This window comes from Cupriavidus sp. YR651 (genome assembly GCF_900101625.1).
GTDB lineage: Bacteria > Pseudomonadota > Gammaproteobacteria > Burkholderiales > Burkholderiaceae > Cupriavidus.
Genome location: NZ_FMYZ01000002.1, coordinates 394,763 through 619,161 on the forward strand (window position 1 = coordinate 394,763; position 224,399 = coordinate 619,161).

The 224,399-nt window shown below is 66.4% G+C and carries 211 protein-coding genes and 1 tRNA gene (1 of these 212 cut by a window edge); 98 read left to right on the forward strand and 114 right to left on the reverse strand.

Annotation, left to right across the window (positions count from 1 at the left end; all coding sequences use genetic code 11):
* Positions 1-13: 13 nt before the first annotated feature.
* The 5 genes from ybeY to BLR29_RS07980 all read right to left on the reverse strand — a co-directional run bounded on the left by ybeY (position 14) and on the right by BLR29_RS07980 (position 5,436).
* Positions 14-754, reverse strand: coding sequence for an rRNA maturation RNase YbeY (gene ybeY, locus BLR29_RS07960; protein WP_092136002.1), 741 nt, complete (start codon positions 752-754; stop codon positions 14-16).
* 2 nt (positions 755-756) lie between these two features.
* Entirely contained in the window at positions 757-1,758 is a 1,002-nt protein-coding gene (locus BLR29_RS07965) for a PhoH family protein (protein WP_092136004.1), read from the reverse strand.
* Positions 1,759-1,765: 7 nt separating this feature from the next.
* Positions 1,766-3,118: a tRNA (N6-isopentenyl adenosine(37)-C2)-methylthiotransferase MiaB gene (gene miaB / locus BLR29_RS07970; protein WP_092136005.1), complete on the reverse strand. Its 1,353-nt coding sequence runs from the start codon at positions 3,116-3,118 to the stop codon at positions 1,766-1,768.
* 106 nt (positions 3,119-3,224) lie between these two features.
* Positions 3,225-3,611 carry a hypothetical protein gene (locus tag BLR29_RS07975; protein ID WP_092136007.1) on the reverse strand — a complete coding sequence of 129 codons (387 nt, stop codon included), beginning with the start codon at positions 3,609-3,611 and terminating at the stop codon, positions 3,225-3,227.
* A gap of 142 nt (positions 3,612-3,753) precedes the next feature.
* Positions 3,754-5,436 (reverse strand): ClcB-like voltage-gated chloride channel protein, encoded by a 1,683-nt coding sequence (locus BLR29_RS07980; RefSeq protein WP_092136008.1) that lies wholly within the window; start codon positions 5,434-5,436, stop codon positions 3,754-3,756.
* 237 nt (positions 5,437-5,673) lie between these two features.
* Between BLR29_RS07980 and BLR29_RS07985 the strand changes: the two genes are divergently transcribed.
* The gene (locus BLR29_RS07985; protein WP_092136677.1) at positions 5,674-7,311 is read left to right on the forward strand and encodes a DEAD/DEAH box helicase; all 1,638 of its coding nucleotides are present in this window, start codon (positions 5,674-5,676) and stop codon (positions 7,309-7,311) included.
* A gap of 21 nt (positions 7,312-7,332) precedes the next feature.
* Entirely contained in the window at positions 7,333-8,388 is a 1,056-nt protein-coding gene (locus tag BLR29_RS07990; RefSeq protein ID WP_092136010.1) for a serine/threonine protein kinase, read from the forward strand.
* 63 nt (positions 8,389-8,451) lie between these two features.
* Here BLR29_RS07990 and BLR29_RS07995 read toward each other — a convergent pair whose 3' ends face one another.
* Positions 8,452-8,889: a universal stress protein gene (locus BLR29_RS07995; RefSeq protein ID WP_092136012.1), complete on the reverse strand. Its 438-nt coding sequence runs from the start codon at positions 8,887-8,889 to the stop codon at positions 8,452-8,454.
* Between the two features lie 314 nt (positions 8,890-9,203).
* Here BLR29_RS07995 and BLR29_RS08000 point away from each other — a divergent pair, with 314 nt between their 5' ends.
* The gene (locus tag BLR29_RS08000) at positions 9,204-9,821 is read left to right on the forward strand and encodes a response regulator transcription factor (RefSeq protein WP_092136014.1); all 618 of its coding nucleotides are present in this window, start codon (positions 9,204-9,206) and stop codon (positions 9,819-9,821) included.
* Between the two features lie 27 nt (positions 9,822-9,848).
* Here BLR29_RS08000 and BLR29_RS08005 read toward each other — a convergent pair whose 3' ends face one another.
* A complete protein-coding gene (locus BLR29_RS08005; protein WP_092136016.1) occupies positions 9,849-10,652 on the reverse strand; it encodes an SDR family NAD(P)-dependent oxidoreductase in 804 nt (267 codons plus the stop codon).
* 177 nt (positions 10,653-10,829) lie between these two features.
* Between BLR29_RS08005 and BLR29_RS08010 the strand changes: the two genes are divergently transcribed.
* A complete protein-coding gene (locus tag BLR29_RS08010; protein ID WP_092136018.1) occupies positions 10,830-11,792 on the forward strand; it encodes a GlxA family transcriptional regulator in 963 nt (320 codons plus the stop codon).
* A gap of 100 nt (positions 11,793-11,892) precedes the next feature.
* Here BLR29_RS08010 and BLR29_RS08015 read toward each other — a convergent pair whose 3' ends face one another.
* From BLR29_RS08015 to BLR29_RS08025, 3 genes are all read right to left on the reverse strand, one after another.
* On the reverse strand, positions 11,893-12,669 hold the full coding sequence (locus tag BLR29_RS08015) for a molybdopterin-dependent oxidoreductase (RefSeq protein ID WP_255371133.1): 777 nt from the start codon (positions 12,667-12,669) through the stop codon (positions 11,893-11,895).
* A gap of 29 nt (positions 12,670-12,698) precedes the next feature.
* A complete protein-coding gene (locus BLR29_RS08020) occupies positions 12,699-13,325 on the reverse strand; it encodes a cytochrome b/b6 domain-containing protein (protein WP_092136022.1) in 627 nt (208 codons plus the stop codon).
* Positions 13,326-13,491: 166 nt separating this feature from the next.
* The gene (locus BLR29_RS08025) at positions 13,492-13,761 is read right to left on the reverse strand and encodes a pentapeptide MXKDX repeat protein (RefSeq protein ID WP_092136024.1); all 270 of its coding nucleotides are present in this window, start codon (positions 13,759-13,761) and stop codon (positions 13,492-13,494) included.
* Positions 13,762-14,059: 298 nt separating this feature from the next.
* Between BLR29_RS08025 and BLR29_RS08030 the strand changes: the two genes are divergently transcribed.
* From BLR29_RS08030 to BLR29_RS08065, 8 genes are all read left to right on the forward strand, one after another.
* Positions 14,060-14,632, forward strand: coding sequence for a sigma-70 family RNA polymerase sigma factor (locus BLR29_RS08030; RefSeq protein WP_092136026.1), 573 nt, complete (start codon positions 14,060-14,062; stop codon positions 14,630-14,632).
* Complete coding sequence (locus BLR29_RS08035) at positions 14,629-15,270, forward strand: DUF1109 domain-containing protein (protein WP_092136028.1); 642 nt, start codon at positions 14,629-14,631, stop codon at positions 15,268-15,270. The genes BLR29_RS08030 and BLR29_RS08035 overlap by 4 nt, the downstream gene beginning before the upstream one ends.
* A 181-nt stretch (positions 15,271-15,451) precedes the next feature.
* Positions 15,452-15,838, forward strand: coding sequence for a thioredoxin family protein (locus BLR29_RS08040; protein ID WP_092136030.1), 387 nt, complete (start codon positions 15,452-15,454; stop codon positions 15,836-15,838).
* A gap of 3 nt (positions 15,839-15,841) precedes the next feature.
* Positions 15,842-16,570 (forward strand): cytochrome c biogenesis CcdA family protein, encoded by a 729-nt coding sequence (locus tag BLR29_RS08045; protein ID WP_092136032.1) that lies wholly within the window; start codon positions 15,842-15,844, stop codon positions 16,568-16,570.
* A 518-nt stretch (positions 16,571-17,088) separates the two neighbouring features.
* The gene (locus tag BLR29_RS08050; RefSeq protein WP_304441182.1) at positions 17,089-17,769 is read left to right on the forward strand and encodes a radical SAM protein; all 681 of its coding nucleotides are present in this window, start codon (positions 17,089-17,091) and stop codon (positions 17,767-17,769) included.
* Between the two features lie 25 nt (positions 17,770-17,794).
* Positions 17,795-19,000, forward strand: a complete 1,206-nt coding sequence (locus BLR29_RS08055; protein WP_092136035.1) for an acetate/propionate family kinase — start codon at positions 17,795-17,797, stop codon at positions 18,998-19,000.
* Positions 19,001-19,021: 21 nt separating this feature from the next.
* Positions 19,022-21,148, forward strand: coding sequence for a phosphate acetyltransferase (pta, locus tag BLR29_RS08060; RefSeq protein WP_092136036.1), 2,127 nt, complete (start codon positions 19,022-19,024; stop codon positions 21,146-21,148).
* Positions 21,138-21,455, forward strand: coding sequence for a formate/nitrite transporter family protein (locus BLR29_RS08065; RefSeq protein WP_255371134.1), 318 nt, complete (start codon positions 21,138-21,140; stop codon positions 21,453-21,455). Before pta ends, BLR29_RS08065 begins: the two co-directional genes overlap by 11 nt.
* A 17-nt stretch (positions 21,456-21,472) precedes the next feature.
* On the opposite strand, the gene BLR29_RS08070 is transcribed toward BLR29_RS08065, so the two are convergent.
* From BLR29_RS08070 to BLR29_RS08095, 6 genes are all read right to left on the reverse strand, one after another.
* Positions 21,473-22,357 (reverse strand): LytTR family transcriptional regulator DNA-binding domain-containing protein, encoded by an 885-nt coding sequence (locus BLR29_RS08070; RefSeq protein WP_092136040.1) that lies wholly within the window; start codon positions 22,355-22,357, stop codon positions 21,473-21,475.
* A 138-nt stretch (positions 22,358-22,495) separates the two neighbouring features.
* Positions 22,496-22,572 (reverse strand) — tRNA-Met (locus tag BLR29_RS08075).
* A gap of 161 nt (positions 22,573-22,733) precedes the next feature.
* Positions 22,734-24,431 carry an MFS transporter gene (locus tag BLR29_RS08080; protein ID WP_092136042.1) on the reverse strand — a complete coding sequence of 566 codons (1,698 nt, stop codon included), beginning with the start codon at positions 24,429-24,431 and terminating at the stop codon, positions 22,734-22,736.
* 269 nt (positions 24,432-24,700) lie between these two features.
* The gene (locus BLR29_RS08085) at positions 24,701-25,042 is read right to left on the reverse strand and encodes a DUF4212 domain-containing protein (RefSeq protein WP_255371135.1); all 342 of its coding nucleotides are present in this window, start codon (positions 25,040-25,042) and stop codon (positions 24,701-24,703) included.
* Positions 25,039-26,607 carry a sensor histidine kinase gene (locus tag BLR29_RS08090; protein ID WP_092136044.1) on the reverse strand — a complete coding sequence of 523 codons (1,569 nt, stop codon included), beginning with the start codon at positions 26,605-26,607 and terminating at the stop codon, positions 25,039-25,041. The genes BLR29_RS08085 and BLR29_RS08090 overlap by 4 nt, the downstream gene beginning before the upstream one ends.
* A 12-nt stretch (positions 26,608-26,619) precedes the next feature.
* The gene (locus BLR29_RS08095) at positions 26,620-27,309 is read right to left on the reverse strand and encodes a response regulator (protein WP_092136046.1); all 690 of its coding nucleotides are present in this window, start codon (positions 27,307-27,309) and stop codon (positions 26,620-26,622) included.
* Positions 27,310-27,587: 278 nt separating this feature from the next.
* Here BLR29_RS08095 and recA point away from each other — a divergent pair, with 278 nt between their 5' ends.
* From recA to BLR29_RS08125, 6 genes are all read left to right on the forward strand, one after another.
* The gene (recA, locus tag BLR29_RS08100; protein ID WP_092136048.1) at positions 27,588-28,652 is read left to right on the forward strand and encodes a recombinase RecA; all 1,065 of its coding nucleotides are present in this window, start codon (positions 27,588-27,590) and stop codon (positions 28,650-28,652) included.
* 82 nt (positions 28,653-28,734) lie between these two features.
* Positions 28,735-29,220, forward strand: a complete 486-nt coding sequence (recX, locus tag BLR29_RS08105; RefSeq protein ID WP_092136050.1) for a recombination regulator RecX — start codon at positions 28,735-28,737, stop codon at positions 29,218-29,220.
* Between the two features lie 361 nt (positions 29,221-29,581).
* Positions 29,582-30,256, forward strand: a complete 675-nt coding sequence (locus tag BLR29_RS08110; RefSeq protein WP_092136052.1) for a DUF2889 domain-containing protein — start codon at positions 29,582-29,584, stop codon at positions 30,254-30,256.
* An 89-nt stretch (positions 30,257-30,345) separates the two neighbouring features.
* Positions 30,346-31,512: an ADP-forming succinate--CoA ligase subunit beta gene (sucC, locus tag BLR29_RS08115; RefSeq protein WP_092136054.1), complete on the forward strand. Its 1,167-nt coding sequence runs from the start codon at positions 30,346-30,348 to the stop codon at positions 31,510-31,512.
* A gap of 78 nt (positions 31,513-31,590) precedes the next feature.
* The gene (gene sucD, locus BLR29_RS08120; protein ID WP_092136056.1) at positions 31,591-32,472 is read left to right on the forward strand and encodes a succinate--CoA ligase subunit alpha; all 882 of its coding nucleotides are present in this window, start codon (positions 31,591-31,593) and stop codon (positions 32,470-32,472) included.
* Between the two features lie 314 nt (positions 32,473-32,786).
* Entirely contained in the window at positions 32,787-33,482 is a 696-nt protein-coding gene (locus tag BLR29_RS08125) for a TerC family protein (protein ID WP_092136058.1), read from the forward strand.
* A 345-nt stretch (positions 33,483-33,827) separates the two neighbouring features.
* On the opposite strand, the gene BLR29_RS32775 is transcribed toward BLR29_RS08125, so the two are convergent.
* Positions 33,828-34,055 carry a hypothetical protein gene (locus BLR29_RS32775; RefSeq protein WP_255371136.1) on the reverse strand — a complete coding sequence of 76 codons (228 nt, stop codon included), beginning with the start codon at positions 34,053-34,055 and terminating at the stop codon, positions 33,828-33,830.
* Between BLR29_RS32775 and BLR29_RS08130 the strand changes: the two genes are divergently transcribed.
* The 4 genes from BLR29_RS08130 (at position 34,036) to BLR29_RS08145 (ending at position 37,936) form a co-directional block, all read left to right on the forward strand.
* Positions 34,036-34,470, forward strand: a complete 435-nt coding sequence (locus BLR29_RS08130) for a pilin (protein WP_255371137.1) — start codon at positions 34,036-34,038, stop codon at positions 34,468-34,470. The genes BLR29_RS32775 and BLR29_RS08130 overlap by 20 nt on opposite strands.
* Before the next feature lie 340 nt (positions 34,471-34,810).
* A complete protein-coding gene (locus tag BLR29_RS08135) occupies positions 34,811-35,242 on the forward strand; it encodes a pilin (RefSeq protein ID WP_369804568.1) in 432 nt (143 codons plus the stop codon).
* A 292-nt stretch (positions 35,243-35,534) separates the two neighbouring features.
* Complete coding sequence (locus BLR29_RS08140) at positions 35,535-36,023, forward strand: pilin (RefSeq protein WP_218132681.1); 489 nt, start codon at positions 35,535-35,537, stop codon at positions 36,021-36,023.
* Between the two features lie 104 nt (positions 36,024-36,127).
* Positions 36,128-37,936: a PglL family O-oligosaccharyltransferase gene (locus BLR29_RS08145; protein WP_092136066.1), complete on the forward strand. Its 1,809-nt coding sequence runs from the start codon at positions 36,128-36,130 to the stop codon at positions 37,934-37,936.
* A 33-nt stretch (positions 37,937-37,969) separates the two neighbouring features.
* Here BLR29_RS08145 and BLR29_RS08150 read toward each other — a convergent pair whose 3' ends face one another.
* The 3 genes from BLR29_RS08150 to moaC all read right to left on the reverse strand — a co-directional run bounded on the left by BLR29_RS08150 (position 37,970) and on the right by moaC (position 39,686).
* On the reverse strand, positions 37,970-38,491 hold the full coding sequence (locus BLR29_RS08150) for a hypothetical protein (protein ID WP_092136068.1): 522 nt from the start codon (positions 38,489-38,491) through the stop codon (positions 37,970-37,972).
* A 16-nt stretch (positions 38,492-38,507) separates the two neighbouring features.
* Positions 38,508-38,936, reverse strand: coding sequence for a hypothetical protein (locus tag BLR29_RS08155; protein WP_092136070.1), 429 nt, complete (start codon positions 38,934-38,936; stop codon positions 38,508-38,510).
* Between the two features lie 273 nt (positions 38,937-39,209).
* On the reverse strand, positions 39,210-39,686 hold the full coding sequence (gene moaC, locus BLR29_RS08160) for a cyclic pyranopterin monophosphate synthase MoaC (protein ID WP_092136072.1): 477 nt from the start codon (positions 39,684-39,686) through the stop codon (positions 39,210-39,212).
* A 106-nt stretch (positions 39,687-39,792) separates the two neighbouring features.
* Here moaC and BLR29_RS08165 point away from each other — a divergent pair, with 106 nt between their 5' ends.
* The gene (locus tag BLR29_RS08165) at positions 39,793-41,631 is read left to right on the forward strand and encodes a beta-barrel assembly-enhancing protease (protein WP_369804569.1); all 1,839 of its coding nucleotides are present in this window, start codon (positions 39,793-39,795) and stop codon (positions 41,629-41,631) included.
* Positions 41,632-41,665: 34 nt separating this feature from the next.
* Here BLR29_RS08165 and BLR29_RS08170 read toward each other — a convergent pair whose 3' ends face one another.
* The 6 genes from BLR29_RS08170 to BLR29_RS08195 form a co-directional block, all read right to left on the reverse strand.
* Positions 41,666-42,259, reverse strand: coding sequence for a DUF2946 family protein (locus BLR29_RS08170; RefSeq protein WP_092136076.1), 594 nt, complete (start codon positions 42,257-42,259; stop codon positions 41,666-41,668).
* A gap of 54 nt (positions 42,260-42,313) precedes the next feature.
* Positions 42,314-43,327: a YheT family hydrolase gene (locus BLR29_RS08175; protein WP_092136078.1), complete on the reverse strand. Its 1,014-nt coding sequence runs from the start codon at positions 43,325-43,327 to the stop codon at positions 42,314-42,316.
* Between the two features lie 14 nt (positions 43,328-43,341).
* Positions 43,342-43,791 (reverse strand): YybH family protein, encoded by a 450-nt coding sequence (locus BLR29_RS08180; protein ID WP_092136079.1) that lies wholly within the window; start codon positions 43,789-43,791, stop codon positions 43,342-43,344.
* A gap of 10 nt (positions 43,792-43,801) precedes the next feature.
* Positions 43,802-44,824: a lipopolysaccharide heptosyltransferase II gene (gene waaF, locus BLR29_RS08185; RefSeq protein ID WP_092136081.1), complete on the reverse strand. Its 1,023-nt coding sequence runs from the start codon at positions 44,822-44,824 to the stop codon at positions 43,802-43,804.
* A gap of 145 nt (positions 44,825-44,969) precedes the next feature.
* Positions 44,970-45,164: a zinc-finger domain-containing protein gene (locus tag BLR29_RS08190; RefSeq protein WP_092136082.1), complete on the reverse strand. Its 195-nt coding sequence runs from the start codon at positions 45,162-45,164 to the stop codon at positions 44,970-44,972.
* A 55-nt stretch (positions 45,165-45,219) separates the two neighbouring features.
* Positions 45,220-46,140 (reverse strand): branched-chain amino acid transaminase, encoded by a 921-nt coding sequence (locus BLR29_RS08195; protein ID WP_092136084.1) that lies wholly within the window; start codon positions 46,138-46,140, stop codon positions 45,220-45,222.
* Between the two features lie 147 nt (positions 46,141-46,287).
* Here BLR29_RS08195 and BLR29_RS08200 point away from each other — a divergent pair, with 147 nt between their 5' ends.
* From BLR29_RS08200 to BLR29_RS08220, 5 genes are all read left to right on the forward strand, one after another.
* Positions 46,288-49,206, forward strand: a complete 2,919-nt coding sequence (locus tag BLR29_RS08200) for a DEAD/DEAH box helicase (protein ID WP_092136681.1) — start codon at positions 46,288-46,290, stop codon at positions 49,204-49,206.
* A gap of 256 nt (positions 49,207-49,462) precedes the next feature.
* Positions 49,463-51,007, forward strand: coding sequence for an amidase (locus tag BLR29_RS08205; RefSeq protein ID WP_092136682.1), 1,545 nt, complete (start codon positions 49,463-49,465; stop codon positions 51,005-51,007).
* Positions 51,008-51,022: 15 nt separating this feature from the next.
* The gene (locus tag BLR29_RS08210) at positions 51,023-52,342 is read left to right on the forward strand and encodes an MFS transporter (RefSeq protein ID WP_092136085.1); all 1,320 of its coding nucleotides are present in this window, start codon (positions 51,023-51,025) and stop codon (positions 52,340-52,342) included.
* Between the two features lie 339 nt (positions 52,343-52,681).
* Positions 52,682-53,482 carry an AzlC family ABC transporter permease gene (locus BLR29_RS08215; protein WP_092136684.1) on the forward strand — a complete coding sequence of 267 codons (801 nt, stop codon included), beginning with the start codon at positions 52,682-52,684 and terminating at the stop codon, positions 53,480-53,482.
* Positions 53,479-53,802: an AzlD domain-containing protein gene (locus BLR29_RS08220; RefSeq protein WP_092136087.1), complete on the forward strand. Its 324-nt coding sequence runs from the start codon at positions 53,479-53,481 to the stop codon at positions 53,800-53,802. Before BLR29_RS08215 ends, BLR29_RS08220 begins: the two co-directional genes overlap by 4 nt.
* Positions 53,803-53,861: 59 nt before the next feature.
* Here the strand turns inward: BLR29_RS08220 and BLR29_RS08225 are convergent, their stop codons facing one another.
* Positions 53,862-55,004 (reverse strand): helix-turn-helix transcriptional regulator, encoded by a 1,143-nt coding sequence (locus BLR29_RS08225; RefSeq protein ID WP_092136089.1) that lies wholly within the window; start codon positions 55,002-55,004, stop codon positions 53,862-53,864.
* Positions 55,005-55,138: 134 nt separating this feature from the next.
* Positions 55,139-56,245, reverse strand: coding sequence for a helix-turn-helix transcriptional regulator (locus BLR29_RS08230; protein WP_092136091.1), 1,107 nt, complete (start codon positions 56,243-56,245; stop codon positions 55,139-55,141).
* 399 nt (positions 56,246-56,644) lie between these two features.
* Between BLR29_RS08230 and BLR29_RS08235 the strand changes: the two genes are divergently transcribed.
* From BLR29_RS08235 to BLR29_RS08265, 7 genes are all read left to right on the forward strand, one after another.
* Entirely contained in the window at positions 56,645-57,841 is a 1,197-nt protein-coding gene (locus BLR29_RS08235; protein ID WP_092136093.1) for a phosphoglycerate kinase, read from the forward strand.
* A gap of 88 nt (positions 57,842-57,929) precedes the next feature.
* The gene (pyk, locus tag BLR29_RS08240) at positions 57,930-59,366 is read left to right on the forward strand and encodes a pyruvate kinase (protein ID WP_092136095.1); all 1,437 of its coding nucleotides are present in this window, start codon (positions 57,930-57,932) and stop codon (positions 59,364-59,366) included.
* A gap of 130 nt (positions 59,367-59,496) precedes the next feature.
* Positions 59,497-60,561, forward strand: a complete 1,065-nt coding sequence (gene fba / locus BLR29_RS08245) for a class II fructose-bisphosphate aldolase (protein ID WP_092136097.1) — start codon at positions 59,497-59,499, stop codon at positions 60,559-60,561.
* A 111-nt stretch (positions 60,562-60,672) separates the two neighbouring features.
* A complete protein-coding gene (locus tag BLR29_RS08250; RefSeq protein WP_092136686.1) occupies positions 60,673-61,581 on the forward strand; it encodes a phosphoribosylaminoimidazolesuccinocarboxamide synthase in 909 nt (302 codons plus the stop codon).
* A gap of 11 nt (positions 61,582-61,592) precedes the next feature.
* Positions 61,593-62,090 carry a 5-(carboxyamino)imidazole ribonucleotide mutase gene (purE, locus tag BLR29_RS08255; protein ID WP_092136099.1) on the forward strand — a complete coding sequence of 166 codons (498 nt, stop codon included), beginning with the start codon at positions 61,593-61,595 and terminating at the stop codon, positions 62,088-62,090.
* Between the two features lie 36 nt (positions 62,091-62,126).
* Positions 62,127-63,371, forward strand: a complete 1,245-nt coding sequence (locus BLR29_RS08260) for a 5-(carboxyamino)imidazole ribonucleotide synthase (RefSeq protein WP_092136101.1) — start codon at positions 62,127-62,129, stop codon at positions 63,369-63,371.
* A 9-nt stretch (positions 63,372-63,380) separates the two neighbouring features.
* Positions 63,381-64,370, forward strand: coding sequence for an L-threonylcarbamoyladenylate synthase (locus tag BLR29_RS08265; protein ID WP_092136103.1), 990 nt, complete (start codon positions 63,381-63,383; stop codon positions 64,368-64,370).
* 62 nt (positions 64,371-64,432) lie between these two features.
* Here BLR29_RS08265 and dacB read toward each other — a convergent pair whose 3' ends face one another.
* Positions 64,433-66,007 carry a D-alanyl-D-alanine carboxypeptidase/D-alanyl-D-alanine endopeptidase gene (dacB, locus tag BLR29_RS08270; RefSeq protein WP_092136105.1) on the reverse strand — a complete coding sequence of 525 codons (1,575 nt, stop codon included), beginning with the start codon at positions 66,005-66,007 and terminating at the stop codon, positions 64,433-64,435.
* Positions 66,008-66,109: 102 nt separating this feature from the next.
* Positions 66,110-66,553, reverse strand: a complete 444-nt coding sequence (locus BLR29_RS08275) for a PACE efflux transporter (RefSeq protein WP_092136106.1) — start codon at positions 66,551-66,553, stop codon at positions 66,110-66,112.
* 144 nt (positions 66,554-66,697) lie between these two features.
* Between BLR29_RS08275 and BLR29_RS08280 the strand changes: the two genes are divergently transcribed.
* Positions 66,698-67,597: a LysR family transcriptional regulator gene (locus tag BLR29_RS08280; RefSeq protein WP_092136108.1), complete on the forward strand. Its 900-nt coding sequence runs from the start codon at positions 66,698-66,700 to the stop codon at positions 67,595-67,597.
* Positions 67,598-67,615: 18 nt separating this feature from the next.
* Here BLR29_RS08280 and BLR29_RS08285 read toward each other — a convergent pair whose 3' ends face one another.
* The 7 genes from BLR29_RS08285 to BLR29_RS08315 form a co-directional block, all read right to left on the reverse strand.
* Positions 67,616-68,044, reverse strand: a complete 429-nt coding sequence (locus tag BLR29_RS08285) for a hypothetical protein (protein ID WP_092136109.1) — start codon at positions 68,042-68,044, stop codon at positions 67,616-67,618.
* A 13-nt stretch (positions 68,045-68,057) separates the two neighbouring features.
* Positions 68,058-68,504, reverse strand: coding sequence for a hypothetical protein (locus BLR29_RS08290; RefSeq protein ID WP_092136111.1), 447 nt, complete (start codon positions 68,502-68,504; stop codon positions 68,058-68,060).
* The gene (locus BLR29_RS08295; RefSeq protein ID WP_092136113.1) at positions 68,498-69,784 is read right to left on the reverse strand and encodes a DUF6402 family protein; all 1,287 of its coding nucleotides are present in this window, start codon (positions 69,782-69,784) and stop codon (positions 68,498-68,500) included. The genes BLR29_RS08290 and BLR29_RS08295 overlap by 7 nt, the downstream gene beginning before the upstream one ends.
* A gap of 242 nt (positions 69,785-70,026) precedes the next feature.
* Positions 70,027-71,538, reverse strand: a complete 1,512-nt coding sequence (locus tag BLR29_RS08300; protein ID WP_092136115.1) for an efflux transporter outer membrane subunit — start codon at positions 71,536-71,538, stop codon at positions 70,027-70,029.
* Between the two features lie 11 nt (positions 71,539-71,549).
* Positions 71,550-74,858, reverse strand: coding sequence for an efflux RND transporter permease subunit (locus BLR29_RS08305; protein ID WP_092136117.1), 3,309 nt, complete (start codon positions 74,856-74,858; stop codon positions 71,550-71,552).
* Entirely contained in the window at positions 74,858-78,040 is a 3,183-nt protein-coding gene (locus BLR29_RS08310; protein WP_092136118.1) for an MdtB/MuxB family multidrug efflux RND transporter permease subunit, read from the reverse strand. The genes BLR29_RS08305 and BLR29_RS08310 overlap by 1 nt, the downstream gene beginning before the upstream one ends.
* 27 nt (positions 78,041-78,067) lie before the next feature.
* Complete coding sequence (locus tag BLR29_RS08315) at positions 78,068-79,564, reverse strand: MdtA/MuxA family multidrug efflux RND transporter periplasmic adaptor subunit (RefSeq protein WP_092136120.1); 1,497 nt, start codon at positions 79,562-79,564, stop codon at positions 78,068-78,070.
* Positions 79,565-79,891: 327 nt separating this feature from the next.
* Between BLR29_RS08315 and BLR29_RS08320 the strand changes: the two genes are divergently transcribed.
* Both BLR29_RS08320 and BLR29_RS08325 read left to right on the forward strand, forming a co-directional pair.
* Positions 79,892-80,626, forward strand: coding sequence for a response regulator (locus BLR29_RS08320; RefSeq protein ID WP_092136688.1), 735 nt, complete (start codon positions 79,892-79,894; stop codon positions 80,624-80,626).
* Positions 80,623-81,903, forward strand: coding sequence for an ATP-binding protein (locus BLR29_RS08325; RefSeq protein WP_092136121.1), 1,281 nt, complete (start codon positions 80,623-80,625; stop codon positions 81,901-81,903). The genes BLR29_RS08320 and BLR29_RS08325 overlap by 4 nt, the downstream gene beginning before the upstream one ends.
* Before the next feature lie 45 nt (positions 81,904-81,948).
* Here BLR29_RS08325 and plsY read toward each other — a convergent pair whose 3' ends face one another.
* Positions 81,949-82,560 carry a glycerol-3-phosphate 1-O-acyltransferase PlsY gene (gene plsY / locus BLR29_RS08330; protein ID WP_092136123.1) on the reverse strand — a complete coding sequence of 204 codons (612 nt, stop codon included), beginning with the start codon at positions 82,558-82,560 and terminating at the stop codon, positions 81,949-81,951.
* Between the two features lie 216 nt (positions 82,561-82,776).
* Between plsY and ybaK the strand changes: the two genes are divergently transcribed.
* Positions 82,777-83,262 (forward strand): Cys-tRNA(Pro) deacylase, encoded by a 486-nt coding sequence (gene ybaK / locus BLR29_RS08335; protein WP_092136125.1) that lies wholly within the window; start codon positions 82,777-82,779, stop codon positions 83,260-83,262.
* Positions 83,263-83,325: 63 nt separating this feature from the next.
* Here ybaK and BLR29_RS08340 read toward each other — a convergent pair whose 3' ends face one another.
* The 5 genes from BLR29_RS08340 to BLR29_RS08360 all read right to left on the reverse strand — a co-directional run bounded on the left by BLR29_RS08340 (position 83,326) and on the right by BLR29_RS08360 (position 87,811).
* Positions 83,326-84,237: an acyltransferase gene (locus BLR29_RS08340; protein ID WP_092136127.1), complete on the reverse strand. Its 912-nt coding sequence runs from the start codon at positions 84,235-84,237 to the stop codon at positions 83,326-83,328.
* Between the two features lie 256 nt (positions 84,238-84,493).
* A complete protein-coding gene (xerD, locus tag BLR29_RS08345) occupies positions 84,494-85,426 on the reverse strand; it encodes a site-specific tyrosine recombinase XerD (RefSeq protein WP_092136129.1) in 933 nt (310 codons plus the stop codon).
* Positions 85,423-85,902 carry a methylated-DNA--[protein]-cysteine S-methyltransferase gene (locus BLR29_RS08350; RefSeq protein ID WP_092136131.1) on the reverse strand — a complete coding sequence of 160 codons (480 nt, stop codon included), beginning with the start codon at positions 85,900-85,902 and terminating at the stop codon, positions 85,423-85,425. Before BLR29_RS08350 ends, xerD begins: the two co-directional genes overlap by 4 nt.
* A gap of 174 nt (positions 85,903-86,076) precedes the next feature.
* On the reverse strand, positions 86,077-87,057 hold the full coding sequence (locus tag BLR29_RS08355; protein ID WP_092136133.1) for a tripartite tricarboxylate transporter substrate binding protein BugE: 981 nt from the start codon (positions 87,055-87,057) through the stop codon (positions 86,077-86,079).
* 145 nt (positions 87,058-87,202) lie between these two features.
* A complete protein-coding gene (locus BLR29_RS08360) occupies positions 87,203-87,811 on the reverse strand; it encodes a chalcone isomerase family protein (RefSeq protein ID WP_255371138.1) in 609 nt (202 codons plus the stop codon).
* A 248-nt stretch (positions 87,812-88,059) separates the two neighbouring features.
* Between BLR29_RS08360 and BLR29_RS08365 the strand changes: the two genes are divergently transcribed.
* Positions 88,060-88,953, forward strand: a complete 894-nt coding sequence (locus BLR29_RS08365) for an AEC family transporter (protein ID WP_092136136.1) — start codon at positions 88,060-88,062, stop codon at positions 88,951-88,953.
* Here the strand turns inward: BLR29_RS08365 and queG are convergent.
* A complete protein-coding gene (gene queG / locus BLR29_RS08370; RefSeq protein ID WP_092136138.1) occupies positions 88,946-90,148 on the reverse strand; it encodes a tRNA epoxyqueuosine(34) reductase QueG in 1,203 nt (400 codons plus the stop codon). The two genes, BLR29_RS08365 and queG, sit on opposite strands and share 8 nt — an antisense overlap.
* Positions 90,149-90,164: 16 nt before the next feature.
* On the opposite strand from queG, the gene tsaE reads away from it, so the two are divergent.
* The gene (gene tsaE / locus BLR29_RS08375) at positions 90,165-90,698 is read left to right on the forward strand and encodes a tRNA (adenosine(37)-N6)-threonylcarbamoyltransferase complex ATPase subunit type 1 TsaE (protein WP_092136140.1); all 534 of its coding nucleotides are present in this window, start codon (positions 90,165-90,167) and stop codon (positions 90,696-90,698) included.
* Positions 90,692-92,194, forward strand: coding sequence for an N-acetylmuramoyl-L-alanine amidase (locus tag BLR29_RS08380; RefSeq protein WP_092136142.1), 1,503 nt, complete (start codon positions 90,692-90,694; stop codon positions 92,192-92,194). The genes tsaE and BLR29_RS08380 overlap by 7 nt, the downstream gene beginning before the upstream one ends.
* 89 nt (positions 92,195-92,283) lie before the next feature.
* Here the strand turns inward: BLR29_RS08380 and BLR29_RS08385 are convergent, their stop codons facing one another.
* A complete protein-coding gene (locus BLR29_RS08385; protein WP_092136144.1) occupies positions 92,284-93,309 on the reverse strand; it encodes a bile acid:sodium symporter family protein in 1,026 nt (341 codons plus the stop codon).
* Between the two features lie 94 nt (positions 93,310-93,403).
* Here BLR29_RS08385 and BLR29_RS08390 point away from each other — a divergent pair, with 94 nt between their 5' ends.
* Positions 93,404-94,309 carry a LysR family transcriptional regulator gene (locus BLR29_RS08390; protein WP_092136146.1) on the forward strand — a complete coding sequence of 302 codons (906 nt, stop codon included), beginning with the start codon at positions 93,404-93,406 and terminating at the stop codon, positions 94,307-94,309.
* Here BLR29_RS08390 and BLR29_RS08395 read toward each other — a convergent pair.
* A complete protein-coding gene (locus BLR29_RS08395) occupies positions 94,303-95,073 on the reverse strand; it encodes a class I SAM-dependent methyltransferase (protein WP_092136147.1) in 771 nt (256 codons plus the stop codon). The genes BLR29_RS08390 and BLR29_RS08395 overlap by 7 nt on opposite strands.
* Positions 95,074-95,207: 134 nt before the next feature.
* Here BLR29_RS08395 and BLR29_RS08400 point away from each other — a divergent pair, with 134 nt between their 5' ends.
* Entirely contained in the window at positions 95,208-96,035 is an 828-nt protein-coding gene (locus BLR29_RS08400; protein WP_092136149.1) for a helix-turn-helix transcriptional regulator, read from the forward strand.
* Between the two features lie 59 nt (positions 96,036-96,094).
* Here BLR29_RS08400 and BLR29_RS08405 read toward each other — a convergent pair whose 3' ends face one another.
* The 7 genes from BLR29_RS08405 to BLR29_RS08435 all read right to left on the reverse strand — a co-directional run bounded on the left by BLR29_RS08405 (position 96,095) and on the right by BLR29_RS08435 (position 101,423).
* Positions 96,095-96,853 (reverse strand): 3-hydroxyacyl-CoA dehydrogenase, encoded by a 759-nt coding sequence (locus BLR29_RS08405; RefSeq protein WP_092136151.1) that lies wholly within the window; start codon positions 96,851-96,853, stop codon positions 96,095-96,097.
* A 176-nt stretch (positions 96,854-97,029) separates the two neighbouring features.
* Positions 97,030-97,695 (reverse strand): adenylate kinase, encoded by a 666-nt coding sequence (gene adk / locus BLR29_RS08410; RefSeq protein WP_092136152.1) that lies wholly within the window; start codon positions 97,693-97,695, stop codon positions 97,030-97,032.
* Between the two features lie 348 nt (positions 97,696-98,043).
* Positions 98,044-98,853, reverse strand: a complete 810-nt coding sequence (gene kdsB, locus BLR29_RS08415) for a 3-deoxy-manno-octulosonate cytidylyltransferase (RefSeq protein WP_092136154.1) — start codon at positions 98,851-98,853, stop codon at positions 98,044-98,046.
* Between the two features lie 25 nt (positions 98,854-98,878).
* Positions 98,879-99,088, reverse strand: a complete 210-nt coding sequence (locus BLR29_RS08420; protein WP_092136155.1) for a Trm112 family protein — start codon at positions 99,086-99,088, stop codon at positions 98,879-98,881.
* Entirely contained in the window at positions 99,069-100,187 is a 1,119-nt protein-coding gene (lpxK, locus tag BLR29_RS08425; protein WP_092136157.1) for a tetraacyldisaccharide 4'-kinase, read from the reverse strand. The genes BLR29_RS08420 and lpxK overlap by 20 nt, the downstream gene beginning before the upstream one ends.
* A gap of 167 nt (positions 100,188-100,354) precedes the next feature.
* Positions 100,355-100,786, reverse strand: coding sequence for an ExbD/TolR family protein (locus tag BLR29_RS08430; protein WP_092136158.1), 432 nt, complete (start codon positions 100,784-100,786; stop codon positions 100,355-100,357).
* A 16-nt stretch (positions 100,787-100,802) separates the two neighbouring features.
* Positions 100,803-101,423, reverse strand: a complete 621-nt coding sequence (locus BLR29_RS08435) for a MotA/TolQ/ExbB proton channel family protein (RefSeq protein WP_092136160.1) — start codon at positions 101,421-101,423, stop codon at positions 100,803-100,805.
* A gap of 1,089 nt (positions 101,424-102,512) precedes the next feature.
* Here BLR29_RS08435 and xseA point away from each other — a divergent pair.
* Together xseA and sodB are read left to right on the forward strand one after the other, a co-directional pair.
* Entirely contained in the window at positions 102,513-103,898 is a 1,386-nt protein-coding gene (gene xseA, locus BLR29_RS08440; protein ID WP_092136162.1) for an exodeoxyribonuclease VII large subunit, read from the forward strand.
* Between the two features lie 165 nt (positions 103,899-104,063).
* The gene (gene sodB / locus BLR29_RS08445; protein ID WP_092136163.1) at positions 104,064-104,645 is read left to right on the forward strand and encodes a superoxide dismutase [Fe]; all 582 of its coding nucleotides are present in this window, start codon (positions 104,064-104,066) and stop codon (positions 104,643-104,645) included.
* Between the two features lie 147 nt (positions 104,646-104,792).
* On the opposite strand, the gene BLR29_RS08450 is transcribed toward sodB, so the two are convergent.
* Positions 104,793-105,833, reverse strand: coding sequence for an SDR family NAD(P)-dependent oxidoreductase (locus BLR29_RS08450; RefSeq protein ID WP_255371139.1), 1,041 nt, complete (start codon positions 105,831-105,833; stop codon positions 104,793-104,795).
* A gap of 292 nt (positions 105,834-106,125) precedes the next feature.
* Positions 106,126-106,329 carry a cold-shock protein gene (locus BLR29_RS08455; RefSeq protein WP_092136167.1) on the reverse strand — a complete coding sequence of 68 codons (204 nt, stop codon included), beginning with the start codon at positions 106,327-106,329 and terminating at the stop codon, positions 106,126-106,128.
* A gap of 432 nt (positions 106,330-106,761) precedes the next feature.
* Between BLR29_RS08455 and BLR29_RS08460 the strand changes: the two genes are divergently transcribed.
* From BLR29_RS08460 to BLR29_RS08480, 5 genes are all read left to right on the forward strand, one after another.
* Positions 106,762-107,010 carry a hypothetical protein gene (locus tag BLR29_RS08460; RefSeq protein ID WP_092136169.1) on the forward strand — a complete coding sequence of 83 codons (249 nt, stop codon included), beginning with the start codon at positions 106,762-106,764 and terminating at the stop codon, positions 107,008-107,010.
* 599 nt (positions 107,011-107,609) lie between these two features.
* The gene (locus BLR29_RS08465; protein WP_092136692.1) at positions 107,610-107,897 is read left to right on the forward strand and encodes a hypothetical protein; all 288 of its coding nucleotides are present in this window, start codon (positions 107,610-107,612) and stop codon (positions 107,895-107,897) included.
* Positions 107,898-108,013: 116 nt separating this feature from the next.
* Positions 108,014-108,385 carry a hypothetical protein gene (locus BLR29_RS08470; RefSeq protein WP_092136171.1) on the forward strand — a complete coding sequence of 124 codons (372 nt, stop codon included), beginning with the start codon at positions 108,014-108,016 and terminating at the stop codon, positions 108,383-108,385.
* 187 nt (positions 108,386-108,572) lie between these two features.
* Complete coding sequence (locus BLR29_RS08475) at positions 108,573-108,818, forward strand: hypothetical protein (RefSeq protein WP_092136173.1); 246 nt, start codon at positions 108,573-108,575, stop codon at positions 108,816-108,818.
* 41 nt (positions 108,819-108,859) lie between these two features.
* Positions 108,860-109,129, forward strand: coding sequence for a hypothetical protein (locus BLR29_RS08480; RefSeq protein WP_255371140.1), 270 nt, complete (start codon positions 108,860-108,862; stop codon positions 109,127-109,129).
* A gap of 26 nt (positions 109,130-109,155) precedes the next feature.
* Here the strand turns inward: BLR29_RS08480 and BLR29_RS08485 are convergent, their stop codons facing one another.
* Positions 109,156-109,440, reverse strand: coding sequence for a hypothetical protein (locus tag BLR29_RS08485; protein ID WP_092136177.1), 285 nt, complete (start codon positions 109,438-109,440; stop codon positions 109,156-109,158).
* A 258-nt stretch (positions 109,441-109,698) separates the two neighbouring features.
* On the opposite strand from BLR29_RS08485, the gene BLR29_RS08490 reads away from it, so the two are divergent.
* From BLR29_RS08490 to BLR29_RS08500, 3 genes are all read left to right on the forward strand, one after another.
* Positions 109,699-110,760 carry a transporter gene (locus tag BLR29_RS08490; RefSeq protein ID WP_092136179.1) on the forward strand — a complete coding sequence of 354 codons (1,062 nt, stop codon included), beginning with the start codon at positions 109,699-109,701 and terminating at the stop codon, positions 110,758-110,760.
* 103 nt (positions 110,761-110,863) lie between these two features.
* Complete coding sequence (gene ppk2, locus BLR29_RS08495) at positions 110,864-111,814, forward strand: polyphosphate kinase 2 (RefSeq protein WP_092136181.1); 951 nt, start codon at positions 110,864-110,866, stop codon at positions 111,812-111,814.
* 334 nt (positions 111,815-112,148) lie between these two features.
* Positions 112,149-113,828 carry a M30 family zinc metallopeptidase gene (locus BLR29_RS08500; protein ID WP_255371141.1) on the forward strand — a complete coding sequence of 560 codons (1,680 nt, stop codon included), beginning with the start codon at positions 112,149-112,151 and terminating at the stop codon, positions 113,826-113,828.
* Positions 113,829-113,915: 87 nt separating this feature from the next.
* Here BLR29_RS08500 and BLR29_RS08505 read toward each other — a convergent pair whose 3' ends face one another.
* A complete protein-coding gene (locus BLR29_RS08505) occupies positions 113,916-115,007 on the reverse strand; it encodes a substrate-binding domain-containing protein (RefSeq protein ID WP_092136185.1) in 1,092 nt (363 codons plus the stop codon).
* Positions 115,008-115,200: 193 nt separating this feature from the next.
* On the opposite strand from BLR29_RS08505, the gene BLR29_RS08510 reads away from it, so the two are divergent.
* From BLR29_RS08510 to BLR29_RS08530, 5 genes are all read left to right on the forward strand, one after another.
* Positions 115,201-115,725, forward strand: coding sequence for a formate dehydrogenase subunit gamma (locus tag BLR29_RS08510; protein WP_092136187.1), 525 nt, complete (start codon positions 115,201-115,203; stop codon positions 115,723-115,725).
* A complete protein-coding gene (locus tag BLR29_RS08515) occupies positions 115,722-117,278 on the forward strand; it encodes a formate dehydrogenase beta subunit (protein ID WP_092136189.1) in 1,557 nt (518 codons plus the stop codon). Before BLR29_RS08510 ends, BLR29_RS08515 begins: the two co-directional genes overlap by 4 nt.
* Positions 117,279-117,353: 75 nt before the next feature.
* Entirely contained in the window at positions 117,354-120,224 is a 2,871-nt protein-coding gene (gene fdhF / locus BLR29_RS08520) for a formate dehydrogenase subunit alpha (RefSeq protein ID WP_092136191.1), read from the forward strand.
* Positions 120,225-120,236: 12 nt separating this feature from the next.
* On the forward strand, positions 120,237-121,085 hold the full coding sequence (gene fdhD, locus BLR29_RS08525; protein ID WP_092136193.1) for a formate dehydrogenase accessory sulfurtransferase FdhD: 849 nt from the start codon (positions 120,237-120,239) through the stop codon (positions 121,083-121,085).
* Positions 121,086-121,093: 8 nt separating this feature from the next.
* Positions 121,094-121,339 carry a formate dehydrogenase subunit delta gene (locus BLR29_RS08530; protein ID WP_092136195.1) on the forward strand — a complete coding sequence of 82 codons (246 nt, stop codon included), beginning with the start codon at positions 121,094-121,096 and terminating at the stop codon, positions 121,337-121,339.
* 70 nt (positions 121,340-121,409) lie between these two features.
* Here BLR29_RS08530 and BLR29_RS08535 read toward each other — a convergent pair whose 3' ends face one another.
* The 4 genes from BLR29_RS08535 to BLR29_RS08550 form a co-directional block, all read right to left on the reverse strand.
* A complete protein-coding gene (locus tag BLR29_RS08535) occupies positions 121,410-121,880 on the reverse strand; it encodes an MgtC/SapB family protein (protein ID WP_092136197.1) in 471 nt (156 codons plus the stop codon).
* A gap of 149 nt (positions 121,881-122,029) precedes the next feature.
* A complete protein-coding gene (locus BLR29_RS08540) occupies positions 122,030-122,725 on the reverse strand; it encodes a transglycosylase domain-containing protein (RefSeq protein WP_092136198.1) in 696 nt (231 codons plus the stop codon).
* 45 nt (positions 122,726-122,770) lie between these two features.
* Positions 122,771-123,820, reverse strand: coding sequence for an Ldh family oxidoreductase (locus tag BLR29_RS08545; RefSeq protein ID WP_092136200.1), 1,050 nt, complete (start codon positions 123,818-123,820; stop codon positions 122,771-122,773).
* A 25-nt stretch (positions 123,821-123,845) separates the two neighbouring features.
* Complete coding sequence (locus BLR29_RS08550) at positions 123,846-125,363, reverse strand: DASS family sodium-coupled anion symporter (RefSeq protein ID WP_092136694.1); 1,518 nt, start codon at positions 125,361-125,363, stop codon at positions 123,846-123,848.
* Between the two features lie 485 nt (positions 125,364-125,848).
* Here BLR29_RS08550 and BLR29_RS08555 point away from each other — a divergent pair, with 485 nt between their 5' ends.
* Entirely contained in the window at positions 125,849-126,613 is a 765-nt protein-coding gene (locus tag BLR29_RS08555; RefSeq protein ID WP_255371164.1) for a tyrosine-protein phosphatase, read from the forward strand.
* 71 nt (positions 126,614-126,684) lie between these two features.
* Here BLR29_RS08555 and BLR29_RS08560 read toward each other — a convergent pair whose 3' ends face one another.
* Together BLR29_RS08560 and BLR29_RS08565 are read right to left on the reverse strand one after the other, a co-directional pair.
* Positions 126,685-127,929, reverse strand: a complete 1,245-nt coding sequence (locus BLR29_RS08560) for an acetate/propionate family kinase (RefSeq protein ID WP_092136204.1) — start codon at positions 127,927-127,929, stop codon at positions 126,685-126,687.
* Positions 127,930-127,964: 35 nt separating this feature from the next.
* Positions 127,965-128,915, reverse strand: a complete 951-nt coding sequence (locus BLR29_RS08565; RefSeq protein ID WP_092136206.1) for a phosphate acetyltransferase — start codon at positions 128,913-128,915, stop codon at positions 127,965-127,967.
* A gap of 275 nt (positions 128,916-129,190) precedes the next feature.
* On the opposite strand from BLR29_RS08565, the gene BLR29_RS08570 reads away from it, so the two are divergent.
* The 6 genes from BLR29_RS08570 (at position 129,191) to BLR29_RS08595 (ending at position 134,723) form a co-directional block, all read left to right on the forward strand.
* Positions 129,191-131,443: a DUF3141 domain-containing protein gene (locus tag BLR29_RS08570; protein ID WP_092136207.1), complete on the forward strand. Its 2,253-nt coding sequence runs from the start codon at positions 129,191-129,193 to the stop codon at positions 131,441-131,443.
* 33 nt (positions 131,444-131,476) lie between these two features.
* Positions 131,477-132,256 carry an enoyl-ACP reductase FabI gene (gene fabI / locus BLR29_RS08575; RefSeq protein WP_092136209.1) on the forward strand — a complete coding sequence of 260 codons (780 nt, stop codon included), beginning with the start codon at positions 131,477-131,479 and terminating at the stop codon, positions 132,254-132,256.
* A 118-nt stretch (positions 132,257-132,374) separates the two neighbouring features.
* A complete protein-coding gene (locus BLR29_RS08580; protein ID WP_092136211.1) occupies positions 132,375-132,617 on the forward strand; it encodes an RNA recognition motif domain-containing protein in 243 nt (80 codons plus the stop codon).
* 67 nt (positions 132,618-132,684) lie between these two features.
* Positions 132,685-133,491, forward strand: coding sequence for a TOBE domain-containing protein (locus BLR29_RS08585; protein WP_092136213.1), 807 nt, complete (start codon positions 132,685-132,687; stop codon positions 133,489-133,491).
* 105 nt (positions 133,492-133,596) lie between these two features.
* Positions 133,597-134,205: a LysE/ArgO family amino acid transporter gene (locus tag BLR29_RS08590; RefSeq protein WP_092136215.1), complete on the forward strand. Its 609-nt coding sequence runs from the start codon at positions 133,597-133,599 to the stop codon at positions 134,203-134,205.
* A gap of 5 nt (positions 134,206-134,210) precedes the next feature.
* Positions 134,211-134,723: a class IV adenylate cyclase gene (locus BLR29_RS08595; RefSeq protein ID WP_092136216.1), complete on the forward strand. Its 513-nt coding sequence runs from the start codon at positions 134,211-134,213 to the stop codon at positions 134,721-134,723.
* Here the strand turns inward: BLR29_RS08595 and BLR29_RS08600 are convergent.
* The 3 genes from BLR29_RS08600 to modA form a co-directional block, all read right to left on the reverse strand.
* Positions 134,720-135,442, reverse strand: coding sequence for an ATP-binding cassette domain-containing protein (locus BLR29_RS08600; protein ID WP_092136218.1), 723 nt, complete (start codon positions 135,440-135,442; stop codon positions 134,720-134,722). The two genes, BLR29_RS08595 and BLR29_RS08600, sit on opposite strands and share 4 nt — an antisense overlap.
* A gap of 7 nt (positions 135,443-135,449) precedes the next feature.
* A complete protein-coding gene (modB, locus tag BLR29_RS08605; RefSeq protein WP_092136220.1) occupies positions 135,450-136,166 on the reverse strand; it encodes a molybdate ABC transporter permease subunit in 717 nt (238 codons plus the stop codon).
* A gap of 86 nt (positions 136,167-136,252) precedes the next feature.
* Positions 136,253-137,029 carry a molybdate ABC transporter substrate-binding protein gene (gene modA, locus BLR29_RS08610; protein WP_092136221.1) on the reverse strand — a complete coding sequence of 259 codons (777 nt, stop codon included), beginning with the start codon at positions 137,027-137,029 and terminating at the stop codon, positions 136,253-136,255.
* A gap of 320 nt (positions 137,030-137,349) precedes the next feature.
* On the opposite strand from modA, the gene BLR29_RS08615 reads away from it, so the two are divergent.
* Both BLR29_RS08615 and BLR29_RS08620 read left to right on the forward strand, forming a co-directional pair.
* Positions 137,350-137,625: a hypothetical protein gene (locus tag BLR29_RS08615; protein ID WP_092136223.1), complete on the forward strand. Its 276-nt coding sequence runs from the start codon at positions 137,350-137,352 to the stop codon at positions 137,623-137,625.
* Positions 137,626-137,671: 46 nt separating this feature from the next.
* The gene (locus tag BLR29_RS08620) at positions 137,672-138,229 is read left to right on the forward strand and encodes a nucleoside 2-deoxyribosyltransferase (RefSeq protein WP_092136224.1); all 558 of its coding nucleotides are present in this window, start codon (positions 137,672-137,674) and stop codon (positions 138,227-138,229) included.
* 15 nt (positions 138,230-138,244) lie between these two features.
* Here the strand turns inward: BLR29_RS08620 and BLR29_RS08625 are convergent, their stop codons facing one another.
* The 6 genes from BLR29_RS08625 to BLR29_RS08650 form a co-directional block, all read right to left on the reverse strand.
* Positions 138,245-138,835 carry a PqiC family protein gene (locus BLR29_RS08625; RefSeq protein WP_092136696.1) on the reverse strand — a complete coding sequence of 197 codons (591 nt, stop codon included), beginning with the start codon at positions 138,833-138,835 and terminating at the stop codon, positions 138,245-138,247.
* A gap of 56 nt (positions 138,836-138,891) precedes the next feature.
* Complete coding sequence (locus BLR29_RS08630) at positions 138,892-140,523, reverse strand: PqiB family protein (protein ID WP_092136226.1); 1,632 nt, start codon at positions 140,521-140,523, stop codon at positions 138,892-138,894.
* Positions 140,510-141,274 (reverse strand): paraquat-inducible protein A, encoded by a 765-nt coding sequence (locus BLR29_RS08635; RefSeq protein ID WP_092136228.1) that lies wholly within the window; start codon positions 141,272-141,274, stop codon positions 140,510-140,512. Before BLR29_RS08635 ends, BLR29_RS08630 begins: the two co-directional genes overlap by 14 nt.
* A complete protein-coding gene (locus tag BLR29_RS08640) occupies positions 141,271-141,969 on the reverse strand; it encodes a paraquat-inducible protein A (RefSeq protein ID WP_092136230.1) in 699 nt (232 codons plus the stop codon). The genes BLR29_RS08635 and BLR29_RS08640 overlap by 4 nt, the downstream gene beginning before the upstream one ends.
* Entirely contained in the window at positions 141,966-143,069 is a 1,104-nt protein-coding gene (locus BLR29_RS08645) for an AI-2E family transporter (RefSeq protein WP_092136698.1), read from the reverse strand. The genes BLR29_RS08640 and BLR29_RS08645 overlap by 4 nt, the downstream gene beginning before the upstream one ends.
* Positions 143,070-143,283: 214 nt before the next feature.
* Positions 143,284-144,414, reverse strand: coding sequence for an HPP family protein (locus BLR29_RS08650; protein ID WP_092136232.1), 1,131 nt, complete (start codon positions 144,412-144,414; stop codon positions 143,284-143,286).
* A 132-nt stretch (positions 144,415-144,546) separates the two neighbouring features.
* On the opposite strand from BLR29_RS08650, the gene BLR29_RS08655 reads away from it, so the two are divergent.
* The 3 genes from BLR29_RS08655 to BLR29_RS08665 all read left to right on the forward strand — a co-directional run bounded on the left by BLR29_RS08655 (position 144,547) and on the right by BLR29_RS08665 (position 148,452).
* Positions 144,547-146,319, forward strand: a complete 1,773-nt coding sequence (locus tag BLR29_RS08655; protein WP_092136234.1) for a chloride channel protein — start codon at positions 144,547-144,549, stop codon at positions 146,317-146,319.
* 153 nt (positions 146,320-146,472) lie between these two features.
* Positions 146,473-147,351 carry a dimethylarginine dimethylaminohydrolase family protein gene (locus BLR29_RS08660; RefSeq protein WP_092136236.1) on the forward strand — a complete coding sequence of 293 codons (879 nt, stop codon included), beginning with the start codon at positions 146,473-146,475 and terminating at the stop codon, positions 147,349-147,351.
* Positions 147,352-147,366: 15 nt separating this feature from the next.
* The gene (locus tag BLR29_RS08665) at positions 147,367-148,452 is read left to right on the forward strand and encodes an ornithine cyclodeaminase (protein ID WP_092136238.1); all 1,086 of its coding nucleotides are present in this window, start codon (positions 147,367-147,369) and stop codon (positions 148,450-148,452) included.
* A 109-nt stretch (positions 148,453-148,561) separates the two neighbouring features.
* Here the strand turns inward: BLR29_RS08665 and BLR29_RS08670 are convergent, their stop codons facing one another.
* The 5 genes from BLR29_RS08670 to BLR29_RS08690 all read right to left on the reverse strand — a co-directional run bounded on the left by BLR29_RS08670 (position 148,562) and on the right by BLR29_RS08690 (position 158,122).
* Positions 148,562-149,161: a helix-turn-helix domain-containing protein gene (locus tag BLR29_RS08670; protein ID WP_092136700.1), complete on the reverse strand. Its 600-nt coding sequence runs from the start codon at positions 149,159-149,161 to the stop codon at positions 148,562-148,564.
* A 490-nt stretch (positions 149,162-149,651) separates the two neighbouring features.
* A complete protein-coding gene (locus tag BLR29_RS08675; RefSeq protein ID WP_092136240.1) occupies positions 149,652-150,974 on the reverse strand; it encodes a sigma-54-dependent transcriptional regulator in 1,323 nt (440 codons plus the stop codon).
* Positions 150,964-152,877 (reverse strand): sensor histidine kinase, encoded by a 1,914-nt coding sequence (locus BLR29_RS08680; RefSeq protein WP_092136702.1) that lies wholly within the window; start codon positions 152,875-152,877, stop codon positions 150,964-150,966. Before BLR29_RS08680 ends, BLR29_RS08675 begins: the two co-directional genes overlap by 11 nt.
* Before the next feature lie 251 nt (positions 152,878-153,128).
* Positions 153,129-154,439, reverse strand: coding sequence for a dicarboxylate/amino acid:cation symporter (locus BLR29_RS08685; RefSeq protein ID WP_092136242.1), 1,311 nt, complete (start codon positions 154,437-154,439; stop codon positions 153,129-153,131).
* A 284-nt stretch (positions 154,440-154,723) separates the two neighbouring features.
* On the reverse strand, positions 154,724-158,122 hold the full coding sequence (locus BLR29_RS08690; protein ID WP_092136244.1) for a diguanylate cyclase: 3,399 nt from the start codon (positions 158,120-158,122) through the stop codon (positions 154,724-154,726).
* A 303-nt stretch (positions 158,123-158,425) separates the two neighbouring features.
* On the opposite strand from BLR29_RS08690, the gene BLR29_RS08695 reads away from it, so the two are divergent.
* The 4 genes from BLR29_RS08695 (at position 158,426) to BLR29_RS08710 (ending at position 162,883) form a co-directional block, all read left to right on the forward strand.
* Entirely contained in the window at positions 158,426-158,818 is a 393-nt protein-coding gene (locus BLR29_RS08695) for a nuclear transport factor 2 family protein (protein WP_369804570.1), read from the forward strand.
* 123 nt (positions 158,819-158,941) lie between these two features.
* Positions 158,942-159,829 carry a c-type cytochrome gene (locus BLR29_RS08700; RefSeq protein WP_092136248.1) on the forward strand — a complete coding sequence of 296 codons (888 nt, stop codon included), beginning with the start codon at positions 158,942-158,944 and terminating at the stop codon, positions 159,827-159,829.
* A gap of 291 nt (positions 159,830-160,120) precedes the next feature.
* Entirely contained in the window at positions 160,121-160,579 is a 459-nt protein-coding gene (locus BLR29_RS08705; RefSeq protein WP_092136250.1) for a (2Fe-2S)-binding protein, read from the forward strand.
* A 15-nt stretch (positions 160,580-160,594) separates the two neighbouring features.
* The gene (locus BLR29_RS08710) at positions 160,595-162,883 is read left to right on the forward strand and encodes a xanthine dehydrogenase family protein molybdopterin-binding subunit (protein WP_092136252.1); all 2,289 of its coding nucleotides are present in this window, start codon (positions 160,595-160,597) and stop codon (positions 162,881-162,883) included.
* 78 nt (positions 162,884-162,961) lie between these two features.
* On the opposite strand, the gene BLR29_RS08715 is transcribed toward BLR29_RS08710, so the two are convergent.
* Positions 162,962-163,765 (reverse strand): anti-sigma factor family protein, encoded by an 804-nt coding sequence (locus BLR29_RS08715; protein ID WP_092136254.1) that lies wholly within the window; start codon positions 163,763-163,765, stop codon positions 162,962-162,964.
* Positions 163,752-164,402, reverse strand: a complete 651-nt coding sequence (locus tag BLR29_RS08720; protein WP_092136256.1) for an RNA polymerase sigma factor — start codon at positions 164,400-164,402, stop codon at positions 163,752-163,754. The genes BLR29_RS08715 and BLR29_RS08720 overlap by 14 nt, the downstream gene beginning before the upstream one ends.
* Positions 164,403-164,639: 237 nt before the next feature.
* Between BLR29_RS08720 and BLR29_RS08725 the strand changes: the two genes are divergently transcribed.
* Both BLR29_RS08725 and BLR29_RS08730 read left to right on the forward strand, forming a co-directional pair.
* Positions 164,640-165,527, forward strand: coding sequence for a metallophosphoesterase family protein (locus BLR29_RS08725; RefSeq protein WP_092136258.1), 888 nt, complete (start codon positions 164,640-164,642; stop codon positions 165,525-165,527).
* A 10-nt stretch (positions 165,528-165,537) separates the two neighbouring features.
* Entirely contained in the window at positions 165,538-165,900 is a 363-nt protein-coding gene (locus tag BLR29_RS08730) for a cupredoxin domain-containing protein (protein WP_092136260.1), read from the forward strand.
* A gap of 35 nt (positions 165,901-165,935) precedes the next feature.
* Here the strand turns inward: BLR29_RS08730 and BLR29_RS08735 are convergent, their stop codons facing one another.
* Positions 165,936-169,136, reverse strand: a complete 3,201-nt coding sequence (locus tag BLR29_RS08735; RefSeq protein ID WP_092136262.1) for an efflux RND transporter permease subunit — start codon at positions 169,134-169,136, stop codon at positions 165,936-165,938.
* Entirely contained in the window at positions 169,133-170,401 is a 1,269-nt protein-coding gene (locus BLR29_RS08740) for an efflux RND transporter periplasmic adaptor subunit (protein ID WP_255371142.1), read from the reverse strand. The genes BLR29_RS08735 and BLR29_RS08740 overlap by 4 nt, the downstream gene beginning before the upstream one ends.
* 308 nt (positions 170,402-170,709) lie before the next feature.
* On the opposite strand from BLR29_RS08740, the gene BLR29_RS08745 reads away from it, so the two are divergent.
* The 3 genes from BLR29_RS08745 to BLR29_RS08755 are packed head-to-tail and all read left to right on the forward strand — an operon-like array spanning position 170,710 to position 172,974.
* The gene (locus BLR29_RS08745) at positions 170,710-170,994 is read left to right on the forward strand and encodes a winged helix-turn-helix domain-containing protein (RefSeq protein ID WP_092136266.1); all 285 of its coding nucleotides are present in this window, start codon (positions 170,710-170,712) and stop codon (positions 170,992-170,994) included.
* A gap of 33 nt (positions 170,995-171,027) precedes the next feature.
* Positions 171,028-172,248, forward strand: coding sequence for a helix-turn-helix domain-containing protein (locus BLR29_RS08750; RefSeq protein ID WP_092136269.1), 1,221 nt, complete (start codon positions 171,028-171,030; stop codon positions 172,246-172,248).
* A 33-nt stretch (positions 172,249-172,281) separates the two neighbouring features.
* The gene (locus BLR29_RS08755) at positions 172,282-172,974 is read left to right on the forward strand and encodes a Vgb family protein (RefSeq protein WP_092136271.1); all 693 of its coding nucleotides are present in this window, start codon (positions 172,282-172,284) and stop codon (positions 172,972-172,974) included.
* Positions 172,975-173,002: 28 nt separating this feature from the next.
* On the opposite strand, the gene BLR29_RS08760 is transcribed toward BLR29_RS08755, so the two are convergent.
* The 3 genes from BLR29_RS08760 to BLR29_RS08770 form a co-directional block, all read right to left on the reverse strand.
* Positions 173,003-173,518 (reverse strand): Fur family transcriptional regulator, encoded by a 516-nt coding sequence (locus BLR29_RS08760; protein WP_092136273.1) that lies wholly within the window; start codon positions 173,516-173,518, stop codon positions 173,003-173,005.
* 135 nt (positions 173,519-173,653) lie between these two features.
* Complete coding sequence (locus BLR29_RS08765) at positions 173,654-174,070, reverse strand: cupin domain-containing protein (RefSeq protein WP_092136276.1); 417 nt, start codon at positions 174,068-174,070, stop codon at positions 173,654-173,656.
* A gap of 29 nt (positions 174,071-174,099) precedes the next feature.
* Positions 174,100-174,855, reverse strand: coding sequence for an SDR family oxidoreductase (locus BLR29_RS08770; protein ID WP_092136279.1), 756 nt, complete (start codon positions 174,853-174,855; stop codon positions 174,100-174,102).
* A gap of 414 nt (positions 174,856-175,269) precedes the next feature.
* Here BLR29_RS08770 and BLR29_RS08775 point away from each other — a divergent pair, with 414 nt between their 5' ends.
* The 8 genes from BLR29_RS08775 to BLR29_RS08810 all read left to right on the forward strand — a co-directional run bounded on the left by BLR29_RS08775 (position 175,270) and on the right by BLR29_RS08810 (position 182,198).
* A complete protein-coding gene (locus BLR29_RS08775; protein ID WP_092136280.1) occupies positions 175,270-176,334 on the forward strand; it encodes a hypothetical protein in 1,065 nt (354 codons plus the stop codon).
* A 231-nt stretch (positions 176,335-176,565) separates the two neighbouring features.
* Positions 176,566-178,053, forward strand: coding sequence for a MocR-like pyridoxine biosynthesis transcription factor PdxR (locus BLR29_RS08780; RefSeq protein ID WP_369804571.1), 1,488 nt, complete (start codon positions 176,566-176,568; stop codon positions 178,051-178,053).
* Between the two features lie 96 nt (positions 178,054-178,149).
* A complete protein-coding gene (locus BLR29_RS08785; RefSeq protein ID WP_092136284.1) occupies positions 178,150-178,740 on the forward strand; it encodes a TetR/AcrR family transcriptional regulator in 591 nt (196 codons plus the stop codon).
* Positions 178,741-178,841: 101 nt separating this feature from the next.
* Positions 178,842-179,831, forward strand: a complete 990-nt coding sequence (locus BLR29_RS08790; protein ID WP_092136286.1) for an alpha/beta fold hydrolase — start codon at positions 178,842-178,844, stop codon at positions 179,829-179,831.
* A gap of 75 nt (positions 179,832-179,906) precedes the next feature.
* Positions 179,907-180,632 carry a cysteine hydrolase family protein gene (locus BLR29_RS08795; protein ID WP_092136288.1) on the forward strand — a complete coding sequence of 242 codons (726 nt, stop codon included), beginning with the start codon at positions 179,907-179,909 and terminating at the stop codon, positions 180,630-180,632.
* A gap of 45 nt (positions 180,633-180,677) precedes the next feature.
* Positions 180,678-180,914 (forward strand): DUF2798 domain-containing protein, encoded by a 237-nt coding sequence (locus BLR29_RS08800; RefSeq protein ID WP_092136290.1) that lies wholly within the window; start codon positions 180,678-180,680, stop codon positions 180,912-180,914.
* A 226-nt stretch (positions 180,915-181,140) separates the two neighbouring features.
* Positions 181,141-181,578, forward strand: a complete 438-nt coding sequence (locus BLR29_RS08805; protein WP_092136292.1) for a GNAT family N-acetyltransferase — start codon at positions 181,141-181,143, stop codon at positions 181,576-181,578.
* Positions 181,575-182,198 (forward strand): FMN-dependent NADH-azoreductase, encoded by a 624-nt coding sequence (locus BLR29_RS08810; RefSeq protein WP_092136295.1) that lies wholly within the window; start codon positions 181,575-181,577, stop codon positions 182,196-182,198. The genes BLR29_RS08805 and BLR29_RS08810 overlap by 4 nt, the downstream gene beginning before the upstream one ends.
* A gap of 45 nt (positions 182,199-182,243) precedes the next feature.
* On the opposite strand, the gene BLR29_RS08815 is transcribed toward BLR29_RS08810, so the two are convergent.
* From BLR29_RS08815 to BLR29_RS08850, 8 genes are read right to left on the reverse strand one after another with little or no spacing between them, the layout of a single operon-like run.
* Positions 182,244-183,350 (reverse strand): Bug family tripartite tricarboxylate transporter substrate binding protein, encoded by a 1,107-nt coding sequence (locus BLR29_RS08815; RefSeq protein ID WP_255371143.1) that lies wholly within the window; start codon positions 183,348-183,350, stop codon positions 182,244-182,246.
* The gene (locus tag BLR29_RS08820) at positions 183,334-184,542 is read right to left on the reverse strand and encodes an MFS transporter (RefSeq protein WP_092136299.1); all 1,209 of its coding nucleotides are present in this window, start codon (positions 184,540-184,542) and stop codon (positions 183,334-183,336) included. The genes BLR29_RS08815 and BLR29_RS08820 overlap by 17 nt, the downstream gene beginning before the upstream one ends.
* An 8-nt stretch (positions 184,543-184,550) precedes the next feature.
* Positions 184,551-185,315 carry an arsenical resistance protein ArsH gene (gene arsH / locus BLR29_RS08825; RefSeq protein ID WP_092136301.1) on the reverse strand — a complete coding sequence of 255 codons (765 nt, stop codon included), beginning with the start codon at positions 185,313-185,315 and terminating at the stop codon, positions 184,551-184,553.
* On the reverse strand, positions 185,312-185,737 hold the full coding sequence (gene arsC / locus BLR29_RS08830) for an arsenate reductase (glutaredoxin) (RefSeq protein ID WP_092136303.1): 426 nt from the start codon (positions 185,735-185,737) through the stop codon (positions 185,312-185,314). The genes arsH and arsC overlap by 4 nt, the downstream gene beginning before the upstream one ends.
* Before the next feature lie 49 nt (positions 185,738-185,786).
* Positions 185,787-186,503 (reverse strand): aquaporin, encoded by a 717-nt coding sequence (locus BLR29_RS08835; protein ID WP_092136305.1) that lies wholly within the window; start codon positions 186,501-186,503, stop codon positions 185,787-185,789.
* 3 nt (positions 186,504-186,506) lie between these two features.
* On the reverse strand, positions 186,507-187,001 hold the full coding sequence (locus BLR29_RS08840; protein WP_092136306.1) for an arsenate reductase ArsC: 495 nt from the start codon (positions 186,999-187,001) through the stop codon (positions 186,507-186,509).
* Between the two features lie 42 nt (positions 187,002-187,043).
* Complete coding sequence (locus tag BLR29_RS08845; protein ID WP_092136308.1) at positions 187,044-187,556, reverse strand: ArsI/CadI family heavy metal resistance metalloenzyme; 513 nt, start codon at positions 187,554-187,556, stop codon at positions 187,044-187,046.
* Positions 187,553-187,888 carry an ArsR/SmtB family transcription factor gene (locus tag BLR29_RS08850; protein ID WP_092136310.1) on the reverse strand — a complete coding sequence of 112 codons (336 nt, stop codon included), beginning with the start codon at positions 187,886-187,888 and terminating at the stop codon, positions 187,553-187,555. Before BLR29_RS08850 ends, BLR29_RS08845 begins: the two co-directional genes overlap by 4 nt.
* Before the next feature lie 244 nt (positions 187,889-188,132).
* Between BLR29_RS08850 and groES the strand changes: the two genes are divergently transcribed.
* A complete protein-coding gene (gene groES, locus BLR29_RS08855; RefSeq protein ID WP_008644494.1) occupies positions 188,133-188,423 on the forward strand; it encodes a co-chaperone GroES in 291 nt (96 codons plus the stop codon).
* A gap of 39 nt (positions 188,424-188,462) precedes the next feature.
* Positions 188,463-190,106: a chaperonin GroEL gene (gene groL, locus BLR29_RS08860; RefSeq protein WP_092136312.1), complete on the forward strand. Its 1,644-nt coding sequence runs from the start codon at positions 188,463-188,465 to the stop codon at positions 190,104-190,106.
* Between the two features lie 322 nt (positions 190,107-190,428).
* Here groL and BLR29_RS08865 read toward each other — a convergent pair whose 3' ends face one another.
* The 14 genes from BLR29_RS08865 to BLR29_RS08925 form a co-directional block, all read right to left on the reverse strand.
* Entirely contained in the window at positions 190,429-191,217 is a 789-nt protein-coding gene (locus BLR29_RS08865) for a metallophosphoesterase (RefSeq protein ID WP_092136314.1), read from the reverse strand.
* A gap of 252 nt (positions 191,218-191,469) precedes the next feature.
* On the reverse strand, positions 191,470-192,498 hold the full coding sequence (locus BLR29_RS08870; RefSeq protein WP_255371144.1) for a TadG family pilus assembly protein: 1,029 nt from the start codon (positions 192,496-192,498) through the stop codon (positions 191,470-191,472).
* 50 nt (positions 192,499-192,548) lie between these two features.
* Positions 192,549-193,001, reverse strand: a complete 453-nt coding sequence (locus BLR29_RS08875) for a TadE/TadG family type IV pilus assembly protein (RefSeq protein WP_092136316.1) — start codon at positions 192,999-193,001, stop codon at positions 192,549-192,551.
* Between the two features lie 23 nt (positions 193,002-193,024).
* Positions 193,025-193,966: a type II secretion system F family protein gene (locus BLR29_RS08880; protein ID WP_092136318.1), complete on the reverse strand. Its 942-nt coding sequence runs from the start codon at positions 193,964-193,966 to the stop codon at positions 193,025-193,027.
* Positions 193,967-194,008: 42 nt separating this feature from the next.
* On the reverse strand, positions 194,009-194,986 hold the full coding sequence (locus BLR29_RS08885) for a type II secretion system F family protein (protein ID WP_092136320.1): 978 nt from the start codon (positions 194,984-194,986) through the stop codon (positions 194,009-194,011).
* A gap of 9 nt (positions 194,987-194,995) precedes the next feature.
* Positions 194,996-196,351, reverse strand: a complete 1,356-nt coding sequence (locus BLR29_RS08890; protein ID WP_092136322.1) for a CpaF family protein — start codon at positions 196,349-196,351, stop codon at positions 194,996-194,998.
* A gap of 21 nt (positions 196,352-196,372) precedes the next feature.
* Complete coding sequence (locus BLR29_RS08895; protein ID WP_092136324.1) at positions 196,373-197,566, reverse strand: AAA family ATPase; 1,194 nt, start codon at positions 197,564-197,566, stop codon at positions 196,373-196,375.
* A 51-nt stretch (positions 197,567-197,617) separates the two neighbouring features.
* Entirely contained in the window at positions 197,618-197,944 is a 327-nt protein-coding gene (locus BLR29_RS08900) for a hypothetical protein (protein WP_092136326.1), read from the reverse strand.
* A gap of 27 nt (positions 197,945-197,971) precedes the next feature.
* Positions 197,972-199,720 carry a type II and III secretion system protein family protein gene (locus BLR29_RS08905; RefSeq protein ID WP_092136328.1) on the reverse strand — a complete coding sequence of 583 codons (1,749 nt, stop codon included), beginning with the start codon at positions 199,718-199,720 and terminating at the stop codon, positions 197,972-197,974.
* A gap of 82 nt (positions 199,721-199,802) precedes the next feature.
* On the reverse strand, positions 199,803-200,651 hold the full coding sequence (gene cpaB / locus BLR29_RS08910; RefSeq protein ID WP_092136330.1) for a Flp pilus assembly protein CpaB: 849 nt from the start codon (positions 200,649-200,651) through the stop codon (positions 199,803-199,805).
* An 18-nt stretch (positions 200,652-200,669) separates the two neighbouring features.
* Positions 200,670-200,888 carry a hypothetical protein gene (locus BLR29_RS31860; RefSeq protein ID WP_143018421.1) on the reverse strand — a complete coding sequence of 73 codons (219 nt, stop codon included), beginning with the start codon at positions 200,886-200,888 and terminating at the stop codon, positions 200,670-200,672.
* A 119-nt stretch (positions 200,889-201,007) separates the two neighbouring features.
* Positions 201,008-201,553, reverse strand: coding sequence for an A24 family peptidase (locus BLR29_RS08915; protein ID WP_092136332.1), 546 nt, complete (start codon positions 201,551-201,553; stop codon positions 201,008-201,010).
* Between the two features lie 85 nt (positions 201,554-201,638).
* On the reverse strand, positions 201,639-201,818 hold the full coding sequence (locus BLR29_RS08920; protein ID WP_369804572.1) for a Flp family type IVb pilin: 180 nt from the start codon (positions 201,816-201,818) through the stop codon (positions 201,639-201,641).
* A gap of 1,092 nt (positions 201,819-202,910) precedes the next feature.
* On the reverse strand, positions 202,911-203,837 hold the full coding sequence (locus tag BLR29_RS08925; RefSeq protein WP_092136708.1) for a LysR substrate-binding domain-containing protein: 927 nt from the start codon (positions 203,835-203,837) through the stop codon (positions 202,911-202,913).
* Positions 203,838-203,915: 78 nt separating this feature from the next.
* Here BLR29_RS08925 and BLR29_RS08930 point away from each other — a divergent pair, with 78 nt between their 5' ends.
* Complete coding sequence (locus tag BLR29_RS08930) at positions 203,916-205,169, forward strand: MFS transporter (protein WP_255371145.1); 1,254 nt, start codon at positions 203,916-203,918, stop codon at positions 205,167-205,169.
* Positions 205,170-205,187: 18 nt separating this feature from the next.
* Here BLR29_RS08930 and BLR29_RS08935 read toward each other — a convergent pair whose 3' ends face one another.
* The 3 genes from BLR29_RS08935 to BLR29_RS08945 are packed head-to-tail and all read right to left on the reverse strand — an operon-like array spanning position 205,188 to position 207,210.
* On the reverse strand, positions 205,188-205,712 hold the full coding sequence (locus BLR29_RS08935) for a TPM domain-containing protein (protein ID WP_092136336.1): 525 nt from the start codon (positions 205,710-205,712) through the stop codon (positions 205,188-205,190).
* A gap of 11 nt (positions 205,713-205,723) precedes the next feature.
* On the reverse strand, positions 205,724-206,590 hold the full coding sequence (locus BLR29_RS08940; RefSeq protein ID WP_092136338.1) for a TPM domain-containing protein: 867 nt from the start codon (positions 206,588-206,590) through the stop codon (positions 205,724-205,726).
* 11 nt (positions 206,591-206,601) lie between these two features.
* A complete protein-coding gene (locus BLR29_RS08945) occupies positions 206,602-207,210 on the reverse strand; it encodes a LemA family protein (RefSeq protein ID WP_092136340.1) in 609 nt (202 codons plus the stop codon).
* Positions 207,211-207,600: 390 nt separating this feature from the next.
* Between BLR29_RS08945 and dapA the strand changes: the two genes are divergently transcribed.
* Complete coding sequence (gene dapA, locus BLR29_RS08950) at positions 207,601-208,497, forward strand: 4-hydroxy-tetrahydrodipicolinate synthase (RefSeq protein ID WP_092136342.1); 897 nt, start codon at positions 207,601-207,603, stop codon at positions 208,495-208,497.
* A 148-nt stretch (positions 208,498-208,645) separates the two neighbouring features.
* Here dapA and hemL read toward each other — a convergent pair whose 3' ends face one another.
* Positions 208,646-209,938, reverse strand: a complete 1,293-nt coding sequence (gene hemL, locus BLR29_RS08955; protein ID WP_092136344.1) for a glutamate-1-semialdehyde 2,1-aminomutase — start codon at positions 209,936-209,938, stop codon at positions 208,646-208,648.
* 237 nt (positions 209,939-210,175) lie between these two features.
* Here hemL and BLR29_RS08960 point away from each other — a divergent pair, with 237 nt between their 5' ends.
* From BLR29_RS08960 to BLR29_RS08985, 6 genes are all read left to right on the forward strand, one after another.
* On the forward strand, positions 210,176-210,346 hold the full coding sequence (locus tag BLR29_RS08960; protein ID WP_011298773.1) for a rubredoxin: 171 nt from the start codon (positions 210,176-210,178) through the stop codon (positions 210,344-210,346).
* A 364-nt stretch (positions 210,347-210,710) separates the two neighbouring features.
* On the forward strand, positions 210,711-211,208 hold the full coding sequence (locus tag BLR29_RS08965) for a response regulator (protein ID WP_092136710.1): 498 nt from the start codon (positions 210,711-210,713) through the stop codon (positions 211,206-211,208).
* A 32-nt stretch (positions 211,209-211,240) separates the two neighbouring features.
* On the forward strand, positions 211,241-211,609 hold the full coding sequence (locus tag BLR29_RS08970) for a response regulator (RefSeq protein WP_092136346.1): 369 nt from the start codon (positions 211,241-211,243) through the stop codon (positions 211,607-211,609).
* Between the two features lie 139 nt (positions 211,610-211,748).
* Entirely contained in the window at positions 211,749-212,291 is a 543-nt protein-coding gene (locus BLR29_RS08975; RefSeq protein WP_092136348.1) for a chemotaxis protein CheW, read from the forward strand.
* A gap of 180 nt (positions 212,292-212,471) precedes the next feature.
* Positions 212,472-214,667, forward strand: coding sequence for a methyl-accepting chemotaxis protein (locus BLR29_RS08980; protein ID WP_092136350.1), 2,196 nt, complete (start codon positions 212,472-212,474; stop codon positions 214,665-214,667).
* A gap of 30 nt (positions 214,668-214,697) precedes the next feature.
* Positions 214,698-220,664, forward strand: coding sequence for a hybrid sensor histidine kinase/response regulator (locus BLR29_RS08985; protein WP_092136353.1), 5,967 nt, complete (start codon positions 214,698-214,700; stop codon positions 220,662-220,664).
* A 168-nt stretch (positions 220,665-220,832) separates the two neighbouring features.
* Here BLR29_RS08985 and BLR29_RS08990 read toward each other — a convergent pair whose 3' ends face one another.
* The 4 genes from BLR29_RS08990 to BLR29_RS09005 form a co-directional block, all read right to left on the reverse strand.
* Positions 220,833-222,143 carry an MFS transporter gene (locus tag BLR29_RS08990; protein ID WP_092136355.1) on the reverse strand — a complete coding sequence of 437 codons (1,311 nt, stop codon included), beginning with the start codon at positions 222,141-222,143 and terminating at the stop codon, positions 220,833-220,835.
* 72 nt (positions 222,144-222,215) lie between these two features.
* Positions 222,216-222,977, reverse strand: a complete 762-nt coding sequence (locus BLR29_RS08995; RefSeq protein WP_092136357.1) for an SDR family oxidoreductase — start codon at positions 222,975-222,977, stop codon at positions 222,216-222,218.
* Between the two features lie 255 nt (positions 222,978-223,232).
* Positions 223,233-223,475 carry a hypothetical protein gene (locus BLR29_RS09000; RefSeq protein WP_092136359.1) on the reverse strand — a complete coding sequence of 81 codons (243 nt, stop codon included), beginning with the start codon at positions 223,473-223,475 and terminating at the stop codon, positions 223,233-223,235.
* Positions 223,468-224,399 carry the 3' portion of an aldehyde dehydrogenase family protein gene (locus tag BLR29_RS09005; protein WP_092136361.1) on the reverse strand. It continues 505 nt past the right edge of the window, so only the last 932 of its 1,437 coding nucleotides appear in the window; its start codon lies off the right edge, out of view — the gene reads right to left on this strand; its stop codon occupies positions 223,468-223,470. Before BLR29_RS09005 ends, BLR29_RS09000 begins: the two co-directional genes overlap by 8 nt.

Sequence of the window (224,399 nt, forward strand, 5' to 3'; positions counted from 1 at the left end):
GCTTCAGGAGGCTTCAGCGATCTTCGCGCACTGGCTGATACGGATCGGCGAATCCGAGCGCGTGCAGCGTCTCGGTCTCGATCGCTTCCATCTCTTCCGCCTCGGCGTCGTCCTCGTGTTCGTAGCCCTGCGCGTGCAGCACGCCATGCACGATGAGGTGCGCATAGTGCGCCTCCAGCGGCTTCTTCTGCTCCGTCGCCTCGGCTTCCACCACCGGGCAGCACAGCACGATGTCGCCGGTCACGGGGTCATCGGCGTGTTCGGCGTAGGCAAACGTCAGCACGTTGGTGGCGTAGTCCTTGCCGCGATAGGTGCGGTTCAGCGTGCGACCTTCCTCTTCGCCGACAAAGCGCACGGTCAGCGCGGCATCGGCGTACAGCGCCGATTTCACCCACTTTTCGATCTGCTTGTTGCCAGGCAGGCCGCGCCGCTTGTCCACGCCATCGCCGTGCTGGATGTCGAGCTCGACGTCCGGCGGCGTGGCTGGCGTTCCGGTGGTGGTGGTGACTGGCGTCGCCGTGACCGCCACGGACAGCGCGTCGTGGTTGTCGGGGCGCACCAGCAGGCCGGCTTGCTGGCGGGTGTCGGTGTGTTCCGCCAGCAAGGCGACCACACCGTCGGCGGCCTGGGACAAGTCCACGGTCAGGCTGCGGCCATCGGGCAGTTGCACGCGCAGCGCGTGGGCGGCGCTCTTGCGGGCGCGGCCGTCCGCGTCAAACAGGGTCAGGCTGGCGGCGGGAGACTTCTTGGTCAAGATCAGGCGTCCTTATGCTGGGCGTGGTATTCGTCATAGGCATCGACGATGCGAGCCACCAGCGGGTGGCGCACGACGTCGATACTGGTAAAGCGGGTGAACGCGACGCCGCGCACTTCGCGCAGCACGTGCTGCGATTCCACCAGGCCGCTCTTCTGGCCGCGTGGCAGGTCGATCTGCGTGATGTCGCCGGTGATCACGGCCCTGGAGCCGAAGCCGATCCGGGTCAGGAACATCTTCATCTGTTCCGGCGTGGTGTTCTGGGCTTCGTCGAGGATGATGAACGCGTGGTTCAGCGTGCGACCGCGCATATAGGCGAGCGGCGCGATCTCGATCATCTGGCGCTCGAACATCTTCTGGGTGCGATCAAAACCGAGCAGGTCGTACAGCGCGTCATAGAGCGGGCGCAGGTACGGATCGACCTTCTGGGCGAGGTCACCGGGCAGGAAGCCCAGGCGTTCGCCCGCTTCCACGGCCGGGCGCGTCAGCACGATGCGCTTCACCGCGTCGCGCTCGAGCGCATCCACGGCGCAGGCGACGGCCAGGTAGGTCTTGCCCGTACCCGCCGGCCCGATGCCCATGGTCAGGTCGTGCGACAGGATGTTGCGCAGGTAGTCGCGCTGGGCAACCGTGCGGCCCTGCAGGCCGACGCGGCGCGTGTGCAGCACCGGGGACTCGTCGTCCACGCTGCGCCCGCCCTCGCCGTTGCCGGCGGGGTCCGGCAGGTAGGCGCCGTGCGCGGCCACCTGGCGCGATTCCACCAGGCCCAGTTGCACGTCGTCGATGGACAGCGCCACGCGGGCGTCGTTGTAGAAACGTTCCAGCGCCAGTGCGGCGTCCTGCGCGCGGGTGCCGCGCACGGTCATGCGATGGCCGCGGCGCTGGATGGTCACGTCAAGCGCCTGCTCGATCTGGCGCAGGTTTTCGTCGAGCGGCCCGCACAGGTTCTGCAGGCGCGTGTTGTCGTCCTTGGGGGCGACGAATTCTGCTGAAGGAATCTTCATACCGTTCTTATTGACGCACCACGATCTCGCCGCGCAGCGAGTGCGGGAACGCCTGCATGATGCTCACGTCGACCATCTGGCCGATCATGCGGTCGCGCTGGGCCTGCGGCACGCCCGGCAGCGCAAAGTTGACCACGCGGTTGTTCTCGGTGCGGCCATGCAGCTCGGTCGGGTCCTTGCGGGCCGGACCTTCCACCAGGATGCGCTGCACGGTGCCGACCATGTTGCGGCTGATGCGCTGCACGTTCTCCTCGATGGTGGCCTGCAGGTGTTGCAGGCGGCGCAGCTTCACCTCGTGCGGCGTGTCGTCGGCCAGGTTGGCGGCCGGCGTTCCGGGGCGCGGGCTGAAGATGAACGAGAACGACGTGTCATAGCCGACTTCCTCGATCATCGCCATCAGCTTGTCGAAATCGGCATCGGTCTCGCCGGGGAAGCCGACGATGAAGTCCGACGACATCGACATGTCCGGGCGGATCGCGCGCAGCCGGCGGATGATGCTCTTGTACTCCAGCACGCTGTATCCGCGCTTCATCGCCATCAGCACGCGGTCCGATGCATGCTGCACCGGCAGGTGAAGATGGTTCACGAGCTTGTCGCACCGCTCGTAGAGTTCGATCAGCCGCGACGTGAATTCCTTCGGATGGCTCGTGGTGTAGCGGATGCGCTCGATGCCGGGGATTTCCGCCACGTATTCGATCAGGAGCGCGAAGTCCGCGATCTCGCTGGTGCCGCCCATCGCGCCGCGATAGGCGTTGACGTTCTGGCCCAGTAGCGTGATTTCGCGCACGCCTTGCTCGGCCAGGCCCGCCACTTCCGCCAGCACGTCCTCGAACGGGCGGGAAACTTCCTCGCCGCGCGTGTAGGGCACCACGCAGTAGCTGCAGTACTTCGAGCAGCCTTCCATGATCGACACGAACGCGCTCGGGCCGTCAACGCGGGCGGGCGGCAGGTGATCGAACTTCTCGATCTCGGGGAAGGAGATATCGACCTGCGACAGGCCGGTCTGGCGGCGGCGGTTGATCAGGTCGGGCAGGCGGTGCAGCGTCTGCGGGCCAAACACCACGTCCACATACGGGGCGCGCGACACGATGGTCGCGCCTTCCTGGCTGGCCACGCAGCCGCCCACGCCGATCACGAGGTCCGGCTTGGCGGCCTTCAGGGCCTTCATGCGGCCCAGCTCGGAGAAAACTTTCTCCTGGGCCTTCTCGCGCACGGAGCACGTGTTGAACAGGATGACGTCGGCGTCCTCGACATTGTCCGTGGGTTCAAGGCCTTGTGTGGCGTGCAGTACGTCCACCATCTTGTCCGAGTCGTACTCGTTCATCTGGCAGCCGTACGTCTTCACAAATACTTTCTTCATGGTGCCGGTCTCAGTGGTTTACCTGGGGGCATCAGGGGGGGTTACGACAAAGCGGCCCGGTTTCCATGGCCGCGTGCTTCTTGCGCCTGCCAGGCGCCCAGTCGGTTCAGTGCGATGCCTTCCACGCCTTGACTTCGGCATCGGTCAGCACCCAGGCGCTCAGCAACTGGCCATAGAGGTCCAGCTTGTAGCGCACCTGGAGCTTCTGGCCGGCCACCGCGACCGGGCTCAGCAACTGCGTTTCCGTGCTGAAGATCCGCAGGCCCGGGGCCACGCCGACGGTCTTGCCGTCGAGCTTTGCGGTCAGCGGTTCCGACGCCGTCGGCGTGGCCAGTTGCAGACGCGCCATCGGGGCATCGGCGGGAATCACACGGATCGGCGTGCCGGCGACCGGCAGCGTCTCCTGTGCCATGACGGGTGCCATGGGCAGCAGGACGGCGGCGAAGGCGGCCACGGCCAGCGACTGGCGCGAAAGCAGGATGCGCAGGGACATGAAGACTCCGGCAAGAAATGGATGGTGGGTACAGCCGGCGCCGGACGCCATCATGACAGCCGGCATCGAGCAGGCAGGGCAACCCGGCATTTTACCCCTTTGGCGGGGGATGCGGCGCCCGGCGCCGGTGTTTGTGGCGAGATCAGAACAGGCAGGACGCTTCCTGCAGCACCCGTTGTTTGGATACGGTGCCCAGCAGTTCGCGGCTGACGGTGTCGCGAATCAGCGGGATGCGGTTGATGCCGTGCTCCGAGAATAGCGCGAGGGCGTCTCGCAACCGCGAATCCGGCGTCAGGGAGGGGAAGTCGCGCTCGGCCAGCGCCAGCAGGCTGGCATCGGGCCGCTCCCGCTGGGCACGCTGGATCGCGTGGATCGAGATGGCGCCCAGCAACGTGCCGGCCGGGGTGACGAGATAAAGATAGCGGGTGCCGGTTTCGGCGAATTTGTCGGCGGTGGCGGCCACGGTGGCATCGGGGTCGATCACTGTGTCGGTGGGGTCGCACAGGCCGGCCAGGCGCAGCGCCCGCGCGCGTTCCACGGCCGCGGAGGCCTGCGCGCGCTCCACCACCACGCTGTAGAGGGACATCGTCTGGCAGCGCGACGCCGTGTAGTACGCCGCCACCGCGCCGATCATCGACGGCAGCAGCAGCGCCGGTGCCAGGGTCATCTCAAAGACCATCAGCACCGACATCAGCGGCGCCTGGCTGGTGGCGGCCAGGAATGCGCTCATGCCGACCAGTGGCAGGACCGGCGACACCGTCCCGCCCGGAATCATGATGGCCAGCATTTGGCCCAGCGCCGCGCCCACGAACAGCGACGGCGTGAACACGCCACCCACCGCGCCCGAGCCCATGCTCGCCACGGTTGCCACGAGCTTGGCCACCAGCACGCCCCACACGGGCACCGAGAGCGGATCTCCATGCAGGATGGTCTGGATCGTGAAAAAACCGTTGCCGACGACTTCGGGCACCGCCATGGCCAGTGCGCCGACCAGCGCGCCGCCGATCGCCAGCCTCGCGATGGGGCCGCCCGGCACATGGGTAAAGGCGTTGCGGGCCAGCGTGGCGGCGCGCATGAACAGGGCCCCGGCCGCGCCCGCCAGCACGCCTAGCGCCGCGGCGGCCAGCAGGATTTGGGGGCGGAGGTCGGGCGCGATATGCAGGCCGGGGTAGAGCGGCTGCAGTCCGCCATGCCACTGGCTGACCATCGCGCCAGCCACGGAGGCCAGGAAGAGCGGCATCAGGCGCTGAACGGCCAGGGCCCCGAACACCACTTCGGCCACGAATACCGCGGCGGACAGCGGCGTGTGATAGACCGTGGCCAGCCCGGCCGCCGCGCCGCAGGCGGTCAGCATCCGGCGCATGTTGGAGTCGCCCGCCGCGTTGTCGGCGCGAGAAGATGGAAACAGCGACCCGCACAGCGCCGCTAGCTGGATCATCGCGCCTTCCTTGCCGACGGAACTGCCGGAGACGATCGAGCAGAACGACGATAGCGACCGCAGCAGCGTGATCGCCAGCGGCAGCCGGCCGGTGCCGCGTGACACCGCTTCCATATAGTCGGTGGGCCCGGGCTGCGCCGCCGCCAGCCGGCTGGCCAGCATCAGCAGTGCCCCGGCCAGCGCGCCGCCGAGTGCCGGGATCACGACGCGCCAGAACAGCGCGAGGCCGGCAAAGACCATGACGACGTCCGTATGGCTGCCGAACATGACCAGGCCGCTGGCTTCCAGCGCCTCCTTGAACAGCGTGGTGACGATGCCGGCCAGGATCCCGACCGGAATGGCCGCAAAGAGCGTGACTTCCTGATCTTCGAGAAAGCGCAAACGCATGGTGGGACAAGGCTGGGGGTGCCGGGGCGGACTGGACGCCATGATAGCGCAGCGCCACCCCGCGACCGCATGGGTATGGGGTCGTCGCCGGACTGGTACACTACGGGCCTTTCCATCGGCGATGGGGGCAATCGACCCGTCCCGCCGGCTCCGATCCCCTCGGGGTCCGGTCCTCTACCCGAGCCTGCCCCACGATTGGCGCACATCTTGCGCGACGGGCGGCCGAAGCGTCATTTCATGTCTTTTTCCGAACTCGGCTTGTCCGACAAGCTGGTGCGCGCCGTGGCCGAACAGGGCTACTCCACGCCGACCCCGATTCAAGCGCAGGCAATTCCTGCAATTCTCAAAGGTGGCGATCTTCTCGCCGGCGCCCAGACCGGCACCGGCAAGACAGCCGGCTTTACATTGCCAATGCTGCAACTGCTGGCGGAATCCGCTGCCCGCAACAGCGCGCCGCGTGGCCCACGCCAGCCGGTGCGCGCCCTCGTGCTGACGCCGACCCGCGAACTCGCGGCCCAGGTCGAGGAAAGCGTCCGCAACTACGGCAAGTACCTGAAGCTCCGCTCGATGGTGATGTTCGGCGGGGTTGGCATCAACCCGCAGATCGAAGCGTTGAAGCGCGGCGTCGACATCGTCGTGGCCACGCCGGGCCGCCTGCTGGATCACGTCTCGCAGCGCACGATCGACCTGTCGCAGGTGGAACTGCTGGTACTGGATGAAGCCGACCGCATGCTCGACATGGGCTTCATCCACGATATCCGCAAGATCCTGAACATCCTGCCGGCCAAGCGCCAGAACCTGCTGTTCTCGGCGACGTTCTCGGACGATATCCGTGCGCTGGCGGACCGCCTGCTGAACAACCCGGCATCGATCGAGGTGGCACGGCGCAACACCACGGCCGAGACCGTGGCGCAGCGCGTGTACCCGGTGGACCGCGAACGCAAGCGCGAACTGCTGGCTCACCTGGTGCGCCAGCACGACTGGCACCAGGTGCTGGTGTTCACGCGCACCAAGCACGGCGCCAACCGCCTGGCCGAGCAATTGGCCAAGGACGGCCTGTCCGCGCTGGCGATTCACGGCAACAAGAGCCAGTCGGCCCGCACGCGCGCGCTGACCGAGTTCAAGGCTGGCACGCTGCGCCTGCTGGTGGCGACCGATATCGCCGCACGCGGCATCGACATCGACCAACTGCCCCATGTGGTCAATTTCGACCTGCCCAACGTGCCGGAAGACTATGTGCACCGCATCGGCCGGACGGGTCGTGCCGGGGCCGAGGGCGAGGCGATTTCGCTGGTGTGCGTCGACGAACATGCGTTGTTGCGCGACATCGAGCGCCTGATCAAGCGCCAGATCGAACAAACGATTCTTCCCGGGTTTGAAGTGGACCCGAGCATCGTTGCCGAACCGATCCAGAAGGGACGCCAGCAGCGCGGCGGCCAGGGTGGCGGGCAAGGCGGCGGCGGCCGTGGCGGTCGCGCGCCGGCCCAGGGCCAGGCACGTGGCAACGGCGGCAATGGCGGCGAGCGCCGCCAGGAACGCGCACCGCAAACGGCGCGCCCGGCCGGTCCGCGTCCGGACGGCCAGCGCCAGGAAGCTCCGCGTAATCGTCCGGCCCAGCCTGCGCGCGGCGAAGTACGCGGCAACGGTGCGAATGGTGCGAACGGGGCCGGCGGAAATGCCAGCGGCAACGGTAACCGGAGCCGGGGCGGCAACGGTGCCGGCAAAACCGGCGGCAATGCCGCAGGCAATGGCAATGGCAACAACGGGCGGGCTGCGCAAGCGCGGCCGGCACAGGATGCGGCAGGCGCGTCGCCCGCGCGCAATCGTCGCCCGGCTCCGCAGGCGGCGCTGCTTGGCGGCAGCCGCAAGCCCTGATCGAACCGGATCCACGCGGCCATGGCCCCGTCCCAGGACCTCCCCGGCACGGCATCGTCGGATGACGTGCCCTACGCCGGCCTGACGCCGGAGCGCATCCTCGATGCGCTGGAGGCCGCGGGATATCGTCCGGACGGGCGCCTGCTGGCGCTCAATAGCTACGAGAACCGCGTCTGGCAGGTGGGCATCGAGGACGCATCCCCGGTCATCGCCAAGTTCTATCGGCCTGGCCGATGGACCGACGCGGCCATCCTTGAAGAGCACGCGTTCGTGCAACAGCTGGCCGACACGGAGATTCCCGCCGTGCCGGCAATGACTGCGTTGATCGGCGCGCAATCCGCCAGCACACTCCTTGCGCACGAAGGTTTCCGTTTTGCCGTTTTTCCGCGCTGTGGCGGCCGCGAACCGGCGCTCGACAAGCCCGACACCCTGACCTGGCTTGGCCGATTCATCGGCCGGATCCATGCCGTGGGGGCTGTGGTGCCGTACCAGGCTCGTCCGACGCTCGACGTGGAAACTTTCGGCGTTGCCGCGCGCGATTGGCTGCTGGCAAACGACTGCATCCCCGCCGACCTGCTGGCGCCGTGGCGCGCGGCGGTCGATCTCGCCCTCGACGGCGTGCGTCGCTGCTACGACCGGGCCGGCGATATCCGTCTGTTGCGCCTGCATGGCGATTGCCATCGCGGCAACGTACTGTGGATCGACGAGGATGATGCGCGAGGCCGCGGCGCGCCGGGTCCACATTTCGTGGACTTCGACGACAGCCGCATGGGTCCGGCGGTGCAGGATCTCTGGATGTTGCTGGAGGGAGACCGCGCGGCGATGCAGGACCAACTGGCCGACATCGTCGCGGGCTATGAGGATTTTGCAGAGTTCGAGACGCGCGAACTCTGGCTGGTGGAGGCGCTGCGTACGCTGCGCCTGCTGCACTACAGCGCGTGGCTGGCCAGCCGCTGGGGCGATCCCGCCTTCCCGGCCGCCTTCCCGTGGTTCGGGGGCGCACGCTACTGGCAGGACCGCATCCTGGAGTTGCGCGAGCAGATCGCGCTCATGGACGAGCCGCCGCTCTGGGGCTGAGGGCCGGCGCGCCGCGCCGGTCGTCATTCAATCCAAATCAGCGCCTGGTGATCCGCCTGCGCATCAGGCGGCCTTCTCCGCCTTGACCATGATCACCGGGCATTCCGCCTGCGCCAGCACGCGGCCGGCCACCGATCCGATCACCGCGTCGAAAAACGCCCCGCGGCCGTGCGTGCCCATCACGATGGCGCCGGCATTCACCGACTTCGCATAGCTCACGATCTTCTCCGGCGCAAAACCGTGCTGCGCGTGGCGCTCAAACGGCACATTGGCCGTTGCCAGGATGTCGCAGACCGATGCCATGGCTTTTTCGCTGGCCTCGTTGTGCCACGCGTCGATGGTTTCCTTGCTGACGAAGGCACGGACCTGGCCGGTCAGTTCGGGCGTTACGTGCAGCACATGGACAGTAAAGCCGGGTTGCAGCAGCTTGCCTTCGGTCAGGAAACGGGCGGCGGCATCGCTGAAGCTAGAACCGTCGGTGGGAAGGACGATATGGGGCATGGCTTCGATCTCCGGTTGGAAACTGCGAGAGGGATACCGGCGATCATGGCAGGTCTCCGGTGCCCATACCGAAACTTAAATCAAATCGACCCAAAGTATTTCGTGATTGCACGATTGTCATGTTGCGACAAATGTGATTGGGCATGGTGCGGCCGTCATCCATTGAACGCGTCCTGCCGGACACATATTCGCAACAGCTGAATTTTCCGCTGAAACCGCCGGAAGATTCGCATGACTTTCCCAGCCATTTCCGCATCCCGGGAAGTATCGGACGGCCTATTCTCGGCTCATCATCATTGCGTCGGAGTCTTGCCATGCCCACAGCCCTCGTCGTCGACGACCACCCCGCCATCCGGCTCGCCGTCGGCAATCAGCTGATGTGTGACCTGGGCTTCGAAGAGATCCGGGAAGCCTCCAACGGCCCCGATGCGCTGCAGGTTTTGCGACGAGGTGCGACGGACCTGATCATCGTGGATCTGGATCTGCCGGGTGTTGCCGGCGATGCCGTGCTCGAAGAGGCGGCATCACGCTATCCCGCCGCACGCGTGCTGGTGCTGTCGGCGATGCCCGGCGCGGGCGAGCGCGCCATGCACGGCGGTGCCCATGGCTACGTGGCCAAGCAGGAGGGGCTCCAGGAACTGATGCACGCGATACGTGCGGTCATGGCCGGCTATGCGGTATTCCCGGTGAAGCTGCTCCAGTCGATCCGCCAGACGGCTACGCAAGGCGACCTGTTGAGCCTGTTGAGCAAACGTGAACTGACGGTCCTGCGTTTCCTGGCATCCGGCTACTCGAACAAGACCATCTCCGATGTGCTGTGCATCAGCAACAAGACGGTCAGTTCGCACAAGACCAGCATCATGGCCAAGCTTGGCTTTGGCTCCCTGATCGAACTCGGCGAGTTTGCGCGGCGGCATCAGCTGCTGAGCTGAGGCCGCCGGCGCATCGGGTGGCGAAGATCAGCGCGGCACGCCAAATCGCGCTGCGGGGCGGTCATGCGACAGATTGGGCCCCAGCGCCGCGCGTGCGGACTCGAAGGCGTGCCAGTCCGCCGCGTCCGGCAACGACGGCAGCGTGATCACCTCGCCCTGGTCGAGGCCAGCCAGCGCGGCGTCGACAAGATCATCGCCGCTCATTACCCACGCCTGGGGCAGGTTGTCCACCGAGTGGCCGGCGATATCCCAGAACTCGGTGCGCGTCGCGCCCGGCAATACGGCCTGTACGCGTACGCCCTTGTCGGCAAGTTCGTGCTGCAGCGTTTGCGTGAACGCGAGCACGAATGCCTTGGAGGCGCCATACACACCGTTCAGCAGCGTGGGCGCCACGGCGACGATGGAGGCAATGTTGATGATGGTGCCGCGGCCGCGAGCGACGAAGGCCGGCGCAACGGCATAGGTCAGGCGCGTCAGTGCGGTGACGTTGAGTTCGATCATCGCCTGCATCTTGTCGACGTCCGATTGCAGCAGCGGCGCAGCACCACCGACACCGGCGTTATTGACGAGCATCGTGATGCTTGCATCGCTGCGCAGCAGCGCTTCAATCCGCTGCACGTCCGCAGGCTGGCCAAGATCGGCCGTCACGATTTCGACCGACCGGCCGGTCTTGTCAGTGATGCCGCGGGCTAGCGTTTCCAGTCGCTGGCGATTGCGTGCCACAAGGATCAGGTCGTAGCCACGGCGTGCCAGACGGTCGGCATAGATGGCGCCGATGCCGGAGGAAGCACCGGTAATCAGGGCCGTGCCCGGGTGTGTGGTGGTGTTCATGTCGATACTCCGTTTCGAGACGTTGGATTCGGGGAGGGGAATGCCTTGCCGCCGGCGGGCATCACATCAACATTGCCGACTGCATGAAACGAAGATTAGGGGCACAATGCGATGGCGCCTATGTCGTAGATGCCACCTTTTCTGCCATCCACTGGCAGCGTCAGGAAAGTGATTGAAATGCTGCATGTCGCCCTTGCCCTCTATCCGGGCTTCCAGGTCCTGAACCTCGCGGTCACGACGGTGCTGGAATTCGCTAACCAGACACTTGATGCGCCCCTGTATCAGGTGCATCTGCTGTCCGAACATGGCGGGCCGATCATGTGTTCGGGCGGCTTTGCCGTGAGCACCGAGGCGTTCGGCAAGCGCCGCTTCGATACGGTGCTCGTGGTGGGGGACAACAACGTGATGCCCACGCCGCCTGCGCTGGTGGATTTTGTGCGGCGCGCCGCCCGCACGTCGCGGCGGATCGGCGCGACGTGCACGGGGGCCTTCAATCTGGCGGAAGCCGGCGTGCTCGAGGGGCGACGGGCCACGACCCACTGGTATCACGCGGCGCAGTTTCGTCGGCGCTATCCCGGCGTGACGATGGAGGAGGATCGCATCTTCATCATCGACGGCCCGGTGTGGACGTCAGCGGGAATGACGGCTTGCATCGACCTGACGCTGGCGCTGGTGGAAAAGGACGTCGGTGCGGCAGTGGCGCGCGACGTGGCCAAGAAGCTCGTGGTGTACCACCGACGCGCGGGTGGGCAGTCGCAGTTCTCCGCGCTGCTGGAACTGGAGCCACGCTCGGACCGCATCCAGGCGGCATTGGATTTTGCTCGCCAAAACTTGCAGCTGGAACTCTCGGTAGATCAACTGGCGGACGCGGCGCACCTTAGCCCGCGCCAGTTTGCGCGGGCGTTTCGCGAGGAGACGGGCCAGACACCGGCCAAGGCGGTTGAGCATCTGCGCGTGGAGGCTGCGCGACTGATGATGGAGTCAAGCCGGCATCCGATCGACATCGTGGCGCGGGACACGGGCTTTGGTGATCGGGAGCGGATGCGGCGAGCGTTCCTGCGGGCGTTCGGCCAGCCGCCGCAGGCGATTCGACGAATGGTGAAGGGTGAGGCAGCGCCGGAAGACGCCAGTGTGGCCTGATGCGCTTGCGCGCCATCTACGCCAACGACGACGCGATCCAACCGAATCTCCGACGTGAACCACTGGCGGGCCGCTCGCGCAGTTGGTCGCTCCGCGTTTGTCACGAACCGCCAAACCAGTTGTATCCCTGATCCACCCAATAGCCGCCGGGGTACGAGTTGGTCACGAAGATCTCCATGATGTGCTTGGGATTCTTGTAGCCAAGCTTGGTCGGCATCCGGAGCTTCATGGGATAGCCATACTTCGGCGGCAGGCGCTGACCGTCATAGGTGAATGTCAGCAAGGTCTGCGGGTGCAGCGCCGTCGGCATGTCGATGCTTTCGTAGTAGTCGTCGGCACACTTGAACCCCACGTATTTTGCGGTGGTGTCCGCGCCGATTCGCCGGAGGAATTCGGCGAAAGGCGTTCCGCCCCAACGTCCGATCGCGCTCCAGCCTTCCACGCAGATATGCCGGGTGATCTGCTCCGCCTGCGGCAGCGCGTAAAGCGCATCGAGTGTCCAGCTTTGCTTGTCACGCACCAGCCCGCCAACCTCGAGCCTGAAGTTGTCGCCATTGACCGCAGGCACTTCGTCGAGGCCATAGAAGGCATTGAACGGAAACGGACGCGTGATCTCCGCTTGCGTGTAGGTCGGTGCAAGCCGGTTCGGATCGAACAGCCAGGCCTGCACCCGGTCATTCATCTGCGATACACGACCCAGGAAGGTTTCGACGGACGCATCGTCGGTCAGGCTGCAACCGGTGAGCATCGCCAGGCCGCCGAGGGTGAGGATGCGTTTGCCGAACAGACGGCGAGAAGGCAGGTCGAGTTCGCGACGTACGTCGATGATCAGGGATGCGCGATCGACGGCGATGCGCTTGGGAGATTTCGGGGTCACGATCAGTCTCCAGTGTGGTTGGCCGCGTACTAACGCCCGCGAATCATGGTTAGCAGGCTACGTGGAACCAGCGCGACCATCACCAGATGAACAACGATGAATGCTGCCAGCAGAGACATCGCCAAGAAGTGGACAACGCGCGCGAAATCGTAGCCGCCCATCAGCGTTCGCACTAACGGAAACTGCACCGACTTCCAGATGGCGATACCTGACAGCACCAGCACGATGAGATCGAGTATCACGAACAGATAGGCGAACTTCTGCACCGCGTTGTAGCGGCTGAGATCAGCATGTCGCAGACGCCCCCTCAGGGCATCGGCCAGATCGCGTATCACCGCGCGAGGGCCAAGCGGAAAGAACTTGGAAGCGATGCGACCGGTGACGATATTCATCGCCAGATAGAACAGGCCGTTGAAAAACAGCAACCACATGGCGGCGAAATGCCACTGCAAGGCGCCGCCGAGCCACCCGCCCAAGGTGATGTCGCGCGGAATGACGAGGCCGGAAAAGACCGGGGACGCGTTGTAGATGCGCCAGCCCGACAGCATCAGCACTATCGCTGCCAGTGCATTGAGCCAGTGGGTGATCCGCACCCAGGCGGGTTGAATTGCACGCTTGGTCGCGCGGGGCGCCGCGGCACCCTGAGTTGTTTCCATCTCAACCCCCATATTGCAAATGTGCCAATGGCCATCGACTGGACCTTGCGATCCGCAAATGGGTTGCCATTGGCGTGCCAGTGATCGGAATGCAGCCGGCACGGATGGCGGCTACCGGCTACCGGAAAGTCCCGATGTGCCGTGCCGCCACCATCCTGGTACGCGATTACTTCTTCATGCCGTCGGACATTGCATCCTTACCCATCTTGTCCTTGGACATCGCGTCCTTGCTCATCTTGTCCTTGTGCATGCCATCCTTGGACATCGCGTCCTTGCCCATCTTGTCCTTGTGCATGCCGTCCTTGGACATTGCATCCTTGGCCATGGCGTCCTTGGACATCGAATCCTTTGCCATGCCGCTGTTCGTCTGCGCGAACGCCGAGGTTCCACATACCAGGGCTGCGGCAGCAAGCGCGGCGATTGCGATTTGTTTCATTGTGACTCCTTGTTGACTATGAGATTGCCCGGAGACTTCCGGGCTTCGAACGTCGCGGCTGGCCGTGGTCGGCGAGCGCTGGTCTGACACCCCGTTTGTGCGTGTCTGAACGGGAATTCGCCATCGACGGCGAACTGGTTACAGCCAGCCGGTTTTTTTGTCGGTGACAATGTAATAACGGCACTTCCTGTGGCAATCCTCCGGCCGCGGAGGCGGAGTTGCCAGAACTACACACACCGGGGGTGTCGGCGTAGAATCCGCGCAAATGAAATGGGGCAGGGTGTAACCGACGCGAGCGATGGACCGAATTCCCGATCAGGACGCACTGCAAACTCGGGAGGCGCAGCTGCACGACCTGATGACGCGCAGCCTGGCTGGTGATCAGGCGGCATACCGGCGCTTCCTGACCGAGTTGGGTGCGTTGCTACGCGGTTTTTTTCGCAAGCGGCTGCAATGGCAGGCTGGCGATGTCGAGGATCTGACGCAGGAAGTCTTGCTGGCGGTGCACAACGCGCGGCATACCTATCTGCCGGGCCAGCCGCTGACAGCCTGGGTCCACGCCATTGCCCGCTATAAACTCGCGGATCATTTCCGGGCGTACGCGCGGCACGACGGCATGAACGACCCGCTGGACGATGAGCGGGAACTGCTTGCATCGTCCGATCTTGAGCCCGCACAGGCCCGACGCGACCTGGCGTTGCTACTCGAACAACTGCCCGATCGTCAGCGCCTGCCGATCGTGCATGTAAAGCTGGAAGGTCTCTCTGTTTCGGAGACTGCGCGGATTACCGGGCTGTCGGAATCGGCAGTGAAGATTGGTGTGCATCGCGGATTGAAGGCGCTGGCGGCAAAGATGCGAGGATCGCGATGAGAACGGATGAGCTGATTTCCCTGCTGGCCGCTGGCGAGCCCCCCGTGGATCGACACGCCATCGGCAGGCGCATTGGGATCGCAGGACTGAGTGGTGCGCTGGCCGCGACGGCGTTGATGATCGTCATGCTGCGGTTCCGTGCCGATCTGGCCGTGATCGCATCGACCCCGCTGTTCTGGGGCAAGGTGGCGCTGCCATTGACGCTGATGCTGGGCAGCCTGTGGATGACGGCGCGGCTCGCGCGTCCGGGCGTCGGGCCGGGCATGAGTTGGCTGGGCATCGCACTGCCACTGGGCACAGTCTGGCTTGCGGCGCTCTACACCCTCGCGCAAACACCATCGGTTGACCGGCTTGCGGCGGTGCTGGGGCAGACGTGGCGGGTTTGTCCTCTCAATATCGCGGTGCTGTCGGTGCCCGTGTTCATTGCGGTCTTCTGGGCGCTTCGCGGCCTGGCGCCCACGCGGCTGGTGTTGACTGGCGCCGCCGGCGGCTTGCTGTCCGGCGCCATCGCAACGCTTGCCTACTGTCTGCATTGTCCGGAAATGGGCGTCGCCTTCTGGGGTGTCTGGTACGTGCTCGGCATGATGGTGCCGGCCATCGCCGGAGCCTTGCTCGGGCCACGACTGCTGCGCTGGTGAGAGGCTGCGCGGCAGGCTGAATCGCCATTTCGGATGGATTGCCGGGTGGGATTGAAAAGATCAGAAGCGAGTGTAAGGAAAGGCGCCTGGCCCCGACCAAGAGACTGCCGCGCTGACCATCGTCCCGATGTGCTGGCGGCTGCTGGTAGCTAACCAGGACTCTCTCTGAAAAGGATCCGCCATGAAGTTCGTCAAGGTCGCCTTGTTGTTCGTCCTCTCCACCTTTGCTTCCCTATCGATGGCGGGCGAGATCAAGCCCTACAGTCAGGCCCAATTCGACAAGCTCACGCATGAAGGGAAGCCTGTGCTGGTCGCGGTTCACGCGAGCTGGTGCCCGACCTGCAAGGCGCAGGAGCCCATCATTGGCCAGTTGATGGGGGAGGGCGCGTACAAGGATGTGACGGCCCTGGTGGTCGACTTCGACGCGGAAAAACCTTTGTTGAAGCGCTTCAAGGTCGGCACGCAAAGCACGCTGATCGGCTTCAAGGGCGAAAAGGAAGTGGGTCGCTCGGTCGGTGATACCACCAAGGCTGGCATCGAGGGCCTGCTCAAGAAGACAGTCAACTAAGCGATGTCGTTCGGCATCGCATCCTATGGATTCGGGTTGCTGGCCGGAATCCTCTCGACGCTCTCGCCATGCGTCCTGCCAATCATTCCGATACTGCTGGGATCCGCTGCCAGTGCTCATGCCCGGGAGCCACTGGCATTGGCCGGGGGCCTGGCGCTTTCCTACGCCATTGTCGGCAGTGCCCTGGCATGGGCGGGTGCCGCGGTCGGCGTGGATACGTCGATATTTCGCGAGGCAGGCGCGGTCATCCTCGGGCTATTCGGCATCGTGCTGATGTCCACGAGTCTCCAGCAGCGCTTTGCCTCGGCGACGTCGGGCATTGGCGACGCCGGCAACAATCTCATCGCCCGCATGCGGCTTGATGGACTATGGGGCCAGTTCGCCATTGGGCTGGTGCTCGGGGTGGTCTGGAGTCCCTGTGTCGGTCCCACGCTTGGTGCGGCAATCGTTCTGGCCAGCCAGGGTCAGGATCTGCCGCAAGTTGCATCGCTGATGGGAGTTTTCGGGATTGGCGCGGCAATACCTATCGTCGCGTTGGTCTATGTGTCGCGAGCTGCGATGTTGAGGGTGCGGGGCAAGCTCATGCAGGCAGGCAAAACCGGCAAGCTGATTCTCGGTGCGGCGATGCTCGTCATTGCGGCGGGAATTCTGACCGGCATCGACAAGCCGCTGGAAGCCTGGCTGGTCGCACACTCGCCCGCGTGGCTCACGACGCTGACAACGCGATTCTGATAACGCTCGAATCATGAGGCGGTGCGGCGCCTTTGCTCCCGTCCTCGTGTGAAGAGCCTCCGCCCAAAGCCCCAAAGAAAAAGCCGCGAACCCATGCGGGATCGCGGCTTTTCATTTTGAGGCGTGAATCAAAGACTCGAACCCCAGGCCTGCGGACTCCGAGTCCGTCACTTCAGCCGGCCGAGCCGAAGGATCTTTCCTTCACCCCGTGCCGCCCAAACTTCCCCGTCTCTGACGCGTGCAACACCTGTACGTGGGTCAATGAGCGTCCGGGTGCGCCTGCATTTCAGAATAATTCTATTCAGCTGCAGCAACCGATACCGCATGCTGTTCCATAGATGTTGTCGCGGGCTTGCTCGCTGAAGAACGAGCTCGCGGCGCACGCGCAGCAAGCCGCTCCACGCTACCGCTCGACGGCGCCGGCAACCGCTGACACCGCGCTCCCGACCGCTCGCCAGACAGTCCCCACGGAGGGAGACTGCGGCGATATAAATCCCCAAGATTCACAGGGGATGTCCATGACACACGCCCTATATATCGTCATTGCGTCAGCGTGCATCCTGATGCTCGCCTACCGCTTCTACGGCATCTTCTTCGTGAGCAAGGTACTCGCCGCGAACGACGCAGAGGCGTTCGACGAGGTCCGTCCTTATCTCGGGTTCCTCAGGACAGCCGGTGGCGTCACTGTCTCGGGCGGCGAGCCGCTCGCACAGCCCGCATTCGTCGGCGCGCTGCTGCGCGTGCTCCACGACGAGCATGGCATTCACACAGCCATCGACACCCAGGGGTTTCCGAGCCGGAAGCTCCACGATGACTGGTTCGATGCAGTCGACCTCGTGCTGCTCGACATCAAGCACATCGACCCCGCGCGCTACCAGTCCATCACGGGGCACGCGCTCGCACCAACGCTTGACTTCGCCGCGCGCATGGTCCGCCTCGGCAAGCCGATGTGGATCCGCCACGTGCTGGTTCCCGGCCTGACTGACAACCCGGACGATCTCTCGCGTCTTGCCGACTACCAGGCCGGCCTCGGGCCACTGGTCGAGCGCGTGGATCTGCTGCCCTTTCACCAGTTGGGCGCCCACAAATGGAAGGCGCTCGGCTACCCCGATCCGCTTGCCCGCACACCGACCCCCACACCAGGGCAAGTCGCCACCGCCATCGGAACCCTGCGCAATCGGGAGCTTCCGGTCTTCTAGCTATATCGTCAGGAAATCCAACCGCATGTCCCCCCCGCCAGATCTCGTCCTCGTCATTAACTGTGGCTCGTCGTCGCTGAAGTTTTCCGTGCTGCATGCCGATGGCGAGAATCCGCTCGTCAGCGGCATCGCCGAATGCCTCGGACTTCCCGATGCCAGGCTGATCCTCAAACAGGGCGGCGAGCGCGACACCGTGCTGCTCGATGGCCGCAGCCATGGCGACGCGCTCGCCACGCTGCTCGCGCGCCTCGATGACGGAGGACTGCTCGGCCGCGTCGCGGTGGTCGGCCATCGTGTGGTCCACGGCGGCGAGCGCTTCATCGAGTCCGTCCGGATCACGGCACAGGTGCTCGACGACATCGAGGCGGTGTCGGCCCTCGCCCCGCTGCACAACCCCGCCAACCTGGTCGGCATCCGCGCCTGCCTTGCGGGGCTGCCCGACGTGCCGCAGGTGGCTGTGTTCGACACGGCCTTCCACCAGACCATGTCGCGGGAGGCCTACAGCTATGCGGTGCCGCAGCACTTCTACCGCGAGCACGGCGTGCGCCGCTACGGCTTTCACGGCACATCTCATCGCTACGTCTCGGCGCAGGCCGTGCACCTGGCCGGCCTGGAGCAAGGCGATCACGGACTGGTCGTCGCGCACCTCGGCAACGGAGCCTCGGCCACGGCCGTACACAACGGCCGCAGTGTCGACACCAGTATGGGCCTGACCCCGCTCGAGGGTCTCGTGATGGGCACCCGCAGCGGCGACATCGACTTCGGCGCCGCTGCGCACATCGGCCGTGCGGCGGGTGTCGACCTGGCCGGCGTGGAGGCGCTGCTGAACAAGCAGAGTGGACTGCTCGGCCTGTCGTCGCTATCGAGCGACTGCCGGCAACTCGAAGCCGCGGCGGATGAAGGGCACGCGGGCGCGACGCTGGCACTGGAGGTCTTCGTGCACCGGCTGGCCCGCCATGTTGGCGCGCTGGCCACATCGTTGCCGCGCCTCGACGCGCTCGTCTTCACCGGCGGCATCGGCGAGAACTCTGCCCGCGTACGCGCCATGACGCTGCGCCGGCTGGCGGTCTTCGGCTTCACGCTGGACGAGGTGGCCAACGCCCAGGCCGTACGCGGCCGCGCGGGGCGCATCGACGGCGGCGTCGGCCCCGCAGCCTGGGTCGTGCCCACCGACGAGGAAGGACTGATCGCGCGCGATGCGGCACGACTTGCGGGCCTGCCCCGCGCCTGATTGCTTATTGTTGAACTACCCATGAATGCCACTTCCCATCCCCACAGGTTTTATCTCGTCCCGGTATCGCGCGATACCGGCCTGACTTCCATGGCGCTCGGTCTCGTGCGCGCGCTGCAACTGGCCGGGGCACGGGTCGGCTTTGTCAAGCCGATCGTCCAGCCGGAGGCCATCGTCGGCGACTACGACGTCGCCAGCCACTTCGCACGCACGCTGTGCGGCACGGCGACGCCCGAGCCGATCCCGTTCGCCCACGCGGCGGAAATGGTGCGTTCCGGCCACCTTGCGGGCCTGATGGAGGAGGTCGTCGCCATGATTGAGTCCGCACGCGGGAACAACCATGTCGTGATCGTCGAAGGCCTGATTCCCGATGTCGATTTTCAGATCGCCACGCGGCTGAACATCGAGATCATCCGCTCGCTCGGCGCTGACGTGGTACCGGTTCTCGCGGGCAACGACCGCGACGCGGCGACGCTGACGGCCATCGCCGCCGCAGCGGCCGAGCAGTATGGCAACCACGGGCGCCGTCCGCTCGCCGGCGTGCTGGTCAACCGCTGCAACGACGCCTGCGCGGCGTCGCTCAGCGCGCTCGACGGCCTCTATCCCAATGGCCAGGAGCGCCGTGTGCCGATCGTGGCGGCCGTGCCGTCCGCACCGCAGCTGTCCGCGCCGCGAATGGCCGACGTTGCCGCCGGCCTCGGCCTGCACGTGATCCAATCCGGCAACATCGCGATCAATCGGGTCGAGAGTGTGCTGGTGGCCGCGCGTTCACCCGAGAAGCTGATCGCGGACCTGCGGCCGGGCACGCTGGCGGTGATGCCTGGCGACCGCTCCGACGCGATCCTTGCGGCCGCGTTCGCCGCGCAGCGCGGCATGCCGCTGGCGGGCCTGCTGCTGACCTGCGGGGGCCAGCTCGCCCCCGAACTGGCGGGGCTGCTCGATGCGCCGCCGCTCGACAGCCTGCCGATCCTCGCTTCCGCCGACGACACCTTCACCATCGCGTCGCGGCTGGCCAATCTGTCCGTCCACGTGCCCTGCGACGATCTGGCGCGCATGGAGCGCGTCATCGCATTCATCGCCGAGCGCGTTGATACGCGCCCGCTGATGGCTCGCCTCGACGTGCCCGTCGAGCCGTTGATGCCGCCGCCGATGTTCCGTCACCGGCTGGTGCAGGCCGCGCGCACGGCCAATCGCCGTATCGTGCTGCCCGAGGGCGACGAGCCGCGCACGCTCCGCGCCGCCGCCATCTGTGCCGAGAAGGGCATCGCGCGGTGCGTGCTGCTTGGCGCGCCGGAAGCGATCCGCACCGTCGCTGCCAATCACGGCATCGAACTGCCGCCGGGCGTGGAGATTCTCGACCCGGACAGTATCCGCGCCGACTATGTCGAGCCAATGGTCGCGTTGCGCAAGTCCAAGGGACTCACCGCGCTGCAGGCGCGCGCGCACCTGGAAGACACCGTGGTGCTCGGCACGATGATGCTGGCCAACGGCGACGTCGACGGCCTCGTCTCCGGCGCGGTCCACACCACGGCCAGCACCGTGCGTCCCGCGCTGCAGTTGATCCGGGCCGCACCCGCAATGAAGATCGTTTCCAGCGTGTTCTTCATGCTGATGCCCGACCAGGTGTTCGTGTACGGCGACTGCGCGATCAATCCGGACCCCACTGCAGCCGAGCTGGCCGAGATCGCGATCCAGTCGGCTGACAGCGCGCGCGCCTTCGGCATCGACCCGCGCATCGCGATGATCTCCTACTCCACCGGTGCGTCCGGCGCGGGCCAGGACGTCGACAAGGTGCGCGAAGCCACCGCGCTCGTACGCGAACGGCGCCCCGACCTGATCGTCGACGGCCCGATCCAGTATGACGCCGCGTCCGTCGCGAGCGTGGCGCGGCAGAAGGCGCCGGAGAGCCCGGTCGCCGGGAATGCGAACGTGTTCATCTTCCCGGACCTGAACACCGGCAACACGACCTACAAGGCCGTGCAGCGGTCGGCCAACGTCGTTTCCGTTGGGCCGATGCTGCAAGGCCTGCGCAAGCCGGTGAACGACCTGTCGCGCGGTGCGCTCGTCGACGATATCGTCTACACGATCGCGCTCACCGCCGTACAGGCTGCGGCCGGCGCGCGCGGGAATGCTGGCGATGACCGTTGATCACGGTCTCGAGGCGGCTCTGCCGCCTGCCATTGCCCGCGCGGCGGAGGAGCTTGGCGTCAGGAAAGCGCGCTACGGCAACGCAACGCTGTTCGTGATGACCATCCTCGGCGGTGCCTTCATCTCGCTTGGTGGCCTGTTCGCCACGGTTGCGATGGCGGGTGCCGACGGCCACCTGTCGTATGGCGTCACGCGCCTGCTCGGCGGCGGCGTCTTCTCGCTCGGGCTTGTGCTGATCCTGATCGGTGGCGCGCTGCTCGTCGGCGCGACGTACTGGTTCGCCTATTGCCGTACGCGCGCCGGCTGAACGGCGCCCGGGTCACGCTACGAGATCGCCAGTCGGTACTTGAGCGCGCTGAGGAAACGCCGGCTGACCGGGATCTTCTGGCCGCCGAGGGAGATGATCTCGGCCAGGCCGTTCGACTGGAACACGATCTCGCGGATCGCGTCGGGGTTCACGAGCACCTGGCGGTGGCAGCGGAACAGCGACGTGCGTTGTTCCAGCGTTTTCAGCGTCAGTTCGGTGAATCGCTCCTGCGCCAGACCGTCGATGACGAACACGCCGCTCGCGCGCGAGATCACGTATTCGATCTCGCTCACCCTGGCCAGGTAGATGTGGTTCTGCCTGCAGCACGGAATCTGCGCAGCAGCCGGCCAGGCTCGTACAGGCCGGGCGTCGGTCCGGCTGATCGAGCACTGGTAGGCCACCTCGTTGCCGTCGGCATAGATGACGATGTTTTTCTCAATTGCCTCCAGCGTCTGCCGCGAGAGGATCTGCATGCCGGACCGATGATGGTCGCCCCCGACACCGATGAAGGCCAGCAGCCGCTGGCGATCGGTGATGGCCACCGCGCCGACGCCGGTCTCTTCGTAGACGATGCGGGCCACGCGGATCGCGCTGTCGGCGTCCAGCCCGCCGCGCAGGGCGCCTTCGGCGCGCGCCGCGATCTCGAGCGCCTTGGCCGAGAACACGCTGGACTGACGCTCGAGGGACATCCGCCGGTCCAGCAGGATGCTCATGAAGAAACCCGCACCCGCGGTATTGGCGATCAGCATTGGCACGGCAATCTGGCCGACAAGATGGACGGCGGCATCGAAGGGCTTTATCAGCGTCAGCAGCAACAGCATCTGCACCGCGACCGCCGTGCCCGTCACGAACGCGACGGCCGGTGGGTGGAACAGCCATTCCAGGCGTCCACGCCGGGTCATCTACAGGTGAAGTCGCGTCCGCTGCAGGAAATCGTCAGCCGCGGTGCCTCCGCGCGAGGCACCCCTGTGAGACACCTTTGGCGATGCCCCAAAGCAAAAAGCCGCGAACCCTTGCGGGATCGCGGCTTTTCAAATAGATGGTGGCGAATCAGGGACTCGAACCCCGGACCTGCGGATTATGATTCCGTCGCTCTAACCGACTGAGCTAATTCGCCAACGAAGACCGCAATTATACCTACGGTTTGGGGCCTGTCAACACCTTTGTGACAGCCTTGTGCACGCTTTCGCGGTGCCCAAAAAAAGGGCAGGCCCTGGGGCCTGCCGTGAGAAGGAGCGACCGACATTACCGGATCGGTCTTTCCTGAGCGAGGTTGCCTTAGTCGTTGGCGTAGATGTCAACGTCCTTGGTTTCCCGGACAAACAGCGCGCCAATCACGAAGGTGAAGGCGGCGATGATGATCGGGTACCAGAGGCCGTAGTAGATGTTGCCGTTCTGGGCCACCAGGGCGAACGAGATCGTCGGCAGCAGGCCGCCAAACCAGCCGTTGCCGATGTGATACGGCAGCGACATCGACGAATAGCGGATGCGCGTCGGGAACAGTTCCACCAGCATGGCAGCAATCGGGCCGTAGACCATCGTCACGTAGATCACCAGGATGACCAGGACCACCAGCACCATGATCGTGTTCATCTGGGCCGGGTCGGCCTTGGTCGGGTAGCCGGCGGAGGCCATCGACTCGCCCACCTCCTTCTTGAACGCGGCGATCTGCTTCTTGCTCGCGTCGTCGAAGCTGTGGCCGCCGGTGACGGTTGCGTTGAACGCCTTGATCTCCTTATCGCCGATCTTCACCGTTGCGACGGTGCCGGCCGGAGCCTCCACCACTTCATAGCTGGCCGAGGCCTGCGCCAGGGTACGCTTGACGATATCGCACGAGCTGCGGAAGTCGATCTCGCGGGCGATCGGGCTGCCCTGGAACGAGCAGGTCTTCGGGTCGGCGGTGACGACGATCTGCGCGGTCTGCTGCGCACGCTCCAGCGCCGGGTTGGCGTAGTGCGTCAGCGCCTTGAACAGCGGGAAGTAGGTCAGCACGGCCAGCGCGCAGCCCAGCATGATGATCCACTTGCGGCCGATCTTGTCCGACAGCGAACCGAAGAAGATGAAGAACGGCGTGCCGATCACCAGTGCGCCGGCGATCAGCAGGTTGGCCGTCTTCGCGTCCACCTTCAGCACCTGCGTCAGGAAGAACAGCGAGTAGAACTGGCCCGTGTACCAGACCACGGCCTGGCCGGCGGTCAGGCCCAGCAGCGCCAGGATCACGATCTTCAGGTTGCGCCACTGGCCGAAGGCTTCGGTCAGCGGGGCCTTGGAGGTCTTGCCCTCGGCCTTCATGCGCTGGAACGCCGGCGATTCGCTCATCGACAGGCGGATGTAGACCGACATGGCCAGCAGCAGGATCGAGACCAGGAACGGGATGCGCCAGCCCCAGGTGTCGAAGTTCGGGCCCGTGAGCTCGCGGCACAGCAGGATCACGATCAGCGACAGGAACAGGCCCAGCGTGGCCGTGGTCTGGATCCACGCCGTGTAGGCACCGCGCCTGCCGTGCGGCGAGTGCTCGGCCACATACGTGGCGGCACCGCCGTACTCGCCGCCGAGCGCCAGGCCCTGCAGCATGCGCAGCGCGATCAGGATGATCGGCGCGGCCCAGCCAATGGTGGCGTAGCCGGGCAGCAGGCCGACGATGAACGTCGACAGGCCCATGATCAGGATCGTCACCAGGAAGGTGTACTTGCGGCCGATCATGTCGCCCAGGCGGCCAAACACCAGCGCGCCGAACGGGCGCACGATGAAGCCGGCGGCGAACGCCAGCAGGGCGAAGATGAAGGCGGACGTCGGATCCAGGCCCGCAAAGAACTGCTTGGCGATGACCGCAGCCAGCGAACCGTAGAGATAAAAGTCATACCACTCGAACACCGTGCCGAGTGAAGAGGCAAAGATGACCTTTTTTTCCTCGCGCGTCATCGGCGCGTTGTGGGCAGTGCCTCCCGGCATTGCCACGTTTTGCGCGTTACCCATTATTGTCTCCTCCGTCTGTCGAAAGGGCCCCCGATGTCTGGCCACGTCATGCGCAACCTATAGCCGTGCGCGTGCGGACCTGTGCACCGAAGTTGGAGACGATTGTGGGTGGCGAAACTTACTGCGTTCTGACAGATTCCCCGCGGAACGGCCTGAAACCGTCGGGGTATACGCTAGCCGGCCCGGGTGAAATCCGGCCCGGAAAATGCTGCGATGCCGCGCCAGCCAGCGTACACAGCGCCGCGCCAGGCGGATGCGCGCGCTTCTTGCTATGCAGCATCGGTGGTGGCCGGGCTCGAGGTGCCGTGGTCCCCACCGTGGTCAACCCCGATGGGCGGTACCGGGTGCGCGTCAGGTTCGGTTTCCCGGTCCGCACGGTTCATGCGCCAGGCGTAGAGCGCGGCCATCAGCACGTAGATGATCAGTGCGCCCTGCGCGCCCACCCAGAACGAAAACGGCCAGCCGAAGAAATCGAAGCGCAGCTCCCGCGCAAACCAGGCGATGACGAACGTCACCACGAACCAGACCGCCAGCAGGCCGACAATCCAGCGCAGGTTGTGGTGCCACGCGCGGCGCTCCTGCGGCGTCATGCGGTTCGACGTGGTCTTCATGCCGGCAATTCCTCGGTGGTGCGGCGCAGCGTCACGCGCAGGCGCGTACCGGCCAGGCGCGGCGACGCCTGGTAGACGTGGTCGTCGATGCGGACTTCGCCCCCATGTTGCTGGACGATTTCCCGGACGATGGCCAGGCCAAGGCCGCTGCCCTCGGTGTTGGTGCCCAGCACGCGATAGAAGCGTTCCATCACGCGCTCGCGCTCCGCGGGCGCGATGCCGGGCCCGGTGTCTTCCACGTCCAGATAGGCGAACGGCTCGAAGGCATCCGCGACGACGCGTACCGTGGCATGGCCGCCGGTCGGCGTGTAGCGGATGGCGTTGTCGACGAGGTTGTTCAGCATCTCGGTCAGCATCAGGCGGTTGCCGGTCACCATCACCGGGTGATCGTCCGCCTCCAGCCCCAGGTCGATCTTGCGCGCCCACGCCTGCGGCAGCCAGTCCTTGACCACCTCGCGTGCCAGCGCCGCCAGGTCCAGCGACGCCATGCCACCCGCGCCGGCCAGATTCTCCATGCGGGCCAGTGACAGCAGCTGCGTGACCAGGTGCGCGGTGCGCTCCGAACTGCCGGCGATCTGCGCCAGCGACCTGCGCAATTCCTCGGGCGATTGTTCGCGCTGGGCCAGTTCGGCCTGCATGCGCAGGCCGGCCAGCGGCGTCTTCATCTGGTGCGCTGCATCGGCGATGAAGCGCTTCTGGGTCTGCACGGACAGGTCGAGCTGCGCGAGCAGGTCATTGAACGAGGCCACCAGCGGCGTGATTTCCTGCGGCGCGGCACTTTCGTCGATGGGGCTGGTGTCGCCGGGGTTGCGTGCGCGAATGCGCTGCTGGATCGCGGTGAGCGGCGCCAGCCCCCGCGTGAGTCCGAACCACACCAGCACCACGGCCAGCGGCAGGATCACGAACTGCGGCAGGATCACGCCCTTGATGATTTCGTTGGCCAGCCGCGCGCGCTTGTCGAGCGTTTCCGCCACCTGCACCAGTACAGGTTGGGTGCCCCCCACATTCTTCAGGTCCACGTAGGTGTAGGCCACCCGCACGTCGTTGCCGGCGATGCGCTCGTCGCGCAGGGACACCAGACCGGCGTGGCCCTGATCTTCCTCGGACGGCAGCGGCAGGTCGTGATCTCCCGCCACATATTCGCCGTGCTTGCCGACGACCTGGTAGTAGATGTTGTCGGTTTCGTCGGCACGCAGGATCTCGCGCGCGGACAGCGGCAGTTGCAGCGTCACGCGGCCGTTGACCTCGCGTACCTGTTGCGACAGCACGATGGCGCTGGCTTCCAGCGATCGGTCGAAGGGGCCGTTGGCAATGGATTTGGCGACCAGGTAGGTGACCGCGATGCTCATCGGCCAGAGCAGCAGCAGCGGCGCGAGCATCCAGTCCAGGATCTCGCCGAACAACGAGCGTGGCGCCGGATGCGCGGCCGACTCTTCCAGGTGGGGAAGCGCGTCGGCCAGCGCCGCATCTTCCGCCGCCGCATCGGCCAGCGTGGGCCGTGGCGGTTCGACCGGACGGGCAGTGCCGGCGGCGTGGCGCCGCCAGGGCAATCGCAGCAGGCTCATGCCGTCCCCGGCTTATCCATGCGTCGCCACCGCCGGCTGGAATTTCTCGAGGCAGTAGCCCAGTCCGCGCACGGTGGCAATACGGATGCCGCCGATCTCGATCTTCTTGCGCAGGCGGTGCACATAGACCTCGATCGCGTTGTTGCTGACTTCCTCGCCCCATTCGCACAGGTGGTCCACCAACTGTTCCTTGGACACCAGCCGCCCGCAGCGCGTGAGCAGGATCTCCAGCAGGCCGATCTCGCGTGCCGACAGGTCCAGTAACTGCTCGTTCAGGTAGGCGATGCGGCCGACCTGGTCGAATGCCAGCGGACCGTGGCGCATCAGCGTGGCGCCGCCGCCCGCGCCGCGCCGGACGAGCGCGCGCACGCGCGCCTCGAGTTCCGACAGGGCAAAGGGCTTGGCCATGTAGTCGTCGGCGCCAAGATCCAGGCCCTTGACGCGTTCATCCACGCCGTCGGCAGCGGTGAGTATCATCACCGGCAGCATGGCGCCCCGGGCGCGCAGCCGCTTGAGCACTTCCAGTCCGGGCATGCGCGGCAGGCCCAGATCCAGGATCAGCAGGTCGAAATTCTGGGTCGACAGGGCCGAATCGGCCTCCACGCCATTGGCGACGTGGTCGACGGCATAGCCGGAATGGCGCAGGGAACGCGTGAGGCCGTCTGCCAGCACATCGTCATCTTCGGCGATCAGAATCCGCATGGTTGTCTCCACCCGTGGCCGGCATCGCCGCCCGCCGGCCGCGGTGCCGGTGGGGCTTGCCAAGCATACTGTTTTTTTATACAGTACCCGACATTCCGCAGGCGCTGCCGCAGAAGGCAGTTTGCGCAGGCGCCGGGTCGCGTACCAGAGATCGCCGGAGTCCCTCCGGGATCCCGTATCAAAGCTCGTCCGATCTCGCCTGATCTCGGAAAATGCTTAAAAATCAGGCACGCGCCGCATATGCGGCCTATTTATACACCATTGACTCAAGGACGACCATGGACGACAAGAAGGCCGGCGCCGGCGTGAGCGCTGAGAAGCAGAAGGCGCTTGCCGCCGCGCTCTCCCAGATCGAGAAGCAGTTCGGCAAGGGTTCGATCATGCGCCTGGGCGATGGGGACATCGAGCAGGACATCCAGGTGGTCTCCACCGGCTCGCTGGGCCTGGATATCGCATTGGGCGTCGGCGGCCTGCCGCGCGGCCGCGTGGTCGAGATCTACGGTCCGGAATCGTCCGGCAAGACCACGCTGACACTGCAGGTGGTGGCCGAGATGCAGAAGCTGGGCGGCACCTGCGCCTTCATCGACGCCGAGCATGCGCTGGACGTCAACTACGCCGGCAAGCTGGGCGTGAACGTCAACGACCTGCTGATTTCGCAGCCGGACACGGGCGAGCAGGCGCTGGAAATCACCGACGCGCTGGTGCGCTCGGGTTCGATCGACATGATCGTGATCGACTCCGTGGCCGCGCTGGTGCCGAAGGCTGAAATCGAAGGCGAAATGGGCGATTCGCTGCCCGGCCTGCAGGCCCGCCTGATGAGCCAGGCGCTGCGCAAGCTGACCGGCACGATCAAGCGCACCAACTGCCTGGTGATCTTCATCAACCAGATCCGCATGAAGATCGGTGTGATGTTTGGCTCACCCGAAACCACTACCGGCGGTAACGCGCTGAAGTTCTACGCTTCGGTCCGACTGGACATCCGCCGCATCGGCTCGATCAAGAAGGGCGACGAGGTGGTCGGCAACGAGACCAAGGTCAAGGTGGTGAAGAACAAGGTATCGCCCCCGTTCCGCGAGGCGTTCTTCGACATCCTGTACGGCCAGGGCATCTCTCGCCAGGGCGAGATCATCGACCTCGGCGTGGACGCCAAGATCGTCGAGAAGGCCGGCGCGTGGTACAGCTACAACGGCGAGAAGATCGGCCAGGGCAAGGACAATGCCCGCGAGTACCTGCGCGAGAACCCGGATATCGCCGACGAGATCGAGAACAAGGTCCGCGCGGCGCTGGGCGTGGCCCTGCTGAACAACACTGCAAGTGCCGCCCCGGCTGAGATCGAAGGCTGAGACACGCTTCCCCGGTGACCAAAGGCCGTCGCATGACAGTGCGGCGGCTTTTTTCTTTTTGACGACTTCCCGACGACTCCCGATGGCTGGCTCACGTCCTCCTCTTTCCCTGAAGGCCCGCGCCGTCGGCTACCTCTCCCGGCGCGAGCACAGCCGTGCGGAACTGGCGCGCAAGCTGGCGCCACATGCCGAGTCGGCCGAGGAAATCGAGACGTTGCTGGATGCGCTGGAACGGGAAAACTGGCTGTCCAACGAGCGTTTTGTCGACAGCCTTGTCCACCGGCGCGCCAGCCGCTATGGCGCGGCGCGTGTGATGCAGGAGGCCAAGACGCATCAACTGGCCAACGAGCAACTGCATGCGCTGCAGGACCGCTTGCGCGAATCGGAGTTCGAGCGCGCGCGCGAAGTCTGGCGCAAGCGCTTCGGCACCGCCCCCGAATCGCCAGAGGCGCGGGCGAAGCAGATCCGCTTCATGGTCGCGCGAGGCTTCTCCCGGGCGGTGGTCGGCAGGATCATCCGTGGCGCAGAGGACGATGACTTCGGTGATGGGGATGGCGGCGAGGGTTGATCCCGCAGGGTAGCGCCGCCGGGCTCGCCAACGCCCAAATCCGGATGTGATGCAGACATCTGTATACCTGCGTGCGCAGGAGGGGATTTCGAGCCGTGTCCCCCTTGGCTGCGCTGCAGCAGCGTGCCGTGCGGCTGCCGCGCAGCCCTTGTCGGGCCTGGGTTTGCTGTTGTTGCCGCTGCAACAATTCGACCCCGACAGTTGTGAGCACAGGATGTTCCCGGTCAAAGCGGCGCGGCATGTTAAACTCTTCGGGTTTTCCGGCCAAGGTGGCCGTGCGGCGATCCGCCGACCCGCCCGCGCCGCGACATTTTGCCCCCGGTTACAGCCTCAATTTCCTGCCGCGTCTGCCCCTGGTGTCATGCCACTCTCCCCGCCCGTCAACCGTGCCTTGCGTCATCGCCGTGCCATTACGGCGGAAGCGTATTTGCGGGAAGACGGCCTGTGGGACATCGAGGCGCGCCTGACCGACACCAAGCCACGCGAGATTCCGCTGGCTGGCGGTGGCGTCCGGTCGATCGGCCAGCCATTGCATGACCTGTGGCTGCGCGTGACGATCGATCTGCGCATGAACATCGTGGACGCTGAAGCCTGCTCCGACTGGGTGCCGTACCCGACGCATTGCGACACCATTGGCCCGGCCTACAAGGCGCTGATCGGCCTGAACCTGATGAAGGGATTCCGCAAGGCAGTACGAGAGCGGCTGTCCGGCGTGGCGGGATGCACCCACCTGACCGAACTGGCTGGCGTGCTGCCAACCACGGCGATCCAGGCCTTTGCGGGCGATGTCTTCAAGGTGCGCGAAGGCGCCGCCGACGATCCCAATCCCGAACCACCCTACCAGCTCCATGGATGCCATGCGCTCCATTTCGAGGGCGAGGTGGTTCGCCAGTTTTACCCGCGCTGGTATGGTCACCAGCCGAAACCCAAAGCCGGCGCACGGGCGTCGTCCCCCCAGACCGCGTCACGCGCCGATGCCCTGGCATCAGGTGGCGAAGACACCCTGGCCGACCGGCCCAACGGTACCTCGGGCTGACCGTCACGGCCGGCCCACAGGAACAGGCGAGAGTTCGTCTCCCCCAAATTTTTCCCATCCCCTTTACGCCTACCCGAAAGGAAACACGCATGAATATCCATGAGTACCAAGGCAAGGAAATCCTGCGCAAATACAATGTGCCGGTTCCGCGCGGCATCCCGGCTTTCTCGGTTGAAGAAGCCCTGAAGGCTGCAGAACAGCTCGGCGGTCCGGTGTGGGTCGTCAAGGCACAGATCCACGCAGGTGGCCGCGGCAAGGGCGGCGGCGTGAAGGTGGCCAAGAGCATCGACGAGGTGAAGACCTACGCCACCAACATCCTGGGCATGCAGCTCGTCACGCACCAGACCGGTCCGGAAGGCAAGAAGGTCAACCGCCTGCTGATCGAAGAAGGCGCCGACATCAAGAAGGAACTGTACGTTTCGCTGGTGGTGGACCGCGTTTCGCAGAAGGTGGCCCTGATGGCCTCCAGCGAAGGCGGCATGGACATCGAAGAAGTCGCTGCCCATAGCCCGGAAAAGATCCACACGCTGATCGTCGATCCGGCCGAAGGCCTGAAGGACGCTGACGCCGACGACATCGCCCGCAAGATCGGCGTGCCCGACGCGAGCGTTGCGCAAGCCCGCCAGGCCCTGCAAGGCCTGTACAAGGCGTTCTGGGAAACCGACGCTTCGCTGGCCGAAATCAACCCGCTGATCCTGACCGGCGACGGCAAGGTGATCGCGCTGGACGCCAAGTTCAACTTCGACTCCAACGCGCTGTTCCGTCACCCGGAAATCGTGGCCTACCGCGACCTGGATGAAGAAGACGCCAACGAAATCGAAGCCTCGAAGTTCGACCTGGCCTACATCTCGCTGGACGGCAACATCGGCTGCCTGGTGAACGGCGCCGGCCTGGCCATGGCCACCATGGACACCATCAAGCTGTTCGGCGGCGAGCCGGCCAACTTCCTGGACGTGGGCGGCGGTGCCACCACCGAGAAGGTGACCGAAGCCTTCAAGCTGATGCTGAAGAACCCGAACGTGCAGGCCATCCTGGTCAACATCTTCGGCGGCATCATGCGTTGCGACGTGATCGCCGAAGGCGTGATCTCGGCGTCGAAGGCCGTGAAGCTGGGCGTGCCGCTGGTGGTCCGCATGAAGGGCACCAACGAAGACCTGGGCAAGAAGATGCTGGCCGACTCGGGCCTGCCGATCATCTCGGCGGACACGATGGAAGAGGCCGCCCAGAAGGTCGTGGCCGCTGCCGCTGGCAAGTAAGCCGATACGCAAACACATGCGTGCACGCAGCGCGTGGGTGTTGCCCGCGCTGCGCGACGCCAAGCAAAGGATTACAGCATGTCGATTCTGATTAACAAAGACACCAAAGTCATCACCCAGGGCATTACCGGCAAGACCGGCCAGTTCCACACCCGTGGCTGCCGCGACTACGCCAACGGCAAGAACGCCTACGTGGCGGGCGTGAACCCGAAGAAGGCCGGCGAGGACTTCGAGGGCATTCCCATTTACGCCAGCGTGAAGGACGCCAAGGAACAAACCGGCGCCACCGTTTCCGTGATCTACGTGCCGCCCGCAGGCGCCGCTGCCGCCATCTGGGAAGCCGTCGACGCTGACCTTGACCTGGTGGTCTGCATCACCGAAGGCATCCCCGTCCGCGACATGATGGAAGTCAAGGACAAGATGCGTAAGCAGAACAAGAAGACTCTGCTGCTGGGACCGAACTGCCCGGGCCTGATCACGCCGGACGAGATCAAGATCGGCATCATGCCGGGTCACATCCACCGCAAGGGCCGCATCGGCGTGGTGTCGCGTTCGGGCACCCTGACGTACGAAGCCGTGGGCCAACTGACGGCGCTGGGCCTGGGCCAGTCGTCGGCAGTCGGCATTGGTGGCGACCCCATCAACGGCCTGAAGCACATCGACGTGATGAAGATGTTCAACGACGATCCGGATACGGACGCCGTGGTCATGATCGGTGAAATCGGCGGTCCGGACGAAGCCAACGCGGCTTACTGGATCAAGGAAAACATGAAGAAGCCGGTGGTTGGCTTCATCGCCGGCGTGACGGCGCCTCCGGGCAAGCGCATGGGCCACGCTGGCGCGCTGATCTCGGGCGGTGCCGATACCGCCCAGGCCAAGCTGGAAATCATGGAAGCCTGCGGTATCACGGTTACCAAGAACCCGTCGGAAATGGCCCGTCTGTTGAAGGCCATGCTGTAAGTAGTGCTGCATACGCCGCGGCGTGAGTGTGCCCTGATCGGCATGCGGCACGCCACGGCGGGTGTACCCGCGGCGAGCGGCCTTCTCTGGCGCGAATCGCCGCAATCTCGTTGCCCCCGTCCGAGTGCGGGGGCATCGTCATTCTGGTGACGCGCCCCTTAGGGTATGTCCCAAGGCGTTGGACAGGGAGATTGAAACCGAATCGAAAGGTTCGTACGATAAATCTTCATGTCTGGAAATTCAGACATCCAAAAGCCCGCAGTGGTGAGCACCGCAGGCTTGGAACATCACCTAGAAATTCGAGGAGTCTTGCCGTGGAATTGTTGTCCAGCAGCGCATTCTGGATCGCGCTGGGATCGATCATCCTGACCAACATCGTCCTGTCGGGCGACAACGCGGTCGTGATCGCCCTTGCATCGCGCAACCTGCCCCCTGCCCAGCAGAAGAAAGCCATTTTCTGGGGCAGCGCCGCCGCCATCATCATGCGGGTGGTGCTGACCGTAGCAGCCGTCAAGCTGCTGACCCTGCCGTACCTCAAGATCGTGGGCGCCTTGCTGCTCGTCTACATCGGCGTGCAATTGCTGACCGGCGACGACGACGAGGAAGGTCATGACGCCAAGGAAAACATCTGGGCGGCCATCCGCACCATCCTGATTGCCGACCTGGTGATGTCGCTGGACAACGTGGTGGCCGTCGCCGCCGCCGCCCAGAAAGGCCCCGAGGGCAGCCAGCTGATGCTGCTGGTCCTGGGCCTGGGCCTGTCGATTCCGCTGATCGTGTTCGGCAGCACCATCCTGCTGAAGGTCATGGAGCGCTTCCCGATCATCATCGTGCTGGGCGCCGCGCTGCTGGGCTATCTGGCCGGCGAAATGCTGGTGAGCGATCCTGTGGATGCCGAGTGGTTCCAGGTGCATGTGCCGCATGCCCATCTGGTGTTTGGCGTCGTGGGCGCCGTGCTGGTGGTGCTGGTCGGCAAGATGTTGTCGCGACGTACCGCACAGACGGCCTGATCGGTCCCGCCAGGGATCTGCGATAGCCGGATTGCAAGCGGCGGGCAGGTTTTTCAGAACCTGCCGGTTGCGAGAAGATTGTCTGCATCAAGAGCATCAGGAAGGGCGGCCGCTTGGCCGCCCTTTTTTTTGCGTGGCATTGCCGCAACAGTCGCCGCGGCGCGACCACGCAACGGATTCCTTCCGATTTCCAAGCAATTCCGACAAGCCGATCGGAATTGTCCGAGGTCAATCGCGACCTCGTGCCTGCATTCCGATGATGACCCCCGTGCTCGCGATCTCTCGTCGCGCGGCACGCATTGCTTCCATCTCAATGAATGAAGGGGTCCATATGCAAACCAGACATCAAACCAACGGCGAGCCTTGCGGGCCGTCCTGTGGCGCATCCTGCGAGTCGTCGTGCCCGCCGGATCTTGAGCCGGCTTCGGGGTCATCTGACAGGAATTGCCGGCTGTCTTGCCGCCGATCCATCTGCCAGCCGTCGTGCCGGGCGCCTCTCGCGCGGACGGCCCCCGCATCCGCCCAACCGAACGGCTTTACGCTGATCGAACTGATGATCGTGGTGGCGATCATCGGCATCCTGGCTGGCATCGCGATTCCGCAGTACCAGGACTACGTGGCACGGTCGCAATTCTCGGAGGGGCTCAGTCTGGCTTCGGGGCAGAAGCCGATGGTCACGGAGTCGTTCTCGCATTCGGGCAACTGCCCGGATAACGCGAGCGCGGCGGCCGAAGGTATTCCGGTCTCGACCGCCATCAACGGCAGCTACATCAAGAGCGTGGTCGTGGGCGGCACGGCGTCGGCCGAGGGGGGCTGCACGATCACGGCCAACTTCAAGGACAGCGGCATCGCCAAGGGTCTGGTCGGCCAGTCCCTGAAGCTGACGATGGGCAATGCGGACAAGGGCTCAGTCACGTGGCGCTGCCAGTCGTCGGCCGACAGGAAGTACTTGCCGAAAGCCTGTGAGGAACTGGGGGCGGCAGGCTAGCCGCGCAGGCGTGATGACCGAAGCGTAGTGGGGCGGACCGGAAAACTCTGGTCCGCTTGTGCGAAGGTTCCGAAGAGTCGGAAAACGTCGCAATTCCGGGCGATTTACCCCGAATTGCGCCAAATTTTGGCGGGTTGCGCGGCATCAAATTTGGAGTGAAACACGGCCCCGATGATGGCCCCTTGCTTGGCGACCACAGTGTCTTTGCCGGGCGCCGCAGCATCCATTTCCAATATCGATTCAAGGGGGTCATATGCAACGCAAACATCGCTGCCCGTCGTCGGACCGGGTTTCGCTCCACCGTATATCCCGCAGGGGTGGCTTCACGCTGATCGAGCTGATGATCGTGGTGGCGATCATCGGCATCCTGGCGGGTATCGCGATTCCGCAATATCAGGACTACGTGGCGCGCGCGCAGTTTTCGGAAGCGTTGAGCCTGGCGTCAGGGCAGAAGATTGCCGTCACCGAGGTGTATGCCAATTCGGGCATCTGCCCTAGCAATGCAGGCGCTGGCGCCTATGGCATTGCGGCGAGCGGCGACATCAACGGCAACTATGTCGCCAGCGTGGTGACGGGTGGGGTGTCCAACGATCGTGGCGGCTGCACCATTACGGCCAACTTCAGATCGACGGGCATCGCGAAGGGCCTGATCAATCAGAATGTGGTGCTCACCATGGTCAATGCTGACAAGGGGTCTGTGGGCTGGAATTGCACGTCGTCGGCGTTGGCCAAGTATCTGCCTCAGTCTTGCGGGTTCGCGAAAAAGAGCTAAGGCAACGGCAAGGTACAAACCAGCAATGTGAAAGCGCCCGATTGGGCGCTTTTTTGTTGGCCGCAAGAGAGGAGGCCCTCAGTGCAACAAACTGACGAACTTCGCCACACCGAAGTGACAATTCCTGCCCTATGACCCCTGGCAATTGCGCCTGTGCTGGCAAAAATTGTCACGTCACGACGAGATTTACGGCCATCTTGTGCCTGGCACGCTCCCTGCTTTAGGGGTAATGCATCACATGCTACAAGATGTTTCTTTCTGTAACGAAAATCTCATCGAGGGGTCAATCCTTATGCAACGGGTACAACAAATCAAGAAAATGGGCCGTCAAGTCCAAAAGGGCTTCACGCTGATCGAACTGATGATCGTTGTGGCGATCATCGGTATCCTGGCTGCCATCGCAATCCCGCAATATCAGGATTACGTGGCGAAGTCGCAAGTGGCGCGTGCCGTCGGCGAAATCTCGGCATACAAGACGGCCTTTGAAGACCGCATCAACCAGGGCTCGACCAGCATCACGAATGCCGAACTGGGCTTCGTCGCATCGAACATGTATGCCGATCCCGTTTCGCCTACCGCCGTCGGTGCTGGTGGCACGGTCAGCTATACCGCTACGATGACGAGCAACACGGCCGCGACCCCGCCGAAGAACGCTAACGCGGCAGTCGCCGGTGCGACCATCAACATCTCCCGCGACACGGCCGGTACCTGGACGTGCACGGTCGTCGGCACTGGTGCTGGCGCCTGGAAGCCGAGCTACAAGCCTGCCGGCTGCCTGTAATTTAGGCTAAGCGTTTTGTGAAAAGGCCCTGAACTTTCCGCAGGGCCTTTTTCTTTGCATGTGCTCCACGCTATGATGGCGCCTTTGCCCCACTTCCTGCGTGCATGCCGCCATCCAGGGTTTCGCTCCCGGCGACGGCGATTGTCGTAGCCTTCACTCTCCCGCTGCTGGTCTCGAAGCACACGCTTCCCCTCGCCACCTTCTATGGCGAATGGACTGCTGGCTTGCTCGGCGCGGTGCTTGTCCTTCTTCTCGCTTTCCACCGATCCGCGCCGCCATCCGATAGCTCACGCTTCCTCCCGTGGATCGCGCTCCTGCCGTTGTGGCTGATTGCCACGACGATCCTGCAGGCGGCCACCGGCATGGAAGACGTCTCAGGCAGCCGTTTTACCACCCAGATCGTCCTGGCCCTCGGCGCCTCCATGATGTTCGCCGCATGGCGCACCGGGCAGGGTCTCTCCCCTGATGAGCGCGTCGATATTGCCGACGCCATCGCGATTGCCTTCGTCGTCGCCGGCCTGCTGGGCACGCTTGCGCAATGGATCCAGGTTTTCCACATGGAAGACCAAGCGTTCGGTTTGGTGTCGGCTTACTTCTACGATGACAACCGGCGGCTCTGGGGCAATCTGAATCAGCCCAACCATCAGGCAACCGTGCAAGGGCTGGCGCTGGCCGCCAGCATTTGGCTGGCGTCGCGCGGCCGGCTGCGATTTCCGGCATGGCTGACCGCCGCGTTACTGCTGGAGTCGGGCATCGTGCTGTCAGGCTCGCGCACCGGTCTGGTCCATGTTGGATTGGCGGCGATCTACGCGTTGATCGCTGCCTTCATGGCTCGGAATGCGTCGCGCGGCGCCAGGTCGATGCACAGCACGATGCAGCGCGCGCCCGCGCTAATCGTAGCGGCAGTGGTGATGGTGGTCGGTATCGTCTTCCTCCAGCCGGCGATCAAGGCTGCCGGGCAGGCCTTCGATTGGCACTTGTTCGATACCGTCGCGCAACTGAAGGCGGGCGATCAGGTCTCGGCGCGCGGCGCGCTCTGGGCCCATGCGCTCGCGATGTTCCGCGCGCATCCCTTGCTCGGCGTCGGCTATGGAGAATTCGGCTGGGCCCAGTTCCAGCAGATGTCGCAACTGCGCGTGACGACGGAGATGTCGCTCCACTCACACAACGCCATCCTCGATCTGCTGGCCAAGACTGGCGCGGTGGGGGCAGGGGGTGTCGCGCTGGTGCTGGCAGGGTGGTTCTGGCGCGTCGTCCGTGCCCGACTCTGGCATACCACCCATGCGGATCGCGCGCAAACGGTGCTCGTGCTGGTCTGGCTGGCGATGATCGGCGCCCACTCGATGCTTGAGTACCCGCTGCACTACCTGTATTTCTTCCTGCCGTTCTGCTTCCTGCTGGCATGGCTGGAACCGGCGGGCTTTGGCAAGGTGCGATGGCCGAAGACGTTGTCGGTGGCGGTGGGTACCGCGTTCGTCGTCCTTTCCGGATTCGTGCTGGTCACGCTTTGGCAAGACTATCGCCGGGTGGAGGCGCGCGAATACGCGAGCGACGAACGTCGCGACAGCCTGCCGCTACCGGAACACTGGTTCCGCCAGCATGCCGCGTCTGACGTCACCGAGCGCGCCGTCATCACGCCCGACAATGCTGCCGGCCTGCTGCCGGAGCATATCGCCGCCCTGCATCTGCTGCCGACGCCGAACCTGATCCGTCGCACCGCATGGCTGCTGGCGTTGACGGACGAGCCCGCCCGCGCGCGGTTGTGGATGGAGCGCCTGCGTTACTACTATCAGGGTGACGAAGTGGCGCAGTTCAACGCGCTGGATCGCGATTGCGATGAAGTCGAGCCGGACATTCGTCCGCACGAGTTCTGCGCATGGGTCCGCATGCGCGCGCGACGGGGGCACAGCTAAGTCCCCCTGCGCTAGCCCACGATCATCGCTACCTCAGCGCACGTATCCCGGCGGCGGGGGCGGTGGGTAGTAAGGCTGGTAGTTGGACGGCGGCGTCGCGGCGGAGGAGCGCTGCGGCGACGACATCATCTGCCCATAGACGGGCACGCGGTTGCCGCTGGCATACATGCATTGGATGTACGCGGCGTCGTACTGCCGTTGCGTACCGTAGCCCGCGTTATACGAATTGCCCGCACCGACGGCCGCACCGGTCAGCAGGCCGACGCCCGCACCGACTGCCGCGCCCGCACCGCCATCGAATGCCGCGCCGGCTGCCGCGCCGAGGGCCGTGCCGACGGCCGCGCTACCCACCGCGGACGCGTTGGAAGCCTGCTGGGCGCTCACGCCGCCCACCTGGCCAAACGCGAACTGGCGGCAGTTGTAGTCATCGCCACGAAACTGGTCGAAGGACTTGTTGGTGCCCGGCAGCACCATCACGCTGGGGCCGGACGGCATCACGGCGCAGGCGCCCAGGGTGGCGCAGGCCAGCAGGAGGGGAAGGGATCGGAACTTCATGGCGTCTGCTCCTGCGTCACGACGACGGCGGCTGCGCCGGCACGCGTTGCCAGCCGCCCGGGCAGTTCTTGACATACGGGTAGTAGCCCTCGGGCTGGTCGCAGTGATACCACCAGGCATTGGGCGAGGAGCCGTCCGTCAGGGCCGGGTTCCCATCCGAACCTTGCTCGATGTACTGCGGCGGATTGGCCGGCACGGTAACCACCGCAGGCGCCGGATAGTAGCCGTAGCCGGGGTAGTAGGGGCCGTAGCCATATGGGTAGCCCCACCCCGGACCCCAACCGGGGCCCCAGCCCCAGCCAGGACCGACATAGACGCCGACGCCCACACGGGCCCGCGAGTGATAGTAGCCGCCGTGGCCGCCTGCCAGCGCGGATGTGCTGGCGACCGTCGCGGCCAGCGCGGTGAATGCCAGGGCGATCTGGCAAAGCTTGCGCCCGTTCATGATGTGTACCCCAAGTTACTGCGTACATGCCGGACGCGTCACGTGGAACGTCGCGCTGGCATCCTGTTATCGAACCCGTCTGGATTAACGGCTCGCGCGGCGAACCCGTGCACCGCGTGCGGTCTTGACTGGTATTCAATACCAATTTGCCGCAAGCGGCGCCGGCGCGGGGAACTTGGAAATGTGGCGTTACCTTTATTACGGGCGGGACAAGGCGGGGGCACTTCTGTGTCGCGGGCGGTAACGCCGGGTGAGGATTCGCTGACCTGGCCCTTACTCGGCCACCCAATCCCCCGACTTCCCCCCATGCTTTTCCAGCAACTTCACGTTGCCCATCACCATCCCCCGATCCACCGCCTTGCACATGTCGTAGATGGTCAGCAGGGCGACCTGCACGCCGGTCAGCGCCTCCATTTCCACGCCGGTCTGGCCGTGCGTTTCGGTGCGGACCACGCAGGTGATGGTGGAGCTCGGCGCGTCCAGCGCGAAGTCGACGGCCACCTTGGTCAGGCCGATCGGGTGGCAGAGCGGGATCAGGTCGGATGTGCGCTTGGTGGCCATGATGGCGGCCACGCGGGCAATGCCGAGTACATCGCCTTTCTTGGCGTTGCCGTCACGGACCAGCGCGAAGGTGGCGGGCTGCATCGTGATCGTGCCCGTGGCTACCGCCACGCGGTGGGTGCTGGCTTTGTTGCCGACGTCCACCATGTGGGCTTGTCCGGCGTTGTCGAAGTGGGTGAGCTGGCTCATGGCAATTTGCGGCTGATGGGCGTTCGGAGTTGCGAAATCGCGTTGGCCGGCAGGGGCCGGGGCGCGCCCGATGGGAAGCTGTTCCGGAGGCCGCTATCATAGCAATATGCCCAAGACATCATGGCCTCGCCGCCTGCCCGATCCGGCAAGTGCCCGCGATACCGATCCCGGAATTCCCGCCGTCCGAGCGTCACATTGCGCGCGGCTGCTGGCGACCCTGCTCGTGCTGACGCTGGCAGCGCCGGCCTGGCCGCAGGGCGTGCCGCCCGCACGGCTGAAATCCGCCAGCCCGACGTCCAGCGCGACGTCCAGCCCAACATCCAGTGCGACGCCGACCGCCATCTCCAGCCAGGCTCCCGGCGCGGCATCGCTCCCGACGCTGTCCGGTGACGCCAGCGACCAGGTCTACGACAACCTCAACCGTAGCGTGAAGGCTGGCCAGAAGTCCGAGTTCGGCCTGCGCACCAACAATGCGGTGGTGGAAGGCGGCGGCGTCCAGTTGCCGGATCTCGGCGACCCGTCCACCGCGGCGTTGTCGCCGGACATGGAAAAGCGCCTCGGTGACCGCATCATGCGCGATATCCGGCGCGATCCGGATTTCGTGTCCGATGCACTGCTGAACGACTATCTCAATATGCTGGGCTATCGCCTGGTGCAGGCGGCTCGCAAGCAGAACATTTCGGGTTCCAACGGTTCAGGCACCTTTGCCACCGGTTTCGAACTGTTCGGCGTGCGCGACCGGTCGATCAATGCATTCGCGCTGCCCGGCGGCTATATCGGTGTGCATACCGGCCTGCTGGTCCAGTCCGACACCGAATCCGAACTGGCCTCGGTGCTCGGCCATGAAATCGGCCACGTGATGCAGCGTCACATCGCGCGCGGCATCACCAATCAGGACCAGTCGATGTGGATCGCGCTGGCCTCGATGGTGCTGGCCGGGCTGGCCGCGACCAAGAGCGGCGATGCCGCGGCGGCGCTGGCGATGGGCGGGCAGGGCGCGGCGGCGGCCAACCAGCTGTCGTTTTCGCGCGGCGCGGAACGCGAGGCGGACCGCGTCGGCTTCCAGATCATGACGGCGGCCGGGTTTGATCCGCAGGGCATGCCCGATTTCTTCTCGCGCCTGCAGCGCGTGACGGGTATCTCGGATAACTCGGTGCCGACCTACGTGCGGACGCACCCGCTGACGTCGGAGCGGATCGCAGACATGCAGGACCGCGTGCGTCACGTGATGGCGCGCAAGGTCGCCAATACACCCGAGTATGAATTTGCCCGGGTGCGGGCGCGGGTCATCCAGGCGACCACGCCAAACGATCAACGCGATGCGCTGGCGGCCCTCCAGGCCCAGTTGAACGGCGCGCCGGCCATGCGCCTGCCGGCGGTGTACTACGGCATCGCGTTCGCCAACCAGCGGCTGGGCCGTTACCCGGCGGCCGACCAGGCGCTGGCGGAGGCACGGCGCCTCTACGGCAATATTCCTGGCGCGTCGTCGGGCAGCCCGATGCTCGACGTGATGGCGATCGAGCTGGCGCGCGCCGAAGGCCGCCCGCAGGATGCGCTGGCCCAGGCCACGGCATCGCTGCGCGCGTTTCCGCTGTCGCACGCCGTGGCGCTGACCTATGCCGATTCGCTGGTGGCCGCGGGCAAGCTCGACGACGCCGTCACCTTCCTGCGTTCCCGGACGCGCGAGGAAACCGCGCGCAGTGAATGGTGGGATTTGCTGGCGCGCGCGTATGCGGCGCAGGGCAAGCGCCTGAAGCAACACCAGGCGCTGGCTGAGAAATATGCGATGGATGGCTCGTACCAGGCCGCCATCGAGCAACTGCAGATCGCCCGCAAGGCCGGCGATGGCGACTTCTATACGTTGTCCGAGGTCGATGCGCGGCTGCACCAGCTGCAGCTGCAGTACCGCGAGGAGCGGCAGGACAACAAGGGGATGCCGAACTAGGCTGGCATGTCCCCGGGAGGCACTCCCGCGCGGATCAGCCTGGCTCTGCCTCCGGCTCCGGCATCCGGACGAAGCCGAAACGCTTCGGCACCTCGTCTTCCACGATCGGTTCGATATCGATGTCGCGCCCGGCGTGATGGAACACGCCGAGCACGGCGCCGCATGCCTCGCCGTGCCATGTGCAGGCGCTGCTGAAGGCGTCGAGATCATGGTCGTGCAGCAGCGCGGCCTGCGTCCGTGCCGCATCGCCGCTCAGGCCCTCCACCTTGCCCGCCAGCACCACGTTGCCGTGCTCGTCGGCATGGCAGGCCTCAAGCGCGAACGGCCGTTGCGTGGTGGTGGTCAGCCGCCCCTCGTGCAGCCGCACGATCCAGGGTGCATAGGCCAGCGAGACGAACACGCGTTGCGGCCCGTTCTGGAAGAACCAGCCGCCGCGCGCATCCTGCACATAGTTACGCTCGATAAAGCCGACCAGGGCGTCATGCCGGATCGGGTCGCCGGACAGGCCATGCTGCTGCGCGAATTCATTGCGCATGCGCCATTGCCCGCGCCGGTCCAATGCCAGCCAGCCGTAGCAGTTGGGCACGTTGGGCCAGCGGGCCATCGCTTGCTTGACGATCTCGTCCATGGTCGTTGTCTCCTTCCGTCACGCGGCATCCCGCGCTTTATGCCGCGCGCAGGGTCAGCCCACGCTGTCGAAGAAATCGAGGATGCGCGCGGGCAGCCATTCGATGTGGCCCGCCACCGGCAGCAGCGGCATCTGCCCCAGCATGCCGCCGCGCGGCGTCATGAAGCCGACGTGGCCGCCGTGCTCGGGCTGCTCCAGCAACACGTCCGTACTGACGTCGGCGGGGCCCGGCAGGTGATGTTCCGGCAGGAACGGGTCGTTGCGCGCGTTCAGCACCAGCGTGGGAATGCGGATCTCGCCGAGGATGGGTTTGCTGGCCGCGCGGGCCCAGTAGTCGTCGGTATCGCGAAAGCCATGCAGCGGTGCGGTCACGACGTTGTCGAATGCGTACAGATCGCGGCTGGCCAGCATCGTGGCGCGGTCGAACAGGTTCGGAAACTGATCCAGCTTGGCCAGCGACTTGCGCTTGAGCGTCTGCAGGAACATCCGCGTATAGATCAGGTTGAACCCGCTCGATAGCGCCGCGCCGCCGGCAGCCAGGTCCACCGGGGCGGAGATCGCTGCCGCGGCGGACAGGAAGCCCGCACCGCGGCCTTCCTCGCCCAGGTAGCGCAGCAGGGCATTGCCACCCAGCGAGATGCCTACCGCCAGCATATGCCGATCCGGTTCCGTGGCGTGGACCTGCGTGCGCAGGCGCTCCAGCACCCAGCGGATCTCGGCCGAATCGCCCGAATGATAGAAGCGCGGCGCGCGGTTCAGTTCGCCCGAGCAGCCGCGGAAATGCGGAATCACGCCTTGCCAGCCGCGCTCGCGCAACGCGTGCATCAGCGTCTGCGCGTAGTGGCTGCGGGAATCGCCTTCCAGGCCGTGGAACATGATGACCAGCGGCGCACCGGGCGCAACCGGGTGCGTGGTCCAGTCCAGGTCGATGAAATCGCCGTCCGGCGTATCCCAGCGTTCCCGCCGGAAGGTGACGCGGCGGTATCGCGTGAAGCGTGCGGCAAGGATGGTTTGCGCATGGCCACCGCGCAGCCACCACGGGGTGTGGAAGGCCTCGCCGAACAGCATGGCGGTGCGGCCAGTCAGTGCAGCGCCTGGCCCGGTGCGGCGGCCACGGCGGCCACGGCGGCCACCTGCACCGCGTTGGCCGGGCTGCAGTGGATGTGGGCAAGGCGCCAGCCCTCGTGGTTCTGCATCAGCACGTAGGTGGTGTGCACGTAGAGATCGGCCTCCACGCGATCGTCGCCAAAGCGCAGGGCCTCGGTGACGTCGAAGATCGACACGCCGAGCGAGGCATGGCTGCTGGTCTCGATGGCGTCGATCAGCACCGGCTGCTCTTCCAGCAGTTGCGCAAAGGCCTGGCGCAGGTGCTCGTGTCCGATCAGGCGCTGGCCGTCGGGCATCACGCAGGTGACCGAGTCTTCGTCCAGCCACAGCCGCAGCGCGCCGTCGGCGTCACGCAACTTCATGGCTTCACGGAAGGCATCGACGATGTCTTCGGCGGAATCGAACAGGCGGGCGAAACGAGGCATGTTGGCGTGGTCAGGGACGGTGCAGAAGCTGGCGCAACTCGACGAACACCATTTCGGGTTCGATTTCCTTCAGGCAGCGCAGGTGGCCGAGCGGGCACTCCCGCTTGAAGCAGGGACTGCACTCGAGTTGCAGCCACATGATACTCGCTGCCTGTGACAGCGGGGGCGTGTGGCGGGGATCACTCGAACCGAAGACGGCCACCTGGGGCCGGTTCAGCGCGGCGGTCACGTGCATCAGGCCGGAATCGTTGCAGACCGCGGCCTCGGAGAGCGCCAGCAGGTCCACGGCATCGTCCAGCGAGGTCTGGCCGCACAGGTTGCGCACAAACGGCGCCCCCTTGACGATCTCGTCGGCGATCTCGGCATCCTTGCCCGACCCCAGCGCGATGATCTGTGCGTAGGGGAACGAACGCCGCAGCATTTGCGCCAGTTCGGCAAAATGCGCGGCGGGCCAGCGCTTGGCCGGGCCGAATTCGGCGCCCGGGCAAAACGCGATCACGCGCGTCTGCGGCGGGATGCCGAAGCGTTCCGCGGTGGCGGCCATGCGTACGGGATCGGTCTTGAGCTTCGGGTCGGGGATCGACTCCGGCAGCCTGCCGCCCGGCTTCACCGCCAGCCGGGCGTAGTGCTCCACCATCGGCGGGCGCTTGTCGCGCGGCGGATTGGCGTGGCGCACATTGAGCATGCCGAAGCGCGCTTCGCCGCGATAGCCGACGCGCAGCGGAATGCCGGCCAGGAACGGAATCAGCGACGACTTCAGCGAATTCGGCAGCACGTAGGCCACGTCGTAGCCTTCATGCTTGAGCTGTTGCGCGAACAACAGCCGGGCGGACAGTTGCAGCTTGCCGTGCGCGAGCTCGCTCGGGAACACAGTGCTGATTTCCGGCATGCGCGCCAGCACCGGGGCGACCCACTTGGGCGCCAGGGCGTCGATGACCAGTCGAGGGTTGCGAGCCTTGAGCAGCGCGAACAGCGGCTGCGCCATCAGGGCGTCGCCGATCCAGTTGGGGGCGATGACGAGGGCTTTTTTCATATTGTGGGTGTTGCGTGGCCCTGTAGTACGGTGCCCGGAGCGGGGCCGGCGTCACAGGCGGACGCCGCGTATGCCAACGCCCCGGGGCGCGGGGCGGCCCGGGGCGTCTGGGTGATCCGACGGAAAGTGGCTTGGGCCGGGTGTGTCAGTGGTGACCCTTGAGCACGGTGCCCGGCTTGAGCTTATACACGGTGCCGCAGTACGGGCACTTGACCTCGCCGGTGTCCACAACGTCCAGGAAGACGCGGGGGTGGTAGTTCCAGGCGGGCGTGTTGCCCGTGGGGCAATGCAGCGGAATGTCTTCTGCGCCGATTTCGACGACGGATGCGGTCTGGGTCATGGTGTTGCGTTGTCTTGCAGGGTGATTTATGGGTAATGCGGGATGGCGCCGTCGCTCAGACCGGCGTCAGCCATTTCTTGTACTTCTCGTCCGTGCCGCCCACGGCGGCAAAGAACGTGTCCTGGATGCGCTTGGTGATCGGGCCACGGCGGCCTTCGCCAATCACGCGGTCGTCCAGCTCGCGGATCGGGGTCACTTCGGCGGCGGTGCCGGTGAAGAACGCTTCGTCGGCGCAGTACATCTCGTCGCGCGTGATGCGCTTTTCGCGCACCTCGATGCCGAGGTCGCGGGCGATCGTCAGCGTGGCGTCGCGCGTGATGCCGTCCAGGCACGAGGCCAGGTCCGGCGTGTAGATCACGCCATTTCGCACGATGAACACGTTCTCGCCGGAGCCTTCGCTCACGTAGCCGTCGGTGTCCAGCAGCAGCGCTTCGTCGTAGCCGAGGCCCGTGGCCTCCTGGTTGGCCAGGATCGAGTTGATGTAGTACCCGCTGGCCTTGGCGCGCACCAGCGACACGTTGACATGGTGGCGCGTGAACGACGACGTCTTCACGCGGATGCCGCGTTCCATGCCTTCCTCGCCCAGGTAGGCGCCCCACGGCCAGGCGGCGATGGCCACGTGGATCGTGTTGCCCCGGGCGGATACGCCGAGCTTTTCCGAGCCGATCCACACCAGCGGGCGGATGTAGCACGATTCGAGGTTGTTGGCCCGCACGACCTCGCGCTGGGCGGCCTCGAGCGTGGCTTCATCGAACGGCATGGTCATCTGGAAGATCTTGGCCGAATTGAACAGGCGGCGCGTGTGCTCTTTCAGGCGGAAAATCGCGGTGCCGTCCGGCGTCTTGTAGGCGCGCACGCCTTCGAATACGCCCATGCCGTAGTGCAGGGTGTGCGTCAGCACGTGAATCTTGGCATCGCGCCACTCAATGAGCTTGCCGTCCATCCAGATCTTGCCGTCGCGATCCGCCATCGACATGGTTGTCTCCCTGTGCACCAAGAAAAGTCGCAAAGACGCCATTGTAAGCCGCGCGCCCTGACGTGCCAACGCGCGGCGGGTGGCTTGGGCGCCGCCGCGTTCTACAATCGCACCTCCGACCCACCCTTCGGCTTCAATCTCTCGCCCGTGTCCGCAATCCACCCCGCTGAAGACGGGGATGTTCCCGACGACGACCGCTGGCAGGACGCGCTAGGCGCGCTGGCGGCGCTTGCCGGCGGCGAGGCCGCGGGCGCCGTCGATGGCCGGCGTCTGCTCTGGGCGCTGACGATCGACGCGGACGGCGTGGTCGGGACGGTCGAGGCGATGGAGCAGACCCACGGCCCGCGCGGCTGGAGCAAGCCGCGTCCGCTGCCGTTGGCGCGTGTGGCCGACGACGACACGCTGGCGCCGTGGGATGCCCGCGTGGCGCGCGCCATCCGCCGCGACCAGTCGCGCAATCGCCGCCACGTGATCGATCGGGCCGCCGCCGTGATGGCGCTGGTCGGCCATCCGGGCGTGGTGCTGTCTCATGCACCCACGGTTCCGATGGAGGTGGTGGAGGCCGCGCCAACGCTGGAAGCCGTGCGCGAAGGGGACCGCTACGTGTTGCGCATCGTGCCGCCGCTGCGCGAGGCGCCGGCGATGGAGGACTTCCTGCCCGCCGCTGCCCGGCAGGAAGCCGAGGCACTGCGCCAGATTTCCGTCCTGCAGGACGGCCCGCGCCGCCTGCGGGTGATCCGCTTCACGCCGGCCCAGCAGGGCGCCGCGCGTCTGATCGCCGACGGGCTGGCCGTGCCGGCCAATGCCCAGGCCAGGCTGGACAGCACGCTGCGGGCGCTTGCCGGCCATTTCCAGATCCATGCCGATGCATCGGGCGAAGCGCGCGAACGCGCGCCCGAGGGCCGCTTGCGCGCCGAAGTGGCGCCGGTCGGTCGCGGCATCAGCCTGCGGCTGGTGGTCACGCCGCTGGGGCCGCTCGGTCCCCGCCTGGCGCCGGGCAGCGGCCGGACCCGGTTGATGGCGACGGTCGGCGGCGAGACCCTCGTCACGCATCGCGATGTCGACGCCGAGCTGGCGCACATGGCCGAGGTGTTCCAGGCCCTGCCGTTCCTCGTGGAGCAGGCACCGGCCAGCGGCGAATACACATGGACGCTCGACGATCCCGAAGACGCGCTGACGGCCGTGGAGGTGCTGCCCGGGCTCGCCGGCGTGATCGACCTCGAATGGCCGCGCGGCCGCGAGATCCGCCTGATTGCAGCCGATATCCCGCAACTGGCAGTCAGCGTGGAGACGGGCAGCGAGTGGTTCAAGCTCGTCGGCGAACTGCGCGTGGCCGAGGGGCTGGTGATGTCGCTGGAAAAGCTCGTGGCCTGGGCGCACGGGCACGCTGGCCGCTTCATGCCGATGGGGCAGGGCGTCTACGTGGCGCTGACGCGCCAGTTGCGCGGGCGGCTGCGTGACCTGGCCGGCGTGGGAGACGGTCTGCGCGACGGCATCCGCGTGCCGCTGGTGGCCGCGCCGTGGCTGGACGACGTGCTGGCCGGCGTGGGTGTCAATCCCGATGCGCACTTCCGCACGCGCGTGGCGCGCCTGCGTGCCGCGCGCGACGTCGATGCGGCGGTTCCGGCCACGCTGGCGGCCGACCTTCGCCCGTATCAGGAAGAGGGCTACCGCTGGATGATGGCGCTGGTCGAGGCCGGCTTCGGCGCTTGCCTGGCCGATGACATGGGGCTCGGCAAGACGCTGCAGTCGCTGGCCGTGATGCTGGCGCGCGCGGCGGGCGGGGCCGCGCTGGTGGTCGCCCCGACTTCCGTCTGCGGCAACTGGGCGGCCGAGGCCCGTCGCTTTGCGCCATCGCTGCGCGTGCATGTCTATGCCGAGGGGGACCGCGAGGCCATCGTCGGGCAGGCCGGCGCGCACGATCTGGTCATCGTGTCGTACAACCTGCTGCAGCAGGCGCGCAAGGATTTCTGCGGCCGGCACTGGCATACCGTGGTGGCCGACGAGGCGCAGTCGTTCAAGAATCCGTCGTCACGGCGTGCCCAGGCGATGTTCGCGCTGCAGGCCGATGGCCGGCTGGCGCTGTCAGGCACGCCGGTGGAAAACCGGCTGGCCGAACTCTGGGCCGTGATGCGCTTCTGCAATCCGGGGCTGCTCGGGTCGCTGGTCCGCTTCAACGAGCATTTCGCGAACCCGATCGAGCGCAACGGCGCGCGGGACCCGCGCCTGCGGCTGCGGCGCATGATCGCGCCCTTCGTGCTGCGCCGAACCAAGGCGCAGGTGCTGGACGAACTGCCGCCGCGCACCGAGCTGGTCATCCGCGTGGAACCGGAACCCGCGGAGGCCGCGCACTACGAAGCGCTGCGCCGCCAGGCGCTGTCCGAGGCCGAACGCGCGCTGCTGCGGCCGGCCCGGGGCAAGAAGGGACGCCCGAAGCCGGTGGAGCCCGAGGCGCGCATCCATGTGCTGGCCCAACTGATGCGCATGCGACGCGCGGCCTGCGATCCGCGCCTGGTCACGCCGGAAGTCGGCCAGCCAGGCGCCAAGGTCCGCGCGTTCGCCGAGCTGGCCGCCACGCTGGCTGCCAATGGCCACAAGACGCTGGTCTTCAGCCAGTTTGTCGATTTCCTGCGATTGCTGCGGCAGGCGCTGGACGATGCCGGCCTGACATATCAATACCTGGATGGCGCCACGCCGGCCGGCGAACGCACGCGTCGCGTGGCCGCGTTCCAGGCGGGGGAGGGCGATGTCTTCCTGATCAGCCTCAAGGCCGGCGGTTTCGGCCTGAACCTGACCGCCGCCGACTACATCGTGATTGCCGACCCGTGGTGGAATCCCGCCGCCGAGGATCAGGCGATGGGCCGTGCGCACCGGATCGGCCAGCAGCGCCCGGTCACGGTCTACCGGCTGATCGCGGCCGGGACGATCGAGGAACGGATCGTCGAGCTCCATCAGGGCAAGCGCGCGCTGGCGGATGGCGTGCTGGACGGCACGGACGGCGAGGCGACTGGCCGCGACGTGCCGCTGCCGGATATCGACGAACTCGTGGGTTTGCTGCGCCGCTGACTGGTATTGCACCAAACGGTATACCAAAACCGTCCCGCAGATGGTGCGCACTGCTGCAACCGGGCCGCCTGAAAGCAGAATTTCCCCTTGTTTTGCCTTGTTGCAGTGCATTCAAGCTGGCACAAATGCTGCCTTGTACTTCGCAGAATTGTGAATATAGTATACCGAACGCTGCTTCCCGATAGCCCCCACAGGCCGGCCCGAGCCAACTGCCGGCCCACGACAACACGGAGCGACTGTGACCCTGCCCGACCTCATGCCGGCCGACACTCCTCGGCCGGAGGCGACCTTTTTGCCGCTCTGGCAAGCCGCCGGGCAACTCGCCCGCGGCGAAACCACCGCCGTGGCGCTGGTCGATGCCTGCCAGACCGCCTGGGCCGCGCGTAACGGTGAGATCAATGCGATGGTGCTGGCCGACTTCGAGGCCGCGCGCGAGGCAGCGCGGCAGAGCGACCAGCGCCGCCTCGCCGGATGCGCGCGTGGCCCGCTCGATGGCATCCCGTTCTCGGTCAAGGAGTCGTTCGATGTGGCCGGCTGGCCCACCACGTGCGGCAGCCCCGCGCGGCGTGACCATCGGGCGGCGGCCGATGCCGTGGTCGTGGCGCGGCTGCGCGCGCAAGGCGCCGTGCTGCTCGGCAAGACCAACGTGCCACTGGGCCTGCGCGACTGGCAGAGCTACAACGCGATCTACGGCACCACGCGCAATCCGCGCGACCTGGCCCGTACCCCGGGCGGATCGTCGGGCGGGAGCGCGGCGGCGGTCTGCGCCGGCATGAGTTTCTTCGACATCGGCTCGGACATCGGCTCGTCGCTGCGCAATCCCGCGCACTACTGCGGCGTGTTCTCGCACAAGAGCAGCCACGGGCTGGTGCCGCTGCGCGGGCATGGCAATGCCGAGGCCGGGTTCGCCGCGCAGGACATCAACGTGGCGGGGCCGGTGGCGCGCAGCGCGCATGACCTGGAGCTGGTGCTGCGCGCCATTGCGGGGCCGGATGGCGACGAGGCGTCGGCATGGCGGCTCGATCTGCCGCCGTGCGGTCCCGCGCGCCTGTCCGACTTCCGCGTGGCGGTGCTGCCGACCCACCCGCTGGCGGAGGCCGACGCGGCCGTGAGCGGCGAGATCGAACGGCTGGGGCACTGGCTCGCGGCGCAGGGTGCGCAGGTTAGCTGGAACGTGCGCCCCGACTTCGACCCCGCGGCGCTGTGGCGCGTCTACGTGCTGCTGCTGCGCGCGACGACATCGCTCTACATGGATGACGCCGCGTTCGCCGACGCCCTGTCGCGGGCACAAGCGGGTAGCGGCAGCGACGACTACGCGTCGCTCCAGTTCGAAGGTGCCGTGCTCACGCACCGCGACTGGCTGCGCCTGCAAACGGCCCGCGAACAGTTCGCGCGAGCGTGGCAGCGTTTCTTTGCCGATTACGACGTGCTGCTGTGCCCGGCCGCCACGACGACGGCGTTCCCGATCGACGAAACCGGCGAGCCCTGGCAGCGCACGTTGCAGGTCAACCGACGCCCGTGGCCGCTGACGTCGCAGCTGTTCTGGGCCGGCCATTCCGGCCTGTGCGGACTGCCATCGACGGTGGCCCCGATCGGCCCCGCGTGCGGCGGCCTGCCGGTAGGCGTGCAGATCGTCGCGCGCCGCCACGGCGACCTGACCTCGCTCGGCTTCGCGCAACGGCTGGAAGACGCCGGCTACGCGTTTCAGCCGCCGGGCGAACCGCTGCGTCACCGACCGGGCCGCCCGTCACGGGGCGCACCTGGCACGCCGTTCACGACCAATCACCATCAAGACGTCTGACAGGAGGAGGGGATCATGCTGAGCTGGTTCAGGGAGCTGTCGCGCGCCGAGCGCAAAGGGTTCTATGGAGCGTTCCTCGGCCATGCGGTCGACGTGTTCGACTTCATGATCTATTCGTTCCTCATTTCCACGTTGCTGGCGCAATGGGGCATGAGCAAGTCGATGGCCGGCGCCATCGTCACGTGGACGCTGGTGTCGTCGCTGGTGGGCGCGATCGGCGCCGGGCTGCTGGCCGACCGCTTCGGCCGCGTGCGTGTGCTGCGCTGGACGATCCTGGTATTCGCCGTGTCGTGCTTCCTGTGCGGCATGGCCAATTCGCCGGAACAGCTGATGGCGTTCCGGATGCTGCAGGGGCTCGGGTTTGGCGGCGAGTCGTCGCTGTGCATGGTGCTGGTGACGGAGCTGATCCGCAATCCGGCGCATCGCGGCAAGTACTCGGGCTTTACCGCCAGCAGCTATTCGTTCGGCTGGGGCGGCGCGGCCATTGCGTACGCGATCACGTTCAACCTGTTCGAGCCCGAGGTGGCATGGCGCGTCTGCTTCTTCCTGGGTATCCTGCCGGCGCTGGTGGTGGTCTACCTGCGCCGCAACCTGCAGGAGCCGGAGGTGTTCCTGAAGAGCCGGGCCGAGCGTGGCAAGGTCTCGCCCGTCGCCGATCTCGCACGCGTGTTCCGCCGCCCGCTGCTGCGCAAGACCGTGCTGTGCAGTCTGCTGTCGGGCGGGATGCTGGGCGCCTACTACGCGATTGCCACCTGGCTGCCGACCTTTCTCAAGACCGAACGCGGCCTGTCGGTGTTTGGCACGAGTTCCTACCTGGCCGTGACGATCCTCGGTTCGCTGGTCGGCTACGTGGCCGGTGCCTACGCGACGGACCGCTGGGGGCGCCGCCTGACGTACATCGTGTTCGCGGCGGGCGCCTTTGTCATGGCGATGGTCTACATGGTGATCCCGGTGTCCAACACGTCGATGCTGTTCCTGGGCTTCCCGCTGGGCGTGCTGATGCAGGGCGTGTTCGCGGGCATCGGCGCCACGATCTCGGAGTCCTACCCGAGCAGTGTCCGCGCCACGGGCTACGGCGTGTCGTACAACCTGGGCCGGGTGATCGGGTCGTTCTTCCCGCTGGCGGTGGGCTGGCTCAACAGCGGCCGGACGTCGCTGGCGCTGGCCATCGCGATGGTGGCCGGGGTCGGCTACGCCGTGGTGATGGTGTCGGCCGCGTTGCTGCCGGAGACCTCGGGCATCGACCTGGGCGAGGCTGGCGGCGGCGACGAACACAAGGTGCCGGAAGCGACGGCCGAGCCGGCCACCCTGACGCCGACGGGGCGTCCGGCCTGAGGAGGGTTCCGCGCGGACGCCGTGCGTGGGCGTCCGGGCTTTCCATCGAGTCAATCGCCCACGGGCGGCGTTGATGTGTCGATCCGTGGGCCGATCTAAGTGCCGACCTGTAGGCCGATTTACCGCGAAACAACACTTTTAAGTCGCCGCTTACCAGCGACCCTCCCAAGCCTATAATGGCTGCTTTGCCTTCGGCCACGCGCCCGCGCGGCCGAAGGTGCCCCCCGACGGCCTGGCCCTTTTGCACGATACGCACGATACGTTCGATACACACGCGTACCGTACAAACGTGGCGCCGCCGTAGCCTTGCCCCTCATTCAGCGTTTTTTGTTCTTCGACATGACTCCCCGACAGTCGTCCCCGGTGTGGTTGCGCCTCTGGCATCGCTTTGCCGAGGTGGAGCGCAACAGCTTCCTCGCCGGCGCGCGCTTTTTCGCGCCTTCCCTGCCCGCCGTGTTTTCGTGGGGGCTGGTCACCGGGGTGGCCATGAGCAAATCGGCGCTGACCGTGCCGGAGGCCATCGGCATGTCGCTGCTGGTCTACGCGGGCTCCGCGCAACTGGCGGTGCTGCCGCTGTTCGCCGCCGGGCTGCCGATCTGGACGGTGTGGCTCACCGCCGCCGTGGTCAACCTGCGCTTCGTGATCTTCAGCGCGGCGCTGCAGCCGCACTTCAGCTACCTGCCGCTATGGCGGCGCACCGCGCTGGGGTTCTTCAACGGCGACCTGCACTTCGTCTACTTCATGCAGCGCTACACCGAGCCCGGCTACGCGCCCGGCAAGGAAGGCTATTTCTGGGGCATGGCGCTGATCAACGCCATGACATGGCAGGTGTCGTCGATTATCGGCATCGTGCTGGCCAGCCTCTTCCCCGATAGCTGGGGCCTGGGCCTGGCGGGGACGATGGCGCTGATCCCGGTGATGATCGCCACCATCAATTCGCGCTCGACGCTGATGGCGGTGGTGGTGTCCGCCGTGCTGGCGCTGTTGTGCTTCGACCTGCCGTACCGGCTCAGCCTGGTGGTGGCCGTGGTGGGGGCCATCGCTGCCGGCATGGCCAGCGACGAGCTGGCCGCGCGCGCCACGCTGCGCGCGATCCGCGCCCGCAAGGCCACGCATCCGCAGACGGGAGACCGGGCATGAGCCACCTCGAAACCTGGATCGCCATCGTCGGCATGGCGGTGGTGACCATCTTCAGCCGCGCGCTGTTCCTGATGGCGGGTGAGCGCGTCACGGTGCCGGACCGCATCCAGCGCGCGCTGCGCTACGCGCCGGCCGCCGCGCTGGCGGCGATCATCCTGCCGGACTTCCTGACCTGGCAGGGGCATTTCACGCTCTCCCCGGTCAACGACAAGCTGATCGCGGGCATCGCGGCCACGGTGTTCTACCTGCTCACGCGCCGCATGGTCGGCATGATCGTGGCGGGGATGGCGGTCTACACCGCGCTGCGTTTCCTGGGCTGAGTCCAGCCCGGAGAGCGCGTCGGCACGTCGATACGTCAGCGAATCAGCAAGTCAGCAAGTCAGAAGCGGGCCGATTCCGTCAGCACGGTGCCCAGCCGCGTCAGCAGGTGGGCGAGCTGGGCCTGCGTGCCGGTGTTGGTCTTGGTGAAGACGGACTTGAGCTGGGTGCGGCTGGTTTCGCGTTTGATGCCAAGCTGCGCGCAGGCATCGGGCAGGCCCATGCCCGTGGTCAGCAGCATCGCCAGCCGTGTCTCCGCCGGTGTGAGCCCGTAGAGGTCGCGTAGCACCGCGGTGGTCGCGCGCGGCGTGCCGACGCCTTCGTGGATCGCCACCAGCACCGCCTGCCCGTGCCAGTCGGCGTCGAGACGGAGGGCGGGGGTCAGCGCCATGGCCACGATCTGGACGCTGCGCCCATCCGTGCCGATCGCCTGGATCGCCTGCACCGATTGCGAGGTGGCTGCATCGCAAACGCTGCGGATGACCTCGGCGAACGGGCGCGACAGCCGCCAGCCGTTGCCATTCGGCGGCGGCGTGTCCGCCGCGCCGGCGCCGGCCACCGGCACCAGTCGGCGCACCCACGGTTCGCCCGCGGGATTGGTCAGCATGGCCTTGCCCGACTGGGAAAACACCACCACGCCAAACGGCAGCCGGTTCAGCAGATCCGCCGAGACATGGCCATGTGCTGCCACGGCATGCGTCCGCTCGCGCAGGGCGATGGCTTCGCGCAGGTGCGGGATGGCCCAGTCCAGCGCGCGCGCGTCCGCCTCGGAGTAGCCTTCGCGCCCGGCAGGCCGTTGCAGCGACAGGTAGACCTCGTAGGTCGGGCGGCGGTCGATCAGGCAGGCCATGATCGACGACAACTCGAAATCGTGGAAGAACTCGCCGTAGGCCGGCCGGCGCGTGACGGCCTCGCCCGCGTCGCGCCGGTCGATATACCAGTCGCCCACGGCCAGGCGTTCGGCAAACGGCAGGCCAGGGTCCGGGCGATGGGGGCGCGCGTCATGTGCCGCGGCCTCATTCGTGGCGGGATGGGCGGCCTGGCTGACCAGCACCCTGTCTTGCTCGGTGTCGAGGACCAGCAACGCGGCGTGCGCGCTGCCGCTGACGTCGCGGAGCGCGGCCAGGCTGCGTTGCCATGCATCGGGTTCGAAAATGCCTTGATAGAGACCGCGAATGGTCTCGTGCATCTCACTGTCGTTCATGACCTGGTCTTCCTTCTTGCGTGTTCTCTCGTGCGCGCGCACGGCGGATAGCCGTGGCGAGCCGGGTCGCTTGCCTGCAAGTCGTGTGGTGAACCGCAGGCTCTTTATGGAACGCCTCGGGGAGGCTGTTGTTGTCAGTTTCCCTCGAGCGTGGCGGCCAGCCGCGACAGCAGGTGCGTGAGTTGCGCCTGGCTGCCACAGCCGGTCTTCAGGAAGATGGATTTGAGTTGGGTGCGTGCGGTCTCGTGCCGGATGCGCAGTTGCCGGCTGGCATCTGGCAGGCCTTCTCCCGTGGCCAGTCGCGTCGCCAGGCGCGTTTCGGCCGGCGTCAGCGCGTACAGGTCGCGCAGGACCGTCTCGAGCAGGATGGAGGGGGCATCGGCCTCATGGACCACGACGACCGCCGCGGGCTGCTGCCAGTGCGATGCCAGGATGTGGGTGGGCGGCAGCGGCAGCACCAGGACCTGCGCCTGCGCGCCGCTGGCGTCGGTGGCGCGCGCGGCCTGGGCGGCGACGGGGCGCCCGGGGTTGCAGGCGGCCTGGAGCATGTCGGCAAAGCCGCGCGACAGGTGCCAGTCGCCGGTCTTGCCGGCGGGATCGAGCCGGCGCGCCCAGCGTTCGCCGGCGGTATTGGCCAGCAGCATGCGGCGGTCCGGCGTGTAGACGGCCACCGCGAAGGCCAGTCGCTCCAGCAGCCGTGCCGACAGGGCGGCCAGCGTGGACAGGCCAAGCGTGCGGTCGCGCATGGCGATGGCGCTGCGCATGTGCGGGATCACCCAGTCCAGCGCGCGGGTGTCCTCGCCGGAAAAGGCTTCCTGCGACAGCGCGCGCTGCATCGAGAAATAGACCTCGTAGTGCGGCTGGCGCTCGACCAGGCATGCCACGTAGGAACGCAGTTCGAAGCGGTTGAAGAAGTCGCAGTAGAACGGGTGCCGTGCCATGGCATGCGGGCCGAGGTCGCGCGCGTCGATATACCAGGCACCGGGCACCAGGCGCGGTGCGAAGGCCTTGGCCGGGTCGACGGCCTGGAAATCGTTCTCATAGGTGGAAAACAATTCTTCCACCGGATTGACGATCTCGTTGACGGTGACCTGGTCGCGAACGGTGTCCCACACCATCATGGACGCGTGCGCGGTCCCAGCCATTTCCGTGAGCGCGCGCAGGCTGTGCTGCCAGGCGCCGGGATCCAGTATGCCTTCGTACAAGCCACGGATGACCCCGTGCATGCTCGCCTGATTCATGACTACCCCTTTGCATTCGCGACAACGTTTTTCCTTGCCGTGCCGGTTGCCCTGGCCGGGAAGTGATTTTTTTTATCGCCGATCGTTGCCGGCTTTCGTCGTCCTGTACTAAAAACGCCAAAACGCACTCAAGTGTCTGGCTATGCATACGTTTAGTACATTGGTGCGTACATTAACCCAAGCCACGGCGGGTGCGCACTTCCCTGCACCCCGCTTCGGTGGGGTCTGGCCAGGTTGCAACGCTTCGGGGAAACGTCGTCTGCCACGTTTTCGGGCGGTAGTGACGTTTCCGGCATTTCAGGGCGGGATCGCGTAAAACCGTGACGGCGATCAGGTAAAATGCCGGCTTCCCCGAATTTCCCGACGGCTTTCTGTCGTCCTCGTCTCGCTCTTATCGCCATGACCTCTGTCCTGCGTCTTACCGATCTCATCTCCCAAGGCAAAATCTCCGGCAAACGCGTGTTTATCCGTGCCGACCTGAACGTGCCGCAGGATGACGCGGGCAACATCACCGAAGACACCCGTATCCGCGCCTCCGTGCCGGCCATCCAGGCTTGCCTGGACGCTGGCGCGGCCGTGATGGTGACGTCGCACCTGGGTCGCCCGACCGAAGGCGAATTCAAGCCGGAAGACTCGCTGGCGCCGATCGCGACGCGCCTGTCCGAACTGCTGGGCAAGCCCGTGCGGCTGGTGCAGAACTGGGTGGATGGCGTGGACGTGGCGCCGGGCCAGGTCGTGCTGCTGGAAAACTGCCGCGTGAACAAGGGCGAGAAGAAGAACAGCGACGAACTGGCGCAAAAGATGGCCAGGCTGTGCGATGTCTATGTCAACGACGCGTTCGGCACCGCCCACCGCGCGGAAGCCACCACGCACGGCATCGCCAAGTACGCCCCGGTCGCCTGCGCCGGCCCGTTGCTGGCCGCCGAAATCGACGCGCTCGGCAAGTCCCTGGGCCAGCCGGCTCGTCCGCTGGTGGCCATCGTGGCCGGCTCCAAGGTGTCGACCAAGCTGACCATCCTGAAGTCGCTGGCTGACAAGGTCGACCAGCTGATCGTCGGCGGCGGCATTGCCAACACGTTCATGCTGGCCGCCGGCCTCAAGATCGGCAAGTCGCTGGCGGAGGCCGACCTCGTGGCCGACGCCCGCAGCATCATCGACATCATGGCCGCTCGCGGCGCCTCGGTGCCCATTCCCGTGGACGTGGTGTGCGCCAAGGAATTCAGCGCCAACGCCGCCGCGACCGTCAAGGACGTCAAGGATGTGACCGACGACGACCTGATCCTGGACATCGGCCCGAAGACCGCCGCGCAACTGGCCGAGCAGCTCAAGGCCGCCGGCACCATCGTCTGGAACGGCCCCGTGGGCGTGTTCGAATTCGACCAGTTTGGCAACGGCACCAAGGTGCTGGCCCAGGCGATTGCCGATTCCAGTGCATTCTCGATCGCCGGTGGCGGCGACACGCTGGCCGCCATCGCCAAGTACGGCATTGCCGACCGCGTGGGCTATATCTCCACCGGCGGCGGCGCCTTCCTGGAGTTCCTGGAAGGCAAGAAGCTGCCCGCGTTCGAAGTGCTGGAACAGCGCGCCGCAGCCTGATGCCCCAAGGGGCCGGCGGGCGCGACCCGGCCGGCCCGAATGACAGCGAAGTCCCGAGTACGCCCACCGACTGAAGGAAACCGCACGCATGACCCGCTCCACCAAGATCGTCGCCACCATCGGACCCGCCTCCAGCACGCTGGATGTACTGACCCGCATGATCGCGGCCGGTGTCGACGTGGTGCGCCTGAATTTCTCCCACGGCACCGCGCAGGACCATATCGATCGCGCCAGCATGGTGCGCGAGGCAGCCCGGGCGTGTGGGCGCGAGGTGGCCATCATGGCCGACCTGCAGGGCCCCAAGATCCGCGTGGGCAAGTTCGAGAACGGCAAGGTCACGCTCAAGCCCGGCGACCCCTTCGTCCTCGACTCCTCCTGCACGATGGGCAACCAGGAGCGTGCGGGCCTCGACTACGAAGACCTGCCGCGCGACGTGGGCCCCGGCGATGTGCTGTTGCTCAATGACGGCCTGATCGTGCTGGTGGTGGACCGCGTGATCGGCACCGAGATCTTCACCACGGTGCGTGTGGGCGGCGACCTGTCCAACAACAAGGGCATCAACCGCCAGGGCGGCGGCCTGTCCGCGCCGGCGCTGACCGCCAAGGACATGGAGGACATCAAGACCGCCATGGCCCTGGGCGCCGACTACGTCGCCGTCAGCTTCCCGAAGAACGCTACCGACATGGAAATGGCGCGCCAGCTGGCCGCCGTGGCCGGCCAGCCGCATGGGCACAAGGCGCGCATGATCGCCAAGATCGAGCGCGCCGAGGCCATCCGCCCGGGCGTGCTGGAAGAGATCCTGCAGGCGTCCGACGGCATCATGGTGGCGCGCGGCGACCTGGCGGTGGAAGTCGGCAATGCCGCCGTGCCCGCGCTGCAGAAGCGCATGATCCGGCTGGCGCGCGAAGCCAACAAGCTGACGATCACCGCCACGCAGATGATGGAGAGCATGATCGTGAACCCGGTGCCGACGCGCGCCGAGGTGTCCGACGTGGCCAACGCCGTGCTGGACGGCACCGACGCCGTGATGACGTCGGCCGAGACCGCCGCGGGCCGCTATCCGATCGAAACGGTGGAGGCCATGGCCGCTATCTGCCTGGAGGCGGAAAAATCCGAAGTCGTGCAGCTCGATACCGACTTCCTCAACCAGACCTTCTCGCGCATCGACCAGTCGATCGCCATGGGTGCGCTGTTCACCGCCTATCATTTGGGAGTGAAGGCGATTGCGGCGCTGACCGATTCCGGCGCGACCGCCCTCTGGATGAGCCGCCACCGTATCCACGTGCCGATCTACGCGATGACGCCAAACCTGGCCTCGCAACGCAAGATGCAGCTGTACCGCAATGTGGTGCCGCTGCCGCTGCAGTCCAGCTCGGACCGCGACGTGGCGCTGGAACAGGCCGAGGAACTGCTGCTGGCGCAAGGCGTGGTGCAGCGCGGCGATTTCATCGTGCTGACGATCGGCGAGCCGATGGGCCAGCCCGGCGGCACCAACACCCTCAAGATCGTGAGGGTGGGAAGCTAGGCACCGGCCGCCCGATGTGGTGCGCCGGACAGACGCGGCGCACTGGTGTGCGCGAACCTGCTGGCGCAGCACACGAAACCGCATCCGGAAGAATACCGAGACACCCCAATTTTTTATTCAGGAGTTTGACATGCCACTCGTTTCCATGCGCCAGCTACTGGACCATGCTGCCGAGAACAACTACGCGCTGCCGGCGTTCAACGTGAACAACCTCGAGCAGGTGCAGGCCATCATGCAGGCCGCCGACGAGGTCAATGCCCCGGTGATCATGCAGGCTTCGGCCGGCGCGCGCAAATACGCCGGCGAGCATTTCCTGCGCCACCTGATCGAAGCCGCCGTGGAAGCCTACCCGCACATCCCGGTGGTCATGCACCAGGATCACGGCCAGTCACCGGCCATCTGCCAGGGCGCCATCGACCTGGGCTTCTCGTCGGTGATGATGGATGGATCGCTGCGCGAAGACGGCAAGACCCCGGCCGACTACGACTACAACGTGGACGTGACCCGCAAGGTCGTGCAACTGGCCCACGCCGTGGGCGTGACCGTGGAAGGCGAACTGGGCTGCCTGGGTTCGCTGGAAACCGGTGAAGCCGGCGAGGAAGACGGCATCGGCGCCGAAGGCAAGCTGGACCACTCCATGCTGCTGACGGACCCGGAGCAGGCCGCCGACTTCGTCAAGGCCACCCAGCTGGACGCTCTCGCCATCGCCATCGGCACGTCGCACGGCGCCTACAAGTTCACGCGCAAGCCCACGGGCGACATCCTGGCGATCAGCCGCATCAAGGAAATCCACGCCCGTATCCCCAACACCCATCTGGTGATGCACGGTTCGTCGTCGGTGCCGCAGGAACTGCTGGAAGAAATCCGCAAGTTCGGTGGCGACATGAAGGAAACGTACGGCGTGCCCGTGGAAGAGATCCAGGAAGCCATCAAGTACGGCGTCCGCAAGATCAACATCGACACGGATATCCGTCTGGCGATGACCGGCGCGGTCCGCCGCTTCTTCGCGGAAAACCCGAGCAAGTTCGACCCGCGCGAGTTCCTGAAGCCGGCCCGCGAAGCCGCCAAGCTGGTGTGCAAGGCCCGCTACGTGGCATTCGGCTGCGAAGGCCAGGCCAGCAAGATCAAGCCGGTGACGCTGGTCGATGTCGCTGGCCAGTACAAGGCCGGCAAGCTCGCCCAGGTCGTGCAGTAATCGTAGTGCCGCCCCGTTGCGCGTCGTTCGCGCACGGGGCGATTGTTCTTCATGGGGCTTCGCATCGCGCACGAAGCCCCGCTTGTTTTCAGCCGCTGCCGCACTCTCATCATGTCCGACGCACTCTACGAATCCTCCATCAAGTCCCTGCCGCTGCTCGGCCACGGCAAGGTCCGCGACAACTACGCCGTCGGCGATGACAAGCTGCTGATCGTCACGACCGATCGCCTGTCGGCCTTCGACGTCATCCTGGGCGAGCCGATCCCGGCCAAGGGCCGCGTGCTGAACCAGATGGCGAACTTCTGGTTCCGGAAGCTGGCGCATATCGTGCCGAACCACGAGACCGGGATCAGCGCCGAGAGCGTGGTGGCGCCGGGCGAGGTGGCCCAGGTGGCAGGCCGCGCCGTGGTGGTCAAGCGCCTGAAGCCGATCCTGGTGGAAGCCGTGGTGCGCGGCTACCTGGCCGGCAGCGGCTGGAAGGATTACCAGGCCACGGGCAAGGTCTGCGGCATCGAACTGCCGGCTGGCCTGCAGAACGCGCAGAAGCTGCCCGAACCGATTTTCACGCCGGCGGCCAAGGCCGAGATGGGCGAGCACGACGAGAATATCTCGTACGCGGAAACCGAAGCCCGTATCGGCAAGGACCTGGCGGCGCAGATGCGCGACATCTCGATCCGCCTGTACAAGGAAGCAGCCGACTACGCCGCCACGCGCGGCATCATCATCGCCGACACCAAGTTCGAGTTCGGCCTGGACGAGAACGGCACGCTGACGCTGATGGACGAAGTGCTGACCGCCGATTCGTCGCGCTTCTGGCCGGCGGATTCGTATCAGGTGGGCACCAACCCGCCGTCGTTCGACAAGCAGTTCGTGCGCGACTGGCTCGAGGCCGTGCGCATCGACGGCAAGCCCTGGCCGAAGACTGCCCCGGCACCCAAGCTGCCGGAAGACGTGGTGCAGAAGACCGCCGACAAGTACCGCGAGGCGCTGACGCGCCTGACCGGCGAAGAACTCCAGTAAGGAAGACCGAAGTGAGCAATGTATCGAAGCCAGTGGTCGGCGTGGTGATGGGCAGCAGTTCCGACTGGGACGTCATGCAGCACGCCGTGGCCATGCTCAAGGACTTTGGCGTGCCGTTCGAGGCCCAGGTGGTCTCCGCGCATCGCATGGCCGACGACATGTTCCGCTACGCCGAATCGGCGCGCAGCCGCGGCATCCGCGCGATCATCGCCGGTGCCGGCGGTGCCGCGCACCTGCCGGGCATGATCGCCGCCAAGACGATCGTGCCGGTGTTCGGCGTGCCCGTGCCGTCGAAGTACCTGCGCGGCGAGGATTCGCTGCTGTCGATCGTGCAGATGCCCAAGGGTGTGCCGGTGGCCACGTTCGCGATTGGCGAAGCCGGCGCGGCCAACGCGGCGCTGCACGCCATCGCCACGCTGGCCACCACCGACGAGGCACTGGCCGCCGCACTCGAAGCGTTCCGCGCGAAGCAGACCGAGGCCGCGCGCGCCATGACGCTGCCCGTCTGATCTTTCCCGTATTCACCGCCGCCGGAAGTTATCCGCATGCCGACCGATATCCATCCCTACCTGTCCGAAGCCCACACGCCGGAGTCGCGCGCCGAATTCGGTGTCGATAACCCGAGCGCGCCGATCCTGCCGGGCGCCTGGCTCGGCATGCTCGGCGGCGGCCAGCTTGGCCGCATGTTCACGCATGCGGCGCAGGCGATGGGCTATCGCGTCTGCGTGCTCGATCCGGACCAGGACAGCCCGGCCGGCGCGGTGGCCGACCGTCATATCTGCGCCACCTATACCGACGAGGCCGCACTGGCGGAGATGGGGAAGCTGTGCCAGGCGGTGAGCACGGAGTTCGAGAACGTGCCGTCGCTGTCGCTGGACCGGCTCGAGCAGCTGGGTGCGTTCGTCGCGCCGCGCGGCTATTGCGTGTCGATCGCGCAGAACCGTATCGGCGAAAAGAAGTTCTTCGCGGCGTGCGCGGACCGCACCGGCGTGCCGCCGGCCCCGCACTGGGTCATCCAGCATGACGCCGATGTGGACCAGGTGCCCGACCACGTGCTGCCCGGCATCCTGAAGACCGCGCGCATGGGTTACGACGGCAAGGGCCAGGCCCGCGTGAAGACGCGCGAGGACGTGCGCGCCGCATGGAATGCCATGCAGCATGTGCCGTGCGTGCTGGAGCAGATGCTGCCGCTGGCCTACGAGGTGTCGGTGCTGGCCGCGCGCGCTGCCGACGGCACGACCGCGACCTGGCCGCTGGCCGAGAACGTGCACCGCGATGGCATCCTGTTCTCGACGACGATGCCGTCCGAGAGCGTGTCCGCCGACATCGCGACCCGCGCGCGTGCGGCTGCCGCGACGATCGCATCGGAAATGGGCTACGTCGGCGTGCTCTGCATCGAATTTTTCGTGCTGACCGATGGCACGCTGGTGGCCAACGAAATGGCCCCGCGCCCGCATAACTCGGGGCACATCACCATGGATGCCTGCGAGACCAGCCAGTTCGAGCAGCAGGTCCGCGCGATGGCCCGCCTGCCGCTGGGCAGCACGCGCCAGCACTCGTCCGGCAAGATGCTGAACCTGCTGGGCGATGCCTGGTTCGAGTTTGGCCTGGAGCGCACGCCCGCCTGGGACGAAGTGGTGGCCAAGCCGGGCACCAAGCTGCACCTGTACGGCAAGAACGATGCGCGCCCGTCGCGCAAGATGGGCCATGTGAACTGCGTGGGCGATCATGCCGAAGCGGCGGAGCTGGCCTTCGCCGCCGCCGCGCAGGCACTTCATATTCCGCTCTGAGAGCTTTCGATGTCTTCACGCATGCCCACGGCTGCCGAGCTGGACGAAGCCGTCCGCCTGCTCGAGGCGGGCCAGCTGGTCGCCTTTCCGACCGAAACCGTCTACGGGCTCGGCGCTGACGCCGAGAACCCCGAGGCCGTGGCGCGCATTTTTGCCGCAAAGGGCCGGCCGTCCAACCATCCCGTCATCGTGCACGTGGTGGATGGCGCCGACGTGGGCTACTGGGCCGAAGTCGTGCCCGAGGCCGCGCAAAAGCTGATCGATGCCTTCTGGCCCGGTCCGCTGACGATCATCCTCAAGCGCGCCGCGCACATCCCCGCGGCGGTGGCTGGCGGCCAGGACAGCCTGGGGCTGCGCTGCCCGTCGCATCCGGTCGCGCAGGCGCTGCTGTCGCGCTTTCGCCGTGGCCGCGGCGGCATTGCGGCACCGTCCGCCAACAAGTTCGGCCAGGTCAGCCCGACCACGGCCGAGCACGTGCGTGATGAATTCGCCGGTACGATTTATGTGCTGGAAGGGGACGGCGTGGATGTCGGGATCGAATCGTCGATCGTCGACCTGTCGCGTCTGGATGAGGTGGGGCCGGTCTTGCTGCGTCCCGGCGCGATCACGGCGGCGATGATGGCCGAGGTGCTCGGCACGCTGCCGCTGCCGCCCGATGCCGCCGCGCCGCGCGCATCGGGCACGCTCAAGGCCCACTACGCGCCGCGGACCACGCTGACGCTGGCGCAGGCCGCATCGCTGCCCGACTACCTGCACGCGCTACCCGCCGATGGCCGCCTGGCCTGGGTGGGCCGCGCGGCGGCCAGCGACGATGCGCGCTGCGTGTTCGTGCAGGCACCGGCCACGCCGGACGCCTACGCGCATGAGCTCTACCGCCTGCTACGCCGGCTCGACAAGGAAGGATTCAACCGCCTGGTATTCGAGCCGCTGCCCGATACGCCCGAATGGGATGGCGTGCGCGACCGGCTGGGACGCGCCGCGGCGGCGTTCGAGGCGTAAAACACGTTGCACGGGCCGGCACGGCGGATCGCCGCTGCCGCCGCCCCGACTTCTCCCCGCCCTCAGGGCGCGCCGCGATACACCCACTGCATCAACGCATCATGCGCTTCCTGCGCGGCCGAGGCGTTCGGGTGGTTGATGTAGGCCACCACCACGTAGCGTTCCCCATTCAGTGCGTCGACATATCCGGCCAGCGCGCGCACGTCCTGCAGCGTGCCGGTCTTCAGGTAGGCATTGCCGGCCGCATTGGCACGCGTCAGGCGGTTGCGCAGCGTGCCATCCACGCCGAGGATCGGCAGGGAATCCAGCAGTGTCGGGCCGACGTTGCTGGCCAGCGCCTGCTGCAGCAGGCGCGCCATGTCGTAGGCGCTGATCCGTTCCTCGCGCGACAGACCCGAGCCGTTTTCCAGCACCAGTCCCGGCATGTCCAGTCCCTGCCGTGTCAGCCAGCGCTGGATCACGCGAGAAGACCGCGCCGTGCTGGCCGGGCCGCTGCGATCGATCTCCGCGCCGATGGTCAGGAATAGCTGGCGCGCCATCACATTGTTCGAGTACTTGTTGATGTCGCGGACGATATCGCCCAGCGGCAGCCCGTAGTGGCGGGCCAGCAGGAAGGCGTTGCGCGGCACCGCGCCGCTGCGCAGCGCCGGCTGGTGCGTGAAGCGGCCGCCGGCCTGCTGCCATTCGGCCACGAATCCGCCCCAGATGAAGTCGCTGTGCGACAGCGTGGCCAGGTTGATGATGTGCTCGCCGCAGTCCGTCGAGTAGCTGCCGTCAAACGCGGCGACGATGGAGCCGTCCGGCTGCGGCGTGATGTTCGGGTTGGCGCGCGTGCGCCAGTCGCCGCAACGGCCATTGGTCAGCGTCAGGCGATTGTCGACGCGCAGTTGCGCGAGTGCCGGCGTGACTGCGACATCGACCGTGCGATTGGCCGCGTCGGGCGTAATCGTGAAGGAAAGCGTCTTGAAGGCGTACAGCAGCGCGTCCGGATTGACGTTGTAGGCGCGCTGGGTCTCGCCGTCGATGGTGTACGTGCCGTCAGTGCCATCGGCAAAGAAGCTGCGGTCCAGCACGAGGTCGCCATTGATGGTCGTCGCGCCGGCATTGCGCGCGGTGGTCACCAGCTTGGCCATTTCTTCCGGCACGAGCTTCGGGTCGCCACGGCCGCGCAGGTAGACGTTGCCGTTGACGGTGCCGTCGGCCCCCGGCTGGTTGTCGGCATACAGCGAGGTCAGCCAGCGGTAGTCGGGCCCCAGCAACTGCAGGCCGGCGAACGTCGTGACCAGCTTCATCGTCGAGGCCGGATTCATCGGCGCCTCCGCATTCCAGCTCACCCGCGCCTGCGGCGCGCCGACCTTGACGACGTAGAAGCTGGCGGCGGACAGCGGCACGTGGGCACGGCGTAGCCCGGCAGTGACCGCAGCGGGCAGGCCGGTCCGCGAGGCCGCCGGATCGGCGGCTTCGGTGGTGCTGACGCGCTGGACGGATGCGGACTTGGCGGTGGCGGAGGCCTTGACGGCGTGGGCGGGAGGCTTGGCTTGCGCGGCGGAGAGGCCGAAGGCGAGCAGCAGGGTGGCCGTGACGACGGGCGTCAGGCTGCGGTGGAACAAGGACGGGCGATTTGGCATGGCGAGCATGTTAACGCATGCCTCGTGCCGCGCGGATGACGTAATACGGGGGCTTCGCGGTTCAATTCGACAACGAAGTCGGCCACACGCCGCGCCGCGCGGCGCGGAGGGCTAGCTGACCGACTGGCAGTCGCGTGGCGTGGCGTTCGGGATCGGGAAGATCGCGTCGTAGACCCAGTTGTAGATCAGCGCGTAGACCATGTAGAAGCCGGCCACGGCGATGTCCATGATGAAGGCATCGATCAGGCTGATGTCCAGGTACCAGGCCACCCCCGGCAGGAACACCAGCAGCAGGCCGCCTTCGAACAGGATCGCGTGCAACACGCGGATGGCTGGCGTCTTCCTGAGCTGGCCGGTGACGCGCAGCATCGCCTTGTCGAACATCAGGTTGTAGACGTAGTTCCAGATCGCGGCGATCAGCGACGCCACGGCGCCGATCAGGCCCATCTGGTGCAGCGCGAAGCCGAACACCCAACTGGCCAGCGGGGCGAAGGCCATCAGCCCGATCAGCTCGAAGCCAATGGTGTGGCGAATCCGGTCTCCGGTGGTGCGCATGGGTCTCTCCTGCCGATTACGGCGTTAAAGCGGTGACGTAGAACGTCAAACAATGGGTGCCATTCTATCGGCGAGACAGCTGGACACAAGTTGGATACCATCGCCTAAACCGATGGTTCGCGGGAAATGCAAAGGAGTGCGCACATGAGCCTGTCTATCGATCAGCTGCAAGCCTTTGTGGCGGCCGCCGAGAGCGGATCGTTTTCCGCCGCCGCCCGGCAGCTCGGCAAGGCGCAATCGGTGATCAGCGCCGCCGTGGCCAACCTGGAGATCGACCTCGACAACGCGCTGTTCGACCGCAGTGCCCGCTATCCGGTGCTGACGCCGGCCGGCGAGCGCCTGCTGGTGGAAGCGCGCGTGATCCTGGAGCGCTGCGAGCATTTCCGCGGCGTGGCCAAGAGCCTGGGGGAGGGCGTGGAGTCGCGCCTGACGCTGGCGGTGGACGAGCTGTATCCCGAGGAAACGCTCGGCGTGCTGCTGGAGGAGTTCTCGCAGCGCTTCCCGTCGGTGGAACTGGAGTTGCTGTTTCCGCTGATGGAGGACGTCAGCCGCCTGGTGCTGAGCCAGTGCGCGGACCTCGGCATCATGTGGCGGCAGGAGGTGTTGCCGCCGGAGCTGGCGTTCCACGCGTTGGGCTGGGTGCCGATGCCGATCATCTGCGCGCCGGATCATCCGCTGGCCGCGCAATCGCGGGTCGATTTCGAGGAGTTGAAGCGCTATCGGCAACTGATGGTGGCCACGCGCAGCGACAGCGAGGAGAAGAAGCGCCTGCGCGTGGCGGCGGAGGTCTGGTGGGTGGAAAGCCAGTGGGTCATCGTCGAACTGGTCAAGCGGCGATTGGGCTGGGCCTTCGTGCCGTGGCACATCGTCGCGAACTCCCCGGCCGCGGCACAACTGGTGTCGCCGCAACTGGCGTTCCAGGACCAGGACTGGCCCGTGGCGATGGAACTGGTGTGGCACAAGCAGCGCCCGCTGGGCAAGGCCGCCACGTGGCTGCGGGAGCGGGTCAGTCAGCAGCCGCTGCCCGTGCCGGCACAGCGGTAGGCCTCGGCCAGCCGCCCCCTACCTGTCGAAGAACCATCTGTCGACGTTGGCCGCTCGCCAGTCGGCTAGCGTTGGTGGAAATGTCAGGGTTTGGACCTCGAAGGTGCCGTCGTCTGCGCGACTGTCTGCATCGGTGTACCGGATCTCGCTTTCACCGATCGCGAATCCGTTCAGGGGCGACCATGGCTCGAAATGGTATCGACGTTGCGCCAACAAGGTTCCGGCCGTGTCGTAGACGCGCAGTCGCGAGTCGTCCAGGTTGCCGGCCCGCTCGCTCGCCATGCCGCAGATTTCGATGACATAGTTGCTGCCGGCAATCGACCTCTCGGCCGACCCGCAATCCCATGGACGAGGCGTCAGTTTGGCGGCATATACACCCACCGCAATGACCAGCACGAGCAAGGCCAGGAGCAGCGTGCGCAGCCGGATAAAGGTTTTCTCGGACATGGCAAGGATTCGTTCAGGGATCGTACGTCAGGCGCACCAGGTTGGCGGTCAGCCAGTCCCAGCGGGTGGGTGGAAACTGCAGGAATTTCTCTTCGGGCAGATCGATGTTTTGGGTCTTTGTTGCGTCGGTATAGCGGATACCGGTGTCGAGGTATTCGATTTCGCCCAGGCGAGAATCCCGGAGTATCAGAAAGTCACGCTGTGCCAGCAGGCTGTTCCGATTGATCGCATAGACCCGCAATCGACCGCGCTCTTCGCCGTGGTCGAAATTGACGCGGAAACACAGTTCTATTCGATACTCGGTGTTAGCGAACGTCATGACTGGCCTGTCGCAAACCAGCGGCTCGCGATCCGGGTAGGTCAATAAGAGAAACAGGACGACGGGCACAGCTACAAGCGCAAATAGATATGCCAATATCAAGAGCGAGATCCATATGGTGTGACGCGCTCTGATCAGCATTGCTTTTCGAGGTTTAGATGGACAGGTTGAGCCAGGCGAACCGTTGCGAAGTCCGAGTAGACCAGAAAGTCGCCCCCGCGGTTGTGCTTGCTTTGCCAGGCGCGAAAATCCCGATTGCGAACCGGGTAGTACACATTTTCTGGTTCCAGTCGATTTTTTATCACGACGGGAAGCAGTCCCATGTCATCGGGTTCGAATCGCACGTCCAGCCAGGAGCCTTCTTTCACAATGCTCCCAAGAAAGTGAGCGACTGCGGCTGCAGGCAGCAGGATCATGCCCCTCTTGTTCCAGTGCCCCAGGTACTGCGATGAGCGATGCGAATCTTGAAATGAATAGCTATCGCGCATGTAAACATGGACGTGAGTTACCGAGGCAAGTACCTGTGAGCATGCTGCCTCGGATGGCCTGGCGTCGGTCCGATGGCGCGGCTTATCGTATACGTGGGCTTGCGCGATGGTCGCGTAGAAATTGAACCTGCCTAGCGCTGCTGAAACATCCGTCATTCCAATAGGCAACCATTTGCCTCCGCTTACCGGAGCGGCGGCCATGGTGTGTTGCATGCCTACGCCCACATACTGGTATTGAAATTCGCTGTGCAGTTTTTGCAGGTCCCCACGACAATATTCGAGAGTGTTGAGCACGCCTCTGAATCGCGGCTGCGCCGACAGAAAAGCCGTCAAATTCTCCCGCAGTGCATCTTGGGAGATATTGTTGTCGAGCTTTCTTATTAGTTCGTCATACCTCTCCCGAACACGGCCAAATCTGAAAAGCCATTTCAACTTGATCGTATTTGTGTCGATCATGTCCGGGGCGTATTGGCCTTCGATAAACATCCTTTTGTCGTAGTCGTAGCGATGGGCGTCAAACCGACGCTCATTGAGCCAGCGCTCTGCGAATTTCGCGGCGACTGGGAAGTCCTCGGCGCGCATGGCAGCGGGCAAGTCATAGAGGTCGAAGGGTGCAAGCTGGCGGGCTTCGCTTGCCTTCGCGCTCTCGAAGAAACAATACGGCGGAGGCACTGCAGCCGGCGGCGCGCTTGCTGCTTTTGACGTGTTGGGCGACGAGTCCACGCTGTTGTCCTGTGTCGCGTAGTACGACCAGTCGCGAAAGGGCGGCGGCGCCTTGTGCAGGCTTAGACCGAAGTCGTGGATGTCCATGGGCGTACAGGCGCGCCATCCGTCGTAAAGCTTCCAACGCCGATCGATCGCGAGAATTGGATCGAGCTTGTTGCGGATGTATGGCTGTGGTGCCTTGAATTCGTCCGCGCCTTCCAGAGACATGTCACCCCTCCATTGGGAAGAAAGGGGGCGACAGCGCGCAACGCTAACGTGCGAGCGCCTGGGTGTCCTTCATATATCTACGAAATCAAAGCTGCAAATGCGCCACGACAAGTGCGGGCAATGTGGTGGTCACATCAACCCGGTCGTTGCTTCCCGATCTCCGGGAAAGGCGGCTACCCCGCTGCGGGAGCGGGTCAGTCAGCAGCCGCTGCCCGTGCCGGCACAGCGGTAGCCGGACCGCCCTATTGCGGTGTGCCCGTTGCAGCCGGCGGCGGCGCGTCAGCCTTGCCTACCGCTACATCCGGCGCGTGCCAGCCGCCGCCAAGCGCCTTGATCAGCGTGACGGCCGAGGTGTACTGGCGGCCCGTGATCGATAGTGCCGTGCGTTCCGCCGTGTACGCGGCAGTCTGCGCGGTCAGCACATCGAGCAGCCCGGCGGTGCCGGCCTTGTAGCGGTTGTTGACCAGCGCCAGCGCTTCGCGTGCGGAGCGCAAGGCGTCGTTCTGCACCGTGGATTCCTCCTCCAGCAGGCGCGCGGCCGCAAGGTTGTCTTCCACCTCCTGGAACGCGCCCAGCACGGTCTGGCGATAGTTGGCCACGGTCTGGTCGTAGGCGGCCACCGCCTGCGCCTTGGCTGCGCCGCGCAGGCCGCCATCGAATACCGTGCCGGCCAGTCCGGCGCCCACCGACCAGATACGGTCCGGCAGCGAGAGCCAGCGCGCCAGCGTGCTGGCCGTCAGCCCGCCCGTGGCGGACAGCGACAGCGTCGGGTAGTAGGCCGCCTGCGCCACGCCGATTTCGGCATTGGCCGATGCCATGCGCCGTTCCGCCGCGCCGATGTCGGGCCGGCGCTCCAGCAATTGCGATGGCACGGCCACGGGCACGCGCGGGATCGCGGTGCTCGTGTCCACGGTGGCCATCGTCAGGTCTGCTGGCGGCTTGCCCACCAGCACGGCAATCGAATGTTCGAGCTGCGCGCGCGTGATCTGGATATCGATCTGCTGCGCCTGCGCGGACTTGAGCTGCGTCTCCGACTGCAGCACGTCGGAGCGCTGCGCGGTGCCAGCCTTGTACTGGTTCTGCACGAGCTGCAGGGACTTGGCGTAGTCGGCCACGGTGCGGTCCAGCAGCGCGCGCTGGGCGTCGGCGATGCGCAGCAGGAAGTAGCTCTGCGCGAGCGTGGCCTGCGTGGATAGCAGCGTCGCGGCGAGGTCGGCCTGGCTGGCCTGGGCACCGGCGTCGGCGGACTCCACCTGCCGGCGGATGCGGCCCCAGACATCGATTTCCCACGTGGCGGACAGCGTGGCGCTTTGGCCGTTGATGATGCTGCTGCTGGAGCCAGAGGCGCCGCGCGACACGCCCGCCTGCGCGCCGATCACGGGAAAGAAGCCGGCCCGCGCCGCCGCCAGCGCTGCCGCGGCCTGGCGATACTGGGCCTCGGCCGCCTTGATGTTCTGGTTGGACACCTGCACTTGCGACATCAGGTCGTCGAGCGCCGGATCGCCGAAGACGCGCCACCAGTCGGGGCGCGACATCGCATCCTGCGGCTCGGCGGTTTTCCAGTCGCCCGTCCACGCGGGCATGGCATCGCTAGCTTCCTTGAATGCCTGCGGCACGGGCGCGTCGGGGCGCTTGTAGTCGGGGCCGACGGCGCAGCCGGCCAGCAGCGAGCAGGCCAGCGCCAGCGCGGTGACGCCGTGGAGCGGGCGCGACAGGAGGGGGCGGGGCAGATGCGGGCGGAGAGTGTGGATCATGGCAATCGCCTTCAGTGTTCAAGTCGCGGCGCGGTGGTGTCCGGATTCCGGCGCGCGCGGCGGCGTTCGCGCCAGGCCCCGACCTTCAGGCGCCAGCGGTCAAGCGTCAGGTACACGACGGGTGTGGTGTAGAGCGTCAGCAACTGGCTGACCACCAGGCCGCCAACGATGGAGATGCCCAGCGGCGCGCGCAGCTCCGCGCCGTCGCCACGGCCAATCGCCAGCGGGACGGCACCGAGCAGTGCCGCCATCGTCGTCATCAGGATCGGGCGGAAACGCAGCAGGCAGGCACGATGGATGGCATCGCGCGGGCTCATGCCTTCACGCCGTTCGGCATCGATGGCGAAGTCGATCATCATGATCGCGTTCTTCTTGACGATGCCGATCAGCAGGATCACGCCGATCAGCGCGATGATGCTGAATTCCGTCTTGAACGCCAGCAGCGCCAGCAGCGCGCCTACCCCCGCCGACGGCAGCGTGGAGAGGATCGTCAGCGGGTGCACGTAGCTTTCATAGAGGATGCCCAGCACGATGTAGATCGTGATCAGCGCGGCCAGGATCAGGAGCGGCTGGCTCTTGAGCGAATCCTGGAACGCCTTGGCGCCACCCTGGAAGTTGGCTTGCAGCGTCTCCGGCGCGCCGATCTTCGCCATGGCGCCCTTGATCGCGTCGGTGGCCTCCGATAGCGAGTAGCCCTCGGCCAGGTTGAAGGAGATCGTCGACGCGGCAAACTGCCCCTGATGGTTGACGCCCAGCGGCGTGCTGGTCGGCGCCACGCGCGCGAACGCGGAGAGCGGCACGCGCCGGCCGCCGCCGGTGACCACGTAGATGTCCTGCAGCGCGTGCGGCCCCTGCAGGTATTCCTGGCTCAGTTCCATCACCACGCGGTACTGGTTGAGCGGGTGATAGATCGTCGACACCAGGCGCTGGCCGAAGGCGTCGTTGAGGACCGCATCCACCTGCTGCGCGGTGACGCCGAGCTTCGAAGCCGTATCGCGATCAATGAACACCGAGGTCTGCAAGCCCTTGTCGTTGGTGTCGGTGTCCACGTCCTCGATGCCCTTCAGGTTGGTCAGCGCCGCGCGCACCTTGGGCTCCCACGTGCGCAGCGTTTCCAGGTCGTCGGACTGCAGCGTGAACTGGTACTGCGAACTGCTCTGGCGGCCGCCAATGCGGATGTCCTGCACCGATTGCAGGAACAGGTTCGCGCCGGGTTCCTTGGCCAGTTTCACGCGCAGCCGGGCGATGATCGCGTCGGCGGTTTCCGCGCGTTCGGACAGCGGCTTGAGCGTGACGAACATCTGCCCGGTGTTGCGCTGCGAGCCACCCGTGAAGCCCGTGACGTTGACCACGGCCGGATCGGACTGGACGATGCGGATGAAGTTGTCGAGCTTGACACGCATGGCCTGGAACGACGTGGCCTGGTCCGCGCGGATAAAGCCGATCAGCCGGCCGGTGTCCTGCTGCGGGAAAAATCCCTTGGGCACGATCACGTACAGCCAGACGTTCAGCGCCACCGTGGCCAGCAGCACCAGCCAGACGATGGCGCTGTAGCGCAGCGCCACGGCCAGCGTGCGCGCATAGCCGTCATGCAGCCAGGTGAAGGCGCGCTCGCTGGCGTGGTAGAAGCGGCCGCGCTTCTCCTCCGGCACCGGGCGCAGCAGGCGCGCGCACATCATCGGCGTGGTGGTCAGCGAGACCACCAGCGACACGAGAATCGCCACGGACAGCGTGATCGCGAATTCCTGGAACAGCCGGCCGACGATGCCGCCCATCATCAGTAGCGGAATGAATACCGCGATCAGCGACAGGCTCATCGACAACACGGTAAAGCCGACCTCGCGCGCGCCGCGCAGCGCGGCGGCCTTTGGCTTCATGCCTGCCTCGATGTGGCGCGAGATGTTCTCCAGCACCACGATCGCGTCATCCACCACGAAGCCGGTGGCGATCGTCAGCGCCATCAGCGAAAGGTTGTTGAGCGAGAACCCCGCCAGGTACATCACCGAGAATGTGCCCACCAGCGACACCGGCACGGCCACGCTGGGGATCAGGGTGGCGCGCACGTTGCGCAGGAACAGGAACACCACCATGATGACCAGCGCCACCGAGATCATCAGCGTGCGCTCCACCTCGCGCAGCGATGCGCGGATGGTGGGCGTGCGATCCATCATCACATCCATCGCGATCGCGGCCGGAATCATCTTGCGCAGCTGCGGCAGCATCTCGTTGACGCGATCCACGGTCTCGATGATGTTGGCACCCGGCGAGCGATTGAGCACCAGCAGCACGGACGGCTTGCCGTTGGCGGAGCCCGCGTTGCGGATGTCCTGCACGGAGTCCACGACGTTGGCCACGTCCTGCAGCCGGATCGGCACCGCGAACGCATTCGGCCCCGAGGTGGCGTTGTTGCCGCCAGTGGCGCCCGTGCTGATCGTGGTGGTGCCGCTGCTGGTGGTGATGGTGGTCGTGGTGATGCCGTTGACGGTTTTCGTGCTCACGCCGCCACCCGCGGTGGCGTTGGCGGTGCTGGCGATCAATGCGCCTGCCGATGCTGACGAGAACGTGCCCGGCGTGGCGTAGCGGATGATCAGCGGCATGTAGTCCTTGGCCGCCATCGCCTGGTCGTTGGCGTAGACCTGCCAGTTGTTGACGTTGTTCTCCAGCACGCCCAGCGGACGGTTGGCGTTGGTCGCGCTGATCGTGTTGCGCACGTCCTCCAGCGCGATGCCGTACTTGTTCAGCGCCGTGGGGTTCAGCTCCACGCGCACGGCCGGCAGCGACGCGCCGCCGATCGTCACCTGGCCCACGCCCTCGATCTGGGAGAGCTTCTGCGCGAGGACCGTGGACGCCGCGTCATACAGCTGGCCGCGCGTCATGGTGGGCGAGGTCAGCCCGATGATCATGATCGGCGCGTCGGCCGGGTTGACCTTGCGGTACGTCGGGTTGTTCGGCAGGCTGGTGGGCAGCGTGGCGCGCGAGGCGTTGATGGCGGCCTGCACGTCGCGGGCCGCGCCGTCGATATTGCGCGACAGGTCGAACTGCAGCGTCACGCGCGTCGAACCCAGCGAGCTGCTCGAGGTGATCTCGTTGACACCGGCGATGGTGCCCAGCGCCCGTTCGAGCGGCGTGGCCACCGTGGCGGCCATCGTCTCCGGGCTGGCGCCCGGCAGCGAGGCCGATACCGAGATCGTGGGAAAGTCCACCTGCGGCAGGGGCGACACCGGCAGCAGCCGCAGCGCGGCCAGGCCCGCCAGCAGGATGCCGATGGTCAGCAGCGCGGTGGCGACCGGGCGATGGATGAAGGCGGCGGACAGGTTCATCAGGCGCCAGGCTCCTGCGGACGCGGCGTCGCCGGCGTACCGCCGGGGCCCGTGCTGCCGCCCTCGTTGCTGCCCTCGTCGCCACCCTCGTCCGGATCGCCGAAGCGGCGGCGGCGCCAGTCCTTCAGGCGGTACGCCACGCGGTCGAACGCCAGGTAGATCACCGGCGTGGTGAACAGCGTCAGCACCTGGCTGACCAGCAGGCCACCGACCATCGTCACGCCCAGCGGCCGGCGCAGCTCCGAACCGATGCCCGTGCCGAGCATCAGCGGCAGGGCAGCCAGCAGCGCGGCCATCGTCGTCATCATGATCGGGCGGAAGCGCAGCAGGCAGGCCTGGAAGATCGCCTCCCGCGGGGCCATGCCGCCTTCGCGCTCGGCCTCCAGCGCGAAGTCGATCATCATGATGGCGTTCTTCTTGACGATACCGATCAGCAGGATGATGCCGATGATCGCGATGATGCCGAGGTCCTGTCCGGACACCAGCAGCGCCAGCAGCGCGCCCACGCCCGCGGACGGCAGCGTGGAGAGGATCGTCACCGGGTGGATCGTGCTCTCGTAGAGCACGCCCAGCACGATATACATCGTGATCACGGCGGCCAGGATCAGCCACAGCGTATTGGACAGCGAGGCGCGGAACGCCAGCGCGGCGCCCTGGAACTCCGTGGCCATCGAGATCGGCAGGCCCAGTTCGTTCTCCACCTTCGTGATCTTGTCGACGGCGGCACCCAGCGATTCGCCCGGCGCCAGGTTGAACGAGATCGTCGCGGCGGGGAACTGGCCCTGATGGTTGATCACCAGCTGGCCGGTGCGCTCGCTGATGTGCGCGATCGAACCCAGCGGCACCTGGCCGCCCGAGGACGACGGCAGGCGCAACTCCGCCAGCGACTGCGGGCTGGTGCGGAACTGCGGCATGGTCTCCAGCACCACGCGGTACTGGCTTGCCTGCGTGAAGATCGTGGAAATGAGCCGCTGGCCGAATGCGCTGTAGAGTGCGCTGTCGATCACGGCCGTGGTGATGCCGAAGCGCGCGGCGGCGTCGCGATCGATCTCCACGAACGCGCGCAGGCCATTGTTCTGCTGGTCGCTGGCCACGTCGCGCAATTCGGGTGCCTGCCGCAGCCGTTCCACGAGCTTGGGCACCCATTCGGCCAGCACGGCCGGATCGGGGTCTTCCACGGTGAACTGGTACTGCGTGCGCGAGACGCGGTCTTCGATGGTCAGGTCCTGCACCGGCTGCATGTAGAGCGCGACGCCGCCGAGCTTTTGCACGGAATCCTGCAGGCGCTGCGTGATGACTTCCATCGAGTCACGCTCGTCCTTGGGCTTCAGGTTGATCAGCATGCGCCCGGCATTCAGCGTGGTATTGGTGCCATCCACGCCGATGAACGACGACACGCTGGCCACGGCCGGGTCTTCGAGGATCACCTTCTGCACGGCCTCCTGCTTGCGGCCCATGGCGGAGAACGAGGTGGTCTGGGCAGCCTCGGTGATCGCCTGGATCACGCCGGTGTCCTGCACCGGGAAGAAGCCCTTGGGCACCAGCAGGTAGAGCACGCCAGTCAGCACCAGCGTGGCCACGGCCACGACGAGCGTGGCGGGCTGGCGATCGAGCACCCATTCCAGCGCGCGGCCGTAGCGGCGGATCACGCTGTCGAAGAAGCGGCCCGTGGCGAGATGGAAGCGCGACAGCTTTTCTTCCGGCACGTGGTGCAGCAGGCGCGCGCACATCATCGGCGTCAGCGTCAGGGAGACCACGGCCGAGATCAGGATCGACACCGCCAGCGTGATGGCGAACTCGCGGAACAGCCGGCCGACCACGTCGCCCATGAACAGCAGCGGAATCAGCACGGCCACCAGCGAGAACGTCAGCGAGATGATGGTGAAGCCGATCTGCTTGGAGCCCTTGAGCGCCGCTTCCATCGGGGAGTCACCTTCCTCGATGTAGCGCATGATGTTCTCGATCATCACGATGGCGTCGTCGACCACGAAGCCCGTGGCGATAGTCAGCGCCATCAGCGTGAGGTTGTTGATCGAGAACCCGGCCATGTACATCACGCCGAAGGTGCCGACCAGCGACAGCGGCACGGCCACGCCCGGGATGATCGTGGCCGGCACGTTGCGCAGGAAGACGAAGATCACCATCACCACGAGGGCTACGGCCAGCAGCAGCTCGAACTCGACGTCCTCCACGGAAGCGCGGATGGTGGTGGTCCGGTCAGTCAGCTGCTGCACATGCACGGACGCCGGCAGCGACAGCTGAAGCTGTGGCAGCAGCGTCTTGATGCGGTTCACCACCTCGATCACGTTGGCGCCCGGCTGGCGCTGGATGTTCAGCACGATGGCCGGCTTGGCGTTGGCCCACGCCGCCAGACGGCTGTTCTCGGGGCCATCGACGATATCGGCCACGTCGGTGATGCGGATCGGCGCGCCGTTCTGGTAGCCGATGATGATCTGGCGATACTCGTCGGCGGACTTGAGCTGGTCGTTGGCGTCGATCGTGGAAGCGCGCGCGGGGCCGTCGAAGCTGCCCTTGGCGCCGTTCACGTTGGCGCTGCCGATGGCGGTGCGCAGGTCGTCGATCGACATGCCGAGCGAGGCCAGCGCGGTCGGGTTGGCCTGGATGCGCACGGCGGGCCGCTGGCCGCCGCTGATCGTGACCAGGCCCACGCCCTGGATCTGCGAGATCTTGGCCGCCACGCGCGTATCGACCATGTCCTGCAGCTTGGGCAGCGGCAGGGTGTCGGAGGTCATCGCCAGCGTCATGATCGGCGCGTCGGCCGGGTTGACCTTGCTGTAGACGGGCGGCATCGGCAAGTCGGCCGGCAGCAGGTTGCCGCCGGCGTTGATGGCGGCCTGGACTTCCTGCTCGGCCACGTCGAGCGAGAGCGTCAGTTCGAACTGCAGCGTGATGACCGACGCGCCGCCCGAGGACGACGACGACATCTGCTTGAGGCCCGGCATCTGGCCGAACTGGCGCTCGAGCGGCGCGGTGACCGACGACGTCATCACGTCCGGGCTGGCGCCCGGATACAGCGTGGTGACCTGGATGGTCGGGTAGTCCACCTCCGGCAGCGCGGACAGCGGCAGCAGGCGGAACGCGACCAGCCCGGACAGCAGGATGGCCACCATCAGCAACGCCGTGGCGACTGGCCGCTCGATGAAAATGCGTGAGGGATTCATGCCGCTTCTCGACTCCTCGCTGCGCGCTTACTGCTGCGGACGCTGGCCGACGCCCGCGCCGGGGTTGGCCGCGGGGCTGGCCGGCGTGGTCGCCGCAGGATTCTGGCTGGCATCCGCGTCGCGGTGGCGGCGACGCTCGCCTCCCTGGGCTGCGCCGGACTCGCTGGCGGCGCCGTGTGCGCCACTGGCCCCGCCACCACCGTCGCGGCGACGTCCGCGGCCACGCGGCGCCGATGCCGGCGTCAGCTGCGCCGCACGGGCGGCCGGGTCCACGGCCTCCACGGTCATGCCTTCCTTGAGCCGGTCCGCGCCATCCACCACGACGCGATCGCCCGGCTCCAGGCCCTTCATCACGGCGGTGTGGCTGCCGTCGCCCGGGCCCAGCGTGACGACCTGCACCTTGACCTTGCTGTCATCGGTCACCACGTAGACGAAGGTGCCCTGCTGGCCGCGCTGGATGGCTGCCACGGGAATCACGGTGGCGTCTTCCAGTGTATCGACGCGCGTGCGCACATTCACGAACTGGTTGGGGAACAGCATGCCGTCCGCGTTCGGGAAGATCGCCTTGAGCTTGACGGTGCCGGTGGTGGTGTCGATCTGGTTGTCGGTGGTCAGCAGCGCGCCTTCGCCAAGCTGGTTGCGCGCCTGGCGATCCCAGGCCTGCACGGGCAGCTTCTCTCCGGCGTTGAGTTTCTTCAGGACGGCGGGGAGATTGTCTTCGGGGATCGTGTAGAGCACGGCGATGGGCTGGATCTGGGTGATCAGCGCGATGCCGTTGGTGTCGCTGGTGCTGACGATGTTGCCCGGGTCCACCTGGCGCAGGCCGATGCGGCCGGAGTTCGGCGCCACGATGCGCGTGTAGCCCAGCTGCAGGCGGGCGTTATCCACGTTGCCCTGATCGGTCTTCACCACGCCTTCATACTGACGCACCAGTGCGTCCTGGGTATCCACCTGCTGGCTGGAGATCGAGTCCTGCTGCAGCAGTGTCTTGTATCGCTTCTGGTCCAGGCGCGCGTTCTGCAGCAACGCCTGGTCGCGCGCCAGCTGGCCCACGGCCTGATCCAGCGCGGCCTGAAACGGGCGCGGGTCGATCTCCGCCAGCACGTCGCCGGCCTTGACCATCTGGCCTTCCTTGAACAGGACCTTCAGCAGCGGGCCGGACACCTGGGCGCGCACGGTGACGTTGGTCACGGGCGTCACGTTGCCCAGTCCGTTGAGCACCACGTCCATATTGCGGCGGGCCACGGTGTTGACGACGACTGGCGAGCGCGGCTGCGCACCCGGGCCTCCGGGGCCCCCGGCTCCATTCCGCCGGCCCGCGCCCATCGCGCCGCTGGCGCCGCCAGCCGCCGTGGCTGCCGCCGGGTCCTGCGCGGCCTTGCGGTGGCTGTGCCAGTACCAGCCGGCACCGGCCAGGACGACGATGACGGCGGCAGCAATCCAGGTGCGGCGGCGCCGGGCGGGACCCTGGGGCGGGGCGGGCGGAGTGGGCGGAATAGATTGACCTTGTTCGGGGTTGGACATGACCGGGATCCTGGGGACGGCACGACGAAAAAAGACGTGCCAACGGTGTTCGCACGGAGTCTGGACGGCGAAGTTGCAGCAGTATGCCGCATCGCGCCGGACGGGCGTCCCGCCGTCCGGGGGGATGGCGTCGGTCCGGGAATCCGGGTGTGCGGGGTAAGCTGCCGCGCCATGGCCTGAAGGATAATGTGCCGCCGTCACCCCACGTATTTCGTGGCTTCCCGGTTTTATTACAGCGGATTACGATGGGCCCGGGTGTAACCTCCGGAAACAAAACGGCCGACCCGAATTGCCATGTCGCGCGCCCGGCCTGACTATCATGTGCCTATGCGAACGAACCAGCCTACCCAGATCCTCGTCGTCGACGACGATCCCGAATTGCGCGACCTGCTGCGCGAATACCTGACCAGCCAGGGCTTTGCCGTATCGGTGCTGCACGATGGCGACGGGCTGCAGGCGCGCCTGGAGCGCGAGCGCCCGGCGCTGATCGTGCTGGACCTGATGATGCCCAAGGTCGATGGGCTGACGGCGCTGCGCAACCTGCGCGCCAAGAACGACGATATCCCGGTGATCCTGCTCACCGCGCGCAGCGACGAGATCGACCGCATCGTCGGCCTGGAGATCGGCGCCGACGACTACCTGGGCAAGCCGTTCTCGCCGCGCGAGCTGCTGGCGCGCATCAATGCGGTGCTGCGCCGCAAGCTGGCCCGCCCCGCTGCCGCGCCCGAGGACCGCGAGTCGATCGCCTTCGGGCCGTTCCGCGTGAATTTCCGCCAGCGCTCGCTGATCCGCAGCGGCCAGACGGTGTCGATCAGCGACACGGAGTTTGCGCTGCTGAAGCTGCTGCTGATGCATCCGCTGGAGGTGCTTTCCCGTGAACGCATCGTCGAACTGATGTACGGCAGCGCCAGCGGCATCAGCGACCGCGGCATCGACGTGCAGATCTGGCGCCTGCGCCGCCTGCTGGACGAAGACGCGCAGCGTCCCCGTTATATCCAGACCGTACGCGGGCGTGGCTACACGTTTGTGCCGGACGAAGCCGAGGACAGCATTCCCCAATGAAGCTGAGGATCGATACCCTGTTCGGCCGCATGGCGCTGCTGATTGCGGCCGTGCTGGTGATCAGCCATTTTTCCTGGCTGGCGATCCTGCGCATGGACCGCCGCCAGCAGCAGGTCGACTATTCGGTCGAGCAGATGATTTTCCAGTTGCAGAGCATCGAGCGCGCGCTGGATGCCAGGCCGCCGGCGGCGCTGCCGAGCCTGGTGGAGGTGGCGGACAATGCCGCGGCGGAAGAACATGCCGCGGTGCCGCAGGGTGGCCGGCCGCGCCGCCTGGTGGAGCAGTTCATCGGCCGCCTGCCGCCGGGGACGCAGATCCGGCTGGAAGACGAGGCCACGCCGCGCTTGTGGATCAAGTTGCCGACGCGAAACAAGTGGATCGCCATGCCGATCCTGTGGGTCCACAATCCGCCGCCGGATAACCGGCTGGTGCCGGGCGTGGTGCTGGTGGTCGGGGTGGCGATCCTGTTCGCGCTGCTGGTGGCGTGGCAGATCCAGCGCCCGGTGCGTGACATGGCCGAGGCGGCCGAGCAGCTCTCGCGCCAGCACATCGTGAAGCCGTTGCGCGAGCGGGGTCCGCATGAGCTGCGGCAGCTGATCGTGCGATTCAACCGCATGGTGGGGGATCTGGCGCGCATCGACCAGGAGCGCAACACGATGCTGGCCGGCATCGCCCATGACCTGAAGACACCGCTGGCGCGGCTGCGGCTGCGCGCCGAGATGCTGGCCGACCCGAAGGCCGCGGCCGGGGTGACGCGCGACGTCGAATCGATGTCCGCCATCGTCGAGCAGTTCCTGAGCTTTGCGCAGAGCAGCGAGCCGACGGCCCGTCCGGTGCCTGTTGACAAGCGCATCGGGGAACTGGCGGCGTCGCTGCTGGAGCAGGACCGCACCGTGGTGCTGGAACTGGCGGCGGGTGACGGCTTCCGCATGATCGCCACGCAACTCGACCGCATCGTCGGCAACCTGGTCGACAACGCCTATGCCTACGGCGCGCCGCCCGTGTATGTGGCCACCGGGCGCACGCAGGAAGGCTGGCGGCTGACGGTGGAGGATCAGGGCCCGGGGATTCCGGAAGAAGCGATGGACCGCGTGACGCTGCCGTTCGTGCGGCTGGATCCGGCCCGTGGCGGCAATGCCCACTCGGGGCTGGGGCTGGCGATCGTGGACAGGCTGGTGCGCCAGGCCGGCGGGCGGCTGGCGCTGCTCAACCGGCCCGAGGGCGGGCTGCGCGTGGAGATGGTCTTTCCGTTCGCCGCGATGGCCCAGGCAGCCTGAGAGGTTATTCCTGGTCTCTCCGCGAGTCGGAGAGACATGCCCGGCTTAGCCGGGCTTTTTCTTGTCGCCGATGCGGCTTTCCTTGCCGGCCAGCAGCTTGGCGATATTCGCGCGGTGTCGCACGATCAGCAGCACGCTGATCACGAAGATGGCGCCCGTCACGATATCCACGCCGAACATCAGCACGTAGAAGAACGGGGCGAAGATCGCCGCCACCAGCGCGGCCAGCGACGAGTAGCGGAAGAAGAACGCGATGATCAGCCAGGTGGCCAGCGTGCCGGCGCCCAGGATCGGGTCGATCGCCAGCAGGATACCGGCCGCCGTGGCCACGCCCTTGCCGCCGGCAAAGCGATGGAACACGGGGAACAGGTGACCCAGGAACACGGCGACCGCGACCAGCGCGATGCCGGAATCCTCCAGGCCATACGCCGGGCCGAAGTGCCTGGCCAGCCAGACCGCCAGCCAGCCCTTCAGGCCGTCGCCGATCAGCGTCAGGATGGCCGCCTTCTTGTTGCCCGTGCGCAGCACATTGGTGGCGCCGGGGTTGCCGGAGCCATAGCTGTGCGGGTCCGGCAACCCCATGAGCTTGCTGACCACGACGGCGAAGGACACCGACCCGATCAGGTAGGCGATGACGGCGAATAGCAGGTTGATCATTGCGGGAAATCTGGCAGATTTTCAGTTTGGCGCGATTGTAGCGCGCCGGCGAGGTCGCCAACTCCGTGACTTCCCCAATATCGCGCGGCGTGGCGCCCGAATCCCTGTCCGGCGGCGTCCGGGCGGGCGTTTTGCCGGCAACCGCCGGGCAGGCGGCCGGCAGCTTGTTTAATATGCACGCATATCGCGCGGCAGTGCGCGCATGCGGATGACACGATGAAACCCGAAAGCGGCCCCGAGACCCCAGCGACGAAATTCCTGCGTCAGCACGGGGTCAACTACTCCAGCCATTTCTACGACTACGAGGAGCACGGCGGCACCAAGGTTTCCTCGCGGGAACTGAACGTCGACGAGCACGCCGTCGTCAAGACGCTGGTCATGCAGGATGAGTCGGCCAAGCCGCTCATCGTGCTGATGCACGGTGACCGCAAGGTATCGACGAAGGAGCTTGCGCGGCAGGCCGGCTGCAAGAAGGTGGAGTCGTGCAAGCCCGAGGTGGCCAACCGGCATTCCGGCTTCCTGGTGGGCGGCACGAGCCCGTTCGGCACCAAAAAGAAGATGCCGGTCTACGTCGAGAAATCGATCCTTGATCTGCCGCTCATTTACATCAATGGTGGCCGCCGTGGCTATCTCGTTGGCTTGTCGCCGACCGAGCTGACACGGCTGCTCGACCCCAGGGTTGTCGAGGTCGCCATCGACTGATCCGGCGTCCGGCAAGGCGCTGCCGGACACCGGATGACGGCCGCGGCCGGACTCGCGTCGGCCCTATGCCGCGGATTTCCCGGCCTGCGCCAGCATGGCGGCGATATCCCGGTCCTTCTCTTCCCACAGCGCACCCAGCCAGCGGTGGAACTCGGCGCGGAAGGCCGAATCCTTGGCGTAGTCGCCAACACACAGTTCAGGCGGAATCGGCAATTCCCGGACCCGCACCATGACGCGCCCGCTGCGGCCGCAGGCCAGCTGCCAGAAAGTGGGCGTGCCATCGGGATAGGCGATGCTGATATCCAGCATCGAGCGGAACTGGTGCCCCATCGCATTCAACGCCAGGGCCAGTGCCCCGGCCTTCGGCTTGAGCAGGTGCTGGTAGGGCGAGCTCTGCGCGCGGTGCTTGGCGGGCGTAAAGCGCGTGCCTTCCGAGAAGTTCATGACACTGGTGGGCACCAGCGCGAACTTGGCGCAGGCGCGTCGCGTCGTCTCGCGGTCCTGCTCGCGAAGCTCGGGCCGCTTGCGCAGCGCGGCCTTCGAGTGCCGGCGCATGAAGGGAAAGTCCAGCGCCCACCACGCCAGCCCGATCACGGGCACGTAGATCAGCTGCTGCTTGAGGAAGAACTTCAGCAGCGGAATGCGGCGATTGAGCACGCGCTGCAGCACGAAGATATCGACCCAGGAACGGTGGTTGGCGTTGACCAGATACCAGCCCGCGTAGCGCAGCGCGTCCGCGCCCTCCACCTGCCAGGGCTCGGACTGCAGCAGGCCGATCCATGCGCTGTTGCAGGAAATCCAGGCGGTGGCGATCCGGTTGAGCAGGGGGTCGATGCGTTGCCGTATCGCGGGCACTGGCAGTAGCAGTTTCAGCACGGACAGCGCGAATAGCGGCAGGCACCAGAACACGGTGTTGAGAGCGAGCAGCAGGACGCTGAGCACGCCAAGAAGAAAGTGGAGCAGGTTGCGCGTCATTGTCGCGGGAAGAGATCCAGAGGGGTATCAGGAAGGGTTACGTTACAGAAGGGAACCGAATGCAACCGTGCATTCTGTCCCCAATGAGGGTTCGAAATAGTAGCCGGCGCTGCAAATTCTGGTGTTCGTGACCGAGATCAAGGCCACGGCGCCACATCGATGTTGCTTGCGCTTTCGGCGTCACCACAGCCAAGGTAACGCCATCGCCCGCCACGCCACGGCTGCCGTCCGGGCAGGCATATTGCCACGCAACGCATCATCCGCGCGGATGGTGGTGCTGATGCAACTCGCGCAGCCGCTCGCGCGCCACATGCGTGTAGATCTGCGTGGTGGAGATATCGGCATGGCCCAGCAGAAGCTGCACCACGCGCAGGTCCGCGCCGTGGTTGAGCAGGTGCGTGGCAAACGCGTGCCGCAGCGTGTGCGGCGACAACGGCGCGTGAATGCCGCCCTCGCGCGCGTGCTTCTTGATCAGGTGCCAGAATGCCTGCCGCGTCATGCCTTCGCCCCGTTGCGTGACGAACAACGCATCGCAGGCGCGGCCCGACAGCAGCGCGGGACGCGATTCGGCCAGGTAGCGGCGCAGCCAGTCGCCGGCCTGTGCGCCAAACGGCACCAGCCGTTCCTTGTTGCCCTTGCCACCCACCACGCGCGCCACACCCTCGTTCAGACCCACTTCCACGGTCTTCATGTTGGTGAGTTCGGAAACGCGCAGGCCACTTGCGTACATCAGCTCGAGCATCGTGCGGTCGCGGATGCCGAGAGGGGTGCCGGCGTCGGGCGCGTCGAGCAATGCTTCGACCTGTGCTTCCGACAGCGTCTTGGGAAAGCGCGGCGGCTGCTTGGCGGGACGCAGCAGGAGGCAGGGATCGGCCTGGATCATGTGCTCGCGCAGCGCCCACTGATAGAAGCGCCGAAATACCGTGAGCCGGCGATTGGCCGACGACGCGCGCGTTTCCAGGTGACGCGCGGCGAAGTACGCGGAGAGCACGGTGTCGTCCACGCCGAGCAGCTTGCCGTGGCCGGTTTCATGCAGCCATCGCGCCAGCAGTGACAGATCCCGGCGATAGGCGTCGATGGTATTGCGCGAGAGCCCGTCCTCGAGCCACAGCGCATCGCAGAAACGGTCCACCAGCGAAAGGTCGGCGGCCAGCGCGGCGGCGTCGACGGTGATCGTGGCCTCGCTCATAGCAGCATCGCGCCTTCGTGGCGCAGCAGCCAGCGTTTGACGCCCAGGTGGAAGCCTTCCTCGCCATGATGGGCAAAGCCGCCGAGGCCGTTTGCGGAAACCACGCGATGGCAGGGGATGACCACGGGGAACCAGTTCTGGCCGCACGCCTGGCCGACTGCTCGCGGCATGCTGCGCAGCGTTCTGGCGATGGTGCCGTAGGTGGTCAGGCCGCCGCGCGGCACGGCGCTGATCGCGTCCCAGACCCTGCGCTGGAAGTCCGTGCCGCGAGGGGCCAGCGGCAGGTCGAATACCGTGTCGGGATCGGCGTAGTAGGCGTCCAGCTGCTCGGCGACGAGACGCAGGAGCGGCGTGGTCGGCGCAACCAGCGCGAAGCTGTCCGGCAGGTAGACGATCTCATGGACTTGCGCGCCCACGGTACGTACGCCGACCTTGCCAAAGGGCGCGGGCAGGACGGCATCGAAAGGCTGTGGCATGGCGGGCGGCGGTGGGGCAGAGGGGATAGTCCCTGATTTTATGCCGATTCCGTCGGCCGTACGCCAAAAGTAAAAGGACCTCCTGGGAGGTCCTTCTGCCATGCGTCGCTTTCCCGATGCCACCGCGCGTCAGGTTCGCATCGAGCGATGCCGGCCTGACGCGCGCCTGCTCGCTTATTGCTCCAGCTTGATGTTCTGCACCTTCACCAGATTTTTCATCTTGTCGAATTCCTTCTTGATCTCGGCGGCGTGCTGGGCCGGGGTATTGCCCGACGGCTCGGCGCCCGCCGTGCGCAGGCGCTGGACGAAGTCCTTGTCCTGCAGCGCCTTCACGGCGGCGGCGTTCAGCTTGTTGATCACGTCGTCAGGCGTGCCGGCGGGCGCCACCAGGCCATACCAGGCCGGATCGTTCGGCTCCTTCAGGCCCACTTCGGCAAACGTCGGCACGTCAGGCAAGCCCTCCACGCGCTTGTTCCATGCCACTACCAGCGGACGCAGCTTGCCGGCCTTGATGTACGGAATCGACGACGGCAGGTTGTCCACCATGATCGGCACCTGGCCGGCCAGCACGTCGTTCAGGGCCGGACCCGCGCCGCGGTAGGGGATGTGGACCATGAAGGTCTTGGTCGAGACCTTGAACTGCTCGCCCAGCATGTGGCCGAAGCCGCAGGTGCCCGACGACGCGTACGAGTACTTGCCCGGGTTGGCCTTCAGCACGGCCAGGAATTCCTTGTAGTCCTTGGCCGGGAAATTCGGGTTCACGGCGATCACGTTGGCCACGTTGGCCACGTTGGTGATCGGCCTGAAGTCCTTGATCGGGTCATACGACAGCTTGGGGTTGCAGGCCGGGTTCACGGCCATCGTCGACACGGTGGAGATGCCGATCGTGTAGCCATCGGGCGGTGCCTTGGCGATGGCGTCCGCCCCGATCGAACCGCCCCCGCCGGCACGGTTTTCGACCACCACGGCCTGACCGAGGATGCGGCTCATCTGGTCGGCAACGCCGCGGCCCACGATGTCGGTGGTGCCGCCCGGCGCGAACGGGATGATCAGGCGGATCGGCTTGGTCGGAAAGGTGCTCTGCGCATGCGCCACGGAGGCAACGGCGGCGGTGGCCGCGAGGGCCAGGGTCAGTGCGGTTTTGCCAGCTTGCATGGAAGGAAATCTCCCGTCGGTAAAGCCGGGCGGATCGCGCCCGGGGAGGTCATAAAACGCCGGTATGCCGCGCGCAGTTCGCTGCGGCAAATCGGCGGGCATTTTGGCGGGCATGTTGTCGGCAAATCGGCGGCCCGCGTCGCGATCAGCCGCCCAGCAGGCCGCGCTTGAGCGCGCGGTCCACCGGATGTTCGCCCAGGAAGATGCGCAGCACGGCCTGGTAGAAGTCTTCGCCCGGAATCGGCCGGCCGCGCGGGATGCCGTTCATGGCCACCACCGTGCCGCCGTCAGGCGTGAAGTCGAAATTGATGATGTCGCCCCTGCGCGCCGTGCCTACCTCGTTCATGGCGCTCTCCAGTTGCGTCACGCGGTCCCCCAGCATCCTCATCTGGAGTTCGGAGTGGTTCTCGCGCAGGCCCTCGTTGAGCGCCTTCACGAAGGTATCGGATTCCACCTCGCGCAGCAGACGGATCTGCAGCCGCTTGGGGCCGCGCGTGCCGAGCGCCACCGTTGCGTTGCGCGCGCGTTCGGGCAGGTAGAGCGCGGCCACGTAGCCCTTGATCACGAACACCGAGCGCAGGCCGGTACCGTTGAGCTGCAGTGCCTTGCCGCCCAGGCGCGCGGCGTCGTCGAAGCGCACGCCCTCGATTTCCATGGCCGACACCTGCGGCGCCAGCACGGCCAGTGCCACCGTCGCGCAGATCGCGGCGACAAGCTTTCGGGGAAGGGCGGATCGGCGGATTGCGTACTTCATGGTGCGACGGGGCTGCGTGGTACGACGAGGCTGCGTAAAAACGGCAGGCAAGATTTGGCATGCCATGTTGCCGGATTTCTGAAACAATACCCATCCGTATCTGCCCTAGTCTGCACATTTGCATGGACAGGCCAGGGTGCCTCCGCCGTCATCGGACGCGCCACTTCCCCCTCTCCCCGGGCGTCGCACCCGTCACGACAACGCTCAAGAGCACGGTCGCGACAACCGTTAGAACAAAATAGAGACAAATGTCCTCCGCCTTGTTGCTGGTGCCGGATTTCAGCCTGATCCTGATCGGCTGGCTACTCGTCCGCTACACGCCGTTCGACCGTGCGTTCTGGTCCGGTGTGGAACGTCTGGTCTATTTCGTCCTGTTTCCCGCGCTGCTGTTGCAGTCCACCAACAGCGCAACCTTCGATTTCTCTTCCACGTCGGCCATGCTCGGCCTGGCCCTGGCGACGACCGCGTTCGGCATGATCGGCGGCTATCTCGTCAAATGGGTCCTGCAGCCGGCGCCGCTGGATTTCGCCTCGGGCCTGCAGACTGCGTTCCGCTTCAATTCCTATATCGCGCTGGCGCTGGCATCGCGGCTCGGTGGCAGCGAGGGTTTGGCGATGATGGCGCTGGTGGTCGGCGTGACCGTGCCGTTGTGCAATGTGGTGGCCGTCTGGGCGCTGGCGAAGCACGGTGAATCCCGGTTGCTGCGCGAGCTGGCGCGGAATCCGCTGATCCTGGCCACGGCTGGCGGGCTGATCACGAACCTGCTTGGCCTGCATCCGCCCGAAGTGGTGGCGATGACCCTCAGCCGGCTTGGGTCGGCCTCCACGGCCCTGGGCCTGATGACGGTCGGGGCGGGGCTGCAGATGAGCGGCGCCACGGGCACCGTCGGCCCGGTTGCGTGGTGGAGCGGGGTCAAGCTGCTGGCGATGCCGTGTTTTGCGTGGCTCGTCGGACGGCACTTGCCGCTGACCGCGCTGCAGTACCAGATCGTGGTGGTTTACGCATCGCTGCCGACGGCATCGAGCGCCTATATCCTGGCCGTGCGCATGGGCGGCAATGGGCCGATGGTTGCTGCCACGATCTCGTTGATGACCGTGACGGCCATCGTCACCACGCCGTTCTGGCTGGCGCTGGTCAGCTAGCCGCGGCGTCCTGGGCCAGCGCCCAGTCGATGTGCTCGCGCACGAGCGGCGTGGCGTCGTCCCGCCGGGCCAACAGGGCGCTGCGGATGCGATCCGCCAGCGCGGCATCGGTCGCCGAGGCCGTGCGCAGGCTGTTGCCCAGCCCGATTGCCAGGTTTCGCAGCCAGCGCTCATGGCCGATCCGACGGATCGGGCTGCCCTCTAGCCGCTGATTGAAGGCTTCCTCGGTCCACAGGAACAGCTCGACCATGTCCGGCGCGTCAAAGCCATTGCGAACGTCGAAGTCTGGCAGCGCGGCGCGATGCGCGAACTTGTTCCACGGGCAGGCCAGCTGGCAGTCGTCGCAGCCATAGACGCGGTTGCCCATCGGTGCGCGAAATTCCACGGGGATCGGGCCCTTGTGCTCGATCGTCAGGTAAGAAATACAACGGCGGGCGTCCAGCCGGTAGGGGGCCAGGATGGCGCCGGTCGGGCAAATGTCGATGCAGCGGCGGCACGAGCCGCAATGGGGATCTTCGGCCGGGTCGGCGGGTAGAGGAATGTCGACCAGGATTTCGCCCAGGAAGAACATCGATCCGCCTTCGCGGTCCAGCAGCAGGGTGTGCTTGCCGCGCCAGCCCAGCCCGCCCTGGCTGGCCAGTGCCACCTCCATGACCGGTGCGGAGTCGGTGAAGACGCGGTAGCCGAACGCGCCGATCGCGGTCTCGATGCGCCCCGCGAGCTGCTGCAGCCGGTTGCGCAGGACCTTGTGATAGTCGCGGCCACGCGCGTAAAGCGAGATGACGGCGGTGGCGGGGTCCTCGAGCCGCGCGAGTTCATGGCGGCGCCAGTCGTCGGGGCCCTGGGCCGGCAGGTACGGCATGCGGGCGACGATCGCGCGCACGGTGCCGGGCACGAGTTCCGCCGGACGGGCGCGCCGCGTGCCGTGGTTGGCCATATAATCCATGTCGCCGTGGTAACCCGCCTGCAACCACGCCAACAGGCCCGCTTCCGCGTGGCTCAGGTCCACATCGGCGATGCGGATTGCATCGAAACCGAGTTCGGCGCCCCAGTCACGAATGGATTGCACCAGCAACGCCAGGTCATCCGCAGCCGGCGAACCGCCGGAAATGCCGGAGGTGCCGGATGCGGTGGCCAGTGGCGCTGGTGGCAAGTCTTTCGAGGGGAGGGAGGCGGGTACTGCGCGGTCGATCATCCCTGAATTGTACGCAATGCCCCTGCTTGAAGAACGCATCCTGTTGCTGCCGGACGAAGCCGCCACCGACCGGTTCGGTGCCGCGCTGGCGGGCGCGGTGCGCGTCATGTCGCCGCGCACGGTGCACGTACAGCTGTCCGGCGACCTGGGCGCCGGCAAGACCACGCTGTCTCGCGCCGTGCTGCGCGCGCTGGGGCACGCCGGCAAGGTCCGCAGCCCCACCTACACGCTGTGCGAGCCGTACGAGGTGTCTCGCGCCGATGGCTCGCCGCTGACCGTCTACCACTTCGACCTGTACCGTTTTGCCGATCCCGAGGAATGGATCGACGCGGGGTTTCGCGACTGTTTTGCCGAGCCCGCGTTCAATCTTGTCGAATGGCCGGAAAAGGCCGGCCGCCTGCTCGGGGAACCGGATCTCCACGTGTTGCTCCAATCGGACAATCGTGCGCCGGATGCCGCCGGGCACGTCGACATCGACGGCGCCGATCGCCGCATGGCCATGTTGCGCGCCTATACTCCCACTGGACTTACCCTGCTGACCGCATGCTGATCAAGCGACTTGCCACCGACCGACCCGATGGACCCGACGGACTGCTGCAGGCCCGGCGCAAGTGGATGGCGCAGGCCCTGAAGCTGGGTGCCGGTACGGTAGTGCTGACCCTTGCGGGGCCACAAATCGCGGCAGGCGCCGGCATCGTCGCGGTGCGGGTCTGGCCGGCCGAGGACTACACGCGCGTCACGATCGAATCCGACTCACCGCTTGCCGCCGCGCACCAGATGATCCGCAATCCGGACCGCCTGGTGGTGGATATCGACGGGCTGGACCTGTCGCCCACACTGCGCGAGCTGGTTGCCAAGATCACTCCCAACGACCCCTATATCCAGACGGTGCGCGTGGGCCAGAACCGGCCGCGCGTGGTGCGGATGGTGTTCGACCTGAAGGAAGACGTCTCGCCGCAGGTGTTCACGCTGGCGCCGATCGGCGACTACCGCAACCGTCTCGTGTTTGACCTGTATCCGGTCAATCCGCCTGATCCGCTCTGGAAGCTGGTGCGCGATACCGAGGAAAAGCAGCGTCGCTTCGCGTCGAATCCTCCCCCATCGGGCAGCGAAGGCGTGTCCGGTGCCCCGGCCGGTGCCGAGGAAGATGCCATTGGCGCGCTGGTGCGCAAGTTCGAGGACAAGGATCAGTTGCCGCCGGCAACCACCGCGCCGCCGCCCGCCGTGGCAACCGTGAAGCCGAAGCCGGTGCCCACGCCGGCGGCGCCATCGGCGCCACCCGTGCCGCCGCCGATGGCGCAGACCAACGTGCCGCCGCCGAGCCAGTTCAAGATGCGTCGCCTGTTGACGGTGGCCATCGACCCCGGCCACGGCGGCGAGGACCCGGGCGCCATTGGTGCCGCGGGATCGCGCGAGAAGGACGTGGTGTTGCAGATCGCGCATCGGCTGCGCGCCAAGATCGATGCCCAGCCCAATATGCGCGCGATGATGACGCGTGACTCGGACTTCTTCGTGCCGCTGAACGTGCGCGTGCAGAAGGCGCGACGCGTGCAGGCTGACCTGTTCGTGTCGATCCACGCGGATGCGTTCCTGTCGCCGGAAGCGCGCGGCGCATCGGTGTTTGCGCTGTCGGAGCGGGGGGCGTCGAGTTCGGCCGCACGCTGGCTGGCCAACAAGGAAAACAATGCCGACCTGATCGGCGGCACCAACATGGGCAACAAGGATGCCCAGGTGGCGCGCGTGCTGCTGGATTTGTCCACCACGGCGCAGATCAACGACAGCATGCAGGTGGGAAGGGCCGTGCTGTCCGAAATCGGCGGCATCAACAAGCTGCACAAGGGTGCGGTGGAGCAGGCCGGGTTTGCGGTGCTGAAGGCGCCGGACATTCCGTCGATCCTGATCGAGACCGCGTTCATCAGCAATCCCGAGGAAGAGCGCAAGCTCAACGACGACGCTCATCAGGAACAACTGGCCAATGCCATCCTGCGCGGCATCCGGTCGTACTTTGCGCGCAACCCGCCGCTATCGAAGAATCCGTCGGTGTGACGGCACTACAGTGTGGTGATGGCCTGCGTGGCAGGCACAAACAAAAAGCGGCGCCGAGGCGCCGCTTTTTGCTCGAGCGGGAAACGTCGTCAGGCGCGCACGGCGGTGTGGTCCTCCACGGCGTCGTCGCGGCTGGCATAGCGTGCGGCAATCACCGAGCAGACGATCAGCTGCAGCTGGTGATACACCATCAGCGGCAGCACCAGCAGGCCCAGCGCCGGGTGGCCGGCAAACAGGATCTTGGCCATCGGGATGCCGTTGGCCAGGCTCTTCTTGGAGCCGCAGAACACGGCGGTGATCTCGTCTTCCACGGAGAAGCCCAGGCGGCGCGCGGTGAAGGTGGTGGTGCCCAGCACAACGAACAGCAGCACGGCGGCCATGCCCATCACGGCGCCGATGGTCTGCCAGTGATACTGGTGCCACAGGCCGGCGGCGGTGGCATCGCAGAACGACGAGTAGACGATCAGCACGATCACGCCGCGGTCGATCTTGTTGGTGATCTGTTTCTTCTTGGCGAGCCAGCTGCCGATCAGCGGGCGCGCGATCTGGCCGAGTGCAAACGGCAGCAGCAGTTGCAGCGCCACGCCCATCAGCGCGCGGCCCAGCGGCATCGAGGCGCCGCTGGCGCTGATGACCAGGCCCATCAGCAACGGCGTGGCGGCCATGCCGATCAGGCCGGAGATGGTGGCGTTGAAGATGGCGCCGGGCACGTTGCCACGCGCCATCGACGTCATGGCAACGGAGGACGATACCGTCGAAGGCAGTGCGCAGAGATAGAACACGCCGAGCAGCAGGTCGGCCGGCAGCGTGTTGCGCAGCGAGAGCATCAGCAGCACGCCGACAATCGGAAACACGACGTACGTAAATGCCTGCACGAATACGTGCAGCCGCCAGTGGCGCGCGCCGGACACGAGTTTCTCGCGCGACAGCGCGGCGCCGTGCAGGAAGAAGACCAGCGCCACACCGATGTTGGTCACGATGCCAAGGTGTAGCGGACCGTTGCCGGTACCGAGTTCCGGCGCGACCAGCGCCACGCCGATGGCGGTCAACATGATCAGGACGAATCCGTCGATCAGGTCATAGATTTTCTTGAAGGGAGCGAGAATGGCAGACATTGGGGATATTGCTTAAGGGTTTCCGCTTGGTATTGGACGCCAATGGTGTCTAGAATGCAAATTCATTTATCTCATTCATTCATCTGATCGTTGCATGAATTACACATTGCGGCAGTTGCGGGTCTTCCTGGCAGTAGCGGCGCATGGCAGTTTCAGCCGGGCAGCGGATGCCGTCGGCCTGACGCAGCCCGCCGTCAGCCGGGGCGTGGCGGAGCTGGAAGAAGCACTTGGCGTACGGCTATTGGATCGCACCACGCGCGAAGTGATCCTGACCGACGCCGGCACGGCGCTGGTCCCGGCACTGGAACGGCTGCTCGGGCAACTTGACGATACTCTGGAAGAGACCCGGCAGTTGGGTGAGCGTTATCGTGGCCGGGTGGTGATTGCCAGCGCACCGACCATTTCGGCGCGGCTGATGCCGATGTATGTGGCGGCCTGTGCCAGCCAATACCCGGAAATCCGCCTGTTCGTGCGCGACAACGTGCAGGCTGACGGGCTGGAGCAGATCCGCGCTGGCGCAGTGGACTTCGGCGTGCTGATCGATCCGATGGGGCGCGAGGGCCTGACCATCGCCCCGCTGGCAACCGACCCGTTCTGCTTCGTCTGCCGTCGCGACCATCCGCTTGCCGCAGCCGATTCGGTCCCGTGGAGCGCGCTGCACGGGCAGCGCCTGGTCTTGCTGGATTTTGCTTCGGGCAGCCGGCCGCTGATCGACCGCATCCTGGCGCGTCACGGTGTGGCGCCGCATGTGGTGCAAGAGCTGGGCCACTCGGCCAGCGTATTCGGGATGGTGGAGGCGGGGATCGGCGCCTCCGTGCTGCCGTCGTTCTCGCTGCCGCTGCCGGCGGCATCGCCGCTGGTGTCGAGGCCGCTGACGCCGCGCGAGGAGCGCAGCATCGTCATGGTCCGGCGGGAGGACCGGTCGCTGTCGCCCGCCGCCGCCGCCGTGTGGCAGATGGTCCAGACGATGCCGATTCCGGCGGAGGCCGTCGCTTACTGACGAGGTCTGGCGGTCACCATGATCGCCTCGAGCGCGAAGCTGCCATCGGCCTGGACGCGATAGCGGTCGCGCACTTCGGCCGGCGCCACCTGCCACAGGTGGCGGATGGCGGCCACGGCCACCTCCGGTGTGCGCATGCGCGCCACCCAACTGCGGAACTCGATGTCGATGCGCCAGACGGGCGACACCTCGACATCGAACCCGGCGGCCTCGAACATCTGCGCCCAGCCAGCCGGCGTGTAGTCGCGGATGTGTGACGGATCGCGCAGCAACTCCACCGATTGCAACCACGTATCGCAGAGCGGGTCTTCCGCGCCGGCGATATCGACCAGCACCACCTTGCCCTGCGGCTTGACCACGCGCCGGATCTCGCGCAGCGCGGCGGGCAGGTCGCGCCAGTGATGGGCGCTCATGCGCGAGACCACTGCGCAGAAGCTGGCGTCATCGAAGGGCAGTTGTTCCGCCGCCCCTTGTTGCGTGCGGATATTGGCAAGACCGCGCGCCTGTGCGGCACCGGTCACCACCTCGAGCATTTCGGCCGACAGGTCGTAGGCGACGACTTCGTTGGCCATGCTCGCCGCGGCAAAGCTGGCGTGGCCCGCCCCGCAGCCCAGGTCCAGCACCCGGCTATGCGCCACGGGTTTCAGGTGAGCGAGCGCTTCCTTGAGTTGCTCGAGGTCCGCGCCTTGCGCATGGACGGCGCTGGTGAGGTAGGCGTTGGCGGTGGCGCCGAACTGTGCGGCGACGAGTTCCTGTTGTTGCATGGGGTTGCCTCGTTCTTGTGTGAGACGGTTGTCGTGGGAAGGACGCTTGCCCGGGCCCGGGGGTTCACGTACTGTAGTGGGCGCGTTTTCCCGGTACAAGTCACACTTTTATCCTGGTATAAAAGCCACCAGCCATGTCGCCCGAACCTCCAATCATTGCCGACGCGCGCCGCGAGGCCGAACTGGGCGCCTTCCTGCGCAGCCACCGCGAACGCCTGACGCCGGCCGACGTGGGCCTGCCGCCCGGTCGCCGCCGGCGCACGCCCGGCTTGCGGCGCGAGGAAGTCGCCCAGCTGGCGGGGCTCAGTGCAACGTGGGTGACGTGGCTGGAGCAGGGGAGGTCCGTGATGATGTCGGCGCGGGCGCTGACCAGCCTGGCGCAGGCGCTGAAATTGTCGCGCGCGGAGCGTGCCTATCTGTTTGCGCTCGCCGGCAGGCCGGAGCCCCGGCAGGATGCCGATCCCGCCGTGCCGCCTGCGCTGCTGGCCAGCGTGCATGCGATCGCCGGTCCGGCGTACTTGCTTGATCGTCAGTGGACGGCGCTGGCGTGGAATGCGGCAGCGGCCGAGCTGTTTGTCGGCTGGCTCGACGAGAAGAGTCAGGATCGCAATCTGCTCCGCGCGATGTTCCTGTCGCCGGCGCTGCAGGCACTGGTGGAAGACTGGCCGCACCGTGCGGCGCGGCTGGTGGCGGAATTCCGCGTGCACAGCCTGCGCCATGCCGAAGAACCCCCGACGCGGGCACTGGTGGAGGCGTTGCTGGCGGAAAGCCCGGCGTTCCAGGCGGACTGGCGATCGCAGGATGTGGAGGAGCGCCAGGGTGGCCGGCGCGGGTTCCATCACCCGACGCGCGGCCTGATCTACTTCGAACAGCTCACGCTGGTGCCGCCCGCCGCGCCCGGGCTGATGCTCGGGATGTTGCTGCCCGCGGAACGGATGGCGTCGGAGCCGGCGGCAGGTTAGCGCTCCAGCGCGAGTCCCGATGCGAGTCGACGACTCGCACCGGGCACCGAGGTCGCAATTTACTTCGGCTGCATCCGGATGGCGCCATCCAGGCGGATCACTTCGCCATTCATCATCGTATTGCCGAGGATCGCCTTGACCAGCTTCGCGTACTCGACCGGACGGCCCAGGCGCGGTGGGAACGGTACCATCTTGCCCAGTGCGTCCTGCACTTCCGGTGGCATGCCCAGCAGCATCGGCGTCTCGAACAGGCCCGGGGCGATGGTCATGCAACGCACGCCGTCGCGCGCGAGGTCGCGGGCAATCGCCAGCGTCATGCCGACCACGCCGCCCTTCGATGCCGCATAGGCGGCCTGGCCGATCTGGCCGTCGAATGCCGCCACTGACGCGGTATTGACGATCACGCCGCGCTCGCCCTCGGCGTCCGGCGTGTTCTGCACCATGGCCGCGGCGGCCAGGCGAATCATGTTGAATGTGCCGATCAGGTTGACGCGGATGGTCTTGTCGAACGCGTCGAGCGGGTGCGGGCCATTCTTGCCCACCGTCTTGGCGGCAACCGCGACGCCCGCGCAGTTGATCAGTCCCGACAGGCGGCCCAGCTTTTGTGCCGCGTCGACCACCGCCTGGCCGTCCGCCTCGGACGCCACGTCGCATTTGACGAACTGGCCGCCCAGCTCCTTGGCCAACGCCGTGCCGGTGGCCTCATTCAGGTCGGCGATCACGACCTTGCCGCCCGCTTCGGCCAGCATGCGGGCCGTGCCAGCGCCCAGTCCCGACGCGCCGCCGGTCACGATAAATACGTTGTTCTGGATATCCATCCGTTTGTCTCCTCACTGGTCGTGCCGAAAGTATTTGCCGTTTACGTTAACGTAAATCGAGGCCTATTGTACGGACGCAAATCGCCGATGCAAGCACCAATGAAAAAGGCGACCCGGAGGTCGCCTTTTGCACGTGCTGCCAGCATGGCCGCGCCGCGTCGCTACATCACATCACATCACTTCAGCGCGTCGAACACGCTGGCCGTGATCTTGTCGACGTCGCCGAGGCCGGAGATCTTGCGGTACTTCGGCGCTGCCACCTTGGCCGAAGCGTCGCCGTTGGCGGCCCAGTTCGAGTAGTAGTCCACCAGCGGGCGGGTTTGCTGCGAATAGACGTCCAGGCGCTTGCGAACGGTTTCTTCCTTGTCGTCGTCGCGCTGGATCAGCGGCTCGCCCGTGACGTCGTCCAGCATGTCCGCCTTGGGCGGGTTGTACTTGACGTGATAGGTGCGGCCCGAGGCCACGTGTACCCGACGGCCGCTCATGCGCTCGATGATCGCGTCGAACGGCACGTCGATTTCCAGCACGTAGTCGATGGCCACGCCGGCTTCCTTCATGGCTTCGGCTTGCGGAATCGTGCGCGGGAATCCGTCGAAGAGGTATCCCTGATCGCAATCGCATTCCTTAAGACGGTCCTTCACCAGGCCGATAATGATGTCATCCGACACCAGTCCGCCTGCGTCCATGACCTTCTTGGCTTCGATGCCGAGCGGCGTACCGGCCTTCACCGCGGCGCGCAGCATGTCGCCCGTGGAGATTTGCGGAATGCCGAATTTCTCGCAGATGAACTTGGCTTGCGTGCCTTTGCCGGCGCCAGGTGCGCCCAACAGGATCAAACGCATTTACGGGTCCTCAGAAGTTTTTGAATTCGGTCTGGCGGGAGGGTCGGAAGGAGGGTAACGCCGCAACTTGACGCAAGACTTACGACGGCAAAGCCGCGACGTGACGGTCGAGGCATATGCCGGAGTCAGGTCATGCTCGACGCCCGGGCGCAACGCCTGCCTGGCGGCAGCGGCGACATCCGGTCGGCTCAATCTCTATCTCCCCACCGAGCCTTTGCCGGCGTGCTTGGCGCGCCAGCGGGCTCTGTTCGGCAAGCATTATGCCACGCGTAGTGCAGATTCGAACCCTGCTTCGGTTGCAGCAGTATGAACTTTAGCGGGCGATTGCAGTCTTCCCCCGCCCGCGCGTCACGGACCTTCCTGCGCCATCCCCTGTGCCCAGAGCGCACGCACGCGGTCCAGGTCCGCTTGCGTGTCCACGCCGGGGGCGGGGGCCGCAGCCGTCACCATCACGCCAATGCGCTCGCCGTGCCACATCGCGCGCAGCTGTTCCAGCGCTTCGGTCTGCTCGACCGGCGCGGCGGCGAGGGTCGGAAACCGGCGCAGGAAGCCCGCGCGGTAGGCATAGATGCCAATATGGCGCAGCACGGGCATGGCGGGCAGCGGCACGCTGGCACTGGCGGCCGGCTCGGCGGGCACGCCGGCCCAGGCATCCCGCGCCCAGGGAATTGGCGCGCGCGAGAAATACAGCGCGCGTCCGGCGTTGTCGCACACGACCTTGACCACATTGGGATTGAAGACGTCGGCCACGTCGTCGAGCGGGTGGGCAGCCGTCGCAATCGCGCAATCGGGATGCGACGCCAGATGCAGCGCCACCTCGTCGATCAGGTTCGGGTCGATCAGCGGTTCGTCGCCTTGCACGTTGACGACGATGGCATCGTCAGCCAGGCCGAGCCGGGTGGCCACTTCCGCCAGTCGGTCCGTACCCGAAGGGTGGTCGGCGCGCGTGATGATCGCTTCCACGCCGCGAGCGGCACAGGCCACGGCCACTGCCGGGGCATCGGTGGCCACCACGGTGCGTTGTGCCGATGACGCATGAGCGCGTTCGGCCACGCGCACGATCATCGGGTGTCCGCCGATATCGGCGAGCGGCTTGTCGGGCAGGCGCGTCGAGGCGAGCCGGGCGGGAATGACGACGGTGAAGGTGGGAATGCTCATTGCCGTGAATGCGGTCGCAGTGAGATCAGTTGCCGGCAGGCGCCGACGGCTCCACTGGCACGACGCGGCCCGGCACGGTCTGGCGAGCTTCGTCGGCGAGCATGACGGGAATGCCGTCGCGAATCGGGTAGGCCAGCTTGTCGGCGTGGCAGATCAGCTCCTGCGCGGCGCGGTCGTATTCCAGCTTGGCCTTGCACAGCGGGCAGACGAGGATTTCAAGCAGCCGGTTGTCCATCCTGGTGTTCCTTGTCGAAACCGTTCGTCGCGCCGGGATTGGCGGCTTGCCCCACAGTGACGGGCGTGGCGACGGCCGGGTTGCGCGCGGCAATGGCGCGGCGGATTTTGTCGATCAGGCCCGCGTCGATCACGGGCGTGGTGGGCACGACCCAGATACGCGGGTCGTCAAAGCGCTCGCATTTTACGGCATCCTTTTCGGTGATCAGAATGATGTCGGCGTCGAGCGCTGCCGGATGGCCCGCAAACGGGTCGTCGGCGAAGTCGTAGTGGTCGGGTAACGGCAGGGTCGCCGGGTTGAGTCCGGCCTTGCGCAGGCTGGCGAAGAAGCGTTCCGGATTGCCGATGCCGGCCGCCGCCAGCACGCGCCGGTCCGCGAATGCGGACACCGGGCGCGCCATCGTCGGATCGTTAAGCTGCCAGGCGTCGTCGAGTTCGAGCCGCATGCCGTAGACATCGGGCTGGTCTGGCGTGGCGCGGAAATTGGGATCGTTGATCAGCGTCGCGTCGCGCGGACGGGTCAGCGGCTCGCGCAGCGGCCCGGCCGGCAGCAACATGCCATTGCCCCCCATCCGGGTATCGAACATCACGATCTCGAAGTCCCGCTGCAATTTGTAGTGCTGCAGGCCATCGTCGAGCAGCAGCACGTTCACGCCCGGATGCGAGACCAGCATGGTCTGTGCGCAGAGGGCGCGGTCCGGAAACACCCAGACGGGCACGTCCGCGGCGCGCGCAATCAGCAACGGTTCATCGCCGACGTCAGACGCCTTCGACGTCGGCTTGACGCGGCGTGGATGCGCGAGTGTCACGCCATAGCCACGCGACACCACACCGGGGCGCAGCCCGGCTTCGGCCAGTGCCTGCGCCAGGGCAATGACGGCCGGCGTCTTGCCAGTGCCGCCCACGGTCACGTTGCCGACCACGACGACCGGCATTGGCAGGCGTGTCGACTTGAACCAGCCCTGCTGATAGCCATGCCGGCGAATGCGCGCGATCAGGCCGAACAGCAGCGAGGCCGGCCACATCAGCCATGCAAACCAGCCACGGCGCTGCCACTGGGTGGTGACGAAGTCGGCAAGGGCGTGTCGGGGAGCGGGCATGGGCGGGGCGGCAGAGGAGCGCGATGCCGCTGCAGAAGCGGGATCGCGCAGGGAATCGCACGAATGCAAACATTATGGGCATTGGGCGGCGCATGCCGCAAGCCCGGTCCGGATAGTACAGGAATGACCGGCGCCACCCTGGTGCCGGTCGCCCCAACTGCCGCAGGTCAGCGCTGCTGGGCGCTCTGCGTGGCGAAGGTCAGCCGCGACAGGCCAGCCACGCGCGCGGCTTCCATCACATTGATCACGGCCTGGTGCGTGGCCTGGGCGTCGGCATTGACGATCACCACCGGCGGCGGCCCGTTGCCGGCGGGGCCGGCGGCGTTGCGCAACTGGTCGGCCAGGCTGGTCACGTCCTTCTGCTCGAGGACCTGCTTGTTGACGGAATAGACACCACGGGCCGAGACGGATACCACGATCTCGCTGGGCCGTTGCTGGGCGCGTTCGGCCTCGGCGGTGGGCAGCTGGATCTGCAGCTCGGTGTAGCGCGAATAGGTGGTCGTGATCATGAGAAAGATCAGGATCACGAGCAGGACGTCGATGAGCGGGATCAGGTTGATCTCCGGCTCCTCGCGGCGCTGACGGGAACGGAAATGCATGGCGCGTCTCCGCGGCTTACGCCCGCCGTTGCGGCAGGATGGCGTCGAGGAAGGCGGTCGCCCGGAATTCCAGTTCGGCCACGTAGTCGTCCACGCGACGGCGGAAGTAGCGCCAGAAGATCAGCGCCGGAATCGCCACGATCAGGCCAAACGCCGTGTTGTACAGCGCCACCGAGATGCCGTGTGCGAGCTGCTCCGGATTGGCGCCCGTGCCGCCCTGGTTGCCAAAGATCTCGATCATGCCGATCACGGTGCCCAGCAGGCCCATCAGCGGCGCCACCGAGGCGATCGTGCCCAGCGCGTTCAGGTAACGCTCCAGCTCGTGCGCCACGACGCGGCCGGCTTCTTCCACCACGTCCTTCGCGGCGTCGCGCGAAGTGTGGGGCTGCAGCACCACATGGCGCAGGCCGGCGGCCAGCACGCGGCCGAGCGGGGAGTTCTTTTCGAGATTGTTGACGACCTCAGGCGTCGCCTTGCGTTGCTGGGCGGCCGACAGGGCCTCCTCGTACAACTTCGGCGGCAAGACCTTGCTGCGCTTGAGGGAAAGAAAACGTTCGACGATCAGCGCAAGCGCGATGACCGAGGCGAGCAGCAGCGGCCAGATCGGCCAGCCGGCCGCTTGAATGATGGAAAACACGTGGACCCCCGAAATCTACACAACCAACGACAGACCCGAAATGGACTTGAAACAGCGGTGCGTGGCAGCCTTTGATGCGCGTCATCACGCCACGCGCAGCGGCAATGCTCGAAAAATGCAGGCGCCACTCTACCCCGGCCCTCGGCGCGCGGCAAGACACTCGCATACGTGCTGTCTCCGGCGCGCATCGCCGGCCCCGGGCGGCTGTCCACACAGATACGGGACAGTGCTGTGGACCGGTTGTGGACAGCTGCCGGAAAAGCGCGCTAACCCCTTGATCGAAAAGGTAGTGGTCGCCTCTGCCACAAATTTAGGCAATCGTGGCCAGGACGGGTAAACCGCTTGCTCGTGGCCTGCATGGTGCCGGTCCGCGCGGCGCGGCGGCTGGCAATCAGGTCTTTCCACAACCACGCGGGACAGTGTTGTGGACCGGTTGTGGAAAGGTGGCTGAGAAGCCGCTCAAGTCATTGATCCGTAAGGGGGAAACTTCGGCTGCTTAAAAAACGTGCAAATGGTCGCCGATGGCATGGCAGATGGCCCCTGGGCGGGCGACAGGGCTGAAAAAGGGCAGGTCGGTCGTTATCGATGAGGTGGCAATGGGAAAAGTCGCCCGCTTTCCACACTGTTTCGGGACAGGACTGTGGAACGTCTGTGGATAAAGCATGGAGAAGCGACGTAAACCATTGATCTGTATGGAGTGCCAGATTTTTGATTAAAAAATAGGCAGAAATGGCCCTGGAAAACGGCAGTGCGGAGAGGTTGACATCGCTATCGCGGATCGTTGCTACAGCGCAAGTCGGGCACACTCGCGTGTATTTTCCACAGCCCGGGCCCTTGACAGATGAATTATCCAAAGCTTCTGTGGATAACTTTGTGAACAAGACTTGGGCGCTGGCGGTAAGTCGTTGACGCGTAAGGTTTTCTCTTCCGCTGCCACTTTTTTGGTCCGCCCGAAAAATCATAAGAATCAAAGGCTTGTACGGGTCCATGCGGGACTGGGCATAGCGCATGTGCCTTGCGCTATGCCTCTTGACATAGCGGTTATGCTGTGGACATGTCCATTCCACGCCGCCTGTGCGGCCGTGCGCCATGCCAGACTTCGAGAACTCTTCGCGCCAGATGCCGTCTACGCTGCCCACCCGCACCCGGGAGGTGATTCCGGTGAGCGAACTGAATCACGCGATTGCCGGCGTGCTGGAGCGCAGCTTTCCGCTGGCATGGGTGAGGGGAGAAATCTCAAACTTCACGCGGGCGGCCAGCGGGCACTGGTACTTTTCCCTCAAGGACGCGCGTGCGCAGATTCGCTGCGTGATGTTCCGGGGACGCAACCAGCATGTCGACTTCACGCCACGCGAGGGCGAGGCCGTGGAAGTGCGCGCGGTGGTATCCATGTACGAGGCGCGTGGCGAACTGCAACTCGGCGTCGAAGCCATGCGCCGCGCCGGCCTCGGCAATCTTTACGAGGCATTCCTCCGGCTCAAGGAAAAACTTGCACAGGCCGGGCTGTTCGCGCCCGAGCGCAAACGCCCCGTGCCCACGCATCCGCGCACGATTGGCGTGGTGACATCGCTGCAGGCCGCGGCCATGCGCGACGTGCTGACGACCCTGCAGCGTCGTGCGCCGCACGTGCCTGTCATCGTCTATCCCGTGCCGGTGCAGGGCGCCGGTGCCGCGGAGAAGATCGCGGCGATGCTGGACGTGGCGGCAGCGCGCGGCGAATGCGACGTGCTGATCTTATGCCGCGGCGGCGGCAGTATCGAAGACCTGTGGTCGTTTAACGAGGAAGTGGTGGCCCACGCGATTGCGCGAAGCACGGTGCCCGTTGTGTCGGGCGTAGGTCATGAAACCGATTTCACGATCGCGGATTTCGTTGCCGATGTGCGAGCCCCCACCCCCACTGGCGCGGCCGAGCTGGTCAGTCCGGACCGCGCGCACTTGCTGCAGGCGGCTCGCCGCGCGCGCGATGCGCTGGCGCAATGCATGGACCGCCAGATGGAACGCCGCACACAGCACCTGGACTGGCTGGCACGAAGGCTACGCAGCCCGCGGGCGCAGTTGCAGGAGCGGTTTGCCCAGGTCGACAATCTGGCCCGACATTTGCGTTCCGCATTGCGCGATACGGTGGCCGGTCACCGCCATCGGCACGAGATGCTGGCTATGCGCTGGCAGGCCTGCCGGCCGGATGTGGCCGCGGCGCAAGCGGACCTGGATCGCCTTGCCGCACGCATGGAAGCGGCGGCCGCGCGTCGGCAGGAGCGCGAGAGGTTGCACCTGGCGCGCGTGGCAGGCGCGCTGGAACTGCTCGCACCGCAGCGGACGCTGGAACGCGGCTACGCGGTATTGCTCGACAATCGTGGCCGCGCCCTGCGCTCGCCCACGGATTTGCGCGCGGGCAGCGTGGTGGAAGCGCATCTGGCCGAGGGTGTGGCCGATATCGAGATCGCCGGTGTGCAGGCCAAGCTTGCCGCGTTCTGAATGCTGCGAATTCAGGCGCTCCGCGATTGATTCTCAATCGATCCGCCGACCGCTGCAGGGCAAACTAACATGACTCCAGGGGGCTTTGCGCGCGCGTTTGCGCGGGTCTGGCAAGTCACCTACAATCGGCAACTCCCCACCACTCAAATCCGCTGAGACAGAACAATGGAACATAAGCTCCCCCCGCTCCCCTACGCACATGATGCGCTTGCTCCCCACGTCTCCAAGGAGACCCTGGAGTTCCATCATGACAAGCACCACCAGACGTATGTCACGAACCTGAACAACCTGATCAAGGGCACCGAATTCGAGAACGATTCGCTCGAAGCCATTGTCAAGAAGTCGTCGGGTGGCATCTTCAACAACGCTGCCCAAGTGTGGAACCACACGTTCTACTGGGAATCGATGAAGCCGAACGGCGGCGGTCAGCCGGCTGGTGCTCTGGCTGATGCCATCAACGCCAAGTGGGGCTCGTTCGACAAGTTCAAGGAAGAGTTCACGAAGGTCGCCGTGGGCACCTTCGGTTCGGGCTGGGCCTGGCTGGTGAAGAAGACCGACGGTTCGCTGGACCTGGTCTCCACCTCCAACGCCGCCACCCCGCTGACCACCGACGCCAAGCCGCTGCTGACGTGCGACGTGTGGGAACATGCCTACTACATCGACTACCGCAATGCCCGTCCGAAGTACGTCGAGGCATTCTGGAATGTCGTGAACTGGGACTTCGCGTCGAAGAACTTCGCCGGCTGATTCCCTGTTGTCGCGTGGCAAGATGGTTTGGAACGCGGCGCGATAGCCTGCAATCGGGCTACGCGCTGCGGCGAAGTCCAGGCCATCGAAAGAGTCCTTTTCCAAGGACTCTTTTTTGTTTTCAGGACCGCGATTCGTGGCCGGCCATCACATTACCGAGCCGCCATTCGGGCTGATGACCTGTCCGACCAGGTAGTGCTCGTCGCTGGCGAGGTGTAGCACCGTTGCGGCGTATTCCTCAGGCGTGCCGAAACGTCCCGAGGGGCAGCCCTGCCATAGCCGGTTGCGGCCGGTGTCCCCGATCTGGTCGAGATAAGCGTTGAAATCGGGCGTTGCGACGCCGCCCGGTGCCATCACATTGACGTAGATGTTGGCGCCGGCCACTTCCATCGCCACCGAGCGGCTGAACGCGATCACCGCGCCCTTGGTCGCGCTGTAGTGCGGGCTATGCGCACTCTTGGGCGATGTGCCGGCAACCGACGCAATATTGACGATGCGTCCGTAGCGTTGCGGTTGCATGAGCCTGAGTGCTTCGCGCGTGCAGAAGAACACGCCATGCACGTTGACACCCCAATAGCGCATCCATTCGTCATCGGTGATTTCGCTGGTGAAGTTCAGCGTGTCACGTGCCACCGGCGTTTGCATGTAGGCGTAGAACCTGTTTCGGCGTTCGGTATCGATTGGCCGGTTCGGCACCAGCGCGGCGTTGTTGACGAGCACATGCACGGTGCCGAAGCGTGCCACCGCGGCTGCGAACATGTCGGTCACTTCGGCGCTCGAGGAGACATCGCAGCGCACGGCGAGGCAGGTACCACCTGCCGCCTCCACCGCGTCGCGGGCGTCGGCCAGCGAGGCCTCGTCTACGTCGCAGATCACGACGCGGGCGCCTTCGCGCGCGAGCGTGATGGCAATCGCCTTGCCCAGGCCCGGCCCGACGCCGGTCACGAGTGCAACCTTGTCCTTCATTCGCATAGGAACAACTTCATGTTGAGGTAAGGCCGGTTCTCGCGCCAGCGGCGTGTGCGAGGTCTCGGCGGATGAAGCCGCGAGCGCGGGAACAGGTTGTTCCCTTCCGATCGACCTGACCGTTTGGTCGGCCCCGGTGGCTTGCGGGACGCAATGATTGCGCGCCAGCCTGTTGCTCAGATCCGGGTCACTGTCGGTATCCTGAGAAGTGTCCCGGACCATGCGGGATCGGATTTGCAGAGCCCTGTCGGTTGGCTGTCGCGCATGTCGGGAATTATGAGCGCGAAGAGGCGATGCGATTTATCCCGGCGTCACTCGTTATTGTCTTGCTCGCATATTCGGCGTTAACCCCGAGCGAGCGTCGCCACCGTGCGGCGGCACATCGGATGACATGCAGGGTGAATGGGCTGTGGAGGCAGTTTGCCGAAGCCCGGAATGGAAAAGGGCTGAGTCCCCTGCGTTGCAGGACTCAGCCCTTTCTGTCATCCATCAGCTCGCGCTGATTTCAGAGCGTTCAGATCGGCTCGATCTTGGTTGCTGCCGGGCCCTTTTGGCCGACGCCCACCACGAAACGCACCTTCTGGCCTTCTTGCAGCGACTTGAAGCCGCTGCCTTGAATTTCGGAGAAGTGTGCGAAGAGATCCTCACCGCCTGCGTCAGGGGTGATGAAGCCGAAGCCCTTGGAGTCGTTGAACCACTTTACGGTACCGGTTTCCATGCTGGAATTCCTTTTTGAGTTCTGAATGGACGAGAAATTGCCCATCAGGCATGACTATCAAGGAAGGCACATGGAGCAATGAATCGCACGTAGACGACCCACAAACATCTAGGTGTAACTGCTTGAAGGGTCCTGCACAACCACTTATACAGCCTCCATGGTGGGGCGTCAATGCAAGTCTGTCGGTCGCCTGGTCTGTGCCGGGCGGCGGTTTTAACCTTGGGCGCACATGCCCCCGACGCATCGCATTTGGCGCAGTCGCCGCATTTGCTACGCATCCCGCTGAAAGCCCGCCTCGTCAAATTGGTGGAGCAATGTGCCGGAGACCCGTCAACGAAAGAACGGACACTCGATGGCAATCAGGGTATGCTGCCTCAAGGCCCGCGAAAGATAAGTCTCAAATCAATACTTACTGAAACCAGGGAGGCAAGTATGGCGAGACAGATTAAGAACAAGGCGGAATTGCGCGCGATGATCCGCGCGGCACAAGAGAAGCTGCCGGCATGCACAGGCACTTGCTTTGGCGATGTCTGTTGGCACCAACCCGACGCGGATGGCTGCAACTGGAGTTTGTCCCGGATGGAAGGGGAAAACAGCGCCGCCTGCGTGGATGCCATCCAACCCCTGGTCATCTCCTTGCAGCAGCAATTCAATATTCCGGAAGAGAGTAGTCGCGGTTGAGATTGCTCATGGGGTTTGTCCGATAGCGTTCTCCGAATTAAGCGGGCCATTGGGCGGCGAGAATCAGTCGGCGCCGATTGGCATTGGACGTGACGAAACCCCGTGTCGATCGCCCGGATCATGGTCGACGAATCAACGCGGCGCGTCTGTCCGACGTGCGCTCTGGAATTCGATCCGGCATGAGGCCCCTTCATTGACGCCCTACCGGTGGCCCTGTATAAGCGTAGATACAGGGATGGCCAGCGCTCGCGTGAACGTGGTCTGGCCCTTCCACAGCATTCAACCCTATTGCTACGGCTCGGGCGGAACACGAGGATTCCTCCTGCCGTCCACGCCTGATGTTCGTCTGGCGCGTGGTGCTGGTTTAGTGTGATGGGGTCGTGTCACCGCGATCAGCATTGCGCGAAGTCTCGCTGGCACTGACGCAGACAAGCGCCGGATCGCATTCGGCGCAGCGGCAATTGGCCCTGCTTGCTTCGGCCGGCCGCGTACGCCTCCGGCTTGTTTGCGGCGGCGCCGGATCCCAGTCAAGCAACAGAACTCAACAGCCGCGCAGCATGTGCCGCGTGGCGAACCCCTTACGCATCCTGGAGCTGATTTTGGATAACAAACCGTCGGCAACTTACAAAGGTTTCGACCTCTATCCGTTGGTGTATCGGATTCCCCCCGTCGCGTCGTGGCCTCGCACCAAGCCGGACCGCACGTTCAACGCCTCCGTGGTGATTTGCCGGGAGGGGGGGCGCCCCGATGGCGAGGACCCCACACGCGTATTCCGGATCGAGAGCGCCCCATGGGAGAACATCGGTTCGGCGCGACGCGGCGCGATCGAATTCGGGCAGCGCGTGATCGACGGCCTGGTGCCGGGCGAATCCGTGTCCGCGTTGTAATCATCGGGCGATCCATGCCTGCCAGCGGTTTCCACCTCTTGTCAGGGACCCAATGGCTTTCCAGGCCGGGCTGGCAGGTTATTCCGGCCAATGTTTGTCGATAGAGGGACTTCAGCATGGAAGCATCGCGCTCTTCACCGACCTTCATTTGCGATTTGCCTGGCCCGAGCGGGAACATTGCCTATCACCTGGCAGTCCTGCTTGATGACGCCCGGCCCACGAAGGTTATTTTCACGAGCTTTGTGGGCGCCGGCAGGCGTTCCTTCGAAGTCCAGGCATCCGACGTAACGCTTCCCCTTGAGCCAGGCGCAGGCAATTACGAAGCGATTTGTCGCATCGCGATCGGCCAGGTCATCCGGGACAACCTGCACGACAAACTCGGCGTAGGCAATTTTGTTCTGGACCTTTCCTCCGAGCGTTGGACGGGGGAGCTCAAGGCAGTGGGCAAGCATGTCCGCACGAGTGTGAATCTGCCGAATCGATTCTGATCGGGCTCCGGCTATTCGGGCGGGCAGCACTCCGGGTGCAGACGTGGTCAATGCAGGATTCAATGTACGACACAGGCAATCACGCGAATGTCGCAGTCGTTTGAGTAGGACACCATCGCATGAATAAACCTGCAAGCCAGCGCTCCATGCCCCTCCGGCGGGAGCGACGCCAAGCTGGGGGAACATCGTGACGTACTGCGATGAATGCCGGGCGATCAGGCAGGGGGAAATCGGTGCGCCGGGTCACGTGGGGCTGCGCATCACGGATACCCAACGGCGCAAGCTGAGCAAGGCGCGCGCTGTGACAATCAGCACGTTCGTCTGCGGCACGTGCGGCGCCACGTGGGTCTATCGCGACCGGCCCGACGGCAACCTTCAGGGCTGGACCGATCTGCGGACGTTGCCCGCCGACAGCCAGATTCAGGCGCCCTGACGCCGCCATGGCCGATATTGCCCCGATGCCAGAGGCCGTTCATGAGCGAAGATCCGCGCTGGGTCACTGAGCCCTATCGTGGCATGTATGCCCACGGGCTCGCCATCCGGATCGACGAGGAGCGGGAGAGCGCAACGCTGCCTGGGCAACGATGGGGCTACGTCCTGGCGATCAGCTTTAGCGCGCGGCCATCAGACCGTGGGATCGGATTGGAGCAGGACCAGGACGACTACTACACCGCGGAGGCTGCGGAGCAGGCCGCACTGCACTATGGGAAGCTTGCGATAGATGTGCTTCGTGACATGCACTGAACGGAGCGTGCGGCACGCCGCTCAGCCTACAGCCCTGTGATCGACTGTCCGGGCACAAAACCGTCAATGATGTCCTCGCCGGCTTGCACCGCTGCACGTCGTGCGCCGCCCAGGCTATCCCATTGGTTGGAGAGCATCGGAAAGAGCCTGACCTGATCCGAGGCGGGATCCTGGCCTTCCTTGCAAATGACGACAGACGCGCTGTAGGTGCGATCCGGCCGTCGTTCATACCACTCGCGTGTCGCGTGGTAGGTGTAGATCAGTGGATAGATGTCATAGCCCTTGTAGTTGGCGCTGGGTGATGTGTCCATGGCCGCTCTCCGATGAGGGTATTCGGTCACTGTACGCCCCTTGAATCACCGCACTGCTGATTATTTTCCGCATGATGTGTCGAACACGCTTTTGCCTCGACCTGAACGTGAGAGGGGCTTCTCATGTACGTCATGCGGGGCACGCGTTCCCATCGGGCAGGCATGCTTTCTTCCGAGGATCTCCAGCACTGTCATCGAGCTGTGCTAGCGTCGCGCGCTGGCGCGTATCGTTTCAGGCATTCTCAGGTGGGAGACTTCATGCAATCCGGCATTGTCGAATCCGGCTATGGTTCCGATCCGGTCGGGATGGTCAGCGGTTTCTTGTTCGCTCCCGGGCAGCCGACCCGGGAAATCGACTCCCATGCCGCGGTGGCGTGGTTGCGGCAACAGGATGCCGGATCGCAAGCCGCGTCCGCCGCGTCTGATGTGGCGGCCACGCACGATCGCCCTTTCCTCTGGCTCCACTTCAACCTTTCCCACAGTGCCTGCGAGCGCTGGATGCGGAGCCAGCTTGACCTGCCTGACGATTACTTCGAGGCCCTGCGCCAGGGCTCGCGATCGACGCGTATCGAGCGTCAGGACAGGGCCCTGCTGGCCGTGGTCAACGACGTCATCTACAACTTCGGTGTCACGTCCACCGACATCTCCACGCTCTGGGCAAACGCCGACCACCGGTTGCTGGTGACAGCGCGTGCCCGGCCGCTACGCTCGGTCGACAGGTTGCGCGCCGCCGTGCGTCGCGGAGAGGCCTTCCGGTCGCCGTTGGATCTCGTCGTGCACTTGCTGCGCGACCAGGCTGACGTGCTGGTGCAGATCGTGCGGGAGACGGGGAGCGGCGTTGACCAGATCGAGGACCAGTTGCTGTCGCAGCGCCTGAAGGGCAACCGCGCGGACCTGGGGGCAATGCGGCGCGGACTGGTGCGATTGCAGCGGCTGCTGGCGCCGGAGCCGGGCGCGCTGTTTCGGCTGCTGAATCGCCCGCCGGCCTGGCTGCAGGAAGGGGACTTGCAGGAGTTGCGTGAATCCACTGAAGAGTTCTCGCTGGTGCTCAACGATCTGGCCGCGCTGGTGGAGCGCATCAAGCTGTTGCAGGAAGAAATTGCTGCCAAACTGAATGAGCAGACCAACCGTACGCTGTTCACGCTGACGCTGGTGACCGTGCTCGCACTGCCGATCAACATCGTGGCGGGCTTTTTCGGGATGAATGTCGGCGGCATTCCGCTGGCCGATCATCCGCACGGTTTCTGGGTGCTGGTGGTGCTGGTGGCCAGCTTCACGGTGCTGGCGGGGCGGTGGGCGTTCCGCAAGCAGACGGAGTGACGTCCGCCGTGCTTTTTCATGCAATTGCCACAGCACGGGCGTACGATATCTGGTCACTGCTGTGCGATCGGCAATCGACCCGATCCCCGTGACGGAGCAAAACATGGATTACAACGACGAGGCGCTGATCCGGCGCATTCACCGCGAGGTGGCGGACTACTACGACGAGGAACTCGAGCTGGAGCTCGAGGACCGCGATCCGAGCCTCGTCCAGAGCTTGTTGTCCGGGGAGTCGGGTGGCCCTGGCGACAACAGCGATATCGGCGACACCGACGCCGAGCGTGCCGAACGGCACATGTACTTCCGCGAGTTGTTCCGCTTGCAGGGCGAACTGGTCAAGCTGCAGAGCTGGGTGGTAGCCACCGGGCACAAGGTCGTGATCCTCTTCGAAGGGCGCGATGCCGCCGGCAAGGGCGGGGTGATCAAGCGCATCACGCAGCGCCTGAATCCGCGCGTGTGCCGCGTGGCCGCGCTGCCGGCGCCGAACGATCGCGAGCAGACCCAGTGGTATTTCCAGCGTTACGTATCGCACCTGCCGGCGGCCGGCGAGATGGTGTTGTTCGACCGCAGCTGGTACAACCGCGCCGGCGTGGAGCGCGTGATGGGCTTCTGCTCGGACGACCAGTACGAGGAATTCTTCCGCTCCGTGCCGGAATTCGAGCGCATGCTGGTGCGTTCCGGCATCCAGGTCATCAAGTACTGGTTTTCGATATCGGACGAGGAGCAGCACCTGCGCTTCCTGAGCCGTATCCATGATCCGCTCAAGCAGTGGAAGCTGAGCCCGATGGACCTGGAGTCGCGCCGTCGCTGGGAAGACTACACGCGCGCCAAGGAAATCATGCTGGAGCGCACCCATATCGCGGAGGCGCCGTGGTGGGTGGTGCAGGCCGTGGACAAGAAGCGCGCGCGCCTGAACTGTATCCATCACCTGCTGCAGCAGATGCCCTACGTGGAACCGCCGCAGCCGACCATCGTGCTGCCCGAGCGCGAGCGCCACGCCGACTACACGCGTCAGCCCGTGCCGGCGAGTTTGATCGTGCCTGAAGTCTATTGACGACTGTCAACCCTACTCGCGTGCAATGCGCGGACGGACCCCGAACATATTGTGCGGGGTTCGTCATGTCCAATAAAATTCATTTTCGATACTTTTTGCGTGCGAAGCACTAATGCCGGATGCGGCGCGCGCGATGCCCCACTTGCGTGGGGCGTCGAAAAGTCATCTCAAGCGCGTCTTCGCGCGCGCCGATAAATCGGGACGTTCCCCGGATTGGTGCGTGTAGCGCGCCATAACACCGGTGCTCAATACTTTTGACGGAGTGTTCCTGATGGGTCGCATTGCTGCGCGTACGTCTACCCGTACGTCTTCCCGTATTTTTTCCCGAGATTTGTTGTCTCGCGCCTTGCCGGCGCTCACGGCCGTGGCCGCGTTGACCCTGGCCGCCTGCGGCGGTGGTGGTGACAGCGGATCGTCGACGCAGGGTCCTGCCGGGTCGCCGGGCTCGAGCGGTCCGCTGCTGGTCAACGGCCTGGACCAGGCCTGCAGCGCCGGTGGCCAGTGCAGCGCGGCCACCGCCGCCAGCTATTCCGGCTCCGGCACCGGCATCTGGGGCCGCGCCAACGCGTCCACCGCCGCCCAGGACGTGCAGTATTCGATCTCGGGTGTGGCCGGCAAGTCCATCGCGATGATGCTGACCAACCTGACGGGCCAGTCGGTCGCCATGCCGTCGGTGCCGCTGTCGAGCATGGTCGACGCATCGTCGCTGGCACGGCTGTCGCCGCAGGCGCTGACCGCCGAGGCCGACGACGAGGCCTCCCGGCGCGCCATCGGCGATTTCAACCGCACGGGCTGGATCGACGCGATTCAGGCATCGCAGCCGATGCTGCGTTCGATGAGCGCGCCGCCGGTACAGCAATCGACGGCAGGGCTGGGCGTGGGCGCCACGAAGACCTGGTATCACACCGATACCACCATGCGGCTGGCCACGCTGCAGCAGCAGGTGACCGCCACCGACGGGACCATCGTCAACCTCTGGGTGGAAAACTCGCAGTTCGGTGCCGGCGCCAACCAGATCAGCCTGACCACGGTTGGCACGCTGGCGACGGCCTTCGCCGGGACCGGCCAGATCTACGACATGCTGAAAGACATTGGCGGTCCGGTCTGGGGTCCGAACAGCTACGGCACGCAGGTGGTGCCGGCTACCGGCCAGCCCATCGACATCGTCATCCTGAACTTCAATAACGACGGCAAGCCGTACGGCAGCGTGGCCTATTTCTGGGGCCTGCACAACCTGTCGAAGACCACGGATCCGCGCAGCAACGAGTCGATCTCGCTCTACCTGGACAGCGAAACGCTGGCGCTGGGCGGCGCCGCCGGCATGCAGGCGATGAAGGTGACCATGGCGCATGAAGGCACGCACATGCAGAACTTCTACCGTCGCGGCATCATGATGGGCCCGTCGTACGTGTATGCCGACTGGCTCGAGGAAATGACGGCGATGCAGATGGAGGACTTCCTGAGCCACAGCATCGACCCGACCTTCAATGCCATCAGCAATGTGCGCTTCCCGGACTTCTATCGCTACAGCAGCTACAACTGCAACATCCTGCAGTTCACGGGCTTTGGCACGCCGTGCGAGAGCTATTCGGTGTCCGGCAGCTTTGGTGGCTTCCTGGATCGCCAGCTTGGCCTCGCGTTCTACAAGGACCTGCTGACCCGCCGGACGGCGGATTCGAAGACGGCACTGAACCAGGCGATCGTCGCGGCGCAGGCGGGCTCCAGCTTCGAGCAGCAGTTGCTGCGCTGGAAGGTGACGACCAGCAGCGGCATGCCGGCGGCCAAGTCTCCGACTGGCTATGGCTATCCGGCACGCACCGATGGCACGTATGTGCTGCCGGAGATCGATCCGTCGGCATCGGTGTATGCGTCGCTGCGCAAGCTGCCGGTGGTGCTGCCTTCGTTGCTGGAAGCGTATGGCACGTTCCCGGTCGCTCGCAGCGCGACCAACGGCGTGTACAGCGACAAGGTACGCGTCCCGGCCGGCGCGACGCTGTCCGTGGTGGTGTACTGATCGTCTGACGTTCCCGCGCGAGCGGGAACGTCTTGCGGAGTCTTCCTCCATTGCACGGCCCGCCGCCCGGCGGGCCGTGTCCCGGTACTACAGCGGTATGCCGGGAAACGCTTCCCCAAAGGTCTGCACGACGCCGGTCAGTTCGGCCTCGTAGCCGGGCAGGGCATCCACCCGCTCCCGGAAATTCCTGTTATTCATGGCCGAGACGGCGCCCACCAGTGCCGGGCTCTCCAGCATCCTTTTCTCGATCGCGAAGAAATACCGCTCCTTCAGCACGGGCACGAATTCGAGCCCGAATCGTCGCGCCGCGGTTTCCACGCCGAAGCCGACATCCGCCATCCCGCTGCCGATGTAGGCGGCCACTGCGGCATGGGTGAACTCGCCATTGCTGAAGCCCTCGATCCGGTTGGGATCGATCCCCCGCCGCGCCAACATGAGATCCAGCAGCAGCCGCGTGCCGGAGCCAACCTGCCGATTCACGAATCGCACATCGGATCGCACCAGGTCGTCCAGCGAATGCACACCCAACGGGTTTCCGGGCCGTACGAACAGGCCTTGGGAGCGCACCGCCAGATGGATCAGGCAATGGGTTTCCGGCCGCAGCCAGGCAGTGAAACGCCGCAACGTTTCCTGCTCGAACTCGCCGATCGGCACGTGGAAGCCCGCCACGTCGCAAGCGCCCTCGGCCAGCGCCGCCACGGCCTCCAGGCTGCCGCAGTACTTGAGGTCGTGCCGCACTTTGTGCTCGTCCAGGAAGTCCCGCAGCGCGGCCACCGCAAATCCATGGCTGGCGTGGATGCGCACCGCGGGGTCGGATTCGGCCATCAGCTTCTTCAGCTCGATTTCCAGCTCTGATGCCAGACTGTCCAGCGTCGGCGACAGGCGCGCCGCAATCCGCTTGCTGGCCCAGACCAGCTGCTGCGCCAATGGCGTCAGCGTGGACCCGCGCCCACGGGTCTTGGCGATCAGCGCGCCGCCGAACAGGGTTTCGGCGTCGCGCAAGATGCCCCAGGCGTAGCGATATGACAACGCCACGGCCTCGGCCGACTGCGCGATGTTGCCGGTGGCCTCGATATGGCCCAGCAGGGCGACCAGACGCGATACATCGAGGCCCGGCGCGGGCGTCGGGGCAGTGTCGTCACGGATCTGGAGATGGGGAAGAATCGAGATGCGTAGCATATGCGAAAAATAGCATATTGAATGGGCCAAATCACCCGCCTATAGTCGCACAAACAGGCCAAAGAGCCCGCTGCAACGCCCCCGAATATGAAAAAAAAAGCCTATATCGTGTCAGCAGGCGACACGTACGGCTAGCGGGTTGGCGGGTCAGCATGGGCTCGCCAGACCACGACGATATAAGCACGGAGACACCATGCCAGACATCGCCACCCCCACTGCGCCGGCTGACGGCGACGCCATCGCGCGCATCGTTGCCGCACGGCGCGACATGCCCGGCGCATTGCTGCCGATTCTGCACGACATCCAGGACAGCCAGGGATTCATCCCCGCCGAGGCGGTGCCGGTCATTGCCAAGGCTCTGAACCTGTCGCGCGCCGAGGTGCACGGCGTCATCACCTTCTATCACCACTTCCGCGACCAACCGGCCGGCCGTCACGTCGTGCAGGTCTGCCGCGCCGAGGCGTGCCAGTCCGTCGGCGCCGACGCACTGGCCGCGCACGCCAGCAAGGCGCTCGGTTGCGATTTCCACGAGACCACGGCCGACGGCCAGTTCACGCTGGAGCCGGTCTACTGCCTGGGCCAGTGCGCATGCGGCCCCGCCGTGATGATTGGCGACCGGCTCCACGCCCGCGTCGACGCCCGGCGCTTCGACGCCTTGACCGGCGCGCTGCGCGAACCGGCGGTACAGCCCGCGCAATCCGTGGAGACCCAGGCATGAGCACCACGATCTTCGTTCCCCGCGATTCCACCGCGCTGGCGCTTGGCGCCGACGACGTCGCGCACGCCATCGCCCAGGAGGCCGCCAAACGTGGCGCCGATGTCCGCATCGTCCGCAATGGCTCGCGCGGCATGTTCTGGCTTGAACCACTGGTCGAAGTGCAGACCGATGCCGGCCGCGTCGCCTACGGCCCGGTGACGGCGGAGGATGTGGGCGCGCTGTTCGACGCCGGATTCCTCGCCGGCGGCACGCACGCGCTGGCGCATGGTCCCACCGGCGAGATTCCGTTCCTGAAGAAGCAGGAGCGGTTGACCTTCGCGCGCGTCGGCATCACCGATCCGCTGTCGCTGGACGACTACATCGCGCACGAAGGCTATGCCGGCCTGACGCGCGCGCTGTCGATGGCCCCCGCGCAGATCGTGCAGGAGGTCACCGACTCCGGCCTGCGGGGACGCGGCGGTGCGGCGTTCCCCACGGGCATCAAGTGGAAGACTGTGCTGGGCGCGGCCTCCGACATCAAGTACATCGTTTGCAACGCCGATGAGGGCGACTCCGGCACGTTCTCCGACCGCATGGTCATGGAGGACGATCCGTTCATGTTGATCGAGGGCATGACGATTGCGGGGCTGGCCGTCGGCGCCGAGCAGGGCTACATCTACACGCGCTCCGAGTATCCGCACGCGATTGCCGCCACCGAGGCCGCCATCGAGATCGCGACCCAGGCCGGCTGGCTCGGCGACAACATCCGTGGCAGCGGCCGGCGCTTCCGGCTGGAAGTGCGCAAGGGTGCCGGCGCCTACGTCTGCGGCGAAGAAACCGCGCTGCTCGAAAGCCTGGAGGGCAAGCGCGGCGTGGTGCGCGCCAAGCCGCCGCTGCCGGCGCTGGAAGGGCTGTTCGGCAAGCCGACCGTCATCAACAACGTGATTTCGCTGGCCACGGTGCCGGTGATCCTGGCGCGCGGCGCCACGTTCTATCGCGACTTCGGCATGGGCCGCTCGCGCGGTACGCTGCCATTCCAGCTTGCCGGCAACATCCTGCAGGGCGGTCTGGTGGAGAAGGCGTTCGGCATCACGCTGCGTGAACTGCTGGTCGACTTCGGCGGCGGCACGCGCAGCGGCCGCGCGATCCGCGCCGTGCAGGTGGGTGGCCCGCTGGGTGCCTACCTGCCCGAATCGCGCTTCGATACGCCGCTGGACTACGAGGCCTACGCGGCATTTGGCGCGGTTGTGGGCCACGGCGGCATCGTGGTGTTCGACGAAACCGTCGACATGGCGAAGATGGCGCGCTACGCGATGGAGTTCTGCGCGATCGAGTCGTGCGGCAAGTGCACGCCGTGCCGGATCGGCTCCACGCGCGGCGTGGAGGTGATCGACCGCATCATCGCGGGCGAGGCGCCGGTGAAGCACGTGGCGCTGGTTCGCGATCTCTGCGACACCATGCTCAACGGGTCGCTCTGCGCGATGGGTGGCATGACGCCCTATCCGGTGCTGTCCGCGCTGAACGAGTTCCCAGAGGATTTCGGCCTGGCCGCCAAGCCGGCCCGGGCAGCCTGAGTTCGCTCCGGTCCATGACAACGACGTGCCCCTCAGGGGCACGCACCCTACAGATCTAGAAACGGGAGACATCCCTTGAACGCTCGCGACGATTTCGACTACGGTACCCCGCCCAGCGAATCCGAAACGCTGATCACGCTGGAGATCGACGGTGTGCCCGTCACCGTGCCGGCCGGCACCTCGGTCATGCGCGCCGCCGCCGAGGCCGGCGTGGGCGTGCCCAAGCTGTGCGCCACGGATTCGCTGAAGTCTTTCGGTTCGTGCCGGCTGTGCCTCGTGGAGATCGAAGGCCGCCGCGGCTATCCGGCCTCGTGCACGACGCCGGTGGAAGCGGGCATGAAGGTGAAGACGCAGAGCGACAAGCTCGGCGACCTGCGCCGTGGCGTAATGGAACTCTACATCTCAGACCACCCGCTCGATTGCCTGACCTGTCCGACCAATGGCAACTGCGAGCTGCAGGACATGGCCGGCGTGGTGGGGCTGCGCGAGGTGCGCTACAACGACGGCGCCGCGCCGATCGCCACGCATACGCAGCTGGCGAAGGACGAGTCGAACCCGTATTTCACGTATGACGCGTCCAAGTGCATCGTCTGCAACCGCTGCGTCCGCGCGTGCGAGGAGACGCAAGGCACGTTCGCGCTGACGATCAGCGGCCGCGGCTTCGACTCCCGTGTGGCGGCAGGCACCAGCCAGTCGTTCATGGAATCCGATTGCGTGTCGTGCGGCGCCTGCGTGCAGGCCTGCCCGACGGCCACGCTGACGGAAACCTCGGTCATCAAGCTGGGGCAGGCATCGCACAGCACGGTCACCACCTGCGCCTATTGCGGCGTGGGTTGCTCGTTCAAGGCCGAGATGAAGGGCAACGAGGTCGTGCGCATGGTGCCGTACAAGGACGGCCAGGCCAACGAAGGCCACGCCTGCGTGAAGGGCCGCTTCGCCTGGGGCTATGCCACGCACCAGGACCGCATCCTCAAGCCGATGATCCGCGCGAAGATCACCGATCCGTGGCGCGAGGTGTCGTGGGAGGAAGCGATCGGCTACGCCGCGTCGCAGTTCAAACGCATCCAGGCCGAGCATGGCAAGGATTCGATCGGTGGCATCGTGTCGTCGCGCTGCACGAACGAAGAAGGCTACCTGGTGCAGAAGCTGGTGCGGGCGGCGTTCGGCAATAACAACGTCGATACTTGCGCGCGCGTCTGCCACTCGCCGACCGGCTACGGACTCAAGACCACGCTCGGCGAATCGGCTGGTACGCAGACCTTCCGCTCGGTGGCCAAGGCCGATGTGATCATGGTGATCGGCGCCAACCCGACCGATGGCCACCCGGTGTTCGCCTCGCGCATGAAGAAGCGCCTGCGCGCCGGGGCAAAGCTGATCGTCGCCGATCCGCGCCGCATCGACCTGGTTGATTCCCCGCATATCCGCGCCGATTACCACCTGCAGCTGCGCCCGGGCACCAACGTCGCGCTGGTGACGTCGATGGCGCACGTGATCGTCACCGAAGGCCTGCTGGCCGACGCGTTCATCGCCGAGCGTTGCGAAGACCGCGCGTTCCAGCAATGGCGCGATTTCGTCGCACTGCCCGAAAACTCGCCGGAGGAGATGGAGTCGGTGACCGGCGTGCCGGCGGACCAGCTCCGCGGCGCGGCCCGCCTGTATGCCACCGGCGGCAACGCGGCCATCTACTACGGCCTCGGTGTGACGGAGCACGCGCAAGGCTCGACGACCGTGATGGGCATCGCCAACCTGGCAATGGCCACGGGCAATATCGGTCGCGAAGGCGTCGGCGTGAATCCGCTGCGCGGCCAGAACAACGTGCAGGGCTCCTGCGACATCGGATCGTTCCCGCACGAGTTGCCGGGCTATCGCCACGTGTCGGACTCCACCGTGCGCGGCGCGTTCGAGGCGGCGTGGAATGTCGAAATCAACCCGGAGCCGGGCCTGCGCATCCCGAACATGTTCGAGGCCGCGCTGACGGGCTCGTTCAAGGGCCTGTACTGCCAGGGCGAGGATATCGTCCAGTCCGACCCCAACACGCAGCACGTGGCGGAGGCGCTCTCGTCGATGGAGTGCATCGTCGTGCAGGACATCTTCCTGAACGAAACCGCGAAGTACGCGCACGTGTTCCTGCCGGGGTCGTCGTTCCTGGAAAAGGATGGCACCTTCACCAACGCGGAGCGCCGCATCTCGCGCGTGCGCAAGGTCATGCCCGCGAAGGGCGGCTATGCCGACTGGGAGGCCACGATCCTGCTGGCCAATGCGCTCGGCTACCCGATGCACTACAACCACCCGTCCGAGATCATGGACGAGATCGCGCGGCTGACGCCGACGTTCGCCGGTGTGAGCTACAAGAAGCTTGACGAACTGGGCAGCATCCAGTGGCCGTGCAATGCCGATGCGCCGGAAGGCACGCCGACCATGCACGTCGACGCCTTCGTGCGCGGCAAGGGCAAGTTCATCATCACCAAGTACGTGGCGACCACGGAGAAGGTCAACCGCAAGTACCCGCTGATCCTGACCACGGGCCGCATCCTGTCGCAGTACAACGTGGGTGCGCAGACGCGGCGTACGCACAACGTGCACTGGCACGATGAAGACCGGCTGGAAATTCATCCGCACGACGCCGAGGAACGTGGCATCAAGGATGGCGACTGGGTTGGCGTGCAGAGCCGGGCAGGGGAGACCGTGCTGCGCGCTATCGTCAGCCAGCGCATGCAGCCGGGCGTGGTGTACACGACGTTCCACTTCCCGGAGTCGGGCGCCAACGTCATCACCACCGACAACTCGGACTGGGCGACCAACTGTCCGGAGTACAAGGTGACCGCGGTGCAGGTGATGCCGGTGGCGCAGCCGTCCACGTGGCAACGCGAGTACCAGGCGTTCAACGAGGAACAGCTGGCGCACCTGCGCGCGGCCAGCGAGCCGGCGCAGGCTTCGGCGGAATAAGCGAGCCACGCCATGAAGCGCTGCATCCTGCCGCAGGAGGCCGAGCCGTCCGACGAGGCGTTGCCGGCCACGCGAAATACCTTCGCCGTCAACCGCTGGCGGAATGGCGCGGCGATGGCCGAGATCGACCACATCGCCGAGGAAGTCCCGGTGGCGCTGGAGTACAACGGCGTCTCTCATGCGGTGATGCTGGCCACGCCGGCGGACCTGGAAGACTTCGCGCTGGGCTTCAGCCTGAGCGAAGGCATCGTGGCCAGTCCGCGCGACGTGTATGGCATCGACGTGGAGGTCCGGCCGAACGGCGTGGCCGTGAAGCTGGAGATCGCGACGGAGGCCTTCGTCGGACTCAAGGCGCGGCGCCGCGCGCTGGCCGGCCGCACCGGATGCGGGCTGTGCGGCACGGAATCGCTTGACGAGGTCATGCGCGTACCGGCCACGGTGCAAAGCGCGGCGTCGTTCGATCCTGCATTGCTGGACGCCGCCTTTGCACAGCTTCAGACGCGTCAGGCGCTGCAGCGCGATACCGGCGCCACGCACGCGGCGGGCTGGCTGCGTGCGGACGGCACGGTCGCGCTGGTGCGCGAGGACGTCGGCCGGCACAATGCGCTGGACAAGCTGGCCGGCGCGCTCGCCATCGGCAACGAAGATGTTTCGCGTGGCGCGGTGATCGTGACCAGTCGCGCCAGCTACGAGATGGTCCTGAAGACGGCGATGATCGGCGCGGGCGTGCTGGCGGCGGTGTCCGGGCCGACCGCGCTGGCGGTGCGTCTGGCCGAATCCGCGGGCGTCACGCTGGCCGGCTTCGTTCGTGCGGGCAGCCTCGTTGCCTACGCCCATTCTCATCGACTAAAGATTTCCTAGAGCCTGGCATGCATATCGAAAACCTGATCAAGATGGCCAACCAGATCGGCGGCTTCTTTGAAGCGATGCCGGACCGGGACGAAGCGCTCGCGGACATCGCCAGCCACCTGAAGCGTTTCTGGGAGCCGCGCATGCGGCGCGCGCTGCTGGCCCACGTGGATGTGCACGGTGGCGAAGGGCTGGATGCCATCGTACTGACGGCCATCGCACGCCACCGCGAGAAGGTTGAGGTCGCGCAGGCTGCGGCCGCCTGAACAGCGCCCTGAACAGCGTCCTGAATGGCACCCCGAATGGCACGCCGAATGGCACCTGATTCCGGCCGCGCTATTTCTTGAGCCAGTAAAGCACTTGCAGGATCGTCAGCCCGAACAGCGTGGCGACGACCGCGGTGCTCTCCCGCCCCAGTCCGCAGGCGATGCCGATGGCGGCGACGGTCCAGATGCTGGCCGCCGTGGTCAGGCCGCGGATGTCTTCCTCGCTGTTGAGCTTGATGATGGCGCCGGCGCCCAGGAAGCCGATGCCAGACGCCAGCCCTTGCAGCACGCGGCTCATGTCCGGCAGTGGCACGCCTGCCTGGAGCGGCACCAGCACGAACAACGCCGACCCCAATGCGACCAGCATGTGCGTGCGCAGCCCAGCGGCCTTGCCGGCCGCCTCGCGCTCGTAGCCGATCATCCCGCCAAGCAATACGGCCAGCGTGAGCCGCAGCAGAATGCGGGTCAGCTCCTTGACGTCCGGCACGTCGGCAAACTCGGCGCGCAGCGTGCCGTAGACATCTCCCCACAGGCTTTCCATAGCGGCCTCCCGTCTGGCGTCTTCCGATGGTTGGCAAGCTAGCATGCGGCCGCGGCGCTCCGCAGTCGGGCGCCGGCTGACAAGCATCGGGGGAAAGGCGCGCGCAGGCCGCGAGAAAGCGGCGGAGGTGCGCGGGAAATGTGGCGTACTCAGCGCAGCCGCAGAGGTTCCAATAGGGCCGCGTCGTACTGGGTGCGCGTGATGCGGCCCAGTTCCATCATGCGCAGCAGGATGTACGCCTGACGCTGGCGTGCGCGACGGGGGTTGGCCACGGGATTGTTGGCCGAAGGCGCCTTGGGTAGGCCGGCCAGCATCGCGCATTCGGCCAGCGAGAGCTGCGCCACGGGCTTGCCGAAGTAGGTCTGCGCCGCTTCGCCAAAGCCGTAGGCGCCCTGGCCGAGGTAGATCTTGTTCAGATAGAGCTCGAGGATCTCGTCCTTGGTCAGCGACTGCTCGATGCGATAGGCCATCAGCGCTTCATACAGCTTGCGCGTATAGGTCTTCTGGCGCGAAAAGAAGAAGTTGCGAGCCACCTGCATGGTGATGGTGGAGGCGCCCTGCGACAGATCGTCGGAGAGATTGGCGATGCCGGCGCGCATCACGCCCACATAGTCCACGCCATCGTGCAGGTAGAAACGGTCGTCCTCGATGGCGACCACGGCCTCGGACAGCGCCGGTGGGAATTGTCTGAGCTGGATGTAGTCGGGCGTATCGCGGAATGCGGTGAGGGCATCGAGCGACGGCAATTGCCGGCTGGCCATGACGACCGCAAGGGTGGCCAGCAACGCGCCGCCGATGACGGCGAGCAGGACGAGCTTGACGAAGGCGGACCAGATACGTTGCATGGCACGTATTGTGCCATCGCTCTGGACGCCGCCATCGGAAAACGCCTATTCCCTCGGCACCGCCACCCCCAGCGATAACGCCAGCGTTTCCAGATTTCGCCAGATGTTCGGGTTGATTTCCAGATGCGTGGCGGCCGCGGCCCGGTTGGCCGCTTCGTATTCGCCGGGATACTGCACCTGGTCGAAGCCGGGCGCGGTGGGTGTGTCATGCAGGTAGTTGATGAACGCTTCCACCTCGCCACGCTCCCAGTTCAGCCCGAGGTCGAACTGCGGGTTCAGCAGTACGGCGAACAGGTTGTTGGTGGCCACGCCGGCCCGCGGGTTCTCTGGCTGGATCGTGCCGCCACCGGACAGCACACCGGCCAGTAATTCCGCCACCACGCCCAGCGCGTATCCCTTGTGCGCACCGAACGGCAGCAGTGACCCGGGCCGCTCGCCGAACATGACCGAGGCATCGGTCGTCGGGTTGCCATCGGCGTCGATGATGCTGTGCTCAGGCGCCGGCTCGCCTTTTTCGGCCAGCACGCGCGCCTTGTTGATGGCGATCGCGCTGGTGGCAATGTCCACCACCAGCGGCGGCCGGCCATTTGGCATGGGGCCCGCAAAGCAGAGCGGGTTGGTGGTCAGCCTTGCCACACGTCCGCCGTACGGCGCCACCACGGGTGGGCGGTTGATGACATTGGTGAAACTGAGCAATACGAAGCCGGCTGCGGCGACCATCTCGCCGTAGTGGCCCATGCGGCCGAGGTGGTGAGACTTGCGCAGCGTCACGATGCAATGCCCATGCTGTCGCACGCGCTCGATGGCCCGGGCCATGACGACCTTGCCCACGTGCTGGCCAAAGCCGCCGTTGCCGTCGAAGACCATCAGCGTGTCCTTGTCCAGCACGCAGTCCGCGCGGCCATCGGGGTTGACGCTGCCGCCATCGATGGCGCGGCGATAGTTCGGCAGGATCGACAGCCCGTGGCTGATGTAGCCGCAGCGGTCGGATTCGACCAGATGCTCGGCCACATCGTCGGCAATGTCGGCGGGGACGGCTTGCGCGGTGAGGATGTCGCGCGCGAAGCGTTGTGCGGAGTCGAGGGTGATTTTCATAAGGGGGCGGCGTAGTTGATTGTGGTCAGACCCAGCCCAGCCAGCGCCAGTAGGTGGTGGCGAACACCAGCATCAGCACGTAGCCGATGATCGTGACCGGGATGCCGATGCGGGCGAACTGTCGTCCGTTGAACGTGTCGGTGCCCAGGCAGACCATGTTCTGTGGCGCGTTGATCGGCAGGATGAAGCCGAAGCTGACCGTGTAGCCGAGCAACATGGTCATGCCGACCTTGTTCATGTCCCCGGGCAGCGTCTGCAGCACCGAGATGAGGATGGGCAGCAGCGCGGCGGTCAGCGCCGTCGCACTGGCAAAGCCCAGGTGAATCAGGATCAGGAACGCGGCAAGCACCGCGAAGACCATCAGCGTGCCGTGGTCGGCCAGGCCGGAATGCGTCACCACGAACTTGCCGAGCCACTGGCCGGCCTGCGTGGTCAGCAGCGCGGTCCCCAGGCTGATCCCCACGCCGAACACGATCAGCGTGCCCCAGGGCGTGCGTTGCTGCATGGTCTTCCAGTCCATCACGCCGATACGCGGCAGCATCAGGATGACCAGCCCCACGAAGGTGATGCTTGCCGTGTCGAACTGATGCAGCTTGCCCTCGGTGGCCCAGAACAGCAGCAGGCCGATGGCGACGGCGGCCAGGCGCTTCTGCGGGGCGGTCATGGGACCGAGCGCCGCAAGTTCGCGTTGCACCGCTTCCTTGCCGCCGACGATGGCGTCGGTTTCGGGCGGAAGCAGCCAGCGCACCAGGAAGTACAGCACGGCCGACATCACGATGGCCCAGGGCGCACCGGCGATGAGCCATTGCAGCCATGTCACGCGGTCCCCGAGCAGCTTGTCCATGAACCCGATGGTCAGGAGGTTTTGCGCGGCGGCCGTCTGGATGCCGACGTTCCACACACTGGTCGCCTGCGCCACCATGATCATGATGCCGGCCGCGATGTTCGACTTCTTGTCCACGCCGAACGCCGCGATCACGCCCATCATGATCGGCACCGTGCAGGCGCTGCGCGCCGTGGCGCTGGGCACCACCAGGCTCAGCAGGATCGTGACGGCGATCGTGCCGATCAGGATGCGCCGCGTGCTGGTGCCGATGGCGGACAACGTGACCAGTGCGATGCGGCGGTCAAGCCCCGTCACGGTCATCGCGGCCGAGATGAACAGCGCCGCCGCGACCAGCGCGAGCGCCGTGTTGGAGAACCCGGCCAGCGCCATGCCGAGCGCCTTCGACGTGCCATATTGCGTGGCGGGATCGTTGACTGTTGGCGAGAAGCCGACCAACGCGGCCATCAGCGACGTGATCATGATCGCGCTGGTCTCGTAGGTCACGGCCTCGGTGATCCAGACCACCACGGCGAAGGCCAGGATGGCGAGCATGCGGTGCCCGGCCACGGGAAGATCGGCGGGGGTAGGAATCAGCAGAACACCGATCAGTGCGGCGATAGCCAGAAACAGGCCCCAGTGCAGGGCGACCTTGGGAGCAAGGGGCTTGGTTGCCGCGGTGGATGGAAGGGCGGCGGGGGAAGTGTGCGAATCAGGCATCATGGAATCCCTGGGTGGATAGATCCTGCCGGACGCGTTGCCACGCGCGAGTGCTGCGTTCGGCATGCACTTCATTATGTGAAGCGCGATGAAGCGTGCCAAGGTGGCCACTGCCGCGCGAATGCCCCAGATCAAGACTCTGCGAAGTCAGTGGGAAACTCACGATTGAGACAGCGCAAAGGCTCGCAGACTCAGGCAGGCAAGTGACGCCCGCGCGCTCGCACGATCTGAAATAATTGGCATCGGTGTTGAAGGTTTTTAGTTTGCGGTACGCCGCATCGCCGTCGTGGCCTGCGCGCCACTTGCGGCAATTTGCCGGCCGCGGCTGTCGGCCAGCGCGTCGCACCGCACCGACCACCACATTGGCCCCAACGTACAACGCATGGTGTCCACGAATCTGTCATCCGGGACGCCATCCACGAGAAAACGACATGATCCAGACCTGGTGTGCGTGGCTGGCCCACGCGCTGATTCCCTTGCGAGCGATGTCGCCCGATAGCGCATCGTCCATCCGCCCGTGCCTGCCGCTGGAGACCATCAGCAATGCGCGCGATCTTGGTGGTCTGGTGGGCGTATCCAACCGCCGCGTGCGCCACGGCCGGCTGTTCCGCAGCGGCAACCCCGCGCTGGCGAGCGCGGCCGATCTCGACCGCCTGCATGCACTGGGGCTCGACATGGTGATCGACTTCCGCTCGCCGGGCGAGAAATCACCTGCGGAGTCGGCGTTCGGAGAGCGTTTCCACTGGGTGTCCGTGCCCGTGCTGGATGGCAGCATGGCGATGGACGTGCTGATGCCGCGCCTGCGGGAAAGCACGCCGGCGCAGATGCATGCGTTCATGCTCGATGTGTACCGCGACTTTCCGGTGCGATACCGGGATGCGTTCGGCGGGTTCCTGCGCAACGCGGAGGCGGGCAAGACGCTCTACTACCACTGCACGGCCGGCAAGGACCGCACGGGCTTCGCATCGGTGCTGCTGCTGTCCGCGCTGGGCGTGTCGCAGGACGACATCGTCGCCAACTACCTCGAGTCAAACCACTGGAATCGTCGATTCAACGACGACGTGCTGGCACGGGTGGGCCCGATCGGCGTGCGACCGGAGGCGATCTTGCCGTTGCTGGAGGTCCGGCCGGAGTACCTGGAGGCGTCGATGTCGTCGATCAGTCAGACATACGGCAGCGTGGAGCGATTCCTGGCCGACGGCTTGCAGGTCGACGTCGACCGGCTACGCGCGCACTACCTCGAGGACTGAGCCGCGACCCGGACGGGCGTCCGGCCCGCGCATCGGCGCGTCAAGAGTCAGGAACAGGGTCCGGGTCGGGCTCAGGGGCAGGGTCCGAGTCCCCCGCATTCGCGCAGGATGCGTGCCGTGGACAGCGCGATCATGCCTTCCTCGTCGGTCGGCAAGACCAGCACCGGCACGCGGCTCGCATCCTGGCTGACACGCTGGCAGTTTTCATTGTTCGCCGCGTCATCGAGCGCAACGCCGAACAGGCCGGTCAGATGGGCGCAGATGCGCGCGCGGACCTCTGGCGAATTGGCGCCGATGCCGGCCGTGAACACCAGCGCATCGAGCCCGCCCAACGTGACGGCGAGCTTGCCGATTTCCTGTGCGGCGCGGAAGGCGTAGAAGTCCACGGCCAGCTTCGCGCGCGGATCGTTGCTGGCCAGCAGTGCCCGCATGTCGCTACTGACGCCGGAGATGCCCTTGAGGCCGGACTGGCCATAGAGCATGTTCTGGATCGCATCGGCATCCATGCCCTGTGCGGCCAGCCACAGGATCGCACCGGGGTCGATCGATCCGCACCGCGTGCCCATCGGCATGCCGTCGAGCGCGGTGAGCCCCATGGTCGAATCCACGCTCTTGCCGGCGCGCATCGCACACAGGCTCGCCCCGTTGCCCAGATGCGCCACGACAACGCGGCCTTCCAGCAGGTCGGGCGCCACCTGGTGCAGCCGGCGCGCAATGTATGCGTACGACAGCCCGTGAAAACCATAGCGGCGCACGCCGCGTTCGTAATACTCATAGGGCAGTGCCATCAGCTGGGCCAGCGGATCGTGACCCGCGTGAAACGCCGTGTCGAAGCAGGCCACCTGCAGCAGTTCCGGCACCGCCGCGCGCACCGCACGGATCGCCGTGAGGTTGTGCGGCTGATGCAGCGGGGCCAGCGGCACCAGCGCCTCCAGCTTCGCGATCACCTCGTCGTCGATACGCACTGCATCGGCAAAATCCGCACCGCCGTGGACCACGCGATGGCCGATCGCCACCGGTGGCGTGTCACGCAAGCCCACACTCAGCGTCAGACGGATCAGCCGGAACGCGGCGTCATGGTCCGAGATCTGTTCGACGGGAAAACGCTCGTCGGCGACGACTCGTCCATCGGCCATGCGCGCCATCAGCCGCGGTGCCACGCCGATGCCTTCGATCTGGCCGTGCGCGGAGAGTGTGGGCTGGATGTCGACGTTGTCGTGCGCGGAGTCCGGCACGGCATAGACGGAGACCTTCACGCTGGACGAGCCGGCGTTGACGACGAGGATGACGCGATTGGCGGGGTGTGGGGTACTCACGCTGACAATGCTCCTGTCGAATGGGGACTGCCGGTTCAGGCCTTGACCGCGGCGTCGCCCGCGGTACGGCGCGCATGCGCGAGCAGGACCGCGATGGCACAGCTGCCGATGCGAGCGCGCACGCTGTCGGCACGGCTCGTCAGGATGATCGGCACGCGCGCGCCAAGCACGATGCCGGCCGACTCCGCGCCCGCGAGGAAGGTCAGTTGCTTGGCCAGCATGTTGCCCGCTTCCAGGTCCGGGACCAGCAGGATGTCGGGGTCGCCGGCGACTTCGGAGCGGATGCCCTTGGTGTCCGCCGCCGCCCTGCTGATGGCGTTGTCGAACGCCAGCGGGCCGTCGAGGATGCCGCCCTCGATCTGGCCGCGCAGGCTCATCATGCAGAGCGCGGCGGCGTCGATGGTCGACGGGATCTTGTCGGTGACTGTTTCCACTGCGGAAAGGATCGCCACCTTGGGCCGTTCGACGCCAAGCACGCGCACGAGGTCGATCGCATTGCGGACGATGTCCGCCTTTTCGTTCAGCGTGGGGAAGATGTTGACCGCGGCGTCGGTGATGAACAGTGGCTTGTGGTAGTTCGGCACGTCCATCGCGAATACATGCGAGAGGCGCCGGCCGGTGCGCAGGCCACTGGACCCGCTGGCTACCGCGTGCAGCAGCTCGTCGCTGTGCAGACTACCCTTCATGAGCAGTTCGGCCTCGCCGTTCCGCACGGCCTCCACGGCGCGCAACGCGGCGGCATGACTGTGCGGGGCGTCTATGATGGGTGTGTCGCCCAGTGGCAGCCCGTGTTCCTGCGCGATCTGCCGGATGCGGACCTCGGGCCCGATCAGCAGCGGCGCGATCAGGCCAAGCCGGGCCGCTTCCAGCGCGCCGTCGAGCGACGAATAATCGCAAGGGTGCGCCACGGCGGTGGGAATCGGCGGCAGGCCCTCGCAGCGGGCCAGCAGCCTGGCGTACTTGTCGGTGGACGATGGTGTGAGCATTGGCAGCGTTCCCTGGAACCGAAAACCTTCTGAAGGGCAGGCATCCTGAGGGCCACGGATGCTGCATTGCGCAAACGTCTGGGGCAAGTATAGGCCAATGTACAGCGCACGGCGATGACACGTGAACGTCATGTCTGGCACAGAGACTGCAATATTCCATTCCGTCGGTTGTCAGTGCCGGCGCAGGCTGATAGATTTTATGTGTTGCGTTGCAGCAGGCAACCGCGCCGCTGCGACTATCTGACGAGTCTGACCTCTCGGAGGGGAGAACCGGAATGAACGCACGCCAACCCGTGACCGGCATCCAGCCGGCCGACCAAGCCTCGCCCGCCACACCCGAATCCACCCCCATGCCGCCATCTCCACTTGCGCTGCCGCAGGCAGCCTGGGAATACGGCGTGGATTCCTGGCAGCGCGCGATCCTTTTCCTCGACATCCTGCGTCGCCGCGGCAACGAGTCCGCCGAACATGAGCGCGGCGGCATGCCACCCGTGCTGGTCTTCGACTACGAAGTGCTGATCGATGGCCGCAACCTGCCCAAGCCCGTCAACTACGCGCTGCTGCGCATTGTCCCGCCAGAGGCGCACCCGACGGATCCGGAGAAACGCCCGTTCGTCGTCATGGACCCGCGCGCGGGTCACGGACCCGGCATCGGCGGCTTCAAGGCGGACAGCGAGATCGGCAATGCCATCCGCAGCGGACACCCGTGCTACTTCATCACGTTCTATCGCGATCCCTGCCCGGAACAGACCATCGAGGATGTGGCCCGCACGGAAGGAAGTTTCCTACGCGCGGTGGCCGAGCGACATCCCGATGCACCGGGCAAGCCATTCGTCGTGGGCAATTGTCAGGCGGGCTGGGCCTTGCTGATGCTGGCGGCCGCGGCGCCCGACGTGACCGGGCCGATCCTGCTGGCCGGCGCCCCGGTGGCGTACTGGTCTGGCGTACGCGGACGCAACCCGATGCGCTACAGCGGCGGATTGCTCGGTGGCTCATGGCTGGCTTCGCTGACGGCGGACCTCGGCAACGGGCGATTCGACGGCGCCTGGCTCGTGCAGAACTTCGAGAGCCTCAATCCCGCGAATTCGCTGTGGGAAAAGCTCTACAACGTCTACGCCAAGGCCGATACCGAGGGGCCGCGTTTCCTCGAATTCGAGCGCTGGTGGGGCGGACATTTCCTGATGAACCGCGCGGAGATCGACTGGATCGTCCAGAACCTCTTCGTCGGCAATCACCTGGCCGCGGGCGATGTGCACAGCGCCGATGGCAAGACCGTGGTCGATTTGCGCAACCTGCGCTCGCCGGTGATCGTGTTTGCCTCCTGGGGGGACAACATCACGCCGCCGCAACAGGCGTTGAACTGGATTCCGGACCTGTATGAGAGCGTCGACGACATCGTGGCCAACGAGCAGACCATCGTCTACTGCCTGCACCCGTCGATTGGTCACCTCGGCATCTTTGTCTCGGCCAGCGTGGCCAACCGCGAACACACGGAACTCTTCTGCGCGCTGGACCTGATCGACGTGCTGCCGCCCGGCCTGTACGAAGCGAAGATCGAGGACGTGGCGCCGGGCACCTCGCACCTGGACCTGATCGAAGGCCGCTATCTCGTGCGCTTCGAGCGACGGACGATCGACGACATTTTGGCGCTCGATGACGGACGCGACGACGAGAAACCGTTCGAGGTCGTGCGCCGCGTGGCCGAGATCAATCAGCACCTGTACGACACGTTCGCCTCGCCGCTGGTGCGGGCGGCCTCCACCGAGGCCTCCGCGCAGGCCATGCGCGAGATGCACCCTGCGCGGCTGGAGCGGACGCTGGCCAGCGATGTCAATCCGTGGATGGCGTGGATCGGCGCCATGGCACCGGCCGTGCGCGACGCGCGCCAACCGGTCGATGACGACAACCCGTTCCTGGCGATGGAGCGCGTCATGTCCGACCATATCGTGCGCTCGCTGAACCAGTACCGCGACGTACGGGACGCCTGGCAGGAACAATTTTTCGAGTCGCTCTACGCCACGCCCTGGATGGCGGCGATGCTGGGCATGGAGGCCGCGACCGGGCGTGCGGAATCTCCCGCCGTCACCGCCCTGCGCAAGGAAGTGGCCGACCTGCGCCGGCGCGAGGCGCGGGCGCAAATCGGCGAGGGCACTTCGCTCGACGCGTTCCTGAGGATCCTCGCGTATGTCACGCAAAACCGGTCCGCCATCGAGGAGCGTCCGTTCAACCTGCTGCGCAAGCTGGCGCGCGAAAATCCGCCGGACAAGCGCGTCAGCCTGGCCGATTTCAAGAACGCCGTCCGCCGCCAGAGCTATGTGGTGACCCTGGACCCCGAGGCGGCCTTGCAGTCGCTGCCGCAACTGGTGCCTGACATGAAGGAGCGCCGCCGCATCATGGTGCTGGCACACCGCGTGCTGACCGTGCGCGGCCCGCTGGAGACCGACTGGCTCGCGCGCTACCGCGAGGTGGCCGACGTGCTGGGCACCGACCACAGCCGCGCCGCACGTGGCGAGGAAGACGAAGCCTGACTCCATATTTCCGCCATCGAGGAGGAGCATCCCATGGTGCAGGTACCCAACCCGCCGCTCGCCGGCGCCCGTGTGCTGGTGGTCGGCGTGGCCAATGCAGAATCGATTGCGTGGGGTTGCGCGCGCGCATTCCGCGAACTGGGCGCCGACCTGGCGTTGACCTACCTCAACGACAAGGCGTTGCCACATGTAGCGCCGCTCGCCGAACAGGTCGGCGCGCCAATTCTGATGCCGCTGAACGTCGAGGACGATGCGCAGATGGACGCGCTGTTCGCGCGCATCGCGGAGGAGTGGGGGCGTCTCGATGCCGTCGTGCATTCGGTGGCATTCGCGCCCAAGGCGGACCTGCAAGGCGGCCTGCTGAATTCGTCGGCGGGCGGCTTCGCGCGCGCAATGGATGTGTCGTGCCATTCGTTCATCCGCATGGCGCGCCGCGCGGTGCCGCTGATGTCGGATGGTGGCACGCTGTTTGCGATGAGCTATGACGGCGCCAACCGCGTGGTGCCCAACTACAACCTGATGGGGCCCGTGAAGGCGGCGTTGGAGGCGAGTTGCCGCTACCTGGCGCACGAACTCGGCCCGCAAGGCATTCGCGTGCACGCGATCTCGCCGGGGCCGCTGAAGACGCGCGCGGCATCGGGTCTCAAGGACTTCGACCATCTGTTGGCGGAGGCCGCGGGCCGCGCGCCGCTGGGCGAGCTGGTCGACATCATGGACGTCGGCTTTGCCACGGCCTACCTGGCTACCCCGTACGCTCGCCGGCTATCGGGCAATACGGTGTACGTGGATGGTGGCGTGCACATCATGGCCTGAATCGAAATACATCATTGCTGCGACGCATACCGCGACGCGGCCTACAATATTCGCATGGCCGGCGCGGCGACGCATGGTGCGCCACGGCAGGTTCCGGCCGCATCCAGGAGAGGCTGCAATGCAGGTACTGATCCGCGGGCTGCATCGTGATGTGACCGAGGAAATGCTGCGGGACAAGCTGAAAGACTACGCACCGGTGAATTCCGTGGAGATCGTGCGGGAGGGTGACCCCGATCATCCGTGGGCGTGGGTGGATCTGGCGATCGACCCGTTCACCGCGTGGCGCCTGCTGCGTCAGTTCGACAAGCAGTACTTCGCTGGCAGCGTCATGCGCTGGTATATCCCGGCGCACCAGAGTTAGCGGCGCCATCGGGCTGGCGGCGATTCGCATTACCATAGCCGTTCATCCGACTCTTCCTCATTCGCTCATGCTCGAACTCGAAGGCGCCATCTGGTTTCGCGCCGGTGCCCAGGACTGGGGCGGCAAGGACCGCATCGCATTGCTGGCCGCCATTGGCGAGCACGGATCGATTACTGCCGCGGCGCGCGCGGTCGGCATCAGCTACAAGGCCGCCTGGGATGCCATCGACGCGATGAACAACAGTGCGGGCGAGCCGCTGGTCGTGCGCGCGGCGGGCGGCAAGGGCGGCGGCGGTACGCGCCTGACCGACCGGGCCGAACGGCTGATCCGCACCTATCGCGCGATGGCGGAGGAGCACCAGCGCTTCGTCGCATGGCTCGGCAAGGTGGGCAGTACGCTGTCCGATGCGGATGCCGACGATATTCACCTGATGAAACGATTCATGATCCAGACCAGTGCGCGCAACAAGTTGTTCGGCCGGGTGGAGTCCGTGCGTGGCGGCGCGGTCAATGACGAGATCACGCTGGTGCTGCCCGGTGGCCAGCGCATCGTCTCCACGATCACGCATGAGAGCGTGGAGACGCTGGGCCTGATGGCCGGCGCCGAGGCTTTCGCGCTCGTCAAGGCCTCGTCCGTGATGATTGGCCTGCCGGACCCCGGCGTGCGACTTTCCGCGCGCAACCAGTTGCCGGGCGTGGTGTCGCGCGTGGTTCCCGGGGCTGTCAATGCGGAAGTCGTGCTGGACCTCGATGGCGGTGGCACCGTGGCGGCCATCATCACGAACACGGCGCTGACGGACCTCGGGCTGGCCGAAGGCATGCAGGCACTGGCTATCTTCAAAGCCTCGAGCGTGATCCTCGGGACGATGGCCTGAGGACCGTGGCTCGCCGGAGCCGCGTGTAGAATGACCGGACTTCGGGCGCCTTGCGGGCGCCCGTTTCCTTTTCACCTTTCACCTTTCGCCTGGCTTGCCTCACTCATGCACGCTGCCATCGCCGGCTTCAGCCTCGGGCTGTCGCTGATTCTTGCCATCGGCTCCCAGAACGCCTTCGTGCTGCGCCAGGGTCTGCGCCGCGAGCATGTGTTCTGGGTCTGCCTGATCTGCGCGGCGTCGGATGCCGCGTTGATTTTCATGGGCGTATCCGGATTTGCCGTGATGATTCGCAAGCTGCCGTGGCTTGGCGATGCGATGCGTTACGGCGGCGCCGCATTCCTCATCTGGTACGGCGCGCGCAGCCTGTGGACGGCCTGGCGATCCCACGCCGCACTCGCGCCGGCCGACGCCGAATCGCGCCCGCTGGTCGCCACGCTCGCGATCTGCCTGGCCTTTACCTGGCTGAATCCGCATGTCTGGCTCGATACCGTGGTGCTGATCGGCTCCGTCTCCACGCAGTTCGCGGGCCATGAGCTGGCGTTCGCGACGGGCGCGATGACCGCGTCATTCCTGTTTTTCTTCTCGCTCGGCTATGGTGCGGCGCTGCTGCGGCCGGTGTTTGCGCGGCCCCGCGCGTGGCAGGTGCTCGAGGTGATCGTCGGCTTGACCATGTGGGTCATCGCCGCCAGGCTCCTCATGGATGGAGGTCAGTAGGGATCATGGCAAGGAACGTTGAAATCAAGGCGCGTATCGTCAGCATCGAGGCCCTGCTGCCGCGCGCGGCGGCGCTGGCGAACCACGGTCCGGAACGGATCGAGCAGGACGATACCTTCTTCACCTGTCCAAACGGACGGCTCAAGCTGCGCGCTTTCCACGCTGGCAGCGGCCAGCTGATCTTCTATGCCCGGCCCGACCAGGCTGGCCCCAAGGAGAGCTTCTATATCCTCTCGCCCACGGCATCGCCGGATACGTTGCGTGCCGCGCTGAGTGCGGCGCACGGCGAAACCGGCCGCGTACGCAAGGTCCGCACGCTGTTCCTGGTGGGACGCACGCGTGTGCACCTGGACCGCGTGGAAGGGCTCGGGGATTTTCTCGAACTGGAAGTGGTGCTGGCCGATGGCGAGCCGGTCGAGCATGGCGTGGCCGAAGCGCATGCGCTGATGGCCAGCCTTGGCGTGGATGCCGGCGCCCTGATCGAAGGCGCCTACGTGGACTTGCTGCGCGCGGCCTAGACCGCGTGCAGTGGCAGCGGGGCGTAGACCGGCGGATGCTGGCTGGCGCGGCCGCTGCCGTAGATGCGGCCGTCGCGGATTTCCAGCACATGGTCGCCCAGTACTTCCACATCTTCCGGGTCGTGCGAGATGACCACCATCGGCACGTCCAGGCTTTCCTGCAGCGCGCGCAGCTCCGCGCGCATGCGAACGCGCAGCGCCGGATCCAGCGCGGAGAACGGCTCGTCCAGCAGCACGATATCGGGCCGCGCCACCAGTGCGCGCGCCAGCGCCACACGCTGCTTCTGTCCGCCCGAGATCTGCGCGGGATACTGGCTCACGATGTCGCGTAATCCGAAGGCGTCGATCCAGCGAGCCGCCTCGGGCGGCATCGCCTGGCGTGCGGGATTGCGCCAGCCCCTGCTCAGTCCGAAGGCGATGTTCTGTGCCACGGTCAGATGCGGAAACAGCGCGTAGTCCTGGAACAGATAGGCCACGCGACGCTCCTGCGGGCGCACGTCGATGCCGGTCTCGCTGTCGAACAAGATACGGCCGTTGAGCACAATGCGCCCGCTGTCCGGCGCGAGCAACCCGGCGATGGCGCGCAGCGTCAGGCTTTTGCCAGCGCCGGACGGGCCGAACAGCGCAACCCGCCGGCTATCGGAATCGAACGCAATATCCAGTGCAAACTGCCGGTCGGCCGAAGTCATGCGCTTGCGGATGGTGACGTGCATGCTCATGGTGCGCTCACTTCGTAACCGGGTCGCGGCGGAACGCGCGACGCTCGTAGACTTCGCCGACCCCGCGCGCGGTGGGCGGCACCAGCCGGCCCGCCACCACCAGCAACACGATGCAGGTGACGGACGTCACCAGCACGAGCAGGTTGGCGGTGTTGTCGTCACCGGCCTGCACGGCCTCGTAGATGGCGACGGACAACGTCTGCGTACGGCCGGGCAGGTTGCCCGCGATCATCAGCGTGGCACCGAATTCCCCCAGCGCCCGCGCAAAGGCCAGCAGCACGCCCGCCACGATGCCGCGGGCCGCCAGTGGCAGCGTGATGCGGAAGAAGATGCCGACTTCCGATACGCCCAGCACGCGCGCGGCGTTCTCCAGTTGATGATCCACGCCCTCGAATGCGGCGCGCGCCGACTTGAGCACCAGCGGAAACGCCACCACCGTGGACGCCAGCACGGCGCCCTGCCAGGTGAAGACCAGCGTGATGCCGACACTCTCCAGCCAGGCGCCAAACACGCCACGGCGGCCCACCAGCACCAGCAGGTAATAGCCGAGCACGGTGGGTGGCAGGACGAGGGGAAGGGTGAGGATGGCGTCGACGACGTCGCGCGCCGACGACCGCCAGCGCGCGATGCCGTAGGCCGCGGCCACGCCGAGGACGGTGTTCAGCAGCGTGGCCCAGCCCGCTACCTTGAGCGAGAGCAGCAGGGGGACCCAGACGGCATCCATGGCAATTCCGGCAATCAGGTGAGTTGACAGCCGGCGCCCGGGTCAGCGGGCGCGCGGCAAGACTTTCGATCGATCCTTTCGATCGGTCAGGGCTTCTGGAAGCCGTACTTCGACAACACCGCCTGGCCTTCAGGCGACAGCACGTACTGCACGAAGCTGTTGGCCTGCGGACCCTGCTTCGTCTGCGCCGTCACGGCGATCGGATAGGTCACCGGCGTGCGGTTGGGCACGCGGACGGCCACCTTGACCTTGTCCGGCATGATCGCGGCATCGGTGGCGAACACGAAGCCGGCATCGACTTCGCCGCGCGCCACATAGTCCAGGCTCTGGCGCACGTTCTGCGCCGGCACGCCCTTGGCGGCTACGGCATCCCACAGGCCTTCGGCCTCGAGCGCGCCCTTGGTATAGCGGCCCACCGGCACCGACGACGGGTTGCCATACGCCACGCGCCTGACGTCCGCCTTGGTCAGGTCCTTCAGCGTGCCGATGCCCAGCTTGCTGTCGTTCGGGACGATCAGCACCACCTGGTTGGCGGCAAAGTCCTTGCGCGTGGCCGGTTGCACGACCTTCTCGGCCTCCGCCTTGTTCATGGCTTCCTGGTCGGCGGACGCGAACACGTCGGCCGGGGCGCCCTTGACGATCTGCTGCATCAGCACGTCCGACGCGCCGAAGTTCAGGATCACCTTGGTATCCGGATGCACCTTCTCGTATTGCTCGGCCAGCGTCTTGAAGGCGTTGGTCAGGCTGGCGGCGGCCGATACGATGAGATCCGCGGCGAACGCGGACGGCGCGGCGAAGGTCAGGACGGCGAGGGCGGCGCCGCAGACGGTGCGACGCAAAAAGGGCAGCGAACGTTGGGTCATGGCTTGGAGAAGGGGTGGAGTGAAATGCACACGCAACAATGCGCAATATAAGTTGGTATATAGCGAACCGTCAATCGCCCGGACGGATAAGGTCTTTCAGCAGATCGACACCGCTTTCGATCTTGATTTGTGATATTTACGCCGCTTTTTGCTGGGTCGTTTTCCGTGGCACCGTGGGGTGTGACTGGCCTCGATCGCAGGGCAGTCATGCCCCTGACACCGTATTGCCACTTTCCTGCCATCGCGGATTCGCATAATCGGCCGGTTGACCCAGGCGCCACTGACCTGAGCCTTTGATCCCGCACCTAACGAATCCCACGATGACGACGTCAGCCAGTTTCCCCGTCAGGATTGCCAGCCGATCGCCGCGCCGGCGCATCCATCCGCTGTTCGTGGCTGCCACGCTTGCCATCACGGTGGCCACGGCCGGCGTGGCGGGCGCCGCCGTGTGGCGACACCAGACCGGCACACGCCATGCGGAACTGGCGCAGCCGTCGCGCGACGGGTCGGATCGCGCACGCCCGGCCGATACCGAGCACGCAATAGCTGCAGCACCCGGCGCCCAATTACGGCCTGTCTCAAGCGCGGCGCACTGAGGTAAGCTGGCATCCGGTTCCCCCGGATGCCCTTTCCCTACGCGTCATGAAAACGATCTACCTCGCCGGTTTCGATGTGTTTCGCAAGGATGCGCTCGCCTACGGGGCGCAACTCAAGGCGCTGTGTGCGGCGCATGGTTACGAGGGGCTCTACCCACTCGACAAGTCCGCGCCGCCGGGACTGTCCGGCCCGGATACCGCGCAGTGGATCTATGAGGCCAACGTCGCGCTGATTCGCCGCGCGGACATCGTGATGGCCAACCTTGACGATTTCCGCGGCCCTGGCGAGCCGGACAGCGGCACGGCCTTTGAGGTCGGGTTTGCGGTGGCGCTGCAAAAGACGGTGTGGGGCTATTCCGCCGACGCGGGCACCTTGCTTGACCGCGTGCGCGCCGGTGCCGGCACGGATGCCGACGGCGACGTGCTCGACGCCCGGGGCTACGTGGTGGAGAACTTTGGCTTGTCGAAGAACCTGATGCTGGCGTGCAGCGTGCGGATGGTGGCGGGCGGCCCTGCGGAGTGTCTGGCCGCGATGGCCGAGGCGGACCGTCGTCGCGCCGCGCGTCGCGCGCTGGCGCTGGAAGCCGCCGGCCCCGAAGACTGACTTGCCGGCGTGCCGCTAGCGGCGTAGCGACCGCACGCCCGCCGCGATGTCGGCCGCGGTCGTCGCCACGATCTGGCGATATGCGCTCACCATGCCGTCGACCTGTCCCGGTGCGGGCAGTTCGGCTTGCGTACGTCCGGTGAGTACCTTGCCGTCTGGCAGGCGGCGCACGGTCCAGGCGATCGTGGCACCGGCGCGCTGGTTCAGGTCGGCATCGAGCTGCACGACCTCCGTCGTCACGCGAAACACGGGCTCCACGCCCGACAATCCCTGCTGGTAAGTATCCACGGCGCCCAGGTTGGCCTGCAGCTGCTGCGAGAGCGCATCGCGCAGTTCATCCGGCAATGGCGACGTCCAGCGCGACAGGTCCAGCAACTTCACGCCCCCGGCGGTGCCATCGGCCACGACGAGCTGTTGCCGGTTCAGGCGTTCGGGCACGCGCACGGGCGCCACCTCGATCCAGACGGGGTTTGCCGCCGGTGCCAGCGCAGCGGTTTGCGCGGGGATATTGGCGGTCTCCGGACCGGTGGCCAGCGTGTAGTAGCGGGGCTCCGGAGAGGCGCAGCCCGCCGTCAGGAAGGTCAGGACGGCCAGGGCCGCCAGCATTGACACGGCCGCTGGCCGCGCGGCGGCGCCGAACCGGCGATTTTGCGAGCGATTCATCATGGTTTCTCCGCCTTGCCGCGCAGCAGCGCCTCGGGATGGCGTTCGAGATAGTCGGTCAGCGCGCGCAGCGATACGGCCGTGCGCGTCAGTTCCTGCAGCATGCGCCGCGTGTCCTGCTGCAGCGGCGCATCGGACGCCAGCGTGCCATTGGCCGATGTCAGCGTGCGGCGCGCATCCTGCAGCGCGGCCAGCACTTGCGGCGCCACGTCGCCATTGAGCTGGTCCACCAGCTTGTCGGCCTTGACGAGCATCGCGTTCAGCGATGCCACGGAGGTGCGCAGGTCCTGCCCGATCTGGTCGAACGGCACCCTGTCGATCCGGTTGACGATGTCGCCCAGCTTGGCCTGCAGCGTGTCGAAGGTGCCCGGCGTGGTCGGCAGCTCCGGCATCGAGGCGTCGAGGTCGACGCCCGTCGGGGCCGGCGCCTTCGGGAAGAAGTCCAGCGCCACGTACAACTGGCCGGTCAGCAGGTTGCCGGTGCGCAGCTGGGCGCGCAGGCCACGGTTGATCAGGGCCTGCACGGTGCTGCGCTTCTTGGCCTCGTCGGCGACGTCGCGCTCGCGGAAGCCCATGCGTGACGGGTAGAACTCCACCACCACCGGGAGTCGGAATGCCTTCTTGTCGCTCAGGTATTCGATGCCGATCGACCGCACGACGCCCACGATCACGCCGCGGAAGTCCACCGGCGCGCCGGGGGACAGCCCGCGCACGGACTGGTCGAAGTTCAGCACGGCCAGCGTCGGCGCGAGTTCCTCGGGTTCCTTCATCGCCTCGGTCTGGTCGCTGGCCAGCAGGAACTGCGTGTTCTCGGCCGCCGCGTCACGGGCCGTGGTGTGTTCCGGCGCCTGGAAGGCCACGCCGCCCAGGAGCACCGTCACCAGCGACTGCGTGGAGAGCTTCAGGCCGCCGGCATCGAGCTTGAGGTCGACGCCGCTGGCGTGCCAGAAGCGCGTATCGGCGGTCACGAGCTTGTCGTACGGCTTGTTGACGAACACACGCAGCGTGATGTCGCGGCCATTGGGCTCGAGCTGATAGGCCACCACCTGCCCCACCTGCACGCGCCGGTAGTACACCGGCGAGCCGATATCGAGCGAGCCCAGGTCCTGCGCGCGCAATACGAACTGGCGGCCGGACGCATCCGTGGTCACCACCGGCGGCACCTCCAGCCCGGTGAAGCTGCGCGTGCGCTCGCTGGACTTGCCCGCATCCACGCCGATATAGGCGCCGGACAGCAGTGTTTCCAGCCCGGACACGCCGCTGATGGCAAAGCGCGGGCGCACGACCCAGAAGCGCGTATCGGTCACCGCGAAGTTCTCGGCGTCCTTGGTCAGCTCGATGTTGGCCACCACGTGCGAGCGGTCCGACGCCAGCTTGACGGACTTGACGAGGCCGATTTCGACGTCCTTGTAGCGCACCACCGTCTTGCCGGGTGTCAGGCCCTCGGCCGTGCTGAATTTCACGGTGATCTCGGGACCGCGCGACGCCAGCGTGTTGATCAGCAGCGAGACGCCGACAATCGCCGCGACGATCGGAATCAGCCAGACCAGCGACGGCAGCCAGCGCGTGCGACGCTTGCGCGCCGGCTGCGGGATGTCCTGGGTTGGGGGAGGAGTATCAGTCTCGGGCATTGTCGGAATCCTGCGAATCGAGCGAGTCCCACAGCAGGCGCGGGTCGAAGCTCAGCGACGCCAGCATGGTCAGTACGACGACCGAGGCAAAGGCCAGCGCCCCCGCCCCGGGAATAATAGTGGCGAGCGCCCCGGCCCGCACCAGTGACGCCAGCAGCGCCACCACGAAAATATCCAGCATCGACCATCGGCCGATGACCTCGACCAGCCAGTAGAGCCGGGTTTGCTGGCGGATGCGCCAGGTCGAGCGCAAATGCACCGACGCCAGCAACAGCGTCAGGATCATCATCTTGAGCATGGGTACCACGATGCTGGCCACCAGCACCACGCCGGCCAGCAGGTGCGACCCCGACAGCCAGAGGTAGATCACGCCGGACAGGATCGTGTCGCGCTGCGTGCCCAGGATCGACTGGGTCACCATCACCGGCAGCAGGTTGGCGGGGATGTAGAGGATGTACGCGGCCAGCAGGAACGCCCAGGTGCGGGCCAGGCTGCCCGGCTTGCGACGGTGGAGCGTGGCGCCGCAGCGCGGGCAGGGCTCGCCTTCCAGCGTGACCGGGCTGACCAGGTCGCAGGCGTGGCAGGACAGCAGGCCGCGCGATGCGGCGGTCGGGACTTGCGGCAGCGGCGTCTGCTCGTCGTCGTCGGTCAACTCCGCAACCATCCCGGCGGCCATGCGGCGCGAGCGTTCCAGTTGCTCGCGTGCGGTGGCCGTGCGCGACGGGGACGGACGATCGGGCGGGGGCGTCATGGTGCGGCCTCCGGCGTGCGCGGCGGCGGTGTGCGGGATGGCGTTTCGTCGGCACCGGGCGCCTCCAGGTAATGCCAGAGGTCGCGCGGATCGAAGGAAAGCATCGCGGCCAGAACGACGACGAGCGCCCCGAACGACCACAGCGCCACACCGGGCAATACCTGCGCCATCGTGGACAGCTTCACCAGCGTGACCAGCACGCCGATCATGAAGACCTCGATCATGCCCCACGGACGGGTCTGGCGAATGCCACGCACGATCCGGTCAAAGCCGGGCGGCATCCTGCGGCGCGCCATCGGCACCAGCAGGTAGCACATCATCAGCATCTCGGAGAGCGGGAACAGGATGGTCGTGGCGAATACCAGGATGGCCACCAGCGCCATGTGGTCCGCATAGAGGGCCTGCACGGCGCCCCAGAGGGTGGTCTGCGTACGCACGCCCTTGAGGTCCATCTCCACGATGGGGTAGGTGTTGGAGATCAGGAACAGGATCAGCGCGGTGAACACCAGCGGCAGCAGGCGCCGGTAGGCCTGCGAGCTTTCGCGATAGAGCGGGCCGCCGCAGCGCAGGCACGTGGCACGCTCACCGGGCTCCAGCGCCGTGCGCGCGTACAGCGCATCGCAGTATTCGCAGGCCACAAGCCGGTGCAGATCCTGCGCCGGCGCATCCGTCGATACGGGTGTGTGCGACGTCATGCGTCCGGGGTGAGTTGCGAGGGCGGCGGCGCCGTGACCGAGGCGATCGCCGCGGGTTCCTGCGTGCCGATGGTCCAGTCACGCAGCAGCGCGTAGGCCACGGCCAGCACGGTCGGGCCGATGAAGACCCCGAGGAAGCCAAAGGCCAGCGCACCGCCCAGCACGCCCATCATGATCCAGATCAGCGGCAGGCCCGTGCCCTTGCTGATCAGTAGCGGCTTGATGACGTTGTCGGCCATGCTGACCACAACGCCGCCCCAGACCACCATGAAGATGGCCCAGCCGGTCTCTCCCGAGTGGTAGAGCCACAGCGCGGCCGGTATCCAGACCAGCGGCGGGCCCACCGGCACCACGGACAGGAAGAACGTAATGAAGCCGAGGATGGCCGCGCCGGGCACGCCGGCGATCCAGAAGCCGATGGCGGCCAGCACCGCCTGCACGAATGCGGTACCCAGCACCCCGTAGACCACGCCCTTGACGGTGCCGCCGGCCAGTGCCAGCAGATGGTCGGCGCGGTCGCCCGCCACGCGGCGCATGCCGCCGCGCAGCCAATCCACGGCCAGTTCGCCGCCCGTGTAGAAGAAGAACGCCAGCACGATCGACAACGCCAGTTGCCCGAGTCCGGCGCCGATTGACAGCCCGGCGCCCAGCAGCACATGCCCCACCGGGGCGATCAGCTTGCGCAGGTTGGCGACCATGTCCGAGTCGGCGGTGATCACCTTGTTCCAGGCGGATTGCAGTTGCGGGCCGACGTACGGCAGGCCGCCGAGCCAGTCGGGCAACTGCGGCAGGCCGCGTTCGGCGTAGCGATTGACCAGTGCGGTCAACTCGTCCAGGTGAGCCGAAAAGCTGGCGCCGGCGTAGACGAACGGACCGAGGACGATCACCGTGGTGACCAGCACGCAGATCAGCGCGGCCAGTACGCGGCGATTGCCGAGCCAGCGCGACAGCACGGTGTAGGGGTACCACGAACTGAAGGCGAGAATGGCACCCCAGATCAGCGCCGTGGCGAACGGGGCCAGCACGAGCAGCGAGCCGCCAATCAGCACGATCAGCGCAAAGACGGCGGCGAGCTTTTCAATCAGTTGTCCGGAACTCATCATCGCGCAGATCTCCTCGGGCGGCCGTGTGACGAAAACGCCGTAAGCATAGCGGAAATCGATGACAGCCCCTTTCGCGGGCAGGACGTGGCCTCAGTGAGTAGTTATAGGCGGTGGGATGGGGGGGAGGCCGAGGTGGGACGGCGCGTGGCGATGGCGGCACCGCACGGCGCCGCTCCGATCCGGGCGAGCCGGATCTGCGGATTCAGCCGCCTCAGCTCGCCACCATGTTATTGCGCAGCAGTGCCGCCACGAGGTCCGATTGCGTGACGATGCCCACCACGCGCCGGTTGTCGTCGAGCACCGGCACATGGTGCAACCCGCCGTCCGAGAACGCGCGCGCAAGTTCGACCATCGGCTGGTCGGCGCGGGCCGAGGTCACCGCGCGCGTCATGAGATCGCGCACATTGCCGCTGGCGCGGCGCGACCCCGTGCGCTGGGCGCGGAAGAAGTCACTTTGCGTGACGATGCCGAGCAGCCGGCGTTGGCCATCCACCACGGGCAGCGCCTTGATGTGATGGCGCGTGAGCAGGGCGGCCGCCTCCGTGGAAGGCTGGCCGGGGCGCACCGTCACCACGTCGCGCGACATGATCTCCGCGCAGCGCACGTCGCCAAAGCGTCGGCGATAAGCGCGCAGCTCCGCCGCCACCAGGATGGCTTCCAGGTCATCTTCCTCGATGTCGAGAAATTCGCCCCGGGCGGCCAGCACCGCGTCCAGGTCGGCGCGGGTAAAGCCCACGCGCTGGCTCGGCGGCACGTCGCGGGTGTGATGCTGCGTGGCCGCCTCCGGCGGGCGGTGCGGATAGCGGCGCCGGGCGAGGTTGTTGAAAGCCAGCGCCATCAGCAGCAACAGCATCGAATTGATGGCCACCGGCACCACGACGAAGCCGAAGCCCAGCGCCTGCACCGCTGGCCCGCCGAGCACCGCCGTCATGGCCACGGCGCCGCTGGGCGGGTGGACGCAGCGCAACTGGAACATCAGCGCGATGGCCACGGCGACGGCCACGCCGGCCGCCAGGCCGGGGTCCGGGATCCAGCGCGCGCAGGCCACGCCTACGGTCGCCGCCACCAGGTTGCCGCCGATGATCGACCACGGCTGGGCCAGCGGACTGGCTGGCACCGCGAACAGCAATACGGCGGAAGCCCCCATTGGCGCCACGAACCAGGGATTGAATCCATGCAGGATGTGGCGACTGATCCACTCCGTGACGAACAGGCCGAGCAGCGCGCCGGCGCAACTCTTGATGCGCTCGTGGCGGCCGGCGGTGATCGGCATGGGAACAAATGTGCGCAGCCAGGCGCGTGCCTGGGTCGCGGAGGCGGACAAGTCGAATGCTGTCGGCATGAATACGGGGGGCGCAGGGGGCGGTTGCGGGGGTCCGCAAATATATCATGGCGTGATATATTGCGCCGCACACTGAACGGTAAGCCGCCCCCACGCCTCCGTTCCCATATCCCCGGCTGCGGAGGAGGCCCCATGCATACCGATTCCACTCACGTCGAGAAGCGCGACTACGCCGTCAATCGCCGGCTGCTGATGCTGGCGACCATCGCCCTGGGCATCGGCGCGATCAGCACGGCCGCCGCCTTCGTCCTGGTCAACCTGATCCGCTTCTTCACCAACCTGTTCTTCTTCCAGACGTTGTCGTTTGCCGACCGCTCGCCGGCGCATCATGCGCTCGGCGCCTGGGTCATCGTGGTGCCAGCGGTGGGCGGGCTGATCGTCGGCCTGATGGCCAGGTATGGCAGCGACAAGATTCGCGGCCACGGCATCCCGGAAGCCATCGAGGCCGTGCTGTTTGGCAAGAGCAAGATGTCGCCGAAAGTGGCGGTGCTCAAGCCGTTGTCATCGGGCATTGTGATCGGCAGCGGCGGCCCGTTTGGCGCCGAGGGGCCGATCATCATGACGGGCGGGTCGATCGCCTCGCTGCTGGCGCAATACCTGCATCTGACCGCCGCGGAGCGCAAGACGCTGCTGGTGGCCGGCGCTTGTGCCGGCATGACGGCGATCTTCGGCACGCCGGTGGCGGCGGTACTGCTGGCCATCGAGCTGCTGCTGTTCGAACTGCGCCCGCGCAGCCTGCTGCCGGTGGCGCTGGCCTGCGCGGTGGCTGGATTCCTGCGTCCGTTCGTGTTCGAAGCCGGCCCGCTCTTTCCCTTGCAGACCGCGCCGGCCAGCACCGTGGCGCTGGGCTCGTGCGTGCTGGCTGGCCTGCTGTGCGGCATTCTCGGCGCCGCGATGACCCTCGCGCTGTATCGGACGGAAGACGCCTTCAGCAAGCTGCCGCTGCACTGGATGTGGTGGCCGGCCATCGGCGGGCTGGTGGTCGGCATCGGCGGATACTTCGAGCCGCGTGCGCTGGGCGTCGGGTACGACGTCATCGGCGACCTGCTGAACAACCGGATGGCGATCGGGCTGGCCGTGATGCTGCTGACGGTCAAGGCCGTGATCTGGATTGCCGCGCTGGGCTCGGGCACCTCCGGCGGTGTGCTCGCGCCGTTGCTGATGCTCGGCGCCGGTCTGGGCGTGGTGCTGGCGCCGATGCTGCCGGGGGGATCGCCCACGCTATGGGCGCTGGTCTGCATGGCCGGCGTGCTGGGCAGCGTGCTGGGCGCGCCGCTGACCGCCATCGTGTTCGCGTTCGGGCTCACGCATGACAGCGAGGCGCTCCTGCCGCTGTTGCTGACCACGGCCGTGGCCTATGGCTTCTCGGTGCTGACGATGAAGCGATCGATCATGACGGAGAAGATTGCGCGCCGTGGCCTGCATATCTATCGCGAATACGGCGTGGACCCGCTCGAGCGTGCCCACGTGGCCGAGCTGATGACGCGCGACGTGGTCGCGATCGACGGCGACCTTCCCGTGAGCGAGGCGATTCCGCGCTACTTTGGCGACCATGCCGCGCATCGCGCCTACCCGGTGGTCAGCGCAGGACGCGTGGTCGGCATGCTGCATCGCGCAGCCGTCGCGGCCACGGTGGCCTCCGGCGACGATCACGTCGGCCTGCGCTGTCGCGATCTGGTGGCGGCGTGGACCGCACCCGCGATCCTGTTGCCCTCGCAGACGGGCCGCTCGGCCGCCGGCAGCATGGCGGAGCTCAGCGTGGCGCGCCTGCCGGTGGTGGACAGCCTGACAACCATGCGCCTGGTTGGCATCGTCTCGCTACGCGACCTGCTGGGTCCGAGCGGACACGTGCTGCACGAGGAAACCCGTCGCGAACGCCTGCGTGGCGCCGCGGTCGCGACCTGAAAAGGGCGTTTCCGGCGGCCGCTGGCAGATTGCCAGTGGCTACCGGCAAATTGGCATGCTGACGTAGCGATTTGTCCAGTTTGCTGGCTTTTCGTTGACGTGGGTCTTGACCAGAATTCAGTCACGGACACCCCAACAACGAGGAGAGCCACCTTGACTGATCGCCCCACCATCCTGCTGGTCGCACCGACCTTCTACGACGTTTCCTACAGCATCAATCCGTGGATGGATCCCGATGCCTGGGCGCGCGATCCGCGCGGCATGCATCGCCATGCCATGACGTCATTCCAGGCCTTGCGCGATGCGCTCGACGCTTCTGGCTTTGCGGTGGAAGTCGCCGACGGTGCGCCGGGCCAGCCCGACATGGTCTTCCCGGCCAACGCCGCGGTGGTGCTCGATGGCAAGGCCGTGCTGGCGCGCTTCCGCTATCCGCAACGCCGGGGCGAGGAAGCCCCGTTCGAAGCGATCTTCGAAGGTCTTCGCGCACGCGGCCTGATCGACAGCGTGGTCACGCTGCCCGAGGGCTGCTTCCAGGAAGGTGCGGGCGACTGCATCTGGGATGTGCAGCGCGGCCATTTCTGGGCCGGCTTCGGGCCGCGCTCGTCGCGCGAGGCGGCCGACGCCATGTCGAGCCACTTTGGGCAGGAAGTCGTGGCACTCGAGCTGGCCACCGCGCAAAGCTATCACCTCGATGTCTGCTTCTGCCCGCTGGCGGGCGGCGAGGTGCTCTACTACCCGCCGGCTTTCTCCGAGGCATCGCTGCAAGTGATCCGCGCCCGCGTGCCGGCCGGCTTGCGCATCGAAGCGAGCGTGGACGATCTGCGCCACTTCAGCGTCAACGCCGTCAATCTCGACGACCACGTCGTCATGACATCCACCACGCCGCATCTGCGCGCCGAGCTGGGCCAGCGCGGCTATCGGCTGCACGAGGTCGACCTGTCGCCGTTCATGCTGTCCGGCGGTGGCGCGTATTGCATGACGCTGCGCCTCGACCGCTCCAGCATGGCCGCCCGGCGCGCCGTGGCCGCATGAAACAAGGAGCCGATCATGAAAGAAACGGCAATGACCCGGTTTCTCGATGCGAACGATGTGGCCGCGCTCGTGCGTGGCATCGGCGTGCAGCACGCGATCATGCAGATGGCCGACTACGTGCGTCAGGACTTCCTGCGCTGGAACGCGTTTGAAAAATCCGCCCGGCTGGCCAGCCATTCCCCGGTGGGGGTGATCGAGCTGATGCCGGTCACCGACGGGGTGCAATACGCGTTCAAGTATGTCAACGGCCATCCTCGCAACGCGCTGCATGCGTTGCCGACGGTGATGGCGTGCGGCGTTCTGGCCGAGGTGCGCACCGGCTTTCCGCTGCTGCTGGCCGATCTGACGCTGGCCACGGCACTACGCACGGCGGCCACATCCGCGCTGGCGGCCCGTGCGATGACACAAGCGGGGGCGCAAGGCGCACGGACCATGGCGCTGATCGGCAACGGCGCGCAGGCCGAGTTCCAGTCCCTGGCCTTCCATGCCTTGCTTGGCGTGCGCGAGATCCGCGCCTACGACATCGACCCGGAGGCCACCGCGCGGCTGGTGCGTAACCTGGCCAGCGTGCCGGGGCTGACGATCATGCCGACTACGTCAGTGCAGCAGGCGCTGGCGGGCGCGCAGATCGTCACCACGGTCACGGCCGACAAGACGCGCGCCACGATTCTCACGCCGGAGATGATCGCCCCCGGCATGCACCTGAACGCCGTGGGCGGCGACTGCCCGGGCAAGACGGAGCTGCATGTCGATATCCTGCGCGGCGCGCGCATCGTTGTGGAATACGCGCCGCAATCGCGTATCGAGGGTGAGATCCAGCAGTTGCCGGATGCACCGGTCAGCGAGTTGTGGGAAGTCCTGTCGGGTGCCGCACCGGGCCGCGTCGACGCGAATGAGGTGACGATCTTCGATTCGGTGGGGTTTGCACTGGAAGATTATTCGGCCCTGCGCTGGCTTCATGCCGCCGCGCATGCGCGCCACGCGGGCCGGCACATCGAGCTGGTGGCAATGCCGCCCGATCCGCGCGATCTCTATGGCTGGATGATGACGCCCGACGTACCTGCGGCGTCCGTCCAGACCGCAGCAGTGCTCGAAGCATAAGGGGCGTAGTGAACGGGGCACATACTTAAGAACCGAAGCCACTATGAAGAACGGCCCGGACGCAATGTCCGGGCCGCGAGGGGTTGGCACGACGCCGTGCCGGCAGGGCTCAGACGCCCGCGCGCCCCATCATCAGCTGCGCGCGCAGGAAGCCCTTGATCTCTTCCAGCGACGGCGTCTTCAGGAAGACCATGATGCCCCATTGCTGCAGCGCGTCGGCCACGCCGTCATAGGCCTGCCGATTCGTGATGACCGCAAAGATCACGCGCTGTCGTGCGAAGAAATTCTGCAGCTTCTCGATCGTGGCGGATTCCGCATCGTTGAGCTCTTCCACGTAGTAGAGCACCACGCGCGGCCTGGCATCGATGGACATGATGACGGTGTCGACCACATCCTCGAGCACCTGGGTCTTCAGCGGGAGCGACCACTTGCCGAGCTGGGTGCTGATGCGTTGCGCTTCCTGGTGATTGGGGTGGAACACCACCAGGTCCAGGTCATGCTCGATGGCCGTATCGGGCGTCGAACGGCTTGCCAGCAGGCGATGGACGGTTTCCTTGTGGATGCGCCGATGGCCACCGTTGGTTTTCCACGCGCCCAATTCCCCGCGTTCGACCATTTTCTGGACGGTGCCGAGCGATACATTGAGAAGTTTTGCCGCAGTGCGTGTGCTGTAGTAGGGCTTGTCAGCCAGTTCCGGATCCAGTTTCATCCATTCACCCGTAGTGTCGTTCAGCAGCATGGCGCGACGCGCACGCCCCGTGACGCCCTCGGACGCGCCACGCCGGTTGATCCGGGCTGCCGGATTTTTACTGACCCTGCTGCTTGCGACCTGCTCCCCGGCCGGTCTTTGTTGCTTTGCATTTCATTGTGGGCGTGGCGCGGAGTCGGGCCCCGTGCACGCCATCGGTGCCGGCGGTCTGTGCCGCCTGGTCTCTGCCGCGCCAACCTCGCCCGGCAGTCCGAATGCCAATAGTAAGGTGTCAGGACGAATCGTCGCTACAGGGAAAGCAATGATTCGAGTCACACTTTTGTTGTTTAACGTACATCAGGCAGGTTGCGTGGACAGTGTCACGATGAACGTCATGCCTGAACATTGCAGATTGAGTTGTTTCAGAGACAGTGGCGGTGCGTCACCAGTTCCCCCAGCTCCCCATCCAGCAGGCATTTGGCCTCTCGGCGACGCCCGCCGGCCATCATCGTCATGACAGTCCGTACTTGCGTACCTTGTCGAACAGCGTGGTCTTGGCGACGCCCAGCGCTTCGCCCGCGCGCGTCAGGCTGCCGTCGTGCCGCCGCAGCGCATCGGCGATCAGCGCGCGCTCGAACTGCTCCACGGCCTGGGGCAGCGGCAGGGCGGCGGGTGCGGTGCTGCCCTGGCCCGGATCGCAGCCCAGGCCCAGCACGTGGCGCTCGGCGAGGTTGCGCAACTCGCGCACATTGCCGGGCCACGGGTAGGCCACCAGCGTCGCCAGTTCCGCCGGCGTGGCGGGCAAGGCCTCGCGCTCGAAGCGCAGTGCCGCCTGGGCAACGAAATGCTCGAACAAGAGCGGCACATCCTCGCGCCTCTCGCGCAGCGGCGGCAGTTCCAGCGTCACCACATTCAGCCGGTAGTAAAGGTCCGCGCGGAACTGGCTGGCATCGGCAAGTGCACGCAGATCTGCCTTGGTGGCCGCCACCACGCGCGCGTTGACCGGCACAGGCTGGTTGGAGCCAAGGCGCTCCACCACCCGTTCCTGCAATACGCGCAGCAGCTTGATCTGCATCGGCATCGGCATGCTCTCGATCTCGTCGAGAAACAGCGTGCCGCCTTCCGCGTGCTCGATCTTGCCGATGCGGCGCTTGGCCGCGCCCGTGAACGATCCGGCCTCGTGGCCGAAGATCTCGGATTCGAACAGTTGCTCCGGCAGCCCGCCGCAATTGATCGGCACGAAATGCCGCGCACGCCGGCCGCTGGCCTCATGCAGGCAGCGCGCCACCAGTTCCTTGCCGGTGCCGGTCTCGCCGTGGATCAGTACGTTGGCCGCCGTGTCGGCGAGGTCGGCGATCATCTGCCGCAACCGGTCGATGGCCGGCGAATGGCCGATCAGCCGGGCCGCCAGCGTCTCGCGTCCCGCCAGCCGCGCGCGCAAGTCCGCCACCTCCAGCGCCAGCCGGCGCTTCTCCAGCGCGCGCCGGCACGTGGCCACCAGCCGCTCCGGGGAAAACGGCTTCTCCAGGAAGTCGTACGCGCCTTGTTTCATGGCCTGCACGGCCAGCGTCACATCGCCATGGCCGGTGATCATGATGACCGGCAGGGCCGCGTCGCGCCCGACCAGCTCGCGCAGCAATGCCATGCCGTCGGCGCCGGGCAGATGGATGTCGCTGACGACGATGCCGGGATAGCCGGCTTCCACCTCGCGCAGTGCGGCCTCGGCGCTGCCCACCGCGCGCGCGGCGATGCCTTCCAGCCGTAATGCCTGCTCGCAGCCGAGCCGCACATCGGGATCGTCCTCGACGATCAGCACCGTCAGTTCAGCCGACATGCCGTGCCTCCTGGCGGGCCAGCGGCAGGGCCAGCGTGAAGCAGGCGCCACCGTCGGGATGATTGATGGCGGTCAGCGTGCCGCCGTTTTCATGGAGGATGCCGGCGGACAGCGTCAGGCCGAGTCCCAGTCCCTCGCCCGCCGGCTTGGTGGTGAAGAACGGCTCGAACAGCCGCGCGAACGCAGACTCCGACAAACCGGGCCCGTTGTCCCGCACGGTCAGGTGGGCGAGGCCGCCGCTCTCGTAGGCGTGCACCCACAGGCGCGGCGCGGGGCGTCCTGCCAGCGCGTCCAGGGCATTGCTCATCAGGTTGACCAGCACCTGCTCCAGCCGGTTGGGGTCGCAGGCCACGGCCAGGTGTGCATCGATATCGCGCTCGATTGTCGGCGCCACGGCCGCGACACGCGTCTCCAGCAGAAACAGCGCGTTGTCCACGGCGTCGCCGAGGTTCGCCGAGGCGCGCTGGCCCACTGCCGGATTGCGCGCGAAGGACTTTAGCGCACCGGTGATGCGGCCCATGCGCTCCACCAGGCCGATGATCTTGCCGAGGTTGTCCTGCGCGGTGGCATAGTCGCCGCGCTCCAGGAACTTGCCGGTGTTGCCGGACAGCGTGCGCAGCGCGGCCAGCGGCTGGTTCAGTTCGTGCGCGATGCCGGTCGACATCTGCCCCACGGCGGCCAGCTTGCCCGCCTGCATCAGCCCGTCCTGGGCCTGGCGCAGGAACGTCTCGGTGCGGGCGCGCTCGGCCACCTCCGCGTGCAACTGCTGGTTGGCGGCCGACAGGTCGGCGGTCCGTTCCGCGACCTTGCGTTCGAGCTCGCTGTTGGCGGCTTCCAGCGCTGCGCGCGCCGCCAGCCGTTCGCTGACGATGCGCCGGCGCACGTTCCACGCGGCCGCCAGCAGCAGCACGAAGGCTGCCACCACGCCGGCCAGCGCGGCGCTGTTGAGCGCCGCCACGCGCGCCTGCGACGTGTTGGTCAGCAGCGTGAGATCCCAGTCGGTGCCGGGGAGCGCGGCATGCTGGGCCAGCATCGGCGGGCCCTGGCGCAACCGCACCAGTGCGTCGCCACCCGGACCAGGCCCGCCGCCCAGCGCGCGCACCGTGGACAGGGCCAGCAGCGGCAACGGCGCGCGGTTGTAGTGAAGGTTGCGGTCAAGCTTCTCGCGCAGTTCCGGCGTCAGCGGACGCAACGCCGCCAGCTTCCAGGACGGATCGGACGCCAGGATCACCACGCCGTTCTCGTCGGCCAGCAGCATCTGGCTGTCCGCGCCCTGCCAGCGGTTCTCCAGCGGCTCCAGTCCGATCTTGACCACCGCCACGCCGATGGGCTTGTCGCGGTCCCCAAGCGGGGCGGAAAGGTAATAGCCCGATTCGCTGCGTGTGGTGCCCACGCCGTAGAAGCGGCCGAGCTGGCCTTCGATGGCGGTGTGGAAATAGGGGCGAAAGCTCAGGTCTTCGCCCAGGTAGCTGTCCGGGCGCTGGAAGTTGCTGGTGGCCAGCACCTTGCCGCGGGCGTCGAGCACATAGATCACCCGCGTGCCGGCCCGGCCGTTGAGCGCCGCCAGGTAGGCGTTGGCCTGCGCCACGCGATCGGGATTGCCCGGCTGGCGCAGCAGGGCCTCGATGCGCATATCCAGCGACAGCAGGCTCGGCACGTAGTCATAGCGCGCCAGCTCCGACTCCAGCGCCTGCGCGTACAGCCGCAACTGCACCTGGCCACGCTCGGCCTGGCGCGCCAGGGCAGTGTCATAGGTGTACCGGTAGCCGAGCCAGCCCGCCAGGCCCACCAGCGCGGCGAGCGCCAGCAGGGCGAGGAGCGGGCCGGCGCGACGCCACATCGTGGCAGGAGCCGCGTCGTCTTGGGCGCGGGCGTCGGCAGGGGAAGGCAGGGGGCCGTTCATGAGGGATTCGGTGAAGCCGGTGGCAATGCCGCCGTGTGGCGCGCGGGGCGTTTTCTTGCCGCCGCCGGGATCGCCGGGGCAAGGGTGTGCCGGCGCCACCGGCAAGGCTGACTTTGTACCACACCCCGCGCCGCGACCATCCCAGGAGGCTGCCAGCCAGGTCCGCTTCGCTTCATTTTGAAACCACCTCCAAACGCAAAAAGGCCCGGCTGCCTGATCGGCAACCGGGCCCTGGCACGCCTGGCGGCAGCTTACTTGCTGGCCAGGACCTGAACGGGTGTCAGGCCGGTGTTGCTGTCCGGGGAGGTGTCGTCCTCATCGGATAGTTCCGGCGCGCCGATCGCGCCTTCGCTTTTGGCGACGACGGTCGTGGCAATGGCATTGCCAAGCACATTGGTCACGGTGCGGCCCATATCGAGGATATGGTCGATGCCCAGCACCAGCAGGATGCCGGCTTCCGGCAGCCCGAACATCGGCAGCACGGCCGCCACCACCACCAGCGAGGCGCGCGGCACGCCGGCGATGCCCTTGCTGGTGACCAGCAGCACCAGCAGCATGGTGATCTGCTGCGTCAGCGACAGCTGGATGCCGTACACCTGCGCCACGAACAGCGCGGCGAACGAGGTGTACATGATCGAGCCGTCCAGGTTGAACGAGTAGCCCAGCGGCAGCACAAAGCCGGTGATACGCGGCTTCACGCCGAAGCGGGTCAGTTGCTCGATGACCTTCGGGTACGCCGATTCGCTGCTGGCCGTGGCAAAGCCGATCATCAGCGGCGCGCGCAACTGGCGGATCAGGCGGAAGATGTCGCGGCCCAGGAAGAAGTAGCCGCCGGCGATCAGCGCCACCCACAGCAGTGCCAGCGCCAGGTACAGGCTGCCCAGCAGCTTGGCGTAGACGGTCAGCACGCCCAGGCCCTGCGCGGTGATGACGGCGGAGATGGCGCCGAACACGCCGACCGGCGCGAAGGCCATCACGTAGTTGGTCACCTTCAGCATCACGTGGCCCAGGCCATCGATGCCTTGCAGCACGGGCTTGCCCACGCCGTCCTTGACGGTGCCCAGCGCAAAGCCGAAGAACAGCGAGAACACCACGATCTGCAGGATCTCGTTGGTGGCCATCGCTTCCACGAAGCTCTTGGGGAACATGTGGGCGATGAAGTCGCGCAGGTTCAGCGCACCAGTCTTCAGGCTGGACGCGGCGTCGGCGGCCGGCAGCGGCAGGTTCATGCCGTGGCCCGGTGCCAGCAGGTTGGCCATGACCAGGCCCAGCAGCAGCGACGTGATCGACGCGGCCAGGAACCACGCCATGGCCTTCAGGCCGATGCGGCCCACGGCGCGGCCATCGCCCATGCCGGCGATGCCCGAGACCAGCGTGGCAAAGACCAGCGGCCCGATGATCATCTTGATCATCCGCAGGAAGACGTCGGTCAGGATGGAAAGGTGATCCGCAATCGATTTCGCGGTGGCGGCGTCGGGCGCCAGGTGGTGCGCGGCGGTGCCGGCCAGCACGCCGAGCAGCATCGCGATGAAGATCAGCGTGGGAAGTCGTTTCATTGTCATCGTGGGTACATCCTCCTTTGTACTTCGCGTGAGCCGCGCCGGGTGGGGGCAGGCGTGGCGTCCTCTGTTGCCCTGACGGCGGCGCCTAGGTTTGCACGAGGCGTGCCAGCGCCGGCGCCCTCGGATACAGATGTAAGCCGATGAATACAAAGGGGATTTGCGAGTGACGAAAACGCGCCGTTCGGATTTCCGGACGTACGAACGCAAGCGCCGTCCGGAAATCCGAACGGCGTTTGGTGAGGCGGCTAAGTGTTGTGACGACCCGGTCACCCGGGCGGTGGGGGTCAGGCGTCGGGCGCGTCGGCCGGCTGGCTTTCGCAGATGTCGAGGAAGGCTTCCAGCGGCATCGGGCGGCCGATGACATAGCCCTGCGCATAGTCCACGCCGATGGCGCGCAATGCATTCAGGGTCTGCTCATTCTCGACCGATTCGGCGACCGTGCGCACACCCAGGCGGTGGCCGATGTCGTTGATCGAGCTCACGATCTCGCGGTCCACCACGTTATCGGCCAGGTGACGAATGAAGCTCCCGTCGATCTTCAGGAAGTCCACCGGGAACTGCTTCAGGTAGGCGAACGACGACAGGCCGGCGCCAAAGTCGTCGAGCGCGACCGTGCAGCCGGCGCTGCGCATTTCCGCCACCAGCCGGCTGGCCGCGGCCATGTTGTTGATCAGCGCGGTCTCGGTGATTTCCAGCCGGATGCGGTGTGCCGGCAGCACGGAATCCTGTAGCGCCGCGTGCAGGAACGGCAGCAGGAACGGCTCCCCGAGCGAGTTGGCCGACAGGTTGATGGCCACCGACAGCCCCGGCACCGCGGCCAGGCGGTCGCCGTAGCGATGCAGCACCGTGCGGATCACCCAGCGGTCGATATGGCCCATCAGGTCGTAGCGCTCGGCGGCCGGGATGAACGCGCCGGGCATGATGAGCGCGCCTTGCTCGTCGACCATGCGCACCAGGATCTCGATATGGCACGTGTGCTCCTGGTCCGGCCGCAGCGCGCGGATTTCCTGGGCGAAGAGCCGGAAGCGGTTGCCGTCCAGCGCCGAGTGGATGCCCGCGGCCACTTCCAGTTCACGATGGTGGCGCCGCGCATCGCTTTCGTCGCGACGGTAGACCGACACCCGGTTGCGGCCGGCGGCCTTGGCGGCGTAGCAGGCCACGTCCGCGCGGCTCATCAGCTCGCCCACGGGCGGCGCGTCGTCGTCGATGGCGGCGATGCCGATGCTGGCCCCCACGTCATAGACGCGGCCATCCCACGGAAAGCGCCGCTCGCGAATCGCGTCGATGACCTTCTGGCAGACGTGTTCGGCGTGGTCGACGGAGCAGTCCTTGAGCAGCAGGGCGAACTCGTCGCCGCCAAGGCGCGCCAGGAGGTCGTCGGGCCGCACGTGATGGCGGATGACATAGCCCAGCTCGCGCAGCAGCACGTCGCCGGCGCCGTGTCCGGCCGTGTCGTTGACGATCTTGAAGCGGTCCAGGTCGATGAAGCACAGCGCGGCGCGGTGGCCGTGCAGGCGGGCATTCTCGCTGGCTTCGCGCAGGCGCTTTTCGAACCAGGCCCGGTTGGGCAGCCCGGTCAGCGCGTCGTGCGTGGCGGAGTGGGCCAGTTCACGCTGGAGCGCGCGGGACGTGGTGATGTCCTGGAACACCAGCACGGCGCCCAGCACGCTGCCGTCGTTGGTCAGCACCGGTGCCGCGGAGTCCTGCACATCGTGGCGCTCGCCCGTCAGGCTCTGCAGCACGGCGCCTTCCTGCAGGTACGCGGGACGCAGTGTTTGCAGGCATTGCTCGACCGGGCTCGGGATGCTGCCGCCCGTGATCTCGTCGACGATGCGGAAGACCTGCTCCAGTGGCTGGCCCATCGCGGCGTCCAGGCTCCAGCCCGTCAGCTGCTCGGCAATCGGATTCATGAACGTGACGCGCATGATCCGGTCGGTGCAGATCACGGCGTCGCCGATCGAGCGCAGCGTGATGTGCAGGCGCTCCTTTTCCTCGTATAGCTGCGTGGTCAGCCGGCGCTGCTCGGTGATGTCCCAGTTGGTGCCCACCAGCGCGCGCGTCATGCCGCCCTCTCGTCCGCCTTCCTCGTGGCGGGACACCATCGCCATGGCCCGCACGTGCCGGACCTCGCCGGTCGGGCGGACCACGCGGTATTCGGTGTCGAAGCGCTGGATTCCGCGGATGGCCTGGCGCATTTCCGTGCTGACGCGGCTCACGTCTTCCGGATGCAGCATGGCGATCCACTGCGCCAGCGTGGGCGCGCCCAGTTCCAGGGGCGTGCCGTGCAGCGCGTGCATGCGGGCATCCCAGGTAATGGCGGCGTTGGTGAAATCCCATTCCCAGATGCCGACACCGCCTGCCTCCACGGCCAGCTGGGTGCGGCGCGCGAACTGTTCCATCTGTTCCTGGGCCAGCTTGCGCAGGTGGATATCCTCCACCTGCGAGATGAAGTGGTCGGGACGTCCGGTGTGTTCGTCGCGCACCAGCGAGACCGCCAGCAGGGCCCACAGATAGTGGCCGTCCTTGTGCCGGTAGCGCTTCTCCATCCGGTAGGTGTCGATCTCCCCCTGCAGCAGTAGCTGGAGATGATGCAGGTCGGCGGCCAGGTCGTCCGGGTGCGTTATCTGCTGGAACGGCAGGTCGCGCAACTCTTCGGCGGTGTATCCGAGCAGGTCGGTCATGGCCCGGTTGACGAGCTGCCAGCGTCCGTCCAGCCCGACCAGCGCCATGCCGATAGCCGAGTGCTCCAGCGCCTGGCGAAAGCGGCGTTCGCTGCTGCGCAGTTCGGCGCGGCCTTTGCGGTTCTGCTCGGTCATGAACGCGATGCAGATCGGGAAGACCATGATCAGCGCGCCAGACAGCGGCACGCTGCGGCTGGCGATGAACTGCACGCCGGCCAGCAGCGCGAGGGATTCGGTGGCCAGCATGCACACCAGCATCAGCAGCGCCGTGGCGAACGGATTGCTGACGAGCGCCACCACCACCAGCGGCAGCGACATGGCCACGAACGGGTCATGTCCCGCCCTGACGGCCGCCGCGCCGATGGCCACGCAAAGCGCCAGCAGCCCGGCGAGCCGGAAGATCATCTGGCGCCGGAACGTGGCGCGCATGCGCTCGCGCGTGGCCGACACCATCAGCGGCAACAGCATCACCATGCCGAGGGCGCCCGCATTCCACCAGGCCCACCAGACGCGCGAAAACCGCGTGTCATAAGCCGCCGATAGCACCGCCGCCCCGACCAGACCGCCAAGGGCAGGCCCCACGATGGCCGCCACGCCGAGCGTCAGCGCGAACGTGGCCAGCGCGCCCGACCGCGCCAGTGCGCCCTGGCTTGCCATCAGCCGCAACAGCACGGCGGTGCTGCCGATCTCCAGCAGGTTGGCCAGCGACAGCAGCACGGACACACCGACCTGATCCCGTACCAGCCAGTTGGCCAGGATATTGGCGGCCAGCATGGCAGCCAGCAGCGGCGGGCCCTCCCTGCGCGGGCGGTTCAGCATCAGGCCAAGGCCGAATGCATTGGCCAGCCAGAGCGCTGCCGCGTTGCCCGGCATGCGCGCCAGCCAGATGCCCGCCGAGGCCAGCACGAAAAATCCCACGGCCGCCAGCAGCAGCGGGCGCCAGCGGGCTGCGGCGGGCGGCGGCAGGGTGGTCAGGGAAGTCGCGGCCGTCTCGGGCGTCATGTCGTTCGATGTCGATGGCCGCCAAAGGGCAAGCCAGATCTGCTGCCGGCACGGGTGCGATGGCCGCACCCTGCCCAGCGTAGTGCGCACTGTAATCGCGCCAACGGATGTTTGAGTGCGGAGATAGGGGGTGGTGGTGGGCCCTGTTGGGGCTGGCGTTCGGGCGGGATTTTTGGTAGAGGCCCGCCAGGCAGAATCGTGACGCCAAATCGTGACGATTACCTGATGCGTAATCGCGCGACGGTCGCCGGGCGCCGATCATGCAGTCATCCCGCATTCGCAACCGCCTTGATAAAGGAGCGCATGATGACCGCAACCCCCGCCAACCCAGCCCTGACCGACCTGGCCGACCGCTACCTGGCCGCGTGGAACGAGACCGATGCATCACGCCGCCGCGCGTTGATCGGCCGCACCTGGACCGAAACGGCGGTCTACGTGGATCCGCTGATGCGGGGCGAGGGCCATGCGGGCATCGACGCGATGATCGCCGGGGTGCAGGAGCGCTTCCCGGGCTTCCGCTTTACGCGGGTCACGCCGGTGGACGCCCACGGCGAGCACCTGCGCTTTTCGTGGGAGCTGGGCCCCGCCGGCGATGCCGCGCTGGTGGTGGGGACGGACTTCGCCACGGTGTCGGCCGATGGCCGCCTGCAAGGCATGACCGGCTTTATCGACCGCGCGCCGGCCGGCATGGCCTGACGCGGCTCCGAAGCCCTTTCCCGTGGCGCCGCCGGTCTGTACTATCGCGCACAGACCGCGCGGGGGCCCACCGGCTGCAATCACCCCCGGTGCCGCGCGGCAGGCGGCATATCAGGGGATCCCATGGATATCGCGCGATTTTTCCGCATCAGCAGTTCGGCGCTCATTGCCTTCGTCGTGGTCGTGGTCGTGGCCGTCGGCAGCACGTGGTGGTGGGGCGGCCGCAAGCTCGAGCGCAAGATCGATGTCGAGGTCCAGCCGGTCGCCTTTCGCGACGACGCCGCATCCATCGCCCACGGCAAGTATCTGTATGAATCGCGCGGCTGCATGGATTGCCATGGCGTCAACGCCGCCGGGAAGCAGGTTTTCGACGAGCCTAACGGCCTGCGCGTGCGGGCGCCCGACCTGACGTCGGCCAATCCCGCCATCGCCAGGTACCAGCCCGAAGACTGGGACCGCGCCATCCGCCACGGCGTGGCGCCATCGGGCCGGCCACTCCTCATCATGCCGAGCGAGGAATACAACCGCCTGAGCAACGACGACTTCGCCGCGCTGGTCGCCTACGTCCGCAGCCTGCCGCCGGCCAGGGGGCAGCCCGCCGAGATCCGGCTGCCCTGGTTCTTGCGCGGGCTCTACGGTGCCGGCGTGATCCAGGACGCCGCCGAAAAGATCGACCACCGCTTGCCGCCATCGGCGCCGATCGCGGCGACGGTCTCCGCATCCTATGGCGCCTACGTGGCCAACGCCTGCATGGGCTGCCACGGCGCCGACCTGCGCGGCGGCAATATTCCCGGCGCGCCGCCGGACTGGCCGCCCGCGTCCGACCTGCGCCCGGGCGGGGTGATGAAGCGCTATGCCCAGCCCGGGCAGTTCGTCACCATGATGCGCACCGGCAAACGCCCGGACGGCACCGAAGTCAGCCGCGTGATGCCAATCGCGTCGTTTTCCAGGATGAACGATACGGACCTCAACGCGTTGTATCTCTACCTGACCGGGACGCAGCGACCTTAGTCCTTTGTCGACCGCCGGACCGTGCCACGGCACGCCCGGCCCGGTCTGATCCGGGCCAGCCAGGCCCGGCGTCATCCACGGCGGCGCCATCACGTCCATCGTCTCCCATCGCCCCGTTTCGCCCCATTGCGGTGCATCGCGCGTGATGTGGACGGTGCAACGCACGAAATCCCGATTTGCACTATTCTCGTTGGGTTCCGCCGGTAGCCAGCGATGCCGAATCGCCATCGGCCCGGCGGTCCGCTCGAAAAAAATCTCGACGGGCAAAGCACCCAAGGAGTTGTCCCCAAAATGACCACCCTCACCATCAACGGTAAAACCGTGGAGGTGGACGCCGATCCGTCCACGCCACTGCTCTGGGCCCTGCGCGACAACCTCGCGATGACGGGCACCAAGTTCGGCTGCGGCATGGCCGCCTGCGGCGCCTGCACGGTCCACATCAACGGCCAGGCCACGCGCAGCTGCGTGACGCCGGTTTCCGCCGCCGCCGGCAGCAAGGTCGGCACCATCGAAGGCATGCCGGACGACAAGATCGGCCGTGCCGTGCTCGCTGCCTGGATCCAGCATGACGTGGCGCAGTGCGGCTACTGTCAGAACGGCCAGGTGATGAGCGCCGTCGGACTGCTGCGCAGCAAGCCGCGTCCGACCGATGCGGATATCGACCAGGCCATGGCCGGCAACGTCTGCCGCTGTGGCACCTACCAACGGATCCGCGCGGCCATCAAGGATGCCGCCCGGGCCATCGCCTGATCCGGGGGAGCCATCATGCGCATTCGTGACATCGAACATGGCATTGCGGCCCTCGCCGGCGGCAGCGGCGTTCATGCGGACCAGCCGGCGAGCGCCGCGCCCGTCGCACCGCTGTCCCGCCGCAGCTTTCTGAAACTGACCGGGCTGGCGGGTGGCGGGCTAGCGATCGGCATCGCGGGCGTGGGTGCCAGCGGCATGGCCCAGGCCCAGGAGGGCGGGGCGGCCAAGCCGCCGTCGCCGCCGCAGGCGTTCCTGATCATCGCGCCGGACAACACCGTGACGATTGCCGTCAATCGGCTGGAGTTCGGCCAGGGTGTCCACACCGCGTTGCCGATGGCGCTGGCCGAAGAGCTGGACGTCGACTGGCGCAACGTACGCGCGACGCTGGCACCGGCCGGCGACGCCTACAAGGATCCCGCGTTCGGCATCCAGATGACGGGCGGTTCCACCGCGCTGAACCACTCGTTCCAGCAGTACCGCGAACTGGGCGCCCGCGCCCGCGCGATGCTGGTGTCCGCCGCCGCGCAGCAGTGGAAGGTCGCCCCGGCCAGTTGCACCACGTCGATGGGCGTGGTCACGTCCGGGTCCAACCGCGCCACCTATGGCGAACTGGCGCAGGCCGCGATGGGGCTGCCGGTGCCCGCGCAGGTCAGCCTGAAGGACCCGTCGCAGTTCCGCATCGTCGGCAAGCCCACGCCGCGGCTGGATTCGGCTTCCAAGCTGCATGGCGATGCCGTGTTCGGCATCGACACCCGGCTCAAGGACATGGTCGTGGCCGTGGTGGCCCGCCCGCCGCGTTTTGGCGGCAAGGTCAAGTCCTTCAATGCCGACCGCGCCCGCAAGATCAAGGGTGTGGTCGACGTGATGCTGGTGCCCGTGGATCGCGGCGGCACCGGCGTGGCGGTGGTGGCCGACGGCTACTGGCCGGCCAAGACGGCGCGCGAGGCGCTGGAGATCGTCTGGGAAGACGCCGGCTCCACCGTCAGCACGGCCGCGCTGTACGACCAGTACAGCAAGCTGGCCGCGCAGCCGGGCACGGTGGCCCGGGCGCTGGAGGGCGGCGACATCAACACGGCGCTGTCCGGGGCCGCGAAGGTGATCGAAGCCGAGTACCGCGTGCCCTACCTGGCCCACGCGCCGATGGAGCCGCTGAACTGCACGATGCAGGCGGAAGTGGCCGGCAACAAGGCCACCGCCGTGAAGGTGTGGGTGGGCTCGCAGTTCCAGACCATCGACCAGATGGCCATCGCGCGCACGCTGTCGCTGACACCGGACAAGGTCACGCTCAACACGATGATGGCCGGTGGTGGCTTCGGCCGCCGCGCGGTACCCACGTCGGACTACCTGGTGGAAGCGGCCGGCGTGCTGCGTGCATGGGTGGCCAATGGACATGCCGAGCCGCTCAAGGTGATGTGGAGCCGCGAGGACGACATCAAGGGCGGCTACTACCGTCCGCTGCATGTGCACCGCGCTCGCATCGGGCTCGATGCGCAAGGCAAGGTCGTGGGCTGGCAGCACACCATCGTCGGCCAGTCGATCATCACCGGTACGCCGTTCGAGCCGATGATGGTCAAGAACGGCGTGGACGCCACGATGACCGAGGGCATCCTGGAGAACGACTACGCCCTGCCGCTGCAGCTGGCCGTGCATCACCCGAAGGTGGATGTGCCGGTGCTCTGGTGGCGGTCCGTGGGCAACACGCATACGGGCTTCGTCAAGGAGACCCTGGCCGATGAAATGGCCACCGCCGCGAAGCAGGACCCCGTGGCATGGCGCATGGCGCAACTCGATGCCAGCAAGCACGCGCGGCATCGCGCCGCGCTGCAGCTGGCGGTGGACAATTCCGGCTACGGCAAGAAGAAGCTGCCCAAAGGCCATGCCTGGGGCGTGGCCGTGCACGAGTCGTTCGGCTCCGTGGTGGCGTACGTGGTGGACGTGTCGATCGTCAAGGGCGAGCCGCGCGTGCATCGCGTGACCGCGGGCGTGCATGCCAACCGCGTGGTCAACCCCTTGTCCGCCGAGGCGCAGATCCAGGGTGGCTGCGTGTTTGGCCTGGCGATGACCCGGCCCGGGTTTGCCATCGAGATCGAGAACGGGGTGGTGAAGAACAGCAACTTCCCCGACTATCCGCCGCCGCGCATGCCGGACGCGCCGCGCGTGGACGTGTTCTTCGTGCCTTCCGATGACAACCCGACCGGCCTCGGCGAACCGGGCGTGCCCGCCATCGCGCCCGCGGTGGCCAACGCACTGTTCCGCCTCACCGGCAAGCGCCAGCGTCAGCTGCCGTTCGTGCTGACAACCTGACGCAAGCAGCAGGTTCGCGTTGCGCACCGGTGATCCGCCGGTGCGCAACGCGCGACCCTTCGGTGCCGCCCTTCGGCGCTACCGTTCCCCGCCACCCTCCGCATTGCGCCACGCCTGCACGAAGGCGCGCAGATCGCCCGCCGACGCATCGGTCACGGCCCAGTAGCGCATCCCCCGCGCCGCCCAGGACTCCAGCTGGTATCCCTGGCGCACCCGTTCCCCCAGATCGCCTGAACTGTCGCCCGGCATGACGAACACGTCGACCGGATGCTGGTTGCGCCGGTACACGAGCACCGCCACGCGCTGCCCGTCGATGTAGTCGAGCCGGCCGCCCACCAGCGGGAAGCCCGCCGCGGACAGGTCGCGCACTTCGGGGGCGTAATCGATGCGGCCGTTGAACCACGGCTTGACGGTGTGCTGGTCGGACGATGCCACGTCGATCGCGCGCGTCGACATCAGTGCGCGCACGTGGCTGGCGACGATGGCGTTGGCGGTGACGTCGCCCGGCGTTTCGCGCTGCGCGTACTGGGACAGGCCCAGCCCGACCGCTGCCACCGTAACGACCGCCATCGCGGCATTGGCGGCGGGCGCCCACGTGAACCAGTTGCGCCAGCCCGCGGGGGCGGGCGGCGCGGCGAGATCGTCGAAGGTTTCCTGTGGTGCGCCCGGCAGCGCGGCCAGCACGCGCGCGCGCAATTCGGCGGGCGCGCGATGATAGGATGCGCCGTGACGCGTGGCCGCGCGCAGCGCCTGCAAATTGCGCAGGCTGGCGACGCAGCCGTCGCAGTCTTCGAGGTGTCGCTCCAGCCGCACGCTGTCCGCCGCGCCGACTTCGCCGTCGGCACAGGCCTGCAGCAGGTTCCTCGCGTCATTGCAGTCCATGGCCTGTCTCCCCCGCGGGACGCGTGGTGTTCACGCCCGTATCCGTACCCGAGTCCGCTCCTGTGTCATGACGCGCGGCGTTGGCCGTCGCGCGCGGCGCCGCGTCGTCGCGCAGCGCCACCACCGCGGCGGCCAGCATCCGCCGCCCACGGGCCAGCCGGGACATCACCGTGCCGACCGGAATATCCGCGATGCGGGCGATGTCGCGGTAGTGCAGTTCCTCCAGCTCGCGCAGTATCAGGACTTCACGGAAAGCCACCGGCAATTGTTCGAGCGCGGCGTGCACCAGCCGGACGTCTTCCTCGCGCAGCAGCCATTGCTCGGGGTCGGTCGGCGATCCGTGCCAGTCGGGCAGCGCCGTGTCGGTTTCCGCCGCCTCGTCGTAGCCGGTCTCGGCCGCCGTCTTGCGCTTTCGCCACGTCGTGAACCAGGTATTGCGGACGATGGCCAGCAACCACGGCCGTGGCTGGTCGCCCCGGAAGCTGCCGAAAAGCCGGAACGCGCGCAGGAAGGCCTCCTGCACCACGTCGTCGGCGTCACCCGTGTTGCCGCACAGCCAGCGGGCGAGGTTGTACGCGGCATCCAGGTGCGGCAACACCAGGTCGTCGAATCGGCGGCGCGTGGCGGCGGCGTCCAAGTCAGTCCTTTGGGCGAGGCGTGAGGCGTGGGCGTAGAAGCATGGTGCGTTCTCCGATATACCGGCGCTGCGCCGATTCTATTCCCGTCGCCGCCGCATCTGGCCGATTTTTTTCATTCGGACCGCCGGGCATCCTGCCGGCCGCGAAATCCGGCACCAGATCGTGCATCCAACCGGGAATAACACACGACCCCAGCCGGTATGACAGGCACACCCACCTGAAGTATGGAGGCAGTCATGCATGGAACCTGGAGTCGGCGCGATGTGCTGCGCCTGGCGGGCGCGGCCGGCGGCGCCGTGTTTGCGTCGGCCCTGCCCGGCTGGGCGGCGGGGCGCGACGAGGATTTCGTCTTCGTCCAGCTGTCCGATGCGCATTGGGGCTTCGAAGGCCCGCCCAATCCCGATGCGCGCGGCACGCTGCCCCGCGCGGTGGCGGCGGTCAACGCGCTGCCGCAGCCACCCGATTTCATCATGTTCACGGGCGACCTGACGCATACCACCGACGATGCCGGCGAACGGCGGCGCCGCATGCGCGAATTCAAGGAGATCATCGCCCCGCTCAAGGCCGGCGCCGTGCACCTGATGCCCGGGGAGCACGATGCGAGCCTCGACGCCGGCGAGGCGTATCGAGAACTCTTCGGCCCCACGCACTACACGTTCGATCACAAGGGCGTGCATTTCATCGTGCTGGACAACGTGTCGGACCCGGCCGGCCAGGTCGGCGATGCCCAGCGCGCCTGGCTGCGGGAAGACCTCGGCAAGCGGTCGCGCGATGCCCGCATCGTCGTCTTCACGCACCGGCCGCTGTTCGATCTCTATCCGCAATGGGACTGGGCGACGCGCGACGGCGCACAGGTCGTGGACCTGCTGATGCCTTATCGCAATGTCACGGTGTTCTACGGGCATATCCACCAGGAGCACCACCAGATGACCGGCCACATCGCGCACCACGCGGCGCGCTCGCTGATGTTTCCGCTCCCGCCGCCCGGATCGCAACCCAAGCGAACCCCGCTGCCATGGGACGCCGCGCAGCCCTATCGCGGCCTGGGCTGGCGCGAAGTGACGGCCACGCAGCCACCGGAGGGCTTTCGCCTCGCCGAGCGGCCAGTGAAAACCAGCGCGTAAGGAGCCAGCGATGACCGACAAGTTGTCTCGCCGCGCGCTGCTGGGGTGGCTGCTGGCCGCCGCGGTGGCGCCCGTGGTTCGTCATGGCGATGCCGCCGCGCCGCGCGTGATTGCCGTGCGTGCCCGCCGCTTCGTCTTCACGCCGGACCGCATCGCCCTGAAAGCGGGTGAAACCGTGTTGCTCGCCATGACCGCCGAGGACGTCGTCATGGGCTTCAGCGCGCCGGACTTCAAGGTGCGCGCCGATCTCCCGCCAGGCCGGACGGTGCAGGTGCCGCTGACGGCGGGCAAGCCCGGCAGCTACGGCTTTCTGTGCGACATCTTCTGCGGGTCGGGCCATGAGAGCATGGGGGGAACCATCGAGGTGACGTGATTCGACGTGGCGCATCACGCTGGCATGGCGCCGCCTTAGTCGCCTTCGCCACCGATGTACTCACGCGTCTTTTCCGCGTGCTTGTCGGTGTGCGGGGGCAGCGGGCGTCCGCTGCGTGCCGCCTTGCGCCGCACGTACCAGTGGTGCGCGCGGTCGAGGTAGAGATAGACCACCGGCGTGCTGAACAGCGTGAGCATCTGCGACACCACCAGCCCGCCGACCATCGCGTAGCCAAGCGGCCGGCGCAGCTCCGACCCGGCGCCGTGCCCCAGCATCAGGGGCAGGCCGGCCAGCAGTGCGCACATCGTCGTCATCATGATCGGGCGGAAGCGCAGCAGGCAGGCTTCATAGATGGCGTCGTGCGGCGACATGCCGCGCTCGCGCTCCGCCACGAGGGCGAAGTCCACCATCATGATCCCGTTTTTCTTGACGATGCCGATCAGCAGGATCACGCCGATCAGCGCGATCACCGTGAAATCGTAGCCACCCAGCATCAGCACCAGCAGCGCCCCCACGCCGGCGGAGGGCAGGGTGGAGAGAATTGTCAGCGGGTGGATGTAGCTCTCGTAGAGCAGGCCGAGCACGATGTAGACGGCGATCAGCGCGGCGGCGATCAGGTACGGCTGCGATGCCAGCGAAGCGCCGAACGCCTGCGCCGTGCCCTGGAAGGCGCCGGTGAGCGTGCGCGGCCGGCCCATGCCGGCCAGCGCCTCGTTGATGGCCGTGACCGCATCGCCGAGCGCCGCGCCGCTCGCCAGGTTGAACGAAATCGTCACGGCCGGGAATTGCCCCTGGTGGCTGATCGACAGGTAGGCCGTGCGGTTGGTGTCCACCTTGACGAAGGCGGACAGCGGCACCTGCTGGCCCGTGATGGGCGAGGTGAGATAGAGCTTGTCCAGAAGGCGGGGGTCGTCCTGCATTTGCGGCGTGGCTTCCAGGATCACGTGGTAGCTGTTGATCTGCGTGAAGTACTGCGCCACCTGTCGCTGGCCAATGGCGTCGTACAACGTGGCGTCGATCAGCGCCGGCGTGATGCCGAAGCTGGACGCGCGCGCGCGATCGATCGTCAGCATCGCGGCTGCGGCCGCGTTCTGCTGGTCCGAGGCCACGTCGGCGAGTTGCGGCAGCTCGCGGAAGCGCGCGAGGACGCGCGGCGCCCAGCTGTTCAGCTCGTCCAGGTTGGCATCGGTCAGCGTGAACTGGTACTGCGTGCGCGACAGCCGCCCGCCCACGTTGATGTCCTGCCCGGCCTGCAGGAAGAGGTTGGCGCCTTCCACCCTGGCCAGCCGGGGCCGCAGCCGGGCGATGACCTCGTCGGCGGTCACCGTGCGGCCTTGCTCCTTCGGGCGCAGGCTGATGAAGAAATTGCCCGTGTTGACGGTGTTCTGTCCGCCGGTCATGCCCACGGCGGCCACGTCGGGGTCGCTGCGCACCACGTCGGCCAGTGCCACCATGCGCGCATTCATCGACTTGAACGAAGCGTCCTGCGCCGATTCGGCGATGCCGAACAGGAAGCCGGTGTCCTGTTGCGGAAAGAAGCCCTTGGGGATATAGAGGAACAGTGCCACGGTGGTGGCCACGGTCAGCAGGAAGACGCACAGCGTGACAAACTGATGGCGCAGCACGCGATCCAGCCCGCGCCGGTAGGCGCCGAGCATCGCATCGAAGCCCCGCTCGAACCATTGATAGACGCGGCCATGCTGTTCGGCATGCGCCGGGTCGTGGGGACGCAGGAAGCGCGAGCACAGCATCGGCGTGAGCGTCAGCGAGACGAGCACCGACACGGCAATGGTCAGCGTGACGGTCACCGCGAATTCGCGGAACAGCCGTCCGACGATGCCGCCCATCAGCAGCAGCGGGATGAACACGGCCACCAGCGACACGGAGATCGATACGATCGTGAAGGCGATTTCGCCGGCGCCCTGCAGGGCGGCTTCCATCGGCGTCATGCCGGCTTCCACGTGACGATAGATGTTTTCCAGCATCACGATGGCGTCGTCCACCACGAAGCCCACGGCGATGGTCAGCGCCATCAGCGACAGGTTGTCGCGGCTGTAGCCCAGCAGGTACATGCCGCCGGCCGTGCCGAGCAGCGCCAGCGGAACGGTCACGCTCGGGATCAGCGTGGCCGGCAGGTTGCGCAGGAACACGAAGATGATCGCCACGACCAGCACGATGGTCAGGATCAGCGTGAATTCCACGTCGGCCTCGGATGCGCGGATGTTCTGCGTGCGGTCCGCCAGCACGTTGACGCTGACCGATGCCGGAATCGACAACTGCAGCCGTGGCAGGGCGGCCTTGATGCGGTCCACCGTGGCGATGACGTTGGCGCCCGGCTGCTTGGTGACCGCGAGGATGATCGCGCGGCCGTTGTGGAACGTGTTGTCCCCTGGCGCCGCCGCCCCGGCGAAGCCCCAGCCGGCCAGCCGGTTGTTCTCGGGGCCGTCCACGGCCTGGCCGACATCCCGCACGCGTACGGGGGCGCCGTTGCGGTATGCCAGCACCATGTCGTTCCACGCGGAGGCCTTGGTCAGCTGGTCGTTGGTGTAGACGTTGAAGGCCTTGGTGGCGCCATCGGTGCTGCCGGTGGGCTGGTTGACCGTGGTGGCGGCGATTACGCCACGGATGTCTTCCAGGCTCATGCCCATCGCCGCCAGCTTGCCCGGGTCCACCTGGATGCGCACCGCGGGCTTTTGCTGTCCGCCGATATTGACCAGCCCTACGCCGGCAATCTGCGAGATCTGCTGCGCCAGGATGTTGTCCGCGAAGTCATTGACGGTGGTCAGTGGCAGCGCATCGGATTGCACGGCCAGGACCAGGATCGGCGAGTCGGCCGGATTGATCTTGCGGAACGATGGCGGGCTGGGCAGGTTGGCCGGCAACTGGCCGCCGGCTGCGTTGATGGCGGCCTGCACATCCACAGCAGCGGCGTCGATGCTGCGGTTCAGGTCGAATTGCAGCGTGATCTGCGTGGTGCCCTGCGCGCTGGTGGAGGTCATCTGCGCAAGCCCGGCAATCAGCGAGAACTGCCGCTCCAGCGGCTGCGCCACGTTGGACGCCATCGTCTCGGGGTTGGCGCCGGGCAGGCTGGCCGAGACCTGGATGGTCGGGAAGTCCACCTGCGGCAGCGGGGCGATCGGCAACAGCGGCCACGCGGCCACACCCACCAGCAACAGCGCCAGCGCCAGCAGCGACGTGCCGATCGGCCGCTTGATGAAGATGGCCGAAATGCTCATGGGCGCACGCCAGTCGCGGGGTTGGCGGCGTTCGTGGCCTTCGTGGCATTCGTGGCGTTCGCGGCATTCGCGGCATTCGCGGCGACCACCGGCCCGCTGGCCGCGCCGGGGGCGGGGCGGGCCGGCGCCTCGGCGATCGTGGCGCCGGGCTTGAGCTTGTACTGGCCATCCGCCACGACGCGGTCTCCGGCGCTGACGCCCTTGGCGATGATCGCGCGGGCACCCTGCAGCTCGCCCACTTCCACGGGCTGGAGCCTGACGGTGGCGTCCTGCTGCACCGTGTAGACATAGGTGCCGGTGTCATTGCGCTGGACGGCGGAGGCGGGAATCGTCACGGCGCGGTCGCGCTGGCCGAGTACCAGCCGCGCGTTGACGTACTGTCCGGGCCACAGCGCGTGCGTGGGATTGGCAAAGCGCGCCTTGAGCTGGATGGTGCCGCTGGTGGTGTCGATCGTATTGTTGACGAGTATCAGGCTGCCCTTGCCGAGTTCGATGTCGCTGACGCGTTCGTTGGCGTAGACCGCCAGCGGCGTGCGGCTGGCCTGCACCGCGCGGTTGATCCGGCCGAATGCATCGTCGGGCAGCGTGAACACCACGTCGATCGGGTCGATCTGGCGAATCACGACGATGCCGGTGGAGTCGGCGGCATGCACGATATTGCCGGGGTCCACCAGCCGCGCGCCCACCCGGCCCGCCAGCGGTGCGGTGATGATGGTGAAATCGAGTTGCACCCTGGCCAGCGCGATCTGCGCCTCGTCGTTGCGCACGGCGGCGGCGAGCTGGCCCACCAGCGCACGCTGGGTATCCAGGGTCTGCTGCGTGGTGGAGTCCTGTTTGATCAGTTGTTCGAAACGCTGCAGGTCCAGCCGGGCGTTGGCCAGTTGCGCCTCGTCACGCGCCTTGGTGGCCTGGGCCTGCTGCAGCTGCGCCTGGAATGTGCGCGGATCGATCTGCGCCAGGACCTGCCCGGCCTGCACATCCTGGCCTTCGACAAAGCCCACGCGATCGAGCTGGCCATCGACGCGTGGCTTCACGGTCACCGTGGCCATGGCCTGCACCGTGCCGACGCCGGTCAGGCCGATATCGACATCCTCGGCGCGGGCGGTGGCGGTGGTGACGACGATCGCCGGGGCGGCCCTGGCGGCTTCGCGGGGGCCGAGCAGCCTGGCCGCCGGGCCGGCCAGCAGCCAGGCAACGAGTGCCACGGCGATGACGGCAAGGGCGAGCGCGAGCGGCCGCCTGTGGAGGGGAGCAGAAGCGGGCATGGTGGCCTCGGTGGGGGCGCTGCCGCGCGGGGCGGTCTGGCGCAACATCCGTCGCTTGACCGTACAAGCATACTGCGCACGAGGTATGTGCGATACGACCGTCCTATTACTGTTTATTTCAGTATTTCAGGCGTCCGACGGGTGGCGCCGGGGAGGGGAGCGGGTCAGGTGTTGTGCGGCGCCCCTATCGGGCGGTGGTCCCTATTGCGTTTGCGCAACACGCGGCGTAGAAGGAAAGCGGGAGGCCGTTGCCGCCGCATGGCAGCGGTTGGAGCCGTTGCCGGACAGACCAGAAGAAGGGGTTGAAGATGGAGACCCAGGAAAGCGCCCTGACCCTCGCCCTGTTGGCCGTGCCGGCGCGCGCGGTCATTTGCCGGGCGCTGCTGGAGGCTGGCGAAGCCGGCTTGCCCGCGGTGAGCCTCGCCGAGCTGGCCGGGCTCAGCCTGCCGCGCGCCACGCATCACTTCCAGGAGCTGGTTCAGGCCGATGTGGTGACGCTGACCATCCGCGACCGCCGCGTCTGCTACGTGCTCAAGGCGCGCCGCGCGGTGCGCGAGGCGCTGGAGTACGTCGATAGCAGTGGCCTCGGGTAACCCCGCCCGCCGGTCCAGCGTGGCGGGATTCTGATGGACTCTCTCATTACAGCCGCAGCGCGCGCGCTCGCGGCGGGTGATCCGCTTGGTGCACTGAACCGGGTCGCCTTGCGCGACGACGCCCCCGCGCTGGCGCTTCGCGGTATCGCGATGGCCCAGCTGGGCGACCTCGTTCGTGCGAAGGCGCTCGTGCGTGGCGCGGCGCGCGCCTTCGGCCCCAGGGAGGCCGTTGCCCGCGCGCGATGCATCGTCGCGGAGGCCGAGATCGCGCTGGTTTCTCGCGACCTGGGCTGGTCTGCCAAGGCGCTCGATGCCGCACGGGCGACGCTCGAAGCGCACGGCGACCGCGTGAATGCCGCGCATGCGCGTTACCTCGAAGTCCGGCGCCTGCTCCTGATCGGGCGCCTTGACGACGCCGAGCGAACGCTCGGCGAACTCGATCCCACACCGTTTCCCCCAGCCTTGCGGGCCGCTCACGAACTGGTCGTCGCGGGGATCGCGATACGACGCATCCGGACGAAGACGGCACGCGCCGCGCTCGCGCGGGCCGGACACGCCGCGCGTCACGCGGGAATTCCCGCGCTGGCGGCGGAGGTCGACAACGTGGCCCTCGTCCTCGCCACGCCCGTGGCGCGCCTCATCGCGCGTGGCGGGCAGCGGCTGCTCCGCCTCGAAGAAGTGGAGGCGCTGCTGGCGTCGAAGGCGTTCGTCGTGGACGCGTGCCGCTATGCGGTGCGCCGTGGCGACGCGGTGGTCTCGCTCTCCACGCGCCCGGTGTTGTTCACGCTGGCCCGCGTGCTGGCCGAGGCGTGGCCGCAAGACGTGCCGAGGGATACGCTCGTCGCACGGGCATTCCGTGCGAAGCACGCCGATGAATCGCATCGCGCGCGGCTGCGGGTCGAGATCGGGCGACTGCGCACGCTGCTTGGCACGCTTGCCGACGTCAGCGCGACACCGCGAGGGTTCGTGCTGGTGCCGCGCCACGACGGCGAGGTCGTCGTGCTGGCGCAGCCCGTCGAGGCGCCGCATGCGGCGGTGATCGCCTTCCTCGCCGATGGCGAGTCGTGGTCGAGCTCGGCGCTGGCCGTGGCGCTGGGCGCCAGCCAGCGCACCGTGCAGCGGGCACTCGATACGCTTGCGGCAGCCGGCAAGGTGCAGGCGTTCGGTCGCGGACGGGCGCGCCGATGGATGACGCCGCCCGTGCCGGGATTCGCGACGACCTTGTTACTCCCCGCGCCCCTGCCGGGCGACTAGGATGGAGCCATCAACCAGCCCATCGTGAAATCCATGAACCAATCCAGCGCCCAGATCATCCGCGAGTACGGCCCCTATCCGGATGTCGACCATGTGCACGGGGTCACCTATGACGGCCAGCAAGTCTGGTTTGCCGCCGGAGACAAGCTGAACGCGCTTGATCCGGCGACCGGAAAGCGATTGCGCTCGATCAATGTCGCCGCCCACGCGGGCACGGCATTCGACGGCCAGCACCTGTTCCAGATCGCGGAGGATCGCATCCAGAAGATCGATCCGGCGACTGGCCGTGTCCTGGCCACGATCCCGGCGCCCGGCGGCGGTGGCGACTCGGGTCTCGCCTGGGCCGAAGGCACGCTCTGGGTGGGGCAGTATCGGGACCGGAAGATTCATCAGGTCGATCCCCAGTCCGGGGCGATTCTCCGCACCATCGAGTCCAACCGGTTTGTGACGGGTGTGACGTGGGTCGACGGAGAGCTGTGGCACGGCACCTGGGAAAACGACGCGAGCGAGCTGAGGCGAGTCGATCCCCAGACGGGCGAGGTGCTGGAGCAGCTGGCGCTGCCGGCGGGTGTCGGCGTGTCGGGGCTGGAGTCGGATGGCGCAGACCAGTTCTTCTGCGGAGGCGGAGACAGCGGAAAGATCAGGGCTGTTCGCCGACCGAAGCGGGGCTCGGCAAAGGGCGGCGACACGGAGGCAACTGCCGACGCCAGGCGCGAGTCGCTATAAACGCGCTGTCACGCGGCGCGCCGTCGAATCACGCAGGGTGATGCAATGCGTCGGCGCGCGCCGCCGAGTTCGTGCCGGCGCTGGCGCATGCCGCGCATACACCGTGCATCGCGCCGCTGATGGCGAAGACTGGCGTCAGGCCATGCGCGCGCAAGGCGCGCTGCTGGAGATCGTCGAGGATGCCATCGGCCACTTCGTCGATGCGATGGCAGCGCACGCAGAACAGATGGTGATGCGGGCGTTCCGCGAGCTCGTAGTAGTGCATCTGGTGACTGCCGAACGGGCAGACCGTGACGCGTGCCAGCACCCCTGCGGCAGCGAGCTCATAGATGGCCTTGCGGAAACTGGACAAGGCGCAGCGATGCCGCGAGACCAGCATCGCGGCACATAGCGCATCGGCAGTCTGGTGGCGTTGCGGGCTTTCCAGCAGGAGCAGGATCGCCGCGCGGCGTCCGATGGTATCCGCCAGACCATGCGTGGCGAGTCTCCACGTGGCTTGCTCCGCGTTTCGTGCGTCCGGGGAAGCAGTGCTGGGAGGGGGCATGAGCGGAGCAATGCTGTAGGTTGGAATGTCAGCCTACGTCAGCTTGCTTAACCGCTCATTAAGAGGCACTACACGCCGGAGGCACGGCGTCCCGCTTTCACGTGACGCCATACCTCCGCACGGAGGTTTTACACCTCAGTGCCCGAACGGCGTCGTCAGTTCCGTATCGGCCGTGTCCACCACGAATACCGCGAGGAGCTTGGCCGGCTTGGTCTTGCTGGCATTGGCGCTGACGCCGTGGCGGTCGCCAGGCATCTCGGAGAAGTTTTGTCCGGCCTTGTAGGTTGTCACCGGTCCATCGTTGATCTGACTGTTGACCTCTCCCTCAAGCACTGTCGCGTAGATGAACGCGGATTTGGCGTGCGTGTGGCCGGGCGAGTAGCCGCCCGGGCCGTATTCGACGAGCACGCCCTTGATGCTCTTGCCCGGAACATTCGGCAGCTCGTGCTGGTAGACGACGGTGACCTTGGCGTTCTTCGACGCCGGCGACTCCGCGAGCACGCTGCCGAACGGCAGGGCGGCGAGAAGCAGGGAACAGAGGATGCGTTTCATGGTTCTTTTTCGTGTTGGTGAATACGGAATCAGGCGCCTGACTTGGCGCGACGCAGCCATTCATCCAGGCCGATCTGGCCGAGGCGCGCCTCGCCCAATGGCACGAGCGAATGCTCTTCGACGCGGCCGCCGAAGTACAGGGCGTCGGGGTCGCGCACGACCTTGCGCGGGTCGCCGACCGCCTTCAGGTAGCGGGCGATGATTTCGTCGAACGGCGCGCGCTCCGGGCCCGCGATCTCGACGATGCCGTTGCGCGGCGCCGCGACCGCGACATCGGCAACGATGGCGGCCACGTCGTCCGCCGCGATGGGCTGGAACAGGCCGGGCGAAAGCTTGACGACGTCGCCATCCACACTGGATGCGGCGATGCCACCGAGGAACTCCAGGAACTGGGTCGAGCGGATGACGGTGTAGGGGATGCCGGCGCCCTCGATCAGTTTTTCCTGGGCGACCTTGGCGCGGAAATAGCCGTTGTCGGGCGACCGTTCGATGCCGACGATGGAGAGCGCGACATGATGTCCGACGCCCGCCGCGACCTCCGCTGCCGCGAGGTTGCGGCCGGAGGTCTCGAAGAATTCCAGCACTGCCTTGTCTTCAAACGAGGGCGAGTTGGCGAGGTCGACCACCACCTGCGCGCCGGCCAGGGCTGCCTGGAGACCCTCGCCTGTGATGGTGTTGATCCCGCTCTTGGGCGACGCGGCAATGACCTCGTGGCCGCCCTGGCGCAGGATGGCGACGGTCTTCGACCCGATCAGGCCGGTGCCGCCGATGATGACGATCTTCATGATTACCCCTTTGGATGGGTCCGAATGCGGCTGAGGAAAATATCTAAGGACTAGCACATCCAACAGAAAATTCAACGGCAAGGGGCGTCGGCGATGCGCGCTTCAGCCACGCCTGAGTCACCCGCTGCGCCGAGGCCAGCCGTGTTGATGTGAGCATGGTGTCCCGCTGGCAAGCAGCGTATTCGATTCTTCCCGCGCTGGTTCATGGCCTAGTCGAAAGTTCAAAATCTGTGCCTGTCGATGGAGGTGTCGATCGGCCAGAATTCCGCCGCTGATTGTGGCTGCATGTCGCGGCCCTCTGCTATCGGCGCATTGCTGAATCTGTAAGTCCCATTCACGGCCGGGCCGTGACGAAGGCGGGTATCGGGCAGGGCACTGCCGCGCAACGCCGACTACCCTTCCGAGGAGATATCGATGGATGTTGTTTCGCAAGATCGTGGGGAGGCCCGCGCTGGCGCCATCACGCCTGTGACGTGGTTGCTGCCGCCGCTGGCGGCGGCGCTCTACCCGTTCCCGTTGATGAGTTTTCACCAGGCCGTGCCGGCCGCGGCGGACGGCAGCGTGCTGGCCATTGCCATCGCGGCGATCAGTCTGGCCCTGGCGTTTGCCGTGCCGCTGCTGGCGCTGGCAGTCTCGGTGCCGCTGTTCCGGCTGACCTCGCCGACGGCGGCGGTCTTGCTGGCGCGCCGGGTGGCGATATTTGCCGTGGCCGCGCCGCCCTTGTTCACGCTGATCGGCGTGGTTTGCTTCCTGGCGGGCGTGTCGGCGATCGACAAATGGGTGCTGGCGGTCTTCTGGGGCGGCCTGGCGATCGCCATCGCGCGGTCCGATAACCAGCGGCCCGTGACGCTGCAGGAGCGCGCGCCGCTGGTCCGGTTGCGCTGGGCGCATGGCATCGTGGCCCTGGGATTTATCGTGACCTATCTGAGCCTTCATTTGGGCAATCACCTGCTGGGTCTGGCGGGCAATGACACACACGTTGCCGTGATGAAGGTGCTGCGGCTGTTCTACCGTTCGACCGTGTTCGAGCCGCTGCTGATCGCCGGCACGGTGTTCCTGATCGGCTCCGGGCTGGTCATGGCGTGGCGGCAGACCGAGCGTCCCTGTGATGGCTTCCGCGCATTCCAGATCGCGTCGGGCGTCTATCTTGCGGTGGCGATCACAAGCCACCTGAATGCGGTGCTGTACCTCGCACGCATCCATCTGCATATCGAGTCGGACTGGTCGTTCGGAATCGGCGCGCCGGCCGGGCTGATTCGCGATGCCTGGAATATCCGGTTGGTGCCTTACTACCTGTTGGCCGTGGTGGCCGTGATCGCTCACCCGTTTGCGGGGATGCGGATCGTGGCGCTGGCGCATGGCACCCGACGCCGACTGGCCGACGGTCTGGTGCTGTGGGGCACCGCCTTTGCCGTGCTGGTCGCGATCGTCATCATGCTCGCCATGTGCGGAATGCGTGTGAATTTCTCCGGCAGCTGAGCCGGAAGCCTGGTGCGCCGCCAAGCCGCCAACCCGTTCACCGGCACCGCGGTGTAAGCTCTACGGCGTCCGGCCGGAAGCCGGTGACGACGGGCAGCGGTCCTGCCGTAGCGGCAAGTTCGCGTGTTCACCCCGGACACGGGGAATGGTTGCCTCGGCCTGCCGCGTCGTCGCTTGCCGTCGGGCCGCTCAGGCTGACTCACGCACACTCAGGCACGCCGTACCCACGTTGTGCTGCGCCCGTGTCCGCTCGTCGGAACCGGGCGCTTCTTGTTTTTTGACCACGCCATGTCGAAGTCATCGGTTCAGGACACATCCAATGCATCGCCGCTGCACGAGCAGATATATGCCCGGGTTCGCGCGTTGATCGAGCAGGGGCAACTGAAGCCCGGGCAGCGGGTAGCTTCCCTGCGTGCATTTGCCGTCGAGCTTGGGGTGGCCCGCGGGACCGTCCAGGTCGCCTACGACAGGCTGTTGGGTGAGGGCTACCTGATCGCCAGGGGCCCTGCGGGGACTTTCGTTTCCGAGCAAATCACGTCATCGCGCCCCCATCGCGCGGACGCCGCACCGGCGAATCCCACACTGGCAGTCCCGGGCGCTACCGAAGGCTTCATCGAAACGGATGGTGGGGCTCCCACGCCGTTCCAGCTGGGGCTTCCCGCGCTCGATGAGTTCCCGCGAAAGCTGTGGACGAGGCTGATGGCGCGGCAAATACGAAGGGCCGGCTCGCTCACCAAGCCGGCGCCCGCCGGATATGGCCCTCTGCGGGAAGCGCTGGCCGCTTACTTGCAACGCTCACGGGGCATCGACGCCCAGCCGCACCAGGTGTATGTCGTGCCGGCCTACACCGCCGGCCTCGCGATGATGATGGATGCCCTCAATCTGGAGGGCGAAGGTGCGTGGGTGGAGTCCCCCGGCTACCCGCCGACTGCCCAATCGCTCAAGCGGCAGCGCTTGCAAGTCTCGACCGTGCCAGTCGATGAACATGGCCTCGACGTGGAGTTTGGGCGTCAGCATTTTCCCAATGCACGCCTGGCCGTGGTGACGCCATCGCACCAGTGCCCGACGGGCGTCGCGCTGACACTGCAACGGCGCGTCGAGCTGCTCGACTGGGCTGGCGATCAGGGCGCGTGGATCATCGAGGACGACTACGACGGCGAATATCGTTACCGCGGCCACCCGTTGCCGGCGTTGAAGAGCCTGGATACAGGCGACCGGGTAATTTATTGCGGCACGCTCAGCAAGGTCCTTTACCCGGGGCTACGGCTCTCATACCTGGTCGTGCCGCAAAGTCAGGTGGCGGCGGTGGATCTGGCCTGCAGGCGCGCGGCGCACGGCGGCTGCCCCGAGCTGCTGCAAGCCGTGGCGGCGGAGTTTATCGCCGAGGGGCACTTCGCCCGGCATATCAAGCGCATGCGGACGCTTTACGCGCGGCGGCGCGCGATGCTGGCCGAGGCGCTGGCGCCCTACAAGGCGGACGGCTTCACGGTTTGCCTGCAGGATGGCGGGATGCATCTGCTGGTCGGCGTCAGGGATGAACTTGACGATCTGGCGATGGTTCGTCGCGCGCGGGCGGCCGGATTCGGTATCCACTCGCTGACGGCATGGCGGCATGGTGCGCCAGGCCGGCGGGGCTTGCTCATGGGCTTTACCAATCTGCGCAGTCAGACCGAAGCCAATCGGCTGGTGGCGGACCTGATGCAGGTGCTGAAAGCATAGGGCGATCGTTTCTGGTCAAAGTGACGTGCGTGCCGTTTGACAATAACCAGACAGTCGTCTATCTTTCGTCCATCGACCTTCACCCGCAAATCCCACATGCCACGGCCCGCCAACCCCGAGATTCGTCACCGACTGCTGACCGACGGCGGTCGTGTTGTTCATGAACTGGGCTTCAACGGGTCTGGAGTGCAGGACATCGTGGCGGCTGCGGGTGTCCCCAAGGGGTCCTTCTACAGCTACTTCGACAGCAAGGAAGCGTTTGCCGCCGAAGTGCTCGAAGCCTATTGGGAGTCCATCGAACAACGCCATGGCAAGGTGATGTACGACGCACGCATCAAGCCGCTGGCGAGGATCGAAAAGCTGTTCGAATTGCTGGTGGAAGACCATGCGGCGCATGAATTCAAGCTGGGGTGCATCATCGCCAACTTTTCTCTTGAGCTTTCCCATTCCAGCGTCGAAGTCCGGGCTGCCCTGGCGCAGATCCTGACCAAGTGGGAAGGCATGGTGGCGGCCTGCCTCGAGGAGGCGAAGACCCGGCAGGAACTGGATGCGGATTGTGATTCCGCGCAGTTGGCGGCCATCATCGTCGAGGCATGGGAAGGGGCCGTCATGCGCAGCAAGGTCGAGCGCAATGGCGACGCTTGCCGACGTTTTCATCAGATCACCCTCAAGCGGTTACTGGGTTGATTTTTTTTACCCTTTAAATAGACGACTGGTCGTTTATAACTTCGGTGCAATGCAGTCACCCGACCAATTCCCACTCATATAGCGAAGAAAGGAATCTCACCATGTCAGCCAATCGTCGTCTTGCCCAAGGTGTGTCCCGGCGTGACTTGCTGCTCGGCAGCGCAGCCACGGCCAGCGCGCTGGTCGCCGCCGGCTTGCCCGGGTCAGCGACGGCGGCATCGTCCGCCGCGAGGGCCGCCTCCGCGAAGCCGAATGGTGCGGCGTCCGGCAGTTACATCACGACGAAGGACGGCACCCAGCTCTATTACAAGGACTGGGGTACCGGCCGGCCCGTTGTCTTCAGCCACGGCTGGCCGCTCAGCTCGGATAGCTGGGAGGCCCAGATGATGCTCGTCGCGTCGGAAGGGTATCGCGCGGTCGCGCATGATCGTCGTGGCCACGGCCGTTCAAGCCAGCCCTGGAATGGCAACGAGATGAACACCTATGCCGACGATCTGGCGACCGTGTTCGAAACCCTTGACCTGAGGGACGCCATCCTCGTGGGTTTCTCCACCGGCGGTGGCGAGGTGGCGCGGTATATCGGCCGGCACGGCACGCGACGCGTCTCGAAAGTGGTGCTGGTGTCGGCCGTGCCGCCCCTGATGCTCAAGACCGCCGCCAATCCGCGCGGCCTGCCGCTTGAAGTGTTCGACGGCCTGCGCGCCGCGCAACTCGCCAATCGATCCCAGTTCTACAAGGATGTGCCGGCCGGGCCGTTCTACGGCTTCAACCGTCCCGGTGCAAAGCCGTCGCAAGGTCTGATCGACGCATGGTGGGCCCAGGGCATGCAGGGCGGACACAAGAACACCTATGACTCGATCAAGGCGTTCTCGGAAACCGATTTCACCGAGGACCTCAGAAAGATCGACGTGCCTACGCTGATCATTCACGGCGACGACGACCAGATCGTTCCGATCGATGCCGCCGGACGCGCATCCGCGAGGCTGGTCAGGAACTCGAAGCTGATTGTTTATCCCGGCGCGCCGCATGGGCTCACCGATACGCATCGCGACAAGTTCAATGCCGACCTTCTCGCATTTATTCGCAGTTAAACCCGTCGCCCTCTCTCCGACAGCACCGAGGTGCACGGCGTCGAACCGGTTCATTCATCGCAAGAGGTAATTCCCATGTGCAATCCCCCCACCCAGTATGCAGATCCGGTCGATCCGGCGTTGCCGAAAGCCAGCCTTACGCTGGACCTGTCGCGCACAGCGCTCGTGGTGATTGATCCGCAGATCGACTTCATGAGTCCCGAAGGCCGTAGCTGGGGCGTTGTCGGAGAAAGCGTGACGGAGCAGAACCTGGTGCCCAACCTGGTACGTCTGTTCGAGGCCGCGAAGCAGGCCGGCATTACCGTCGCGATTTCCCCGCATTATTATTTTCCCCACGATCACACGTGGAAAGTGCAGGGCCCCGCGGAGATGTTCCAGCATGCCGTCGGCATGTTTGACCGCCCTGGCGCGCTGACGCTGGACGGATTTCGCGGCTCCGGTGCGGATTTCATGCCGGAACTCAAGCCGTACATCGAGGATGGCAAGACCATTATCTGCTCGACGCACAAGCTCTATGGCCCGCAATCCAACGACGTCGTTCTGCAGTTGCGCAAGCAGCGCGTCGATCAGGTGATCCTCGCGGGCATGGCCGCCAATCTCTGCGTCGAATCCCATTTGAGGGATCTGCTGGAGCAGGGCTTCGAAGTTGCGGTCGTGCGCGACGCCGTGGCCGGCCCGAAGCTGCCGGAGGGCGACGGCTATCACGCGGCGCTGGTCAATTTCCGCTATATCGCGAACGCCCTCTGGGATACCGACGAAACCGTGCGGCGGCTTACGGAAAGCGCGGTCGTCCCGGCATAACGGGCATAACGCTCGCGCAATAGAGGAAGAAAAGAGGTGGCTCTGATGCTCAAGATTCCTTCGCGTTACAGCCATCTCGCCTATGGCGTTATCCAGACCGGATTCACCTGTTCGATTTCCGCCGCCATCGCGAATTTGCCATTTGCAGACCGGGGCATGTTCCTTCAGCACTGGCTGAGAGCATGGGGCATCTCCTGGCTGACCATGGTGCCGATTGTGGTGTTGGCGGCTCCCCTTATTCGACGCATCGTCGATCGCATCACCAGTCATCGCCAGACCTGATGTCCTGATGGCTTGCCAGTATCAACACTGGCTGCCAGCGCGTCCGGCTTTCCACCTTCCGGGACCTGTTCTGCCGTCCCGTCATGCGGCTGCATCGCAACCTCCGCCGGGCCGCGGCCAGGCGCCATCCGGCCAATGGTCTAGTTGAAAGGGCAAATCATGTCCCTGTTGGCTGTGACATCGCTCCACTACATTGAAGCTACACAAACCAGCACTCATCGGCACCATGGCAAACAACCTGATTCTCGGACATGCGGAGACGGAGGCGGACGTTCGCGCCTGCTTTCCTGTCATGCGGCAACTGCGCCCCCAACTGAAGACACCTGAAGACCTTCTGGCCGCCGTCAGGCTGCAAGGCGAACAAGGTTACCGGCTGCTCGGCGTCTGGGACGACGGCAAGCCTGTGGCGCTGGCCGGATATCGCCGGCTCGACAACATGATTCACGGGCGCTTCATCTATGTTGACGACCTGATTACCAGTGCGGAAGGCCGGGGGCAGGGCCACGGCGAGCGGCTGCTGGAAGCGCTTCGCGAGCTTGGACGCACGGAAGGCTGCCGGAAACTCGTTCTGGATACCGCTCTCGCGAACACGCTGGCGCACCGTTTTTACTTCCGTTCAGGCCTGCTCGCCCAGGGTCTCCACTTCAGCATGGAATTGCAATGAAACCGCTTAATGTGCTGCTGCTCGATTGCAGCCCTCGCCGCGACTTTTCCACGAGCCGGCACCTGACCGAGCAACTGCTTCCTGCGTTATCGGTGCCTTCAGGGCGGGAGATCCGAGTCACGAAACGCAACCTGGGTACCGAGCCCCTGCCGGCCATCACCGCGGCGTATGCCGAGTCGCTGCTTCTGCCTGTCGCCGAAGCGAAGGAGAGCCACGGCGCAGCGCTCGCGGTTTCGGACGCGCTGATCGAGGAACTCGAACAGGCCGACATGCTCTGGATCTCCACGCCGGTCTACAACTTCACGGTGCCGGCCGTGCTCAAGAACTGGATCGATCTCGTGGTGCGACGCGACGTCACATTCGTCAACACGGCCGAAGGAAAGGTCGGATTGCTGCGTGATCGCCCGACGTTCGTGGCGGTGACCTCCGGCGGCGCCATGTTCCGCGATCCTCCCGTTCAACCGGACTTCTTTCGCCCGTACCTGACCGCAGTGCTTGGCGTCATCGGCCTCAAGGACATCCGGTTCACGCACGCCACGGGCCTGGCGTTTGCAGAGGCGCCTCGATTTGCGATCGAAGACCAGGCCGCGCGATGGCTGCGCGACGGCGCCCTGCTGTAACGCAGGTTGGGTCTTCAGGGCTGCATTCCTCCGTACCCGCCGCGTTCAATTCAGGTGCACATTGGCGCTTTTCACGATCTTGCCCCATTTTGCGACGTCGGATTGCATCATTGCGGCCAACTGCTTTGGCGTGCTGGCTTCCAGGATGACCCCCTGGTCGGCCAACCGCGCAGCAAGCTCCGGCGAGGCAACGGCCTTTTGCATCTGCGCATTGAGCAACTCCACAATCTCGCCGGGTGTGCCGGCGGGTGCAAGTAGCGCGAACCAGTTCTTGATTTCGAACCCGGGAAGGCCGGCTTCGGCGAGTGTCGGAATATCCGGGCTTGTGGGCAAGCGCTTGGTCCCTACGATACCCAGCGCCTTGAGCTTGCCGCTCTTCACCAGTGGCATGGAAGACGGCACGCTGTCGAAGAACACCGAGACATTGCCGGCAAGCAGATCGGGCATGACGTTATTGCTGCCTTTATAGGGGACATGCAGCATGTCGGCGCCAGTGGAAATCTTGAACATTTCCAGTTCAAGGTGGGACAGCGTGCCATTTCCTTGCGATGCGGCGCTCAGCTGTCCGGGCCTGGCCTTGGCCAGCGCGACCAACTCCTTGACCGAATTCGCTGGCACCGAAGGGTTCACGACCAGCATATGGGGTACGTGGCCCACCAGCGAGATCGGCGTGAAGCTTTTCAGAACATCGAAGCTGAGTTTGGTGTAGAGGTTGGATGCGATGGCCAGCGAGCCGGACGCCAGCAACAGCGTGTAGCCATCGGGCGCCGCCTTTGCAACGATGTCCGAGCCTATCGTGCTGCCTGCACCAGGCCGGTTCTCCACCACCACCGGTTGACCCAGTCCTTCGGACAGCTTCTGGGCAATCGCCCGGCCCAGGACATCCGTGGCACCGGCCGGCGGAAAAGGCACCACCAGCCTGATCGTCCTGGAGGGGTATGCCTGCGCCAATGCAGTACCAGCACTGAAAGCCAGTACGCAAATGGACAGCGCCAACGCTGCCCCGCGCGCAATCTTCTTCTTCATCCGATGCTCCCAAAAATTCAGACTCCAATAGTCTGAAACCACCATGTAGTGGTGGACTGGAAAGCAACGTCCGTGCCAACGTGCGTGAATGCGTTCGGGGCGGGAGGCGCTATTCGGCGGCGGCAACGCGCGCCGCTGGCTCTGTCGTCGCCGAGTGAATGGCGAACAGCGCGCCGGTGGCTGCGAGTCCCAATCCGCCCGACACCCACAGCGCTTGCGCGCCCCAGAGGTCGATGCAGATGCCGAACAGCCACGGCGCCAGCGCCTGCGCAATCCGTGCCGGCACCATCAGCAGGCCCTGGCGATGTCCATAGCCGTGCGGACCGAAGATGACGAGCGGCAGCGTGCCCTTGGCGATGGTCAGGATGCCATTGCCTGCGCCGTGCAACACGCCGAACAGCGTGGCCGCCGGTGCGCCGAGGATCACGAAGGCCGCCGCGCCCACCGGGTGCAGCGAGGCGGCAAGCCGTGCCGACAGCAGTGGATGGACCTTGCGCAGCAGGCCGAATTCGAGCAGACGGGCGCCCACCTGCGAGGGACCGATCAGCGCGCCGACCATCACGGCGGTGGCCAGTGTCGCGCCGCCGGCCTGCAGCAGCCGAGGCAGGTGCGCCGCCATGGCCGTGCTGATAAACCACGTCGCCGCGAACACGAAGGCCAGCGCATAGGTCGCCATCGGCCCGGGATTGGGGGCGGTCGGATCGGCGCCACCAGAACTCGCGGTCTGCCCGGCGCTTTTTGGGGCGAGTTCCTCCCCGGCATGCGGCAGGCTGGCATTGAGCGCCAGGCCGAGCGTCAAGTGCAACGCCGCCCACGCGAAGCAGGCCACACGCCAGCCGTAGTGGCTCTCAAGATAGGAGGAGAGGGGCCAGCCAACCGTGCTCGCGAAGCCGGCGATCAGCGTGATGCCGGTGATGGCGTTGCGCGAACGCGTGCCGTACAGGCGCACCAGCGTCGCGAAAGCGGCTTCGTAAAGGCCGCTACCCATGCCGATGCCGAGGATCAGCCACGCTGCGAACAAGCCGACGACCTCCCGCGCGAACCCGAGGCCGGCGAGCCCCACCGCGAATACAAGGCTGGTGCCGATCAGCACCGGCCGTCCTCCCAGACGGTCGATCAGTCGCCCGGCGTATGGTCCGAGCAGCGCGGAGATAACCAGCGCCGCGCTGAATGCCGCGAAGACCGTGGGCACGGCTACCCCCGTGTCCCGCGCCATGGGCACGGCCAGCATTGCCACCAGATAGTAGGAGGACGCCCATGCGAGCGTTTGCGCGGCCCCAAGTCGGGCCACGAGGCTGCCAGTCGGCGAATTCGCCATGTTCTGTCCTACTCGACTTCGTCGTCGTCGGTGTCTGCGTCGGCCGCGTGCCGCTCGTGGTCCATCGCCGCGGTAGCCAGCGCCGCCGCGCGCGCCGGGGCCGCTTCCTTGCGCTCGCTGTAGCGGTCGGTCAGATAGTCGGACCGGTCCCGGACCAGCAGCGTGAACTTGTACAGTTCCTCCATCACATCGACCACGCGGTCGTAGTAGGAAGAGGGCTTCATGCGGCCGGACGTGTCGAATTCCTGGTACGCCTTGGCCACCGACGACTGATTCGGGATCGTCACCATCCGCATCCAGCGACCCAGCACGCGCAGCGCGTTGACCGCATTGAACGATTGCGATCCCCCGCAGACCTGCATCACAGCCAGCGTGCGGCCCTGCGTCGGCCGGATGCCGGCGTTTTCCAGAGGCAGCCAGTCGATCTGGTTCTTGAAGACCGCCGTCAGCGTGCCGTGGCGCTCCGGGCTGCACCAGACCTGACCCTCGGACCATTCAGATAGCTTGCGCAGCTCGACGACCTTCGGATGGTCGGCGGGCACGCTGTCAGTCACGGGCAGGCCATGTGGATCGAACACACGCGTCTCGGCGCCGTAGTGTTGGAGGATGCGCTCCGCTTCCAGCGTCAGCAGCCGGCTGTAGGACGTCGCGCGCAGCGAGCCGTAGAGCAGCAGGATGCGCGGCGGGTGCGTGCTGACGCGCGCGGGTTCGAGCTTCTGCAGGTCAGGCGTGTCGAGCACCGACGGCACGACGTTGGGCAAGGCACCTGTCATCGCGTGACCCTCTGGCCCTGCGCATCGATGACGACCTCGCCATCCTCCTTGGTGAACGGACCTTGCTGCGGCGACGGCAGGATGTCGAGCACAAGCTCCGACGGTCGGCACAGCCGGGCGCCGTGCTCCGTCACCACGAAAGGACGGTTGATCAGGATCGGATGCGCGAGCATCGCGTCGAGCAACTGATCGTCGGTCAATGCCGGATCGGCGAGGCCCAGTTCCGCGTACGGCGTGCCTTTCTCGCGAATCGCTTCCCGCACGGTCAGGCCCGCTTGCGCGATCATCTGCTGCAATTGCGCGCGCGAGGGCGGTGTCATCAGATACTCGATGACCTCGGGCTCGATACCCGCATTGCGGATCATCGCCAACGTGTTGCGCGACGTTCCGCATTCAGGGTTGTGGTAGATCGTGACAGACATCAGGTTTCCTTGGTTGGGGTTGGCCTCGTACTACTTGCCAGCTGCCGTATCAATCATCGCGCGTCGCGTGCTGGCCAGACGCCTCGATGACGTTCGGATGTCCGGGCGCATCTGGGCGTGGCAGCAAGGCGGCGTGAACCAGCAGCCCGATAGCGGCGCCGACCAGTTCGGCAAACATGAATCCGGGCACGCTGGTTGGTGCGATGCCTGCAAAGCTGTCACTGAACATCCGTCCGAAGGCGGCTGCCGGATTGGCGAAGGAGGTGGAAGCAGTGAACCAGTAGGCCGCGCCGATGTAGCTGGCTACCATGGCCGGGGCCCGTCCGTTGGGTGCGCGCAGGATGACCAGAATTAGCCCGGCCGTCGCCACGGCCTCCGCGATCCATTGGCCCGGCCCACTGCGGAGCTTGGACGAGAGCTGAAGGATGCTGACGTCGAACATGGCATGCGCCAGCCAGGCACCCAGCACCGCGCCGGTCAACTGGGCGATGATGTACGGGGCCAAGGCAGATCCCGGCAATTCGCCCCTGAACGCCATCACCATGCTGACCGCCGGATTGAAATGGGCACCGCTGACGGGGCCGAACACCTCGATGAGCACGTAAAGTCCACCGACCGTGGCCAGCGTGTTGGCCAACAGCGCAACAGCAACGTTCCCGCCAGCCAACCGCTCGGCCATGATGCCTGAGCCGATGACCACCGCAAGCAGCAGCGCCGTGCCGATGAGCTCCCCGGCGAGCTGGCGTGGCAAATCAATTTTCGTCATCGACTAGCTCCGCGCGAGACGCTGCAGAGTTTCTTGCAACTCCGCGTCGGTCATCTCATCGATCGGCAGCAGCAGCAACTGCAGCATCCGGTAGGCGATGGCCTGCCGCGTCAGTTCGAACGCGAGCCGCTTCTTGTCGTCTCCGCCTTCCGTATTCGACGGGTCCGGATAGCCCCAATGGACCTTGACCGGGCTGCCGGGCCAATAGGGGCATTCCTCCTCGGCGGCGCTATCGCAGACAGTGATGACAACGCGCATCTTGGGCGCGCCTTCGGCGACGAATTCGTCCCAGTTCTTGCTACGGAAGTCGCTTACGTCGACCCCGGCTTCGCGTAGCACGTCGATGGCGAACGGGTTGATGCGGCCGCTTGGCGAGCTGCCGGCGCTGTAGGCGCGCACGTCGCGGCCAAATTGCTTCGCAAGATGGTTCAGCATGCCTTCGCTGAGCACGCTGCGTGCGGAATTGTGGGTACAGAGAATCAGGACGTTAGTGGTCATGGGGGCAGCTAAAAAGATAGGGGTCTGGCGAGCGAGATGCGGTCAGCTCGTTCCGATGTCCCGCTCGGCTTTCTGGAGGGCGACGGGTTTGGACGTGACCGCGACGCCGATGGGCTTTCCCTTCGGGGCTCGCGGGGCACAGCATGCGGATTCCGCCGGCGTGGCCTCGACCTGCCGGGACTCCCCGTACACCGGCACATTGCCAAGCGTGTGGAAGTGTTCCCACGCGATGCCTTGCGGATCGGTGAGCCAATACTTGTCGCTGCGGGCGTAGCAGCAGGTCGTCTCGCCTTCGTCGAGCCGCGCCATGTCGGCCGCCTCGGCGCGCGACTTCAGTTCCGCCAGTTCGGCGGCGTCGTCGGTCTGGAATCCGAGGTGGTCCACACCGGGCGCCGCGCCGCGTGCGGAAATGGCGAAGTTCACGCGAGGGTCTTCGAGCATCCATTTCGCGTAGTCGTCCTTGACGACGCTCGGCTCGGCGGCGAACAGCGCGGAGTAATAACGGATGCTGGCCGACAGGTCGGTCACGCTGACGTGAACGTGGAAGCGCTTCATGATTGGGACTCCGAGGGAACAGCACAGCCGGTGACTGGCGAGCACAGATTCCCGCCGCAGCAGTTCTCCGTGAGATAGCCAATCAAGGCGTTCATGGTCTCGAATCGAGCCATGTAGATGATGGATCGGCCGTCCTGGCGGCTGGCCAGCAGGCCGGCCCGGTGCAGTTCCTTCAGATGGAAGGACAGGGACGACGCTGGCATCTCCATCAGTTCGGCGATGCGCCCGGCAGGCAGGCCCTCTGGTCCGGCCTGCACGAGCAGGCGGAACACGGCCAGGCGGACGGCGTGAGCGAGCGCAGCAAGCGCTTCAAGGGCGTTATCGGTTTCCATGATTCGAATATAGTCGAAACATGGAAACCGGGCAATCTCCCATGCATCCCGACACCCTCTTTCGTGGGGCCTCGGGAAAACCCGTATTCAGGTGTCGTCTTGAAAACGCGAACCCCCGTCCCTATAATTAGCACTCGCTGGGGGTGAGTGCTAACAGCCCTCGCGGTGCCCCGAAAACCCGATGGCCGTCCCACTTTGACGGCCATTTGTGAATCAAAACTCACTTTTTGTATTAGGAGTCCGTATGAACCTGCGTCCTCTGCACGACCGTGTGATCGTGAAGCGTCTGGACAATGAAACCAAGACCGCATCCGGCATCGTGATTCCCGACAATGCTGCCGAGAAGCCCGATCAAGGCGAAGTCCTCGCCATCGGCCCCGGCAAGAAGGATGACAAGGGCAACAACATCGCCCTCGACGTCAAGGTGGGTGATCGCGTGCTGTTCGGCAAGTACGCCGGCCAGGGCGTGAAGGTGGATGGCCAGGAACTGCTGGTCATGCGCGAAGAAGACATCATGGCCGTGGTCAACAAGTAATCCACGCGTCCACCGAACCGAATTCAGGAGAATCAGAACATGGCAGCAAAAGACGTAGTGTTTGGCGACGCCGCCCGTGCCAAGATGGTCGAAGGCGTGAACATTCTCGCCAACGCAGTGAAGGTGACCCTGGGCCCGAAGGGTCGCAACGTGGTGCTGGAGCGCAGCTTCGGCGGCCCGACCGTGACCAAGGACGGTGTGTCCGTGGCCAAGGAAATCGAACTGAAGGACAAGCTCCAGAACATGGGCGCGCAAATGGTCAAGGAAGTGGCTTCCAAGACCAGCGACAACGCCGGTGACGGTACCACCACCGCTACCGTGCTGGCCCAGTCGATCGTGCGCGAAGGCATGAAGTTCGTGGCCGCCGGCATGAACCCGATGGACCTGAAGCGCGGCATCGACAAGGCTGTCGGCGCTGCCGTGGAAGAGCTGAAGAAGCTGTCCAAGCCGACCACCACCAGCAAGGAAATCGCCCAGGTTGGCGCCATCTCGGCCAACAGCGACAACTCCATCGGCGAGCGCATCGCCGAAGCCATGGACAAGGTCGGCAAGGAAGGCGTGATCACCGTGGAAGACGGCAAGTCGCTGGCCGACGAGCTGGAAGTCGTGGAAGGCATGCAGTTCGACCGCGGCTACCTGTCGCCGTACTTCATCAACAACCCGGAAAAGCAGGTTGTTGCCCTGGACAGCCCGTACGTGCTGCTGTTCGACAAGAAGGTGTCGAACATCCGTGACCTGCTGCCGGTGCTGGAGCAAGTGGCCAAGTCGAGCCGCCCGCTGCTGATCATCGCTGAAGACGTCGAAGGCGAAGCCCTGGCGACCCTGGTGGTGAACAACATCCGTGGCATCCTGAAGACCGCCGCCGTGAAGGCTCCGGGCTTCGGCGACCGCCGCAAGGCCATGCTGGAAGACATCGCCATCCTGACCGGCGGTACCGTGATCGCTGAAGAAGTCGGCCTGACGCTGGAAAAGGCGACCCTGAACGATCTGGGCCAGGCCAAGCGCATCGAGATCGGCAAGGAAAACACCATCATCATCGATGGCTTCGGCGACGCTGCCAACATCGAAGCCCGCGTGAAGCAAATCCGCGCGCAGATCGAAGAAGCGACCTCGGACTACGACCGTGAAAAGCTGCAAGAGCGCGTGGCCAAGCTGGCCGGCGGTGTTGCCGTGATCAAGGTTGGCGCTGCCACCGAAGTCGAAATGAAGGAAAAGAAGGCCCGCGTGGAAGATGCACTGCACGCGACCCGCGCAGCCGTGGAAGAAGGTATCGTCCCCGGCGGCGGTGTGGCCCTGCTGCGTGCCCGCGCTGCGATCGCTGGCCTGAACGGCGACAACGCCGACCAGAACGCCGGTATCAAGATCGTGCTGCGCGCCATGGAAGAGCCGCTGCGCCAGATCGTGCTGAACGCTGGTGAAGAAGCTTCCGTCGTGGTGGCCAAGGTCATCGAAGGCAAGGGTAACTACGGTTACAACGCTGCCTCCGGCGAGTACGGCGACCTGGTGGAAATGGGCGTGCTGGACCCGACCAAGGTGACCCGCACCGCGCTGCAGAACGCCGCTTCGGTCGCATCGCTGATGCTGACCACGGACTGCGCAGTGGCCGAATCGCCGAAGGAAGAATCCGCTCCGGCAATGCCGGGCGGCATGGGCGGCATGGGCGGCATGGACGGCATGATGTAATTGATGCCGGACTGCTGAAGCCATTCAGCCTGTCTGACAAGACCCCCGCGGGTGCGAACCCGCGGGGGTTTTTTCATTTGGAGGCACTATCAAAATGATTCTGGCGTCGTTGCCGGGCTTGTCACACCCGCTTGCCGTACCACTTGTACTGTCTGCGGCCGCGCCCTTGCAGGGCGCGCATGCGCCGGCAGGCGCATGCCGCTACGCAGGCGGATCGCGTGCGATCCGAAACCCCTGCTTCGCCCTAGCCAGAACCGCTATCGCTTCATTTTGATAGCGCCTCCAAGGCTGCCAGACCCCGGATGACCTGCGATCAGATCCCTCAAACCTCGACCACGCGCATCCAGTCGAACGCCGCATTCTCTGGCACGCCGGTGCGGCGCGAGATATAGCCGCGCGGATTGCAGACCACGCGTGAATGGTCGATCCAGTAATCGAAGCCTGTGTGGGTATGGCCGTGGATCCAGAGGTCGGCCTGCGCCACCAGATCGGGGCGCCGCGACAGGAAGCCGGCGGAGACGATGTCGTGCGCGTAGCGCGGGTCCAGGCTGCCCAGGTCGGGGCCGTGGTGCGTGACGACCACGGTCTTGCCGTCGAACGGCTGCGCGAGGGTGTCCGCCAGCCAGGCGGTGGCGGCGCGGTGGCGCTCCAGCGCGTCGGCGGGCGTGAAGATCCGGCAATGGCCCTCGGCATCGGCCGTCTCGATCAGGCGATGATCCACCATCACGCCGGCGCACGCCTGCATGGCTTCGCCGGCACGATCGGCGCCGTACAGGCAGTAGTCGGTCCACCAGGTGGTGCCGATCACGCGGACCGGCCGGCCGTCGCTATCGGCAAACTCGGCCACGGAACCGTTGAGCAGCGCGACGTTGGGGCATTCGGCGGCGGCCTCGGCCATTTGCTGATCCACCGCGTCGAAGTTGCTTTCGTAGTACTCGTGATTGCCGGGCACGTAGACCACGGGCACGTCGAAGGTGCGCGCGGCCCAGTCGATGCCGTCGCGGCCATTGGCGATGTCGCCGGCCAGGATGACGAGATCGGCGGCGCAGTCCGGCACCGTCTCGGGCGTGTCGTGTTCCAGGTGGATATCGCTGAGGACGCGCAGCTTCATGGGGGCTCCTGACGGGGCGTCGTGGCGGCGGGCGCGCCAGATGCCGTGAGGCGGGGCGTCGCCTGTGCCGGGGTGGCTAGCGACCGATTCTTCAAAAAAAAGACAGCCCGGTCAAGACCGGGCTGCAAAAGAGGAGCCAAGGGGGCCTCGGCGGTGCTTCATGGGGGGCACCGTGAGGGGCCAATCACGCCTGGGGCGGTCAGCTCCCCCCCAAAAGGGGCGGCGCCATCGTGCCATTGGCTCCTGTCCGCGTCATTTCGCCAGGCGCGGCGGGACGTAAGCCCCGTAGTACGGTCCCACGCCGCCGCCGCTGTTGGTGACCTTGTAGTTGGGGATGAAATACCCTTCGATGTATTTGCCGCTGCCGCCCACTGCGGCGGTGACGTGGAACGCGGCGAAGGCGGTGATCGGGCCCAGCGACCCGGCGTTCAGCGAATTGGTCACCGGCATCACGTAGTCCTTGTTGACGGTGATGAAGTTGTAGTTCGACGTCTTGGTGCCGTCCTGTATCCAGATCTGGTCGCCGATCGCCACGGGCGCGGGATTTCCGTTGAGGATCAGGTCGCGGGTGGCGGTGGCACTGTTGTCGGTGGACTTGAAGGTAGTCCACTGGCCCGACTCGCACAGCCCATAGTGGTACGCCGAGCCGATGCGGAACAGGTAGGGCTTGTTGGTGGCCGGGTCGATCTTCGGCTGGTTGGTCGCGCTGTTCCAGTAGTAGTTGTACAGGCACTGGCTCAACGCCACGGGAAAGAGGCCGCCGTTGCCGATGATGCCTGGCGCGGCAAGCACGGCCACCGCCGTGGCCGTCGTGCCCTTGGCCCCGCCGTCGAAGACCTGTGCCAGCAGCGTGGCGACGGGGCCGCCGTTGTTGCCGGCGCTGCGGCTGATGGTTACCTGCACCGCGGGCACGTCATTGGTGCCAGGCGTAATGTCTTGCGGTTGCAAGCCGGCCGGCGTGCCGGTCAGGTTCCAGTAGCCGGCCTGCACTGTGCCGGTGGCCAGCGTCGTGCCGGCAGCCTTGTTCAGGGCGATGGCATTGGTGCCCTTGGTGACGCCGTTGGTCCAGGCCGGATTAGGGTTGGCCGGGTACAGGCCGGCGGCGCCGGCCAGGGCGGCGGCGTCGGCGGCGTTCTGGAGTTCGTTGCGCACGATGACCAGGTGCGCGACGTCCATGGCCAGCGCGCCGACGGACAGCACCGAGATCAGCATGAACGGCATCATGATGCCGACCGCGCCACGCTGGTAGCGGCTGCCCGGCAGGATCTTGTGTGTTGGCATGGCGTCCCTCTTCTGGATGAGCGGATGGGAAGCAAAGGCCGCTGGCGCGGTCATTCGCACAGCATGGTGGTCAGCGCGTTGATCGTGAGCGCGCCGGTAAAGGGGCGGATCAGCGGGCCCAGCAGCAGGCCGTTGAAGGTGTACGCCACCTGCACCGTCAGCGCCGTGCCCGTGGACGCGCATGGCGTGACCGTGAGCGGAAAGGTGCAGGTGGCCGCCGCGCCATAGGTGACCAGTTTGTTCTGGCAATAGTTGAGCGCCACCTGCTTGATCTGGGTGCTGGTCATTGGTGGCGATTTCAGCACCACGCCCGCGCGGGCTGCCTCGCGGCTGGCATTGGTGATCACCGCCTTGTCGTAGAGCGCGGTGCCGAACTCGATTGCGCCGAAGATGATGAACAGGATCAGCGGAAAGATCAGCGCGAACTCGACGGCGGCGGCACCGGCCACCCGATGGGGCTGTGGGCGGGGATGTGCCCCGTGACGATTGGCGAAGCGACGCATGATGGCTCCTGCGAAAGGCAGCGCTAGTTGGCGGTAACTGAGCGCAGCGCCGTGATGACCTGGATGGCGGCGGGTCCGAGCAACACCACGAACAGGGACGGGAAGATGCAGAAGATCAGCGGGAACAGGATCTTGGTACCGATCTTGGCGGCGCGTTCCTCGGCCAGCATGTGCCGCTTGGTGCGGAGCATGTCGGAATGCACGCGCAGCGAATCCGCCACGCTGGTGCCGAAGCGGTCCGCCTGGATCAGCATCGCCACCAGCATGCTGACGTCTTCCACGCCGGTGCGGGCGGCCAGGTTGCGCAGCGCCTTCTCGCGCGGCAGCCCGGCCCGCAACTCCAGCGTGAGTAGTTCGTATTCCTCGGCCATGGCGGGTCGCGCCGTCCGCATTTCCTCGACCACGCGCAGGATGGCGGCGTCCAGGCCAAGCCCGGCTTCCACGCAGACCATGATCAGGTCCAGGCTGTCAGGGAACGATTCGAAGATGTCGCGTTGCCTGCGCTTCACCTTGAAGCGCAGGACGAAGTTGGGCAGGTAGAAGCCGATCACCGCCGAGCCGAACAGCAGGGTCATGAACTCGGAGTGCTGGCTGGCATCGAAGCGGCCGACCAGCGCCGGCCACAGGATCATCGGCAAGCCGGCGGCGAGCAGCGTCTTGACGCCGAAGTAGAAGGGGATGGCCTCCGGCGCGCGCCAGCCGGCGTGGATGAAGCGCGTGCGCAACGCCGAGTTCTCCCAGCCTTCCTTCGGCAACGAGAGCTGGGCCAGCGGCCGGGCCAGCCGCTCGATTTGGCGCAGCCATTCGCGATTGTCGTCCTGGGGCACGGCGCCCGGGATCTCGCGCTGGATCTGCCCCAGACGCCGTTGCACGGTGCTTGGCCGCATGACGGACATGGCCACCCAGACGGCGCCGAAGACGATGGCGAATGTCGCGGCAAACAGGAGGATCGTGGTGATTGGCATGGTGGTCCGGGATCAGTTCCCGCCTCGGTAGCTTGGGGGCGCCTACACATGGATGCGCACGATCTGCCGCATCCAGATGATGCCCACGCAGGTCATGGCGACGGAATACCAGAGCATCTGGATGCCAGCCGGATCGGTCCAGAGCGTCGACATCAGCTCCGGATTGATCTGGAACACGATGCCGCCCACCACCACCGGCAGCAGCGTCAGAATCCAGCCACCGAGCCGGCCTTCGGCCGACAGCACGCGTACCTTGTCCAGCAACTGCAGCCGCTTGCGGATCAGGGCGCCGACGTTATCGAGGATCTCGGCAAGGTTGCCGCCCGATTCGCGCTGGATCAGCACGGCGATCACCAGGTAGCGCAGGTCCTCGATCGGCACGCGGTCGGTCAGGCCGGCCAGCGCGTCGTTCATGGAGATGCCGTAGTTCACCTCGCTGAAGACCAGCGACAGCTCGGTGCCGATGGGCGCCGGCAGTTCCTGGCCGGCCATGTCCAGCGCGCTTGGCAGCGAGTGGCCGGCGCGCAGCGCGCGGCTGAGCATGTCGGACGCCTCGGGCAGTTGCGCTTCGAGCCTGGCCAGGCGCTTGCCGCGCCTTCTGAGCACATGGAGCAATGGCAGCGAGGCCGCGGCGCCGGCCATGAGCGCGACCGCCAGTCCGGGCGGGTGGAGCGAGAACAGCCCGATGCCGACGATGACCGGCATGGCCAGCGTCAGCGCCAGGAAGCGCCCAACCGACCAGTTCAGCCCCGACTGCAGCATTATCAGGTCCAGCCTGTGGACGCGCGGCAGGCGGCGCAGCAGCCGCGCGAACGTGGGCGAGTCGCTCAGCACGCGCTGCTTCAGGATGCCGGCGTCCTGGCCGTGGCCCGCGCTGTTGAGCAGCGCGGCTTCCACGCGATGGCTGAAACGCCGCGCGCGCTGGCTGTGGTGCTGGTTCCACCACTGGTAGGCCCCCAGCAGGCCCAGCGCGATCGCGACGAACACCGACAGCGCGAAACCGATCATCGTGGTGTTCATGATCTTCTCCTAGACCTCGTGGAGCACGGCGGGGTCGAACAGTGTCTCGGGAAGGTGGATGCCGAAAGCCTGCAGCCGCTCGCAGAACTTCGGCCGCACGCCCGTGGCGCAGAAGTGCCCGCGGATGCGGCCGTCACGCTCTACGCCCTTGCGGCGGAACGTGAAGATCTCTTGCATGTTGACGATCTCGCCTTCCATGCCGGTGATCTCCTGCACGCTGACCAGCTTGCGGCGGCCATCCGTGAGCCGCGACACCTGTACCACCACCGACAGCGCCGACGTGATCTGCTGGCGCATGGTGCGCGTGGGCAACGACAGCCCGGCCATGCTGATCATATTTTCCAGGCGGGTCAGCGCGTCGCGCGGCGTGTTGGCGTGGACGGTGGCCAGCGAGCCCTCGTGGCCGGTGTTCATCGCGTGCAGCATGTCCAGCGCCTCCGCACCGCGCACTTCGCCCAGGATGATGCGGTCGGGGCGCATCCGCAGCGCGTTCTTCACTAGCGCGCGCTGGGTGATCTCGCCGCGGCCCTCGATGTTGGCCGGGCGGGTCTCCAGGCGCAGCACGTGGTCTTGCCGCAGTTGCAGTTCGGCGGCATCCTCGATCGTCACGATGCGCTCATCGATGGGGATGAACCCCGACAGGATGTTGAGCAGCGTGGTCTTGCCGCTGCCGGTGCCGCCGGAGATCAGGATGTTGAGCTTGGCCTGGACCATCGCCTCCAGCAGTTGCGCCATTTCGGGCGTCAGCGTGCAGAGATTGATCAGGTCTTTCACCTGCAGCGGATTCACGGCGAAGCGGCGGATCGACAGCAGCGGACCGTCGATGGCCGACGGCGGGATGATCGCGTTGATGCGCGAGCCATCCGGCAGGCGGGCGTCGACCATCGGGCTCGATTCGTCGATGCGCCGGCCCATGCGCGACACCATCTTCTCGATCACGCGCAGCAGGTGGGCGTCGTCGAGGAAGGTCACGTCGGTCAGTTCCAGCTTGCCGCGGCGCTCCACATACACCTGTTTGGCGGTGTTGACCAGGATGTCGGAGATGGTCGGGTCGGCCAGCAAGGGCTCAAGCGGGCCATAGCCCAGCATCTCGTCCTGCACGTCGGAGACCAGCCGGCGGCGCTCCGATTCGTTGACGGGGTGGTTGCCCTCGTCGATGATGCGTTCCACCAACTGGGCCAGCTCGCGCTTGACCTGCTCTGGCGTCAGGTGCTGCAGCCGGCTCAGTTCCACGCGGTCGACAATGGTCTGGTGGATTTCCATCGCCAGCTGCTGGTAGGCCTGGGTGACCGCCCCGTTCGCCTTGGCGACGCGCTGCGGCAGGGCTTCGCCCGCCTGCTGGAAGAGTTGCTCTCGCAATGACATGATGCGCTCCACTCGGATCGGTTATGCGCGCGCCGGCGCCGGCACCTGGCTGGCCTGGCCGAAGAGCTTGCGCAGCAGGCTGTCGCGGCGGGGCGCCGCTTCGGGATAGAGCTGGCGCGCCATGTCGGACAGTGCGCGCGCGATGGCGCTGGACTCCGCCAGCTGCAGCACGGGAACGCCCTGGTTGGCGGCGTCGCGTACCGGGCCCGGATCGTGCGGCAGCACGTGGCTGGCGCGGATGCCGAAACACTCTTCCATGGTGCGCAGGTCGATGGGCGCGTGCTTGTCGTGTCGGTTGATCACCAGGCGCAGGCGCTCGGCGTGGTAGCCCAGCGAATGGCAGATGTCACGCATCCGCCGGCCGGCGCGCAGGTACGACAGGTTGAGTTGCAGCACTGCGTAGATCAGGTTGCTGTGGTCCAGCACCATGATCGAGGCGGGATTGATGTCCTGGCCGACGTCGAAGATCACCACGTCGTATTGCTGGCGGGCCACGGCCAGGATGCGCTCCAGGTGCGCGGCCTTGACCGCGCCCGCCTTGACGGGATCGCCCGCGGCGGGCAGCACGTCGAAGTGGGGGCAGACGTGGGTCACGCAGGCATCGAGCAGCGCCGCGTCGAGCCGCTCGATCTGCTTGCAGACCTCCGACAGCGCGGCGGGCGGGGTCTGGTCCGTCACCAGAAAGGCCGCGTCGCCGTATTGCTGGCTCAGATCGACGAGCAGCACGCGCTTGTGATGCCGGGCCGCCAGCACGTAGCCGAAATTGGCCGCGGTAAACGTGGTGCCGCTGCCGCCCTTGCACGAGATGAAGGACAGCACCTGGCCATCGCCCCGGCCGGTGCTGAGTGCGTGGCTGGTGCAGCGCTGCAGCTCGTCGCGAAACTCCTGGGCGTCGGGTGGCCACGGCAGCACGCACTGCACGCCGGCGCGCATGGCGCGCATCAGCACGTCGGCCGAGGGGCTCTCGGTCAGCAGCATGCACAGGGTTTCCGGATGCTCGGACGTGACGCGGCGCAACTGGGCGATGTCGTCGGCGCCGAAGTCCGGCGCGTCGAGAATCAGCAGGTCGGTGCCCAGCGTGAGCCCCGGCTGCGCCAGCGCCAGCGCCGGCGTGGCCCGTGTGCGCTGCACGACGTGGTTGGCGGTTTGCGCGATCAGCCCCGCGACATACTGCAGGTGCGAATCATCGGCGGATACTACGGCGATCTTGGCCATTGCCTGCTCCTGGAAGCGTCATGCGGTGCGCCCGTCGCGCGCCGCGCAGCCTTACCGGCCCATTGCGTTGAGTCCGCCCGACGCGCCCACGCCAATGGTGAAGGCGTTGATGTCGGACTGCGGCTTCGTGTACTGCGTGTTGTACCGGTCCATGGCGGCCGTGGCCGCCCGGCCGTCGATGCCGGCCACCGCATTGGTGTTCGACGATGCATCGGGATTCAGCGTCTGCATGGCACGCACGGTGCGCACGGCCTCGCCGAAATGCGCGTCGTAGACCGGCGTGGTGGACATGCAACCGGCGAGTGCGGCAATGGTGGCGAGCAGGCCTGCCAGGGTGGCCGGGCGGCGCACACGCGCGGGGATGGAGTGGATCGTCATGATGGGCTCCTTGATCGTGGCGTCGGCTCAGCGGTCGGCGGCAGGTGTGGCGGCCGGTGATTCGGCGGCGGCCAGGGTGGCGGCGGACGGCACCGGGGTGCTCGTCGTCGGCGCCGGGGCGACGGCCGGCGTGGCCGAGGCAGGGGCGGGCAGCGTGCCGGCCGGCAGCGGGGCGGCGGCCGGACGCGCCGGGTGGCCTTCCATGTTGCCGTTCAGGTAGACCTCGCCGGGGATGGGCGGCCCGAAGGTGTCGGTGGGCATCGGATAGTTCGGCGGCAGCGGCTTGACCAGGCGCGGCGTGACCACGAACAGCAGTTCGGTGCGGTCTTGCTGGAAGTTGGTGCTGCGCGTCAGCGCGCCGACGACGGGCAGGTCGCCAACGCCGGGCAGGCCCTTGATGCTGCCTGTGACGTTGTTCTTGATCAGCCCGCCGATCGCGAAGCTCTGGCCGTCATAAACCTGCAACGTGGTGGAGGCCCGGCGCGTATTGATCAGCGGCAGGATCGACGTGCCGGCCACATTGGGCGCGGTCAGCGCCACGCCCGTGGGCGACAGCTCCGACACCTCGGGCGCGACCTTCAGGTTGATGCGGCCGTTCTCCATCACCGTGGGCGTGAAGCGCAGGCCCACGCCGAAGGTCTCTTCCTGCAGGACGATGGTGGTGCCGGTGCCGCCAAAGCTCTGCGGTACCGGGATGAAGACCTTGCCGCCGGCCAGGAAGCTGGCCTCCTGCCCGCTGATGGCCATGAGGTTTGGCTCGGCCAGGATCTTGACCAGACCATCGCCTTTTTGCGCGTCCAGCGCGAACTTCAGCGGCAGATTGTTGGCCTTGCTGAACGTTAGCAGATCGCTCGCGCCCGAGAGGAAATTGGCCAGCAGGCCAAAGCTCCAGCTGCCAAAGGCGCTGTTCAGGTTGACGGCGGAGCCCATCTGATCGATCAGACTCTTGGACACTTCCGCCACCTTGACCTCCAGCATGACCTGCTGCGGGGCCTCGACCACCATCATGTTGATGATGCGGGGGCTGCGTAGCGGCATGCCGGCCGTGGACGGGTTGTTGGGCGCCGGCGGCGGCTGGAGCATGCCACCCTGCTGCGTTTGCGCCGGCCCCCGGGTCTGGCGGATCACGAAGGCGTTGGCGATATCGAGGATCTTCTGGGCCTGCACGGAATCGGACACCGTGCCGCTCAGCACCAGGCTGTCGGCGGCGGACGATACCCGCACGCGCCGGGCTTCTGGCAGCAGGTCGCGCAGCGTGGCCTGCAGGCCGCCCGGGTCGGCCCCGACGACGACGTCGATCACGCTGCACGAGCCGCTGCGGCCCTGGACGATCATGTTGGTGCTGCCGACTTCCTGGCCCAGCACGTAGAGCGTTTGCGGCGACACCAGCATGGCCTGGGCCACGTTCGGGTTGCCCAGCGTGCGGCCCTTCACGGGCTCGGGCAAGTCCACCATCACGGATTTGCCCACGGGCACCGCCACCTCGCGGCGTTCGCGGATGGGGCCCGCGCAGTTCGGGCCACGGGCGGGCGGGGCGTCGCGGTTCGCGCTGCCGGCATCGGCGCCGATGGTCAGCTGCACAGGGCCACTGGCGGCCAGGCGCAACGGCTTGCCCGGCGCGGCGGCGTTGGCGGTGTTGATAGCCGCTTCCACGCCGGCCTGGGCCTGGACGGTGCCGCCCCACAGGGCGCCCAGTACGGCGACCGCGAGCGCGGTGGCCTGGAGTTGCGGTGACAGACGGCGCGGCACGCCGCAAAGATCGGTGACTCGGTCCATGATGATCCCCCGGATGGGTCGTGCTGTGCCGAGAGCAGTTACCGGAATGGCCTGCTTCTTTCGGCGCGCACTCCCTCTTGTTTCAGAAGCATTCCTGATTGTGTTGCGTACCGCTGATGACGCCGATGCATGTGCCGGCAAACCTTTTCTCGGAGACGCGCCGCACCACCTGTACCGTCCTGGTCACGGGTGCGGCAACCGCGATGACGGGTTCCTTGAGCAGCGTGTTCTTGGTGGCGCCAGCCGTCAGCGCGGGGCGCGGGTCAATCTGGTTGCGCAGCACCAGCGAGAGCGTGCCCACGCTGCGCGCCAGGTCGAGTTGCTCCGCCTCTTCGGGCGAGACCTCCAGCGTCACGGCGTTCACCACCTTGGGCTTGGTCTCATCGCGGTTGACTTCCTGCGCCACGGCCAGCACCAGGATCTTCTCGAGCACGATCTTGGAGATGGACTGCTCGTTGCGGTCGGCCGTGGTGCCGCCCTTGATGTCCTTGTCTTTCTGGGTATTGACGATGATGTCGACGAAGCTGCCCGGCAGGGCGAAGCCCGCCACGCCCACCACGTCGTTCACACGCACGGTGATGGCGCGCTTGCCGTCGGCGATGACCGCGGACAGGCCGCCCTTGGTGCCCACCGGCGTCAGCTTCGACTCCAGCACTGGCTCGCCGCGCGAGAGGCTGGTCCTGGCCACGCGGCCATCGAGCGCGTGCTGGTCGGTGATGACCCCCGGCGGCAGGCTGGATGCGGGCCAGTCGACGAGCTTGACGATGTCTGGCGTGATCTGCTGGCCCAGGCTGATGTCGGCCGCGGCCACTGCGACCTTGGTGATGCCGTTGCTGCCTTGCTGCAGGAGCCAGCGCGAGGCCAGCATGACGGCGGCCAGGCCGGCGACCGTCGCCACTAGCAGCATGAACAGGATTCGCACGTTTTTCATTTCCAGGTCCTCCCTCGTTCAGAAATTCATCCACGCCCGGTGCGCCACGACACGGCGGCAGAGGACTGGAATGGCCGGGCGGCCGGTACGCCGGTCGTCGGCGCGTTGGTGGCGATGCGGGCGGCGGCTCGTGGCCGGCTGGGGCCAGGCGTCGCGCGACGGTGTGCGCTGGCGATGCGGCGCGGCGCAGGCCCTGGCCTGTCCGTGCCGCGCGTGGATGCGGCTACTTTCGTGCATGACAATTTCCCCCGTTCCTGATCCCTCTTGTCACTGCGCCGGGACCTTCTTCAGCGTTGGTTGGGCGCCCGGCCTGGCCGTGCGCGCTGCAATCGCCCTGCGTCGCCTTGCGGCGGCACTCAGAACACCTGCCACTTCACCAGCAAGGTGCCCGCCGCGATGGCGATCGCGTAGGGCAGTCTCGGCGCGGCGCACGCCAGGGCCGGCTCTCCGGGCTCGCTTTGCCCGGCCGACGCCACCCTGGTGCCGAACGGCAGCGACAGCAACAGCGCCGAGACACCCGCCGCGGCGCGCCGCGACTCCTTGCGCAGCAGGATGGCGACGACGGCCAGCACGCCTCCTGCCAGAAAACTCACGATTGCCACGTGGGCACCGCCCAACGGCCCCATAAAGGCGCCGACCGCACCCATCAGCTTCACGTCCCCTGCACCCATGCCACCGAGCACATAGATGCCGAGGCAAAGGCCCATTCCCGTCGCGGTACCGCCAAGCCATTGAATGCCGCCGGCTGCCAACCCCTGCGTTGCGATCTGTGCCATCAGCGCGATGGCGAGTCCGCAACCCACCAGCCAGTTCGGAATGCGCCGCGTGCGTGCATCGCACACCGCGGCAATCGTCACCATGGCGACCAGGCTCAGATTGGCGAGGGCTATCACGATGGTCATGGCGCTATCCTGCTGGTGGTTGTGTTTTGGAATCTGGCCGGACCGGCCCCAGGCGCACTGGGCCGGTCCGGGGTGCCAGCGCGGGTCAGGCGGCGGCGAGCGCAGTGGCGACCGAGTTCCAGATCGTGCCAACGGCGGTCTTGACGGTGCCGCCATAGGTCACCATCACCAGGGCTACGAAGGCCAGCAACAGGGCATATTCCACGCCGGCTGCGCCGTCTTCTTCACGCACAAAACGCTTGATGCCATTGAACATGGTGTTCATGTCCTTCTCCTTCACGTCATGGTTTGTGGAAAAAAGCGCCCGCTGGAGATCGGGCACAAGGTTTCGGCCGGAAACCGGCCGAGGCCAAACCGGATAGCTGTCACTGCCGTGACGTCTTGCCGGTTCCACCTGGCTCAGGGGCAAGGACCCAACCGAGATGGGCCCTTGCTTGCATCCGATGCGTCGCCGCTCCCCGCGGCATGGCACTTTGTGGTTGCCCGCTGACCGATCCGAACCTCTCCAGGGATCGACCCGCGCCTGAAAGTGCTGCAACTCACTCGGACGTTCCAGCGGGTGCCGGACCGCCCGGACCGCCACTGCAGCGTGGCGGTCCTTTTCCTCCCCCTGGGTCTGACGGATGTCTCGCCCTTTTCCCGTCCCACTTGTTATCTGGCGCCTCCGGGATCCTGTCTGTCGCAGGACCTACGGGCTTGCCGTGGTTGCGGGACATAGAGCGACGAACGTGCCACGGGGGTTAAGTCGTTGATTTATATGGGGGTGGGTTTTTCGGGATGCGTCGTTTCCGAGACTGTGTAACCAGATGTATCTGGATCTGTGCAGGCTCGATAGCGCACTTTGCCCCGGTGTTTTGTATCGCTTACATGGCTTTGTGCCGTGTGAGACGTACCAAACAGGTGAAAAAGTGATGTATGCGAACAGCGAGGCAGGGTTGCCACGGGGTAGGGCCACCAAGACCAAAACGTTGCATTTATGGAGCGCCTGATAACGCGCATTCGCTCAAGCTCATCCGTCTGGCATTGCCGGATGGCCGGGAAGTGTCGATGCATGGTTGTATGCACCCCGACGCATGAATGCGCGGTAGTGCACGATCAGGCCGTTGCGATGGCCGATGCCAGGGTCATCCTTCTGGACGAGGCCATTTTGAGATGGCTCTCAGGCGCCACAACGTGTCATCCAGGCGATGGAGAGGAGGGCAAAAATCGCACCGCGCGAGCTGTCAGGACGAATGGTTGCAGGTCTGAAACGTGGGGGGCGAGAAGGCGCTTCTGGTTACGCAACTGAAGCGCTTCATACAGTATCCGGTTACACCAGGTTACAACCCCGCCTGGCACGGTTTTAGCGCGATGAGGATCAGGGTGACGGGGGCGATACAGACTCCGCCACCTGTTCGCGCAGCCAGGCATGGAAACGCTGGATCGCTTTTTCGCGCGGATTGCCTTCACGCCATGTGACCCAGTAGTGCAGGCTGGACGGGATGCGAGTGGTGCCGATCTGCACGAGCTGGCCGCTGGCGAGGTAGTCGTGGGCCAGCTGGGTACGCGCCGTGGCCACGCCGAGCCCGGCCACGGCGGACTGGAGCATCAGCCCGGCGTCCTGGAAGATCGGGCCGCGCTCGGGTTCGTCGGTGGGCAGGCCGGCCAGCAGCAGCCAGTCGCGCCAGGGCCGCAGCGCAAACCGCAGCATCGGCAGCTTCGGCAGGTCGGCCACCGTGAAGCCGGGGTACTGGGCCAGCAGGGACGGGCTGGCCACCGCGATCACATCGTCTTCGATCAGGTTGTGGCACGCGAAACCGGGCAGGTCCACGCGCTGGTGCCAGATGCCGACGTCGACGGAGTACGGGTCGGGCGGCGATATGTCGGCGTGCAGCCGCAGATGCAGATCGAGTTCCGGCGCCAGCGCATGCAGGCTGGGCAACCGGCGGATCAGCCAGGCGTTGGCCAGGTCCGCCATCACGCTGACCTGCAGCCTGACCACGGGCGGCCCCGCGGTGTTGCTGGCCTCGCGCAGCGCGGATTCGAGCTGGTCCAGCGCGGCGCGCACCTGCTCGGCCAGCCGCATGCCGGCGCTGGTGGGCGTCATCGACAGGCCCGTGCGCTGGAACAGCTTGGTGCCCAGGTTGTCCTCCAGCCCGCGAACATGATGGCTGATAGCGCTGTGGGTGAGCGCGAGCTCCTCCGCCGCGCGCGTGAAACTGCGGTGGCGCGTGGCGGCTTCGAGCGCACGGAGCGCCTGGAGCGGGGGCAGGTGAGGGTGCAGGCGTGGGGGGCGGGGAGGCATGATCGTCAAATTCTACTCACAATTCTCGCGGGTATCTTTCGCTGGTCATGCACCACGCTGGTGACGACAATGCAGGGCATGAACGCAACAACCGCAACCCAGACCGCCATGGCGGCCCAGCCCAACCACGCTTCCGGCGCCCGCTGGCGCGTGCTGGCGGTGTTTTCGCTTGGCTTCCTGGTTTCCTATATTTTCCGCGGGGTCAATCTCGGGTTCGCCCCCTATCTGACGCGTGAGCTGGGTTTGACGGCAGGCGACCTCGGCCTGCTCACCAGCTTCTACTTCCTCGGGTTTGCCTGCGCGCAGTTGCCGGCGGGCATCCTGCTGGATCGCTTTGGCCCCCGCCGTACCGAGGCGGCTCTGCTGCTGCTGGCCGTGGCCGGATCGTTCGTGTTCGCCTGGGCGCCCGGCATGGCCGGACTGGCGGCGGGGCGCGCGATGATCGGCGTGGGCGTGTCGGTATGCCTGGGCGCCGCCATCCAGGCCTTGTCGATGTGGTTCCCGCTGTCGCGCATGCCGTTGCTGAACGGGCTGGTGATGGCCATCGGCGGGCTCGGGGCGGTGGTCGTCGGCAGCCCGCTGTCGTGGCTGCTGTCGTGGACGGACTGGCGCACGGTCAGCGCGGGTATGGCCGTGGTGTCCTTCGGCATGGCGGTGCTGCTGTGGTTTGGCGTGCCGGACGTGAAGCGCGTGGGCAAGGAGAGTTTTGCCGAGCAATGGCGCGGCACGCGACAGATCCTCGGCAGCGAGCGCTTCTGGCGCGTGGTGCCGCTGACGCTGCTCAACCAGGGCATCTTCCTGGCCGTGCAGACGCTGTGGGTCAGCGCGTTCATGCGCGATGTGCAGGGCCTGACGTCCACGCAGGGCGCGCGGATGGTGTCGGTGATCGGCTTTGCGATGATGGCCGGTTGCGTGGGTGCGGGCTGGGCCGCGCGCCATCTGGAGCGTCGCGGGATCAGCCTCTACGCATTTGCCGGTTTTGGGATGATGAGTTTCATCGTCGTCCAGTTGCTGCTGATGGCCCGGCTGTCGTTCCTGCCGCTCCCGCTGTTGTGGGCGGCGTACGGCGTATTTGGCTCCAGCGGGATTCTTACCTACGCGATGCTGGCGCGACGCTTTCCGGATGCGCTGATCGGACGGGCCACGACGGCCATGACGCTGACGGTGTTCCTGGCGACCTTCGCGTTCCAGCTTGGCATCGGGTTTGTGCTGGACTTCTTCCCGACGACGGGCGGCCACTATCCGGTGGCCGCGCACCTGAGCGTGTGGGCCGGCCTGGTGCTGACGCAGGTGCTGGCGGCGATCTGGTACCTGATGGAAAAGAAGTCCTGACCGCGTCAGGCCCCGGCCCTACAGCACGATGGGCCGGTCGTCGAGTTCGTTGGGGTTGTAGCCATCGCCCGACGGGAAGTGCTCGGTCAGCAGCGCGTGAATGCGCGATACCGCGACCAGCACGGGGCGTACCGACAGGTCGCGGGCCAGGCCGTCGGCGAGGTCGGTGCAGATGCCCGTCCAGGCGCCCGGGCTGACGCGCGCGTCGATGCCCCGGTCGGCCAGGATCTCGATGGCGTGGTCGGCCAGGTTGATATAGAGCAGCACGCCGGAGTGGTCTTCCGTATTCCACACCTCCAGCGCGCCGAACAGCGTCCGCGCCCGCTCGCGGGGCGTGACGCCGCGCCAGGCATGGTCGACGGGCAGGCTGGCCTCGATCACCACGCGCACTTCTCCCCGGTGATGTTGCTCGCCCGTATGCACGGCCACCTGCAGCTGGTGTTGCGCCTCGGCCGGAAACGCCTTGCGGGCAATTGCCGACGACGTGCCGAGATGCCGCAGCGCGCGCTTGAGAGACTTCTGCCTGCCCGATGTCGATGTCATCGTGGTTCCTGTCACCAGTTGCCGGAGGCGCCGCCGCCGTCAAAGCCACCGCCCCCGCCGCCGCTGAATCCACCGCCTCCGCCACCTCCACCCCCGCCGCCAAAATCGCCCCCGCCGAAGCCGCCACCGCCGCGTCCCCACTGGCGGCCAATCTCATAGCCACCCAGGCCGCCGAGGCCGCCTGCGGTGGTGGTCGGCCAGCCGCGCCGGCCGGTGACGATTTGCGGGCTGCGGCCGCGTCGCATCATTGCGGAGAGAAAGAAGAACGCGATGATCGCTAGCGGAAAGAGAACCGGCAGCCAGTCGCCAACCCCCGACGACGCCTGCCGGCGAGTGCGGTCCGGTCCGGCCAGCCCTTCCTTGTCGATGGTGGCCTGGATGGCCGAGACCCCGGCGGCCAGCCCGCCATAGAAATCGTTCTGCCTGAAATGCGGTGCCATCACTTCCTGCAGGATGCGGTTGGACATCGCGTCCGTCAGCGAACCCTGCACGCCGCGACCCACTTCGATCCGCATCTTGCGCAGCCCGGGCGGGTTGTTCTTGGCGATCAGCACGATCACGCCGTCGTCGATGCCCTTGCGGCCCGCGCGCCAGACATCGGCCACGCGGATGCTGTAGGCGTCGATCGTCTCGGGGTCCGTGGTCGGCACCATCAGCACGAAGATCTGGCTGCCGCGCTGCTGCTCGTACTCCGCCAGCACGTTTTCCAGCGCGGAGCGCTGGTCGGCGGACAGCGTGCCTGTCAGGTCTGTCACGCGTTGCGTGAGCGGGGGCACCGCGACGAAGCCATCCGCGGCGATGGCGAAGGTGGGGAGCGCGAGGACCATCGCCACCAGCCACAGCAGCGTGGCCAGGCGGCGGGCGATGAACGTGCGCATGATGGCGGGCGTCAGAACTTGACGGCGGGGGGGGCGGAGATGGCCTTTTCGTTCTCCACCGTGAAGGACGGCTTGACCGGATACTTGAAGACCATTGCCGTGAGATTGGTCGGGAAGCTGCGCGCCAGCACGTTGTACGCCTGCACCGCCGCGATATAGCGCTGCCGCGCCACGGTGATGCGGTTCTCGGTGCCTTCCAGCTGGGATTGCAGGTCGCGGAACGCCGCATCGGCCTTCAGCTGGGGATAGTTCTCGGACACCGCCAGCAGTCGCGACAGCGCGCTGGTCAGCTGACCCTGCGCCTGCTGGAAGCGCGCGAAGGCTTCCGGGTCGTTGAGGGTCTCGGGCGTGACCTGGATGCTCGTGGCCTGCGCGCGGGCCTTGGTGACGGCCTCGAGCGTCTCGCGCTCGTGGCTGGCATAGCCCTTCACGGTGGCGACGAGGTTCGGGATCAGGTCGGCGCGGCGCTGGTACTGGTTGACGACTTCGCCCCAGGCTGCCTTGACGGCTTCGTCCTTGGACTGGAAGTCGTTGTAGCCGCAGGCCGACAGCAGGCTGGCCAGCATGGCGAGGACCAGCCAGCGGAACAAGGCGGGCAGGGATGGGGTGGCAGCGCGCATCGATGGCTCCTGGGATGGCCGGGCTCGGCAATTCCCAAGTGTAGCGCAGGGCCATTGCGACGCCGGTGGCATTTGCGAGCCATGCAAGCCGGCTTGACCGGGCATGGCGCGGGCCGGTAGATTGACGCCATGCCGCGCCAGCCAGCTTGCCTTCCCCTGATCGATATCGCGCCCGTGACCGTCTTCGTCACGGGTCGCGCAGGGCTGGCCGCGCGCGCCAAAGCCAAAAAACAGTCGCTCATCTGACCGGAGCGTGCTGTTCCGTCAGATGGGCGACGGAACAGCACCGGCAAGTCGGGTGATTGGCCTTTCTCTTTCCTCCCGTTTTCCCCGCGTCCTGCTCCGCCGTGCATCCGTCGGTTTCCGAATCGGTCGATCCGGAGCAATTCCATGCAAGACATGCAGACTTCCTGCCACGGCATCTGGCTGCCGCTGGTGACCCCTTTTCTTCACGACGACGTCGACCACGCCGCACTGCGGCGGATGGTGGATCACTACCGGCGCACCGGCCTGGCCGGCTTCGTGGTCTGCGGTAGCACCGGCGAAGCGGCCGCGCTCGACGAAGCCGAGCAACTGGCGGTGCTCGACACGGTGCTGGAGGCCGCGGGTGGCCTGCCCGTCATGATGGGTCTGGCGGGCAACCACCTTGGCCACGTGCTGGCGCGGCTGGAGCGGTTTGGCGATCGCCCCCTGGCCGGCGTGCTGGCGCCCGCGCCGTATTACATCCGGCCCTCGCAGGAGGGTTTGCGCGACTACTTCCGCTGGCTGGCCGACCGCTCCCGGGCACCGCTGGTGCTCTATGACATTCCATACCGCACCGGCGCGACGCTCACCCTGGATACGCTGCTGGCACTGGCTGACCACGACAATATCGTCGCGATCAAGGATTGCGGCGGCAACGCGCGGACGACGCAGGCGCTGATCGCCGATGGACGGCTGGCGGTGCTGGCGGGGGAGGATGACCAGCTGCTGGGCACGCTGGCGCTGGGCGGGCAGGGCGCGATCATCGCGTCGGCACATTGCCGGCCGGACCTGTTCGTGGCGATCTGGCGGGCCGTGGCAGAGGGCCGGCTTGCGGAAGCCCGGCGGCTGTTCCATGCGCTGATGCCGCTGGTGCAGGCACTGTTCGCCGAGCCCAATCCCGGCCCGGTCAAGGCCTTGCTGGCACGGCAGGGCTGGCTGCGCGACGCATTGCGCACGCCGATGACGCCGGCGTCCGCCGCGCTGGCGGACCGGCTGGCGGCGCTGGTCGACGACCTAGAGGCGGTGCGGGCGGTCCCGGCCTGAGCCAGAACCGGGAACCGCCACGGGCGGGCCGCGCGAGCGCTGCGCGGCGTGGCCCGCCCGTGGGGGAAGCTGAACCTGCGGGGGCTTGCCGTGAGGGTCGACCGCGCGGATTTGCTGCTCAGCCTCCGCGCGGTCTTGCCGTACGAACTTACGTCGTCGCGAAGGCCCGGGCTGCCGCGTCCAGCGTGGTCTGGATGATGGCGTCGTCATGCCGGGCCGAGACGAAGCCGGCCTCGAAGGCCGATGGCGCCAGGTAGACGCCCTCGTTGAGCATCGCGTGGAAGAAGCGGTTGAAGTGGCCGACGTCGGCCTGGGTGACCTCGGCAAAGCTGGTCGGCACGGTGTTGAGGAAATAGAGGCCGAACATGCCGCCAATGGCGTCGGCGGCAAACGGCACGCCGGCGGCGCGCGCGACGGCGGTCAGGCCGTCGGCCAGCTTGCGGGTCTGGGCGGTCAGTTGCTCGTAGAAGCCGGGCGCCTGGATCAGCCGGAGCGTGGTCAGGCCCGCGGCCACGGCCAGCGGGTTGCCGGACAGCGTGCCGGCCTGGTAGACGCCGCCCAGCGGGGCCAGCTTCGCCATGATGTCGCGCCGGCCGCCAAAGGCCGCGGCCGGCATGCCGCCGCCGATCACCTTGCCCAGGCAGGTCATGTCCGGCCGGATGCCGTAGTGGGCCTGCGCGCCGCCCAGCGCCACACGGAAGCCCGTCATCACTTCGTCGAAGATCAGCACGGCGCCGTGCTCGCTGCACAGGTTGCGCATGCTGTTCAGGAAGGCTTCGCTGGCGCGCACCAGGTTCATGTTGCCGGCCACCGGTTCCACGATCACGGCGGCGATCTCACCCTTGTGGCGGCCAAACGCTTCTTCCAGCTGGGCGACGTTGTTGTACTCCAGCACCATCGTGTGGCGCGTGACGTCGGCCGGGACCCCGGCGGACGAGGGCGCGTTCTGGGTGGTATCGGCAAAGGTCAGCAGGCCGGAGCCGGCCTTGACCAGCAGACTGTCGGCGTGGCCGTGATAGCAGCCCTCGAACTTGATGATCAGGTCCCGGCCCGTGAATCCGCGCGCCAGGCGCAGGGCGCTCATGGTCGCCTCGGTGCCCGACGACACCAGCCGCACCTGCTCGATCGACGGCACGAGCTTGCAGATTTCCTCGGCCATCTCGATCTCGGCCTCGGTCGGGGCGCCAAACGAAAAACTGTGGGCGGCGGTGTCCTGCACGGCGCGGACCACGTCCGGGTGGGCGTGGCCGACGATCATCGGACCCCAGGAGCCGATGTAGTCGATATAGCGCTGGCCGTCGGCATCCCACATGTACGCGCCCTCGGCGCGGGTGATGAAGCGCGGCGTGCCGCCCACGGAACGGAAGGCCCGCACGGGCGAATTGACGCCGCCGGGGATGGTCTGCTGGGCGCGGTCGAAGAGCTGCTGGTTACGGGACATGGAGTGGCCTGAATCAAATGCTGGAGGAAATCGCGTCCGGCCGGGGGCGGAGTCGGGACCCGTGCCTAAAAAGCGGGCAAGGCGAGTGAAATGCGTGCCGTTTGAACGGCATCTGCACGCTAACATGCGCGAACGCGGCGATACTGGCAAGATCGCGCCGGGCCATGGGTGGCGTCATCGGCGCTGTTTCTGTACCATCTGCGCTGGATTTTAATGGAGAGTGGCAAGAGCCTGCATATGGAATACAAGACTTGGATGTGCCTGATCTGCGGTTGGATCTATGACGAGGCCACCGGCGCCCCGGAAGACGGCATCGCCCCGGGTACCAAATGGGAAGACGTGCCCATCAACTGGACTTGCCCGGAATGCGGTGCCCGCAAGGAAGATTTCGAGATGGTGGCGATCTGACGCCAGCCGTCCGGGAAGTGCCGCCGCGTCGCGCCAAAGCGACAGATCGGCAGGCCGCGCCGGGCTGTCCGGATTGACGGCCCCAGCACGAGTTGTCACACTTTGCAGCAAAACTGAACACCCGTCCCGGCTGCATTGGCACGTCAGGGGCGGCAAAAACATAGCAGCGCACAGGCAGGCACGGTTAAACGTGCCGCCAGCACCGGCCGGTTAGCCGGCTTTTTTTGACTGGGAATGAGGGGCGACATCCATCGGATGCCGCTTTGCAAATCGGGGGCCGCCGGCACGCAACGCGTGGTGCCGTGCGGGTGTTCTCAAGTGAATGCCGACGTCTGCCATGCAGACAGCCGGTCGCGGGAACAACATGCGGGTCGCTCAAACAGAACAAGACAACAAGTCTGTCGATGGGGTCAACGCCGGCACGGAATCCGGTGCCGCCGATACCGGCAAGGCTGCGGCATCGCGCCGCAAGATCCTCGTCATCGACGATTCCAGCACCATCCGCCGCACGGCGGAGATCTTCCTTTCACAGGCAGGCTATCAGGTCATGCTGGCGGAGGATGGCTTCGAGGCGCTCGCCAAGGTTGGCGACATGCACCCGGACGTCATCTTCTGCGACATCCTGATGCCCCGCCTGGACGGGTACCAGACCTGTTCCCTGATCAAGAAAAGCCCGCGGTTCCACGCGATCCCCGTCATCATGCTGTCGTCCCGCGACGGCGTGTTCGACCGGTCGCGCGGCAAGCTCGTCGGCGCGCATGACCATCTTGCCAAGCCCTTTTCCCGCGAAGCCCTGCTGCAGGCCGTACAGGCCTGCCTCGGAGGCTGCGCACAGGACGAGGGCGCGGCCGTGGCGGCCTGAAGCCCGCCACTGAAGCAACCAGGAAATAAGCAATGACCATCAGCAAAATCCTTATCGTCGACGATTCCCCCACCGAAGCCCTGTTCATGTCGGACCTGCTCGGCAAGAAGGGCTTCAAGGTCTCCGTGGCCGGCAACAGTGACCAGGCCATGGCCCGACTGGAAGCGGAACCCTTCGACCTGATCCTGATGGACGTGGTCATGCCGGGCCAGAACGGCTACCAGACCACCCGCGCGATCAAGCGCGACGACCGCTTCAAGGACATTCCCGTGATCATGTGCACCAGCAAGGGCCTGGACACGGACCGTATCTGGGGCATGCGCCAGGGCGCATCGGACTACATCGTCAAGCCGGTGGACAGCGAGGAGCTGCTGTCCAAGATTGCCGCGCTGGCGCACTGATTGCCCGGGTCGTATCGAAGCACAAGACCGGGCGTCCCGCGGGACGCCCGAAGAATTTGCAGGGCCGGACGCGCATCGGGTGCGAGCCGGCCATCGTGCCCGCCGCCGTGGCGGTCCCATCTCCACCGGTAATCCGATCATGAACGCGCCGCGCCAAGACATCCGTGCCCGCCAGACCCGCCTGCAGGACTATCAGGCCATGCTGGCCCGGCGCCTGCGGGAAGCGCGCAACCTGCCGGCCGTCGACAGCTACCTGGCGGTGCTGATCGGCCAGCGCCAATGGCTGCTGCCGCTGCCGGAGACCGGCGAGGTGCTGGAACTGCGCCAGCCCGCCGGCGTGCCGCTGACCCAGCCGTGGTATCGCGGCCTGGTCAATGCGCGGGGCAACCTGCTGGGCGTGATCGACTTCTCCATGTTCTGCGGCGACGCCCCCACGCCGGTGCAGCCGGGCAGCAAGATCGTGGTGCTGTCGCGCCAGGTGGAGCGTGCGTGCGGGATCATCGCCACGCGCGTCGTGGGGCTGCGCCATGCCGGCGATCTGACGCCGGCGCCTGGCGATGCCCCGGAGGGCTGGAGCGGCGCGCATTTTTCCGACCGCGACGGACGTGGCTGGCAGGTGCTGGACATCCGGCAACTGCTGGATTCCCCGGTGTTCCTGCAGGCCGGGCGCGTGGCGGCCTGACGAAGCAGGTTTGCCCGGGTAGGCCGGGGAGTGCCACCGGGCAAGGCATTGGCAGGAACTGACGGACCAGACGGACCAGACGGAACAAACGGGAATGCCAGTCGCTTCCGGGCGGCTGGCGCAGTGGCAGATACCGCCAGAATCACTGGCGAGACGAAAAACAACGGACAGAGGGTTGCTATGGGTATCAAGAAGATGGGCCTTGGACGCCGGACGGCAGCGGCCGGCGCCGCCGCCGAAGCGGTTGCGCCGCGCGGGTCGGTGTTCGCCAATGCGGACGCAAAGAAGAGCGGCCTGGGCCGTACCCCGATGGAGCAACTGGGCGGCTGGCTGTCGCGCATGCCCTTCGCATCCCAGCAACGTGCACTGACGGTGGGCGTAGTGGTGTCGCTGGTGGCCCTGCTGGCTTCGGTCTACCTCGATAACCGCCAGGCGACCAACGGCGCGGCGCAGATCCAGATCGCCGGTGACATGCTGATGCACTCGCAGCGTCTCGGCAAGGCGGTTCCCGTGGCACTGCTCGGCAACGCCCAGGCGTTCACGCAGCTGCGCCAGTCCAAGGAACAGCTGACCGCCGACTTGCTGGCGCTCCAGACCGGTAGCGACGAGAAGCATGTGCGCGCCACCTCCGGCGCGGCGGAGCCGCTGCTCGAGGCCGCCATGACCTCGTGGAAGCGCTCGGAGAAGAGCGCGGCCGACGTGTTGGCCCAGCAGCCCATCCTGACCACCATCGGCCAGACGCTGCAGATCTTCAACGCCTCCAACCCCGAACTGCTCGAGGCCGCCGAACAGGTGGCCGCCATGAAGCTGCAGGCCAACTCCAACGCCCGCGAGGTGGCCGCCTCCGCGCAGCTGGTGATGCTGACGCAGCGCCTGGGCAAGAACCTGAACGAGTTCCTCTCCGGCGAAGGCGTCAACCCCGAGACTGCGTTCCTGCTGGGCAAGGACACCAACACGTTCCGCGAAACGCTGGACGGCCTGACGAACGGTTCCGATGCGCTGCGCCTCGCGGCCGCGAGCGATGCCGAGACGCGCAGCTACCTGCAGCAGCTCTCGCAGCGTTTCGAGGCGGTGCAGAAGACCACGCAGACCATCCTGCAGAACCTGCCGGGCCTGATCGCCGCCAAGCGTGCCCAGCAGCAGATCTTCAACGACAACGAAGCACTGCGCGGCGAGTTGTCGACGCTGCAGACCGCCTACGCCGAGGGCGCGCGGTTCCGTCCCTGGACCCTGGGCGCGACGATCGTCTCCGCCGCGGCCACGCTGCTGTTCCTGGCCGGGCTGGCGGCGCTGTACCTGCGCGACTCGCGTGTCCGCGCACTGGAAGCCGAAGCGCGCGAACGCGAAGCCGAATCGCGCCGCCTGGACGAAAAGCGCAACAACGACGCCACCCAGAAGGCCATTCTGCAGCTGATGAACGAACTGCAGGACATCGCCGACGGTGACCTGACGCGTCAGGCGACCGTGACCGAGGACATCACCGGCGCCATTGCCGACTCGGTGAACTACACGGTGGAAGAACTGAAGGAACTGGTGGGCCGCGTGCAGCAGACCGCCGGTGACGTGCAGCAGGCTTCCTCGCAGGTGCAGGAGACCTCGGTGCAGCTGGCCGCCACGACCGAAGAGCAGTCGCGCCAGATCCGCCAGACCGGCGAGTCCGTGGTGGAGATGGCGGACCGCATCACGCAGGTGTCGCGCGGCGCGGCCGAATCCGCCAACGTGGCGCGCGCGTCGCTGACCGCCGCCGAGCAGGGCCAGCAAGCCGTGCAGAACGCCATCGCGGGCATGAACGGCATTCGCGAGCAGATCCAGGAAACCTCCAAGCGGATCAAGCGCCTGGGTGAATCGTCGCAGGAAATCGGCGAAATCGTGGAGCTGATTTCGGACATTACCGAGCAGACCAACGTGCTGGCACTGAACGCCGCCATCCAGGCCGCATCCGCGGGTGAAGCCGGCCGAGGCTTCTCGGTGGTGGCGGAAGAAGTGCAGCGCCTGGCGGAACGCTCGGGCGAGGCAACCAAGCAGATTGGCGCGCTGATCCGCACGATTCAGACCGATACCCAGGACGCCGTGCACGCCATGGAGCAGAGCACGCAGGGCGTGGTGGAAGGGGCCCGGCTGTCCGATAACGCGGGTGCCGCACTGGTGGAGATCGGCCGCGTGTCGCGCCAGCTGGCCGAGCTGATCGAGCAGATCTCGCAGACCACCTCGCACGAGGCGAACCTGGCCACCAACGTGGCGCACCACATCGACGGGATTCTGCAGGTCACTGCGCAGACCACCGCCGGTACGCGCCAGACTGCGACTTCGGTGCGCCAGCTGACGGCACTGACCGAAGAACTGCGTAACTCGGTGTCGCGGTTCAAGATCGCCTGACACCCGCCTGCGGGTGCAACGGAACTGGTCATGTCTTTGAATTCCCCTGTATCGAGCGACGTGGCCGAGCTGGCCGCGCCGCAATCGTCCCAAGCGCCGGAAGCGGCGCCGGTGCCGCCGGCGGAAGCGTCGGCCGTGCCGCAGCGCGACCTGTCCGTGCTGGCCTGGCTGGCGCCCAGCCTGCGTTCGGCGCTTGACGACGCCGCCACGGAGCTTGGCCACTATGTGGACGAGATCCAGCAGGCGCCGGAGGCGCTGGGCGCGCGCGACACCACGTCGCTGCGCCTGGCCGGCCAGCAGCTGCACCAGGCAGCGGGCGCCGTGCATATCGTCGGCCTGCGCGGGGTGGATGCGTACTGCCAGGCGCTGCGCCGCCTGCTGGAAGCGATCGACGCCGGCACCGTGGCCCCGACTCCGGAAACGTTCGGGGTCTTCCGCCGTGGCGTGCAGGCGCTCGCCGAGTACGTCGATGACCTGATGGCCGGCGATCCCGAGGATCCGCTGCGCCTGTTCCGCACCTACGCCGACGCGCTGACGCTGATGGGCGACGAGCGCGTGCATCCGGCCGACCTGTGGCTCGAAGAGCTGCAGATGCTGCCGGGCATCGTGCTGCCCACGCGTTCGACGTCTTCGGTCACGCGCGCGCGCCAGCGCTTCGAGGCCGCCTTGCTGAAGGCGCTGCGCCTGCCCACGCCGTGCACCGACGGCGCGCTGCTGCGCGAGGCCTACCTGCCGCTGCAGACGGCGCTGGATGAAGTGCGCAACCACGAGCAGGACGCCCGCCGCACGACCGATACCCCCGATCGCGGCATCTGGCAGGTGCTGGCCATGGTGTTCCGCGGGCTGGCGCATGGGCTGCTGCCGTCCGACCTGCTGGCCAAGCGCTTCGCGGCGCGATCCCACCTGCTGTTGCGTCAATACCTGCAAGGCCAGGTGCGCGTGCCGCAGGCGCTGCTCAACGACGCCGTTTTCCTGCTGGTCAGCACGGCCCTGACGCCCGACGGCCCGGAAGACACCACGCCGCCCGCGACGCAGGCGGCCGTGCAGGTGCTGCGCGCCGATATCGCCCGCGTGCTGCTGGCCTTCCGCGTCGACCCGGCCCACGCCGTGGCGCGCGCCGACTATCGCCTGCGCTACTACGGCTGGCTGGATCCGATCGACACGCGCAACCTGCAGACGGCGGCCGCCGCCATCGAACGCGCCGCCGGTGACGACGCATCGGGTTGGGAGCTCGCGCTCGCCTCGCTGGCCGAAGCCGCGCAGCCGCTGGCCCAGCCGTCGCTGCAACACTGCCTGACGGCTGCCGCCGCCTACGCGGGCCAGCGCAACGCGCCGGGCGAAGCGTTGGGCCCGGTCGGCGTGGCGCTGTTCCTGTCGCGCGCGCTGGCCATGCCGTGGCGCGTCCACGGCAATTCCGGCCATGCGTCGGCCACGGAATTCGCACAACGCTGCGACACGCTGTCCGCCTGCCTGGCCGATCCGGCCGCCACGGCGCCGGACTGGCTGGCCGCGATGGTCGAGGCTGCGGGCGCCCAGGCGCAGCGTGCCGAGGCCGTGTCACAACTTCGCGCGCAGCTGGACAGCGGCGAGTCGTGGCTCGATACCTTCGACCGTAATGCCGCGCGCCCCGATGCAGTGAATTCGCTGGGCGATGCCGCCCAGGCATTCGGCGCGCTGCTGGCGACGCTGGAACGCCTGCAGGGCAGTGCCGCGATGCCGGATGGCATCGAGGAGGCCGCCAACGCCGCACTGGCCGCCGCGCGTTCCGTGCTGCAACACCTGGACGTCTTGCGCGATACGGAGACGCAGCCCAGCCGCGTCGCGCTGCTGTCCGAGATCGCCGCGGAACTCGGCGCCGTGCATGCATTTGCCGATACGCTCGAATTCGGCCGCAGCAAGGCCGAGGTCGGCGACGATGACCTGCTGGCGCCGCGCCAGACCGACGTCGTGCCGGCGAGCGCGCTGGCCGCGGCGCGCGGTGCGGCGATGGATGCCATCCGCGTGGCCGCGGGCGCCGATTCGCCCGAGATCCAGCGCCTGCGCACCGCGCTGCAGGCCGTGAGCGACCAGGCCGCCATCGACGACGATGCCAGCCTGCGCCGTCAGGCCAGCGAAGCCACCACGCAGTTGCATGCGTGGCTGGCGGGCAGCGATTCCGCCGCCGAGCGCATGGTCGTGGCGCTGGCGGAGCCGCTGCCGTCCGCCGCTGCGCAGATGGCCGCGCAGATGGCCGTTGTACCCGCCGCGGCGCCGCTGCCGGCCGATGCGGCCGCCATCGACGCGGAGCTGCTGGAAATCTTCCTGTCCGAGGCGGAGGAAGTGCTGGGCAATATCGCCAGCGACCTGCCCGGCGGACTGGACGTGCTGCGCGATGCCGACATGCTGAGCCGCACCCGGCGCGCCTTCCACACGCTCAAGGGTTCCAGCCGCATGGTCGGCCTGAACCGCTATGGCGAAGCCGCCTGGGCGATCGAGCAGGTGATGAACCTGTGGATTGCCGAGTCGCGCGAGCCGGTCCCCGAACTGCTGGCGTTACTGCATCACGCGCACGACCTGCTCAAGGAGTGGGCGATCGCCTTGCAGGCCGACCCGTTCACGGTGCGCGACATCGCGCCGCTGGTCGACGAGGCCCAGGCTGTGCGCGACCCCGGCCAGGCCGCCACGGCACCGGTCGAGCCCGTGGCCGAAGTCGATCCGCTCGATGCGCTGCTGGCGGCCGCCGATGCCAACGATGCTGCCATCGCGGCCCGCGCACCGGAGCAGGTGGCCGAGGCCGAGGACACCAACGTCCTGCCGTTCCGCCTGTCCGGCGGGCTGGGCAGCGACGATGACAACTACAAGGTCATCGGCCCGGTCCGCATCGGCCTGGCGCTGTACAACGTCTACCTGCAAGAGGCCGACGACCTGCTGCGCCAGTTCGCCACGGACCTGTCCGAGTGGAAGCACGAGAATCATCCGTGCCCGAGCGAACTCGCGCTGCGCGTGGCCCACACGCTGCAGGGCAGCGCATCGACGGTCGGACTGGAGCCGGTGCGCGAGATCGCCGAGTCGCTGGAACAACTGCTGCTGTTGCTGGGCCGCCATCCGGTGGTCATGCATCCGGGCGATTTCCGCCTGCTGGAGCAGGCCGTGGATCGCCTGCGCGCGATGCTGCACCAGTTCGCCGCCGGGGTCTGGCCCGATGCCGATCCGGCGCTGTGCCGCGAGCTGAACGACTTTGGCGAGCGCGCGCTGGTGCGCCCGCGCGCGGCGGTGTCCGGCCAGCAGGCCCCTGCCGAGCAGGAAGGCTCCGTGGCACGGCTGTTCGGCCAGATGCCGCAGGCGCCGGTGTTGCCACTGGTGACCGAACCCGCCGCGCCGGCCGCCGGGCTGCCGCCCGTCACGGATATGCCGGTCAAGCTGACGCCGATCACGTCGCTGCCGCCGATGTCGGCGCCCACGCTCACACCTGTGACGGCCGTCACGCCGGGCTCGGCTGCGCATGACGCCGTGATCATTTCGCTGCCCACGCAATCCCGGCACGACTCGGTGGCCGTGGCGCACGTGTCGTCGCAATCGCCGGAGACGCTGCAACCGGACGACGCCGAACTCGATGCCTCGTCGCTGGACCAGGATCTCGTCGACATCTTCCTGGAAGAAGCGCACGGCAGCCTGCCGGAGCTGGGCAAGCTGCTGCGCACGTGGGAATCCGCGCCGGAAGATACGCAGCATGGCGGGCTCGTCCTGCGCGCGCTGCATACGCTGAAGGGCAGTGCGCGGATGGCCGGCGCGATGGCGCTGGGCCAGGCGGCTCACGAAATGGAAACGCTGCTGGAAGCCAGCGTGCGGGGCCAGCGCGTGACGCCGGATCTGTTTGGCCGACTGTATGCGTGGTACGACCGCATCCTGGCGCATGTGGATGCGCTCCAGAACGGCCGCCTGCTGCCTGTGGACGATGCCGATGTGGTGAACGGGCTGGTGGAAGCACCGGTCGAGCCCGCCGCATCGGTCGAAGACCAACCGTCGCAGGCGTCGACGGGTACCGCGCTGGTAACGGCCGCCGCGCCGCTCGTGCCGGCGACGCCGACAGCGATCCCGGCCGACCCCGAGCGTCAGCGCGCACTGGTGCGCGTGCAGGCCCGTACGCTCGACACGCTGATCACCGATGCCGGCGAAGTGGGCGCCACGCGCGCACGTCTGGACAGCGAGCTGGAAGCGCTGCGTTCCTACCTGGGCGAACTGAACGACAACGTGGGACGTTTGCGCACGCAGCTGCGCGAGATCGAAATCCAGGCGGAAACGCAGATGGCCTCGCGTATCGCCGATTCGCAGCACAACCAGGAGTTCGACCCGCTCGAGTTCGACCGCTTCACGCGCTTCCAGGAACTGACGCGGATGATGGCCGAGTCGGTGAACGACGTGGCAACGGTGGAGCAGAACCTGCAGCGCGGCTTCGACCGCGCCTCGGGCGACCTGGCGGCGCAGGCCCGGCTGACGCGTGGCCTGCAGCGCGGCCTGATGCAGGCGCGCATGGTGCAGTTCGACGCGCTGGCCGAACGTCTCTATCGCGTGGCACGCCAGTCGGCCACCGAAACCGGCAAGGAAGTGCGCCTGCTGATCAAGGGCGGCACGGTGGAAATCGACCGCTCGGTGCTGGACCGCATGGCCGGTCCGATCGAACACCTGATCCGCAACGCCGTGGTTCACGGCATCGAGCCGGCGGAGATTCGCCGCGCCGCGGGCAAGTCGACGACCGGCGCGCTGACGCTGGAAGTGCAGCAGGAAGGCAACGAAGTCGTGCTGACCTTCTTCGACGATGGCGGTGGCCTGAACCTCGCGCGGATTCGCGAGCGCGCCATCGCGCGCCAGTTGCTCACGCACGATGACGAAGCCAGCGATGCGCGCCTGACGGAGATGATCTTCGCGCCGGGCTTCTCGACGGCGGATTCGGTGTCGGAGCTGGCGGGCCGTGGCGTGGGCATGGACGTGGTGCGCGCGGAAACCGTGGCGCTCGGCGGCCGGATCACGCTGTCGACGGATGCCGGCCGTGGCACCAGCTTCACGGTGCACCTGCCGCTGACCACGGCCATTACGCAGGTGCTGCTGGTCTCGCTGGGCGGGCGCCTGTATGCGATGCCAAGCGGCATGATCGACCAGGTCCACCAGTTGCGCGAGAAGCCGCTGCTCGAGGCCTATAACGCCGGCCGCTTCGGCGCTGCCGGTGCCGATGCGCCGTTCTTCTACTTCGGCACGCTGCTGGAGGAGAGCGCCGCGATGGCGTCCGGCCGCAAGTACTCGCCAGTGGTGGTGGTGCGCTCCGGCGCCGAGCGCGTGGCCGTCCACGTCGACGACGTGATCGGCAACCGCGAAGTGGTGGTGAAGCACATCGGCCCGCATCTGGCACGTCTGGAAGGGATTGCCGGCGCCACCACCCTCGGTGATGGCGAGATCGTGCTGATCTACAACCCGGTGGTACTGGCCCAGCGCTTTGTGCGCGAACGCGGCGAGGTGGTGCCGACGACGCTGCTGCCCGCACCCGCAACGATGGGTGCCGTGGCCGAATTCGGTGCCGGCCAGCCGGTACCGGTGGCGGGCCTGGTGACGCAGCCTACCGTGATGGTGGTGGACGATTCGCTGACCGTGCGCAAGGCCAGCCAGCGGCTGCTGTCGCGCGCGGGATACCAGGTGGTGCTGGCCCGCGACGGTGTGGACGCCCTGCGGCAGTTGCAGGAAGTCATGCCGGACGCGATGCTGGTGGATATCGAGATGCCGAACATGGACGGCTTCGATCTCACGCGGAACGTCCGTGCCGACAGCCGTACCAGCCACATGCCGGTGGTGATGATCACGTCGCGGACGGCGGAGAAGCACCGCCGCTACGCGGCCGAGATCGGCGTGAACGTGTACCTCGGCAAGCCGTTCAACGAAGACGAGCTGCTGCGCACGCTGCAACAGCTGATCGGCAAGAAGGCGGAGGGCACGGCAGGGTCGGTGGCACAGATGCTGGGCGAGGCCTGAGGCAACACGCATCAGGCTTCGGGCATCACGCATCGCGCATCGGGTATCTGACGAAGCACTGCGTCGGACCCGACAGCGCACCCGGCAGATAAAAAAAGCGCGGACAGCAATGTCCGCGCTTTTTTGCTTTCCGCCTGCTGGCGCGTTGACCAGCGGGGCAGGTGCAGCTCAGTCCCGCTTGCCGACCATCCGTGCCGGCACCGACAACGTCAGCGCCGCGCCCACCACCAGGCAGACCGCCAGCAGGTACATGCCGGTGTCCGTGCTGTGCGTCAGGTCCTTCAGCCAGCCCACCGCATACGGGCTGATGAATCCGGCCAGGTTACCCAGCGAGTTGATCAGCGCGATACCGGCCGCCGCGCCCGTGCCGGCCAGGAAGGCCGTCGGCAGACTCCAGAACAGCGGCAGCGTGGTGAGGATGCCGATTGTCGCCAGCGTCAGCGCCACCATGGCCAGCGTGGTGTCGCCGTGCCACTGCACCGACAGCACCAGCCCCACCGCACCCGCCAGCGCCGGCAGCGCGATGTGCCAGCGCCGCTCGCCACTGCGGTCCGCGCTGTAGGCCACCAGGATCATGCCGATCACCGCGCAGCCGTAGGGAATCGCCGTCAGCAGGCCGATGTCGAGCGCGCCCTTTACACCGGTCTGCTTGATGATCGTCGGCAGCCAGAAGCTCACGCCGTACAGGCCCATCACGAAGCAGAAGTAGATCGCACTCATCAGCCACACGCGCGGGCTGGCCAGCACCTTGCTCACGGGCGGGTCTTCCTTGTGCTGGTCTTCGTCGGCGATATTGCGCTCCAGCAGCGCCTTTTCGTCGGCCGTCAGCCACTTGGCGTGCGAGATGCGGTCGTCCAGGTAGGCGAGCACCCACAGGCCGACGAGGATCGACGGAATGCCTTCCAGCAGGAACATCCATTGCCAGCCGGCCCAGCCGTTGTGACCGTCGAACGACTGCATGACCCAGCCTGACAGCGGGCCGCCGATCACGCCGGACAACGCAATGGCCGTCATGAAGAACGTGGTGGTGCGGCCGCGCCGGTTGGCCGGGTACCAGTAGGTCAGGTACAGGATGATGCCGGGGAAGAAGCCGGCTTCCGCCACGCCCAGCAGGAAGCGCAGCACGTAGAACATCGTCGGCGTGGTGACGAACATCATCGCCGCCGAGATCAGCCCCCACGTGATCATGATCCGCGCGATCCAGATGCGCGCGCCTACCTTGTGCAGGATCACGTTGCTCGGCACCTCGAACAGGAAGTAGCCGATGAAGAAGATCCCCGCGCCCAGGCCGTAGATGGTCTCGCTGAACTTCAGGTCGTTGAGCATCTGCAGCTTGGCAAAGCCCACGTTGACGCGGTCCAGATAGGCCACCACGTAGCAAAGCAGCAGGAACGGCACCAGCCGCCAGCTCACCTTGCGATAGGTGGCGTCCTCGAAGCCGGCGTCGCGCACGCCGGGATTGACTGCGGTCGTGGTCATGGTTGTCTCCTCATTGGGTATGGTTTTATTTACGACGTACCGCGGGTTGAAAAATGGGTCAGGACGAGGGCGCTAGACGCAGCGTCCGCCGTCCACTTCGATGCAGGTGCCAGTGATGAAGGCGGCCTCGTCGGAGGCCAGGTACAGGCAGGCGTTGGCCACGTCCTGCGGGGTCGACATGCGGCCCATCGGGATCGTGGCGAGAAATTTGGCGCGGTTCTCGGGGGTATCGGGCACGCCCATGAATTGCTCGAGCAGGCCGGTGGCGCCGATCACGGGATTCACGCAGTTCACGCGGATATTGTCCGGGCCCAGTTCGGCGGCCATGGCCTTGCTGGCGACGATCACCGCGCCCTTGCTGCCGTTGTACCAGACCAGGCCCGGGCGCGGCCGGATGCCGGCCGTGGATGCGATGTTGACGAAGTTGCCACCGCCACGGCGGCGGAAGTGCGGAATGAAGTGATGCGCCGACCAGTAGATGCTCTTGACGTTGACCGCGTAGACGCGGTCGAACTCTTCCTCGGTCACTTCCATGATCGGCTTGTTGCGGTGGGTCGTGCCGGCGTTGTTGACGACGATATGCACGTCGCCGAAAGCGGCAAGCGTGGCGTCGCGCATCGCCGCCACGTCAGCGCCTTGCGCCACGTCCGCACGTACCGCGCGGGCCTGGCCGCCCGCGTCGCGGATGGCCCTGGCCACGATTTCCGCGGCGTCCAGGTTCAGGTCCGCCACCATCACACTGGCGCCTTCCCGCGCGAAGGTGTGGGCAATGCCCTCGCCGAAGCCGGAACCGCCGCCCGTGACTACCGCTACCTTGCCAGCCAGCCTTGCCATTGCATGTCTCCTGTTGATGCCCGCCGCGATCTTGGTGCCGCTGGCGGGCCGTGCATCGGTGAAAAATTCGAGAGGTTTTAGTCGGAAAAGGTGTTCGGCGGCGCAGCCCGATTCTTTTGTTCGTGCTTCCTGGAGGTTGTATAAAAATGAAGCGAAGCGGTTCTGGCTAGGCGCGCGGCCGCAGACAGTACAAGTAGTACGGCAAGCGAATGTGGCTAACCCGGCAACGACGCCAGATCTTTTTTGAACAACCTCCTAGTGAGAGAACGGTCCCCGGCCGCGCAGGGCGTTGGCGACCATCATCACCGCCAGCAGGAAGGGCAGCGCGACATAGAGGCACCAGTGGACGCGGTCGCCCACCGTCTCGCCCCATTTGCGCTTGAAGACTTGCAGGCGGGGCATGCCGGATGGGTTGGTGGCGCGCTTGTTCCGGACATGCCACGCCATCCAGAAAAAGAAGATGGCAAATGCGATCGACAGAAAATTGATGTTACCCATGTTGAATGGCAATGGTTTTCAGAGTGGTGAATCCGTACAGGGCCTCGAAGCCCTTTTCACGGCCGTAGCCGGACTGGCCGGTGCCGCCGAATGGCAGCTCCACGCCGCCGCCGGCACCGTAGTTGTTGATGAAGACCTGGCCGGCGCGCAGCTTGCGGGCCAGGCGCATCTGGCGTGCGCCGTCGCGCGTCCACAGGCCGGCCACCAGTCCGTACGCCGTGCCGTTGGCCAGGCGCACGGCCTCGTCCTCGGTATCGAACGGCATGGCGGCCAGCAGCGGGCCGAAGACTTCCTCCTGGGCCAGGCGGTGCGTTGGCGGAACGTCGCGGAACAGCATCGGCACCTGGTAGTAGCCGGACTCCGGCGCCTCGCCGACGATCTGGCCCTGCGCCATCACGGCGATGCCGGCGTGCTGGGCATCGGAGACGAAATCCCACACGCGCTGCTGTTGCCTGCGGCTGATCAGCGGGCCGCATTCGAGGTCCAGTTCCGACGGTCCCACGCGCAGCGATTCGAACACGCCGGACAGCCGATCCAGCAGCGCCTCGTAGACGGGACGCTCCACCAGCAGGCGGCTGCCGGCTGAACAGGTCTGGCCGGCATTCTGGACGATGCCATTGACCACCACGGGCAGCAGCGCGTCCAGATCGGCATCGGCAAACACCAGCTGCGGCGACTTGCCGCCAAGCTCGAGCGTCACCGGGACGTGATTCTCGGCCGCAAGCTGGGCCACGAGCTTGCCGGTCTCGGGCGATCCCGTGAACGAGATATGGTTGATCCCCGGATGCCGGGCTAGCGCGGCGCCGGCCTCATGGCCGTAGCCCGTGACGATATTGAGCGCGCCTTCGGGCAGGCCGGCTTCGGCGGCCAGCTCGGCCACGCGCAGCAGTGACAGGCAGGCGTCCTCGGCCGGCTTGACCACGC

Excerpts from the sequence above, each read along its gene's own strand:
- ppk2 (WP_092136181.1), top strand. The coding sequence starts at position 110,864 with ATGGATTACAACGACGAGGCGCTGATCCGGCGCATTCACCGCGAGGTG.
- BLR29_RS08595 (WP_092136216.1), top strand. The coding sequence starts at position 134,211 with ATGGCAAGGAACGTTGAAATCAAGGCGCGTATCGTCAGCATCGAGGCC.
- BLR29_RS08035 (WP_092136028.1), top strand. The coding sequence starts at position 14,629 with ATGAGAACGGATGAGCTGATTTCCCTGCTGGCCGCTGGCGAGCCCCCC.
- groES (WP_008644494.1), top strand. The coding sequence starts at position 188,133 with ATGAACCTGCGTCCTCTGCACGACCGTGTGATCGTGAAGCGTCTGGAC.
- BLR29_RS08590 (WP_092136215.1), top strand. The coding sequence starts at position 133,597 with ATGCACGCTGCCATCGCCGGCTTCAGCCTCGGGCTGTCGCTGATTCTT.
- BLR29_RS08965 (WP_092136710.1), top strand. The coding sequence starts at position 210,711 with ATGCGGGTCGCTCAAACAGAACAAGACAACAAGTCTGTCGATGGGGTC.
- pta (WP_092136036.1), top strand. The coding sequence starts at position 19,022 with ATGAATGCCACTTCCCATCCCCACAGGTTTTATCTCGTCCCGGTATCG.
- BLR29_RS08835 (WP_092136305.1), bottom strand. The coding sequence starts at position 186,503 with ATGACGAAAATTGATTTGCCACGCCAGCTCGCCGGGGAGCTCATCGGC.
- BLR29_RS08275 (WP_092136106.1), bottom strand. The coding sequence starts at position 66,553 with ATGCGCACCACCGGAGACCGGATTCGCCACACCATTGGCTTCGAGCTG.
- BLR29_RS08505 (WP_092136185.1), bottom strand. The coding sequence starts at position 115,007 with ATGCTACGCATCTCGATTCTTCCCCATCTCCAGATCCGTGACGACACT.
- BLR29_RS08175 (WP_092136078.1), bottom strand. The coding sequence starts at position 43,327 with ATGCTGTTCGGCGAGGCCTTCCACACCCCGTGGTGGCTGCGCGGTGGC.
- BLR29_RS08230 (WP_092136091.1), bottom strand. The coding sequence starts at position 56,245 with ATGAATCAGGCGAGCATGCACGGGGTCATCCGTGGCTTGTACGAAGGC.
- fdhD (WP_092136193.1), top strand. The coding sequence starts at position 120,237 with ATGAAGCGCTGCATCCTGCCGCAGGAGGCCGAGCCGTCCGACGAGGCG.
- BLR29_RS08535 (WP_092136197.1), bottom strand. The coding sequence starts at position 121,880 with ATGGAAAGCCTGTGGGGAGATGTCTACGGCACGCTGCGCGCCGAGTTT.
- BLR29_RS08700 (WP_092136248.1), top strand. The coding sequence starts at position 158,942 with ATGGATATCGCGCGATTTTTCCGCATCAGCAGTTCGGCGCTCATTGCC.
- recA (WP_092136048.1), top strand. The coding sequence starts at position 27,588 with ATGGACGACAAGAAGGCCGGCGCCGGCGTGAGCGCTGAGAAGCAGAAG.
- BLR29_RS08195 (WP_092136084.1), bottom strand. The coding sequence starts at position 46,140 with ATGTCGATGGCGGATCGCGACGGCAAGATCTGGATGGACGGCAAGCTC.
- BLR29_RS08430 (WP_092136158.1), bottom strand. The coding sequence starts at position 100,786 with ATGCATTTCCGTTCCCGTCAGCGCCGCGAGGAGCCGGAGATCAACCTG.
- BLR29_RS08145 (WP_092136066.1), top strand. The coding sequence starts at position 36,128 with ATGCCGCCATCCAGGGTTTCGCTCCCGGCGACGGCGATTGTCGTAGCC.
- BLR29_RS08905 (WP_092136328.1), bottom strand. The coding sequence starts at position 199,720 with ATGGACCGAGTCACCGATCTTTGCGGCGTGCCGCGCCGTCTGTCACCG.
- BLR29_RS08735 (WP_092136262.1), bottom strand. The coding sequence starts at position 169,136 with ATGAGCATTTCGGCCATCTTCATCAAGCGGCCGATCGGCACGTCGCTG.
- BLR29_RS08555 (WP_255371164.1), top strand. The coding sequence starts at position 125,849 with ATGTCGCCCGATAGCGCATCGTCCATCCGCCCGTGCCTGCCGCTGGAG.
- BLR29_RS08930 (WP_255371145.1), top strand. The coding sequence starts at position 203,916 with ATGAACGCAACAACCGCAACCCAGACCGCCATGGCGGCCCAGCCCAAC.
- BLR29_RS08960 (WP_011298773.1), top strand. The coding sequence starts at position 210,176 with ATGGAATACAAGACTTGGATGTGCCTGATCTGCGGTTGGATCTATGAC.
- BLR29_RS08655 (WP_092136234.1), top strand. The coding sequence starts at position 144,547 with ATGCATACCGATTCCACTCACGTCGAGAAGCGCGACTACGCCGTCAAT.
- BLR29_RS08685 (WP_092136242.1), bottom strand. The coding sequence starts at position 154,439 with ATGACAATGAAACGACTTCCCACGCTGATCTTCATCGCGATGCTGCTC.
- BLR29_RS08775 (WP_092136280.1), top strand. The coding sequence starts at position 175,270 with ATGGATGTTGTTTCGCAAGATCGTGGGGAGGCCCGCGCTGGCGCCATC.
- queG (WP_092136138.1), bottom strand. The coding sequence starts at position 90,148 with ATGATCGACCGCGCAGTACCCGCCTCCCTCCCCTCGAAAGACTTGCCA.
- BLR29_RS08865 (WP_092136314.1), bottom strand. The coding sequence starts at position 191,217 with ATGAAGCTGCGCGTCCTCAGCGATATCCACCTGGAACACGACACGCCC.
- miaB (WP_092136005.1), bottom strand. The coding sequence starts at position 3,118 with ATGAAGAAAGTATTTGTGAAGACGTACGGCTGCCAGATGAACGAGTAC.
- BLR29_RS08665 (WP_092136238.1), top strand. The coding sequence starts at position 147,367 with ATGAAAGAAACGGCAATGACCCGGTTTCTCGATGCGAACGATGTGGCC.
- BLR29_RS08260 (WP_092136101.1), top strand. The coding sequence starts at position 62,127 with ATGCCGACCGATATCCATCCCTACCTGTCCGAAGCCCACACGCCGGAG.
- BLR29_RS08585 (WP_092136213.1), top strand. The coding sequence starts at position 132,685 with ATGCTCGAACTCGAAGGCGCCATCTGGTTTCGCGCCGGTGCCCAGGAC.
- BLR29_RS08640 (WP_092136230.1), bottom strand. The coding sequence starts at position 141,969 with ATGACGTCGCACACACCCGTATCGACGGATGCGCCGGCGCAGGATCTG.
- xseA (WP_092136162.1), top strand. The coding sequence starts at position 102,513 with ATGCCAGACTTCGAGAACTCTTCGCGCCAGATGCCGTCTACGCTGCCC.
- BLR29_RS08795 (WP_092136288.1), top strand. The coding sequence starts at position 179,907 with ATGTGCAATCCCCCCACCCAGTATGCAGATCCGGTCGATCCGGCGTTG.
- BLR29_RS08970 (WP_092136346.1), top strand. The coding sequence starts at position 211,241 with ATGACCATCAGCAAAATCCTTATCGTCGACGATTCCCCCACCGAAGCC.
- BLR29_RS07965 (WP_092136004.1), bottom strand. The coding sequence starts at position 1,758 with ATGAAGATTCCTTCAGCAGAATTCGTCGCCCCCAAGGACGACAACACG.
- BLR29_RS08350 (WP_092136131.1), bottom strand. The coding sequence starts at position 85,902 with ATGCCACAGCCTTTCGATGCCGTCCTGCCCGCGCCCTTTGGCAAGGTC.
- BLR29_RS08980 (WP_092136350.1), top strand. The coding sequence starts at position 212,472 with ATGGGTATCAAGAAGATGGGCCTTGGACGCCGGACGGCAGCGGCCGGC.
- BLR29_RS08295 (WP_092136113.1), bottom strand. The coding sequence starts at position 69,784 with ATGTCTCTGGAAGGCGCGGACGAATTCAAGGCACCACAGCCATACATC.
- dapA (WP_092136342.1), top strand. The coding sequence starts at position 207,601 with ATGCAAGACATGCAGACTTCCTGCCACGGCATCTGGCTGCCGCTGGTG.
- BLR29_RS08725 (WP_092136258.1), top strand. The coding sequence starts at position 164,640 with ATGCATGGAACCTGGAGTCGGCGCGATGTGCTGCGCCTGGCGGGCGCG.
- BLR29_RS08820 (WP_092136299.1), bottom strand. The coding sequence starts at position 184,542 with ATGGCGAATTCGCCGACTGGCAGCCTCGTGGCCCGACTTGGGGCCGCG.
- BLR29_RS07980 (WP_092136008.1), bottom strand. The coding sequence starts at position 5,436 with ATGCGTTTGCGCTTTCTCGAAGATCAGGAAGTCACGCTCTTTGCGGCC.
- lpxK (WP_092136157.1), bottom strand. The coding sequence starts at position 100,187 with ATGCCCGCTCCCCGACACGCCCTTGCCGACTTCGTCACCACCCAGTGG.
- BLR29_RS08945 (WP_092136340.1), bottom strand. The coding sequence starts at position 207,210 with ATGCGCGCTGCCACCCCATCCCTGCCCGCCTTGTTCCGCTGGCTGGTC.
- BLR29_RS08530 (WP_092136195.1), top strand. The coding sequence starts at position 121,094 with ATGCATATCGAAAACCTGATCAAGATGGCCAACCAGATCGGCGGCTTC.
- modB (WP_092136220.1), bottom strand. The coding sequence starts at position 136,166 with ATGGATGCCGTCTGGGTCCCCCTGCTGCTCTCGCTCAAGGTAGCGGGC.
- BLR29_RS08395 (WP_092136147.1), bottom strand. The coding sequence starts at position 95,073 with ATGCAACAACAGGAACTCGTCGCCGCACAGTTCGGCGCCACCGCCAAC.
- BLR29_RS08340 (WP_092136127.1), bottom strand. The coding sequence starts at position 84,237 with ATGACGCGCAACCTGCTCCACTTTCTTCTTGGCGTGCTCAGCGTCCTG.
- BLR29_RS08690 (WP_092136244.1), bottom strand. The coding sequence starts at position 158,122 with ATGACGCCCGAGACGGCCGCGACTTCCCTGACCACCCTGCCGCCGCCC.
- BLR29_RS08490 (WP_092136179.1), top strand. The coding sequence starts at position 109,699 with ATGCAATCCGGCATTGTCGAATCCGGCTATGGTTCCGATCCGGTCGGG.
- BLR29_RS08150 (WP_092136068.1), bottom strand. The coding sequence starts at position 38,491 with ATGAAGTTCCGATCCCTTCCCCTCCTGCTGGCCTGCGCCACCCTGGGC.
- BLR29_RS08800 (WP_092136290.1), top strand. The coding sequence starts at position 180,678 with ATGCTCAAGATTCCTTCGCGTTACAGCCATCTCGCCTATGGCGTTATC.
- BLR29_RS31860 (WP_143018421.1), bottom strand. The coding sequence starts at position 200,888 with ATGCACGAAAGTAGCCGCATCCACGCGCGGCACGGACAGGCCAGGGCC.
- arsH (WP_092136301.1), bottom strand. The coding sequence starts at position 185,315 with ATGACAGGTGCCTTGCCCAACGTCGTGCCGTCGGTGCTCGACACGCCT.
- groL (WP_092136312.1), top strand. The coding sequence starts at position 188,463 with ATGGCAGCAAAAGACGTAGTGTTTGGCGACGCCGCCCGTGCCAAGATG.
- sucD (WP_092136056.1), top strand. The coding sequence starts at position 31,591 with ATGTCGATTCTGATTAACAAAGACACCAAAGTCATCACCCAGGGCATT.
- sucC (WP_092136054.1), top strand. The coding sequence starts at position 30,346 with ATGAATATCCATGAGTACCAAGGCAAGGAAATCCTGCGCAAATACAAT.
- BLR29_RS08920 (WP_369804572.1), bottom strand. The coding sequence starts at position 201,818 with ATGAACACCATGTTCAATGGCATCAAGCGTTTTGTGCGTGAAGAAGAC.
- BLR29_RS08010 (WP_092136018.1), top strand. The coding sequence starts at position 10,830 with ATGCTGCATGTCGCCCTTGCCCTCTATCCGGGCTTCCAGGTCCTGAAC.
- BLR29_RS08600 (WP_092136218.1), bottom strand. The coding sequence starts at position 135,442 with ATGAGCATGCACGTCACCATCCGCAAGCGCATGACTTCGGCCGACCGG.
- BLR29_RS08715 (WP_092136254.1), bottom strand. The coding sequence starts at position 163,765 with ATGGACTGCAATGACGCGAGGAACCTGCTGCAGGCCTGTGCCGACGGC.
- BLR29_RS08390 (WP_092136146.1), top strand. The coding sequence starts at position 93,404 with ATGAATTACACATTGCGGCAGTTGCGGGTCTTCCTGGCAGTAGCGGCG.
- BLR29_RS08250 (WP_092136686.1), top strand. The coding sequence starts at position 60,673 with ATGTCCGACGCACTCTACGAATCCTCCATCAAGTCCCTGCCGCTGCTC.
- BLR29_RS08380 (WP_092136142.1), top strand. The coding sequence starts at position 90,692 with ATGCTGATCAAGCGACTTGCCACCGACCGACCCGATGGACCCGACGGA.
- BLR29_RS08765 (WP_092136276.1), bottom strand. The coding sequence starts at position 174,070 with ATGAAACGCATCCTCTGTTCCCTGCTTCTCGCCGCCCTGCCGTTCGGC.
- BLR29_RS07990 (WP_092136010.1), top strand. The coding sequence starts at position 7,333 with ATGGCCCCGTCCCAGGACCTCCCCGGCACGGCATCGTCGGATGACGTG.
- BLR29_RS08650 (WP_092136232.1), bottom strand. The coding sequence starts at position 144,414 with ATGCCGACAGCATTCGACTTGTCCGCCTCCGCGACCCAGGCACGCGCC.
- BLR29_RS08940 (WP_092136338.1), bottom strand. The coding sequence starts at position 206,590 with ATGCGCACGTTCATCGCCCGCCGCCTGGCCACGCTGCTGTGGCTGGTG.
- BLR29_RS08210 (WP_092136085.1), top strand. The coding sequence starts at position 51,023 with ATGCTGAGCTGGTTCAGGGAGCTGTCGCGCGCCGAGCGCAAAGGGTTC.
- cpaB (WP_092136330.1), bottom strand. The coding sequence starts at position 200,651 with ATGAAAAACGTGCGAATCCTGTTCATGCTGCTAGTGGCGACGGTCGCC.
- waaF (WP_092136081.1), bottom strand. The coding sequence starts at position 44,824 with ATGAAAAAAGCCCTCGTCATCGCCCCCAACTGGATCGGCGACGCCCTG.
- BLR29_RS08750 (WP_092136269.1), top strand. The coding sequence starts at position 171,028 with ATGGACTCTCTCATTACAGCCGCAGCGCGCGCGCTCGCGGCGGGTGAT.
- hemL (WP_092136344.1), bottom strand. The coding sequence starts at position 209,938 with ATGTCCCGTAACCAGCAGCTCTTCGACCGCGCCCAGCAGACCATCCCC.
- BLR29_RS08895 (WP_092136324.1), bottom strand. The coding sequence starts at position 197,566 with ATGGCCAAGATCGCCGTAGTATCCGCCGATGATTCGCACCTGCAGTAT.
- BLR29_RS08810 (WP_092136295.1), top strand. The coding sequence starts at position 181,575 with ATGAAACCGCTTAATGTGCTGCTGCTCGATTGCAGCCCTCGCCGCGAC.
- BLR29_RS08680 (WP_092136702.1), bottom strand. The coding sequence starts at position 152,877 with ATGAACGGCCCCCTGCCTTCCCCTGCCGACGCCCGCGCCCAAGACGAC.
- BLR29_RS08785 (WP_092136284.1), top strand. The coding sequence starts at position 178,150 with ATGCCACGGCCCGCCAACCCCGAGATTCGTCACCGACTGCTGACCGAC.
- BLR29_RS08280 (WP_092136108.1), top strand. The coding sequence starts at position 66,698 with ATGAGCCTGTCTATCGATCAGCTGCAAGCCTTTGTGGCGGCCGCCGAG.
- BLR29_RS08730 (WP_092136260.1), top strand. The coding sequence starts at position 165,538 with ATGACCGACAAGTTGTCTCGCCGCGCGCTGCTGGGGTGGCTGCTGGCC.
- BLR29_RS08915 (WP_092136332.1), bottom strand. The coding sequence starts at position 201,553 with ATGACCATCGTGATAGCCCTCGCCAATCTGAGCCTGGTCGCCATGGTG.
- BLR29_RS08300 (WP_092136115.1), bottom strand. The coding sequence starts at position 71,538 with ATGATCCACACTCTCCGCCCGCATCTGCCCCGCCCCCTCCTGTCGCGC.
- BLR29_RS08000 (WP_092136014.1), top strand. The coding sequence starts at position 9,204 with ATGCCCACAGCCCTCGTCGTCGACGACCACCCCGCCATCCGGCTCGCC.
- BLR29_RS07995 (WP_092136012.1), bottom strand. The coding sequence starts at position 8,889 with ATGCCCCATATCGTCCTTCCCACCGACGGTTCTAGCTTCAGCGATGCC.
- BLR29_RS08265 (WP_092136103.1), top strand. The coding sequence starts at position 63,381 with ATGTCTTCACGCATGCCCACGGCTGCCGAGCTGGACGAAGCCGTCCGC.
- BLR29_RS08890 (WP_092136322.1), bottom strand. The coding sequence starts at position 196,351 with ATGTCATTGCGAGAGCAACTCTTCCAGCAGGCGGGCGAAGCCCTGCCG.
- BLR29_RS08320 (WP_092136688.1), top strand. The coding sequence starts at position 79,892 with ATGCGAACGAACCAGCCTACCCAGATCCTCGTCGTCGACGACGATCCC.
- BLR29_RS08975 (WP_092136348.1), top strand. The coding sequence starts at position 211,749 with ATGAACGCGCCGCGCCAAGACATCCGTGCCCGCCAGACCCGCCTGCAG.
- BLR29_RS08985 (WP_092136353.1), top strand. The coding sequence starts at position 214,698 with ATGTCTTTGAATTCCCCTGTATCGAGCGACGTGGCCGAGCTGGCCGCG.
- BLR29_RS08455 (WP_092136167.1), bottom strand. The coding sequence starts at position 106,329 with ATGGAAACCGGTACCGTAAAGTGGTTCAACGACTCCAAGGGCTTCGGC.
- BLR29_RS08995 (WP_092136357.1), bottom strand. The coding sequence starts at position 222,977 with ATGGCAAGGCTGGCTGGCAAGGTAGCGGTAGTCACGGGCGGCGGTTCC.
- BLR29_RS08090 (WP_092136044.1), bottom strand. The coding sequence starts at position 26,607 with ATGAGCCTGCTGCGATTGCCCTGGCGGCGCCACGCCGCCGGCACTGCC.
- BLR29_RS08085 (WP_255371135.1), bottom strand. The coding sequence starts at position 25,042 with ATGAAGACCACGTCGAACCGCATGACGCCGCAGGAGCGCCGCGCGTGG.
- BLR29_RS08420 (WP_092136155.1), bottom strand. The coding sequence starts at position 99,088 with ATGGACAACCGGCTGCTTGAAATCCTCGTCTGCCCGCTGTGCAAGGCC.
- BLR29_RS08190 (WP_092136082.1), bottom strand. The coding sequence starts at position 45,164 with ATGACCCAGACCGCATCCGTCGTCGAAATCGGCGCAGAAGACATTCCG.
- BLR29_RS08695 (WP_369804570.1), top strand. The coding sequence starts at position 158,426 with ATGATGACCGCAACCCCCGCCAACCCAGCCCTGACCGACCTGGCCGAC.
- BLR29_RS08900 (WP_092136326.1), bottom strand. The coding sequence starts at position 197,944 with ATGACGATCCACTCCATCCCCGCGCGTGTGCGCCGCCCGGCCACCCTG.
- BLR29_RS08705 (WP_092136250.1), top strand. The coding sequence starts at position 160,121 with ATGACCACCCTCACCATCAACGGTAAAACCGTGGAGGTGGACGCCGAT.
- BLR29_RS08875 (WP_092136316.1), bottom strand. The coding sequence starts at position 193,001 with ATGCGTCGCTTCGCCAATCGTCACGGGGCACATCCCCGCCCACAGCCC.
- BLR29_RS08710 (WP_092136252.1), top strand. The coding sequence starts at position 160,595 with ATGCGCATTCGTGACATCGAACATGGCATTGCGGCCCTCGCCGGCGGC.
- BLR29_RS08180 (WP_092136079.1), bottom strand. The coding sequence starts at position 43,791 with ATGCCTCGTTTCGCCCGCCTGTTCGATTCCGCCGAAGACATCGTCGAT.
- BLR29_RS32775 (WP_255371136.1), bottom strand. The coding sequence starts at position 34,055 with ATGATCGCCACCACGATCATCAGTTCGATCAGCGTAAAGCCGTTCGGT.
- arsC (WP_092136303.1), bottom strand. The coding sequence starts at position 185,737 with ATGTCTGTCACGATCTACCACAACCCTGAATGCGGAACGTCGCGCAAC.
- BLR29_RS08450 (WP_255371139.1), bottom strand. The coding sequence starts at position 105,833 with ATGGTCCGGGACACTTCTCAGGATACCGACAGTGACCCGGATCTGAGC.
- BLR29_RS08935 (WP_092136336.1), bottom strand. The coding sequence starts at position 205,712 with ATGACATCGACATCGGGCAGGCAGAAGTCTCTCAAGCGCGCGCTGCGG.
- BLR29_RS08480 (WP_255371140.1), top strand. The coding sequence starts at position 108,860 with ATGAGCGAAGATCCGCGCTGGGTCACTGAGCCCTATCGTGGCATGTAT.
- BLR29_RS08045 (WP_092136032.1), top strand. The coding sequence starts at position 15,842 with ATGTCGTTCGGCATCGCATCCTATGGATTCGGGTTGCTGGCCGGAATC.
- fba (WP_092136097.1), top strand. The coding sequence starts at position 59,497 with ATGCCACTCGTTTCCATGCGCCAGCTACTGGACCATGCTGCCGAGAAC.
- BLR29_RS08635 (WP_092136228.1), bottom strand. The coding sequence starts at position 141,274 with ATGACGCCCCCGCCCGATCGTCCGTCCCCGTCGCGCACGGCCACCGCA.
- BLR29_RS08290 (WP_092136111.1), bottom strand. The coding sequence starts at position 68,504 with ATGCTGATCAGAGCGCGTCACACCATATGGATCTCGCTCTTGATATTG.
- BLR29_RS08545 (WP_092136200.1), bottom strand. The coding sequence starts at position 123,820 with ATGAAAATCACCCTCGACTCCGCACAACGCTTCGCGCGCGACATCCTC.
- BLR29_RS08030 (WP_092136026.1), top strand. The coding sequence starts at position 14,060 with ATGGACCGAATTCCCGATCAGGACGCACTGCAAACTCGGGAGGCGCAG.
- BLR29_RS08405 (WP_092136151.1), bottom strand. The coding sequence starts at position 96,853 with ATGGATATCCAGAACAACGTATTTATCGTGACCGGCGGCGCGTCGGGA.
- BLR29_RS08310 (WP_092136118.1), bottom strand. The coding sequence starts at position 78,040 with ATGAATCCCTCACGCATTTTCATCGAGCGGCCAGTCGCCACGGCGTTG.
- dacB (WP_092136105.1), bottom strand. The coding sequence starts at position 66,007 with ATGCTCGCCATGCCAAATCGCCCGTCCTTGTTCCACCGCAGCCTGACG.
- BLR29_RS08615 (WP_092136223.1), top strand. The coding sequence starts at position 137,350 with ATGACGACGTCAGCCAGTTTCCCCGTCAGGATTGCCAGCCGATCGCCG.
- BLR29_RS08990 (WP_092136355.1), bottom strand. The coding sequence starts at position 222,143 with ATGACCACGACCGCAGTCAATCCCGGCGTGCGCGACGCCGGCTTCGAG.
- BLR29_RS08080 (WP_092136042.1), bottom strand. The coding sequence starts at position 24,431 with ATGGGTAACGCGCAAAACGTGGCAATGCCGGGAGGCACTGCCCACAAC.
- plsY (WP_092136123.1), bottom strand. The coding sequence starts at position 82,560 with ATGATCAACCTGCTATTCGCCGTCATCGCCTACCTGATCGGGTCGGTG.
- BLR29_RS08055 (WP_092136035.1), top strand. The coding sequence starts at position 17,795 with ATGTCCCCCCCGCCAGATCTCGTCCTCGTCATTAACTGTGGCTCGTCG.
- BLR29_RS08580 (WP_092136211.1), top strand. The coding sequence starts at position 132,375 with ATGCAGGTACTGATCCGCGGGCTGCATCGTGATGTGACCGAGGAAATG.
- BLR29_RS08515 (WP_092136189.1), top strand. The coding sequence starts at position 115,722 with ATGAGCACCACGATCTTCGTTCCCCGCGATTCCACCGCGCTGGCGCTT.
- BLR29_RS08805 (WP_092136292.1), top strand. The coding sequence starts at position 181,141 with ATGGCAAACAACCTGATTCTCGGACATGCGGAGACGGAGGCGGACGTT.
- sodB (WP_092136163.1), top strand. The coding sequence starts at position 104,064 with ATGGAACATAAGCTCCCCCCGCTCCCCTACGCACATGATGCGCTTGCT.
- BLR29_RS08755 (WP_092136271.1), top strand. The coding sequence starts at position 172,282 with ATGAACCAATCCAGCGCCCAGATCATCCGCGAGTACGGCCCCTATCCG.
- BLR29_RS08110 (WP_092136052.1), top strand. The coding sequence starts at position 29,582 with ATGCCACTCTCCCCGCCCGTCAACCGTGCCTTGCGTCATCGCCGTGCC.
- BLR29_RS08095 (WP_092136046.1), bottom strand. The coding sequence starts at position 27,309 with ATGCGGATTCTGATCGCCGAAGATGACGATGTGCTGGCAGACGGCCTC.
- BLR29_RS08025 (WP_092136024.1), bottom strand. The coding sequence starts at position 13,761 with ATGAAACAAATCGCAATCGCCGCGCTTGCTGCCGCAGCCCTGGTATGT.
- BLR29_RS08065 (WP_255371134.1), top strand. The coding sequence starts at position 21,138 with ATGACCGTTGATCACGGTCTCGAGGCGGCTCTGCCGCCTGCCATTGCC.
- BLR29_RS08355 (WP_092136133.1), bottom strand. The coding sequence starts at position 87,057 with ATGCAAGCTGGCAAAACCGCACTGACCCTGGCCCTCGCGGCCACCGCC.
- modA (WP_092136221.1), bottom strand. The coding sequence starts at position 137,029 with ATGACCCAACGTTCGCTGCCCTTTTTGCGTCGCACCGTCTGCGGCGCC.
- BLR29_RS08760 (WP_092136273.1), bottom strand. The coding sequence starts at position 173,518 with ATGCCCCCTCCCAGCACTGCTTCCCCGGACGCACGAAACGCGGAGCAA.
- tsaE (WP_092136140.1), top strand. The coding sequence starts at position 90,165 with ATGCCCCTGCTTGAAGAACGCATCCTGTTGCTGCCGGACGAAGCCGCC.
- BLR29_RS08040 (WP_092136030.1), top strand. The coding sequence starts at position 15,452 with ATGAAGTTCGTCAAGGTCGCCTTGTTGTTCGTCCTCTCCACCTTTGCT.
- BLR29_RS08460 (WP_092136169.1), top strand. The coding sequence starts at position 106,762 with ATGGCGAGACAGATTAAGAACAAGGCGGAATTGCGCGCGATGATCCGC.
- BLR29_RS08740 (WP_255371142.1), bottom strand. The coding sequence starts at position 170,401 with ATGCCCGCTTCTGCTCCCCTCCACAGGCGGCCGCTCGCGCTCGCCCTT.
- BLR29_RS08385 (WP_092136144.1), bottom strand. The coding sequence starts at position 93,309 with ATGTCTGCCATTCTCGCTCCCTTCAAGAAAATCTATGACCTGATCGAC.
- BLR29_RS08790 (WP_092136286.1), top strand. The coding sequence starts at position 178,842 with ATGTCAGCCAATCGTCGTCTTGCCCAAGGTGTGTCCCGGCGTGACTTG.
- BLR29_RS08135 (WP_369804568.1), top strand. The coding sequence starts at position 34,811 with ATGATCGTGGTGGCGATCATCGGCATCCTGGCGGGTATCGCGATTCCG.
- BLR29_RS08005 (WP_092136016.1), bottom strand. The coding sequence starts at position 10,652 with ATGAACACCACCACACACCCGGGCACGGCCCTGATTACCGGTGCTTCC.
- BLR29_RS08215 (WP_092136684.1), top strand. The coding sequence starts at position 52,682 with ATGACTCCCCGACAGTCGTCCCCGGTGTGGTTGCGCCTCTGGCATCGC.
- BLR29_RS08170 (WP_092136076.1), bottom strand. The coding sequence starts at position 42,259 with ATGGACGAGATCGTCAAGCAAGCGATGGCCCGCTGGCCCAACGTGCCC.
- BLR29_RS08070 (WP_092136040.1), bottom strand. The coding sequence starts at position 22,357 with ATGACCCGGCGTGGACGCCTGGAATGGCTGTTCCACCCACCGGCCGTC.
- BLR29_RS08305 (WP_092136117.1), bottom strand. The coding sequence starts at position 74,858 with ATGAACCTGTCCGCCGCCTTCATCCATCGCCCGGTCGCCACCGCGCTG.
- BLR29_RS08130 (WP_255371137.1), top strand. The coding sequence starts at position 34,036 with ATGATCGTGGTGGCGATCATCGGCATCCTGGCTGGCATCGCGATTCCG.
- BLR29_RS08770 (WP_092136279.1), bottom strand. The coding sequence starts at position 174,855 with ATGAAGATCGTCATCATCGGCGGCACCGGCCTGATCGGGTCGAAGACC.
- adk (WP_092136152.1), bottom strand. The coding sequence starts at position 97,695 with ATGCGTTTGATCCTGTTGGGCGCACCTGGCGCCGGCAAAGGCACGCAA.
- BLR29_RS08020 (WP_092136022.1), bottom strand. The coding sequence starts at position 13,325 with ATGGAAACAACTCAGGGTGCCGCGGCGCCCCGCGCGACCAAGCGTGCA.
- BLR29_RS08165 (WP_369804569.1), top strand. The coding sequence starts at position 39,793 with ATGCCCAAGACATCATGGCCTCGCCGCCTGCCCGATCCGGCAAGTGCC.
- BLR29_RS08325 (WP_092136121.1), top strand. The coding sequence starts at position 80,623 with ATGAAGCTGAGGATCGATACCCTGTTCGGCCGCATGGCGCTGCTGATT.
- BLR29_RS08550 (WP_092136694.1), bottom strand. The coding sequence starts at position 125,363 with ATGCCTGATTCGCACACTTCCCCCGCCGCCCTTCCATCCACCGCGGCA.
- BLR29_RS08205 (WP_092136682.1), top strand. The coding sequence starts at position 49,463 with ATGCCGGCCGACACTCCTCGGCCGGAGGCGACCTTTTTGCCGCTCTGG.
- BLR29_RS07975 (WP_092136007.1), bottom strand. The coding sequence starts at position 3,611 with ATGTCCCTGCGCATCCTGCTTTCGCGCCAGTCGCTGGCCGTGGCCGCC.
- BLR29_RS08625 (WP_092136696.1), bottom strand. The coding sequence starts at position 138,835 with ATGCTGGCGGCCCTGGCCGTCCTGACCTTCCTGACGGCGGGCTGCGCC.
- BLR29_RS08880 (WP_092136318.1), bottom strand. The coding sequence starts at position 193,966 with ATGCCAATCACCACGATCCTCCTGTTTGCCGCGACATTCGCCATCGTC.
- BLR29_RS08840 (WP_092136306.1), bottom strand. The coding sequence starts at position 187,001 with ATGACCACTAACGTCCTGATTCTCTGTACCCACAATTCCGCACGCAGC.
- pyk (WP_092136095.1), top strand. The coding sequence starts at position 57,930 with ATGACCCGCTCCACCAAGATCGTCGCCACCATCGGACCCGCCTCCAGC.
- BLR29_RS08225 (WP_092136089.1), bottom strand. The coding sequence starts at position 55,004 with ATGAACGACAGTGAGATGCACGAGACCATTCGCGGTCTCTATCAAGGC.
- BLR29_RS08620 (WP_092136224.1), top strand. The coding sequence starts at position 137,672 with ATGAAAACGATCTACCTCGCCGGTTTCGATGTGTTTCGCAAGGATGCG.
- BLR29_RS08925 (WP_092136708.1), bottom strand. The coding sequence starts at position 203,837 with ATGCCTCCCCGCCCCCCACGCCTGCACCCTCACCTGCCCCCGCTCCAG.
- BLR29_RS08485 (WP_092136177.1), bottom strand. The coding sequence starts at position 109,440 with ATGGACACATCACCCAGCGCCAACTACAAGGGCTATGACATCTATCCA.
- BLR29_RS08675 (WP_092136240.1), bottom strand. The coding sequence starts at position 150,974 with ATGTCGGCTGAACTGACGGTGCTGATCGTCGAGGACGATCCCGATGTG.
- BLR29_RS08360 (WP_255371138.1), bottom strand. The coding sequence starts at position 87,811 with ATGAAGTACGCAATCCGCCGATCCGCCCTTCCCCGAAAGCTTGTCGCC.
- moaC (WP_092136072.1), bottom strand. The coding sequence starts at position 39,686 with ATGAGCCAGCTCACCCACTTCGACAACGCCGGACAAGCCCACATGGTG.
- kdsB (WP_092136154.1), bottom strand. The coding sequence starts at position 98,853 with ATGAGCATTCCCACCTTCACCGTCGTCATTCCCGCCCGGCTCGCCTCG.
- BLR29_RS08155 (WP_092136070.1), bottom strand. The coding sequence starts at position 38,936 with ATGAACGGGCGCAAGCTTTGCCAGATCGCCCTGGCATTCACCGCGCTG.
- BLR29_RS08630 (WP_092136226.1), bottom strand. The coding sequence starts at position 140,523 with ATGCCCGAGACTGATACTCCTCCCCCAACCCAGGACATCCCGCAGCCG.
- BLR29_RS08745 (WP_092136266.1), top strand. The coding sequence starts at position 170,710 with ATGGAGACCCAGGAAAGCGCCCTGACCCTCGCCCTGTTGGCCGTGCCG.
- BLR29_RS08845 (WP_092136308.1), bottom strand. The coding sequence starts at position 187,556 with ATGAAGCGCTTCCACGTTCACGTCAGCGTGACCGACCTGTCGGCCAGC.
- recX (WP_092136050.1), top strand. The coding sequence starts at position 28,735 with ATGGCTGGCTCACGTCCTCCTCTTTCCCTGAAGGCCCGCGCCGTCGGC.
- BLR29_RS08540 (WP_092136198.1), bottom strand. The coding sequence starts at position 122,725 with ATGCAACGTATCTGGTCCGCCTTCGTCAAGCTCGTCCTGCTCGCCGTC.
- ybaK (WP_092136125.1), top strand. The coding sequence starts at position 82,777 with ATGAAACCCGAAAGCGGCCCCGAGACCCCAGCGACGAAATTCCTGCGT.
- BLR29_RS08470 (WP_092136171.1), top strand. The coding sequence starts at position 108,014 with ATGGAAGCATCGCGCTCTTCACCGACCTTCATTTGCGATTTGCCTGGC.
- BLR29_RS08220 (WP_092136087.1), top strand. The coding sequence starts at position 53,479 with ATGAGCCACCTCGAAACCTGGATCGCCATCGTCGGCATGGCGGTGGTG.
- BLR29_RS08365 (WP_092136136.1), top strand. The coding sequence starts at position 88,060 with ATGTCCTCCGCCTTGTTGCTGGTGCCGGATTTCAGCCTGATCCTGATC.
- BLR29_RS08570 (WP_092136207.1), top strand. The coding sequence starts at position 129,191 with ATGAACGCACGCCAACCCGTGACCGGCATCCAGCCGGCCGACCAAGCC.
- BLR29_RS08140 (WP_218132681.1), top strand. The coding sequence starts at position 35,535 with ATGCAACGGGTACAACAAATCAAGAAAATGGGCCGTCAAGTCCAAAAG.
- BLR29_RS08885 (WP_092136320.1), bottom strand. The coding sequence starts at position 194,986 with ATGAACACCACGATGATCGGTTTCGCGCTGTCGGTGTTCGTCGCGATC.
- xerD (WP_092136129.1), bottom strand. The coding sequence starts at position 85,426 with ATGAGCGAGGCCACGATCACCGTCGACGCCGCCGCGCTGGCCGCCGAC.
- BLR29_RS08285 (WP_092136109.1), bottom strand. The coding sequence starts at position 68,044 with ATGTCCGAGAAAACCTTTATCCGGCTGCGCACGCTGCTCCTGGCCTTG.
- BLR29_RS08510 (WP_092136187.1), top strand. The coding sequence starts at position 115,201 with ATGCCAGACATCGCCACCCCCACTGCGCCGGCTGACGGCGACGCCATC.
- fabI (WP_092136209.1), top strand. The coding sequence starts at position 131,477 with ATGGTGCAGGTACCCAACCCGCCGCTCGCCGGCGCCCGTGTGCTGGTG.
- BLR29_RS08870 (WP_255371144.1), bottom strand. The coding sequence starts at position 192,498 with ATGCCAACACACAAGATCCTGCCGGGCAGCCGCTACCAGCGTGGCGCG.
- BLR29_RS08850 (WP_092136310.1), bottom strand. The coding sequence starts at position 187,888 with ATGGAAACCGATAACGCCCTTGAAGCGCTTGCTGCGCTCGCTCACGCC.
- BLR29_RS07985 (WP_092136677.1), top strand. The coding sequence starts at position 5,674 with ATGTCTTTTTCCGAACTCGGCTTGTCCGACAAGCTGGTGCGCGCCGTG.
- BLR29_RS08670 (WP_092136700.1), bottom strand. The coding sequence starts at position 149,161 with ATGAAACTGGATCCGGAACTGGCTGACAAGCCCTACTACAGCACACGC.
- BLR29_RS08645 (WP_092136698.1), bottom strand. The coding sequence starts at position 143,069 with ATGAGTTCCGGACAACTGATTGAAAAGCTCGCCGCCGTCTTTGCGCTG.
- BLR29_RS08050 (WP_304441182.1), top strand. The coding sequence starts at position 17,089 with ATGACACACGCCCTATATATCGTCATTGCGTCAGCGTGCATCCTGATG.
- BLR29_RS08235 (WP_092136093.1), top strand. The coding sequence starts at position 56,645 with ATGACCTCTGTCCTGCGTCTTACCGATCTCATCTCCCAAGGCAAAATC.
- BLR29_RS08400 (WP_092136149.1), top strand. The coding sequence starts at position 95,208 with ATGTCGCCCGAACCTCCAATCATTGCCGACGCGCGCCGCGAGGCCGAA.
- BLR29_RS09000 (WP_092136359.1), bottom strand. The coding sequence starts at position 223,475 with ATGGGTAACATCAATTTTCTGTCGATCGCATTTGCCATCTTCTTTTTC.
- BLR29_RS08315 (WP_092136120.1), bottom strand. The coding sequence starts at position 79,564 with ATGTCCAACCCCGAACAAGGTCAATCTATTCCGCCCACTCCGCCCGCC.
- BLR29_RS08565 (WP_092136206.1), bottom strand. The coding sequence starts at position 128,915 with ATGCTCACACCATCGTCCACCGACAAGTACGCCAGGCTGCTGGCCCGC.